Below are 230,686 nucleotides of genomic sequence, written 5' to 3' on the forward strand. Positions count from 1 at the left end.
CACGTGAACGGCACAATTCACCAATTGCAGGAATATCTTGTACAACACCGATTTCATTATTGACATACATCACTGAAGCCAAAATCGTGCCCGGCTTCATTGCGACTTCAAGCTGCGCAAAATCAATCAGGCCATTAGGCAATACATCTAAATAAGTCACTTCAAAACCTTCGCGCTCAAGCTCGCGACAAGTATCTAGAGTTGCCTTGTGCTCGGTCTTAACAGTAATGATGTGATTACCGCGATCTTTGTAAAAATGCGCCGCGCCTTTTAATGCCAAGTTAATACTTTCAGTGGCACCACTAGTAAACACAATCTCTCTTGGATCAGCATGTACCAACTGCGCAACTTCTGAACGCGCCCACTCAACAGCTTCTTCTGCAGCCCAGCCATAAGCATGACTACGGGAAGCGGCATTACCAAACTGCTCGCGCAAATAAGGCAACATTTTGTCGACCACACGCGGATCAATCGGCGTTGTAGCTGAATAGTCCATATACACCGGGAAGTGCTTAGGGCTAAACATAGGAACCGGTTGTTTCGGAAGGTCTTGTGGTGCGTTCATGGTTTATTTATCGGTAGGTAATACATTATTAACTTTGGCGCGCCAAATTGAATACGGAATTCACTAATGGCGCTTTAGGCGCTACTTCTTTTTTAGCTGCAAGTGCTGTAGCAGGCTTATCTGCTTTAGAGCTTTCAACTTTAATTTTCTTTTGACGCATATCTTGAATAACAATGCCGCGCCCTTCTTGCTGATGAACTAAATCTTTTAAGCTCACCGAACTAAGGTACTCAACCATTTTGGAATTGAGATTGCTCCAGAGATCATGCGTCATACAGCGACCATGATTTTCTTCATCGGTATGACAGTTACCTTTGCCACCACATTGGGTTGCATCGAGAGGTTCATCGACAGCAACAATAATGTCAGCCACACTCACCTCAGAGGACGGACGTGCCAAAGTGTAACCACCACCAGGACCACGTGTGCTCTCCACGATATTGAAACGGCGTAATTTGCCGAACAATTGCTCGAGGTAAGAAAGGGAAATCTTTTGTCTTTGGCTAATTCCGGCCAAAGTTACGGGGCCATGCGTTTCACGCAGGGCTAAATCAATCATTGCGGTTACTGCAAAACGACCTTTGGTTGTAAGTCTCATATGTCACCTTGGTAATGGATTGTTATGGACAGCTAACAGTCGGGCGGGTAATACCCGACCATTCCACTCAACTTTACCATATTCCCTATCAAATTGCTCGGGAATTATCCCAAAAAACCTCAATGCAAGCCAGGAATTGGCTGCTCAATCTTTAGACAGAGTCCCTAGATCTAGCCCCAAAGGCCATTTCTTTAACCTTAGTGAGCCTATCCCGGGTGCTGGCAGCCTTTTCAAACTCCAAGTTCTTAGCTTCAGCGTTCATTTGCTTCTCTAAGCGCTTGATTTCAGCCGCCAAGTCCTTCTCACCCATATCTTCATAGTGAGCCCGCTCCTGCTCAACCTGCATCTCCTGACGCTTCCCTTTGACGTCATAGACGCCATCAATAATGTCCTTAATGCGCTTTTTGACGCCCTTAGGCTCAATCCCATGAAGCTTATTGAAGGCAATTTGCTTGGTTCGCCGTCTTTCGGTCTCGCCCATTGCGCGTTTCATGGAGTCGGTAATGCGATCGGCGTACAAAATGGCTTTGCCGCGCACGTTACGAGCAGCACGGCCAATGGTCTGAATCAAGCTGCGTTCTGAACGTAAGAAGCCTTCTTTATCGGCATCCAAAATGGCTACAAGAGATACCTCAGGAATATCCAAGCCCTCGCGTAATAAGTTAATCCCGACCAGCACATCGAAGACACCCAAACGTAAGTCACGCAAAATTTCTACACGCTCAACTGTATCGATATCGGAGTGAACATAACGCACCTTCACGCCGTTATCCGAAAGATAGTCTGTTAATTGCTCTGCCATCCGTTTAGTCAACACAGTCACTAGAACTCGCTCATGCACTTTGACGCGTGCATGAATTTGATCTAACAAATCATCAACCTGTGTACTTGCCGGCAATACTTCAATTTCTGGATCAACTAAACCAGTTGGTCTCGCCACTTGCTCGACAACCTGTCCTTGATGCGCTTTCTCATAATCAGCCGGTGTTGCAGAAACGAAAATAGTTTGACGCATTTTGGTTTCAAACTCAGTAAATTTGAGTGGGCGGTTATCCATCGCCGAAGGCAAACGAAACCCAAATTCCACCAAAGTATGTTTACGAGATTTATCCCCGTTGTACATCGCGTTTAACTGCCCAATGAGGACATGGCTCTCGTCGAGGAACATCAAAGCATCGTTAGGCAAGTAGTCCACCAGCGTCGGCGGGGCTTCGCCGGGAGCGGCTCCGGAGAGGTGGCGAGAATAGTTCTCAATGCCTTTACAGAAACCTAACTCATTGAGCATCTCCAAATCAAAACGAGTACGCTGCTCGAGACGTTGTGCTTCAACCAGTTTACCATCCTTAACAAACTCATCTAAGCGCGTGCGCAATTCTGTTTTGATGGTTTCGATTGCCTTCAAAACAGTATCACGAGGTGTGACGTAATGTGAACTTGGGTACACAGTAAAGCGTGGAATCTTTTGACGAATCTTGCCAGTGAGAGGATCAAAGAATTGCAAGCTCTCAATCACATCATCAAACAGCTCAACACGCACGGCCAACTCATTATGTTCAGCCGGGAAAATATCAATCGTGTCGCCACGCACTCGAAACACACCGCGCTTGAAATCCGTTTCGTTGCGGTCGTATTGCATCGCAATGAGGCGCATTAAAATATCACGCTGACTCATCTTGTCACCAGGACGTAATGTCATCACCATGCTGTGATAGTCACCAGGATTACCAATGCCGTAAATTGCAGACACGGTCGCAACAATAATGACATCTCGACGCTCTAATAAACTCTTGGTTGCAGACAAACGCATCTGTTCGATGTGCTCGTTAATAGAAGAATCTTTTTCGATAAAGAGGTCGCGCTGAGGAACATACGCCTCAGGCTGGTAATAGTCGTAATAGCTGACGAAGTACTCAACGGCGTTTCTCGGGAAAAACTCCCTAAATTCGCTATAAAGCTGGGCAGCTAGGGTCTTATTCGGGGCAAAAATGATGGCAGGACGGCCGGTTCTGGCGATGACATTGGCCATCGTGAAGGTCTTTCCAGACCCCGTAACCCCTAAAAGCGTCTGGAAGGTCAATCCATCCTGAATACCCTCAACCAGGGCGTCAATAGCCTGGGGTTGGTCCCCAGCGGGTGGAAATGGCTGATAGAGCTGATAAGGGGAGTCGGGGAAGCTTACAAACTTGGTCGGATCGAGGTCGTGGCCTGCCTCACCCAAGGGATCTGCCACAGGGGTTTTTTGCACTTCTTTTACTTCAACTTTTAGACCAGTTTTGGGCAACTTAGGGGGCATCTCGGCTATCATTTCACCTGTGAGAGTTATTCACAGCGAATTTTGTACAAACAATGATTTTGCCGTTTTTCTTAGGAAATAGTTGATTCTGGCTTCAAAAACCGACAATTAAACTGAATATAACGTCAACAACAAACAAAACCACCCTTAATTACCCCTTAACTACCACTTTCAACCTCAAATGACCCTGTTTGCCTCAGTCCAGCTAGCCCCTAAAGATCCTATTTTTGGCCTCACAGAAGCCTACGTTGCAGACCAGCGCGCTGATAAAGTGAACTTAGGTGTTGGCGTGTATTACACAGACGAAGGCAAGGTGCCACTTCTTAAGGCTGTGATTAAAGCTGAAGAGGCGATTGTTGCAAAGCACTCACCACGTAGCTACATTCCAATCGAAGGTCCAAACCCATACAACAGTGCAGTGCAAAATTTATTGTTTGGCGCTGACTCCGCACTCATTAAAGACGGTCGCGTTGTAACGGCCGAGTGTCTTGGTGGTACCGGCGCATTGCGCGTTGGCGCGGATTTTATTAAGCGCTTGAACCTCAATGCACCTTGCGCGATTAGCAACCCGACTTGGGAAAACCATCGCGGCATTTTTGAATCTGCTGGTTTTGATGTTGTCGAGTACACCTACTTTGATGGCAAAACACGTGGCGTAGATTTTGATGGCATGGTGAAGTCCTTAGAGTCTTTCCCAAAGAACACGACCGTGTTGTTGCACGCTTGCTGCCACAACCCAACTGGTGCAGATATTACAGAAGCGCAATGGCGCCAAGTGATTGATATCTGCAAGAACAAAGGTCTCATTCCCTTCTTGGATATGGCCTACCAAGGCTTTGCTGAGGGGATTGAGAAAGACGGTATTGCAGTTCGTCTCTTTGCTGATTCCGGGATGTCTTTCTTTGTATCAAGCTCTTTCTCCAAATCATTCTCACTCTATGGTGAGCGTGTTGGTGCCCTGTCTATCGTGACACAAAGCAAAGATGAATCGACTCGTGTACTTTCACAATTGAAGCGTGTCATTCGCACAAACTATTCCAATCCCCCAACTCACGGCGCTGCCATTGCTGCCGCTGTTTTGAATTCACCAGAATTACGCAAGCTCTGGGAAGACGAGTTGGCAGAAATGCGTGATCGCATTAAAGCGATGCGTCATGGCTTGGTTGAAAAACTCGCTGCTGCTGGAGTAAAGCAAGATTTTGCTTTTATCGAGAAGCAACGTGGCATGTTTTCTTACTCAGGCTTAACAGCTGAGCAAGTTGATCGCTTACAGAAAGAGGATGGCATTTATGCCCTCTCGACTGGACGCATATGTGTTGCAGCCCTCAATACCAAAAATATTGATAAAGTGGCTAAAGCAATCGCCCGCGTTTTAGCGTAATAAGCGGATACACAGAATTATTGGAGGCATCATGCTATATCAGCTACACGAGTTCCAAAAAGCCTTACTTCAACCCATGAGCTCATGGGCACGTGCTGCCTCACAGGCATTTATCGATGGTTCTAATCCGGCATCCAAGGTGCCGGGATCAGATCGATTGGCAGCTAGCTATGAACTTCTCTATCGCTTAGGCAAGGATTACAAAAAACCGGAATTTGGTATTCGCTCTGTTACAGCACATGGTCACGAAGTTGCGATTCACGAAAGAACGGTCATCTCAAAACCTTTCTGTAATCTAATTCGTTTTAAGCGCTTTTCTGATGATGTAGAAACCATCAAGAACCTCAAAGAAGATCCGGCTGTACTAGTAGTCGCTCCAATGTCTGGTCATCATGCCACTTTGTTGCGTGACACAGTGCGTACCCTCTTGCAAGACCATAAGGTTTACATCACCGATTGGATCGATGCTCGTTTGGTACCGGTAGAAGATGGTGAGTTTGGTCTTGATGACTATGTTCATTACGTGCAAGAATTCATTCGCACCATCGGTGCTAAAGACTTACATGTGATTTCCGTTTGCCAACCTACCGTTCCAACTTTAGGCGCAATTTCCTTAATGGCCTCTGCTGGTGAAGCTACTCCCGCATCCATGATCATGATGGGTGGTCCAATCGATGCACGTAAGTCACCAACCGCCGTTAATAATCTGGCAGATCAGAAATCATATGAGTGGTTTAAGAGCCACGTAATTTATAACGTGCCGCCTAACTATCCGGGCGCTGGCCGTAAAGTTTACCCAGGCTTCTTGCAACACACTGGCTTTATCGCCATGAATCCACAAAACCACCTGCAATCACATTGGGATTTCTTCCAAAACTTAGTACGCGGCGACGAACAAGATGCGGAATCCCATATTCGCTTTTACGATGAGTACAACGCAGTATTGGATTTGGACTCTAAGTTTTACCTTGACACTATTAAGACCGTTTTCCAAGACTACTCATTGCCAAACGGCACTTGGGAAGTTGCTGGCGAACTTGTTAAGCCACAAGATATTCAAAAGACTGCTCTCCTCACTATTGAAGGTGAGCTTGATGACATCTCTGGAAGTGGTCAAACACGTTCTGCACATGCTTTATGTGCCGGCATCCCAAAAGACAGTAAAGACCACTATGAAGTTGCCGGTGCTGGGCACTACGGTATCTTCGCTGGTCGCCGCTGGCGTGAGAAGGTTTACCCAAAGATTAAGACGTTCATTCGTGAGCATCAGAATACGAAGAAAACTGCCACACGGACTACCAAGTCTGGATAAATTAAGGGCTCTTCGGAGCCTTTAATTTTAAGAAGAATCCAACAAGCCTTTTCCATGAGCCAAGCAAATAACCTCATCGATCAACTTGAGAATATTCTTCCGCAAACTCAATGTACTAAATGCGGCTACCCAGATTGCCGCGGATACGCAGAGGCAATGGCCTGTGGTTATGCGCTCCCAAATCGCTGCCCGCCTGGTGGGGTTGAGGGTATTGAGCGCCTAAGTAAGGTGTTGATACCCATCTACCCACAAGATGCCTTTGAGCTGCACCCCACCATTGATTCAAAGTGTGGAGTTGAGCGCCCTAGGCCCTTAGCATTCATCGATCCACAGAAATGCATTGGCTGCACGCTATGCATTCAGGCTTGTCCAGTTGATGCGATCGTTGGTGCCTCAAAACAAATGCATGTGGTTCTGACTGAGTGGTGCACTGGTTGCGATCTCTGCATTCCGCCATGCCCAGTAGATTGCATCAGCATGAATGATGTCACCGGCAATAAAACTGGTTGGGATGCCTGGTCTCAAGACTTGGCAGACATCTCGCGTCAGCGTTATCACGATCGTGAACAACGGCTGGATAGAGAACAAAAAGATAATGATGAGCGCCTGGCGAAAAAAGCAGCAAACAAATTAGCAGCAGTCAACGCAGAAAGTCCTTCATCTGCTGACGAGTTAAAAGAACAAGAACGTAAACGCGCCATCATTGCAGCTGCTATTGCACGAGCCCAACAAAAGAAATGATGAATCTAGAAAAGCGTCGTGCTTTTTTTGAGCAGCTCAAAGCCAATAATCCCAAACCAGAAACCGAGCTGGAATATAGCTCGCCATTTGAGTTGCTAATTGCGGTACTACTATCGGCACAAGCAACTGATGTCTCAGTTAACAAGGGAACGCGCAAGCTTTATAAGATTGCCAATACCCCGCAAGCCCTTTTAGATCTTGGCGAAGATGGTGTTAGGCCCTATATCCAACATATCGGATTATTCAACTCTAAAGGTAAACATATTCAAGAAACCTGCCGACTGCTCCTAGAGAAACATGGTGGTGAAGTTCCGCAAACTCGCGAAGAATTAGAAGCTCTACCTGGTGTTGGCAGAAAAACAGCCAACGTCATTCTAAATACTGCCTTTGGACAACCTACGATTGCGGTGGATACGCACATCTTTAGAGTATCTAACCGAACAGGGCTGGCGCCCGGCAAAGATGTAATTAAAGTGGAAGAACAATTGCTTAAGCGGGTACCTAAGGAATACTTATTAGATGCCCATCACTGGCTTATTCTGCATGGTCGATATACCTGCAAGGCGCGCAACCCAGATTGTGCACAATGCATAGTAGAACCACTATGCGGCTTTAAACAAAAAACTGGTAAAGGAAAAGTTCGTGGCAATATTTAATCCAACCCGTGAAGAAGTGCGTCGCTTTTTCTGCGATACCTGGAAAAAGAAGATCGAGAATCATATTCTTGATCCGATGGAGACGTTGGCCAGCGATTGGATGGTTGAGCACCCCGAATACCACGACTTACTCAAAGATCCAGAGGGTGCTCTTGCTCAGGACTACACGCCGGAACGTGGCGAAACCAACCCCTTCTTGCATTTGTCGATGCATCTATCGATTAGCGAACAGATCTCAATCAATCAGCCGCCCGGCATTAAAGAGATTGCAGACAAACTATCTCTGAGGTTGGGTTCAATGCATGAAGCGCAACACATCATGATGGAGTGCCTGGGGCAAGTGATGTGGGAAGCCCAGCGTGAAGGACAACCACTTAACCCAGAGAAGTATTTAGAAGCCCTGAAGAAATTGGCTTAATCCTCTTTCATATTGGCACGCTTCACTATTGGCTCTAGTCTTGCTTTCTCATCTGCGAGGAATTTTGTAAAAGCAGCCCTGGTTCCAGGTGATGGCTCAATACCTTGTGGTGTTAGGCGACTTTGAACAGCCGCAGTCTTCAGGCCTGCATTAATCGCTTGATTCATTTTCTCCAAAATAGCATCAGGTGTGCCTTTGGGCGCAAAAACTCCAGCCCAGTGACCAATGAAAACTTCAGGATACCCCTGCTCTTTAGTTGTTGGAACATCAGGCAGGGCCGTAATTCTTTTATTCCAAGTGGAAGCAATTGCTTTTAATTTGCCGCCTTGGATTTGCGGAATTACTACAACGCTTGCCTCTGAGGTTGCGTCAACTTGATTGGAGATAACAGCCACCATTCCTTCGGAACCACTCTTATAAGGAATGATTTCATATTTACCGCCTGCTTTTACTTTCAACATCTCCGCTACGAAGTGTGGAGTACTCCCAGTACCAGCAGTTGAGAAGTTAAGTCCTTTGGGATCTTTGGCTAGAACTAGCAGATCCTTCATATTATTGATTTTGGAGTCTGCTGAAACAACAATAATGGATGGGCTTATAGCGAGCATCCCAACGGGCACTAAATCGCCTTCCTTATATGGCATGGATGACTTAATCATTGGGTTAGTAATAATTCCACCAGCACTAACAAAGAAGGTGTACCCATCTGGCGCACTCTTTGCCACAAAATCCGCACCCAATAGAGAGCCAGCACCTGGTTTGTTTTCCACAATAATAGGTTGACCCAATTGCTTTGAGGCAGCTTCAGCAACCACTCTGGCAACAGTATCGTTAGCGCCGCCAGGACCAAACCCAACAACAAATTTAATGGGGTGATTAGGCCAAGGGTCAGCAGCAAACACCGGTCCAAATGCTAAAGATAAAGATGCAATCAGAGCGGCTTTAGTAAAACACTTCATTTCTATGGTCCTTTTTATCCTACCAAGGTATTGCCGGCAAGGCTGGCTTTAATCCTGCTTTTTGAATGGTATCAACTGCTTTTGTTGATGCTAAAAATACTATGAGATCTTTTGATGCATCTAAATTTTGCGTGTTACTTGTAATACCCGCGGAAAATAGCACTGTCTTTTGAGCTTCTTGCGGTAGCTCACCTATAAAGTCAACACCAGGAATGGGGAGTAGCTCGCTGACTTGCTGAAAGCCCAAATCTGCATCACCCCTAGCTACAACTGAAGCGACCCTTTCGCTATATATCTTTCTTGCAGTTTTATTCATCTGCTCCGAAATCCCCATCTTCGGAAAAAGCTCGGTTGATAAATAAACACCGCTAGCGCTTGCGGAATACGCAACCGACTTTGCATTTAATAAAGCCAATTTCAATCCATTCATTGTGCTGATATCAGGCTTTGGTGCACCCGCCTTTACTACCGCACCCATTACCGAAGCAACCAAATCAACTCGCGTCCCAGATTGAAGATCTCCGCTCTTGATAAACCCCTCCAAAGACGGTGCAGCCAGGATTAATACATCAAACCGCTCACCTTTGGCTAATCTAGAAGGAATAGAGTCGGGTGCAGCGCCCATTGATGAGCCATAAGAAATAATGACTTTATTAGGGGATTGTTTTTCATACTCAGGGACTAACTGCTTTAACGCCTCAGCGAATGCTCCCGAGGTAATTACTTGTATGTCTGCCGCATAAGAATAGTCAACCTGCAATACATTAGTTACAAGTATTAAAAAGGCAAAAAATAATTTACGCATCGAATCCCTAGGATAAATTTGCAATTGCAGTCTTGATTGCGGCTGGCAATTCTTGAGCTTTTTTTCTTCTGGCTTCTAATGCGACTTCTTTTGTTTCTTGAGTTTTTTTGGACCAGACCGATCCGGGGAAGAATGCGTCATCCTTAAATCTAGGGATGACATGCCAATGAATATGCGGAACCATATTGCCTAAGGCGGCAATATTGACTTTATCGGGATGCATGACGTGGCGCATTGCCTGTTCAACAGCGAATACTAGAGTCATTAAATGCTCGCGCTCACCATAGGTAAGGTCCGTCATCTCAGCTACGTGACGATTCCATATCACCCGACAAAATCCAGGCAGATCAGGATCATTCACCAGAATGACTCGACAGTCATCTCCGCGCCAAATAAGCTGCCCCTCTTCGGGCTTGAGTTCGTCTTTACAGAGTACGCAATTAGTCATCTGAAGAATGTAAACGAAAACGGCACCTAAGTCACCCTTGTGGGGTCATTTAGGTGCCGCGGCAGTATGGTGCTACTGCTTACAACGTACTACTTAGGGATTCTTAATGGAACTGCTCTTCTTCAGTAGAACCAGTCAATGCTGTTACAGAAGACTTACCACCTTGAATAACGGTAGTTACGTCGTCGAAGTAACCAGTACCAACTTCTTGCTGATGTGAAACGAATGTGTATCCACGGTCACGAGCAGCAAATTCTGGCTCTTGTACTTTCTCGATGTATGCAGTCATACCGCGCTGCATGTAGTCTTGAGCCAAGTCGAACATGTTGTACCACATAGAGTGGATACCAGCCAATGTGATGAACTGATACTTGTAACCCATTGCACCTAATTCACGTTGGAATTTAGCAATGGTTGCGTCGTCCAAGTTTTTCTTCCAGTTGAAAGATGGTGAGCAGTTGTAAGCCAACATTTTGCCTGGGAACTTTGCACGAATTGCTTCAGCAAACTGACGAGCAAAATCAAGGTCAGGGGTACCAGTCTCACACCAAACCATATCTGCGTAAGCAGCGTAAGCCAAACCACGTGAGATCGCTTGATCCAAGCCTTTACGTGTTTTGTAGAAGCCTTCTGGAGTGCGCTCGCCTGTCAAGAATGGCTTGTCATTTGCATCGTAGTCAGATGTCAACAAGTCAGCAGCTTCAGCATCGGTACGGGCCAAGATAATAGTAGAAACACCCATCACGTCAGCAGCCAAGCGTGCAGAAATCAACTTCTGGACTGACTCGGCAGTAGGCAACAATACTTTACCGCCCAAGTGACCGCACTTCTTAACAGAAGACAATTGATCTTCAAAGTGAACGCCCGCAGCGCCCTGCTTGATCAAGGCTTTACTTAATTCAAATGCATTCAATACACCACCGAAACCAGCTTCAGCATCGGCAACGATTGGAGCGAAATACTCGATGTAACCTGCATCACCTTTGTTGATACCTTTAGCTGTTTGAATTTCATCAGCGCGTTGGAATGAGTTATTGATACGCTCAACCATCTTAGGAACTGAATCTACTGGATATAAAGATTGGTCAGGGTACATTGCTGCATAAGAGTTACCATCAGCAGCAACCTGCCAGCCTGACAAGTAAATAGCTTGTACGCCAGCTTTAACCTGCTGCATTGCTTGACCACCAGTCAAAGCACCCAAACAGTTAACGTAAGCTTCGTTATTTACCAATTCCCAAAGACGCTCAGCACCATGCTTAGCTAAAGTGTGCTCAATCTTCAACGAACCACGAAGACGTACTACGTCCTCAGCTGTATAGCCACGAGTAATACCTTTCCAGCGTGGATTGGTATCCCAGTCTTTTTGTAGTGCTGCGATTTCTGCTTTGCGATCTGCCATGTTTTTCTCCCTAAGTTAAACAAGTACTTCAAAATTTGAAGACCTTTAAGACCTATTCAAGTCTTATGTCTTATATAAGAGTTTAGACAGTTCAAAAAAGCAGGCAAGGGGAATTTGAGATATTTTTGAAAATATTTAGTTATTTAAATTCAATAACTTATATTTACATTTTTACTATGTGGAATAGTTATTCACTGCTTGGAATGAAAAGATCAACTGCTTACTGCACAGAATTTTACGCAGCGTAATGACATTTCATATTATGAAAAATATAGCTTCAGTGGGTTGGCGCAAAGAATTCGGTTGCGCAATCCTTCATCGGGGGCATATAACGCAAGGCTTTCAAGTAGCTGCGCTACGGATGGCATAACACCCCAATTAGCTACATGTGGCCAATCAGAGCCCCATACACATCGCCCAGGTGCGGCATCAATTAACTCTTGCGCATAAGGAATCACATCTTCATAAGGTGGTGCTTGATCAGTTAAACGATAGGCACCAGACACTTTGACCCACGCCCGCTCTCGCACTAAATCAACGAGCGCTTTAAAGCCAGGCGAATCCAAACCAACAGAAGTTTTTAAGTAGCCCATATGATCAACTACGAGAGTAGACTTTAAATTCTGCATGCGCGGCATCAGTGTCGGAAGATCATTTGCATCTAACAAAAATTGAATATGCCAACCCCAATCCCTTGCTAGAGCATCGCACTCTTCAAGCTTTGAAATATCTAAGCCGCCTCCAGAAAACATGAGGTTCATGCGAATGCCAACTACACCAGCATCCTTCATCTTTTGATAATAAGAATCTACTTGACCAAGGAGCGGCACAGCAACCCCACGCAAGCGCTGCGGATGGTTTCTTAACGCCTTTAGCATTGGCTCATTGTCTTGGCCATTCACACTGACCTGAATCAGCACACCGTAGGTCATGCCAACCGCATCAAGCATTCGAATATATTGCTCCTCGGTTGCCTCTGGAGAGGTGTAGGAACGATCAGGTACAAAACTGGCTGCGCTAATGACATGCGCATGCGTATCCACTGCGCCGAAAGGCATCTTAAAAGAAAAGGGACCACCCTGATGATCGGGCGGTCCTGGGCAAAACGGAATTTCCTTTGGTGACACAGAGAAGCTGTTAATTAGCCTGCAATTCGCGTCCTTTGGTTTCGGGAAGAATCACAGCAGCTATAAAGAAAACACCATAAGCAATCACAGCAAAGATTGCAATCGCCATGGCTAATCCATACTGAGCCGAGAAATAACCAACCAAAGCGGGGAATAAAGCACCAATACCGCGGCCAAAGTTATAGCAAAAGCCCTGACCAGATCCACGCAAACGAGTTGGAAAGAGTTCAGTCAAGAATGCGCCCATGCCTGAGAAATAACCACTGGCAAAAAAACCAAGGGGGAAGCCAAGCCACATCATCATCTCGTTCGTAATTTCTAACTGGGTGTATGCCAAGACTAAAACAATTGCACCTAGCGAGAAAGTCATAAAGAGTTTTCGACGGCCAAAGCGGTCAGCCATCCAAGCGCCAACTAGATAACCAACAAAACTTCCAACAATCAGGAATGCTAAGTAACCGGTAGAGCCAACCACTGTTAATTTACGCTCAGCCTTTAGGAAGGTTGGTACCCAAGTAGTAATTGCGTAATACCCACCTTGCGCACCCATGGTCAACAGGGATGCCAAGATAGTGGTTTTCAAGATACCCGGTTTGAAAATTTCAAAGATTGATGGTGAGTCACCAGCTGCTACAACTTTTTCACGAGCAATCTTCGCAATCTCAGGCTCCTCTACATTACGACGGATATAGAGCAAGAGTAGTGCGGGGAAGAAGCCCACAATAAACATTGCACGCCATGCCATATCAGCAGGAAGTAAGCTAAACATAATAGCCTGCAGGAGTACAGCAGCACCCCAACCTACCGCCCACGCGGATTGCACACTTCCTACAGCGCGACCACGATATTCAGCGCGAATCGTCTCGCCCATCAATACCGCACCTGCTGCCCACTCACCACCGAAACCAAAACCCAAGAGTGCGCGAGCAATCATGAGCTGATTAAAGTCTTGTGTGAACGCACAAATTAAACTGAAGCTAGAGAACCAAAGAATCGTGAACTGAAGAGTGCGTACGCGACCGATTCGATCGGCTAAATAACCCGCAAACCATCCACCAAATGCAGAAGCCAATAAAGTACCTGTTACTGCAAGACCAGCCATACCCCGATCGACCTGCCATACTGCAATAATGGTTCCAATCACCAAGGGGTAAATCATGAAGTCCATGCCGTCTAATGCCCAGCCTAAGAAACAACCCCAAAAAGTTTTCTTTTCTTTGGGGTTCATGACCTTATAAAAACCAGTCAGACTGGTATCTGGTTGTTGACTCATTTTGTCTCCTTTATTTTTAGGCTTTAAATTAATGAATGAGTACTATCTTTATAACCCAATTATTCCTGCTTAAGCACATACTAGAGAAAACCCCTAACACTCCATCATGATGCATTGCACACTAATTGGCGACCACAGCATATTGATTGATTTCTCCAAATCATCAGATGCCTTAAAAGATATTCATGAGCTAAGCAAGCTACTGTTGGCTAACAAACCCTTATGGGCCGCTGAAATCGTTCCTGGCCTAGATTCGCTGGTCATCCAATTGCAATATACGCATGAAGGACCAAATCTAACGCGTCAACAAGCATTTGCAGAACTAGAGAAAATTCAGCATCAGCTGGCAAAACAAAAGAAGCGCTCAACTTATCCGGCTAAGATTCACCGGATTCAAGTTTGTTATCACCCTGATGTTGCGTTAGATCTACACGCCATTGCTAAGGCCTGCCAACTGTCTATTGAAGAGACAATTCATCTTCATAAGAAAAATCTTTATACGGCAGATATTCTGGGCTTTATGCCTGGGTTTGCATACTTTAGTGGCCTTGACCCTAAGTTACACCTACCTCGCCTACCCTCTCCTCGATCAGCAGTCCCTAAAGGTAGCGTTGCGATTGCAGAATTACAAACTGCAATTTACCCTCGAACCACGCCAGGCGGATGGAATCTAATTGGTCGCTCACCCAATCAAATGTTTGACATCCAAAATCAACCGCCAGGATTATTTATGGCTGGAGATCAAATGCAGATTGAAGAAATTACATTGGATGAGTTTTACAAACAAGATCAAAAGAACGCTCACCAAGAAATTATTCACGCATTAGATAAGGTTAATAACAAAGCATCGATTGAAGTATTACAGTCTGGAACCTTTAGCACTATTCAGGATGAGCCAAGATCTGGCCTTTCTCATTGGGCGGTTGGTTCTGGTGGAGCCTGCGACTTATCATCTCTTCATCTAGCAAATGCTTTAGTAGGCAACTCAGTAGACATGGCCGCCATAGAGATGAACTCGAGCGGTCCAAGCCTTCTCTTTCATCAAGCAACTTGTGTAGCATGGGTTGGCGCACACTGTGACGGCATTGTTGATGATCAACGCATCCCAGGCAATCGACCCGTATGGCTGGCAAAAGGCAGCGTGCTCAAATTTTCGCCACTTAATCCCGGGTTTCGAGCACTATTAGCCATTGGTGGCGGGCTGCAATTACCTAAAATTTTAGGCCGCTCAGGTTCACATATCAGCGCTGATATTGGACCAAAACGTCTTGAAAAGGGGCAGCTCTTATCGCTCATCAACCCCCAATCGCCTTTGCAATCACCTTTCTTAAAGTCACTCCTTAAAGGAGATGCTCTGCCATCTTTCGCAAAATGGCATATCAAGTCACCTTTCACGCCTTTAGCAACAATCACTCCAATCTATTGCTTGGCAGGGCCTCACCTATCCTTTCTATCCATTAAAGAGCGAGAGCTATTTTGGTCAACTATTTGGACTGTAAGCAACCAAAGCAATCGGATGGGTCTACGTCTACAAGGCGAGTTCAAGGTCAAAAAGGATTTGCCTAATATTCCATCACAAGCGATTACATTTGGAACTGTGCAATTTCCACCCTCACATGAACCTATTGTGATGCTTGCAGAGCACCAAACCACTGGCGGATACCCACGCTTAGCCGAGGTAATTCATTCCAACCTCATTAAATTGGCACAAGTTAAGCCCGGCTCAAAAATACGATTTATTCCAATAGATATTGAAGAGGCAGACCGTTTAAATGCAGAAGCATTAAAGTTAGAAGAATCAACAATTAACTCAATTCAAACAATTATTCAAACCAGTGGAAATTCGTAATGGATATTAATAGCGATATGGGCGAAGGCTTTGGCGCCTGGGATATGGGCAATGACGCGTTATTGCTTGACTACATTACATCGACCAATATTGCCTGCGGTTGGCACGCTGGCGATCCAGCGCGTATGAAAAAGTTAGTTGAAATGGCAAGTAAAAAAAGGGTTCATATTGGCGCACATCCAGGTCTTCCAGATCTAGAGGGCTTTGGGCGACGTGAGATGGCCATATCAGAACAAGATGCCTACAATTATGTTCTTTACCAAGCTGGTGCATTAAAAGCTTTTGTGGATGCAATTGGAAATAAGCTTCATCATGTCAAACCGCATGGAGCTCTATATAACCAGGCAGCTAAAGACATCAAACTCGCACGAGGTATTGCACAGGCTGTAAAAGATTTAGGGTCCGAAGTTATTTTGTACGGCCTTGCAGGAAGTTGCTTGATCGATGCCGCCAAAGAGCTAAATGTTCCGGTCTGGCAAGAGGTATTCGCGGATCGCAGATACACCAAAGAAGGCTTTCTGGTCCCACGTACTCAAGCGGGTGCAGTAATTGAAGATGAGGCAGATGCACTTAATCAAGTGATTAGTATGTCAAAGTATGGCAAGGTCATCGGGATTGATGGCAGTGAAATCAAAATCCAGGCCGACACCTTATGTATTCATGGCGATAATCCGCATGCGGTTGAATTTGCAAAAAGGATTGAGGCAGCTTTAGCTTAAGCTGCTTGCCGACTCTTTGAGGTTACTTTAAAGACGGTTGGAATAATCATGATCTGGAATGCGACGATCCCAAGAAATAGAGCCTTCGGCAATCCAGCATCCATGAAAAAACCGAAAATGAATGGCCCAACTGCGGCGCCCAAATCAATTCCCGAATATACGATTCCATAAACACGTCCAGCCACACCTTGTGGGGTTGCCTTTTTGACCAATAAATCTCGCGAAGGCGCAACTACCCCATAACCAAAACCTAATGCAAAGAAAATAATAGGTATTAAGTCAATTGATATGATTCCGGTAGCCAGTAGTAAGCACATCACTACCGTAATAGACAAACAGGTAGAGACTATTCTTTCTGGTGCTCGTAACTTAGCAGCTAAATAGCCGCCAAATAAAACCCCTCCAGCGCTACCAAGCGCCAAAAGGGTAATGTAATAACTGCCGACATTTAATGGAATCTCATAAATACCAAAGAGTGCACTTGGTGCAAAGGATTGCAAGCTAGAAGTAGATGCCATGCTAAAGAAAAAGAATACCCAACATAACCATACTGCCGGTAACCTTAAGAATGCAAAAGGACTCTCATTAGCACCCCCGGAGTTTGCGGCCTGAGCACTCGCATGCCTCTCCTTGACGTTATCAATCAGTTGATTTTTATTAAGCCAGAGTACCAATAGAATCAATGCCTCAAGGACTCCTGCCAACATAAACGCAACACGCCAATCTGCAAGTTGCGCAACACCCACCATAAAGGCAGGCGCGGCAGCCCATCCCAGATATCCAGTCACGCCATGCATAGAGTAGGCATAAGGTAGATTTGGCGGAGATACTTTGTGATTGATCAATGTGTAATCAACTGGATGAAAAATGCCGTTACCACATCCAGCAACAACCGCCCCCAATAAGAGCATGGCATATCCATTGCTTTGGGAGTCAATCAATGCCGCAAGGACTAATAATCCAACACCACCAAATAAAACCGGCCTCGCCCCAATGCGATCAACCAAAAATCCTGAGCCGGCTTGCGCTACACACGAAACCACAAAAAAGACTGACATGAGTAAACCAAGTTCAGCATAGCTCAATGCAAAAGCATCCCTCAACCATGGGAACATGGGAGGAAGAATTAAATGAAAGAAATGAGAGCTGCCGTGAGCTAGGCTAATGAGACCAATAACCCGGACATCACTGGCACGCCTACTAAGCGCAACAGTCATGTACCGAGTGTACTGGCGCAGGAGCATTCCTGCTGAACTACGTATTTGCTACTTAATGGACCTGACGGCTAAAGCTAAACTCACCTGATTTATCTACATCGACAGGAACCACATCCATGGGTCCGAACTTACCTTCCAAAATCATCTTGGAGACTGGGTTCTCAATATGCTGCTGAATCGCCCGCTTCAGGGGTCTTGCTCCAAAGACTGGATCAAAGCCCACCTCAGCAATCTTATTCAAAGCGGCATCACTCACCTCAAGCTGCATATCCACTTTTGCCAAACGATCTGACAAGTTCTTCAGCACGATCTTCGCAATATTGGCGATATTGCCTTTATCTAGGCCATGGAATACAACGATTTCGTCAATACGGTTTAAGAACTCAGGGCGGAAATGATTCTTCAGCTCTTCAAATACCGCCTCTTTGATCTCTGCTTGCTTCTTATCAACCATTGACTGAATTAAATGAGATCCAATATTGCTGGTCATCACAATAACTGTGTTCTTAAAGTCTACGGTGCGACCTTGACCATCAGTGAGGCGTCCATCATCAAGCACTTGCAAGAGCACGTTGAAGACATCGGGGTGAGCTTTCTCGATTTCATCAAACAAGATTACGCTATATGGATGACGCCGAACTTGCTCGGTTAAATAGCCACCCTCTTCATAGCCTACATAGCCAGGAGGTGCGCCGATTAAACGCGCAACGCTATGCTTCTCCATAAACTCACTCATATCAATACGAATGAGGTGATCTTCGCTATCAAACAAGAAGCCAGCCAGCGCTTTACAGAGCTCGGTTTTACCAACCCCAGTAGGTCCAAGGAACAAGAATGATCCATAAGGACGATTCTCTTCAGCCAAACCAGCGCGGGAACGGCGAATAGCATCCGATACTGCGCGAATAGCCTCCTCTTGACCAACCACGCGCTTATGCAACAACTCTTCCATCTTGAGCAATTTATCGCGCTCACCTTGCATCATCTTCGATACAGGTATACCTGTCGCACGTGAAACTACTTCCGCAATTTCTTCAGCGCCTACTTGAGTACGAAGTAGCTTGTTCTTCAATACACCATCTTTATCGCCCTTTGCTTCGGCAGCTGCGGCAGACTTCAGTTTTGCTTCGAGTTCGGGGAGCTTGCCATATTGCAACTCAGCAACCTTTTCTAACTTGCCATCGCGTTGTAACTTTGCAATATCTACCCTTACTTTTTCAATTTCCTCTTTCAGCTGAGCTGCGCCTAATACAGCGCCCTTCTCTGCCTTCCAAACCTCCTCTAAATCAGCATACTCAGCACCCAGACGTTTAATTTCATCCTCAATGAGACCTAGGCGTTTTTGCGAAGCATCGTCCTTCTCCTTCTTAACCGCTTCGCGCTCAATCTTTAATTGAATCAGACGACGCTCCAGCCTATCCATCACTTCAGGCTTAGAATCAATCTCCATCCGAATACGCGAACCCGCTTCGTCAATTAGGTCGATCGCCTTATCTGGCAAGAAACGATCCGTAATGTAGCGATGCGATAACTCAGCAGCCGCAACAATCGCTGGATCAGTAATTTCGATGCCATGATGTAGTTCATAGCGCTCTTTAAGGCCTCGCAAGATGGCAATAGTTGCCTCGACGGTAGGCTCTTCCACCATCACTTTTTGGAAACGACGTTCCAACGCTGGATCTTTTTCGATGTACTTACGATATTCGTCTAAGGTAGTTGCGCCAATGCAATGTAATTCACCACGCGCTAATGCGGGTTTGAGCATATTGCCGGCATCCATTGCGCCATCACCCTTACCAGCGCCTACCATCGTATGAATTTCATCAATAAAGATAATCGTTTGACCTTCATCTTTAGCAACATCGCTCAGAACTGCCTTCAGGCGCTCTTCAAACTCGCCACGGTACTTGGCGCCGGCCAATAACAAGGCCATATCCAAGACCAAGACGCGCTTATTTTTCAAAGTCTCAGGCACTTCACCGTTAACGATGCGCTGCGCTAAACCTTCAACAATAGCGGTCTTACCAACACCTGGCTCACCAATGAGTACGGGGTTGTTCTTGCCGCGACGTTGCAAAATTTGAATGGTGCGACGAATCTCATCATCACGCCCAATGACTGGATCGAGCTTGCCCATGCGCGCGCGCTCAGTTAAATCCACTGTGTATTTCTTTAAGGCTTCACGTTGGCCTTCAGCATCCGCACTATTCACTGACTCTCCTCCGCGCACTAAATCAATAGCCGCTTCTAATGATTTACGATTTAATCCATTCTCACGAGCCACTTTACCTAGCTCGCCCTTGTCATCAGCCACTACCAGCAAGAACAATTCGCCTGCAATAAATTGATCATTGCGTTTATTGGCTTCTTTTTCACATAGGTTGAGCCAATTACTTAAATCACGACCGACTTGCACTTCGCCGCTGGTACCTTGTACCTCAGGGAGATTGCCAATGATTTTCTCCAGGCCTTTTTCAAGGCCGGGGACATTGACCCCTGCTCGAGTCAATAAACTCTTTGCTCCACCATCGGAATCACGCAACATGGCCAGCAACAAGTGGGCAGGCTCAATATATTGGTTATCTTTAGCTAAAGCGATACTTTGGGCCTCACTTAAGGCCTCTTGAAATTTGGTTGTTAATTTATCTATTCTCATTTTTGTGCTCCGTATATCTATCTATAGAATATAAGGGCAATATTAATAATTTCAAGCATCTACCCCACTTTTAACCCTAATTTTCCCTATTTTGACCTGGCTTGTTTACCTCCTTGAATGCTCAGATGGCACCTACTATGCTGGCATTACTAACCGCTTAGAGCATCGCTTAGAGGCGCATAACTCAGGGCAAGGCGCGCGCTATACAAAATCGCGTGGACCAGTTGTCCTCTTGGCAACACAAAAGCACCCAGACCGCTCTGAAGCCTCTAAAGCAGAGCTCCGCCTAAAGCGTTTACCGAGGTCTGAAAAGCTAGCCTTTTTTGAGACTGAGATCACCACCAAAACTGGGCACAGTTAGTCAGAGCAATCTATGAGCCAGCAATACAATATAGCCATAACAAAACCAATTACTTAACCGGACAACAATCATGCAACCAAAATGGGGAACTAGAGGAATGGCGGTAGCGCCACATTCTCTAGCATCAGAATCTGCTTTAGCTGTTTTACGAGAAGGTGGCAATGCCTTAGAAGCAATGGTTGCCGCGGCTGCAACTATTGCAGTGGTCTACCCTCATATGAACTCCATAGGCGGCGACTCTTTCTGGGTGGTTCATTCTCCCGGAAAGGCCATGGGTGGCATTGATGCTTGTGGAGCGGCTGCTGGTTTGGCGACAAAGCAATGGTATGCAGAACGTGGCATCACTAAGGCCATTCCATTTCGTGGTGCAGTAGCAGCGAATACCGTTGCTGGAACTATCTCTGGCTGGGGCGCAGCGCACCAACTCTCCAAACAAGGGTTAGGCGGCAAATTACCACTTTCACGCCTGTTGGCTGATGCGATTCACTATGCAGAAGCTGGCACACCAGTTACTTTCAGCCAATCAAGCCTCACAGAAAAGAAGCGTCAAGAATTGAGTCCAATACCAGGCTTTGCAGAGACTTTTTTAGTAAATGGCAAAGCGCCCGCTGTTGGCAGCATCTTTAAACAAGAACGTCTTGCTAAAACCTTACGTCAGATTGCCAAAAAAGGTACAGATGATTATTACCGCGGCGAACTAGCTCAATCACTAGCAAAAGAACTCGCTGAGTTAGGAAGTCCGCTGCGATTAGACGATCTACACCGTCATAAGGCAAAACTCATAGACCCTCTTGAGCTTAAACATAGCATGGGTAATGTTTACAATATGACTCCACCTACACAAGGTGTAGTCTCATTGATGATTATTGGCATCTTGGACCAATTGAACTTAAAACGCTTTAAGGTTGATAGCGCTGAGTATGTTCATCATTGTGTTGAGGCTACCAAACAAGCATTTAAAGTACGCGATCAATTTGTAACCGATCCTGCATATATGACAAAGAATGCACAATCTTTCTTATCACCCGCATTCCTGAAAAAGTTAGCCAAGAATATTGATCCAGAAAAAGCGCTCCCTTGGGGTCAGGGTAAAGGTCCTGCAGATACTATTTGGATGGGCGTGATTGATGGCGACGGCAATTGCGTTTCTTTCATTCAAAGCATCTATCATGAGTTTGGCGCAGGCATTGTGCTTCCCACCTCAGGAGTCAACTGGCAAAACCGCGGTTGCAGTTTTTCTCTTGATCCAAATACACTCAATCACCTTGAGCCGTATCGCAAGCCTTTTCATACTCTTAACCCAGCGATGGCTTTATTTAAAGATGGTCGCTCAATGGTCTATGGAACGATGGGTGGAGATGGCCAACCCCAAACCCAGTGCGCAGTATTTACTCGAACAGCAACTTATGGCCTTGATCCACAGGATGCTATCAGTCGTCCACGATGGTTACTTGGTCGAACCTGGGGGCAAACCAGTGACAGTCTTAAATTAGAGTCACGCTTTAGTCCATGGGTAGCTAAAGAGCTTCACGCTTTAGGCCATGAAATTGAAATGCTCGATGCATTTGACGAAACCGTTGGTCATGCGGGTTGCATCATTCGTGATCCATCAGGTACGCTACAAGGCGGATGGGATCCTAGAAGTGATGGGGCTGTGAGCGCTTTCTAATACGTCTCAATGCAGTACAAATTAGACAGCATTAAAAAAGGCTACCAAGTTGGTAGCCTTTTTTCTAACTTCGAATTTCAAATTACCACTGAGTTAGCACTTATGCAGCACGGGTCTTCAAATACTTAGCACGCATTGGGCGTAGTACGAAGAACGCTAGGATAGCTGCAGTCGCATCTAATACGATCATGATACCAAACACTGGTAGCCAGCTTTCTGTAACACCATGAATGTAGGCTGCAACTGGTGCGCCAACAATAGAGCCAACGCCTTGAGCCATGTACAGGAAACCGTAGTTTGTTGTGGCATGCTTTTGACCAAAAGTATCTGTCAAAGTAGATGGGAATAAAGAGAAAATCTCACCCCAACCAAAGAACACAATACCTGAGAGCAATACGAACATGACAGGATCTGAACGTGTCATTACCCAAGCAAACATAGCGACCGCTTCTAAACCAAAAGCAATCGTCATAGTGTATTCACGCCCGATACGATCAGATACCCAACCAAATATTGGTCGAGTTAAACCGTTGGTAACGCGGTCAATTGTTAAGGCCAAAGGTAAGGCCGCCATACCAAAAACCATAGCCGATGTAATACCAAAGTCTTTTGCAAATGCGCCCATTTGGGAGATCACCATCAATCCCGATGTAGACATCATGGACATCATCAAAAACATGAGCCAAAAAACTGGTGTCTTCAACATTACCTTTGGTGCAACACCCGATGCAGCAGCTTCGATTTGATCAGCAGTTTGTGCACGATCAGCGTGAGGAACGCGAATGCCTTGAGCAGCCAATAGTCCAACGGCACCAATGATGTAGCCAAAGAACGTCAACGTGCCCTGAATTCCTGTCTCAGTCAAGCTAGTGGAGATTGGGAAGGTTGTCAGCAATGCGCCGATACCATAACCAGCAGCAACCATACCTACTGCAAATCCACGATTATTTGGGAACCAGCGAACCATCAAGCCAACAACGCCGATGTAAACAATACCGGTACCCAAGCCACCTAACACACCATAGGTGAGGTAGAGATGAGATACGGTAGTCAGGTTAGCTGAAAGAACCCAGCTTGCACCCGTCAGAATAGTACCGATGGATAACAAAAGGCGAGGGCCAAATTTATCAACCAAGTAACCCTGAAACGGTGAGAAGAAAGTCTGCAACACAATCAAGATCGAAAATGTAATTTGCAACTCAGTCAAAGTAACACCGAGCTGACCCATGATTGGCTTAGTAAATAAAGCCCAAACATATTGAGGGCTGGATATGGACATCATACAAATGACGCCTAAAGCCAATTGCACCCATTTCGACTTTAGGGGGTTGCTACTAGTACTTTCCGTACTCAATGCTGCTGTTGTCATGTAAATCTCCTGAGCTTTGTTTAATCAAAATTTCTAAAATGCTTTTGTTAATGCATTTTGATCTAAATTTGCGGGTAATTACTAAGGAATTCCCTGAGATGGTGCAGAAACACTTATTTTGATGCCACTTGGTGCACCAATAAAAACAAAAAACCACCCCTGAGGGTGGCTCATCTTTTAAAACAGGAAGCTGCTTATATAAAACGAATTTGATCTAGCATCCTGAAGCAGTTGCTGTTGGCACGCTCACACTATTAGTGCCAGGCAAACTAGACCAGGCAGAATTAGATGAAGTGATGGGCAACATATATGCCCAATGAGTCAGGCCTCCCAAACCATTACCTGTAGACATCTGCATCAAAAACGCCGGTTGACCGCTAGAGGTAGTTAATTGACCCGAACCAACCGTCAACATTGATCCATAAAAACCTAAAGAAACAGAATTATTAGCTGTAACCGAACCAATAATTGTGGCGGTAGACCAGCTTGCACCATTGTTCGTGCTTGCAAAAGAACATCCTAAAAGATAACCACCATTTGTAGATGTAAAGTGCCAAATAGTTTGATCATTGACGGCGCTAGCCTTAGGACTTCCAGAGGGGCTATATGAATATGCTAGCAAGTAATCTGTTGGTACATACCAATACGTATCCACAAAAGCAGAAAGATCTTTTGTTGCCAAAGTAGATGGAGTTGATTGCGCCTGTACGCTATCACCCGCACCGCAACCAGATAGACCTACTACAGAAAATATCGACATACAAAATAAGAGTTTACTGACTGCGGTATGTTTCATTATTTCTTCCATTTAGATAGAGCTACTTCATCGGTAATACGGGCATCAACCCAGCGAGCCCCTTCAGGCGTATCTTCTTTTTTCCAGAAGGGGGCTGCAGTTTTAAGGTAGTCCATGATGAACTCACAGGCAGCAAATGCTTCACCTCTGTGTGCGCTGGTGACTGCCACTAATACGATTTGATCTTCGGGCAGCATAGGCCCGACACGATGAATCACCAGTGTTTGGAAAATATCCCAGCGCACTTTGGCTTGATCCAGAATTTCTTGGAGTGCTTTTTCAGTCATGCCGGGGTAATGCTCAAGCGTCATGCCCTTTACTTGGCTACCGTCATTCATATCTCGCACAGTGCCCAAGAAAGAAACTACCGCACCTACTCGTGGATCACCTTTACGTAATGCCGATATTTCTGCACTAACATCAAAATCGCTTTCTTGAATTTTGATTGGCATATCAGCCCCCAGTCACCGGAGGAAAGAAAGCTACTTCAGCACCATCTTGTAACGCCGTATTTGCATCAACCATGTGCTGGTTCAAGGCACAACGAAGGACTTTTCCATCTGCTAAAACTTCAGACCATGGATTACCACGCTCAATGAGGTGTGCTCTGAGATCGGCAATGGTTTTTACTGTCGCCGGGATGGCAATACTCTCTTGCGAGATGCCAAGCGCTTCACGTAGTGAGGCAAAGAATCGTAATTCGAGTTTCATGAGCTAATCGTAAACCGATTATTTGAGCAGCGCATCAAATGGGATGTACTTCACCAAATCGCCAGCTTTGATTGGCTGGTTTGGCGGGCAATCAACCAGACCATCACCCCAAGAGGCGCTAGTAAGCACACCAGAGCTTTGGTTAGGAAATAAATCAAGCCCCCCATTGCTATTCAATTTGACGCGCAAGAACTCATTGCGTCGATCAGCTTTCAACCAATCAAAATCTGCTCGAATGAAGTAGAACTGTGGAAGCTTGGCTTCGCGTCCCTGCAATTTGAGAATAAAAGGGCGTACAAATAACAAGAAGGTAACAAAGCTAGATACAGGATTACCTGGTAAGCCAATAAACCAGGCCTCACCATCTTTAGGATCATCTGATTTACGTACCGCACCAAAGGCGAGCGGCTTACCGGGCTTGATAGCGATCTGCCATAGATCCAATCTTCCTTCAGCAGTAACTGCTGGCTTGATGTGATCTTCTTCGCCAACCGATACTCCACCAGAAGTGATGATTAAATCGTGATCTTTGCTAGCTTTACGCAATGCATCACGTGTTGCATCCAGACGATCCGGGACGATACCTAAATCAGTCGCATCGCATCCCAAGGATTTTAGGCAAGCCAACAAGGTATCTCGATTCGAGTTGTAAATGCCACCCGGCTTTAGAGACTCACCCGGAAGAGCTAACTCGTCACCCGTGAAAAAGGCGGCCACCTTAACGCGACGTTTAACGCTTAAGTGAGTCAAACCCGCTGAAGCGGCTACGCCCAACTCTTGTGGGCGCAAGAAAGTACCTGCAGTAAGAGCAGTTTTACCAGCAGTGAGATCTTCGCCTCTGCGACGAATCCACTGACCTGCTATTGGAGCGGTATTGATAGTCACTTGACCGCTTTCACTCTCTAGCGTGCAATCCTCTTGCATCACGACTGCATCTGCACCAGGAGGCACAGGGGCTCCTGTGAAAATTCTAGCGGCAGTGCCGGACTCCAAAGGGGTTCCCATCGATCCAGCCGGAATGCGCTGAGCAATCTTGAGTGATTTTCCTGGAGTAGCAATATCAGCAGAGCGAACCGCATATCCATCCATCGCAGTATTATCGAGTGGAGGTACATCAACAAGGCTGTTGACGTTTTCAGCAAGCACACGGCCTAATGCAGCCTGCATGGCAACCTTCTCAATCTCACCAACAGCTTGAGCATGAGAAAGTAAATGGTCTAAAGCCTGCTGCGCAGTCAACATCGGTGGCTTTGTCATAGAGTGATTATTTATTGCTTAAATTTTCTAAGTTGAGAATTAACTTAGATGTGTAGTAATAAACGATTTAACTTGATTCACGTCAGCATCAATATTTTCTACGCGCTGTGGCTTAGATTTAATGTCTTTAAATGCTGGCGGACATTCTGCTGGACGACCTAGAGCAATTTCAATCGTTTCTTCAAACTTAATGGGGAGAGCTGTCTCGAGCACGATCATCGGGATTCCTGCTTGCAAATGCTCACGAGCCACTTTCACGCCATCAGCGGTATGGGTATCAATCATGACGCCATAGCGTTGATCAACATCACGAATTGTTTCTAAGCGATTCTCATGCGTGCTACGACCAGATTGGAAGCCGTATTTACCCAACTCTTTAAAGACCGTCTCTTTTGAGATGTCGAAACCACCCGCTTCATCAACCTGCTTAAACATAGCTGCGGTAGCCTTACCATCTTGACCCATAAAGTCAAAGACAAAGCGCTCAAAGTTGCTGGCTTTGGAGATATCCATGGATGGACTGGAAGTATGTAATGTCTCAGCGGACTTGCGTGCACGATAGACGCCAGTAGAGAAGAATTCATCCAATACATTGTTTTCGTTGGTAGCAACGATGAGATGCTCGATAGGCAAACCCATCATGCGGGCGATATGGCCAGCGCAGACATTACCGAAGTTACCGGATGGTACGGTGAATGAGACTTTTTCGGAGCTGGACGTAGTGGCCAATAGATAGCCCTGAAAGTAGTACACCACCTGAGCCACTACACGACCCCAATTAATGGAGTTCACGGTACCAATTTGGTTCTTCGCTTTAAAAGCATGGTCATTGCTAACTGCCTTAACAATATCCTGGCAGTCATCAAAGACACCAGCTACTGCTAAGTTAAAAATATTGGGGTCCTGCAAGGAATACATTTGTGCAGACTGAAACGCACTCATCTTGCCGCGGGGAGAAAGCATAAATACCTTCACGCCCTCTTTACCGCGCATCGCATATTCAGCTGCACTACCCGTATCACCAGATGTAGCGCCCAAAATATTGAGCTGCTGACCTTTTTTCTTGAGAGCGTACTCAAAAAGATTGCCAAGCAATTGCATGGCCATATCTTTGAAAGCCAAGGTTGGGCCATTTGAAAGACTCAATAGGCCAATGCGTGTTCCCTGCTCTTCGCCCAACCAATGCAAAGGCGTAATGTCTTTGGCGTTGTCTTGTGCACGGCCATTGCAATACACCTGCTCTGTATACGTCTTACGCAAGATTGCACGCAAATCCACCTCAGGAATATCGTCGCAATACAGACTCAACACTTCATAAGCGAGATCTGCGTATGACAAGCCACGCCAAGAATCTAATTGCGCTGCAGTGACTTGTGGGTACTTAGTAGGCAAATACAAGCCGCCATCAGGCGCCAATCCACCCAACAAAATTTCTAAGAAGGATTGTTGTGGACTATTGCCACGAGTAGATTGGTAACGCATATATTTTGCTGAGTTTTACTTAAGACAGATTTTCTAAACGGATCTTCACCACTTCGCCAGCAACTGTCTTGAGATTCTGAATCTCTTTAATCGCGGCAAGCATGTTTTTTTCTTTAGTCTCGTGAGTTAAAGCCACCAAATCAGTTTGACTTTCACCCTCATCAGCTTCTTTTTGCAAGAGTGCGTCAATGGAAACACCATGCGAAGCCAAAATTTTGGTGATGTCAGCTAATACACCAGCTTGATCAGCTACTCGCAAGCGCAGATAGTAACTAGTAGTGATCTCGCCAATAGGGAGCACTGGTGTGTCATGGACAGCATCTGGCTGGAAGGCCAAGTAAGGTACGCGATGTTCAGCGTCAGCGCTTAGCAAACGAGTGATATCCACTAAGTCAGCAATCACTGCGGAAGCAGTTGGCTCAGAGCCTGCACCTTTGCCGTAATACAAAGTCGTTCCAACGGCATCGCCAAATACTTGCACGGCATTCATGGCGCCCTCAACGTTTGCAATCAAACGCTTGGAAGGAATGAGGGTTGGGTGGACACGCAACTCAACCCCAGTTGACGTTTTCTTGGCAATGCCGAGTAACTTAATGCGATAACCTAATTGCTCTGCATACTTAATATCAATTGCATCTAATTTAGTGATGCCTTCGATGTGTGCTTTTTCAAACTGCATTGGAATACCAAATGCAATCGCACTCATGATGGTCGCTTTATGCGCAGCATCAACACCTTCGATGTCAAAAGTCGGATCTGCTTCTGCATAGCCTAGGCGTTGCGCTTCTTTAAGTACTGTTGCGAAATCTAAACCTTTGTCGCGCATCTCTGACAAGATGAAATTGGTTGTGCCGTTAATGATGCCGGCAATCCATTCGATACGGTTTGCTGTTAAGCCTTCACGCAAGGCTTTAATAATGGGTATGCCACCAGCTACAGCAGCTTCAAAGGCAACCATCACGCCTTTAGCATGCGCCGCCTTAAAGATTTCGTTACCGTGAACAGCAATCAATGCTTTATTAGCTGTAACTACATGCTTACCTGCGGCAATTGCCTCAAGAACCAAGTCTTTAGCGATGCCATAACCACCAATCAGTTCAACAACGATGTCGATCTCTGGGTTATTGATCACGGCACGGGCATCACTTACCACTTGTGCGCGGTCTTTAACCAATTCTTTGGCACGTTCTACATTCAAATCAGCAACTGTATTGATGCGAATGCCGCGCCCAGCACGACGAGTAATTTCATCTTGGTTACGCTCGAGAACAGTGAATACGCCACCACCAACAGTGCCAATACCTAATAGACCTACTTGAATCGGTTTCATGATGCCTTTGCTGCAGTTGAAGAAGCCTTACGGCTGTGCTTATTACGATAACGCTCCAGAAAACGAGCAAGGCGGCTAATAGCCTCCTTTAGCACATCTTCGTGAGGCAAGAACACTACACGGAAGTGATCAGGTTTACCCCAGTTGAAACCAGAACCCTGCACTAACAATACTTTTTCTTCTTTTAAAAGATCGGCGACAAATTGCTGATCATCTTTAATTGGATAAACCTCAGGATCTAGCCTTGGAAATAAATACAAAGCAGATTTTGGTTTCACGCAAGTCACGCCTGGAATATCAGTTATGAGTTTCCATGCAAGATCACGTTGCTTTGCAAGGCGGCCGCCCTCACCCACTAAATCATTAATACTTTGGTAACCACCCAAAGCTGTTTGAATCGCATACTGACCTGGTACGTTCGCACACAAGCGCATTGAGGCCAACATATTGAGACCCTCGATATAGTCACGGACCATTTCCTTATCGCCTGAAACCACCATCCAGCCTGCACGGTAGCCGCAAGAACGGTAATTTTTAGAAAGGCCATTGAAGGTAATAATGACTACATCTGTAGACAAAGAAGCTAATGAGAGATGCTTCTCACCGTCGTACAACATCTTGTCGTAAATCTCATCCGCAAACAAAATCAAACCATGCTCACGAGCAATTTGAGTTAACTCAAGCAATACTTCTTTAGAGTAAATTGCACCAGTAGGATTGTTTGGATTAATCACCACAATCGCTTTGGTACGCGGTGTAATTTTTTTACGGAGATCGTTTAAGTCTGGCGCCCACTCTTTGGATTCATCACAAAGATAGTGCACCGGTGTGCCGCTCGACAAACTGACTGCAGCAGTCCACAGCGGGTAATCTGGTGTTGGTACCAACACCTCATCGCCATCATTTAAGAGTGCGTTCATCGACAGAACGATGAGCTCAGAAACACCATTGCCGGTATAGACATCATCCAAGGTCACGCCTTGAATGCCTTTTTCTTGGCAATACTGCATGATGGCTTTGCGAGCAGCAAAGATTCCCTTGGAATCAGAATAAGCTGATGCATTGCTTAAATTGCGAATCATGTCCAACTGAATCTCTTCAGGCGGATCAAAACCGAAAACCCCTACGTTTCCGATGTTTAATTTGATGATTTTGTGGCCCTCTTCCTCCATGCGCTGAGCAAGCTCAAGCACCGGCCCACGTATGTCATAACAGACGTTATCGAGCTTTTGGGACTTTAGGATCGGTTTCACAATAAATTTAAGGGTAAGTTCTTGAAATATGAGAAAAAACAGCTAGCTATAATCCACATAATTATGACAGAGAGTCCACTTGAAGCTTCAATCTGACCCCCATTCCGGAGCGAATACGATCACTGGCTATGGCGATGGCTACGTAGAGATCAATAAGATCCCTTACGACCATGCGGTCCTACTCAGCTCGGACGGCGCCATTTCTAACTGGTCTGCGCAAACATTTGATAGCTTAGAAGCCAGTCATTTCGCGCAAATGGTTGATTTAAAACCAGAATTAATCCTCATTGGGACCGGTAGCCGCCAGCGCTTTCCCAAGCCAGAACTTCTTAAATCCTTGATTGATGCCAAGATTGGCTTTGAAATCATGGATTCCCAGGCTGCCTGCCGCACCTACAACATCCTAGTCGGCGAGGGTCGTCAGGTCGTGCTTGCCCTGATTGTGGAACCCACTTAATGCAATTTGGCCAAATTCGGCAGTCATCAGCCCTACACCCAGGCAAGATTTTGCTGCTGGTCATTATTTACGGCTTGCTTTGGTTTGGCACCCTCAATTACCGCCACCTCATCCCATCCGACGAAGGCCGCTATGCAGAAATAGCCCGAGAAATGCTAGTTACTGGTGATTGGATTACTCCGCGTTACAACGGTTACAAGTATTTTGAAAAACCCCCTCTTCAAGCTTGGGCAACTGCCGCCGCATTTCAAGCATTTGGTATTGGCGATTGGCAAGCGCGCCTTTGGACAGCACTAACGGGTTTCCTAACTATTCTTTTGGTCGGCTTTACTGGTGCGCTCATCTTCAACGCGAGAGCAGGATGGTTGGCTGCTGTTGTATTGGCATCGAGTCCGATGTGGATTATCAGTGGTCACTTCAATTCGCTCGACATGGGCTTGTCCTCATTTTTGGTGGCGGCTCTATGTAGCCTCTTGCTTGCACAAACTTCACATAACAAAAATAACTGTCGCAACTGGATGTGGGCTTGCTGGATTTTTATGGCGCTAGCAACACTATCCAAAGGAGTTATTGGCGCAGCGATTCCTGCAATGGTTTTTATTGCTTATTCCATTAGTACATGGGACTGGAAAATCTGGACGCGCTTACGTTTATTTAGTGGAACTATTTTGTTCTTAGCTATCACTGCCCCTTGGTTTGTATTGGTGGCGCAACGCAACCCTGAATTCCTAGAGTTCTTCTTTATTCACGAACATCTACAACGCTTCACGCAAGATGATCACAGTAGAACTGGCCCCATTTACTACTTTGTACCGCTCCTCCTCATCGGCCTGCTCCCCTGGATTCTGCAGGTCCCTGGGGCGCTTGCACAAGCATGGAGCGAGCGTCGTCGCGAATTCTCAGCAGGCTGGCTATTAGTCTGCTGGTTTGCTGTGATTTTTGCATTCTTTAGTATTTCTCACTCCAAATTGCCTGGCTACATCATCCCCGTATTCCCAGCGCTCGCTTTAATTATTGGCAATCGTTTAGATCGCTTACTTGGTAACACCAACACCATGGCATTACCATGGAAATTACAGACACTTTGCTTTGCAATTTTGGGGTGTGTTGGATTTTTCTTTTTAGATGCCATTGGTAAACAAGCAAGACCTGATGAGATTGAAGCTTATGCACAATATATCTATTGGGTGATTGCTGCATTAGTAGCACTTGTCAGTTGTAGCGCTTACGCTGCATGGCAAAGCAAGCGCAATGGCATTCAAAGCATCGTCAGCTTTGCTTGTGGGTTCTTTCTCTGCGCCATCATCGCGGGAACAGGTCACGAGACATTGGGCCGCGCAGTTTCTGGTATCGATCTAGTAGATCGAGTCAAAGTCTCTATTCCAGAAAAAGTGAACTTTTATTCAGTGCGTCTTTTAGATCACACCGTGCCTTTCTATTTAGGCAGAACGATGATCATGGTTGAATCACCCGATGAGCTTGAGTTTGGGGTTAATCAAGAGCCAGAACTTTGGATGCCGACCTTAGACACCTTTATTACCCGCTGGCAAGAAGATCAAACGGCCTACGCCATTATGGTTCCAGAGCAATTTGATGCGCTTAAGACTCAGGGCTTCCCAATGCAGGAAGTCGATCGTGATTCACGCAGGGTCATTGTCAAGCATCCAGATATCTCGCAGTAATATAGGACACCATGACAAACTTCATCCCCTTCACGCGCCCTAGCTTCAATCAAGAAACCATTGATGCTGTTTCAGAGGTATTGCGTTCAGGATGGGTGACATCCGGACCCAAGTTGGCCGAGTTTGAAGCTGCTTTAAGTCAATACTTTGGCGGTCGTCCGGTACGCTGTTTTGCCAATGGCACCGCAACTATGAAAATCGCTCTACAAGTTGCCGACATTGGCGATGGCGACGAAGTGATCACCACCCCAATTTCTTGGGTGGCAACTTCTAATGTGATTTTGGGTGTTGGTGCCAAACCAGTATTTGTGGATATTGACCCCATTACACGCAATATTGATTTGAATAAAGTGGCTGCTGCAATCACACCAAAGACACGCGCGATCATGCCGGTCTATTTGGCTGGTCTTCCTGTTGATATGGATCAACTCTATGCGCTAGCCAAACAGCACAAGCTTCGTGTAATTGAAGATGCAGCGCAGGCCTTTGGCTCTCAGTGGCAAGGTAAGAAGATTGGTAGCTTTGGTGACCTGGTGAGCTTTAGCTTCCAGGCCAACAAGAACCTCACCACTGTTGAGGGTGGCTGCCTTGTTCTCAATAATCTCGACGAAGCAAAACTGGCTGAGAAATTTCGCCTGCAAGGATTAACCCGTCAAGGCATTGATGGCATGGACGTGGATGTATTGGGCGGCAAAGATAACTTGACCGATGTGAATGCAGCTATCGGTCTTGAACAACTCAAGCAACTTCCCTCTTATCAAACACGTCGTGCTGAACTCGCGCACCAATACTTTGATGTGCTTCGTGCCAAATTAAAATCGGCTGGATTGGAAGGCTTGAAATTAGAACTTCCAGTAGAAAATTACACTGATAGTAACTGGCACATGTTTCAAGTTGTTTTGCCGCTCGAGCAGCTCAATACGGATCGAGCTCAAGTGATGACGGAGCTAAAAGATTTGGGCATTGGTACTGGCGTTCATTACCCCGCCATTACTGGATTCACTCTCTATAAAAACCAGGGCTACAAAACTTCAGACACTCTGATTGCCGAACGCATTGGTCGATCCATTCTCACCCTCCCCTTATTTCCGGCAATGGTAGATGAAGATATTGACCGTATAGCCAATGGATTGGTCGGAATTTTGCAGAAATACCGCAAAAACTAGCGTTCTTGGGTTAAACCCAAAGAATCAGGCAAAATTGCAGCATGACTGCAAATTTAGTTGCCAACCCAACACTCAGCATTGTTATTCCCGTTTACAACGAGGAGGACGGATTAAAGGCTTTATTTGATCGCCTTTATCCAGCATTGGATGCCCTAGCTGCCAAACGCAAGATCACCTATGAGATCGTATTTGTTAACGACGGTAGTAAAGATCGTTCCGCCGGCATTCTTTCCAAGCAAGTGGAGTTACGCCCTGATGTAACCCGTGCAGTTTTATTTCATAGCAACTTTGGCCAACATATGGCCATCATGGCTGGCTTTGAATACGCCAAAGGCGAACACATCATTACTTTGGATGCTGACCTACAAAATCCCCCGGAAGAAATTGATGCTTTAACTGAGCAGCTATTAAAGGGTCATGATTATGTTGGCACCATTCGTGCAGACCGTCGTGATAGCTTCTTCAGAAAATTTGCTTCACGTGCCATGAATCGTTTGCGTGAAAATATTACCCGCATCACGATGACTGATCAAGGTTGTATGTTGCGTGGATATAGCCGTCGCATTGTTGACTTAGTCCGCCAATGCGATGAGAGCAATACATTTATCCCGGCACTGGCATATACATTCTCTGCTAATCCAGTTGAAATTACCGTCAAACACGAAGAGCGTTTTGCAGGTGAATCCAAATACAGTTTGTACCAATTGATTCGCCTGAACTTTGACTTAGTCACTGGCTTTTCTGTCATGCCGTTGCAGATTTTCTCAATACTCGGCATGCTGCTATCCCTTGCTGCTGGTAGCTTGTTCGCGTACCTACTGGTTCGCCGCTTCCTTCTAGGTGCTGAGGTTGAGGGGGTATTCACTCTTTTCGCCCTGACCTTTTTCCTGATTGGTGTGATGCTCTTTGGACTCGGACTATTAGGTGAATACATTGGTCGTATCTACCAGCAAATCCGTAAACGTCCACGTTATGTGGTGCAAACCGTTTTAGAGAAAAAATAATTGCACGCAGTCGTCTTTGCTTATCACGATGTTGGCGTCAGTTGCCTCAAAGCACTTCTCAACGCAGGCATAAAAGTCGATTTAGTGGTAACCCACCAAGATGACCCCAATGAGAATGTTTGGTTTGGAAGCGTTGAAAAGCTCTGTCAAGAAAAAGCTATTTCTTACGTCACTCCGAATGCTAATGAATTAGTAGATTTAGTTCCCAAGCTCCAAGCTTTAGCTCCTGACTATATTTTTTCTTTCTACTATCGCTTCATGATTCCGGAGCAGATTTTGGCTTGCGCCAAAATTGCCGCACTCAATATGCATGGCTCCTTACTCCCAAAATATCGTGGACGTGCGCCAGTGAATTGGGCTATTCTGCATGGCGAAACAGAGACCGGTGCAACTTTACACGTCATGGAAGCAAAACCGGATGCGGGAGATATTGTTGGGCAAGCAGCCGTCAGCATCGGCCCAGATGAAACCGCTACTGATGTATTTGCTAAGGTCAGTCAGGCTGCCGTGAGCGTGATTGATCAGGTCTTGCCTAGCCTTCTAAAAGGAATTGTTCCCCGCAAGGCGAACGAGCTCCAAAAAGGCAGTTATTTTGGCGGTAGAAAGCCTGCTGATGGTCAAATTCACTGGAATCAGACTGCCAAACAGGTTCACGACCTGGTTAGGGCTGTTGCACCCCCTTATCCAGGCGCCTTTAGCGACCATGATGGCAAAACCATGATTGTGGCCCGCACCAGCCTAAATGGGCCATTTCCAGACAAGCTCAATCTTGGGGTTTGCGGCATCCAAGTGGTTGATAATCGGGTATTCGGTATTTGTGGCGACCATCAAGCAGTAGAAGTTTTGGAATGGTTTCCAGCAAGCAAATAAGCAGAAAATTCAGCAATAGCAAATTAGATTAAAAACGAGGCAGTAGAGATGAAAAAAGTACTCATTCTTGGTGTTAACGGTTTTATTGGTCACCACCTTTCTAAGCGCATTCTCGAGACAACCGATTGGGATGTCTATGGCATGGATATGCAAAACGATCGTCTTGGTGATTTGGTTAACCATCCACGCATGCACTTCTTTGAAGGCGACATCACAATCAATAAAGAGTGGGTTGAATATCACATTCGCAAATGCGATGTCATCTTGCCTTTAGTGGCGATTGCAACGCCAGCTACGTATGTTCAGCAACCACTCAAAGTATTTGAGCTCGACTTCGAAGCCAATCTCCCAATCGTGCGCTCTGCTGTTAAGTACAAAAAGCATTTGGTATTTCCATCAACCTCTGAGGTTTATGGCATGTGCGAAGATGGCGAGTTCGATCCATCTAAATCGAATATGGTTTATGGCCCAATTAACAAGCCACGCTGGATCTATGCCTGCTCCAAACAGTTGATGGATCGTGTGATCTGGGGTTATGGCATGGAAGGCTTACGCTTTACCCTCTTCCGCCCATTTAACTGGATTGGCCCAGGCTTAGACAGTATCTACACACCTAAAGAAGGTTCTTCCCGTGTAGTAACTCAGTTCTTGGGTCACATCGTTCGCGGCGAATCCATCAATGTTGTTGATGGTGGCGCTCAGAAACGTGCCTTTACTTATATTGACGATGGTATCGATGCCTTGATGCGCATTATCGATAACAAAGATGGTGTTGCTAACGGCAAGATCTACAACATCGGCAACCCAAAGAACAATCACTCCATTCGCGAACTTGCCAATCAGATGCTGGAAATTGCTCGCAGTATTCCTGAGTATGCAAAGAATGCGAATGCAGTAAAGATTGTAGAAACTACTTCAGGGGCTTACTACGGTGAAGGCTATCAAGACGTTCAAAATCGTGTTCCAGCAATTGATAACACGATGAGCGAACTAGACTGGAAACCAACGACTACGATGGCAGATGCGCTCAAGAATATCTTTGAAGCCTATCGTGAAGACGTAGAAAAAGCCCGCACTTTAGTAGATAAAGAATAAGCAAAAGTAAATTCAAAGGTACATGACTAAGATTGCTCTCAAGGTTGATGTTGATACCTTACGCGGAACCAAAGAAGGCGTTCCCAATTTAGCTCGCACGCTAGAGCGTTTTGGCCTCAAAGCCACGTTTCTATTTAGTCTTGGGCCTGACCATACCGGCTGGGCTTTGAAGCGCGTCTTCCGTCCAGGCTTTCTGAAAAAAGTTAGCCGCACTTCTGTTGTAGAGCACTACGGGATTAAGACGCTCTTATACGGTGTACTTCTTCCCGGCCCCGATATTGGCAAGAAAGCTGCTGCAGAAATGCGTGCCATTGATAAAGCAGGTCATGAGACAGGTATTCATACTTGGGATCACGTTGCCTGGCAAGATGCAGTTCGTAATCAGGATACACCCTGGACAAAAGCGATGATGCAAAAAAGCTGGGATCGTTTTGTAGAAATCTTCAGTCATGCACCGGTAACCTATGGTGCCGCAGGCTGGCAAATGAACGATGCCGCCTTTGAGCAACTCGATCAATGGGGCATTGCCTATTCTTCGGATGGCAGAGCTGAACCCAATCTCATGCCCTATCGCCTTGCATTACCGTCAGGAAAAGCAAAGCATGTGCAATACCCAACAACGCTCCCTACCTTTGATGAACTTATTGGCATCGATGGCGCTGATGAATTTGGCGCAGTCAAAAAGTTATTAGAAATCACCCAAAGCAATCCAAATGACCAAGTCTTCACACTACACGCTGAACTAGAGGGGCAAAAACTATTGCCTGCGTTCGAGCAGCTGCTAGCTGGATGGCTAAATCAAGGTCATGAGCTCGTCACTATGGGCGAGCTTCATAAATCCTGGGAAGCCACCAAGCAACTCGATAAAATAGCGGTATTACCACTGACCTGGGGTGAAATACCCAATCGCAGTGGCGACTTAATCATTCAAAATAACTAGAACTCAGAGATAACAACCAACGAAGGATCATCATGACAGTAGCTATCGGTCAACCTATGCCACAGTGCACAATTCCAGCAACCTCTGGATTGATGTTTTCACCTGCGTCTGCAAAAGGTAAAAAATTGGTTCTTTATTTTTACCCTAAAGATATGACTCCGGGATGTACTGCCGAATCCGGCGAGTTCAGAGACAACATTGAAGCATTTACCAAAGCTAATACTCTGGTGGTAGGCGTTTCACGAGATAGCCTCAAGTCACATGACAATTTCCGCAGCAAACTAGAGCTCCCGTTTGAGCTAGTTGCTGACACGGAAGAAAAGCTTTGCCAGATCTTTGGCGTCATGAAGATGAAGAATATGTATGGCAAGCAAGTCCGTGGTGTCGAGCGCAGCACCTTTCTATTTGACTCCTCTGGCAAGCTGGCAAAAGAGTGGCGCGGCCTGAAGGTACCCGGTCATGTGACAGAGGTATTACAGGCTGCCCAAGCCACTAAATAATTTTTACAATAATTTGATCTGAGGTGCTTGCAAACCCCAAAATTTGGGGTAAAGTGACTCATATGCACCGTAATCGACGGGAAAGTCTGACAATCCGTTTGAATCAGAAACCTGAATATCTCAGATCAGGTACGGGGAGCAACCCCCTCCGTTTTTCAGACCTTAATACAACCAGTTTCGTAATAAACCGTCAATGCAATCTGCTTGGCGGTTTTTTCTTTTAGGAGAGTCCATGCCACTGCCCCCAATCCCCACTCAAATTGCTGATCAAGTCAAACTCAGTCGCAAAGATACTCCCGACTTAAAGAAACGCCCTGCTCAAGCAAAACCAGTGGTAGTGGAAGCTGTTGACTGGACTAATGACGTAGAGGAAGATTTATCCGCTGCAGAAGTAGCTCTCGAGAAAATCAAAGCGGATCATCGCCCCACTTCTAATGTGCGAAACGAAAGCAAGGCACCTACACCCGCAAAACCTAAACGCGTAATTCGTACTGGACCGCCGAGCTTATTTGTTCTCGATACCAACGTATTGATGCATGACCCAAGTTCCCTATTCCGTTTCTCCGAGCACGATCTCTATTTGCCGATGACGACTCTAGAAGAATTGGATAACCACAAGAAAGGCATGACAGAGGTAGCTCGCAATGCTCGTACTGTCAGCAGATCCTTAGATCAGTTGATCGCAGGTACTAGCGGTACTTTGGATGACGGCATTCCACTCAATAAGCTAGGTAACCAAGATGTGACGGGTCGCTTATTCTTTCAAACAAAACTAACTACCCAGACTTTGCCAGAAGGCTTGCCCGAAGGTAAGGGCGACAACCTCATCCTTGCCGTCGTCAGTGAACTACAAAAAACTCGTAAGGGTCAAGAAGTGGTATTGGTATCCAAAGATATCAATATGCGCATCAAGGCACGCGCACTTGGCTTACCGGCTGAAGATTATTTCAACGACCAAGTTTTAGAAGATCGCGACTTGATGTATGCCGGAGTCATGCAACTGAATGCCGACTTTTGGCCTAAGCATGGCAAGGATATGGAAAGCTGGGCTGACTCCAAATCTGGCACCATGTTCTATAGAGTCACTGGACCATCAGTACAAAGCATGCTGGTCAATCAGTTTGTCTATCAAGAAAATCCAGATGGCTCTACACCTTTCTACGCACAGGTTAGAGAAATTAATGGCAAGACTGCTCTCTTACAAACACTCAGAGACTTCTCTCATCAGAAAAATAATGTTTGGAGTGTGACTGCACGTAACCGTGAGCAGAACTTTGCCATGAATCTGCTCATGAATCCGGATGTGGATTTTGTTACTTTATTGGGCCAGGCAGGAACTGGTAAAACCTTGTTAGCATTGGCCGCCGGTCTTGAGCAGGTGCTTGATAGCAAACGCTATAACGAGATCATTATTACTCGTGCCACAGTGCCAGTTGGCGAAGATATTGGCTTCCTCCCTGGTACCGAAGAAGAAAAGATGCAACCTTGGATGGGTGCATTTGATGACAATCTCGAGGTATTACAGCGCAACGAAGATGGCGGTCCTGGTGAATGGGGTCGCGCTGCAACTCAAGAGCTGATTCGCTCCCGCATTAAAGTAAAGAGCATGAACTTTATGCGTGGCAGAACTTTTGTAAGCAAATTTGTGATCGTCGATGAAGCGCAAAACTTAACCCCTAAACAAATGAAGACTTTGGTAACCCGTGCAGGCCCTGGAACCAAAATTATTTGCTTGGGTAATATTGCTCAGATTGATACGCCTTACTTAACAGAAGGCTCTTCTGGTTTAACTTATGTGGTGGATCGCTTCAAAGGCTGGCGTCACGGTGGACATGTGACATTGGCGCGCGGTGAGCGTTCACGTCTTGCGGATCATGCTGCTGACGCACTCTAAGCAATCCCTCTCATGCCGCACTCTCCTGGGGTGCGGCATTTTTATTTGTAGCTTATTTGCCCTAAGCGGATGTAGTACATTCAGCGGTAAATCAGGATCCTCCTCCAGAGTTTCTCAATTTAAGCAAGACACTAGCGTCGGCACTGAAGATATCTCCATTGCAGCCGTAGGCTTGGTGGACGTGCCCTATCGATATGGTGGTAATACCCCAAAAGGCGGTTTTGATTGCAGTGGGCTGATTGTGTATGTCTATAACAAAGCTGCTGGGGTAAAACTACCGCGCACTATTCAATTGATGAGCACCAAGGGAATAAGCATCGAAGGGCAGCCCCCGGCCCCCGGCGATTTAGTATTCTTCAATACCACTGGTGAGAAATATTCTCATGCTGGAATTTATGTAGGACAAGGTAGATTTGTACATGCCCCCAGTGCTGGTGGCACTGTGCGATTAGACTACATCACATCACCCTATTGGGCAGCTAAATTTACTGAAGCACGTCGTATGGTGCCCTGATATTGAGATTCCTTAGGGTTAATAGCACTTTCCCCATGTTTCCTAATAGCTTAATTTAGATTACAGTATTTTATTAAGCAGTCCACGAAAAGAAGTACTCACAATTGGAGATGTCATGAAAAAAATCATCATCGCTTTAAGTATTGCACTGAGTTTTGCACTTCCTACTTATGCTTTTGCTGATCAAGCAGCCTGTGAAGCCAAAGCAGTGAGCAAAGAAGGTAAACCCCTCTATGGCGCAGCTAAGGATGCTTCCATTAAAAAATGTATGGGCGATGCAAAGCCGAATGATTGCGAAGCTAAGGCAGTCAGCAAAGATGGCAAACCATTATATGGCGCAGCTAAAGCAGCCTCGATCAAGAAATGTGAGGGCGGAAAATAAGATTAGTTATTGAATCTGTTTTGATCTGATTAATTTTTTGCATTAAAAAAGCCTCACAGTATGAGGCTTTTTCTTTATCTGTTTATTTAGTTTTATTTATTTAGAACGGCTCGTATCCACCAGAAGAGTAACCCACAGAGCCTATCGCTAAGTTATCAAACTTAGTATATGGACCTTGCCAACTTACCCGAATAGTTCCAATTGGGCCATTACGCTGCTTGCCGATGATGATCTCAGCTATACCTTTATCAGTAGTGGTATCTGGGTGATAAACCTCATCACGATAGATGAACATAATTAAGTCTGCATCTTGCTCAATAGCACCGGACTCACGCAAATCAGACATGATCGGACGCTTATTAGGCCTCTGCTCAAGGCCGCGATTTAACTGTGAGAGCGCAACGACTGGGCACTGCAATTCTTTTGCGAGTGATTTGAGTGAGCGTGAGATTTCAGAAATCTCGGTTGCGCGGTTTTCAGAACCAGAGCCACTCATCAACTGCAAGTAATCAATCACTACTAAACCAAGAGTTCCACCAAAGTTTCTGGCAATCCGACGTGCACGTGCACGCAACTCTAAGCTGGATAAAGAACCAGTCTCATCAATTAAAATTTGGGTATTACTTAAACGAGCAATAGCATCTGTAACACGAGGCCACTCATCATCTTGTAACTTACCAGTACGCATGCGACTTTGATCAACGCGCCCTACTGAACCTAATAGACGTGCGGCTAATTGCTCACCCGACATCTCCATGGAAAATATAACTACTGGCAAACCTTCGGCTAAAGCTACGTTTTCAGCAATGTTCAGCGCCATCGCCGTTTTTCCCATCGACGGCCTTCCGGCAATAATCACCAAGTCGCCTTTTTGCAAGCCACTAGTTTGCTTATCTAAATCTATGAAGCCAGTTGCAATACCAGTGATGTCGCTACCGCCTTGGCGGTTGTATAGCTCATCAATACGGGCAACAACAGCTTTCAGCAAAGGCTCAATCTCAAGATAGTCAGCTTTGCGACTACCTTCTTCGCCAATCTGAAGAATGCGTGATTCAGCTTCATCCAACAAAGTTCTTACCGTACGTCCCTCAGGAACGAATGCAGAATTAACAATGCTGTCCGAAACTTCGATCAAGCGACGCAAAATACTGCGGTCACGAACAATATCGGCATAGCCTTTAATGTTCGCAGCACTGGGAGTGTTTTGCGCCAATGAATTTAGGTAATCAATACCAACCAAATCACCACCCTGTTCAGATTTAATTGCATCATGAACAGTAATGACGTCAGCGGGATGATTGTCGCCAACCAAACGAGCAATCGCTTTGTAGATCAAAGCATGTTCGGGGCGATAGAAATCTTTATCGTTTAATACTCCACCCAGGTTATCCCAAGAGGAGTTATCGATCAGTAGACCGCCGAGCAAAGATTGCTCGGCTTCTACAGAATGCGGCGGGACTTTTAAAGCCTGCACAACTGCATCCCCAGAACCCATCATGCCAGGATTCAGCGTAACGGAACGTGAACGGGATTCAGCCATGTGGCTAGTTTACAGATCTAAAACTTAAGCTTGCTCGCCAACTACACGAATAGTGATGTCTGCAACTACGTCGGTATGCACAGCAACCGCTACAGGGTGATCACCAACCATTTTCAATGGGCCAGTAGGCATGCGAACTGAAGACTTCTCAATTGTGAAGCCTTTAGCTTTCAAAGCATCAGCGATGTCATGATTGGTTACAGAACCAAACAAACGACCGTCAACACCCGCTTTTTGACCGATTTCGAGAACCAAATCTTTGAGCTTTGCGCCAACTACTTCAGCAGCAGCCAATTTCTCAGCAGCTAATTTTTCCAACTCAGCACGACGAACTGCAAAATCAGCAATTGCTGCTTCAGTTGCACGACGCGCTTTGCGTTGTGGGATTAAAAAGTTACGAGCGAAACCGTCTTTAACGCGAACCACGTCGCCAAGGTTGCCCAGGTTAGTTACTTTTTCTAAAAGAATGATTTGCATTGAGGGCTCCCAATTATTTCTTATGTTGATCGGAGAATGGCAATAAAGCCAAGTAACGAGCACGCTTGATAGCAGTGTCTAACTGACGCTGATACTTTGCTTTTGTGCCTGTCAAACGAGCAGGGGTGATCTTGGCGTTTTCGCCAATGAAGTCCTTCAATGTATCTACATCTTTGTAATCAATCTGTTCTACGCCAGCAACAGTGAAACGGCAATAACGCTTACGCTTGAACAATGGGTTCTGAGCTGGTTTCTTTTTGAAATCGGGTTTCTTTCCAAACGCCATGATGATTTCCTCTTTAATTTTTCAATTGAATATGGGTAATATGGAAAACAAGTCTTTGATTACGTAGAGTCTTGGGTGCTAAGAATCCTTCAAACACTGCCTCAGTTCCCAAATCCATTCGCTCTAAGTCCTTTTGTATCGGACCGATTGTGATGGCTTCAACGTTCATCTGAATTTTCCTTGCCACTCCTACCTCGTTTGCTTGGCCGCTATGTTCTAGCTGGCAATGCATCACCGGTATTCCTGCTGGTGTAAATCGAATCGCGTCTTTAGATACCAAGATTGCAGTGAGGGTGAAATGATTCAACGCCGCTCCGCTTCTCTGATACGTTTTCTAGTCTGTGTATTCCTCTTCAAATTTCTAACTTAGGCTGTCGCTACAGGAGCGTCGGCTTGAGCAGATTTACGCGCTTCTTCACGTTGCACTTCTTTCATCATGATGGAAGGCTCTGTTTCAGCTTTCTTAGTCTTGATGATGAGGTGACGCAAAACAGCATCGTTAAATTTGAACGCATGCTCGAGCTCTTCCAGAGTTTTCTGGTCGCACTCAATGTTCATGCAAACGTAGTGGGCTTTAGCAAGCTTGTCGATCATGTAAGCCATCTGACGACGACCCCAGTCTTCCATACGATGAATTTTGCCGCCCGCAGCTGCTAATGTAGCTTTGTAACGATCGATCATCGCTGGCACTTGCTCGCTTTGGTCCGGATGGACGATAAAGACGATTTCATAATGACGCATCTAACACTCCTTAAGGATAGAGTCACCTGGGCGTCTTGCTAAGTTCTGATGGTTGTGAACTCAGCGCCAGTGTGACAAGGTAGTAACAAATTGTAGGTACTGCTAACAACACTTTTACAACTGCTTTTCAGCACTTACCGTATTACAGGCAAGACCGCTATTCTAGCAAAAAAATCCTGCCAAGTCAGGGATTTACCAGCTACTTGGGCTTGTTTTTCTGCATTCAACGCTAGCTGGAGTGCAATTCTGGCCCTAGGAGCAGTAAGACTGCCTGATGCCAAACACCCGCCAATGTCTTTTTCAGGCAAATCAGATAGGGTTTCACCCGCGCCCGTTCTTGTAGTTCTCACCAAGGCAATTCCATGCTTTACCGCTGCTCCCAAGGGATCTCTCCAAGCATCATGAAAGCCTCCCATGCCAGAACCCGCAAGGACCAAGCCCTTTACTTTGGAGTTCAGCCAATGGGTAATCGTTTCTGAGCGAGCACCTGCATGGCTTGTCAATATCTCTACCCAAGACCATTCGCCCTCTTTAGGAATGGGCAAATCCTCACTCCAAAGCGCCTGAACCGCCTTCACCCCAGACAGCCAGGATGGATTAATCAGCCCAACTGAGCTGCTAGGAGAAGCTTGGATAGGCGCATTGAGGGCGCTACCGTGGCGTTTTGCTAGGTCCATAGCCAAACAACCCCTGCCATCCATTACGGCATATATGCCGCCTGGGCAATCATCTAATGGGCTAGATGCCCAACGAATAGCATCCAGCAAGTTGGATGGACCGTCCGCCTTAGGGGCATTGGACGGCAACATGGAGCCCGTTAAGATCACTCTTTTGCCTAAATTTTGAGCATATTTACCGCAAGTCAGCTGCAAAAAGATACCCGTCTCTTCAATCGTGTCGGTTCCGTGAGTGACCACTATCCCTTTAACCAAGGTATTAGCAAGGGTCTCTCTTACAGCCTCGCCAAGTAAGGTCAATAGGGGCTCTGTCAGGCTGCGGCTATTGATATTGGCAACCTGCCTTGAAACTAAGCTAATGCCTTCTGGGACGGCAGATTGAATATGGGTAAGTAAGGAGGCGACTTCGACCTGGCCAGCTTCATATTGCATAGGTTTATCTGTCGGGCTCGGCGCCAAACCGGCAATCGTGCCGCCCATTCCCAACACCAAGATGTGAGGTGAGGTTTCGGAAGTATTTTGTTGAGAGCTCATACCTCATTATCCCCCTTAAATAGCTTGATCTATCAAATACTGCTGTATACAATCCCAGTATGGACATAAATACAGTTGATTTTCCGGAGGGGCTGACTGCCCTCCCCAAGCTCACTCCACGTCAGAATGAGATTTTGGAGCTGATTACTAAGGCCATCGATGAAAGCGGTCTGCCACCCACTCGTGCAGAAATAGCCACGCAACTTGGATTTGCTTCTGCCAATGCTGCCGAAGAACATTTGCGCGCACTTGCCAAAAAAGGTTACATCGAATTAACTCCCGGCACTTCACGCGGCATTCGAATTCCGCAACGATTTAATCAATCGCACAATAGCAATAAATACCGCCAACTTTCTTTACCGTCAGGCGCATTGCAACAACTCACATTGCCATTAATTGGTCGTGTTGCCGCTGGATCTCCAATCATGGCTGTGGAACATATTGAAAAGCATGTTCCAGTTGACCCCAATTTATTTAGCAAAGGTGCTGATTACTTATTAAAAGTAAAAGGAATGAGCATGCGCGATGCGGGTATTTTGGATGGTGATTATTTAGCAGTCAGAAAAACAACTGAAGTTCGCAACGGTGACATTGTTGTTGCTCGCCTTGATGATGAAGTGACTGTGAAGCGTTGGCAACAAAAGAAAACTGCAAACGGAATGGTCATCGAATTACAAGCAGAGAACCCAGACTTCAAAAACATTTTGGTAGATGATCGTCAGCCCAACTTTGCTATAGAAGGACAAGCGGTTGGCTTAATTAGGGCTGAAGGCCTTTAAGCAAGGTTGCATATAAGAAAAGGCCTCTGAGTAGAGGCCTTTTTATTTGCTGCCGTGAAGAGCGGTATTTTTGATTTACTTCTTACTAGGCGCCACTACGTTAGCATTCTTTGGTGAAGAAGTAATCGTGATCAATGTCTTTGGTCCAGTTAATGACCCTTCATTGAGTTCCACTGTAGCAGTACGATCACCTTTGGTGAATACCAAGATGCTCGTTTTTGTTTTCACTGCGCTCACAGTTGTCCAGCCGGCACGTGGATATTCAGACTGGAAAAATGCATAAATATCAGTGGGCGTTTGCACACCAGATAAAACTACACGACCGACCCAGTTATCACCGCGACCAATAATTAATGAATCCGCACCAATAATTTTTGAAGCTGCCGGCAAAGGCATATCACCCAACAACTGAGCCTGAACTTCTTGAACTTCCTGTGGGGTACCTGTTGGCGAATCGCCAGAGCTAGCGCATGCCCCTAACAATACCGATAGGGACAAAGTAAGAGTGCTGAGTTTAAGGGTGTGAAGTTTGATCATTTTTCGCTTTACAGAATTGATGCGACTTTCTTATACCTGCTGAAAGTATTTTAGGTGCTCTACCTATTTCGTCAAGCGAAATTACTGGAGGCGCGTGAGGGAATCGAACCCCCGTACGAAGCTTTGCAGGCTCCTGCCTAACCACTCGGCCAACGCGCCATACTCTTGAATCAAAAATGGGAAGCTTTTGAGGGCTTCCCATCGAACTTGGAGCGGGAAAGGAGGTTCGAACTCCCGACCTATACCTTGGCAAGGTATCGCTCTACCAGCTGAGCTATTCCCGCATAACAGGGCAGTAGTTTAACAAACAATCTGCAAGAAAGCATTATTCACAGCAAAACCTAAAAGCCAAGGGAATTCAATCTCCCTGAAAAGCTTAACTGGCTGGGCTTTACAACGCTTAGTCTATTTTTCCAGCGAGCTGAGGCAAGGCCTTTTTCATGTAATAGAACATCGACCAAAGCGTTAAAAAGGAGGCAATCCAAATTAACCAAGTGCCTACTTGCGCGCAATTTAACCAACCAAATAAGGTGTCATTGAGCAATAAAAAGGGAATGGCTACGAGTTGAGCAGTTGTTTTGAGCTTACCAACCATATGAACTGCCACACTTTTTCCGGCCCCTAATAAAGCCATCCACTCTCTCAGAGCGGAGATCGTGATTTCACGTCCAATGATGATGAGTGCAACCCAAACTTGCACTCGATCCATATTCAATAAAACCAATAATGCGGCAGCAACAATCAGCTTGTCTGCCACTGGATCTAAAAATTGGCCAAATGCCGATTCTTGTTTTAAACGGCGGGCCAAGAAACCATCTAACCAATCAGTAATGGCGGCAGAGATAAAGATGATTGCGGCAATCAAATTCTTATCAAACGGAGTAAGCCAGGAATTGGGAAGATAAAAAATAGCTACCAATAGCGGAATCGCAGCAACACGCAACCAGGTTAGGGCGATCGGTAGATTGAAAGGCATTGGATAAGCATAAACCAAGAACGGTCAATGCTCCTAGTGAAGCTGACGATATATCTGTTCAGCAAGCGTCAAAGAGACGCCTTCAACACTGGCAATCTCTTCGATACTGGCATTAGAGACACCCTTTAAGCCACCAAAACGAGCCAACAGCTTTTGACGACGCTTGGCACCAATGCCCTCAATCTCCTCTAGACGGGAGATTGTCCTAGCCTTAGCACGTTTAGCGCGCATGCCGGTAATTGCAAAGCGGTGCGCCTCATCCCGTATCTGAGCCACCAATAGCAATGCCGCACTGTCGATACCCAACTCCAACGCCTTACGTCCATCTGCAAAAATGAGTGTTTCCAATCCAACCTTACGACCTTCACCCTTAGCAACACCCACGATCAAACCCACATCTATGCCAAATTCAGAAAGAACTTGTCTTGCCATTTCTACCTGGCCTTTGCCGCCGTCAATCAAAATCACTTGAGGAATCTTTTCAACAGGCAGCTCTTGAAAATTGGCATAGCGTCTCTGCAAGACCTGGCGCATAGCTGCGTAATCATCACCTGGTGTGATGTCATTAATATTGAACCGTCGATACTCACTCGACTGCATCGCGTTTTTGGCATACACCACACAAGATGCTTGGGTTGCTTCACCAGAGGTGTGGCTAATATCAAAACATTCGATGCGCAACTGCTCAAGACTTTCCAATTCGAGGCTCAAGATATCAGCCAATGCACGTGCCCTAGCCAACTGTCCACCCGTCTCAACTAAGCGTTTAGTAAGTGCAATCTTCGCATTTCCCTCTGCCATTCCAAGCCAGTGACGTCTTTGACCTTGAGGTTGGTGCAAGAAAGTAATTTTTCTACCAGCTTGTACATTTAATAGCTCGTGCAAATCTTCAGGCGGAGATTCATTGAGTTTAGTCAAATCATCACTTGCTGATTGCAGGGCATGATTTAGAACGAGTACAGGTGGAATTAAATTGGCAGCAGTTTCATCCGCATGCTCTTCTAAATAATGCTGCGTAATAAAGGCCTCTAGTATTTCCGCAGGGGATGGCAACTCACCGGAAGTGGAGCGCAGACCTTTGGGAAAATACGCCCTATCACCCAAGTGACGGCCGCCACGAATCATTGCTAAGTTCACACAAACCATGCCCTCCATTTGCGCTACAACGATCACATCCACATCACCCTCACCCTCAGCAACGGTATCCATCGACTGTTGCTGCAACACACTGGATAAGTCAGCAATGCGATCTCGCAACACCGCAGCCATCTCAAACTCCATTGATTCGCTATGTTTGTGCATTTCTTTTTCAAGCTCGGATAACACTCGGCTGTGATCGCCCTCTAAAAATCGAGTAGCTTGAGCAACATCCTGCCCATACTGCTCAACACTGAGGCGACCGACGCATGGGGCACTGCAGCGATGAATTTGATGCAAGAGGCAAGGACGGCTGCGATTCTTGAAAACAGAATCCTCACAAGTTCTTAAGCGGAATACTTTTTGAAGAATCTGCACGCTATTGCGTACTGCCCAGCTATTCGGGAATGGTCCAAAGTAATGATTGCGCTTATCCACTTTTCCACGATATGACGCTAACCTGGGAAATTGATGCCCCGTTAACATCACATAGGGATAAGACTTGTCATCACGAAAGAGAATGTTGAATGGGGGAGCCAACTCTTTAATGAGATTGTTCTCTAGAATAAGGGCTTCCGTTTCAGTCCGTGTTACCGTTGTCTCATAGCGGGCAATTTTGCCCACCATCAGCTCGATACGCGGTGATAACTGGGTACGCTGGAAATAACTAGAGACACGCTTTTTGAGGTTGCGCGCTTTGCCTACATACAGAATATGTCCCACTTCATCAAAAAAGCGATATACCCCCGGCAATCCGGGTAGCCGTTTAACATCCTGCTGAAGGGTTTCGAAAAGCGAATTACTCATGCGTTGGGATATTTTCTGCCAAATCGTCGATAACTATGGTGATGCCGGTGTTTGCTGGCGTCTAGCCCGAAGCTTATCAAGCAATCATGGGCAAGAGGTTCGTATTTTTTGCGATGACCTGCCAACCCTTAATTTACTCGCATCTGGAGTAGACCCATCCATTAAGCAAAAAATTGATACGCAGCCATGGGAGGCTAGTCACGCTAATGCTCGTCACCCAGTAAAAATACCCGATGTTGTGATTGAGGCCTTTGGCTGTGAATTACCAGAACGTTACTTGGCAGGCCTATTTATCGCCCCGGTCAAACCCATCATCATTAACTTGGAATACTTGAGCGCAGAGCCCTGGGTGATTGATTTTCATGGCAAGGCCTCACCTCAATCACACGGCATTCCGAAATATTTTTTCTTTCCCGGCTTTCAGGATGAGGCGGGTGGGCTATTGCTGGACCCCATTCCACCAGAAGGTCATCTTGTGGCAAAAAATATTCCTGACGATCTGAAGGCTTCCTGGTCCAAGCTGCGTACTGGGGCAAAAAGAATCAGTGTTTTTTGCTACCCAGGCGCTCCTCTCAAAAAATGGCTAACTGACTTAGGCCGTCTTGGTGAAGATTTTGATGTCTTACTTGCTCATGGTCATGCTGAGCAACTCAGTCTTTATGGAGAGCACCCCATCTCTCTACCCAACAATATCCAGCTGCTCTCAATGCCATTTGTATCTCAGGATGAATATGACTGGGTGCTATCGCAATGCGACTTCAACATTGTGCGAGGAGAGGATTCTTTTGTGCGAGCGCAGCTTGCGGGCAAACCATTTATTTGGCACATCTATCCACAAGAAGATCGCGCCCATGAAGTGAAATTAGCAGCGTTTCTGGATCTATATCTGGAAGAGGCTAGCCAAGAATTAAGGTTGGCTACCATTGCCGCCATGACCTGGGCAATGCCCGGTGAATGGTTTGGCAGCCTGGATGCTTGGAATGCGCATGCCAAGCACTGGCGCACCCATTTACTAGAAAAACAAGCGGATGGCGGCCTGCCAGCACGTTTAATCCGCTTTGTCGCCTAATCCCAAGCAATAAAGGCTTGCGGGCGGTTACAATCTTGTTTTTGATTAAAACCGCAGAAAATTAGCTCTGCTCCCAGGAATAGCAAGATGAAAACAGCACAAGAACTCCGCGTTGGTAACGTAGTGATGATCGGCACCGATGCCCAGGTCGTTTTAAAAGCAGAATACAGCCGCTCTGGCCGCAACTCCTCTGTTGTGAAAATGAAATTTAAGAATTTGTTAACTGGCGCGCCAAACGAAGGCGTTTACAAAGCGGATGACAAGTTTGATGTTGTGATTCTTGATAAGAAAGAATGTACTTATTCTTATTTCGCAGATCCAATGTATGTGTTTATGGATACTGAATACAACCAGTACGAAGTTGAAGCTGAGTTCATGGGTGATGCATTGAACTATCTCGAAGAAAGCATGCCATGTGAAGTGGTGTTCTACGAAGGTAAAGCACTCTCAGTAGCAATGCCAAACTCATTGGTTCGCGAAATCATCTACACAGAGCCAGCGGTTAAAGGTGATACCAGCTCAGGCAAGGTATTAAAGAACGCAAAATTGGCAACTGGCTATGAATTGCAAGTTCCATTGTTCTGCAATACTGGCGACAAGATCGAGATCGATACTCGGACTGGCGAATATCGTAGCCGCGCTAACTAATTTGTAATTAACTAGCTAAAGATGTTAAAAAGCCCGGCATGCCGGGCTTTTTTATTTCTACAGACCAATATTTACTTATTCAGCAATCAGACTTAACTGCGCAAGTAAGCCTTTAGCGTGCTGGTACTGAGCCTCGTTCTGCAACTCACTCCATGTCGGCGCTGGCGCCACCGGCATCAGACGATTTAAACGTACCGCAGATTCAGATTGTTTTGCTTTTGAGACCTTGAGTTTGGAGAGCAATTGATCCGCAAGATCTGGGCGATTGCAGATTAACACTGCATCGCAACCAGCATCTAAGGCCATTTCAGCGCCCTTCACTACTGACCCTGCAACACTTGCACCCTCCATCGACAGATCATCACTAAAGATCACACCCTCAAAGCCTAATTCTTGACGGAGGATGGAATGGAGCCAGATCTTTGAAAATCCTGCTGGGTTCTTATCTACCTTTGGATAGATCACATGTGCCGGCATCACCGATGCCAAGCTCAAATCGAGCCATTCATACGGCTTAGCATCATCACTCAAGATTTCTTTTAACGAGCGCTCGTCTACCGGAATAGCTACGTGCGAATCAGCCTCAGCCCAGCCATGCCCAGGGAAATGCTTGCCGCAGTTGGCCATGCCAGCAAAACGCAAACCTTCATTCAGACTCTTCGACAAAGCAAAGACTATTTGTGGATCACGGCTAAAAGACCGATCGCCAATCACGCCACTGCGACCAAAATCTAAATCCAGCACTGGTGTAAAACTGAAGTCAACTCCACAAGCACGTAGTTCAGTAGCAAGCACATATCCACAGGCTGTAGCAGCAGCCATTGCGATAGCAGCAGATTCTGCAGCATGGGTTGATTTATTTTTAGCGCTCCACAATTCACCCAATTTACGCATAGCTGGTAAATGGGTAAAGCCATCAGTTCTTGCGCGCTGTACTCGACCACCCTCATGATCAATGGATATAAGCACATCAGGACGCAACTTCTTAATGGCAGCAGTTAATTTAGTAAGTTGCTGACGATTGGCAAAGTTCCTACCGAATAAAATAACGCCGCCAGTTAGGGGATGCAAGATGCGCCGACGATCCTCGGCATTTAATTCCAGACCAACTACATCTAGAGTGATTGGGCCGGGGGCCATGGTTGACTTACTCATTTCTTCCTCTATTTCAACTGTATTTTTTATTTACTTTTGAGTAACGATGACATGTGCAATTGCCATATCTTGCTCATCACTCACAGTAACGTGAGCTTCCCAATTTTTTTCTTTCATAAATAGCGCCAAAGCTCCTAAGTAAGAAGTAATTGGCTTGCCACTAGGCTCATTTAGGGTTTGGAGTGAACGCCAAGTCATCGGCATTCTCATTCCCAAACCAATCGCTTTTGAGAAGGCCTCCTTGGCAGCAAAACGGGTGGCTAAGAATGCAATACCACGCTTGTGATTTCTGGCAAGTCGGTGTTTAAAAACTAACATCTCATCTGGCCCCAGAATTTTTTCAGCTAGGCGGCCATTAGTGCGATCGTACGCCGCTTGTAAGCGCTCAATCTGTAGAATATCTGTGCCGATACCGATGATCATATTGACTGTAATGGCTTTTTTGTTATTTGCTGTTATTAATACTTAAGCGCTGGCTCTGCCCTGATCCATCAAGGCTTTCATGTCGATAATTGCTTTTTGCCAACCCTTAAATAAGGCCTCAGCAACAATCGCATGGCCAATATTGAGTTCAGATAATTCAGCAATGGCGGCTACTGGTTTGACATTACCTTCATGCAAACCATGACCGGCATTGACTCTCAGGCCGATACTTTTTCCGAATATTGCAGCCTTACGAATACGCTCTAACTCTTTAGCCTGGTCGACGCCAGATAAATCGGCGTAACGACCGGTATGCAATTCCACTACAGTTGCACCAACTTCTTTAGCTGCTTGAATTTGTTTTTCTTCTGGATCAATAAATAGAGATACCCGAATACCAGCATCAACTAATTTTTTTGTAGCGGCCTTCACCGCCTCAAAATGCCCTAAGACATCCAAACCACCTTCTGTTGTGACTTCTTCACGCTTCTCCGGAACCAGACACACATCGTGTGGCTTAACCTTGCATGCAATATCAATCATTTCGGGCGTCACTGCGCACTCTAGATTCATACGGGTTTTGATGAGCGGGCGAAGTGCCAGCAAGTCTGCATCTTTAATGTGACGACGATCTTCTCGTAAATGCAGAGTAATTAAATCAGCGCCAGCCTCCTCAGCAAGGGCTGCTGCTCTCAGTGGATCAGGATAGATCGTACCCCTTGCATTACGCAAAGTGGCGACGTGATCAATATTGATACCCAGTTCAAGGCTTGGATGGCTGCTCATCTCTGTAGATTACTAGATTTTCTTTAAATCAATCAAAATTTGGCGAGTCGTCAATACCTGATCCTGCAAGTGCAGGCCAAGAAGAAAACGCATCAATTGCTTACTCTCAGAAAGCGTCTCAGGGTCTGAGAAATCCCCCGCCGCAATTGCTAAAAGAGATTTCCCAGTGAGAACGGGCCAATGTCCTGGATCATCCACTTGAACTGGGCGAACACCCCGCTCTGGTTGATAGATGTATTGCTCTTGAGCCAGGGGCGCTTCATTGGTTTCAACGCAGCGATCCAAGGCAGCCGCATAACCCGTCTCTTGCAAGAGTGCCAACTCAAATGGACGCAAAATCTCTTCTAAGCCCTTAGACTCGAACTCCAGATTTGATAAAGCATTAATAGTCTCGGAATAGCGATCGTAAAGCCTTTCGTAATCATCTTCACGCGCTAAAAACTTGACGAGCAATTCATTGAGATAGAAGCCGCAGAGTAAAGCATCGCCAACCAAAGAAGGCATACCTCCCACCCACTCTGACTTCGTTAAAGTGCGGAGCTCTGATTTACCACTCCAAGAAACAAGCAGTGGCTGGAAGCGCTGCAATACCGGCCTTAGTGTGGAGTGCGGACGCTTGGCGCCCTTAGCAATTAAAGCCATACGGCCATATTGCCGAGTAAAGACATCCAGAATTAAGCTGGTCTCTTTATAGGGAATGCTATGCAATACAAAAGCAGGCTCGTCAGCAATGCGAATCGAGGCCATGAAACTTATTCCAGACCTTGAGCCCGCAATTCAGCTCGATCATCTGCCCAGCCACGCTTGACCTTAACCCAAGTCTCTAAAAAGACCTTGCCGTCAAAGAGCTTTTCCATATCGATGCGGGCATCAGTAGAAATCTTCTTGAGACGCTCACCCTTTTGACCAATGATCATTGCCTTGTGGCTATCGCGATCAACCAAAATGGTTGCGGCAATGCGACGCATCTTGCCATCCATCTTGAACTGATCGATCACTACCGTGCTGGTGTAAGGCAGTTCTTCACCAGTAAAGCGGAATACTTTTTCACGCAGAATCTCAGCAGCTAAGAAGCGCTCGCTACGATCGGTAATAGTGTCGCCATCATAGACAGCCTCAGCCTCAGGCAGATAACCCTCGAGAACATCTAACAATCTTTCAATATCACCAGGACTCTTGGCGCTCATCGGCACGATCTCAGCAAACTCACACTTCTGATCTTCATGGCCACCTAGTTCGCACCAAGGGCGAGCCATATCTTTAATGAAGCTAAGGAGTGCTTGGTCACGCTCTGATGGAGTCTGAAAGCGGCTGTTAAACAAGTCCAACTTATTTAAGACCAGAACAACTGGTAAGTCATCCGGCAGGAGCTTTAATACCTTTTTATCATCTTCACCAAAGTACCCAGCCTCAACCACGAAGCAGGCGACATTCACGTCTTGCAAGGCGGTGGTTACAGTGCGATTCAGCGCTTTATTTAAGGTGTTCATTAAACGTGTCTGAAAGCCTGGGGTATCGATAAAGATAAACTGCGCTTCTTCGCGATTCTGAATACCCAAAATACGGTGGCGTGTAGTTTGCGCCTTGCGAGAGGTAATACTGATCTTCTGACCAACCAATGCATTCAGAAGGGTTGATTTACCCATATTAGGACGCCCAACAATGGCGATGGTGCCGCATCTAAACACGATTAGCCCTTCAGCTTAAGGTTGAACTGCTCTTCGGTCACTTCCTTTTTGGCTGCCTTCTTTTTGGCCGACCGAGTCTTCTTAGGTTTACGAGATTCTTGCGGCAAAGCCTTGAGCATAGCAATCAAGGCCAACTTTGCTGCGGCTTGCTCAGCTGCACGGCGCGAGGCACCCTCACCTTTGACTGCCACTTTGTGACTAGGAATCAAGCACTCCACCTCAAACTGCTGATTGTGTGCAGCACCAGTAGTGCCGGTAACGTTATAGGTCGGCAATGGCAATTGATAGCCTTGCAAGCATTCTTGCAATAAAGTTTTGTCGTCCTTACCTAAGGTTTTAGGATCAACGTGCGCCAAGATGATGGAATACAGCTTACCTAAGCTGGCCTTAGCTGCATCAAAACCACCATCCATAAAGATCGCACCAGTCACCGCTTCTAAGGTATCAGCAAGGATAGAGGGGCGACGGAAGCCACCGCTCTTCAACTCACCTTCGCCCAGGCGCAAGTAATCCGACAAGGATAAAGTTTGGGCAATTTCGTATAAAGCTTGTTGCTTTACTAAGTTTGCACGTACGCGAGAGAGGTCGCCCTCATCTAAATCTGAATAACGCTCATAGAGCATTTCAGCAACAACGCAATTCAGAATAGAGTCGCCCAGAAATTCCAAGCGCTCGTTATTTTTCTTGCTATGACTACGATGAGTTAGCGCTTGATTTAGTAGCTCCGGCTTCTTGAAGGTATAGCCAAGGCGCTCTTGCAACGGTCCAGTTTCGATAACGGCGCGCGCATTCATAATATTTACTCGAATCCGCCAATGCGGCCAAGATTACCCAGGTTCAACCAAACAAAGAAGGCCTTACCGACAATGTTTTTATCCGGTACAAAGCCCCAATAACGTGAGTCTGCACTGTTGTCACGGTTATCACCCATCGCGAAGTAATGCCCTGGAGGTACTTTGCAAGTTACGCCAGACTGCTGGTACTGGCAGAACTCAGAACCTGGAAAACGTTCAGTCGGAAATACGGTGGCTGGACGATCTGGGTCATTGAGGATGTCATGACGATTGCCGCTTAAGTCTGCTGGGAAAGTCTCTGTGAAACGTTTGGCATAGCGCATATTCTCGGGATCGAGATACGGCTCGCCACCACTATATTGCAGAGGCTGACCATTAATAGTCAGGCGCTTATTTTCATAAGTGATTTCGTCACCCGGCAAGGCCACTATGCGCTTGATGTAATCCACCGACTCATCACGTGGGTAACGAAACACGACAACATCACCGCGCTTGGGTGATCCCAAGTCAACGACTTTTTGATTGAGCACCGGTAAACGAATTCCATAGGTAAATTTATTGACCAAAATGAAGTCGCCGATTTGTAATGTAGGGATCATTGAGCCAGAAGGGATCTTAAAAGGCTCAGCGATAAAAGAGCGCAATACAAATACCGCACAAATTACTGGGAAGAAACCTGCTGTGTATTCAAGCCACAAAGGCATACGGTCAATACCAGCCAAACGTCTTTGCGGGGCAAAGTGCAATTTGTCAGCAACCCAAGCGATTCCAGAAATAATCACCAAGATAAAAAGGACTAGAGCAAAGTTCATTAATCCTCCACCTGCAGAATAGCCAAGAAGGCTTCTTGTGGAATTTCCACGTTACCGACTTGCTTCATACGTTTCTTACCTTCTTTTTGCTTCTCTAATAACTTACGTTTACGGGAGATGTCACCACCGTAGCACTTAGCCAATACGTTCTTACGCAATGCCTTGACGTTTTCACGCGCAACAATATTGCTGCCAATTGCCGCCTGAATAGCCACATCAAACATTTGACGAGGAATAATGCCGCGCATCTTGGCTACCACTTCGCGCCCGCGATGTTGACTATTGCTGCGGTGAACAATCACAGAGAGGGCATCTACCCGCTCACTATTAATCAGGATATCGACCTTAACAACATCTGCTGGGCGATATTCTTTGAACTCGTAATCCATTGAGGCATATCCGCGTGAGATGGATTTCATTTTGTCAAAGAAGTCCAAAACAATCTCGGCCATCGGCAACTCATAAGTGAGCTTGACCTGACGACCTAAGTAATTCATGTCCATCTGAATACCACGCTTACCGACGCACAAGGTAATCATCGCCCCTACATACTCTTGCGGCATGTATAGATTAACTGTCACGATAGGCTCAAGAATCGTATTGATCTTGCTGGCCTCAGGCATCTTCGACGGGTTATCCACCATCATGAGCGTGCCATCAGACTGCTCCACTTGGTACACCACCGTTGGAGCAGTCGTGATGAGATTCATGCCGTACTGACGCTCTAAACGCTCTTGCACAATCTCCATGTGCAACAAACCTAAGAAGCCGCAGCGGAATCCAAAACCTAAAGCCTGAGATACCTCTGGCTCATACAAGAGTGAGGCGTCGTTTAACTTGAGCTTTTCAAGGGACTCACGCAACTGATCGTATTCACTCGCTTCTACTGGATATAGGCCAGCAAAAACTTGGGGCTTCACTTCTTTAAAACCGGGCAGTGGCTCGGCTGCAGGAACTCGCCCTTGCTGCCCAGGAGTATGTGTCACGGTGTCACCAACCTTGGCGGCCTTTAATTCTTTAATGCCGGCAATCACAAAACCCACTTGACCAGCAGATAACTCTGGACGATCGACTGACTTCGGACTAAACACGCCTACATGCTCGACTAAATGGCTTGAACCATTAGCCATCAAGGTGATTTTTTCTTTTGGTTTTAAGGTGCCATTCACAACGCGCACCAACATGACAACGCCTACGTAATTATCAAACCAGGAGTCAATAATCAAGGCTTGCAATGGATCTTCTGCATTACCCTTTGGCGGCGGCACTCTGGCGATCATTTCCTCGATGACATCCGCAACACCCAAACCTGTTTTGGCTGAGCAGGTGACGGCCTCAGAAGCATCGATACCAATGACGTCTTCAATTTCTTTTTTAGCGCGCTCAGGATCGGCTTGGGGCAAGTCAATCTTATTGAGTACTGGTACAACCTCAACGCCCAACTCAAGCGCCATGTAACAGTTGGCAACCGTTTGCGCCTCAACACCTTGACTCGCATCTACGACTAACAACGCACCTTCACAGGCAGACAAAGAGCGACTGACCTCATAAGAGAAGTCGACGTGTCCCGGGGTGTCAATCAGGTTGATATGGTAAATCTTGCCGTCTTTGGCTTTGTAATTTAAAGCTGCGGTTTGCGCCTTAATAGTGATGCCGCGCTCACGCTCAATATCCATTGAGTCTAGAACTTGGGCCTCCATTTCACGATCGGAGAGACCGCCACAGAGCTGAATAATGCGATCAGCAAGCGTCGATTTGCCGTGATCGATATGGGCGATGATAGAAAAATTGCGGATTAAATCCATAGCGTCTTAATAGGTCATTCAAAAAACGCCTTGTCAGAACGCACCACGATGATGCGCTGCAAAAAGTCGTCTTAAAGTGATTGTAATGGGTGGCGCCTAAAAGGCGCCAAACCGCTTTTTTAGGCCCAAAATGGGGTTATTTAGGCCTTACAGGAACGACTAAAGTACTGTCAGCGCGGCGGATAAAGACCGGTACAGCCTTATTGGCGTCCAAACCCTTAACTAGAGCCTCAAACTGCTTAACGCTTGTAATATCAGCATCTGCCACCCGAATAATGACGTCAGCTGGTCGAATCCCCGCTTTTGCCAAAGGGCCATCCCCTAAACCGGTTACCTCAACCCCGCCCTTGATATTCAAATCCTTCTTTTTGGCATCCGATAGTTCACCAACAACAACTCCCAGGGTATTGGCGCTATTGCCATTTGCCGCAGGGGCATCTGCCTTTTTATTAGCCGCCTGAGTAGATTCGGTATCAGTTACGGTAACTGTTAAATCACGGGTTCCACCTTTACGCCAAACTTGAACTGGCACGGAAGTGCCTGGCTTCGTTTCGCCAACTACTCTGGGTAAGTCGGTTGATTTAGAAATCTCGCGCCCGTTGAAACTCAGAATCACATCACCCGCTTCAATGCCACCAGCTGCTGCTGGTCCACCTGGCTCGACATTGCGAACATATGCACCACGAGGTTTACCTAAACCAAGACTCTCAGCAACTTCTTTTGTCATTTCACCCAAAGCAACACCAATTCGACCACGAGTCATCTTGCCATTAGTGCGCAATTGATCTGCAACACGCATTGCCTCATCAATCGGAATCGCAAAAGAGATACCCATATAGCCACCAGAGCGACTAAATATTTGCGAGTTGATACCAATCACTTGACCAGCAGTATTTAAAAGTGGTCCTCCGGAGTTTCCTGGATTCACAGCAACGTCAGTCTGAATAAAAGGTAAGTAGTCACCTGTATCGCGACTCTTCGCCGACACAATACCTGCAGTCACCGTGTTCTCAAGGCCGAACGGGGAGCCAATTGCTAGCACCCATTCACCTACACGCACCTTGGATGAATCACCTAAAGGTAGCTTTGGTAAATCACGTGCTTCAATTTTCACAACCGCAACATCAGTGCGCTTATCCATACCAAGCAACTTTGCTTTGAACTCGCGCTTATCAGTCAGAGTTACATAAATAGTAGTGGCACCTTCAACAACGTGAGCGTTAGTCAAAATCAAACCATTGGATTCAATAATGAAACCAGAGCCTACGCCACGATCTGCTTCTTGCGGCTTGCCTGGATTAGGTTGCGCCGGTTTAGGTCCGTTAGGAATTCCTGGAATAGGTACGCCAAAGAAACGGCGAAAGAATTCCGCTTGATCTTCTGGCATCCCAGGAATGCCACCTTGCGCTTGCTGCACTACTACTTTTTCAGTGGTACGAATATTGACAACTGCAGGACTTGCGCGTTCAACCAAATCCGCAAAGTCAGGAATAGTGACTCGAGGATTTTGAGCTAATGCAGGCGGAATAAACGCAACTTGCCCCAGACCAAAGATAGCCAAGAGCGCAATTAAATACTTTTTCATAATGCTATAGACCTACTTGGTGAAAACCAACAATGAAGATATTAAGAATATTAGGTCAGCTTGCCAAAAATCAAGGTACCGTTAGTACCCCCAAAGCCAAAATTGTTTTTGACTGCATGGTCAATCTTCACATCCCTAGCGGTATTGGCGCAGTAGTCCAGGTCGCACTCAGGATCTTGATTGAAGATATTGATAGTAGGTGGTGATTTTTGGTTATGAAGAGCCAAAATCGTGAAAACAGACTCCAAGCCACCGGCGCCGCCCAAAAGGTGGCCAGTCATCGACTTGGTAGAGTTAATTAAAGCCTTTTTGGCATGATCGCCCAAAGCAGCTTTAATCGCTTCGGTTTCATTCTTGTCGCCCAAAGGCGTAGAAGTTCCGTGAGCATTTAAATACTGAATTTGATCTGGATTGAGTTTGGCATCGCGCATTGCATTCACCATGCAACGACGGGGGCCATCCATATTTGGTGCAGTCATGTGATAAGCGTCACCGCTCATACCGAAGCCCAGTAATTCGCAATAGATTTTTGCGCCACGGGCTTTAGCGTGCTCATACTCTTCAATCACAACTACACCTGCGCCTTCACCCAGAACAAAACCATCGCGGTCTTTATCCCAAGGGCGTGATGCGGTAGCAGGATCATCATTGCGAGTAGAAAGCGCTCTTGCAGAAGCAAACCCACCAACTCCTAATGCGGAGATAGTAGATTCAGCACCGCCAGCAACCATGACATCAGCATCACCGTACTGAATTAAGCGTGCAGCCAATCCAATGCTGTGTAAACCCGTTGTACAGGCTGTTACCGCAGCCACGTTTGGACCTTTGAGACCAAACAAAATGCTGAGGTGGCCAGAAATCATATTGATGATGGAGCCTGGAACAAAGAAAGGGGAGATACGACGAGGGCCACGAGCCAATAACTCAGCGCCCGTTTCCTCAATCATAGGTAGGCCACCGATACCGGAGCCAACCATGACGCCAATACGCTCAGCGTTTTGTTCGGTGATCTCTAAACCACAGTCGCGAATGGCTTGCGTACCAGCAGCAATGCCGTAATGGATAAAGGTATCCATATGGCGCGCCTCTTTGGCAGAAACATATTCTTCGACATTGAAATCTTTCACCTCTCCAGCGAAATGAACGCTAAGCGGAGTATGGTCAAACTTAGTGATGGTAGCAATGCCTGATTTGCCCGCAAGCAAGTTAGACCAAGCTACATCAACTGAATTACCAACGGGTGAGATAAGGCCAAGGCCGGTAACTACAACCCGGCGTCGGCCATTTGATGCTGACACAGTAATACCTAGGCTAGGGAATTAACCCTGAGCTTTTGATGTAGCGAAGTCGATCGCGAGCTGAACTGTGGTGATCTTTTCAGCTTCCTCATCAGGAATTTCGATGCCGAATTCATCTTCCAAAGCCATAACCAGCTCAACAGTGTCAAGAGAGTCAGCGCCCAAGTCGTTCACGAAAGAAGATTCATTCTTGATGTCTCCTTCTGCGACGCCTAATTGCTCAGCGACGATTTTCTTAACGCGTTGTTCGATGTTGTCCATTAATTTCCCCAGGGGTTGTAAAAAACGATGAAAGGATTTTATCAGTTTGGCGGACCGAATTAGCAAATTCGCCTAAAAATGACCAAATCCTAGCTTTGCCGTTAGGCTAAATAGAGTCCGCCATTGACGTGTAGGGTATTACCCGTAATGTAGCCAGCCGCCGGAGAGGCCAAAAAGGCCACCGCTTGGGCGACATCCTCTGGACTACCCAAACGCGCCAAAGGAATGTTCACTTTTAGGGCATTTTGCTGTTCTTCGCTCAAAGCGCGGGTCATATCAGTATCGATAAATCCAGGAGCTACGCAATTCACAGTGATATTACGGCTACCAATTTCACGGGCTAAGGCACGAGTCATTCCAGAAACGCCCGCTTTTGCAGCTGCGTAATTTGCCTGACCAGGATTACCCATATGGCCAACAATTGAAGTGATATTAATAATGCGGCCACCACGAGCCTTCATCATGGGACGCATCACTGCTTGAGAAAGACGGAAGACTGAACTCAAGTTGGTATCAATCACATCAGTCCACTCTTCAGACTTCATACGCATTGATAAATTGTCGCGAGTGATGCCAGCGTTATTCACCAAGATATTGATGCCGCCATACTCTTTCACGATCAGATCAATAATTTCTTCACAAGCATTTGGGGCAGTCACATTCAATACTTTGCCAGCACCGCCTGAAGCTTTTAAACGCTCATCAATCGCCTTAGCTCCACTTTCGGATGTAGCCGTTCCAATTACCTTGGCACCACACTTCACTAGCTCATCCGCGATTGCCTGACCAATACCGCGTGAGGCGCCAGTTACTAAAGCAATTTGTCCGCTTAAGTCGAGATTCATTTTTATCTTCCACTATTACGTTTGTTTTATTTAAAGCTTGCCAAAACTTCATTCAAGCTAGCTTCGTCAAATACCGGCACACCAGTGACCTGATCATTAATGCGTTTAGTAAGACCTGCTAATACTTTGCCAGGACCGCACTCCACTACCTGAGTAATACCTTGAGAGGCCATAGCCTGAATGGTTTCTTGCCAACGCACAGGCTTAGCAGCTTGACGTACTAAGGCATCTTTAATGGCAATCGGATCATTCAAGATTTCAACATCTACGTTATTGATCACGGAAATAGTTGGTGCTTTAAACTCAATATTAGCTAAATAGACTTTCAATTTTTCAGAGGCTGGTTGCAGCAAAGAAGAATGGAACGGTGCAGATACTGGCAACGGCAAGGCACGCTTAGCACCAGCAGCTTTCAATAATTCACATGCTTTAGTAACGGCATCACTTGCACCAGCAATCACTACTTGGCCAGGGGCATTGAAATTGACGGCTTCAACAACACCGCCAGAAGCAGCACTTGCTTCAGCACAAACCTGAATCACGATTGCATCATCCAAGCCGAGAATCGCAGCCATACCACCTGTACCTACCGGCACAGCAGTTTGCATTGCTTCAGCACGAAAGCGCACCAATGGAACAGCATCTTTAAAAGAAATAACGCCAGATGCAACCAAGGCAGTGTACTCACCAAGACTATGACCAGCCATCACCTTAGGGGCAGGGCCACCAGCAGCTAACCAAGCGCGGTAGAAGGCCACACCAGCAGTCAACATCACAGGCTGCGTATTGGTTGTTAATGACAATGCCCCAGCAGGGCCTTCAGAAATCAGCTTTGCAACGTCCTCACTTAATGCCTCAGAAGCCTCTTGCAATGTTGCGCGTACTTCCGGGCGCTCAGAAATGGAATTGAGCATGCCAACGGATTGAGAGCCTTGACCAGGAAATACAAATGCAAATGTCATGTGATTAATTCGCTAAAAAGAAATTAAAGAGATGAATAAAGATAGTGTGCCGCTCTTAGTATTTAATCGCAACCGCACCCCAAGCGAACCCACCGCCAACACCCTCTAACAAGAGATGCTGCCCACGCTGAATTTGCCCAGAACGCACGCCAACATCCAATGCCAATGGAATGGATGCAGCCGAAGTATTGCCATGCTCATGCACAGTAACAATCACTTTATCCATGGACATACCCATCTTCTTAGCCGTGCCTTCCATGATGCGAATATTAGCTTGATGCGGTACTAGCCAGTCGATTTGCTCAGCCTTTAGGTTTGCTTTTTCGAGTGCCTCGTGAGCTACCTGCTCTAAGACCTTCACAGCAAGCTTAAAGACCGCTTGACCATCCATAGTCATAAATGGGGAACCATGCACTTCGCCATTACCAGCACGCCCAGGAACACACAAAATACCGCGTTGACTACCATCGGCATGTAATGCAGTAGAGAGAATGCCTGCCTCTTTAGAGGCCTCAAGCACAACAGCTCCAGCACCATCGCCAAATAAGACACAAGTGCCACGGTCTTGGAAATTCAGAATACGGGAGAATGTTTCTGCGCCAATGACCAATACTTTTTTGTATGAACCAGAACGAATAAATGCATCTGCAATGGCAAGCGCATAAGTAAAGCCAGCACAGACTGCTTGCACATCAAAAGCAGCACAAGCTGTGTGTGCACCCAATTTGTCCTGTACTACGCAAGCGGTACTTGGAAAACCACCCAAATGATCTGGAGTAGAAGTGGCCAAAATGATGAGGTCCAAATCCTCCGAGGTAATGCCGGTACTAGTTAATGCAGCTTGTGCCGCTTTGACAGCCAGATCACTAGTTAACTCATTTTCAGCAGCAAAGTGACGTGCAGAAATACCGCTTCGTGTCTTAATCCACTCATCACTGGTCTCTAGCCCTGTCTTGGCGAGACGCTCGACCAAATCCTGGTTAGTTAAACGTAATTCCGGAAGATAACTTCCGGTACCTGCTACTCTCGCAAAAATACTCATAGTTTTGTCTCCACCACAAAGGCTGCAGCAATACGCTCCACCATGCGGTTCTTAGCCGCCTCATAGGCGCGATCCAAGGCAAAGCCAAAAGCAAAGCGATCAGCAGAACCATGGCTCTTAATCACGCAACCACGTAAACCCAACAATACTGCGCCGTTATAACGACGATGATCAACACGCTTACGTACTCTTAGCAATGGCACCATTGCACAGATCGCCATCAACTTCGTAAGCAATGAGCGATTAAATTCTTGCCTAATCAAGCCACTCATCATTTTTGCTAAACCTTCACTGGCTTTAAGAACTACGTTACCAACAAAGCCATCGCAGACCACAATATCAGTCGTTCCCTTAAAAATGTCATTGCCTTCAACGTTGCCATAAAAGTTTAAAGAGGTTTGGCGAAGTAACTCGCTGGTTTGCTTAACAACTTCATTGCCCTTAATCACTTCTTCACCAATATTGAGAAGGCCAATTGAAGGGTTTTCTTTACCATCAACCACCTGCACCATCACGTTTGCCATCTGGGCAAACTGCACCAAGTGCATTGGTTCACAGTCGGCATTTGCGCCTAGGTCCAGCATAGTTGTCCCGCGCCCTAATTCATTGGGGATCGCGGTAGCAATCGCAGGACGATCAACACCATCAAGCGTTTTGAGAATGTAGCGAGAGATCGCCATGAGTGCGCCAGTATTACCAGAAGAGATCACTGCATCGGCGGCGCCCTCCTTCACTTGCATGATGGCAACGCGCATAGAGGAATCTTTTTTGCGACGCAGAGCAATCTCAATGGGATCATCCATCAAGACAACTTCACTAGCGGGAATAATTTGAATTCGCTCCATAGGAGCTTTGGGTGATTTACTCAAGGCTTGCTTAATTAAATCAGGATCACCAACGAGGGTAATCTTCACATCAGCGTGTTTTTCTAAAAAATCGCAGGCAGCCGGAACCGTCACGACGACTCCATGATCTCCGCCCATGGCATCAATAGCAAGAGTAACGCTCATAAGCTCATTGATTGCTGCAAGTGATTTATCCAAGAAAAAAGCGGCTTTTACTGGAGCCGCTTCTATCTGTTTAGACTAAAAAATTAGTCGTTTTTAGTTTTAACAACTTTACGACCACGATAGTAGCCATTAGGTGAAATGTGGTGGCGCAAATGAGCCTCACCAGTTGTGGCTTCAACAGCCGTAGCAGGTGCGGTCAAGAAGTCGTGCGCACGGTGCATGCCACGTTTGGAAGGTGATTTTTTGTTTTGTTGAACGGCCATATTGAACTCCTAAGCAAGGCGATATTCTAGCATGGAAATGCGCCTAAATGCTTGATTTATTGACAAAAGATACTTAAAACAACAACTGAAATCAGACCCCTAATTTCAGTTTTTCTTCATATTTTTCAATATGTTAAAGGGGTTTTCCCGCTCATTTGACAGCTCCTCATCAACCTCATCACCAAAGGTAGATGCGTGGGGCTCACAAAACCCATCCGGATGCTTTGGAATCAGAGGCAAAGACAGCAAAACCTCATCCTCTATGGTTTCCAGGAGGTTGAAGTGCTGATTTACGACCAGAGGCTCTTGCTCCTCATCCTCAAGAGGGTATTCATCAGCCTCAGAATCTGTCAAAACCAGAATAAATCGACGGTTTTCATCCAAATCTACTGCGCAATCTTGTAAACAGCGCTGACAGACCAGGTGCAAACGTCCTTTTAGCCCTAATTCGAGGATTTGATGGGGCTCGCTACCCGGGGAATCCTCAAAATAGGTCCTCACAGACCAATTAAAGCCATCGGCTGGGTTAACGGTTGATGCCTCCTCGGCCAGCCTTGGCATATCTGACATGCTTAAAAAACCAGACCCCACATAAGATTGAGGGGCACAAAAATCTACCCTCTTTAAGGCACTAGGCTCAGCAGATAGTTCGACTTGAGGTAAAACTTGATTACGATTCATAGCATCAGTCTAAATGAATGCCAGCCCGAAAGTGCAGAACACCATGAGTATCCCAGCAAACTCGTCCCAAAACCCAAGCCTAATTTTGGCATCCACCTCCCAATATCGCCGTGAACTTTTAGAGCGCTTACGAATTCCGTTTGAAGTTATTTCACCAAAGGTAGATGAAACCCCACATACTGGAGAGAGCACTCTTGATTTGGCACTCCGACTTGCTCAAGCAAAAGCAGCTGCAGTTGCTAAAGAGCATCCTGATGCTTGGGTCATTGGCTCTGATCAAGTTGCCGATCTTTGTGGAGCAGCGATTGGTAAGCCTGGTAATTTTGAAAGAGCCTTAGCCCAACTACAACTCATGCGTGGTCAAGCGGTGACTTTTCAAACGGCGCTATGTTTGATGAAGGGTGATAGCCAAACCACTTTATGTGTTCCTACTGAAGTTACTTTTCGCAAACTTCCAGACAGCACCCTAGAGGCGTACCTACTAGCTGAAGAGCCTTATGATTGCGCTGGCAGCGCCAAGTCAGAAGGCCTAGGCATCAGTCTGCTAGAGTCCATCAAGAGCGATGATCCAACCGCCTTAATTGGTTTGCCGCTGATTGCATTAACCAGCATGCTACGCGATGCTGGCTTTGCAATTCCAACAAAAAAATAAAGCAAAAATTAATAACTAGATTCATTAGAAAAATAATTCATGAGCAAACTTGGCGCCCTGTATTTAGTTCCCAATACCTTGGGCGATGATGGTCGTGTTGAGCAATTGCCCTGGGTACTTCCATCTGAAACGATTACGCAAACAGCCAAGTTAAAGCACTGGATTGTTGAAGATGCCAAGACGGCGCGAGCGTTGTTAAAAGCAATCGATTCTGTCTCTCCGTTGGCATGCACCATCCAAGAAATGCACATGAGTGAATGGCGTGGTGCTGCGCGCAATGCAAAGTATGGTGATGCGGTTAAGCCGGCCGATTTACTCAAACCTTTGCTTGCTGGCAATGATATGGGCTTGATGTCTGAAGCAGGAGTCCCTGGCGTTGCAGACCCTGGTGCAGAGTTAGTGCTAGCGGCACATAAGCTAGGCGCCCAAGTGAAGCCACTCGTTGGACCGAGCTCTATCTTGTTAGGCCTGATGGCAAGCGGACTCAATGGCCAACGCTTTGCATTTCAGGGTTACTTGCCTCATGACACCCATGAGCGCACTGCCAAACTTAAGCAACTCGAAGTTGAGTCTCGTAAATTACAACAAACCCAAATTTGGATTGAGACACCTTATCGAAATACTGCCATGCTCATGGCTTGCATCAATTCTTTAGCGCCGCAAAGCCTGCTATGCCTCGGTGTGGACCTTAGTCTGCCATCAGAAACGATTGCCACCCTTTCAATTGCAGATTGGCGTAAACGCTATCCGAATGAAGCCGCTTGTGCTTCATTGCAAAATAGGCCAACAGTATTTCTACTGCTGGCCTAAACCTTCAATGCTTTAGCAATGCTTTAGTTTTACTTTTTTATTATTTCTATTTAAGGTCAGGTGTCTTTACCAACGCTTTACCAGCAGCAGTTCCAGCTTCAGCACCAAAGCGTTTAGCAACCCGCTCAGCGAAATTCTCTTTCATGGTGTAGTCCAGAATATCGGGCGCCTTAAAGATGTCGCGGGCAACGGTATCTACTGTGCCATACCCATCAGCCAAACCAATCTTGACTGCTTGCTCGCCATTCCAAATACGGCCAGAAAATAAATCTGGCACGTCTTTTAAGCGATCGCCACGGCCCTCTTTCACCACTGCAATAAATTGCTGGTGAATCTCATCAATCATGGTCTTGACCATTTCAACTTGCTTTGGATTCTCTTTGCTAAATGGATCCATCATGCCTTTATTAGAGCCTGAGGTAATCATGCGACGAGTAACACCCAACTTATCCATGAGGCCTGTAAAACCAAAGCCTTCCATGATCACCCCAATGGATCCCACCAAGCTGGCTTTATCAACCAAGATTTGATCCGCAGCGACCGCAACGTAGTAACCACCAGATGCGCAGATGTCTTCGACAACGACATAAAACGGTTTTTTGGGATAGAGCTTGCGCAAGCGGTGAATCTCATCATTGATCATGCCGGCTTGAACTGGCGAACCTCCAGGACTATTAATACGCAACACAACACCAGCGCTGTGCTCATTTTCAAATGCAGACAATAAAGAGGAATTGATATCCATTGCATTAGCCATCGAGCTGGAAGAAATTTCTCCTTCAAGTGTTACCAATGCAGTGTGTTTTTCAACCCCCATGCCCTTGCCTGGAAGGTGAAAATCAAATATCGAAAGCAATGCGCCAACAATAACCAGCAAGGTAAGTACTCGCAGCACTGCTTTCCAACGACGTGCTTTACGAGTTTCTTTTAAATTCTCCAACAAGAGATGTTCGAGAGCTTGACGTTCCCAATTAGGGTTTGGGTTGTTTTCCATCTTTTTGCTTCCTTAGTATTGCAGGTTATTTTTAAGCCATTGTGAGAGTTGTGCGACATCATCTACATGCGTTAATGATGGTGAAGCTTTTAAGGTATCGGGTGGGTGAGCGCCATAAGTCACAGCTACCGCATCAACCCCAGCATTCGCTGCCATATCGAGGTCGTGGGTTGTGTCGCCAATCATCAGCATGCGACGAGTCGGCACTTGAGTCACATCCGATAGCTCAAGCAACATTCCTGGATGAGGCTTAGAAAAAGATTCATCCGCTGTACGGGTCTCATGAAAGAGATGGCCGATCTGATGATGGCCAAGCGAGCGATCCAATCCGACACGCGACTTTCCAGTGGCAACAGCTAGTAAATACTGTTTAGCGTGCAGCTCCTCTAAGAGCTCTCGTATGCCCACAAACAAATCGAGCTCATGATCTTTGGCTAAGTAGTGATAACGAAAACGCTCAGTCAGTTTTGGAAAATGGGCCGGTTCTATCCATGGCACTGCTCTGCGCAACGAATCCTGAATTCCCAAACCAATGACTGAACTCGCCAATGTGTCGTCAGGCGCTTTAAAGCCTAAATCGCGACAGGCTTGCTGAATACAATGCACGATGGTTGGCGTGGAATCCATGATGGTTCCATCCCAATCCCACACAATCAGGTCATAGGGTCGATTCGATTTATTTGCTTGAGACATTCTGATATTTACTGCTCAAAGGTTTTTATCATGGCCGCAAATTCTGCAGGTAATGGCGATTCAATCCGCATCTTTTCGCCAGTACGTGGGTGTGTAAAACCAGCCAAATGAGCGTGTAGATATAAGCGCTTGGATTTAACCACCTTATCCAAATCCTCAAAGCCATATTTATCATCACCCAAAATTGCATGCCCTAGCTTTTGCAAATGCACCCGAATCTGATGAGTACGTCCCGTCTTAAGTTGCGCCTCAGCTAGAGTGATTGATGCGCCCTCGCGCTTGAGCACTTTAGTTACTCTTAAGGAGGTATGACTTGGTAATCCATCTGGATCAACGCGAACGCGGCGCTCGCCATTAGGCAGAAGATATTTATGCAGCGGATATTTGAGCTGCATGGTTTGAGCGCCTTGGATAATTTCACCATGTGCAAGCAAGTAATAGCGCTTATCCGTTTGACCCTCACGAATTTGACGATGCAGTTCCACCAAAGCGCTTCGCTTTTTAGCCAAGAGTAAAACGCCTGATGTGTCACGGTCTAAGCGATGGACCAATTCCAAAAACTTGAGCTCTGGGCGAGTAATGCGCAGGGTCTCAATGACACCAAGTGCGATGCCGGAGCCACCATGCACCGCTAAACCTGTTGGCTTATTGACTATTAAGAGTGCTTCATCCTCAAAAAGAATCGGCATTTTGTCCGAGTAGCCATGCGCCCGAGATTTGATTTGAGCGCTATTAACCGCAGCCATTTGGGCGGGTTCAGCAATTCGAACCGGAGGCAGCCGCACCACATCCCCCTCAATCAGACGGGTTGTTGGCTCAGCCCGCTTTTTATTGACTCGGACCTCGCCAGATCGAATAATTCGGTAAACGTGGCTTTTGGGAACCCCTTTGGCCCAACGCAACAAATAGTTGTCTAGGCGTTGACCGGCCTCTTCGGGACCAATGGTCTGAAGATGCACTGCAGCAGGCGCTGAAGTAGTGGGCGTTTTCGCCTTTAAGGGCTTGGAAATGGGCTCGGATTTCATGATTTATCTCTCTTGCGACCCCACAAGGGGATGACAAGGGACTCAACAATACCCCATTGTCACGCAACTTGTGCCGTATAATCAACGCTCTAGCCAATTTATTGGCCCGAGACCAACCTGAAGTCAGGTTTGAATCGTGGAGCTTGGAGTCGCCCTTTAAAAGACTCCCGGGGTTGCCCCTCCCCCGTTTAATGAGGCGCAGGGTTGGTGTGCCGTATGCCGCGACCCGCGATTAGAAGACAGTTTTCAGGCGCGCGCCTGCATTGATGACCTGAAGGAGGTCTCTGCGGCGATCGTCAGGTGTGGCACCAAATTAACCAACAGTTAAGCTGGTGAACTAGGCAAAAAATGTCTAGATTTGCATGATCCACACTCATAAACCGCCTTGGGCTTAGTCCCAAGTGGTATCAAACTTGTCCCCTAACGCAGCGCGCAACGACGCCCTCCCCCATAGGAGAGTGTTATGAAACGCATGTTGTTTAATGCAACTCAACAAGAAGAGTTGCGAGTTGCCATCGTTGATGGTCAAAAACTCATTGATATCGATATCGAAGCTGCCGGCCGTGAACAACGCAAAGGCAATATCTACAAAGGTGTCATTACCCGTATTGAACCTTCCCTTGAGGCCTGCTTTGTCAATTACGGCGAAGAGCGTCATGGCTTCTTGCCGTTTAAGGAAGTAGCTCGCAGTTACTTTAAAGAAGGTACCGACGTCCGTAATGCTTCTATTAAGGATGCCTTACGCGAAGGTCAAGAAATCATTGTTCAAGTAGAAAAAGAAGAGCGCGGCCAAAAGGGTGCAGCCCTCACATCCTTTATCTCCTTGGCAGGACGTTATTTGGTCTTGATGCCGAATAACCCACGTGGAGGTGGCGTTTCCCGCCGTATTGAAGGTGAAGACCGTCAAGAACTCCGCGAAGCGATGGCTCAATTAGAAGTGGCAGATGGCATGAGCATCATTGCTCGTACCGCTGGTATTGGTCGTGATGCTACTGAATTGCAGTGGGACTTAAGTTACCTCATGCAATTGTGGAAAGCGATTGATGAAGCTGCTAAAGGCAACTCTGCTCCATTACTGATCTACCTCGAATCTAGCTTAGTGATTCGCGCGATTCGCGATTACTTCCAGCCTGATATTGGTGAGATCCTCATCGATACCGATGACATCTACGAACAAGCTGCAGCATTTATGTCTGTAGTGATGCCTGACAATTTGCCACGAGTAAAGCGCTATCAAGACGATGTACCTTTGTTCTCTCGTTTCCAAATTGAGCATCAAATTGAAACTGCTTACTCACGCACTGTGCCACTGCCATCTGGCGGTGCAATCGTGATCGACCATACCGAAGCTTTAGTTTCAGTCGACGTCAACTCAGCACGTGCAACCCGTGGCTCTGATATCGAAGAGACTGCAACTCGCACCAACTTAGAAGCTGCTGATGAAATCGCCCGTCAAGCACGTTTACGTGATTTGGGTGGCTTAATCGTGATCGACTTCATTGATATGGAATCGAGCAAAGCACAAAAAGATGTTGAGAACCGCTTACGCGATGCTCTGCGTCATGATCGTGCTCGCGTTCAGATGGGCAAAATCTCCAAGTTTGGCTTGATGGAAATGTCTCGTCAGCGCTTGCGCCCTGCACTATCTGAAGGTAGCCATGTCACCTGCCCACGTTGTAACGGCACTGGCCACATTCGCGATACTGAATCTTCTGCATTGCAAGTTCTGCGTATCATCCAAGAAGAAGCGATGAAGGAAAACACAGCAGCGATTCATACACAGGTACCAGTCGAAGTGGCTGCCTTCCTCCTGAATGAAAAACGTGCTGAAGTCATCAAGATCGAGACCCGCTTCAAAGTGAATGTCTTGATGGTTCCTAACAAGCATTTAGAAACTCCACATTACAAACTAGAGCGCTTGCGTCATGACGACCCACGTCTTGATGACCAAAAGGCTAGTTATGTGATGGCGGAAGAAGCTGCTCGCGAACTCGAAACAGACACAACAGTTAGCAAAAAAGATGCGGATGTAAAAGTACGTCCAGAAGCAGCAGTTAAAGGCATCACTCCGACACAACCTGCACCAGTCAGTCAGCCACGTCCTGCACGTACTGAAAAAGTGGTGACTGAAAGTTCTGGCGGTCTCTTTGGGTTTATTAAGAAGCTTTTCTCCTCATCCCCAGCAGTTGAAGAGAAGCCTGCACCAAGCAACCCTCGTGGCCGCAATCAAGGCCGCAATGGCAACGATCGCAATCGTGGTCGCAACCGTCGTGGTGAGCGTACTGAGCGCCCAGAAGCGGCTGCAGCTGAAGGTACTCCAACAGAAGGTGCTAACAACAATCGCAACCGCAACAACCGTAACGGCAATCGTAACCAGGGCAATCAAAATGGTCCGAAGCCAGAACGTCAAGATGCGAACCGCAATCAAGCTAATCCAGCAGCAGTAACGCCTGCAACTGAAGCCGCTCCTGGTGGCGAAACTACTCCAGGCGCTGAAGGTGAAGAGCGTCGTGGTCGTGGTCGCAACCGTCGTGGTCGTGGTCGTGGTCAACGTGGCGAGCGTACTGAAGGTGGCAATGATGTTGCTAATACACCAGCAACTGCTATGTCAGCAAGCCCATTTGCAGGCCCTCCAGTAGGTATGGCTGGTGCATCTGCAAGCATGCCTATTCAGAATATTGCGAACAGCTTTGGTAACGCAAAACTTGTAGCAGAGAAACAAGAAAGGCAAGAGCGCGCACCACGTGCTCCACGTCAATCAAATCGTCCTACACAAAACTCTGCTCCCGCATCTAATCCAGCACCAGTTGCTGTTGCGGCTGCTCCGCTAGAGGTCATCGCTAAACCTGCACCAGAACTTCCTAAAGTTGCCTTCCAGGCACTTGAAGAAACTTCGTTGCATAGCGTTGTGCAATCAGCCGGCATGATTTGGGTCGCTACCGACTCTTCAAAGCATGCTGACGCTCAAAGCCAGATTCAGGCAGAGCCTGTTGCTCATAACTTGGGCAGAGCACCTAAACCGGCTGCAAGTCTTCCTGATGGCCCAATGGTTTTAGTTGAAACCGGCGGCCAAGAAAAAACGGTTTAACGCTTATTTAAGCTTTTCTCCAGACCGCCATTTATCCCAAAAGGATATTTGGCGGTTTGGCAGAAACCCCGTTTCACAGCCATAATTGAGAGCATGGTTGAAAAAGTAAACCCTAAAGTAATTCCGATACGCATTGATGAAGGCAAAGGCCTAACGCCATCTATTGGCGCCCAACTCATCACGCCGCATAGTCATACCAAAGATACTCGGGGGCGCACTCTAAGAGATCTGCGTATCTCCGTGACCGATCGCTGCAACTTTCGCTGCACCTATTGCATGCCTAAGGAAGTATTCGATCAAAACTATCCTTACCTAGCTCATAAAGAATTACTGAGTTTTGAAGAAATTACTCGCCTCACCTCTATCTTCGCTACTTTGGGCGTTGAAAAAATTAGACTGACTGGTGGCGAGCCTTTGCTGCGCAAGAACTTAGAGGTACTTATTGAGATGTTGGCCAAAGTGCGCACTCCAGAAGATAAAGCGCTGGACCTCACCCTCACTACTAACGGCAGCATCTTACGTAAGAAAGCTGCTGCACTAAAAACTGCCGGCCTGCAAAGATTGACAGTCAGTCTCGATGGTCTAGATGATGCCATCTTCAAAAAAATGAATGATGTTGACTTCCCAGTTGCCGATGTGCTCGATGGCATTGCCGCAGCGCAAGAAGCAGGCTTCCAAAATATCAAAGTCAATATGGTGGTGAAAAAAGGTACCAACGATCATGAGATTGTTGCGATGGCTAAGCACTTTAAAGGCAGCGGCGTCATTCTGCGTTTTATTGAATTTATGGATGTGGGCAGTTCTAATGGCTGGAATATGGAACAGGTACTTCCGTCTAAAGAAGTGATTGCCAGAATTCATGAAGCTTTTCCTTTAGAGCCAGTAGAGGCTAACTACACCGGTGAAGTCGCACAGCGCTGGCGCTATGTCGATGGCTCAGGGGAGATTGGTGTGATCTCCAGTGTTACTCAAACTTTCTGTCACGAATGCTCTAGAGCACGCATCTCGACTGATGGGCAAATGTATCTTTGCCTTTTTGCCAATGAAGGTTTTGATTTCAAAACCTTACTGCGCTCTGGCAAGAGTGATTTAGAAATTGCTAATGCGGTAATGAACACCTGGTCAACTCGCGACGATCACTATTCAGAAATTCGGGGTTCGAATACTGCGAATCTACCCTCTGGCAACCGCAAGGTTGAAATGTCTTACATTGGTGGTTAATGATTTCTACTAAAGACATTACTGGACTCATACTTGCTGGTGGACGCGCGCAACGCATGGGTGGCATTGATAAAGGTCTTATTCCTTTTCACGGCAAACCACTCATTGAGTCAGCCATTACTAAGCTTAAGCCTCAAGTACAAACTATTGTGATTAATGCCAATCGTAATGTCACAAAGTATGCGAGCTATGGGTATCCAGTGATCATGGATGAAACGCCAGATTTTTCAGGGCCATTAGCGGGCTTCTCTGTAGGTTTGAAGTCCTGCAAGACCTCTTATCTCCTTACCTCACCTTGCGACTCCCCCCTGCTACCCAATAACCTCGCAGAGTTATTAATTGCCGAGATGGAGCGAGGTGATTTTCAATTGGTGTACGCCTCCACCAAAGAAGCGGATGGCAAAGTATGGGCACAGCCTGTTTTTTGTCTTATGCGTAGTAACTTACAAGATTCATTGGATCAATTTCTCCAAAAAGGGGGTCTCAAAATTGATCGCTGGTTTAGAGAGTTGCATAGCAGCACGGTCATTTTTGATGACCCTCAACTATTTGCCAATGTAAATACTCCTGAAGAGCTAAAGTCACTAGAAGAAGCATCGGCATGAGTCACTCTCCAAACCAAGCAATTCTCTTAACCTCATCACTACATGTTGATGATGCACGCAAGGCAATTGCTGCTTTGGTAGAAGATCTCATTGAAGAATCTAAGACGATTAATGATCCTGCAGATATCGAAAATGTTCCATTGGATCAAGCGATTAATCGAATATTGGCAGCCGATTTACTTTCACCTATCAATGTGCCAGCTGCAGACAATTCAGCTATGGATGGTTTTGCATTTGATGGCAAATGTCTCGACACCAACAGTACTACCATCGGCTTGAGGGTGGTTGGCACGGCGCTTGCTGGCAAACCCTTTGAAGGCAGTATTGGTCCTGGGGAATGCCTAAAAATCATGACGGGTGCCGTGATACCTGCTGGCTGCGATACCGTCATTCCACAAGAATTCACAAGCGCAAAAGATGAGAATGCAATTGAATTCAAGCAAGATCAATTAAAGCCTGGCGAGAACAGACGCCTACGTGGTGAGGATCTTCAAAAGGGTAAACCTGCAATTGCTGCGGGTCGCTTACTGCGCCCTTCTGATCTAGGTCTAGCTGCATCACTTGGTATTACCTCCTTACCAGTAAAGCGCAAACTCAAAGTAGCCATTCTGTCTTCCGGTGATGAATTGCGCGCGCTAGGCCAAGCATTAGATGCAGGCAGCATATATGACAGCAACCGCTACAGTCTTACTGGTTTACTCAATCGCCTAAATTTAGAAATCATTGACTGCGGCATTGTGCGCGATGATCCCATCTCTTTGAAGCAAGCCTTTATCGAGGCAGCTAGCAAAGCAGATGTATTGATTTCCTCTGGGGGCGTTTCGGTTGGTGAAGCAGATTTCACAAAACAGATCATGCAAGAGTTGGGTGATGTCGGTTTCTGGAAAATCGCCATGCGCCCAGGACGCCCTATGGCGTTTGGAGTTCTCAAACCAGTCGCCGGAAAATTCCCCGCTCGCAAAACGCTCTTCTTTGGTTTACCCGGAAATCCAGTGGCGGTCATGGTGACCTTCTATCAATTTGTTCGAGCAGCACTTTTACAACTCAACGGAGCCAATCAGACTGAACCACCTCTTACCCAGGCCGTTGCCGAAGCTCCCATTCGAAAAAAACCGGGTCGTACAGAATTTCAGCGCGCCATTCTAGGGCGTGGAGCCGATAACAAGCCTACACTAAGACTAACTGGCAGCCAGGGTGCTGGGATTTTGCGCTCGATGAGTGAAGCTAATTGCTTTGTGATCCTAGCTCACGAGCAGGGAAATGTTGCCGCTGGAGACTGGGTAGATATAGCACTTTTTGATGGACTGCTTTAAGATTGCGTCATTATGAAACTTAGCAAAAAAGAACTCGTCTTTCTAGACCCAATGCATACCGCCAAAACCTTAGTTTTGGTTTACCTCTGCTTCTCTGTACCGATTGTGTTGTTGGCTCTATTTGTAGCCTTCATTCGTGACGGTGCTATCCCAGGATTTACTGTGTTGTCCGCACTCATTCTCAATGCCCTGCTCGGGTTTGGATTGTTATGGATTGCCTGCAAAGTCTATAACTGGGTTGCTGGAAAATTCGGCGGTATTGAGTTAGCTTTGCGCGAACTGCCAGAAGAAATTGACGCTGAATAACTAACTTAATATTCGAAGCGAAGCTTCAAGTAATAAAGCCGAGTATGACTCGGCTTTATTTTTTGCTAAGCTTTGTAGACTTCTGCATTAATAAGACTGGGTGGTTTTTTTCCTGCAAGCGCTGCACGTAAATTATCTACTGCTAAATCCACCATCGCTCTACGTGTTTTTTCTGTAGCACTAGCAATGTGTGGAGCAAGTACTACGTTATTCAATTTTAATAGCTCGGGATGCACTTTGGGCTCGCCTTCGAATACATCTAAGCCGGCTGCAAAGATTCTTTTTTCCTTGAGAGCTTGAGCCAGAGCCGCATCATCCACAATGCCACCACGGGCAATGTTTATCAGGGTTGCCGTTGGTTTCATGAGAGCAATTTCTTTGGCGCCAATCGTATGATGACTCTCGGCGCTATAAGGCAACACCAGAACTACGTGATCAGCGGTGCGAAGCAATTCTTCTTTAGAAACATATGTAGCGCAACAGGCTTTTTCATCAGCCTCTGATAAATGGCTGCGGTTGTGATAAATCACATTCATACCAAAACCCAATGCGCGCTTTGCAATGCCTTGACCAATTCGACCCATACCAATAATGCCTACTGTACTGTGATGCAAATCCATGCCAAGAGGATTATTCACAATCGACCATTTGTCCCACTGTCCTGCCCGCACCCAGTGCTCAGATTCAGTTATACGTCTTGCGGTTGCCATCAATAAAGCAAAGCCAAAGTCAGCTGTTGTGTCAGTTAAAACATCTGGCGTATTGGTTGCCATCACTCCAACAGCAGTCATTACTGGCACATCAAAATTGTTATATCCCACAGAAATATTGGCCACCACCTTCAAATCATTAGCTTGAGCCAGAGCATTAGCATCAATTCTTTCGCTGCCAGTAACCAAAGCCCCTACAACCCCAGAGAGTTCTTTTTGCAACTCTTCAGGGCTAAAAATGCGATCCTCCTGATTGGATCTCACCTCAAAAGATTCCTCTAATTTGGCCAATGCCTCTGGAAAAATGGCTCTTGCCACCAAAATCTTGGGTTTTTGCTGATTAACTGGGCTATTGGGCTGTGTATTCATATTGGGAACTTTACCTCAAGTAAATAGACCCTTTCGCCTGAAAAATAGGCTATTTCAGCTAAAATTGAGCTTTTATAACCTAGCACCCGGCTTTTTGGGGCTCTTGAAACTAAACCGCCATGACTTACGTTGTTACCGAAGCCTGTATCCGTTGCAAATACACCGACTGCGTTGATGTTTGCCCAGTTGACTGCTTTCGCGAAGGTCCTAATTTTTTAGTGATTGATCCAGATGAATGCATCGATTGCGCAGTTTGCGTTCCAGAGTGTCCTGTTAACGCTATTTACGCTGAAGATGATGTCCCTGGTGACCAACAGGCATTCATCAAACTCAATGCTGAACTCTCTCCTTCTTGGACTTCGATTACCAAGTCCAAAGCAGCTCTTCCAGATGCCGAAGAATGGAAAGACGTCAAAAACAAACTTGATCAGCTAGTAAAGTAATTTTCTAGCCAAAGAAATTGGTGTCGAATAAACCTATAGAAACCGATGCCGTCATCATTGGCGCCGGTCCTGTGGGTCTCTTTCAGGTTTTTGAATTAGGCCTCTTAGAAATTAAAGCGCATGTAATTGATTCACTACCAGAGGTTGGTGGTCAATGTATTGAGTTATATCCAGATAAACCCATCTACGATATTCCTGCAATACCTGTCTGTACCGGTCGCGAACTCACTAACAATTTACTAAAGCAAATTGCACCCTTTGGCGCTCAATTTCATTTGGGTCAAGAGGTTGCTAAGCTTGAACCCCAAGCCGATGGCCGCTTTCTCATTAGCACCTCGCAAGACAATCATTTTCTGAGTAGAACTGTATTCATTGCTGGCGGTGTTGGGGCTTTTCAGCCACGTACCATCAACCTTGAGGGGATTGATATCTTTGTAGACAAACAGCTCTTCTATCACGTTAAAAATCCCGAGCAATTTGCGAGGAAAAGAATTGTGATTTGCGGAGGTGGAGATGCAGCTTTAGACTGGGCAATTCATTTTTCTGAAATTGCAGCCAGCGTTACCTTAATTCATCGTCGTGATGACTTCAAGGCTGCGCCAAAATCAATTGCCAGAATGCGCGAACTTTGTAATAGCAACCAGATGCAACTGCTGATCGGACAAGTGACTGCTTATGAATCGAAAGATGACTTACTTTCTGAGATCACCTTCACAAATATTGATGGCGAATCCAAACAAATTCCTTTAGACGATCTTCTAGTGTTCTATGGACTCTCTCCTAAGTTAGGCCCAATCGCCGAATGGGGTCTGAATATCGATCGCAAACAAATCTGCGTCGATACCGAGAAATTTCAAACCAGTATTCCTGGGATTTACGCTGTTGGCGATATCAATGTCTACCCCGGTAAGAAAAAATTGATTCTGTCTGGATTCCATGAGGCAGCTCTTGCCGCCTTTGCTGCCGCAGCATACCTAAACCCCGAAAAACAGATTCAACTCCAGTACACAACCACCTCCCCCAAGCTTCACAAGGCCTTGGGGGTGAAGTCGCCCACATTCGAGTAAGCTATCCTTAATTCGTTAATACATAACCACTTTTAGCCAATCTATATGCATCAATATCACGATCTAATGAAAGAAGTCCTCGCCAAGGGGGTTCAAAAGTCCGACAGGACCGGCACTGGCACAGTCTCCGTATTTGGACACCAGATGCGCTTTAACTTGGCGGATGGCTTTCCTATGGTGACCACCAAGAAGCTTCACTTGAAGTCAATCATCTATGAATTACTCTGGTTCCTCAAAGGTAGCACGAACAATAACTGGCTGAAAGAGCGCGGCGTATCCATCTGGAACGAATGGGCAGCACCCGATGGTGATTTAGGTCCCATCTACGGTTATCAGTGGCGCTCATGGCCAGCGCCGAATGGTCAGCACATCGATCAAATCTCTGAGGTGGTTGAGACGATCAAAAAGAATCCAGACTCACGTCGCATCATTGTTTCTGCGTGGAACGTAGCCGATATTCCTCGCATGGCTTTAGCACCTTGCCACGCTTTCTTTCAGTTTTATGTCGCCGATGGCAAGTTGTCATGCCAACTCTACCAACGTAGTGCGGATATTTTCTTGGGTGTGCCATTTAATATTGCTAGTTATGCATTGCTCACGCACATGATGGCGCAACAATGTAATTTGGAAGTGGGTGACTTTGTTTGGACCGGCGGTGATTGTCATCTATATAGCAACCATCTAGAGCAAGTGGAACTTCAGTTATCTCGTGATTTTTTCCCGCTACCGAAGCTCAGTATTTTGCGCAAACCAGATTCTATTTTTGACTATGAATTTGAAGACTTCGAAATCATCGGCTATGAATCCCATCCTCACATTAAAGCTCCTGTAGCTATTTAAGAATCGTATTCATGACTCAACCTGCTATTTCTATGATTGTTGCGCGCTCACGCAATCACGTCATTGGCCGTGATAATCAAATGCCCTGGAAGATCTCGGCTGATTTGCAGTTTTTCAAGCGCGTCACCATGGGGCACCCCGTGATTATGGGTCGCAAGACTTGGGAATCCATTGGGCGTCCCCTGCCTGGACGTCGCAATATCGTAGTAAGCCGCAATGCAGCTTATGAGGCTACTGGCGGCGAATTAGTCGGATCTCTCGATGAAGCCTTGAAGAGTTTGAGTGAATTCCCACGTGTTTTTGTCATTGGTGGTGAACAACTCTTCACGCAGGCATTTCCTAAAGCAGATCGACTCTATATTACGGAGATTAATATGGATGTTGATGGGGGCGATACTTTCTTTACGGTTCCAAATGAATCTGAATGGAAAGAAGTGGAGCGTACTCCTGGCTCCGAGGGCGATATTACGTTTAGCTTCATTACGCTAGAGCGAAAATAAAAAAGGACTCCGCTGAACTGACCCACAAAAGTTGGACATCAAATCCAACTCAAAAGGGTCAGCCTCATGTCCAAATACAGCAAAGACTTTAAGCTAGAAGTCATTCATCACTATCTGTCAGGTAAAGAAGGATTTACCGCAACGGCAAAACGGTATGGCGTTAAATTTACCTATGTCCGCACATGGGTTCATGCCTTTAAAGCTCATGGTCAAAAAAGTCTAACCAAGACTTACACTCATCACCCCAGTGCCTTTAAGCTTGCCGTACTCAAGGTAATGGCGCAAGATCAGCTCTCCATTAATCAAGCGGCAGCCCACTTTAATATCGCCTCTCCCAGCACTATCTCCGTATGGCAACGCCTCTACAATGAAGGCGGTATTACAGCCCTAGAACCTAAACCCAAGGGACGGCCACCCATGTCAAAACGAAGTGAGATCCAAGCACTCCTAGCTAAACCTTCAGAGCAGCTTACGCATGAAGAACTCTTGCTGAAGTCGCACTATTTAGAGGTGGAGAACGCTTACTTAAAAAAGCTCGAAGCCTTAGCTCAGCAAAAGTACTTGGCAAACAAGAACAGGTCCAAGTCGTCACCGAGTTAAGGCAGCAGTACCCTTTGCAAACTATCCTAGGCATTGCCAATATGGCCAGGAGTGTCTACTACTACCAGCTAAGTGCTAGTGCTAAAGTCGACCCCTATCTGGATGCTAAGACTCAAATTGGCGCAATCTACCATCGCCACAAGGGCTGCTATGGCTATCGGCGAGTCCATTTAGAGCTGAGCAACCAACATCGTTACCTTGATCCCAAGACCGTACAAAAGCTGATGGGGCAACTAGGGCTTAAATCCCTTGTTAGACCTAAACGCTATCAGTCCTATAAAGGCGGTATTGGTAAGGTAGCACCCAACTTATTAGAGCGTAACTTTGCGGCCAGTAAACCCAATCAGAAGTGGGTTACTGATGTGACGGAGTTCAACATCAGGGGTGAGAAGGTATACCTCTCGCCGATCTTAGATCTTTATAACCAAGAGATCGTCTCCTATGAGATTAGCGATCGGCCACAGATTAGCAGCGTCATGCAGATGCTCCAAAGCGCATTTAAACAACTGGGACCAAAAGACAAACCCATGCTGCACTCAGATCAGGGCTGGCAATATCAAATGGGGTTTTATCAACAGGCTATAAAGAAACAAGGCATTACTCAAAGCATGTCTAGAAAAGGTAACTGCTTAGACAACGCAGTGATGGAAAACTGGTTTGGGATTATGAAAACAGAGTTCTTCTATCGGAAGAGGTTTGAAAGTATCGAATCATTTAAAACGGAGCTTAAGGAATACATCCACTACTACAACCATGATCGGATCAAACAAAAACTAAAGGGATTGAGCCCGGTTCATTACCGAACTCAATCCCTTCTGGTAACCTAATTAAACTGTCCAACTTTTGTGGGTCAGTTCACGCGGAGTCCTTTTTCTATAGCGTAGTGCTGAAGCTTTTTTACTGAACAACAATCTTTGCATCTTTTGCAATCTGACCTAAGAATTCATATTGCTTTCTTTGAGTCATACCAGCACGAATAGCTGCCTTAGCTTGCTCGAATGCTGGCGGCTTGCTTGATTTCTTATCTTCTAACTTGATTAAATACCAACCTTGTTGCATCTGAATTGGGGCTGGTGAAACCTGACCTTTAGAAAGAGTCATCAATACAGAAGCTAATTGTGGCGCTACTTGCCCAGGCTGAATCCAACCTACAGCACCGCCTTGCACCTTATTTGGCGCCAAAGAAACACTCTTAGCAACCTTATCAAATGACTCCCCTTTTTTAATGCGCGCCAATGCTGCTTGTGCATCAGCTTCAGTAGCGACAGTGATATCGCTCACCTTGTATTCATTAATCATCCCTTGAGGACCTAAGGATGCAACCTCTTTGTTGTACTCAGCCTGAACATCAGCATCAGTAATTGGGTTTTTAGCCATATATGTAGACAACTCGAGATCCGCCAAATAGTTCTGACGAATCATCATCAGTTGTGTGTTGGCTTTTTCTGAATTTGCTAAACCATCTTTTTCCGCCTGCTGCGAAAGTAAGAGCACTTCAATGTACTTCTCAATCACTACTTTGCGCAATTCTGGAGAATCCTTTTGCCCTTGAGAAAGGGCAACTTTAATTCCCTGCTCCACCATGTCATTGGTAATGATGGTTCCATTAACAGAAGCTGCTGCATTAATGGGCAATCCACTCTGTTGCGCATAAGTGCCGCTAACAAGCGCGCTCGTCAATACACCTGCGGCAATCAAGCGCACTACCATTAGATTGAATACAGAGGAAAAAGGTTTCATAAGGGAGATATCTTTCTAAAATTTAACCTCAATAGTACCAGTAGGTATGGGTCAAACCTGAATAAGCCACAGTAAAATGTACCTATGTGCGTTCAATATCTCACTACCGTAAATGTTGATTGGGTAAAAACCCACTTTGACCTCGATTTACCGACATCAACCGTTCACGATGTATTTCCGACCTACCCAGGCCCCATCATCCTCAAAAGTCACAATACCGACCGTACCGCCATTGGCTTGGCACGCTTTGGCTTATTACCATCATGGGCTAAAGAAGAAACCTTCGGCAGAAAAACCTATAGCGCAAGAGCTGAAACGGTAGCCGAAAAGCCCTCTTACAAGTTCGCCTGGACCAAGCGGCATTACGCATTAGCCTTGGCGGATGCTTTTTATGAGCCTTGTTATGAATCTGGTAAAGCAGTCCGGACTACTATCAAGCAAGCCAATCAAGAACCGATGGCCATTGCTTCTATCTGGGATACTTGGACTGAATCAGAAACTGGTGAGCTCATCGTTTCATTTTCCATGCTCACAATTAATGCCAGCAATCACCCGGTGATGCAGCGCATGCATAAACCCGAAGATGAGAAACGTACCGTAGTGCCGTTGCGACCTGAACTCTTTGATGCGTGGCTCAACGCCACACCAGAGGAAGCGCAAGCGCTATTAACAATAGACTCTATTCCCAAACTAACGCTAGCCTAAAAAGTAATAACGGGCTTTGTAGCTTGATAGGGGTCGGCTGATTGCGCTTCTATTGCCTCTGACTCTTCTTCACCCTGGGGTTGCTTGTAATATTTTGCATCCGATGCGCGCTCTTTAGCTATACGAGCATCTTCTGCTCTTGGATCTACCGGACCAAACGGCCCCTCAACCGGAGACAGGGACTGCCTATTGAATTCCTGCACCTGCCCTGGAGTATATGGGGAATAAGTCGTTGACCCAGGGGGTAAGGAAGGAGTTTGAGAGCAGGCCGAAACACCCATCAATAACAGGAGTGGACTTAGTTTCGAAAAGAATGTATTCATGAGGCCCATTGTATGGCAGCAGTCATTACTTCATCTGGGCAAATTACTTCGACAACTCTGGAGAGCATTTTTGACTACGGGGATACGGCAGATCAGCAATAGCAAAATAACCGCCCCATAAATCGAGACTATTCCCAAATCATTTTTACCTGCCTTATGCCACCAATAATGAACTATTGCAGTACATGCGATTAAATACACCAGTTTATGCAACAAAGTCCAACGTCTACCCAATTGACGCACAGCCCATTGGTTTGACGTCAGCGCTAGGGGTGTTAACAATACTAAAGTTAGAAAGCCCATCGTAATGAAGGGGCGCTTTACAACATCACTCCACATGGACTGAATGTTTAAATTCTGATCCAACCAGAACCAAATCGAAAAGTGGATGCAAGCGTAGAAGAAACAAAAAAGTCCCAACATACGACGTAACTTGATCCAAGCAGTCAAACCCGTCATTAAGCGTAAGGGGGTCATCGCCAGGGTAATACACAGAAAAACCAATGCCCAAGTACCAGTGGATCGGGTGATAAATTCAATTGGGTTAGCACCCAGGCCTTCGTGGTCGCCAAGCCAAACTAAGCGGGCTAGCGGTAACAAAGAAAGCAAGAAGACCGAAATCTTAATCAAATTCATAAACCATATTAAACGACCCCAGAGATTCAAAATCAATGGGGTCGTTTAATCGATTGAGATGCGATCATACTTAAGCTGAACTTCCTCTAAAACTAAGCCAAACTCAACCCCTCCTTGCTCAGCGGGAAGTTTCGAACTGGTCTACCAATCGCAGCAGAAATAGCATTCGCAACGGCTGGACCAACCACGCAAATCGTTGGCTCACCTACTCCACCCCAAAAATCATAAGTTGGAACTAAGACTGTTTCGATCCTTGGTGTAGACGATAACTTCAATATTGGGTAGGTATCCAGATTCTGCTGTTTGATGCGGCCTTTTTCTACAGAGATCTCTGGCAAGAAAATTGCGCCCAATGCCATCGCCACAGAACCTTCAATTTGCTCTCGGGTTAAGTAAGGATTAACGACATGTCCCGAATTTAAGGCAAACACCAAACGCGTAACCTTCACGACATTATTCTGTACAGTCACCTCAGCAACGCAAGCAGAGTAACTGGCATAGCCCATGAACTGAGCAACGCCACGATAGGTTCCTGATGGCAATGGTTTATCCCAATCCGCCTTCTTCGCGGCAGCGTTAAGAACGCCCAAATGCTTTGGATGACTTTGCATGAGCGCCTGCCTAAATTTCACAGGATCCTTACCTGCTGCCTTAGCGCACTCATCCATAAAGCATTCCATGAAGATGCCGTTTTGGTTGGTGTTTACGCCACGCCATGGGCCAACCGGCACATGAGTATTCTTCATCACATATTCTGTTAGGAGTGTCGGGAAGGTGTAGCCCAGCTGAGCATCAGGGCCCTTCTCATAAAAGCCTTGGAGCTGACGTTCATCTTTACCATTTTTGATAGCCTGTGGTGCTAATGTGGCATTAATCGATTGGCCGGCAACCTTAATATGCATACCCGTCAAATTGCCTGACCCATCTACACCAGCAGTCATCTTTGCCATTGCTATCGGATGGTAGTAATCATGAGTCATATCTTCTTCACGACTCCAGATGACTTTGACCGGGACCCCTGGAAACTTTTGCGCTACTTTAGCAGCAAAGGTTGTGAAGTCTTGCGTGGAGCCGCGACGACCCAGGCCACAACCAGAATCTAATTTATACACTTCACAATTTGCGAGTGGTAAGCCAGTAGCTTCAGATAAAGCTGCGTGAGATCCCTCACCATTTTGAGTTGGCACCCAAGCCTCTGCACGATCACCCGTAATTTTGACGGTGGCATTCATAGGCTCCATCGTGACGTGTGCACGATAAGGCGTGTAATAGATGGCCTCTACTTTTTTAGCGGCGCTATTGATGGCGGCAGGTGCATCGCCCTCCTTACGCTGCCAAAAATCACCTTCTTCATCTAAACCATCACGTAACATTTTATTGATGCCATCTTGTGACACAGTGGCAGCTTTACCCTCATCCCAGACAATGGGCAACGCATTAAGCGCTGTGTTTGCATGCCACCAGGTATCAGCTACTACCGCTACAGTACTGTCATCAATCTTGACTACACCCTTCACACCACGCATCTCTTTAATTTTGGCTTCGTCATAACTTACCAATTTGCCACCAAAGACAGGGCAAGCTTTTACAGAAGCGCAGAGCATGCCCGGAAGCTGTAAATCAACGCCATATACTTTTGATCCATTAACCTTATTGGCAGTATCTAAACGTGCATAGGGCTGTCCAGCAACTTTCCAGTCTCGAGGATCCCGTAAGGTAATCGACTTTGGATCAGGTGGAGTCAAGGTAGATGCCAGCTCGGCCACTTTGCCGTAGGTGGTTTTGCGACCTGTTGCTTTATGAGTGATAACACCTTTATCTACGGTCAACTCTGTTACGGGCACATCCCACTGATTGGCTGCCGCCTGCATCAACATCATACGAGCTGCTGCTGCGCCACGACGCACATAATCTTCGGAGATGCGAATGCCGCGGCTACCACCAGTCCCGTGCTCACCCCACACGCGCTTGCGCGCTAAACTTTGTCCTGGCGTGGCTGATTGAGTTTTAACCTTCTTCCAATTGCACTCGAGCTCCTCGGTAACTAATTGAGCAAGGCCTGTGCGTGTTCCTTGACCCATCTCTGATCGAGCAATTCTGATGTAGACAGTATCGTCAGGCTTAATACTGACCCAAGCGTTGACTTCAGCTTCACCTGCTTGCAGCGGTGTATTTGGATCGTATTTAGGGCCTGCTTGAGCAAATGCTAAATCAGGCAAGGCACCTATCCCCAACATAAGCCCACCACCCAACATGGTGCCCTTGACGATGAAATCACGACGAGAAGGATTTTCCAAATTCAGAGTTTGTTTTTGTGTTGTCATGTTCTTCTCCTTAACCACGTGTCGCAGGAGTGGCGTTGTACTGCGCTAAAATATCCGCCAACTTCTTTTGACCGGAGGCAACATGAATTCCATCTCGAATCTTTTGGTACGTTCCACAACGGCATAGATTGCCCATGGCATTGTCGATATCGGCATCAGTTGGCTTTGGATTTCTCTTTAAGAGAGCGGCGGCTGCCATGATTTGACCTGATTGGCAATAACCGCACTGAGGCACATCGAGTGCAACCCAAGCTTGCTGTACTGGATGCGTATTGTTTTTAGAGAGCGCTTCAATGGTGGTAATTTTGGCTTTACCAACAGCAGATACCGGAATTGAACAGGAGCGAACTGGCTCACCATTGAGATAGACAGTACAGGCCCCACATTGCGCAACACCACAACCATATTTCGTGCCAGTGAGCCCCACCACCTCCCGAATAGCCCACAACAAGGGCATATTCGGCTCCACATCAATATTCTGAACCTGACCATTAATGTTTAACTGCATGTTGTCTCCTATGGTTTTCTTTTCAAAAGACTATAAATCATTCTGGACTTTTTGCGCTCGCACATAAATGTCTCGGTCTAGGGCAAAACCCTATCGAACCAGACTGTAATTTGCTATCCTGAAGCCTCAAATTAAGGATAAATATGACCGAAGAAAACCAAACCCAAAACGATGAAGATTTTGACTATGGGTGCGAGTGTGCAATGACCTTGCTCAACGAGCCTACTGAGGATCGCCTAAATGACTTAATTGATGATTTAGATGAAGATGGCATGATCTCCACCGAAGTGGTTTATGGCCTACTAGCTACCATCCTCATGAGCATGAATGAGGAAGAGCACGAAGGTGAAGAGCACTAATTAGCGTTGGTTTACTTGGGAAGCAAAGGTATCCATTGCCTTTGCTAACTGAACATCTAATGCAGTTAGGGCATCCGCTGAATGGGTGGTCAACTCGACCTTCACCTTATTCCAAGAGTTCGACCAGTCGGGATGATGGCCAATGTCTTCGGCACACTGGGCGCAGAGCGTCATAAATTCAAAAGCTTGCTTAAAGTCTAGAAATACAAATTCTCGCGTAATTTTCTTGCCGCTGATATCAAGAAACCATGAAGGAATTTCTTGCTCCAAATCGAAGTGATTAACCATCAAAATAAATTTCCTTTAAGTAGAGATGCTTTGAGAAAGCTGCTTTAAATCTTCTGGATAGAGCCAGCGCCATTCACCTTCCACTAAATCAGCGGGTATTTTGTATGCTCCGATTTCAGTACGGTGCAGTTTGGCAACATGATTTCCCACTGCAGCCATCATGCGTTTTACTTGGTGATAGCGACCTTCAACAATAGTCATTGCCAGCACATGATCAGAAATGAGTTTGCATGCAGAAGCGAAGCAAGGCTTTGGATCATCATCAAGTACAACACCATTCATAAGGTGGTCGATTTGTCTCTGAGTAATAGGCTCTGGTGTAGTGATCTCATAAACCTTGCCAATATTTTTCTTGGGAGTAGTCATCTTATGAATAAATTGACCGTCATCTGAGATCAACAGCAAGCCAGTCGTGTCATAGTCTAAGCGTCCCACACATTGCAAACCTCTTTCCACAAAGGGGCTGGGTAACAAACTGTAGACACTGGGGTGATGTGTTGTCTTGTGCGAACACTCGTAATTGGCTGGCTTGTTAAATGCGAGATAGGCTTTCTCGTGATATTCCCAATCCCTACCCTCAACATTAAGAATCAAATTTTCAGGGGCGATTCTTTGCTCTGGGTCTTCAGCTAAAACGCCATTTACTTTCACCAGTTCGGCATATACCAAATCACTACAATAGCGACGGGTACCAAAGCCTTGGCTAAAAAGAATTTTTTCTAGGGGAATCGGTTTTGCCATATGCTGCAGAGCATACTACAGAGGAGACTTTCATTGGATTGATCATTTGCTCCTTGTAATTCATTATCATTGAGTATTCCCGCTATTTCTAGACGCCATCACAATGCTCTCCAAGCCAAAACCACGCTCTTTATTACATAATCGAGAAATTACCTTTCAAGGTTATGCAAGAGAGGATGGCCTTTGGGATATCGAGGGTCATCTGAAGGATTTCAAAACCAATCCTTTTCAGACCACAGCAAAAACCTGGCAACCAGGCGAAGCTTTTCATGACATGTGGGTGCGCGTCACGCTTAACCAAGATTTTGTTATTCAAGCGATTGAAGCCGTCATGGATGGGCAGCCTCATTCAGAATGCTCGACAGCCATTCCACCGATGGATGGCTTAGTTGGGGAGCGTATTGGTAAAGGCTGGCGCAGAACCATTGATACCCACCTAGGCGGCATTAAAGGGTGCACGCATTTACGTGAGCTTCTCGTCACTCTTGCTACAGCGGCCTACCAATCCATCCCCGGTGCATTCTTTGATCCGGAAGGCAATAAACCGCCTCTTTACTTAGGCACCTGCAAATCATGGGACTTTGATGGCCCTGTTGTGATGCGTGTCTATCCCAAGTTTTATCGCTGGAAGCCTTAAGTCTTATAAAGCACCACGATGCAAAGTAGTACCAGCAAAGGATTGTTGAACCGGCATCACCTCAAGCGCATTGATATTCATATGGGCAGGTAAGTTGGCAGTCCAATAAATTGCTTCCGCAATATCATCTGCACTTAAAGCATGAACGCCTTCATAGACTTTTTCTGCTTTTGCATCATCACCTTTAAATCGAACATTAGAATATTCAGTACCTGAGCTGAGACCCGGCTCCACACAAGTAACGCGCAAAGGTGTTCCGATTAAATCAGCGCGTAAATTTAAGCTAAATTGCTTTACAAATGCCTTAGTCGAACCATAGACATTACTACCGGGGTAGGGATAGAGCCCCGCTACCGATCCTATATTAATCACGTGACCACACTTACGCTCGACCATGCCGGGAAGAAAAGCTCTGGTCATATGAACCAATCCTTTGATATTGGTATCAATCATTTGATCCCAATCGGAAATCTTTGCCTGATAAGCTGGCTCCAAGCCTAAAGCAAGGCCAGCATTATTTACCAGAACAGTCACTTTAGAAAACTCTACCGGTAGAGTACTAGCCAGAACATCCACTTGAGCACTATCGCAAACATCCAGTACCAAGGTAAGGAGTTTTTTCTGTTGCACGGCGGGCAAGGAGTTATTTAAAACCTCCAAGCGATCGAGCCTTCTTCCAACAGCAATCACCTGATGCCCATGAGCTAAAAAACGTCGGGCAGTTGCCTCACCAAATCCTGCAGTAGCGCCAGTAATCAATACAGTATGTTCCATACTTCCTCTTGAAATTGATAATAAATAGTCGGTTTTAATTTAATATTAATGCCTATATGGTAATCCCGCGCGCACTCATCTTTACTTTCTTTTGCATTACAACCGCCTTAGTGAGCGCCGCCGAGGAGCCCTCTTCTGCACCCATTTTAGGGCTCATCAATACTTCCCAAGAACGACTGCAAGATCACGTCCTAGAATTCTGGGGCTATCATGAATACGAGGGGTCACAGAACAATGTCAATACCCTTAAGTTACGTTACTACAACCCCCTCAATATTGGGGATTGGCATGGGACGATGAGACTGGATACTGCCTATACTCAAAACACGGGGCCACAACAAACAGCGCAATCGACTAGTGCCTATTCACCAAACAATGCAATGCTCACCATTTGGGGCGGTAAAGAAGGTTGGCTAGGTAATATTGGAGCACGTATTATTGCCCCACTTAGCAATACAGGGCAATGGCTGGCAGGTCCTCAAGTAAGCACCTCCTTTAAGCCCGCTACTAGCGGACAAAATTTACTTGCAGACATCTCGCCGCTAGCTAGATATATGATTGGCTTTAACTCAAAGGCGCAGTCTGGCACCAGTCCACCCCCACTAGCCAGCCGTCTTGAACTGTACCCAACTATAGGACTGAACTTAGGACCCAGCACTCAGCTTCGCCTCTGGGATGAAAATGGCGCTATCTATAACGCCGCAGGGGGAGGTTGGTTTGTGCCAATTGATGGAATGGTCACTCAGCGCATTAATAAAAATCTATTAATCGCTATTGGTGGAGCCAAACAAATCATCCAAACATACCAACTCTACAGTTGGACTGTCTATGGGAAGATCTCACTCAGCTTCTAGAGTCAGTATTTAGTACTCAGTAGATTTTTTAGTCTTTTAAAACTCGACTTTTAATCAACTGCAAAATATTTTTAAATTGAGCATGCCTAGAGTTTTGCAGCCACTCGAAGACAATCATCTCAGTACTCAGCATTGCAATGCCTTGCTGTTGCATGCGCGCTATACCAAGCATCTTATCGTTTGGCGATCTACTACCACAAGCTTCCGGTATCACGGCCACCTCAAAACTTTTTTCTCTTAAACCTAATGCAGTCTGCATTAGACAGACATGTGTTTCGCAACCAGCTAGCACTACTTGATTATTTAAAGGGTTCACTTTTTGAATCAACTCCAACAAACCATTTTTTGTTGCATCAAATGAAAACTTTAAAAGAGTTTGATCACAACAACCGCGAATTCTCCGGTCATTGGGCCCTAAGCCTTCTGGATTTTGCTCAGTTCCAAAGATAGGAATGTCTAAAATTCTTGTAAGCTTTGCTAAAAATAAAGCCTCATCAACTACAGATTCTCCATTATGAATACTGGGAAGAAGGCGGGTTTGATAATCAACCAGAATCAGTACGCTAGTAGTTGGATTAAACATGGATTTTATAAAATTAATTTTTCTTAGTAGTCTTTGGCAGACGAAGGGCTAAGCCATCTAAATAATGCATGATTAATTCATCGGCACCTTTACCGAACATCCGAATACGACCCGTGTGATTCAAAAGTAGTACACCTACAATATGCGCAAAGATAGCCGTAACCTCTGTATCGACTTCTTTTTTACTACACCCCAACTTACTTAATGCAAGCTCTTGAGGGCGCAAGGCATCCCTTAGTCGGGCGTTAAGCTCGACGTCCCACTCATTTGTCAGTCCACGCGGCTTCAGGCCCTGAAAAAGATAAAATCCCAAATCTAAATCACGCGGGTTATCTCTATAGAATTGGTAGAACGCTAGGGCACTTTTTTGCAAGGCAAAAAAATTATTTTTCGGAGTATCTACCGCTTTTGTAGGCGCCGCTAACTCGGAATCATTAATACAATCATTCAAACGCTCTAAAGACTCGGCGAGTAAAGCGCCATAGATCTCTTCCTTACTTGTGAAGTAGCTGTATATTGCCCCTGGGGTATATCCTGCGCGCCTGGCAATCTCTCGCATACTGACAGCCTCCAGACCAAATTCAATAAAGACCGATCTAGCCGCACTCAAAATCTGGCCACGCTTAATATCAACGAGGGCTTGCCTACGAAGATCTTGAGCTTTAGTGCTGGCGCTATTCATACAATAATTATACATACGTTCATATTATTGAACACTGTTCAATTTATGTGTATGATTCACTTTACATCCTTTTATTCAGCCAATTACACGCTAGGTATCCCCATGAATAGCAGCACCTCCCAATTTATGACTAGCAAAGACTATCAAGAATCTTTGCGCTCATTAAAACCGACTGTTTATGTTGACGGTCGATTAATAGAATCCGTTGCCGACGAGCCTTCATTGCGACCTGGGGTTCAAGCTTTAGGAGTCACTTATGACATGGTCCACGACCCGGCATTAGCACCCTTGATGTTGGCGGAATCGAATGGAGCTACAGTGCCCAGAATGCTTCACATTAATCAGTCTTCAGGAGATCTCTTAAATAAATTAGAGGCAGTACGTGTACTGTGCCAAGAGACAGGCTGTGCGCAACGCTATCTAGCACATGATGCCCTGAATGCAATTGCGCAAGTTTCTGCACGTATTGATGATGCAAAGGGTAGCAATGAACATCGCGCAAAATTTACTGAATATCTCTCTCACGTGCAAAAAAATGACCTTGCATTAGGAATTGCAATGACGGATGCAAAAGGGGATCGATCCCGCAGGCCTCATGAGCAAGAAAATCCAGATACTTATGTGCATATTGTTTCTCAGGATGCTAAGGGGGTAGTCATCTCAGGAACAAAAGCAATTGTGACTGGCGCTCCTTATATGCATGAATTTCTGGTCATGCCAGGACGCAATATGACAAAAGAGGATGCTGATTTTGCGATTTGCTGTGCTGTCCCAGTCGACGCTAAGGGTATTACGATTGTGGCACGCCCAGCAGGAAGGCCCGGCGATAAGGTAGAGCACGGTAAACCGATATTTTCTAGCAAGTATGGTCAATCTACTGGCGTAGTAATTTTTGATAAAGTGTTTGTGCCTTGGGAGCGTGTTTTTTATGCTGGCGAATGGGAGCACTCTAGCGTGCTCACATATAACTATGCCACTCACCATCGCCATAGCTGTATCGCTGCTCGAGCTGGCTTTGGAGATCTTTTAATTGGTGCAGGCGCTTTAATGTGTGAGGCGAATGGATTGGATCCAGCAACAAAATCCAATTTACGCGATCCGATGGTTGAATTAATTAAAATTACTGAAGGCTTTTATGCCTGTGGTGTCGCTGCAAGCGTATATGGCACCCAAGATCCCTACAGCAAATCATTCATGCCTGAACCCGTATTTTCTAATATCGGAAAACTCTTATTAGCAACGCAAATTTATGACATGCACAGGCTTGCTCATGAGGTATCTGGCGGATTAATCGTAGCCCTACCAGGACCAGATGAAGATCATAATCCTGCGACGGCAGCTACCTTAGCTGAAGTACTACGCGCGAATCCAGCTGTTCCTTACGATAAACGTATCGAGGTCGCTCGGTTTATTGAAGATCTCACAGCATCCTATCAAGGTGGATGGTATTCGGTAATCAGCTTACATGGTGGCGGCTCCCCCGCGGCTATGAAGCAAGAAATCTATCGCCAATACCCAATTGGAAACAAAGTGGAGCTAGTAGAGCGTCTGTTAGATCGTGGAGTTCTGACGAGCAACGAAGAACGCGCTATCACAAAAAATAAGCAGCCAGGACGCTGTTGTGACCAAGGCTGTAGCGCGCCAGGTCAAGCAGTCATGGTTCCGCTACCAGAGCCAGGAAGAAGAACTTAGTTGCGCTGAATGCGCTTTGTTGCCTACTAATAGAACTTCTTCAGGTCCATGCCCGTATACATGCTGGCTACTTGTTCGCCATAGCCATTAAACATTTGGGTTTTAATCTTCGGCGCAAACATTCCCTTGGGATCGCCAATACGACGCTCAACTGCCTGACTCCAGCGTGGGTGATCTACCTGAGGATTTACATTGGAGTAAAAACCATATTCACGAGCATCAAATTGATTCCAACTAGTCTTAGGCATTTCTTCTGTAAAACGAATTTTGACAATCGACTTGGCACTTTTAAAGCCATACTTCCAAGGCACCACAATACGGACAGGAGCGCCATTTTGCTTAGGCAAGACCTCGCCATATAAACCAAGGGTCAGGAGTGTGAGCGGATTCATGGCCTCATCCATACGGAGACCTTCGCGATAGGGCCAATCAATGATGTTGCTTTTAATTCCCGGCATTTGCTTACGATCCGCTAAGGAAATAAATTCCACATACTTTGCTGAACTTAATGGCTCCACTTTATTAATCAGCTTAGAAAGAGAGTAGCCATCCCAAGGAATAACCATGGACCAACCTTCAACACATCGCATTCGATAAATGCGCTCTTCAATTGGTGCCAACTTCAGAAGTGCATCAATATCGAGTGTCATTGGCTTTTTGACCAAGCCCTCAATTGAGATGGTCCATGGTCTTGTCTGCAAGGTGTCGGCATACGCTGCTGGATCAGCCTTATCAGTACCAAACTCATAAAAGTTGTTATAGCTGGTGACGTACTTCAGAGCAGTCAAATCATCCTTATTCGCATAGGCGGGATTCAGTGTAGCGGCCAACTTTTCTGGGCTAGCAGCAAGCGCCTCCCTAGAGAACCAAGGCGCCAGCGCCATTCCAAAGCCCCCTGCAGCCGCAGTCTTAATAATATTTCGGCGGTTTTCAAATACGTCTTTTGGGGTGATATCACCTGCAAGAATGGTCTTATCAGTAAAACGCATGTTGCGCTCCCATAAATGTAATAAACCTATTTTGCTACCGATGGGAATTTCTTGCTTAAAACTAACTTGCCCGCATTTGGTTCATCAAAGCGAGGCTATTTCTATCCATACCGCCAACCATTTGAGCCAAGTCGGGGTAGTCTCTAACTAAAGACTCGCCGCCATCAAAGCGAAGTAGCCAATCTGGATAGCTTCTTTCGGAAATTTCTTTAATCTCCAATAATTCAATACGATGATGCCGTTTATCATCCTGGATTCTCTTCCATACCTTCATAATGTTTGTGTGCTCACCTTCAATCACCTGAGCAAACTGCTGGTTATCGTATAAGAGAATTCCGGTAACACCATTTTTTTGATTAAACGCGCGCGCCGACTCGAGCAAGCGCATTAAGCCAAGAAAAGACATATCCGAGATAGCTTCGCTCAGATAACTCAATTCAACCAGGTCTTTTGGTTTAGGCATCACTTAGAAATGGAATTGATAAATAAAAAAGGCAAACCCGAAGGTTTGCCTTTAAATACTAAAGCTATTTTAAAATTTAAATACTTATCGCTTATACCTATTATGCATTTGCTGCCTTTAAAGCTGCATTCAAAGTAGCGCTAGGACGCATTACCGCTTCAAACTTCTCAGAATCAGGCATAAAGTAACCACCAATATCTACTGGTTTACCTTGAACCGTTTTGAGTTCGGCTGCAATCTTTTGCTCATTCTCAATCAAAGATTTTGCCAAGGGAGCAAAGTGCGCTTGCAGTTCCTTATCTTCCGTTTGAGCAGCCAATGCTTCAGCCCAGTACATTGCTAAGTAGAACTGGCTACCGCGGTTATCCAACTCACCAGTACGTGGTGAAGGTGACTTATTGTTATCCAATAACTTACCAGTCGCCTCATCCAAAGTGCGGGCTAAGATCTTTACCTTGTTATTACCTGTCTTATCACCGATATCCTCAAGAGATACAGCCAAAGCCATGAACTCACCAAGTGAATCCCAACGCAAGTGGTTTTCTTCTACCAATTGTTGAACGTGCTTAGGAGCTGATCCACCAGCGCCAGTTTCAAACAAGCCGCCGCCAGCCATTAAAGGCACGATGGACAACATCTTTGCACTAGTACCTAGTTCCATAATTGGGAATAAGTCAGTGAGATAGTCACGCAAAATGTTGCCAGTCACAGAAATCGTGTCCTTGCCACGAATCACGCGCTCTAAGGTGTAACGCATTGCACGAGTCTGAGACATGATTTGAATATCCACACCCTTCAGATCGTAGTCTTTAAGGTAGGTATTGACCTTCTTGATCAATTCAGCTTCGTGTGGGCGGTACTCATCAAGCCAGAATACTGCAGGAGTATTAGAAAGACGCGCGCGATTTACAGCCAACTTGACCCAGTCACGAATTGGCGCATCTTTAACCTGGCACATACGCCAGATATCACCCTCTTCCACATTTTGCTCAAGCAATACGGTGCCATCATCGGCAACGATACGCGCCACACCAGCCTCAGGAATTTCAAAAGTCTTATCGTGCGAGCCGTACTCTTCAGCCTGTTGGGCCATCAATCCGACGTTAGGAACCGTACCCATCGTTGTTGGATCAAAGTTGCCATGTGTCTTACAGAAATTAATCATTTCTTGATAGATGCGGGCAAAGGTACTTTCTGGAATCACTGCCTTCGTATCATGTAAACGACCATCAGCACCCCACATTTTTCCACCAGCGCGAATCATTGCAGGCATAGAAGCATCTACGATCACATCGCTTGGGGAATGAAGGTTGGTAATGCCTTTTGCAGAATCCACCATCGCCAATGCTGGACGATGTTCGTGGCAGGCATGCAAATCTTGAATGATTTCTTCGCGCTTAGATTCTGGCAAAGTTTTAATCTTTTCGTAGAGGCTGCTCATGCCGTTATTAGCATTCACGCCCAACTCTTCAAACAGCTTGGCATGCTTTGCAAAAGCATCTTTGTAGAAAATCTTTACGGCGTGACCAAATACGATTGGGTGAGAAACCTTCATCATGGTTGCCTTGACGTGCAAGGACAGCATCATGCCGGTCTTATAAGCATCTTCGATTTCTTTCTCATAGAAGTCACATAACGCTTTTTTGCTCATGTACATGCTGTCGATGATTTCGCCAGCTAATAAAGAGACTTTTGGTTTAAGGACGATAGTCTTACCGCTCTTTGTGACCAAGTCCATCTTCACATCACAAGCCTTAGTCAAGGTCATGGACTTCTCGCCAGCATAGAAATCGCCGCCATGCATATGAGAAACGTGAGTGCGTGACGCCTGACTCCACTCTCCCATCGAATGTGGATTTTTACGAGCGTAACGTTTGACAGCAGGAGGAGCGCGGCGGTCAGAGTTACCTTCGCGTAATACAGGATTTACTGAGCTTCCCAAGCATTTGGAATAGCGAGTACGAATGGATTTTTCTTCATCCGTTTTTGGATCTTCAGGAAAATCAGGAATCTTGTAGCCTTTGGATTGCAGCTCTTTAATGGCCGCGAGTAACTGAGGAATAGAGGCGCTAATATTTGGCAGCTTAATAATGTTGGTATCAGGCAATAAAGTCATTTTGCCTAGCTCAGCCAAATTGTTAGGAACTTGCTGTTCAGGGGTCAAGCACTCAGGAAACTCAGCCAAGATGCGGGCGGCAACTGAAATATCACTCGTCACGATCTCCACGCCAGCAGGAGCTGCAAAAGTACGAATAATTGGCAGAAATGCGCGAGTAGCCAAAAGTGGCGCCTCATCTGTCAGCGTATAAATAATCTTTGATTTCTCTGAAGCCATGAATGTTTCCTCAATATTGAAAAAATTACAGAGTCAGGTTTTTACCCTGTCGCCCTCAAATCCACATTTTGCAAGTCGCTTTTAGCGCATCTTTTGCCAATGAGGCGAGTTTTCCATTTTAAATCATCGGGCTTGGCAAAAATGCTGGTTTTGCACCTTAAAGCACCTAATTAAGGGAATCCACCGAGACAACTTCGACTTCAAATTCACCGTACACTGCAAGCCATGACCAGCAAACATCCTTTACTCAACAAAAATCTTGTGCTGCTGATCATTTGTCAGGGGCTATTCCTCACCAATAACGTCACTTTTATCGCCATCAATGGGCTTGTGGGGCTCAGCCTTGCGCCAGCCAGCTGGATGGCCACCCTACCCGTCATGGGCTATGTTGTCGGGGGCGCCTTTTCTACCTCCATTGTGGCCAAATCTCAAAACTACTTCGGGCGCAGAGTTTCTTTCCAGCTGGGCTTGCTAGTAGCAATGCTCTCAGCACTTCTATGCGCTTACGCCGCCACTACTAGAAACTTTTGGTTGTTGGTGCTGGGGACCTTTATTGCAGGCTATTACAGCGCCAATGGGCAGCTCTATCGCTTTGCCGCAGCAGAGCTGACAGACCAGAGCCAACGCGATAAAGCGATTTCTTGGGTGTTAGCTGGTGGCATTCTAGGTGCAGTTATTGGACCCAATCTAGCCTCCTGGACTCGAGATCTGTTTGATACTGCCTTTCTAGGGGCCTATCTCACTCTATCCATTGCCGGGTTCATCGGCATCTTCGTGATGCAATTCATTCAGTTTCCGCAAGAGCTAAAGACTCAGCATGCCCTTACTGATGGACGCCCACTGAAAGTCATTCTCCAACAGCCAGTCTTTATGGTTGCCATCATTGGAGCAGCATTGGGATATGGGGTCATGAATCTACTCATGGCCGCCACACCTTTGGCAATGCAAATCTGTGGGCTACCATTTTCGGACACCGCTTTAGTTCTGGAGTGGCATGTGATTGGCATGTTTGCTCCCGGATTTTTTACAGGATCACTCATCCAACGATTTGGGGTATTAAAAGTGATGGGGACTGGGGTGTTTCTGAACTTCATCTGCATTGCAATCGCTCTTACCGGAACTAATCTCCATCAATTCTTTATCGCGTTATTTTTGCTCGGCGTTGGCTGGAACTTTTTATTTACTGGCGCCACCTCTTTAGCGATGACTGCCTATCAACCCAATGAGCGAGACAAGGCACAGGCTGCCATTAATTTCTTTGTCTTCGGAACGATGGCCTTCACTTCCTTTGGATCGGGCGCCCTAGTCACATCGCATGGTTGGAGCATCCTCAATTGGGGATCACTCATCCCTGTTGTAGTAAGCGGTCTTGCGATTTTCTGGCTGGCTCAGCAACGGAGAAAATCGCAAGTGACGGCCTAAGAGGCTTTAGCTAGCGGCAAGTTAAACAAAAGGTTTTGTGGCTTTAACTTCAGCTGCTGCTGGTCGTTCATGGCAATAGCCATATATACCGGCTTGCCAGCCTGCGCTTGAGCTACAGCAGCCTCATCAATAAAGTCTAGGCGGAATAAACAAATTACCTTCTGCAACTCATCTGCCTCAACCAACTCTTTGTTGTAAAGCTTATTGAGTATTTCGGTAGCGGCTGCATCTAGGCCAACATGCCATGACCACTTAGGATCCGTAATTTGCTGCATGGGGGTAATGCGCGCACTAACTCCTAGAAAATGTTTTATCCATTTCTCTAAGACGCGACAAAAATGATTAATAGGCTCATGCCCAAAATTGAGCTGAACTGCTAAATCAAAATCTTCGTTTCGAGTCCAATAGGTATCAGCATTGTCTTCGTGCAGCACATCTAGATCAGCTGAACGCATCGTCATTGACTTGCCTTTAAGCAAATCCATGATGTTGCCCGTATCACTAGCTTGAGCATTGCGCGCAACTACCTCATCGTCCGCACCCATCACGATACCATCCTCGATAACAGTAATCTTCTGAGTTCTAAAAAAGAGCTCGCCTATGCGGGCTTCTAGTGGATGAGCATTGTTACCCAGGATATGTCTAATAAAAATTTGGGCGAGTTGAGCAATAAATAAAGGGGGTACGTCCACTCCCTCACCTTTAAATAAACTCATATAAAAGTTCTCTAGGGAGCTTGCCGCCAATAAACGCTTTCGGTAGCGCAGCCAAACGCGATAGTTCTCCTGAATATCCTCATCAGCCATCGTCGAGATTTCATCATCAACAACATCTGTACGAGGGTTGTCAGTTAAACGTTGATGGAGCGAACGTTCGATAGCGCAGGATTCAGGAACCAGCTTGAGCTCCGGCCTCTGCATATAAGTACGCAAAAAGTCGTCTGTCACCAACAACTGATCATCGGAACCGATTGATAGGGTGCTATATGCAGAATTTGGCCAATAATTAGTCATACGTTTTAGCTAAAGCATCATTACCGAAGAGATTTACAGAGCTCAGAATATACTAGCCATTCAATTTGTGTGAAATAGGAAAACATCATGAGTGAACTCAAAAAAATCGATACTGTTGTGGGCGAAGGCAAAGAAGCTGCCGCAGGCAATCATGTGGATGTGCATTACACCGGCTGGCTTTATGACGAGAAGGCTGCTGACCATAAAGGTCAAAAGTTTGATAGCTCCTTAGATCGAGGTCAACTCTTTAGCTTCCCCTTGGGTGCTGGACATGTCATCAAAGGCTGGGATGAAGGGGTAGCTGGCATGAAAATTGGTGGCAAACGTACCCTTATCATTCCTTCGGAGATGGGCTACGGTCCTCGCGGTGCGGGTGGCGTTATTCCTCCAAATGCCACACTGGTATTTGATGTGGAGCTCCACGGCGTTAACTAAGACTTACGTATTTGACAGCAAAACAAAAGCCACCCTAGGGTGGCTTTTGTGCATACCTTAATCAACTGATGGTCCATGAACTTAGGAGCGCAAATCCTTACCGTTCAGCGTCAAGCGATTAGTCGAACGATTTTGACATAAACCAATCAGACGATTTCTTTCGGCCATCACCTTGTCTGCGTAGCCGCCATCATCCTCGGCATTTGCAGCGCCAACGTAGTATTTCAAACCATTGCGTAATGAACCAGCTGTAGCGATGAGGTATTTCAAAATATAGGCGCCAACACGGATATTCACTTCAGGCTTAGCAGCCTCAGAAGTTCCACCAAAGATTGCATACTTATCTTTATGTACTGAAGTCATCACCTGCATGAGGCCTTCAGCACCAGCATGACTCTTGGTGTTAGGGTTGAAGTTAGATTCCACTGAGATTACTGCCAACAAAAGCACTGGGTCGATGTTGACCTCTTTTGCAATCAAAATCGTGTTTGAAACATACTCTTCAATCTTCGAACGATCAAGGCTGTATTTCTTCTCAAAGAAGTCAGCTACGGCACGTTGATTCTGAATCGAACCCATTAAGTTGCTATCCAAAGCCTGAGGGTCCATCTTTGATGTTGGGATGCGATCAGACAGATGAGAAATTGACTTCACCTGCATTTGCGCCACAGAAGGCATCAACAAAGCCACGGTCTGCTGCTTGGAACTAGTGAAACCAATTGAAGCAGGAGTCTTAGACTTGCCATAGATCACAGTGGCGATCTCAGTATCAGCGGCCTGGACGGCTGATACCTCATTGGACTCTTTATATTGATTGAGCATGCCAAAGCCGTTGCTCCAAACCATGTGACGCGCTTCATCAGGAACAAGGATACGGGCAAAGTCAAAAGCACCGGCATTAGTGCCGTTGCCTGAAAGCCAAAACCCAATCACCATGAACACAGTTAAAACGAGCAGGCCATTAATGACCCGATAGACCGGAGCCATTGCGTACGCTAGCAGCTTTTTAGCAGTCAAAGTGCTTGACTGTGCATTCTGCATATCACTCAAATTGTTAGCTAAACATTTACTCATTCATTGTTTGCAAGACCTCAAAAAACTAGACTAACGTTTTATGCTGCATTGCAATATCTAAAAAACATGGGTCATCCTAAGAAGTTTCTTATATCAAGTCAAGAATAAAGAAGTGGAAATCAATAACTTATTGATCTAGGAATCCGGGAGATCCCGTATACAGATCGCTAGAGACATATATAAGTCAATAAAATCAATAGCTTATATAAGTTAGGGGGCACTAATTTCACTCTATAAAAAATTGGCTTAAATGGGACTTTTTTGTGTTTTTGGCCAAAAATTTAACCCAAAAAATCATACATCTAGTGCTTTCATACCTGTAATTTTCTAGGGGTAGTATCAAGGCAGCGTTATTGCAAAGCAGTATTTACAAGGCCGTCTTCAAGAAAATATGCACTTTGAATATATAAAAAATGATCAAAAGAGTTCTGATTCTTATTGGCTGTGGAGCTAGCCCAAGATAAAAATATAGGTTCATGGGAGGTGGAGGTCATACACTAAGAGCCCATGAAATTCATCCGTAACCTTCTTGCCCTTGTAGCAGTTTCAGCCTCATTAAATGCACTGGCGGCTTTTGAAGACTGCAGGGATCTATTTCCAGCTCAGCAAATACCGACGAGTCCGCAGGTGGGGCGCGACCTTTGCTTTGATAGCTTTGCCATCTACTACTCTCCTCAGGATAAAAAGCCAATCTATACCATTGAGAAGCTTAATCGGGAGCAGCTTTCCGCCCCGCACCCGCGCAGAAGTAACCAGTTTTACGAAGAAGCCAGACTTCCCTTCTCCGAACGGGCACTACTCTCAGATTACCGTGGAAGCGGCTTTGATAGGGGTCATAACGCCCCAGCAGGCGACATGAGTAACGAACGCTCAATGGCTCAATCTTTCTCATTGGCCAATATGATGCCGCAGGCAAGGCAAAACAATCAGGGAATCTGGGCCAAAAATGTAGAGGAGCCAACGAGGGCTTATGTCAAAAGAGCTGCTAGCGACATTTACGTATTCACGGGTTCGATTGGAAACCGCGGCAGTATTGGTAGAAGTCATGTAACGATTCCCAGCCACTTATATAAGTTGGTATACGACTCCAATAAAAATACTGCTTGGGGATATTGGATTGAAAACACCGATGAAGCAACTATGACTCCGCCAATCTCCTATCAAGAGTTGGTACAAAAGACGGGGATTGACTTTCACTTACCCGTAGGTGAAGGCAGCAATACAAACAATACATCGGTGCAGACCCATGACATCAAGGGGCAAAAGACTCTCGTTGGCGGATGGTATCCCATATTTTTTGACGATTACTCCCCAAGCAAGCTCAATGATGTCATTAACAATATCAAGTCGGGCAAGATAGCTAGCATTCAGATTCAATATGACCGCAATGACACTCTTGCAAAACAGATTTCCTTGCAAATTGAATCGCAGGCCAAGTTAAAGGCAAGCCTAATTCAAAGCAGTCCGCCAGAATCAGCAACTGTGACTTACGAGCGTAACCGCGTCACGCTGATTATTCGCTCAAAGTAATTTAGATTTAGCTTGCAGGCCATGCGCCCGTTGGATTGGTGCCAAGAGTCCACGCAAACCATTGTGGTCTAGGGTGTGCATTAATTCCAATAATTCACCAAGCTCGCCTTTGGGAAAACCTTCGCGAGCAAACCAAGCTAAATAGTTTCCTGGCAAATCAGCCAAAGCACGCCCTGCGTGCTTACCAAAAGGCATCTTCATTAAAACCAATTTTTCCAGGGACTCGGCGTTCATTGGGGAAATCTTACAAGCAAAAAAGAATAGGCCTATAGGTTCCGCCATTTCTAAGGCAATGGTTATTTTATTTAGTTGAGAATCATTCTCATCTAATGCTATATTGAGAACCATTCTCATTTAGATTGATAACCACCAACCTCAAGGGACCATGAAATTGACCATTAATAGACTTCTTGCGTTTAGCCTCTTTTTATTAGCAACGCTTCACTTTTCTTTAGCCCATGCAGGTGAAGGGGTGTTCGGCTGGATCTACACCCTAGATTTGCAGCCTAAGGGCAAGTTGGAATTTGAGCAGCGACTACAACTAAATCAACAGCAAGCAGCAGGAACTTATGATGCATGGACTGCAAGAACGGAGTTGGAGTACGGATTAACCAATGACTTGCAAATAGCTGGTTATATCAATTCTTACTACACCAATGCAAATCAAAATTACACCAATCCAGAAGCATGCGGAGATACCCCATCCTGCACCGGCGGTTACGGCGTTCCCTCTTCGCATGACCCATCTACAGCGTATAAGAAAAGTGGAATTGAAGGCGGATCTCTTGAGGCAATCTATCGCATTACCAATCCAGTAACATCGCCCGTGGGTGTTGGTCTTTATCTAGAACCAACATGGGGTAAAAATAAAGATGAGTTAGAGGCAAGGCTATTGCTGCAATCTAACTTTATTGATGATCGCTTAATTTTGGCAGGTAATGTTGTTGCTGCGAATGAACGCTTAAAGTTTATTGAAAACGGCAATGTTCCTGAATCAATGCTCGATTTCCTAGTGGGTGCAAGCTATCGCTTTGCACCCAAATGGTCTGCTGGCGTAGAGGCCCGGTTTCATAACGACTATTCAGAGTTGAATTTACGCAATCAAGTGCAAAGAGCTACTTTTGTAGGCCCCAATATGCACTATGCGGCGAAAGATTGGTGGGTCACGGGCGCATGGCGCTATCAGCTAGCAGGCGGAACCTGTATGAGTGGCGGAGAGGCTGAATGCTCTAACGCACGTGTTTGGGATAGTCATTCAGTGAATGAATTCATTGTCAAAGTTGGCTTCCCTCTTAATTAAAAACTCAATGAAAGAACTTATGGAAACCCAAAATCTATTGGTTGCAGCTCTTACTCACTTGTTGAAGTTTCAAGCTACCCAATGTCAAGCAGCCAAGGAGAGAGCATTGATGATGTTTGAAACACTCTCCAATATCAAGGACATCAACCCCGACATCCAAACGCTTTGTAATGAAGCGAATGAATTACTTACCGCCTAAATTAATTACCCGAATATCCCCCCCATGATCTGGAAACCCAACCCTTTAGCTCTTGTTGGCATAGCAATGGTTAGTGCGCCCATCATTGCTCATGCAAAAATTTATATTACTGCAGAGCAAGCCCAGAAAATTCTTTTCCCCAACAAAATACTGGCGAAGTATCCCATCATCACTACAGATGATCTGCAAGAAAAGATGCGTATCGCATCGAGCATTCGCCATCCCTTTCAGGGTGATCGGATATGGAAGAGTGCCGATGGAAGTTGGCTAGTGATCGATGAAGTGGTGGGCAAACATGAAATGATTACTTATGCCGTTGCCTTCAAACCGAATGGCAGCATCGCAGGGATTGAAGTTCTGGAATACGTTGAGTCTTATGGTTATGAAGTGGCAGAAGCACAGTGGCGGAAACAGTTTGTAGGCAAGACAGCAAATGACCCCATAAAACTTAATCAAGATATTCAGAATATTGGTGGCGCAACACTTTCTTGCAAACACCTCACTGATGGAATAAAGCGGGTCGCAGTTCTGTATGACTTGGCCCTGAAGAATGCCTCTCAAAGAATCACACCAGTTCAAATGCCTAAAGCAAAATGACTCGCTGCAAACCACTTCTTGGCACATTTGTAGAGATCTCCATAAATCAAGATGATGGGCAAGAGGCTATTAATAATGCTTTTGCAGCCATTCAAAATATTCATGACCTCATGGGATTTCATAATCCTGAAAGCGAGCTGAGCCAAATCAATCAGCACGCCCACTTAGAGGCGGTAGAAATTCACCCTTGGACTGCACAAGTCATCCGAATAGCAAAAGAAGTTCATCTTAAATCTGATGGCTTATTTAATTGTGGAATCGGCCATCGTCTAGTTGCTGCAGGATTATTGCCCCGGCATATCACTTTCTCGAATCATGATCTCGGTGGCGTTGAAGATATTCACTTCTTAGCGCCCGACTTACTGGAGTCTTCCCGCCCGGTCTGCCTTGATCTGGGCGGAATCGCAAAAGGGTTTGCAGTAGATATGGCGGTTAGAGTTCTAATATCAGAGGGCATCACATCTGGCTCAGTTAACGCTGGTGGTGACCTACGGGTTTTTGGGAACACCTCCTTCCCAATTCAAGTTCGTCATCCAGAGAGTCCTGAGGAGTTGATTGAAATTGGTTCCTTGAAAGATGGTGCCATTGCTACAAGCAGCCTTTACTTTGCCAAAAGAGATGGCCTGAGGAGTCACATCATGAATCCTCTGGCTCAGAATTTATCTGGGATTCATATGGAGATTGCTGGATCATTCTCCATTCTTGCAAAAGAATGTGTTTATGCAGATGCGCTTACAAAAGTTTTGGCCCTATCTAATAATGAGCATCACCCTTGCTTTAGCCATTTCTCAGCACAAGCACTGAGGATTGCCGCGTGAGCCGCCTTGGGAAGATGCCTCACTGGCAAAGAACGTTTGTCATCTGCGGCATGATGGCCTGTTCAATCACTGGCCTGATGTATCTTCTTGGGCATGAATTTCAGATACAAAGATCTACCCTTGGCACCCATAGCATTCTTGCAGCTCATGGCATAGCTGCAATGCTGGCTACCTTAGCCCTTGGATCAGTAATGCCATTCCATATCAAGGCGGGCTGTAAGTCCAGAAAGCAGTTGTGGAGTGGCTTTGGCCAACTGGGCTTTCTTGCTGCACTACTCATTTCTGGCGCCCTACTCTATTACGGCCCAGAAGAGATAAGAGACATAACCGTTGACACTCATTGGATAACTGGATTACTTTTTTTAGTAGTTTTCATACTGCATGCTTTTAAAAAAATACGTCGGGCTAACCCCCAAGTCGATTGAGCGCATGATTGCCTTTAATCAAATCCACTACTTTTTACAATAGTACTTATAGAGTAAGCCCATTACTGCTACAGCAACCTCGCTAGCCAGGGAATAGTAAATTTGCTTACCTTCTCTACGTGTCTTGACTAGCTTTTCTTTGCGAAGAACCGTTAATTGCTGAGACAGGGTGGGTTGATGCAAGTCTAAAGCAGCCTCTAGCTCACTGACACATTTTTCACCCTGGCCAATTTCACATAACAGCATCATGCGATCACTATTGGATAAGACCTTCATTAATTTACAAGCATCTGCGGCTGACGCTTGCATTTTCTTTAGCTCGGATTTAGTTAGAGCCATATTAAAGAGCGTTCAAAGGGATTTTTAAGTAGGATTTACCATTGGCCTCTGGCTCAGGCAGATGGCCTGCGCGTATGTTCACCTGTATGGATGGCAGTATGAGGTTAGGCATATCTAGAGTTGCGTCACGTTTATTACGCATCTGTACAAACTGTTTCTCACTGATGCCTGTATGCACATGAATATTGGACCTCTTCTCCTCGCCAACGGTTGTGCAATACGCCACAGGACGATCCGTAGGTGGATAGTCATGGCACATATATAACTTAGTCTCATCAGGATAAGACAGCACCTTCTGAATAGAGTCATATAAAGTCTGGGCGCTACCCCCAGGAAAGTCACAACGCGCCGTACCAACATCTGGCATAAATAGAGTATCCCCAACAAATAAAGCATCTCCAACTTCATAAGCCATACAAGCAGGAGTATGGCCAGGCACATAAAGCGCTTTTAGCGAGAGGGCTCCAAATGATAGGGATTCACCATCTTTTAATAGGTGATCAAACTGCGATCCATCAACAGCAAATTGCTTATCCAGATTAAAAACATCCTTAAAAACGTTTTGCACATTAGTAATATGATCTCCAATGACAATTTTCCCGCCCAACTGACTCTGGATATAAGGCGCTGCTGTAAGATGGTCTGCATGCGCATGGGTTTCTAGAATCCAAACCAACTGCAATTGCTCACTTTGAATAAAGCCTATGACTTCATCTGCAGACCGAGTAGAGGTTCTACCGGATTTAGAGTCATAATTTAGGACTGAATCTATTACCACGCAGGAACTTTCCTTTCCCGCATAAACAACATAGGTAAAAGTCCAGGTTTCTGGATCAAAAAACGCTTTAACATCAGCATGAGAGCTTGAATTCACAAAGGCCTTTCTTGGCATTACTACATTTATTCTCGAAAAGAGTAATTGATATATATATTTATATATTATCTTAATATAAAATTAATTTCAATGGACTACTCAATCTTTATCAGCCCCGGCTTAGGTCTTATTGTGGGCTTATTAATGGGCCTTACAGGCGCTGGTGGTGGGATCCTGTCAGTTCCATTGCTGGTATTTATCCTGCATTTACCAGTAGCTGAGGCAGCTCCAATCTCCCTCGCTGCAATTGCACTCTCGGCAGGGGTTGGCGCACTACTGGGATTGAAGAACAAGATTCTTCGATATAAAGCCGCTGGATTCATGGCGATTTTTGGATTGATACTTTCTCCAATTGGATTATGGGCATCGAAGCGCATACCGAATGCTCCGCTATTAATTCTTTTTAGCTGCACACTGTTCTACGTTTCCATTCGACTATATCGGCAAGCGCACAAAGAAATTAAAGGCATACCTGATTTCGCAGGAAAGTCTCCGCCACCATGTTTACTGGATTCCTCCAGAGGCAAGCTCTCTTGGAATGTTCCCTGCGCTAGAGCATTAATGTTTTCAGGTGGATTAGCGGGCCTACTATCGGGGCTCCTTGGTGTCGGCGGAGGTTTTGTGATTGTTCCTGCGCTCAAGCGTTATACCGACTTACCTATCAACTCAATAGTCGCGACATCATTGGGTGTACTTGCCATTATTGCCGGGGGTGGCACCCTTTTCTCCGCCATGTCAGGAAGCCTTGACTTTGCAATTGCAGCACCTTTTGCATTGGGAGCCTTGCTTGGCTTGTTGATTGGCAGGGGCATGGGCAAAAAGCTCAGCGGTCCAAGACTGCAGCAAATTTTTTCTGTTTTGACATTTTTCGTTGCAATCAGCCTGATTCTTAAAGGACTCTCAAGCTGATGAAAAGACCTTTAGCATCCTGTATCTTTATTCTTATATTCAGCCTTTTGGGAGTTCTGCTGATGTCAATTATTAAACCAAGCAATTTTCTATCTAGCTCAATCAGCACCATTTCTGGGGTGGTCAGCAACCTCAATAACGAGTTACTAGAATATGTAAACCCAGAAAAGCCTACTCATGACCATTCTTCGCAGTATTACAAACGCTTTTTTATTTCCAAATTTAATTTGGGTAATGCAGCGGTCGAAGCGAAGTTTTCCGCTCCCATGCGGATTGCCGATGGTGATCAGATGACCGTGTCGGGCTACCTAAAGGGCGATAGCTTTCAAGTACTTGCCTATAACAACCAAACCCAACAAGTAATCAGCAATGAAAATTGGGTTGTATTGAGCTTGGGTGCCGTCTTCTTTCTTGCAGTGGCCATAGGCCTACTGAATAGTGAACTCGTAGCTGAAGGCGCACTCATTCCCAAACTCTTTCTTTTTGGATTTACTTTGGTTGCCCTTTATATGGGATATCGCGCTTTGCTGATTCGAGAGGCTATAAAACTCTTATCCAGCTAAAGAAAAAAGCCCTTATTGCTAAGGGCTTTTTAATTACTTTCGGCTTAGACAATTACTTAGTGGCCACCAGCGCCACCCAAATAAGCAGCCTTCACAGTAGGATCGTCCTTAAGCTTGGCAGCAGGTCCGTGAGTAGCGATCTTGCCGTTCTCCAGAACATAACCGTAATCGGCTACGTTTAAAGCGGCAGCAGCAAACTGCTCAACTAGCAACATCGTTACGCCCTGCGACTTCAAGTTAGAGATGATTCTAAATACTTCCTCAACCAAGATTGGAGCAAGACCCATAGATGGCTCATCCAAAAGAATGATCTCTGGGTTCAGCATCACAGCACGAGCCATTGCCAACATCTGCTGCTCACCGCCAGACAAAGTACCAGCCAATTGATTGCGACGTTCCTTGAGACGTGGGAACATTTCAAGAGACTTTTCTAAGTCATGCTTGATGTCACCTTTTGGGCGGCTACCTGTGAAGCGTGGAAACGCACCAAGCAACAAGTTGTCAGTGACGGACATGGTCGTAAACACGCGGCGGCCTTCAGGGCTGTGAGCTAAACCTAGGCGGGCGATTTTATGAGAGTCGTAACCGTCAATTTTTTCTCCGCCCAATGTCACTTCACCGGCTGTTGGTTTGATCATGCCTGTGATAGCGCGCATGGTAGTGGTTTTGCCGGCACCGTTTGAGCCAATCAAAGTAATTACCTGTCCTTTAGGAACATCAATATTGATGCCATGGAGGACTTTAACTTTGCCGTAGCCTGCTTCAAGATTCTTAATAGATAACATGGTATTTACCGATTCAATATGTTCTAGTGATTAAGTGCCCAAGTAGGCATGAATCACCTTCTCGTCTGCCTGAACTTCAGCTGGTTTACCTTCTGCAATCTTCTGACCGAAGTCCAATACAGAAACGGTATCGCAAACTGACATCACCACATCCATGTGATGCTCAATCAGGATGAAGGTAATACCGCTATCGCGGATCTTACGAATAATGCGCAAGAGCTCTTTGATGTCGGGCGCAGTTAAACCAGCAGCTGGCTCATCCAACAAGAGCAATTCTGGATCCAATGCCAATGCACGAGCAATCTCAAGCAAACGTTGCTTACCATATGGCAAGTTGCGCGCTTCTTCATTCGCCAAATCATCTAGACCAACGAATTTGAGCAATGCCATGGCACGAGCATGCGCTTCAGCTTCTTCTTTCTTATAACGTGGCAGATGTAATGCAATCTCCACCATGTTGGATTTGAAGGTGTGATGTAAGCCAACCAAAATATTTTGGATCGCCGTCACTTCACCGAAGAGCTGAACGTTTTGGAAGGTACGTGCGATACCAGACAAGGCGATATCGGAAGAAGTTTTACCAACAACACTTTCGCCTGCGTACAACACGTTACCGGCTGTGGGCACATAAATACCAGTCAACACGTTCATCATCGTGCTCTTACCTGAGCCGTTAGGACCGATCAGGCCATGAATAGTGCCGCGCTTGATGCTGAGGTCAACATTGTTCAATGCCTTTAAGCCACCGAACTGCATCAATACAGAATCCACCTTCAGAAGCTCGGCACCCGTATTTTGATTGGCAACAGTACTGATGAAGCTAATAGAATCATCCACTTCTTCGTGATCACCGCCGCGAGTAGTTTTCGCCTTGCCAACCATCGCTTGGTAGAAGCTTTTCGCAAAACCAACGATACCGCTTTGCAAGTAATACACCACTAGCAAAATCATGAAGCCGAAAATACTCAAACGCCAGTCAGAAATGCTATTCAACCAGAATGAAAATGCTGCTAAGCCCACTACGCCGATGATAGGAAGAGCTACACGCTTAGGAGTAGTGATCTTCTTAGATAAAGCCATGCCAGCACCCACAACCACCACGATTGCAATAACCGAAGCAACGATGCGGAATAGATTGATGTCGTCCAAGAGTTTTGGCAACAATACAATGATGGCAGCACCAATCAATGCGCCCAAGCGAGACTTACGTCCGCCCATAATGATGCCGAGCAAGAAGAGAACAGCCAACTCATTGTTATAAGTATTTGGTGAAATATATTGCTCTGAATAAGCGTATAAGCAACCAGCCAAACCAGCAAAGCCGGCGCTAATCACAAATGCGATCACCTTAAAGCGATAAACAGATACACCCATACAGTCACAAGCAATTGGGCTGTCACGCAATGCTTCGAATGCGCGGCCAATTTGAGACTTTACAAAACGGTCGACTACGATCAGAGAAATGATCAAAACTGCAGAAACCAACCAGAAGTACTCTGCCTTCGTCATTGGGACACCCATTAACTCTGGCTTTGGAATCTTGATGCCCAAAGGCCCTTCGGTCAACCAAGTCATCTCATTAATCAGAATCTGTGCAATCGTACCGAACGCCAAGGTCACCATCGCCAAATAAGGTCCAATTACTTTCAATGCTGGCAAAGCTAAGATGCCACCAAAGATTGCGGTAACAACAATAGCGGCTGGAATATTGACCCAGATTGGCATACCAAAGTGGAAATACAAAACACCAGCGGTATACGAGCCAATTCCGAATAAGGCTGCATGCCCCAATGAAACCTGACCAACATAACCGACAACAATATCCAAACCATATAACAAAATGGTGTAGATCAGAATCGTTTCAACTAAGTGAATGTAGTAAGGGTTGTGAATAAAGAGGGGCAAACAAATCAGGCCCGCAATCGCAATCAATATAGGTAATAGAGACTTCAATTTCATCATTAAACTTTCTTAATCGCAGATTTGCCAAAGAGACCAGATGGTTTGTACGCCAACACGAGCAATAGCAAGATCAAGCCGGGCACATCTTTGTAACCAGTAGAGATATAAAAACCGGTTGCTGTTTCTACGATACCGAGAATCAAACCACCAACAATAATGCCAAGACCGCTAGATAAGCCGCCAATAATTGCAACTGCGAAAGCCTTCAAGCCTAGTGCGCCACCCATGGTTGCGCCAGTCAGGGTTAACGGTGCAATCAATACGCCCGCGAACGCTGCTGTTAAAGAAGAAAGTGCATAAGAGAAGGTAATGACTACGCTGGTATTAATACCCATCAAGCCAGCTGCATCACGGTCGTTTGCTGTCGCAACAACCGCTTTACCGTAAATAGTTTTGCGGTTAAAGAACTCCACCAACAACATCATCACCAACGCGCCAACGACCACTAAAATTTCCATTGGCAGAATATTTGCACCCAAGAAACTCATTGGCTCCATTGGTAAAGGCGAAGGAAATGGCAATGCATCACGACCCCAAATATTTTCAGCCACGTTCTTAAAAATAATACCGAGTGCGATGGTAGACATAATCCAACCAAACTCCGATTTAATCTTAATTGCAGGACGGACGCCGATGAGCTCAACGAAGCTACCTTGCAACATACCAAACAAGCAAACCACTGGAATCATCACCCAGTAATTCATGCCAAAGGTATCTACGCAAGTTAAACCTACAAGAGCACCTAACATCAGTGCTTCACCCTGACCGAAGTTCAAGGTGCCAGATGTGGCAAATGTGAGCTGAAAGCCGAAAGCGATGACCGCGTAGATCATCCCCACCGCTATGCCGCTCGAGAGGATTTGTGCAAACATGTCCATGTTATTGGCCTAAATATTCTTAAAACTGTTTTATTAACGAATCCGACATTGTAAGCAAAACGCCGCTTTTAGGCGGCGTTTTGCTTTATCTAATGCTGCAGTGCAAAATAAATATTTAAATTGCCTGCCCTAGAGCTTAAATTACTTCTTTTTCGCTGTTGCGTCCTCAGCATTTAAGAACTGAACGCGTCCACTTTCAACTACGCCCATAACTACGTCTTTGGATTTGATAGCTTCATGATCGGTTGCAGTGAATGGCTTGTTGTAAGTAATCACAACGCCTTCAACAGGAGGCTTCAGATCTTGCAATGCTGCCAAGATCTTTGGTCCCTCTGTGCTGTTAGCCTGCTTGATAGCGGCAGCCAACAAATAAACAGAGTCGTATCCTTGAGCAGCAGAAACCGGAGATGCAATGATGCCATTCTTAGGTTTGAAGTCTTTCAAGTAAGCTTCAACGAAAGCTTTGCGCTTTGGAGTTGTTGCAGGACTTTGAATGAAAGTTTCCGGCATATTTGCGCCATCACCATTTTTACCAGCTGTATCAATAAAGCTAGCCATTGACAATGTCCAGCTACCAATCATTGGTTTTTTCCAACCCAACTTTGCCATACCGTTAGCAATTTGCGCTAACTCAGGTCCAATTGCGTAAGTCAAAACTACATCAGCACCAGCATTTTTTGCTTTGAGTAATTGTGAAGTCATATCAACGTCACCAATATTGAACTTTTCAGTTGCAACTGGAGTTACGCCGTAACCTTTCAATGCCTTCTCTAAGTCCTCGCGGCCTAACTGGCCGTAGTTTGTTGAGTCAGCCAAAATTGCCACTTTTTTCAAGCCGCGCTTCTCAACCGCTTCTTTAGCGATCATTGGGGCTTGAATATTGTCAGCTGCAGCATTACGGAAAACATAGTTTTCAGCAGCATTTGGAAACTGATGGGTAATCAATGTACCTGTTGCAACGTTATTGAATACTGGAATCTTTGCTTCTTGATAAAAGCGTTGTGAAGCCAATGCAACACCGGTATTGATGTAACCCAAAGTAGCAACTACTTTTTCGTTGTTAATCAATTCTTGTGCAATTTGTACGCCACGCTCGTTTTTCGCTTCATCATCGCGCTCAACCAAAACGATTTTGTTGCCGTTGATACCACCAGCAGCATTAATTTCTTTTGCAGCAAGGCGAACACCGTCACGCATACTGACACCCATTGAAGATGAACCACCAGTAAATGGACCTGCAACACCAAGTTTGATATCGGCAGCATGAGCGCCGGTTGTAAGCATTGCAGCAGCGGCTACTGCAAAAATGTGATGACGAATGTTCATAAAGTCTCCATGACTAAAAATTGCTAATTAATAAATACTTTTTTATAGGTAAAACCGAAACGAACAGTTATCTTACTGTTAATACAAAGGCAAAAAAAGGGCTTTGTATTAGGGTTTTACATTAGCCCTAGAGACTTATGAAAATCGCTTTTTAAGGCCACGCTCAATGTTTGGCCAAAAAAGGTTGATGATCAGTCCAACTATCACCAAGCCCGCCGCCAAGATCTTCCATAAGGGCAATGACTCCCCCAAAAAATAGGCTGCTGCTCCCATGCCAAAAATAGGTACCAGCAAAGGCGCAGGCGCCACCACTGCCGCTGGATGCTTAGAAAGGAGCCAGGCCCACGCTGAATAACCAAAGATGGTGTTTCCCCAAGACTGCCAAAGAACACCAGCCCATGCCCCTACTGGGGCTGAGGTTAAGGAAATATTCATGTGCTCCCACCCACCCTCAAAAAGGAAAGAAATCGTAAATAGAGGAGGAATCGCAAAAGCACTTGCCCAAACCACATAGGCCAGCATATTAATAGAGCCCGCCCTGCGGCTAACCGTATTGGCAACCCCCCAAGAAAAGCCAGTAAATACCACCAAGGCAAGGCCCAAGAAGGTGGTTGTGGCATCAGTGTGCAACGCAATAATTGCCAAGCCAGCCATAGCAACTAGCACCGCCAGCATTTGATAGGTGCGCAAACGCTCTTTGGCAAAAAACATCGCAAAGCCGATAGTGAAAAATACCTGGGTCTGAATCACCAGAGAAGCGAGGCCCGGGGAGATACGGCCATCGATCGCAAAATAAAGAATCCCGAACTGCCCCACGCCTACAGCCAAACCATAAATGCAAAGATTAATCCAAGATGTTTTAGGTCTTGGCACAAAGAAGACCAGAGGAAAAAATGCAAAGGTATATCTCAGTGCAGCGAATAAAAATGGTGGAAAAGCTGCAAGTGATAACTTAATCACTACAAAGTTTGTACCCCAAACTGCCACGATGGCCAGCGCCAGTAATAAATGACTGGCTGGCAGCGAGTAAGCCTTCTGCGAAGTCTTAGGCACGCGTCAGCAATTCCGCTACGCGCTCAGCGATCATCATTGTGGGAGCGGCAGTATTACCCGAGGTAATCGTAGGCATCGCCGAAGCGTCGACTACACGCAGATGACGAATACTTCTCACGCGTAATTCAGAATCAAGTACTGCCATCGGATCGTTTTCACGCCCCATCTTGCATGTGCCTACCGGATGAAAGATGGTTGTACCAATATCCCCCGCCGCTTTGATTAATTCAGCGTCGGTTTGATATTGCCTCCCAGGCTTATATTCTTCTGGCATGTACGGCCCCAGCGCAGCCTGTTCCACAATCTTGCGCGTGAGACGTAAAGATTCTGCTGCTACCTTGCGATCTTCATCAGTCGACAAATAATTCGGACTAATCACTGGTGGCGCTTCGGGGTCGGTCGAGTTAATGTGAACACTACCCCGCGAGGTAGGGCGTACATTGCAAACGCTTGCCGTAAAGGCATTAAACGAATGCAAGTCTTCACCAAACTTTTCTAATGACAATGGTTGCACGTGATATTCCACATTGGCACGCTTTTGTTCTGGAGAACTATAGGCAAATGCGCCCAACTGAGATGGCGCCATCGACATTGGGCCAGACCGCTTGAAGAGATACTCTAAGCCAATCATCATCTTTCCTAAAAGCGTATTGGCTTTAGTGTTCAAGGTCTTAATGCCATTGACCTTGTAAACCATGCGCAGTTGTAAGTGATCTTGCAAGTTCTCGCCAACACCTGGGAGATCAGCGATAACAGGGATACCTAATTGGCTTAAATGTGCGGCAGCGCCAACACCGGACCGCTCTAGAATTTGTACGCTACCAATTGCGCCTGCACTCAATAGCACCTCTCCACCCTGCTCGATAGAACATAAGGCTTCGCGGGATTGGCCATCCTTAATATACTCAACCCCAAGACAATTTTTAGTAGCAGGATCAATTTTGAGTTTGCTCACAACAGCTTGAGTTAATACCGTGAGATTAGGACGCTTTGCAGCATCCCTTAAAAAAGCTTTCGATGTATTTAAGCGCCAACCAGCGCGTTGACTCACATCGAAGTAACCCACACCAAAGTTATCGCCACAATTGAAGTCCTCTGAAGCCGGAATACCTGCCTCAACTGCCGCCTCTTTAAATCGATCCATGATGGGCCAACGTAAGCGCTGCTTTGAAACAGTCCACTCACCGCCCTTACCATGCCATTCATTTGCAGCGCCGTGATAATCCTCAAATGACTTGTAACGCTTAAGGGCATTTTCCCAAGACCAAGAATCGTCACCAGTTGCCTGAACCCAAGACTCGTAGTCACCCGCTTGACCACGCATATAAATCATGCCGTTGATGGATGAACATCCACCCAAAACACGGCCACGCGGATATAACAAAGATCGTCCGTTTAAGCCTTTTTCAGCAGCCGTTTTAAAACGCCAATCTGCCCTTGGGTTATCAATGCAATATAAGTACCCAACTGGAATATGGATCCAGATGTAGTTGTCATTTTTACCCGCCTCAATCAGCAAGACTTTCTTGTTGGGGTTTTCAGTCAAGCGCTTAGCAAGCATACAGCCAGCACTACCTGCTCCGATGATGATGTAATCGTAAGTATTTGCTTGAGCCATCTTTTTATTTAAATTTATTTGTCACGCTCTCATTATTTACCAATACAAAACTTCAGGTATTTCTTGGCATTTTTGTTGATTTGTTATAAAATCATATTTGATCTAATATTAGATCATGAGAACCACCTTTAAAAAAGCATTTGCCCAATTTGTAAAAAAGGCCTCCAGGCCTCTGCAGTTAGCAATTGAAATGAAAGTCGCTGAAGTTTGCGATAACCCGAGGATAGGTTAACAAAAGCTAGGAGATCTTCAGGGGGTATTTGTTTATAAATTTCGCTTTAATGCACAGGAATATTTGATGGCTTACCAGTTTGATCATTTTGCTGATGAAATAAAAATAACCTGGATTGAGTTTTGCCAAATTGGATCTCATGAAAATTTTTATACCCAGTTAAAAAAATCTATTCGACTCAAATGACGACTTCAATCTACCTCAATAGAGAAAGTGAGTACTACATATGACTCAATCCATGACAGCAGAGGATCTATATGCTCACGTGCAAAAAATGCCCTCAAAAGAACGGATTAAATTTTTCTCATTAATTGCTATCAATGCCTTTCAGGAAAATGACTATACGCATGAGCAAGTATTTGGACACCTCCGAAATGCGACGTTCTCAGCAGAAGAGGCGGCAGAGTTTTTAGAAATCTCACTTCCCACCTTGCGAAGGTACGTTCAGGCTGGCAGATTAAAGCCTACATCACTCATTGGAAGAAGCCAGCTATTTTCTAGTGCCGATCTGAAACTACTAAAGCAGAAAATCAGCAAAGCATAGCTAAAGTCCAATACCCGTCTAAAATAGCGATATGCATATTAATGAGAAGAATCGCACTCCCAAGCTAGCTGACCCTGATGATGGGCCTAGCAAGTCCGAGTTAAAGCGCCAAATGACTGAACGCCAGAAATTGGCAGAAGTGTTGGCCGCCCTCAGTAGTGAAGCCTTGAAGACCATTCCCCTTGATGAAGCAATCAAGGCTGCTGTTGCAGAGACTAACAAGATTAAGAGTTTTGAAGCGATTCGCCGTCATAAGCAATATCTTGGCAAACTCATGCGCTTCTTAGACGACGAAGAATTAGATGCGATCCAGAAGCGCCTGGATGCGATTCAAGGTGTGAGTAAAGCCGAGACTGCAAAACTGCATTTCTTAGAAAGCTATCGCGACAGACTGATTGCGAATGATGAAGCTTTCACTAAGATGATTGAGCAATATCCCGATATGGATATTCAGAATATGCGCACCTTAATTCGGAATGCGCGTCGTGAGAAAGAACAAAACAAGCCGCCTAAGGCCTACCGCGAAATTTTCCGCGTTCTTAAAGACATGGGTCTTTAAAGCTTGATCTTACGCGCCGGCACTTCTACCCAGCGATAGAGATAAGTTGCTGTCACCCAGCTAGCTACTATAGCAACCAACATCAAGGCAAGCGCCATGACACCATCATGGAAGGCGCTCATTCCCCAGGCGATATACACCGTATTTGCTAGCAAGACAAACGAAAAATGAATTAGGAACGCGCAGTATGATCTTCTGCTCCCCCAGAGAATGACATTGACCAACTTATGCTTTCTAGATTGATGTTGAGGACGCCTCTGATCTTGTTTTTGATCTTTGTAAGCCGAGTCTCCCCAAAGGATGAGGGCAATGGCGACTATGTAGGCCAATATATTTCTGAGCCAAATTTGGTGAAAGCTTGAAACCACAATGACTACACCAATCCCTACAAACATGATTTTGGCAAATCGATTTACCCTAGGGTCAGGATAGTTCTTGCAAAGCTGCGCCAGCACCCCAAGCCCATAAGCCCCTATAAAGTAAATGAAGTAGTTTTCATAAGCGCCAGAGCGATTAAAAAATAGTAAGGATGCTACGCAGAGCACTAACAACATCCATATCAAAGAACGAAAACCGGGAAACATTCCCAACATGATTGCCAGAATGGCATAAAGCTGCCAATCAATCGCCACATACCAAACGCCAGCAGAAATCGAATCTAAACCTAAGATCCCTTGTAGAAAAAATAAATGAGCTAAGAATTGCCCTAGGGTTTCTGATTCCCCAACAAACTCATCCCGAACCCAAAAACGCGCTATCCAAGCACAAGCTATCGTGAGAATGAGCGCCACCACATAGGGTGCAAATAATCGTAAGTAACGATTAAAAATTACTTTCAATACATTGCGGGCATTCTTCAGATCAGTAGAACGGGTCAGTGATTGGGCCGCCAAATAGCCGCCCATCACTAAAAAGATTTGTACTGCGTAACGACCATACTCAAACAACCAAGTTATGACCCCGGGGAGTAGCAAACGCGCATCTTCTGCAATTTGCCCATAACTCGAGAAATGATGCAGGATGATGATTAAGGCTGCAAAGGTCTTTAAAAAATCGACGAGAAGAAAATGGTTTTTGGACTGCAATGAGAATATTTAGTAAAGAGTTGATTAGGGACTGCTGGAACTACTTCAAAGAAGCAGCATATGCAGCCAAGGCATCAATATCGTCATCGCTGAGGCCACGTGCCGCACTTCCCATTGTGCCATCCATATCAATTCGCGCACCAGATCGAATATTCTTCAGTTGAGTAACGAGGTATTCCTTGGATTGCCCAGCCAATCGTGCAATGTGTTTCTGACCTTGAAACTGCGGACCATGACAGGAGTTGCAATACTGGGTACTAGAGATTTGTTGCCCTTTGGTAATTTGATCGGCGTTACCTGATTTTGCAGGCGGCGCAGGCAAGCTAGCATAGTAAGCAGCAATATCGCGCATGTCCTGGTCGCTTAAGCCGGCCGCAAGCGCTGCCATTGCCCCACCATTACGCTGTTGCCCCCTAAACTGAATCAGTTGATACGTTATTGAGAGAGGCGGTTGTGCAGCAAGATTCGGAATCTCTGGAGAGATGCCAATGCCATTTTCACCATGACAAGCAAAGCAGCTTTGTGCTTTGACTTTGCCTGCAGCAGCATCAGGTGGCGCAGCAGCTGCATTCAATGACAGAAAAGAGAGATTAAAAAAGGCCACCACGAGGATGGCCTTAGTGCTGATTACCAATTTCATTTACCGTATGACACGCGGAAGATTGCACCAGTCTCATCATCGGATACCAACATCGATCCATCTTTGAGAACTTGCACATCCACTGGGCGACCCCAGAAGTTTTCACCCTCAACCCAGCCAGTAATAAATGGCTCTAGTTTGACTGGTTTGTTCTTACCATCCAACACTACGCGTACCACTTGATAGCCGGATTTCTTCGTTTTATTCCAAGAGCCATGCTCAGCAATAAAGATGTTGCCTTTGTATTCTACTGGGAACATATTGCCGTTATAAAAACGCATACCCAATGCAGCAACGTGAGCACCCAGTTTCATTTCTGGCTTATCAAACTCATCGCATGAACGCCCCTTACCGAACTCAGGATCCAAAAAGTCGCCTTGATGACAGAATGGATAGCCGAAGTTCATACCTTTATGAGCCAAGCGATTTAAGGTGTCGTTTGGCAGGCTCTCATCTACCCAATCACGGCCATTGTTGGTAAACCAAAGTTCTTTAGTACCTTTTTGGAAATCCATGCCAACGCTATTACGAACACCAGTAGCCACGTATTCCAAAATATTCGTTTTCAAGTTCAAGCGCACTATCGCAGCATGAGTAGATGGCGGTACAACAATATTAGCTGGCGTACCGATCTGGAAATACAAATACTGTCCATCAGGGCTTAATGTCATGAACTTCCAACCATGCGGCTCATCTTTAGGGAGCGCATCGAATACCACCACTGGTGCTGGTGGGTTATCTAAGTTCTTTTCAATATTGTCGTAGCGAATAATGCGTGAAAGTTCGGCAACATAAAGTGAACCGTTTGCAAATGCAACGCCATTCGGGCGATGCAAGCCTTTAGCAATTGTCTTTACTTCACGCTTGCCATCTTTCGTTACCACTGCATAAACGTTGCCAGTAAAGCGAGTGCCTACATAAACCGTACCACTTGGAGATTCTGTCATTGAACGGCCATTAGGCATGCCAGAGGCCCACAACTCAACCTTAAAACCAGCCGGTACCTTGAGCTTGCTTACAGGAATTTCATCCGCAGGCATAGCAGAGATACCAGGAGGATTAGGTGCCAATGAAGGGTTCATACCATCAGGCGTTCTACCTTGTGCCCAGGTTGGTGGAATGCCGCTAGCTGGTGCAGCAGCCGGAGCCTGTGCGCCAGCAATACTAACGACTGCCATGCCGGCAGCAAACATTAGCGCGTGAAGAGCGCTGTTCTTCATGTTGTGTTTCATTCTGGATCTCCCGTGATTTTGTTTATTTTATTAATAAAGCAATGCTATAGCATTTTTGTGCATCTAATTTAACCTATTCAATCTATTGCAGCGCAACAAATCAATTACTTAAAACTGAAGGCGCGCACCCACTGTAATTGCTTGCGGCATACCCGCCTGATAGGCGGATGCTTGAGAGGCAATGTTGAAGGTAACGTACTGACGATTGAATAAGTTCACCACCGAAGCAAAGATAGAGGCCTGCGGTGTAAGTTCATAGTTCGCCTTGAGGCCTACAAGTGCATAAGCCGGCACCGGTAAAGATCCAGTAGACATCCACGAGTTGCCAACATACCGAACCGTTGTCGTCAAACTTGCACGAGGTACTGGGTAATAGGTCACCCCAGCATTAGCCATATTTTGCGGCACCCCACCCACTTGAGTATTAATCGGGTCACTAGTAGCGCTCCACGTTAATACCGTTCTCGTATAGGTATAACCGCCATCAATGGCCCATTGAGTATTCACATCATGGTGGTATTGCAATTCAATTCCGCGACTTAATAGATTTTGCTGGTTCGTATAGTAACTAACATTGGTATAGCCGCTACCACCCACATTACCGACACAACCAGAAATGCCTGAAGCGCTACACAAGCCACTGGCAAATGCCGCATTAGCACTGGTTATTTTGTAACTCGTGATTGCATTCGTAATGTAATTGTTAAATGCAGTGAGCTGAGCAAAACCACTCTTCCAGCGATAGTCTGTACCAAGCTCATAGCCAGTCATGGTCTCAGGTGTGAGATTGGGATTGGCCAGAGAATAACCACTGACCGAGTTGCCGTAACTGCGCAAGGTGTTATTCATGCTTGGCGCATGAAACGCCTGGTATGCAGCACCCCTAAAGTCCAATTGCTCTGTAGCCTTATAGAGCAGCCCCAAAGAGGGGCTGAGCTGGGTTTTGCTTTTGTTGGGTACTGACTGATATGTAGCAGATGAGCCAGTATTGGCGTTGTAGTAAGTAGGCGTTTGGCTATTCCATGAATCCACTCGAGCACCCAAAGTAGTCTCTAGTGGAATGGCTGTCGCATTTGACTTTAATTGCCCCAATAAGCCATAAAAATTTTGCTGACCCTGCGCGTAGTTCACAGAAGTTGCTGCACCTGTAGCTGCCAAATTATTAGTTTGATTCGATGCAGAGATATTTCTGGCATCTACACCAAGAATGTATTGATCAATCCCCGCCGCTTTTAGATCGTGTGTGTATTGCGCTGATGCACCTAAAGTTGAATAAGGATCGGTGTAGTTTGCATTGATATAAGGCTTATAAGGCGCCGCACTCAAATTATTTGCAGTTTGCTTGTAGAAGTTGGTAGCCTGGTAGTACACATTAACTTGGGCTTTTTTATCGACATCTAAATTGGTAGTTGATCCAGCAGCGACATCTGCTGTCTGTATTAAATTGGGGGCGATGGCATAGTTATTGCTCAGATCAGCCATCGTTCCATAGCCCAACCTCAAAAATCCATTGGTATCTTGCGTCGGCTTAAAGTAATTTTGGAGACGGACATTAGAATTCTTAACGGCATCAGTACCCATGCCATTTTTAATATTGCTTGGTGAGCCCGGGGATATCGTAGCGTAGTTCTGAAAGCCTTCGCTAGCGAAGTAGTCTGCCGAGAAACGCATCTGCATCGCATCCGAAACAATTAAGTCTTTTGAAGCTGCGACATTGCCTGTAGCAAATGATCCATAACTGGCAGAGACATCTTGACTGCTATTTTTAGGCATCTTGGTGTTGATGTTAATCACGCCGCCCATGCCATAATTTCCCCACAAGCTAGAAACTCCGCCACGCACAAACTCTACTGACTCAATCGATGACATGGGAACCAAATTCCACTGCACCGTTCCATAAAAGGCATCGTTCGCCGGTAATCCATCTACCAAGACAAGAGTGCGGCCGTAACCTAAGCCGCGCACATTGATGCTCTGACCTGTTGGATCCTTTTGATAGTAGGGCACATCATTTAGAAAAACCCCGGGCACATTCTTAAGAACTTGATCAATGGTTTGATCGGGTGAGGACTCTAGAACTTCCTTCGTCAGAATAGTTGTGTTTAAAGACATTTGATCAAGCGGAGTGCCTGAACGCGTAGCATTGACGACAACATCGCTGAGTTTTTGATCGTAATCTGGTGGCGGAGCAACTTGTGCGTTTGCTCCGCCCTGCGGAATGAGCGAAATAAGCGTCAAAATACAAAAACTAGACAGTGCCCCTTGACGCATATCAGATACCCAAGCAAGCGACTACTTAGACTTCGCCTTACCCATCAGAGAAGCTAGTAAGGGATTGGCGCTTGCTAGTTCTTTTTTTGATTTCACCTTCTCATCTGCGCCCAGCTTTGGAGTCTTAGCGGCATTTTTCATTCCCTGCGCAGTTTTCAAAGCTAAATTCTTATATAGATCGGTTTTTTTCATTGTCATGACGAAAACTCTTTTCTCTGCAGTGCTCGATTAAATAATTTACTGAATTATTTAGTAAGTGAGCGTGCTGCTAAACCCATAAACAATAATGACCAGCCCTGCAATAACAACTCAATTGCAATCAACATGCCTGGTAGCCAAAGGCTAGTCGCTGGATAGCCGTTCATAATCAATACACCCATCAGGATGGAGATTGCTGAAGACAAGACCAACCAAAACCATTCACGAAAATGACGATGCTGAAATGCTGAGATCAAGCGCAGCAGACCAGTCACAAAAAAGATTGCCGCTAGCCATAAAGTGATTGCCTCAAGCGCTGGGATTGGAAATGCCCAAGTAAAGATTGCAGCTGCAATGTAAAGAGCGGCTAAAACGAGTTGCACCCCAACACTTTTCCAGCCTTGTGATTTCAAAGCATGAGCGCCTTGCAAGATGCCGCCAGCAAATAAGAAAATTCCCAAGATATTTACTGAGATAAAAGAAAACAAGGTTTGACCTGCGATGCCAATCATGCCCAATACGATAAATAAAATCCCAAGACCAATTAAAGCACCAGGAATTTTGGCGGCTGCGCCCAATACTTTTGTACGGAGCTCTTGAATCTGCGCGTTTGATAGTTCGGCCATAAAGGTACCCTCTTTTCTAAATGAATACTATTAATAAAATCTACTTAATACTAACGAATTACAAAGCGTCCTGAACAGAGTCTATAAATTGACGCACTGTGTTGTTAAAGGCTGCTGGCTGCTCAATATTCGATAAGTGTGCTGCTTCCTCTAATATCACCATTTTGGAGTGATCTATTAAGCGATGCAAAACAATGCCTTGATCAACAGTGCAGGCTGGATCATCTCGCCCTGATAGCACTAGGGTAGGAGCATTAATCTTTAGCAACATTGTACTTTGCGCCATATCACGCACAGCACTACCGCAAGCCACATAGCCATCCACACTGGTGCCCAAAATCATTTGACGCACCTTTTCGATTTCCTGAGGAGCGCGCTCAATAAATGGTGCAGTAAACCAGCGCTTAATCGTGCCATCCACCAATCCAGCGATACCTTGCGAGCGCGCAATTTCAAAACGCTCCTCCCACAAACTACGTGGAGGCATTTCTGAGGCGGTATTACAAAGTGACAACGAGAGGATTCGATCAGGGAAGCGAGCGCCTAGTTGCTGACCAATCATGCCACCAATGGATAAACCCATAAAGTGCGCTTTCTGAATACCAAGAGCATCTAGCAATCCGATAGCATCGTCTGCCAATTGTGCAATGGTGTAAGGGCCAGCACTAAGACCGGAGCCACCATGCCCTCTTTTGTCATAGCGCAATACACGATAGCGATCCGCTAATGCTGGAACATTACCATCCCACATACTGCTATTAGCCATCAAACTATTGGCTACCAATAAAACAGGCCCGTCTTTTGGGCCATCAAAATGATAGGCAATATCAACGCCATTTACCTTAATAATTTTCTGTTCCTGCATTTGAGTCATTTATCTCCACCCTATCTCAAGTTCGGTTTATCTTCTATTTATCTATTTGTCAGAGCATGTTAGATTATCCAACGAAACTATAAAAATACTAAGGAGACAAGATGTTGACAATAATCAAGCGAGGGCAATCTACCCATAAGCTTAATAGCCTTATCCTGGCGTTTTGCCTTACTTTTGGGGTGAGCCTTGCCTACGCACAAAGCTACCCTAATCGTACGGTGAAAATGATTGTTCCCCTAACTACCGGCTCTGGCGCCGATATCGCAGGCCGGGTTGTAGCGAAAAGCCTCACTGAAACTTGGAAACAACCCGTCATTATTGAAAACCGGCCTGGTGCTGGGGGGCTCATTGGCACTGGAGTAGTTGTGAACTCTGATCCTGATGGATATACCTTATTAGTTCAATCAGCCTCCTATGCTGCGAATCCCGCAATCTACAAGAAGCTTCCATATGATCCACTGAAGAGTTTGGTTGATGTCGCCATTTTGGGTCAAACACCCTATGTCATGATTACTGCAGCAGATAGCCCCTATCAAACCATTCGCGACCTTGTCATCGCGGCAAAATCTAAGCCGAATGAAATTACTTTTGCTTCTGCTGGTGTTGGCAGCTCAACTCACCTTGCTGCCGAGTATTTCAATCAAATGATGGGCATCAAACTCATTCACGTTCCATACAAAGGATCACCCGAAGCGATTCAGGACACCATGTCCGGACGCACTGCTTTTTATATGGCTCCTTTAGATACCGCCATTGGTCAACTCAAAGGCGGGAAACTGCGTGCCTTGGGAGTCACCAGCAAGACGCGTAATGCTACGGTTCCTGACATTCCAAGTGTTGCTGAGCAGGGCTATACTAATTTTGAAATTGGTTTGTGGTTTGGGGTATGGGCACCTGCAGCCACTCCGCCAGCCATTGTGAAAAAGATTAATCAAGATATCAATCAAGCAATGCAAGACCCCGATGTCAAAGCCGCTTATGAAAGTAAAGGTATCAAGGCAACCCCAATGAGCCCCGCGGAGTTTACAAAGTTTGTGCGCGAAGAAATGGGCAAATACCAAAAGATCGCTAAAGAAGCAGCAATTGAACCTCAGTAATTCGGCGCCTCTGTGTCAGGCTCCTAGCACTGAAGTACGCTCACCCTTGACCAAATTTCCGTCAGGGGCCGTTGACTGTCATGCTCATATATGTGGGCCTGCCACGCAGTTTCCATATGCACAAGAGCGCATATATACACCGCCTGATGCCACCCTTGAAAGCTATCAAGCACTTTTAAAAATGCTAGGGGTGGATCGAGCTGTTTTAGTGCAACCAAGTGTGTATGGCATAGATAACAGAGCGATGATTGCTGCACTTAAATCCAACCCCCAACAATTTAGAGGTGTTGCGGTTATCTCTAGCGACCCCAATGAAGTAAGTGAGCAAGAACTCGCTGACTTGCATGCAGCCGGGGTAAGAGGACTGCGTTGTAATATTGTCGATATCGCCGATAAATCTGCCGGCCTCCCCATTGAGCAGTTGCGAAGCCTAGCTAAACGTATTCAACCATTTGGTTGGCATCTAGAGCTATTAATGCACGTGAATGAATATCCCGACCTCGCTAAAACCTTTGAGAATTTTCCGGTAGATTTAGTATTTGGCCACTTTGGCTATACCCATGCAAAGCATGGTATTTCTGATAAAGGATTTCAGGGGCTATTAGATTTAATGAAACATCAGCGTGCCTGGGTCAAAATGACAGGTCCTTATCGCATCTCGGATGGAAATATTCCTTATGTGGATATGCGCCCATTTAACGATGCTGTCATTGGGGCTAATCCCAATCGCTTGATCTGGGGAAGCGATTGGCCACATGTCATGGTCAAGAAGCAAATGCCCCACGATGCCGATCTATGTGAACTCCTTGGTTCTTGGGTTCAAGACACTGGCCTCAGAAATTCGATCTTGGTCGATAACCCCTGTATCCTTTATGACTTTCCAGCCCCTAAAAGCTAGAAGACCTAAATCTCATAGAGAGAGGTCCACATTCATGAATTTAGTAAAAGAGATTAGAAATCATTATGAATAACACCCTCACCGTTATCTTAGGCATTGTTGCCATACTTCTACCTTTGGTTGTAGGGCGTCTTTTCTGGAAACGCTTTGATCATTACTTTGGCCGAAATGATGAGGCTTATATGGATACTCTAGAGTACTTCCTCAAGAAAATCGGCTCTACCGTCTTGGTTGCCTTTGTCATCCTCTGGATTGGCATAAGTCTGGTATTTAACGGCAGCGCTTCATAAATAATGAGCGATCAATTTAAGACAATCTTTCTCAAGGCAAAGCTCAACTTTGCGATCTTAGCTTCTATTCTGATCATTGCTATTTTGGGGAAATTTACCAACCCAGAACTCACCAATAGTATTTTTGTAACCGCAGATCAGTTGGTATCCGAGCTTTATCTAGTGTTTGTCGCAATTACCTTGGGGGCTTTTATTCCCAATTTCAGACTGGTGGCTTTTGGATCCATTGCCGCCTTTATAGGTGCAGCTATATTGATTCACTTGGGCATCTTTACCTACCTCACAATTGAGTACTTGTTTGCTGTATTAATTGTGGTTCTTGGATTTGCATCTATCGCCAACCTATACAGACACTATCGGGAATACGGGCTCTAATTCAATAGCGCTTATACCATTTCAATAAAACAAAAAGCCCCAAATATCTGGGGCTTTTTATATTTAAAGAGGAGCCCGAATTACTTCTCTAAAGCTCCATAAATGACTGCGTTGAGTTGCTCGCGATGCACCTTACGAATTTCTCCAGGAGCAACACCCATCATCACGACTACCATCTGCTCTTTTGGGTCTACCCAGAAAATAGTTCCGTAAGCGCCATTCCAGGTGAAGTCGCCAACGTTACCGTTAATGGCTGATAGGCCTCTGTCAGTGCGAACCGCTACACCTAAACCAAATCCATAACCCATGCGACCTGGTTCAGTACCGCTCACATTGTTTTTAATATCTTTATTGAGATGGTTTGAAGTCATGAACGCAACAGTCTGTGGGCCAAGCACGCGCTTGCCTTCTAAGCTGCCACCATTTAGCAACATTTGCCCAAAACGAATGTAATCGCCCGCAGTGGAATAGGCGCATGAGCCACCACAATCAAACTTCACTTTCTGCGTATGAATATCTACCTTCTGTGGCTTCCCGGTTAATGGATCGATTGGTAATGGTTGCGCTAAACGAGGGCGATCTTTCTCAGCAAGATCAAAGGTTGTATTTGGCATTCCTACCTTACTCCAAATGCGCTCTTGCATGATCGTGCCCAATGATTTGCTGGCAATTTTTTCTTCAATAATTCCCAAGACGTCTAAACCAAAGCCATAATCCCAAGCAGTACCTGGCTCATACAACAATGGTGCGCCAGCTAATTTATCAATAAATTCTTGAGCAGTATATTGAGCTGCTGCTGGTGCAGAGCCAGCGGGATACATCTTGTGCACTGGGGTAGCGCCGCGCCCACCATAAGTAAGGCCGTTGGTGTGGCGCATGAGGTCTTGCACAGTGATCGGATTTTTTGCTGGCACGAGATTGAGCTTTCCATCAGCATCGACTTGGCCGACTTTCATATCCTTAAACTGTGGCAACCAATTTGAGATGGGTGCATTCAAAGGAAGTTTGCCTTCCTCATAAAAAGTTAAGGCGCTAACTGAGGACATCACTTTGGTCATCGATGCCAAATTGAAAATGGCGTCTGTAGTCATGGGCTTGTTATTTGCCTTATCTAAATATCCATAAGGCTTAAAAATCGTGAGCTTGCCATTTTTAGAGACCGCCAGAACAGCGCCAGCCATATTATTGGTGGCAATTTGATCGGCAAAAAACGCATCGATTCGCTTAAGACCTTCTTGGCTAAATCCCTGCCCTGGGGTGGCGCTCAAGGGCAATGGCGCTTTTGAGGTATCGATTGCAAATAGGGTTGTGCTGGCTAATAAACCAGCAATCAGGCTAATTGCCCTTAATTTCTTCATTTTGTGTCTCCGAGATTGTTTATTGGAATTAATTCCTGGGGCTTTTTATCCCTCTGAGGCTATTGAAGCAGACTTTTCAGAAAGGGATCAGATTAAGCCTCTTTATATGAATTTAGATATATAGGATCGATTTTTGAGTATTTGAAGGAATATTAAAAATCCATGACAATCCAAGGCTATGTATAAATACGACTCAATTGACCAAACCCTTGTAGATCAACGGGTTGCCCAATTCCGCGACCAAGTTGCTCGACGCTTAGACGGCACTCTTGCAGAAGAAGAATTCCGCCCCCTACGGTTACAAAACGGTCTCTATCACCAACGTCATGCTTACATGTTGCGCGTTGCGATTCCCTACGGTTTATTTAGCGCCAAGCAATTGCGCACGATGGCGCTCATCTCTGAAAAGTATGACCGTGGCTATGGCCACTTCACAACACGTCAGAACATTCAGTACAACTGGGTCACATTAGAAGACACTCCCGATATCTTGGCTGAGCTTGCCAAAGTAGAAATGCATGCGATTCAAACATCAGGGAACTGCATTCGTAATATTACGAGTGACGCTTTTGCTGGTGTGGCTGCTGATGAATACGTAGATACTCGTCCGATTTGTGAACTCTTACGTCAATGGTCAACTCTTCATCCTGAGTTTGCGCACTTACCGCGCAAATTTAAGTTTGCAGTCAATGGTGCCAAAGAAGATCGCACTGTGTTGCTTTGCCATGATGTAGGTATTGAGCTCAAGAAAAATGCAGCTGGTGAATTGACTGCTGACATTTACGCAGGTGGTGGTATGGGTCGCACTCCAATCTTAGGTTCATTGATTAAGCAAGACTTGCCTTGGAATGTACTACCGAGTTATCTGACTGCGCTACTGCGTGTGTACAACCGCTTTGGTCGTAGAGACAATCTCTATAAGGCCCGTATCAAGATTTTGGTAAAGGCTTTAGGCCCAGAAGAGTTTGCCCGTCAAGTTGAAAGTGAATGGGCTCACATCAAAAATGGTGATGACAACTTCACGCAAGCTGAATGGGAGCGCGTTGCTAAGCACTTTACGAAACCAGCATACAAAACCTTATCTGCATTAACCGATGAGCAAATCATCAATATGGCACCCGAAGCTGAGAAAGCAGCATTTACTCGTTGGTTAGAGCGCAATGTCAAACCACATCAAGTTCCGGGATACGCCAGCGTAATTCTGTCATTAAAGCCACATGGCACTGTTGCGCCCGGTGATGCCACTAATGCGCAAATGAATGCCATTGCTGACCTTTCCGATCAATACAGCTTTGGTGAGCTGCGCGCCACTCACGAGCAAAACTTAGTATTGGCTGACGTAGAACAAGCAAAGCTTTATGAGCTCTGGCAAGAAGCGAAAAAACAAAAAGTTGCTTTACCTAACGTTGGCTTACTGACGGACATCATTGCTTGCCCTGGCGGTGATTTCTGCTCATTAGCAAATGCCAAGTCCTTGCCAATTGCTAAAGCTATTCAAGAGCGCTTTGACGACTTAGATTACTTATTTGATTTAGGCGATATCAGCCTCAACATCTCGGGTTGCATCAACTCTTGTGGTCACCATCACGTTGGCAATATCGGCGTACTCGGCGTCGATAAAGATGGTGAAGAGTGGTATCAAATCACTTTGGGTGGCGAACAAGGAAACGATGCCTCAATTGGTAAAGTGATTGGACCTTCTTTCTATGCCGATGAAATTCCCGATGTCATTACCAATGTAATCAATACTTATGTTGCACAGCGCACTGGTGATGAGCCATTCATTGAAACTTATCGTCGTATTGGAGTGACCCCTTTCAAGGAGGCGACCTACAAAAATGCCAAGAAGAAAGAGAAGGAGGCATCATGAGCCAAGTGAATGTCAGCCCAAATACTATTGCTGCTCATGAGAACGTCCTGCACTTTCCTAAGGGACAAAAACCCTGCTTAACCCCCAATGAGTGGCTGATTTGGAGTGGCAGCCAAGATGAAGGTGGTCTGCCTGATTTAGAGCATGGCAAAAAGAATGTACTCGTGCCATTTAGCTGGTGGATCACTCACCATAAAGAAGCGGATGTAGCGAAACTTGCTAGCAATGGTCAAATCGGCGTTTGGTTTGCTGCGGACGAGGACATTTTGAAGCATGCGGAAATCATAGAACAAGGAAAAAAGGTTTGGCCTTTAGTGGCTGCACACTTCCCCATCTTTAGAGATGGTCGAAGCTTTAGTACTGCCGCCCTATTACGTGATCGCTTTCAGTGGACCGGTGAAATCCGTGCCATTGGGGACGTATTGATTGATCAGCTCTTACAAGGTGCGCGCGTTGGCTTTGATAGCTTCGCGCTGCGCCCTGATCAAAATACGGATGTGGCTTTAAAGCAATTTGACCTATTTAGCGTAACCACTCAAAACAGTTGGCGTGATAAACGAGCTTCATTGAGTCTTTAAGTGACCGCCCCCAACCGAGATATCAATACAGATCATGACAGCGCCACTAAATTCCACAAACCCTAAGACGGGGAAGGTGTATTTAGTCGGCGCGGGTCCTGGCGCTGCTGATCTGATTACCGTGCGTGGCGCCAAGCTTCTCGCACGGGCTGATATTGTGTTTCATGATGCTTTGGTTGAGCAAGAGATGCTTGCTCTTTGTCCAGATGCTGTTTTGGTTCCAGTGGGCAAACGTTGTGGCAAGCTTTCTTCAGCTCAAGAGTTCATTAATAAGCGTTTAATCGATGCCGCTCAGAAATACCAAACTGTTGTGCGCCTTAAGGGCGGTGATCCCATGCTGTTCGGGCGTGCTGATGAAGAATTGCAAGCGCTGAAGTTAGCAGACATCTCAGTTGAAGTTGTTCCGGGAATTACCGCTGCTCTAGCAGGTGCAGCGAGCATCCAGCAATCCTTGACTCTGCGAGGCGTCTCGCGGAGTGTGGCATTTATTACCCTTGCACAGGGCTCTGAGAATCTGGTTGCCGGTCAGCCAATGTCAAATCCTAACGCCGACACCTTGGTTTATTACATGGGCCGCAAAGATGCTGCAAAAATTGCTTTGCAATTGATTGAGCACAACGCTCATCATGGCGCCAATACTCCAGTACAAATTTTGGAAGCAGTTAGTACCTCACGTGAGCGTCAGTGGATTGGTACGCTAGCTGAATTGGCAGCAGGCAAAGCCAATACTTGGTTTGATAGCGGCTCACCTGCGCTACTTGTGATTGGCCAAGCGCTCGAACCAAAAATACTGCATTCGACACTACATGCAACCCTTCCAGAACTACAGAGCAGCAGCCCCGAAGTCAATGATGGCTTGCAAGATAGCGGGACTCTCTCCCACAGCAGACGTCGCGCTTAATTTCAGCGCTGGATAGCGCTTCTGACAGTCCTGCAATAACACTGGGAAATCATTTCTGAGGTGACCGCCTTGACCAAAGAAAACTGGAACAATCACAATTTCTTGGGCACCCTTTTGAGCCAATGGCCCAACAGCCTCCTCCAAAGAAGGCTGCATCATTTCTAAAAAGGCTAATTCCACAGCTGTGTTTGGGTGCTGAGCGCGCCATAAAGTAGCTAGACGATCAAAGGGCTCACGCCAGCGGACATCGCGGGCACCGTGCCCAAACAAGATAATGGCTTTCATAGACTTTGTCTTTGCTTTTGTAATTTTCCTAAACTGCTATAAGCTTACTCTTATTAGTCCATTATTGAGCGACACATAATTCCGCTATGACAAATTTACTGAGTCAAACCTGGTTCATCATTTTAATGAGTGTCACCTTAATCGGTGCAGTCCTTTCTGCCGTCCATCATGCGGAGGTGGTGGCCCATAAGACTGGGGAGCCCTTTGGCACTTTAGTACTCTCGATTAGCGTCACCATTATTGAGGTCTCACTCATCATCTCCATGATGCTCACAGGCCATGAGGGTTCTGAGTTCATTGCTAGAGATGCCGTTTTCGCAACGGTCATGATTGTGATTAATGGGGTCATTGGTATGTGCATCTTTATTGGCGGCCTAAAACATCATGAGATGACTTTCCGCAACGAAGGTACCAACTCTGCGCTAGGTGTACTTGCAGCCTTGGCTACTTTTATTCTGGTCATGCCGATCGTTACTGTCAGCACCCCAGGGCCAGACTTCACTAAAAGCCAGCTCGCCTTTGCAGGCATCGCTTCTTTCGCACTTTATATTGCCTTCCTATTCTTTCAAACGGTTACTCATCGCGATTACTACCTACCTCAATCCGAAGCCGACAAAACGAATAGTGATGCCCATGCTGATAAACCAAGCAACCTTAAAACCCTTATTAGCTGTGCACTTTTATTAGTCTCACTGGTTGCTGTAGTTGGACTTGCTGAAGCCTTGAGTCCCGCTATTGAATCTGGCGTTAAAGCCATGGGCGCTCCTAAAACGATTGTGGGTATTGCAATTGCTCTTTTGGTTCTTTTGCCAGAAGGCTATGCAGCCGTACGCGCAGCCCGTGCCAATCGCTTACAAAGCAGTTTAAATTTAGCGCTTGGCTCAGCGCTTGCCAGTATTGGTTTAACTATCCCCACGGTAGCTGCTATTGCGATCTTCTTTCATCTGGACTTGAGTCTTGGGATTAGCTCCCTCAATATCGTACTTCTGTACCTCTCACTGTTCATTGGAGGACTCACACTTGCCATTGGAAGAACCACTCTGCTGCAGGGCGTTCTTCACCTCTTTATCTTCTTTGAGTACCTCTTTTTGAGCTTGGTCCCCTAAGCCATGGGGCACAGGTAGATAAAAGGTCAGTAAGCAGCTATTTTTGCGTATCCCCCAAGCTTTCGGGGTGGCGGTCACCCCCATTTTTGGGTCTGGCTTTTATGTCAATTGACCCCATAAACCCCATATAATTAGGTCCTTACTGACCAATTGCTATCAGATCTATTACAAAAAGAATTTCTAGCAAATCCTGAAGCTAGAATTTGCCCTACCCCATGAAAAAAGCCCTAAAACGCCATATCCTCAGCTCTCTAAAACATGGTTTGGCTTTTTTAGACAAAAATCCCGCTTTGCGACGTCAGGTGTATTTCTTCATCTGCAAATATGGCATGTATAACTTTTTGAAAAAGTTTTATGCCAGTCGTTTACAACAGGTATCTTCCAATCAGTTTTCACCACTCATGGTCGGACCGGTAGTTGTTTTGGATATTTCTGAAGAACAACTTTCAAAACGTGCGCAATTGATTTATGGTCAACTTAAATCATCTCCTGCATCCCCATCTGAATCGAAGGCTGCTTGATGCGGATTGTTATCGACTTACAGGGTGCGCAAAGTAATAGTCGCTTTAGAGGGATTGGTCGCTACTCCACCTCTTTGGCACAAGCCATCATTCGTAATCGCGGCGAACATGAAGTCATCCTAGTTTTAAATGGCTTATTCCCCGATGCAACACAATTTATCAAAAGTCAGTTTGCCGACTTATTGCCTCCAGAAAATATTCGCATTTGGTATGCGCCGGGTCCAGTCATGGAGTGCCAAGCAGGAACTGACTTACGTCGAGAAGGCGCTGAGCTAGTTCGAGAAGCCTTTATTGCTAGCCTACAGCCTGATATTGTGCATATCAGCAGCCTATTTGAAGGCTTTGGCGACAATACCGTTACGAGCGTTAGCAGATTTGATCATGACACTCCGGTTAGCATTTCTTTTTATGATCTGATCCCTTTTTTAAATCCCAAAGAATACTTAGAGGTAGATCGCTTTTACGCCACTTACTACATGCGTAAGTTGGAGTACCTCAAACGGGCGGCACTACTACTCAGCATTTCTGAGTTCTCCAGATCAGAAGGATTGGAACACTTAGATTTTTCTCCTGAGCAAATTCTTAATATCTCTTCTGCTGCTGAGCCATTCTTTAGTGATGCCGCACCTGCTACTGATCCTGTAGTACTCAATGAAAAATTTGGTATTACCCGTCCCTTTGTTCTCTATACTGGCGGCGCCGATCCTCGTAAGAATCTCACGCGATTGCTTGAGGCTTATGCCCAAATCCCAGTAGCACTTCGTCAGCAACACCAATTAGTTTTAGCTGGTCGCATTGATCGTGCAGAGCATCTGAGTCTTCTCAAGGGGATTAAGGTCTCAGGGATGGCTTCAGATGAGGTGATTTTTACTGAGTACATCAGCGATGATGAACTTCAAACTCTGTATTACAGCTGTAAATTGTTTGTATTCCCATCTTGGCACGAAGGATTTGGCTTGCCTGCCCTTGAGGCCATGAAATGTGGTGCAGCCGTGATTTCTTCAAACACCTCCAGCTTGCCTGAAGTGGTTAACCTGGAAGAGGCTTTATTTGATCCACTTTCAACCCAATCTATTAGCGCTAAGTTGGTTGAGTTTTTATCCAAGCCTGAATTAATTGAGCGCATGAAGGCGCATGCCAAAATTCAGGCGCCATTGTTTTCTTGGGATGTTAGCGCGCAAAAAGCCATTGCTGGATTTGAGGCCTTATTGGCCAAACATGAAGCAGATGGCATTCGCTCCACGAAACAAGAGCCTGATGCCATTCTTCAGCGCTTAATTACCGACCTGAGCCAACTTACATTTGACGGTAAACGCTACAAGGACGCAGATTTACTCCAATTCTCAGCCTGTCTTGCGCAGAACTTTCCAGTAAAGCCACGCAAGAAGCAAATTTTTATTGATATTTCTGAGTTGGTGAAGCGTGATGCTAAAACGGGTATCCAACGAGTCGTGCGCTCACTTTTAACAGAGATGCTTCTCAACCCCCCTGCCAGTTACGATGTTCATCCCATCTACGCTAATCAGCTAAGCTTAGGCTATCGCTATGCCAATCGCTTTAAGAAGAAATTCTTTGCAAGCGATGAAGATAAGCGCAGCATGGGTGAGGGCAATACTAGTAATCAAGAAGATCCCGTGATTGAAACTCAGCCGGGAGATATTTTCTTGGGCATCGACTTGCAGGCTGATATCGTTCAAGCTCAGAAGCAGTACCTCTCTGCCATTAAATTAAGCGGCACTAAGGTGTACTTCGTGGTGTATGACCTTTTGCCAATTCGCTTTCCAAATGCATTCCCGAGCGCAGCAGAATTTAATCACCGTCAATGGTTACTAGAGATCAGCAAATTTGATGGAATTATTTGTATCTCAAAAGCAGTAGCCGATGATTATCGCGATTGGGCTAAGACTAATATTCCCGATTTACCAAAGCAGTTTGATGTTGCCTGGTTCCATCTAGGTGCGGATATTGAAAACTCTGTTCCCACCACTGGCTTGCCTAACAACTCTAAAGATGTCATTGCAAAAATCAGTGCTCAACCCAGCTTTGTCATGATTGGCACCTTGGAACCGCGAAAAGGTTATGGCCAAACATTGCCCGCCTTTGAAAATTTATGGGCTAAAGACGCTCAAGTCAATTTGGTCATCATCGGCAAAAAAGGCTGGATGGTTGATGACTTAGTAAGTCACATCGAAAATCATCCTGAGCTTAATAAACGACTTTTCTGGCTAGATAGCATTAGTGATGAGTACCTGGATCAAATCTATTCAGCAAGTACTTGCTTGATTGCTGCTTCCGATGGCGAAGGCTTTGGACTGCCTTTAATCGAAGCCGCCAGAAGACATGTGCCCATTATTGCTAGGGATATTCCAGTCTTTAGGGAAGTGGCTAGAGAGCATGCCTTTTATTACACAGCGGCAAAGCCAGAGGAAATGACCCAGGCTATTGAAGCTTGGCTTGATTTGTACGCCAAGGGTCAGCACCCACAATCCAAAGCAATGCCTTGGCTGACCTGGAAAGAAAGTGCCCAGTCTGTCCTGAAAACCTTATTAAACTAGGGCTAATGTTAAACAACAAATCCTTCTCTAACGGTCGATCACCTGGCTTGCTAGCTTCCATTGCCTCTCTTTGGCAATATCGCGCATTCATCTTAGGCAGCACCAAGCGTGAATTTCAGACAAAGTATAAAAACTCTTTATTAGGCTTTGCTTGGCCCATCATTAACCCTCTTGCATTGATTTTGGTTTACACACTGGTGTTCTCCAAAGTGATGGGCGCTCGCTTGCCAAGTGCTGCTGGAGAAGGTGGTTCTGGAATTTACTCTTACAGCATCTATTTATGTATTGGGGTGATTGTTTGGACGCTGTTTGCCGAGCTCACCTCACGCGCCCAAGTTGTGTTTTTGGAGAATGCCAATCTTCTGAAAAAACTCAACTTTCCGCGCCTATGTTTGCCGGTCATTGTGATTTTTAATGCAGGCCTGAACTTCCTGATTATTTTTTCATTGTTTACTATTTTTCTGGTGGTGACTAATAACTTTCCTGGCTATTGTTTCTTTGCGGTGATCCCGCTTCTGGCGATTCTGATCGCATTTGCTATTGGCCTAGGCATGACACTAGGTGTGCTCAATGTCTTCTTCAGGGATATTGGCTATTTTTATAGCGTTGCCTTGCAGTTTTGGTTTTGGCTCACACCGATTGTGTATTCAGTTAATGTACTACCGGAAAAAATTCGCTTTTTGGTAGCCTTTAACCCACTGACTAATTTATTAGTAGCCTTTCAAGGTATTTTCATTAACCATCAGATGCCCGATTGGTCTAGCCTCTGGTTGATTTGTGTCTTAGCGATATTGCTAAACATCAATGGTTTTCGCTTATTCAGAAAGCGTTCCGGGGAAATGGTGGATCTTCTCTAATGTCGCAGATCATCGTTCAAAACCTTGGTAAGGCCTATAAGCGCTACCCTTCTAAGTGGTCACGCCTAGCAGAATGGATTATTCCGTTTAGTAAAGACCGTCATAGCCTCAATTGGGTTTTGCAAGATTTGAATTTCATCGTCAATCCCGGTGAAGCCGTTGGCATTATTGGTGTTAATGGTGCTGGCAAAAGCACCTTACTCAAAATGATCTCTGGGACATCTCAACCTACTACTGGCTCAGTAGAGATGAGCGGCAAAGTGGCTGCCCTCCTGGAACTTGGTATCGGCTTTCATCCAGACTTCACTGGTAGGCAGAACGCCTACATGGCTGGACAGTTGCTCGGTTACAGCGTTGATCAAATTACCGCCTTGATGCCGGCCATCGAAGAGTTTGCCGAGATTGATGAATACATCGATCAACCAGTACGCTTTTATTCCAGCGGCATGCAAATGCGTTTGGCCTTTAGCGTAGCGACCGCTGAACGCGCTGATGTATTGATCGTTGATGAGGCTTTATCGGTGGGTGACACCTACTTTACCCACAAGTGCTTTGACCGTATTCGAGAATTCCGCAAGCTAGGAACCACATTGTTAATCGTGTCTCATGACAAGATGGCAATCCAATCAATTTGCGATCGCGCCATCTTGCTCAATCAAGGTAAGGTAGCTATCGAAGGCCAACCAGAAATGGTGATGGACTATTACAATGCCTTACTTGCTGATCGTGAAAACCAAAACGTTCGCCAAGAAGTGACCCAATCCGGAAAAGTGAAAACAACTTCCGGAAGTGGCGAAGCAACTATCTTGGACGTAGCGCTGCTGAATTCAGAAGGTAAACGTATTGAAGTAGTCCAAGTTGCTCAAGACATTACCTTATCAACTAAGGTGCGCTGCAATCAAGATATTGATGAGCTTGTTCTGGGCTATATGTTTAAGGATCGTTTGGGATTACCGGTATACGGCACCAATACCTTCCATTTGAATAAAACCCTTAAAGACCTTAAAGCTGGCGCTGAAATTGAATTTAATTTTCAATTTACCGCTAACTTTGGTCCAGGAACCTATTCGCTTGCATTATCTTTGCATGCATCTGACAATCACATTGCAAGTAACTACGAGTGGCGTGACCATGCACTGGTATTTACAGTCATTAATAGCAAAGAACATTTTGAAGGGGTGGCGTGGTTACCACCTACAGTGAATATTAAATAGCAAGAACACATGAGCCCAGATCAAAACAGTTTTTATAAAGCATTTGAAGATCAGCATCGCGGCTCACGTGAGCTCATCAAGTCTCGTTTAGCAGTCTACCTACCATTTATCAAAAAGGTTCAAGAAGTCCACCCCAATGCAACCGCTCTCGACTTAGGATGCGGTCGCGGCGAATGGCTTGAGCTTCTGCAAGACAATCAATTAAGCGCTTCTGGTATTGATCAAGATGATGGCATGCTTTCTGCGTGCAGAAGTCGCGGCCTGAATGTGCAGACGAGTGATGCAATCGCCCACCTTAAATCCCTCCCCAATGACAGCCTAAGTATTGTTTCAGGCTTTCATATTGCAGAACATTTATCTTTGGAAGATTTACAGACTCTGATCAAAGAGGCATTACGTATACTCAAGCCTGCAGGACTCTTAATTTTGGAGGCACCAAATACCGAGAATTTGGTGGTTGGCACCTCCAGTTTTTATTTAGATCCGACCCATCAGCGCCCACTACCCTCTGCCTTGCTAAGCTTTTTAGCTAGTCACCTTGGTTTTGCAAGGGTAAAAACACTGGGCGTCCAGGAATCGATTCCCTTGAGGGAAGAGCATGGGCCTGTCAGCCTGTTTGCCGTTCTCTCTGGCGTAAGTCCTGACTATGCTGTGATTGCGCAGAAAGCGGCAGAACCAAAACTGATGCAAGCTTTTGAAATCGTATTCAGCCAAGAATATGGCCTCACTTTAGAAATGCTAGCAAATCGCTACCAAGAGCGTTTCGATGCGATGGAGCGTAAGACACAATTGTTGGAGGCGCGCCTAAGCCGTATCTGGAAATTACTAGAGCCCTTTAAGTGGGCCAAATCCCTTTTCAAAAAATAATCAGCAATACTTTAGTAATCCATTCATAAAGCTTAATCAACTATGAGTACAAATCTGTCGCGTGGTCTAGTCACCAGCATCCCAGAGCGCTATGTCCAGTTTGCTCTTTTTAATCTCAAGAAGATTTATGGTGAATTAGGCTGTCAGCTTCCCATTGAAATCTGGGAAGTGGGCAATGAACTCAGTCTAGAATCAAAAGAAAAGATTAGCGCCATTACAGACAAGATTATTTGGCGCAATGTTTCTGAATTCACTAATAACCTTGCCCACTGGAAAGGTTTTCAGGTAAAGGCTTTTATTGTTGCCATCAGCTCATTTAATGAGGTGATGTTATTTGATGCCGACGGCATTTTCCATCAAAATCCAGAAGATTTATTTGGCGATACTGGCTACCAAGATACTGGCTTTTATATGTTTAGAGACCTCAAGCGCTGGGTTTTTGAATTTAATTGGTACGACAAGTTAATGTATCAACTAGGCTTACGTAAGCCCTTCAAGGGCAATAAGTTTCGTAACTATGCTTTTTATAAAGAGCGTCAGGCTTGGTTGCGTCGCTGCTTAAATCATCAGAAACCAGCAAACTTTCCGATTGAGTGGAACTATATTTGGATTGATGGTATTCCATCAGAACCCGTGATTGAAACTTATGTCGATAGCGGCGTTGTAGCCATCAATCGCAGCAAGCATCCAGAGGCAATTAAATGCCTGATGGAGCTCAATGATAATCATCCCGATACCTATAAATATGTGTGGGGAGACAAAGAGACGTTTTGGATCTCGGCCTTAATGGCCAATGAGCCATTCACGGTAAATCCGAAGTGGGCCTACGAAGAGGCTTCAGATAATAGCGAGGGCTGGAAGACCAAGAAGAGCCTGATTTGCCAAGAGTGGAACGGCAAGCTTTTCTTTACTCAAAAGGGTGTGGTGTAACCAGCACCGCAGTACTGGCGCCAATAACTTACTTATCGAGCTTTTGCACTAGTAGCTTTGATCTCTCAAGATTACCAAGACTGGATGGGTGCTTATCCAATTCATGAACATAGAACTTTGGTTTGAGATTTTCATTCTTATCAGCCAAAGTCATATCAATCATCTGAATTCCCGACTTCTTGAGTTCAGCCAAAATCTTGTCATTGTTGTAGCTGCCTACAAACCAAGCATCATCGGCCTTAATAAAGCCTACAACTAATTGCTCACCGCGTTGTTTTGCTTCTTGCTGAATGGTTCGTAGAGCACCTAGATAAAGCTGAATTTGTTTATCTTGATCATTAATTACCAGCAAACTATCCTGAATCAAATTAAACACTTTTGATGAGGTAATTAATCCCCGCAACGCTTTTGGAGAATGCTCTACCCATCCAAATGATCTGCAATAGCCATCCCGTTTGACCAGGCCCGATTCTTCCAGTCTGTACTTAGGCGAACCCAGAGTAAAGAAATCAGCGCAGGCAACCCTACTAGCGTGCCAAGGCGCAGTGAGGACAAAATTTAGATTGGCCTTGGTGTCCAGGTCGCTTTGCAATACAGCAAGACTTTGATGAATACCCCAACCATGGATACCGTAGTTCTTAACCTGTAGCGGGGCCCACTTTGAGGCTCCTAGATGTTGGCTATTCATTAAATCACCAACGTAATACGCCATTGTTTGATTATCAGCCACACCTTCACCAAACGTAAAAGAGTCGCCCAAAAAATTAATTCTATGACTCTGTTTATCTCCATACCTTGGCGTCACCCTAAAGCCATCTGGGCCGATGGTAAAAAAAGTGTCATAGAGAACATCGCCGTTAGATGCTACCTTTTTGGCTGTAAAGATGCCTGGTTTAGGCTGACTGCCAAACTCACCCAAATGCCAATATGCAGGAGTGTTATAGGTCTGAGCACTATCAAAGTAGGCAAAAACGGTTTTATCTTTAGCCGTATTAATTCCTGAATCAGGCTTTTTAGCCATTATGGCTGGCAAGTATCCCAATGCACTTTCAGCAATCGCAAGGGTAATGACCAATGAAATAAGCACGACAACTGTATTACGAAGAAACGAAAAAAGGATGGCAATCACAACCAAGCCAAAACTTGCACCCCATAAAAAGCTCGCCACACTACGTTGCGTATAAGAATTAAAAAATAAATAAGCGGCCAAGGCCGCCAAGATTACAGTAGGAATAAGTTTTTTGATCATATCTCTGACGCGAAGCAATTAATCCAGTTCATACGCATTCTTGTAATCCAACTTGAGTGCAGGATCTTGCTCTTCTTTGCTCATAATGGAATTACCAACCACCAAGAATTCAATCTCCGTTCCCATTAAGCATCGGAACGCATCTTCTGGTGTGCATACAATTGGCTCACCACGAACATTGAAGGAGGTATTAACCACTACTGGGCAACCCGTTAACTCTTTAAAGCGACTTACTAGCGCGTGGTATTTAGGATTAGTTTCTTTATGAATTGTCTGCACACGTGCTGAATAATCCACATGCGTTACTGCAGGGATTTGCGAGCGAGGAATATTGAGCTTTTCAATACCGAAGAGTTTGTTCTGCTCCTCAGTCATTGCTAGACGCTTTGACTCATTAACATCTGCAACCAACAGCATATAAGGACTGTCAGTATTGATATCAAACCACTCAGATACGTCTTCACGCAATACGCTTGGTGCAAAAGGACGGAATGATTCGCGGTACTTCACCTTAAGATTCAGCAACTTCTGAGCAGAGGGTGAGCGAGCGTTAGCCAGGATGGATCGCCCGCCCAATGAACGCGGACCAAACTCCATACGACCCTGATGCCAGCCTACCGCCTTATCAGCAGCAAGGGCTTGAGCGGTCAACTCAATAATTTCTTGATCAGAATGAATGGTAAATTTAGCGCCTACTGATGCAAGGCGTTTTTCGATATCTGATTGTTCATATTGCGGGCCCAAGTAAGAACCCTTCATGCCGTCTTGCAATTTGGGATCAACATGACGCGGTTGCTTAAGCATCAAATAATATGCACCCAAAGCAGCGCCAACAGCTCCACCGGCATCGCCTGCAGCAGGCTGAATCCAAATATTGTCAAAAATGTTTTCTCGTAACAGTTTGCCGTTAGCAACGCAATTGAGCGCTACGCCACCTGCAAGGCACAAGTTTTTCATGCCAGTAGATTTACGAATGCTGCGAGCAAGCTTAATAACCACTTCCTCAGTAACGGCCTGAATTGAAGCGGCCAAATCCATCTCTCGCTGAGTTAATTCGGACTCTTCAGAGCGACGCGGCCCACCAAATAATTTATCGAACTTCGCATTGGTCATTGTCAAACCAGTGCAATAGTTGAAGTAGCTCATGTCTAATGCAAATGAACCATCCTCCTTAATATCAATGAGGTTATCTTTAATTAATTGCGCATACTTTGGCTCGCCGTAAGGAGCTAAGCCCATGACCTTGTACTCACCCGAGTTCACCTTAAAGCCAGTGTAGTAAGTTATCGCTGAGTAGAGTAAACCTAAAGAATGTGGGAAATGAATTTCTTTGTGTACCTGCAGGTCAGCACCTCTGCCAATCGCAAGAGATGTTGTAGTCCATTCACCCACTCCATCCATTGTCAGAATTGCTGCCTCTTCAAATGGCGACGGGAAGAAAGCGCTAGCCGCATGACTTAAGTGATGCTCTGAAAACAATAAGCGCTCGGTCCAATCAATATTTTTTCCCCAGATTGCTTTGAGGGCATCAGCAATCATGGTTTTTTGAAATAACTTATCTTTTAGCCAAACTGGCAGTGACGTTGCAAAGGACTGGAACCCCACTGGGGCATAAGCCAAATAGGTTTCTAGCAAACGCTCAAACTTCAGAAATGGTTTGTCATAGAAGACTACATAATCAATATCTTCAGGCTTGCAGCCCACCTCACTCAAACAATATTCAATCGCATGATTCGGAAAATCTTGATCGTGCTTTTTGCGCGTAAATCGCTCTTCCTGGGCCGCAGCAACGACCTCACCATCCACAACTAAGCAGGCAGCTGAGTCATGATAGTAAGCAGAAATTCCTAAAATTTTCATTGGAGAAATATCTTAGAACAAGGTGTAAATGAATGGAGCAACCACAGAGCTCTTCGCAGCCAAAATCAACAAACCACCTAAAACCACCATCACAATAATGATCGGCAATAGCCAAAGTTTTTTTCGGGCCTTCAAAAATTTTAATAGCTCTTTAATAAACGACATTTACAAATTCCTTAAAACTGTTCTTTAAATGATTCGGGCTCAGGGCCTGGAGGTTTGCGATCAATCCAATGTGAATTCACATTCTGTTTGCGTAATTTCAGAGCATCGCGACCAGCCAACCGCATCGCTAGAGCCACTGGAGTAATAACGATAAAAAATAGGATACCCAGAACGATGGGGCTAACAACCTTGCCAAGAAGTAAGCCCAGTTGATACCAAGCTTTATTGAATGGGGCAAGCAGTTTTGGCGCCAAAAGGGTTACAGCAACCAATACACCTGAAATAATAAAAAAAGCTTCAACTGCTACCGCAGACCAATCCTTCCAGAGTCCATAAACTGCTAAAACAGCAAAAACACCTATAAAAAGGAGCCCGAACGTACGATTGGCAGGAAGGTTGGCAGGCTTAATTGACATAATTTTTAAATTTCTATGATTTTATTATGAAATCAAAGCCCTAGCGAACTTTATCTGAGTAATTTACCGTCTTGAACAAGGAAAAACGAGGTATACCTTTGAGCGCATGCCCCAGCAATCGACAGCCTAAGCCTGACTCTGTCCGTGAGACTTACGGACTATATATAAAGGTCTTTGCTTAGATTCAAAGTAAATACGGCCAATATATTCGCCCAAAATACCAAGGCTAATCAGCTGCAAACTACCAAAGAAGAGGCTAACCACTAAGAGAGAAGCATATCCCGGTAAATCCACCCCAAATATAAGCGTACGAATAATGATGTAAAGGGCGTAAAAGAAGGCAAAAAAGGCTCCTATAAGCCCAAAATAAGTCCAAACCTTGAGGGGGAGCAAGCTGAAGCTTGTTATGCCTTCAAGCGCAAAATTCCATAATCTCCAGCCTGAAAACTTGGTTTCACCTGCAATACGCGCGCTTCGAACATACTCTAAAGTTTTGGTCTTAAAGCCAACCCAGGCAAAAAGACCTTTCATGAACCGCTGTCGCTCAGGCAGACGCTTTAAAGCATCTACAACAACCCTATCCATTAAGCGGAAATCTCCAACATTCTCAGGAATCAGGGTCTCAGATGAGAGAAGATTGTGAATGCGATAAAAGGCAGAAGCGGTCATGCGCTTTAGAGCCGTATCAGATGAACGATCCACCCTTTTTGCTAAAACTACTTCTGCGCCACTGCGCCACAACTCAATCATTTCACCAATTAACTCAGGGGGGTCCTGTAAATCCGAATCAATCGGAATTACGGCACCGCCGGTCGCATAATCAATGCCAGCAGTGAGTGCCGCCTCTTTCCCAAAATTTCGGGAAAACTCTATTACCTTAACTCGATTGTCTGTATTAGCGAGCTCAATTAAATACGACAGAGTATCATCTGAACTCCCATCATCAACACAAACCAGCTCAAAATCATATTGAGAGAGCGAAGCAAAGATGGAGCACATCTCTCTATAAAAATGTGTAACTCCATCCCCCTCGTTGAAAAAAGGGGCAACAACGGAAATTTTAATTATTTGACTCATTATGGGTGCTGTATAACTCATTTGCCTACATTATTAATGCTAATCGATAATATTGCTATATATACTAACGATCATATTTTCAATAAAAATGATAAAAAGCACTCAAACAAATCTTGGCCGCACAGCTGTGGCGCTCTTTTTTCTGGGCCTACTGACGATTGGGATCTTAATTTATCAAGATTATGGCGTCTCTTTTGACGAGCCCGCACAAAGATTAATTGGAGTTACCAACCTCAACCACATTGCACAATTATTTAACATCTCTTCAATCCTCAACAATGAATTTCTTGCGCAATTTCCAAAAAACCTGAGTCAAATTACAGATCGTGATTATGGGGTGATATTTGAGGTGCCTGCGGCATTAATGGAGCATGTCTTCAACCTAAAACAAGAGCGAGAAATTTATCTCGCCAGACATTTCCTCACTTTCCTCTTTTTTATTGGCGGAGTCTATGCTGTGTATCGCATGGCTGAGCGAAGATTCAATGACTGGCGTATTGGTCTGCTCGCAGCTACATTTTTAATTCTTAGTCCAAGAATTTTTGCAGACGCTTTTTACAACAGTAAGGATCTAGTTTTTTTATCAGTTTTCGCAATTGCAATGAATACGACTGTTGCGTTCGTAATTCGACCAAGCTGGAAAACCGCCATCTTTCATGCATTAGCATGCGCCATTGCAATCGACGTCAGGATTATGGCAATCATCATCCCATTGATAACTATAGCCATACTATTCATCAAATCATTAAAAGACGAATTAAGCACAAAACAAATCCTAACTTATGGGATTTGTTTCTCCGTAGCTTGTTTCATTTTTACAACTATATGTTGGCCATATTTATGGGAGGCGCCACTACAAAATATTAGACAAGCATTTGTTAGTATGGCCAGGTTTAGGCACAACCCATATTTGATTTTTATGGGCGAGCCAGTCAGAGCCTCCTCGCTTCCATGGTTTTACCTGCCGGTATGGATAGGAATCACTACGCCACTGGTCTATTTGGGACTTTTTTTTATTGGCGCACTTTCGACACTTAAAATTTTAATAAAAAATGGCTATAAATTATGGTCTAACAATGATGCACTTCAAGATCTCATTTTTTTAGCCTTCATTTCCGGGCCTGTAATAGCAGTAATTACGTTGCACTCAATACTGTATAACGGCTGGAGACATGTGTTTTTTATTTACCCAGCATTGATACTCATTGCTACAGGTGGAGTGGTGCGGTTATGGGGGATGGCAAGCAAAAAATTATTGCGGTTTATTTTAATCGTCACAATTGCCATGAGCTTGACTCACACCGCCATTTGGATGATCGCAAATCACCCGCTTCAAAATCTATACTTCAATAAATTTTCAGGAGAATGGAATAATAAATTTGAAGTGGATTATTGGGGTGTTGCAAATAAGCAAGCCCTGGAAAAAATTCTTAAAGATGATCCAACTAATACTGTTCTTGCCTGGCCTGGATTGGGTTATCAATGGCCGGGAGGATGGCAGCTACCCTTCGTTCACAACTTAAAAATTCTTCCTGAGGGTGAAGCTAAAAGAATTAGCATCCCGGAAACAAAAAATGAAAGTCAGTACATCATCACAAGTATGCGCGGGAATGAGGGGTTTAATACAAGCCACTATAAATCCAACTTTAGATACAAGTTAATTGATGAAGTACTGGTGGATGGTGAGCCTGTTCTATCAATATTTAAAAAAATAGATAATCCTGAGCTGCCAAAATTAAGCTCAGGTGAAAGTATTCGTTTCTCAAAAAATCAAATGGGCGCTAATTACCTTTTATCTGGATGGCAGGATTCTGAAGACTGGGGATCCTGGTCTGCCGGCAATGAATCAAAAATAGTTCTCCCATTCTCAAATGAGAGGCCTAGATTTATGCAGCTCTCGATTAGGGCATTAGTGAATTCAAGCCATCCTAGTCAGCGTATAGAGGTATGGGGCAATGGAAAATTTTTAAAGCAGGTGGAAATAACCCATGCTTTTAACAATAAATTGAACATTGAGATACCCAGTGACTCCTCGGAATTAAAGCTAACCCTTAAGCTGCCGGGAGCCGCAAGACCAATTGATCTTGGTATCAATCAAGATGTGCGAAAAATTGCCATCGGAGTTGAGGCGGCAGAATTTAAGTAGTCAGGACTACGTAGGCTGATAGCCGTGCACCAGCCTCTTTAATTGGGCAATCAATGTCTCAATTTTTGATTGTGTGATTGAGGTTTTCAATATCTCAATTTCTTGCATTAGATCACTGAAGCTTAAGTATTCCTCTCTAGCCATCATGATTCGAGGATGGGTCGTTGAGGCAGGATTCTCACCAATCAGAAGCTCTTCGTACAACTTCTCTCCTGGACGCAATCCAGTCACCACAATCTCAATGTCGCCATGAGGATTTTGATCATCCTGCACAGACAATCCCGAGAGTTCAACCATACGACGTGCCAGATCGTATATTTTTACAGGATCGCCCATATCTAGAACAAATACCTCGCCCCCCTTTGCCATGGCACCCGCTTGGATAACCAATTGAGCTGCCTCTGGAATCGTCATGAAATACCGCGTGACCTCTGCATGCGTCAAAGTTATTGGACCGCCCACCCGAATCTGCTCTCTAAACAAAGGCACCACTGAGCCACTAGATCCCAATACATTCCCGAAGCGAACCATTGAAAAACAAGTGCCTTTTTCTTTATTGGCGTCAGCTAAAGCTTGCAGAATCAACTCAGCAAAACGCTTAGTAGCACCCATCACATTGGTTGGGCGTACCGCCTTATCGGTGCTGATCAGAACAAAGTTATCAACCCCATGCTTTTGCGCGACAATAGCTAAGTTAAGGGTACCAATGACATTATTTTCGAGACCCTCAATTGGATTGCATTCCACCAATGGTACGTGCTTATAAGCAGCTGCATGGTAAACGGTATCAACTTTCCACCGAGCGAATATCTCGTCGAGTCTACGCTCGTCTTTTACGCTTCCAAGAATCGGGATAATTCTTTCCGCAGCATAACCACCAAATATTTGCAGGCTATTGACTATTTCAGCCTCGATGACATACAAATTAAATTCGCTATGGTCGAGTAAAAGTAGCTTCTCGGGATTTGCCCTCAAAATCTGTCGACATAACTCCGAGCCAATACTGCCACCAGCTCCGCTGACAAGAACAACTTTGTTTTGAATATTTTTCGAAATGAGTTGTGCGTCAGGTTCAACAGACTCACGACCCAAGAGATCATCAGGCTCAAGCTCTTTAATATCTAAAACCGTCACTCGACCTTGCGCTAAGTCAATCAAATCTGGCAATGATCGAACATGAATCTGGTGTTCACGTAAGCCCTGCAATATTTGGTTACGTCTTGCGCGACCAATTGAAGGCATCGCCAGAAGAATATCGCTCACCCCATGAGTCTTAATTAGTCGAGCAATTTCATCGGGGGAGTAAACCATCAAGCCATTAATCATGCTGCCTTGATATTGAGGGCTATCATCAATATAACCCGCAAGGAAATATTGGCCAGACTGACGAAGCGCTGTTGCAATTTGCATGCCCGAGTGACCAGCACCATAAATTAAGAGAGTACCCAGTACAGGTCGCCCATTCTTGCCGTAGGAGCTAAATCCAAATCCCACGCTTGCGAGCACCCTACATAGCGCCATCAAAATAAATAAAATGATTGGTTGGACAAAACCAATACTTCTATATATGTATGGCGATGCAAGCATAAATATGGCGGTGAAATACAACACACCATAAATAGCGATTGCTTTTCCCATCAGCGCAATACTGTGAGCACCAGCGAATCGTAAGACTGTCTTGTAAACACCAAACTGAATGAATACCGGTATGGCCAAGAGGACCGCGGCAATATAGGCAAATTTTTGCTGAGGGATAAATCCATGCCACTCCTCAAGGCGCAACGAATAAGCAAGCCAAGTTGCCAAAATAACGCAAATAACATCAACTAGCATCGCTACAAGCTGCTTTAGCCAACGAGGAAGGTTAAGAATGTTATTTTTCATATTTGCTACCCACATTCTAGTGAGAAACGCCCTCGCGCCGAAAAACTTTGAGTCCCGTTAGCCAAAGTATCCGAATATCAAAAGCCAAAGCACGTTTCTGAAGATATTCCCGATCAAAATCCACCTTTTCAGATAAAGCCAATTCATCGCGCCCATTGATCTGAGCCCAACCAGTAATTCCAGGGGTTAGGGAATGCACACCAACAGCAGTTCGCATATTAATAAGGTCAGTCTGATTAAATAACGCCGGCCTTGGACCTACAAAACTCATATCACCTCTGATAACAGACCAAAGTTGAGGCAACTCATCTAAACTGGATTTGCGTAGAAAACTTCCGACAGGTGTCAAATATTGATTGGCGCCTACTAAAAGATGCGTTGCCACATTAGGTGTTTCTATCAACATGGTACGAAACTTAGGCATCCAAAAAAGTTGGTTATTTTTTCCCACCCTTTGTGACCAAAAAATAATAGGGCCTTTGGAGGTAATCTTTATCAGCATTGCAACTAATAGCATTAGAGGCAAAAAAATAACTGATAGCAATACAGCCAAAAAGAAGTCGAATGTTCGTTTAATCAATTAAGCTGCCTCTTGACTTGAAAGAAAGTCATTAACCGTTATCTGTATTGCCTGCTCTACATTTAAAGGAGGATTCCAATTTAATAATTGATGAGCCTTGCGAGTACTAACCTCCAAGGACTCCGTAAGGCGATCGACAGCAGCTTTTTGACCAAGGCATAACCCAGCTATGCGCAATATTTGGGCAGGAATGGAAATTAATCTTGATGAGGTATATCCCATACACTTAGACATGCGCTCAATTAAATGAGGGGTTGAATAAGCTTGGCTATCTGAAAGTAAAAAAAGTTGGTTTGCTGCTTTGGGGTGTCTTGCAACCAATAAAATAAAGTCGATCAAATTATCCAATGCCAACATGCTTCGTTGATTAACTATGCCCCCCAAAGGTAAAGGTAAACGCTTTTGAACCAAGCGCATGAGTTTTTGGTAATTGGCCTTTACACCCGGTCCATAAATCAATGGCGGTCGAATAAGCACATACTCCATGCCTGTGGCATTGCAAATCTCACGAACACCCTCCTCGGCTTCTAGCTTACTAACGCCATATGGGTCTTCGGGCTTGGGGATTGAATGCTCAGTAAAAGGTTCACCCAAATTTGTTTTCTCTCCATTCACCTTGATAGAGCTTAAAAAAATAAAGCGCTTGACTCCTGCATTTGCGGCTTGCCTTGCTAAATTTAGCGTAGAAATGACATTGGCCTTTCGATACTTCTCCAGCGGATTGCTTGCCCTGTCTTCCATAACATGAACTCTTGCCGCTAAATGCACAATAGTATCCACACCCAAAAGCGCCTTAGTCCAATCCGATTTTTCTGAAATATCAGAGACTAGGAATTGCTCCACGTTTGATAGCGGATTCTCAAGCGGGCCTCTGGTTATTGCACGAAATTGAATATTTTGAGCTAGTGCATCTTGCGAAGCCAGCAATCTAGAGCCAACGAAACCGGAGGCACCCGTCACCAAAATGCGCTGGCCATGCAACTGATTAAATTCGTCCAAAAAACTCACAGAACCTCTACCCCCCTTAAATACCAGCAAATCAATTAAAATCAAAGACATAAACGGACCTTAACGGCCAGATTAGAGCTATTTTATGTTGCCCCACTCAATTAACCAAATATCTTCAAACCCTCTGATTATTCAAGGTGGTGGTGGCAATATCTCTTTTAAGAACCCTAAATCCAACTCTATATGGATTAAGACCTCTGGAAAATGGCTAGAACACGCTATTACTGAAAATGTCTACTTTGAGCTAGACCTTCAGAAAGGGAAAGAATGGTTAAGCGACTCAGAAACACATCATTGGTCTGAGTAGCCATAAATCAAGAGAGGTAGTGCGAATGCGGCAAAAAGAAAGAGGTGAGTGGCTATCGCAAAGAGCACCATTGCCAACACCAAGAACCATCTTGATTTGCTTGGTCCTGAGCTGCGCATACATAAGAGTGCTAAGGCAAGAACCAAACACAGAAGACCATAATCCATTCCCAACAAATAGACTGAATGGCTCAGAACAAAAGCTTGAGAGAAGTAAAGCCCAATACAGAAGCTGCGTGCGGCTGTTGCATGAGTAAGCGGTTGTCATTACAAAACAATGGGTTGATGCTTGCTTTCCCCATAAAAGGGAACGCTGGAGTACCTTGCCCAAGAGCCCTCAAGAGCAAAAATACCCGCGCCGTTAAAGTCGATACCCGCTTGAATGACTGAGTCATCTGCTTGCGCTTCAAAATATTCGCGCACTGATTTAGTAAACATGCCTGGCCCAGTAAATCTCACAATGGCATTTTTGGGATTGGTAAAAATAATATTTTTAAACAACGTGTAATGCAGGCAAATATTCTCAATCATGCGCAGCAGAATGGGGTGGCCTTTAGCAAAGCCCATACCCCATTGCAGCACTTGCTTATCGGCATGCTGCATTCGATCTGCCAAAATGGGATTAGGTGGAATAAAACAATCGTGAGACTCAAAAGAAATTAATGCGGTGGAATCGCTGTTCAGAAATGTGCTCAAGGCAGCACTGCAACCCTTACTGATATCAAAATAGAAGCCTCCACGCTCAAACAACAGGCAATAACGAAAAATATCGGCCTTCATTGGCCCAAACTGAGAATGCATATAAATGGAGAAAATGGGATGCTCACTCCAATATTCACGCATATATGCCTCTCTTTGCACCTTATCAAAGAGCTTAAAATCCAGATTAGGGTTGAGCGCTCTAAAACCTTCAATCTCTTTAAGATGAGTTTTACCAAAATAACGGTCTTCCCAAGTTTGGTAGACCACCGGTGCAATCAGTTGATTTTCGAATTTCTGAGTAGCGGCGCTGTCTAACAGCTGCTGCATCGGTAATTCTTTATAAATGCGCAATTTGTTGAAAGTAGCGCGAATCATCAATAATGTCTCATTATCTAAATCAATTAAAGAAGTATTAGAGTGCCATTAAAACACCCGCAAGCCCAAACTATGAAATTTTCCCTCATTATCCCCTGCTATAACGAATCTAAGAGCCTTCCGCAACTCCTAGAGCACTGTACCCCACTCATTCGAAAGGGCAATATTGAAGTCATTTTGGTCGATAACGGCTCTAACGATGACACTGGAACCGTTCTCAACACATTACCCCCCAGTACCCCGGTTGCAGATTTATTCGGGCAGAACAGAACCAAGGCTATGGTTTTAGAATCACTAGCGGACTGTCTGTGGCTACTGGCGATATTTTGGGCTGGGCATTGGCATGTTGCTTGGCAGTCAAACCTTGAACATAAAAATATTCTGCGGCACCTTAGATCACTCTCAATTACTGACTCTTGTTTTAAGCATCATAGGAGCAGCCCTTCTATTCTCACCCATGATTAGCGTAGAAAAAAATAGACTGTTGGAAATGTATTTATTTCCGGGCCTCATTTTTGTGAGCCTAGCCTTCTTTACTTTTGTAGATTCGATGGGAGTCAAAAATACATTGACCCCAGGCATACAAGTCAATCGTATTGCTTCTAATTGCCTCTTGGCTATGACTATTGCCTTGGCATCTCTTAGTTGGGCCCCGAGATGGATTAATGACTTTATTCATCACTGACTACGCAATACCCATGGATCAAAATACACATTGCCCAGTCATTTAACAGGCGTGTAACAAATGAGAGAAATTTCACAAGTAATTAAAAAATTTCCTAGCGATGATATCCACGCTCTAAAAACTATTGAGGTTTGTGTTTTGACTTTATTACTTTTGAGTAGATGTCTTGATATTGCTGAGCGACTACTGGGTAGCTAAATTTTTCCACTGCGCGCTTCCGAGCCGCTACATTTAACGCATTTGATTGCGAGATAGATTCGAGAACCCAAGTGATGCCATTCGCTAAATCTTGCACATTCCCGGCTTTAGCCAAATACCCTGTTTTTTGATGCTCAATAACATCAGCTAACCCGGTTCCCTCAAAGGCCACCACAGGGCGGCCGCAGGCATGGGCTTCGCTGGCTGTCTGACCAAACACCTCTTGCCTGGAAGGAGCAATAAGAGCATCTGCTGCGCTATAGGCCATTTGCATATCCACTTCACTCGCTAAGTGACCTAAATAGTGTACTGGAAAGCCAAGATCAACCGGCTGTGTTGGTGCTGCTTGACCAAAAACCACCAACTCCAAACTGTCGATCTTTCCAGATAGCTTTTGAAGAGCCTCTTGGAGCAAATCAAACCCTTTTCTGGGATCGGCAGCGCCACCTATTGCGCCAAATAAAATCAGGGGCACGTCTTGAGGAAGATCTAATTTCTCGCGCGCGATTTTTTTATCAATTGGAGCCCATTGATTGACATCGATAGGATTGGGAATAACTTCCACCGGCCAATTACGCATCAGAGCGCTATTCTTAACGCAAGATGCCAACCATTGACTAGGCGTCACAATTTGTATTGGATTTTTCCAAGCCTTTTGCTTGCGCAACCAAGTCCAGCGATTGAGATCAAAACCAGCCTCATCCCTGGGGCGATTACCTTGGGTATAGCCCTCTTTCCAACGCAGATCTTCAGAGTAGTGCTCGGCTCCAGAAAACGCCCACATATCATGCAGCGTCCAGACCAAAGGTTTATCTATCGAGCCCAAATCTTCTACCGACATCATTTCCCCATGAATCCAATGCAAATGAACAACATCCGCACTCGATTGGTTTAATCGTTTAGACCAGGAAGTGGGGAACATTGCTGGTGAATGGTAATCACCGTTCCGAGCACGAATCAAGCGTGCAACTAAAACACCAACGCCCGATCGAAAGCGATCAAAGAATATCTCAAGGTTAGTTTTTGGGCCAATGATATGCGGATCATTCGAGATTTTGCGATGAACGATAAGACTAGAATTGACCCCAACCCCCCGAACTGCTTGGTGGATGCGATAAGCAGCTTTTGCAGCGCCGCCAACAGAATCCGAAAGGTTCAGTGCAAAGACGCGCATATGCCTTATTTCTGAGAACTGGCAGACATCATCAGCTTTTTTAAGGGCCTGAGTTGGCGTCTTATAAAGCCCATGAGATTGACTTCATGCACGTGCTTAAAAATCAGAAAATCTCTTGCATCATTTGCTTGTATTTGCTCGGGATGAGTAAAGGGAGGTTTTAATTCCAATACAGGTGAATCGATCAAACATGCTGGCTTATGCTGAGAAGTATGGGTAGCATTAGCCCCATACCCCAGGTTATCCGTTAAGTTATTTTTTGGGATGATGGTCAACCCACCATTGCTCCAACGCGTGAACATAAGCTGATAGTCCCAAGTGTTGAGCTTGCCATCAAACACCCGATTAAATGCATCACGCCAATAAGAGATGACTAAAGGCTTGTTAGGAAATAGTTTTTGTAATCCCCCGCTCCGATCCCATGCAGGCCAGTTTTTTAGGGTTACATCATATGGCTGCCAAGATCTTCTCCATGCAGCCCAACCCCAAATCAGTGGAATTTTTGAGAAGAAATAGCTTTCCCCGCAATCAATCTGTGATGAAATCAAATTAGAGCCGCTAATCATTCCCACTCTTTCATCAAAGCGGTATTTTTCAAGCAACTCGTCGCAATAGTCAAAAAAGCTGGGATCTGGCAACACATCATCTTCCAAGATAATGCCCTCGGGCTCCTGCTCAAAAAACCATGAAATCCCAGTTGAAACGCCGATCTTGCAGCCTAAATTACGCTTCTGAAACAGCATTTTGAGCTCACAAGGCCAGTCAACTTGAGTGGCAATGTCTCGAACCTGCTGGCAAGCCTCTAGCTCACCTGTACGTCCTTTGCGTGGACCATCCGCTGCCACATAGAGCCTAGGTGGTTTGGCTGCCCGTATGCGCTCAAATACCTTAGCAGTGGTATCAGGGCGATTGAATACGAGAAATAGAATGGGGCTACGCATGCGCCTAATGGCCTTAAACTCTTGTTTTGATTATGGAAAGTATACAAGTCATCGTATTCTTCTTAAAATCATGTCACTTCAATCGAATTTGGATCATTAATGGGTCAAGCCCCCGAAAAACTAACAGAGCTACTCAAAAGACTCTGGGACCACTTTAGTCAACGCAGAAAGAAGCAGTTCGGACTCTTGCTAGGCTTAATGATTCTCGCCTCTCTTGCAGAGATTTTAAGTATTGGATCGGTATTGCCCTTCTTGGCTGTATTAACCGAGCCCCAAAGAGTCTTTGACTTGCCACTACTCCAGCCCCTAATTAAGGCCCTTGGCATCAATACAGTTTCAGAATTACTACTCCCAATTACAGCCACCTTTTGCCTGGCAGCAGTCCTAGCCGCCTCAATCAGACTTATCTTGCTTCGATCCAGTCTGTTTCTTTCGGCTGCAGTGGGATCTGATATTGGCTACGACATGTATCAACGCACACTCTATCAACCTTATTCAGTTCAAATGTCCCGCAATACCAGCGAAATTATTGATGGCATCTCCATTAAATCAACAGCCATTGCCAATGGTATTGTGATGCCACTTTTATATATCGCCAGCTCTGCAATCATTACAAGTTTAATTTTTGGAGCACTGATATTTTTTGCTCCGGAGACTACCTTAATAGCCTTTGGTATCTTTGGTTCAATTTATGTAGTAGTTATCAAAATGACTCGCAAACAACAGTTAATTGATAGTAAAAATATTGCGCACGAATCAACTCAAGTCATCAAATCATTGCAAGAAGGTCTTGGCGGTATTCGTGATGTATTGATTGACGGCACCCAAAATACCTTCTGCAGCATTTATAGAAAATCCGACTTTCTTCTTAGAAGATCTTATGCCAGCAGCTCCTTTATTAGCGTAGCTCCCCGCTTTGCCGTTGAAGGGCTGGGCATTCTATTAATAGCGTTACTAGCTTATTTCTTAGCCAGCAAACCGGATGGGGTTTCTAAAGCGGTGCCAATTTTAGGAGCGCTAGCTCTAGCCGCCCAAAGACTACTACCCTTAATGCAACAGGCCTATTCTTCCTGGGCAAACTTAAGACAAAATCAACACTCCTTAAAAGATACCTTAGAGTTTTTAGATCAGCCACTTCCCGAGAATCTCGAGGAAGAAGCAATTGAAGCAATTCCTTTTTCAAAATCGATTGAACTTAATAACATCTCTTTTGTATATTCACCAGAACAAAAAGCGATCTTCAATAATTTATCCCTTAACATTCCTAAAGGTAGTCGCATAGGATTTATTGGTGAAACCGGGAGCGGTAAGAGTACTTTGCTTGATATCTTGATGGGGCTTCTCCCACCATCCAAAGGCGCCTTAGAAATTGATGGCATTCCTATTGCCTCAGACAACATTAGATCGTGGCAGAAACATGTTGCACACGTTCCACAAAGCATATTTTTAGCCGACGGCACTATCGCGGAAAATATTGCCTTTGGAATACCAAAAGATCAAATCGACTTTGCACAGGTAGAAAATGCAGCAAAACAAGCCCAGATCCATGAGATGATCCTCTCTTTGCCGGATAGATACAGCACTCTAGTTGGGGAAAGAGGTGTTCGCCTTTCTGGCGGTCAAAGACAGCGCATAGGTATTGCTAGAGCAATCTACAAAAGAGCAAACGTCATCATCTTTGATGAAGCTACCAGCGCGCTCGATAGTGATACTGAAAAAGCAGTCATGGAAGCCATCGACAGCTTAAGTAATGAGCTAACCATTTTGATAATTGCTCACCGTATTAGCACTCTCAAGAATTGCTCTGCAATTGTTAGATTAGAGGGTGGGACAATTCATTCAATTGGAAATTTTGACACTATTACGACGCAGTAAATTAGCGCCCTCATAAAATACGCTCAATGCGCTCAAAATTTGATTAAGTACAGACCAGATATCGATGGACTAAGAGCCCTTGCAGTCCTGCCCGTGATCCTTTTTCATGCCGGCGTCCCTGGATGGAGTGGCGGCTTTTTGGGTGTGGATGTATTTTTTGTGATTAGCGGCTATCTCATCACAAAAAACCTAGCCTCAAAAGAATTCCTTGATAAAGCGGCTCTGCTTGATTTTTATAATCGCAGAGCAAGGCGAATTCTTCCAGCTTTATCTCTCATGCTTTGCATGGCCTCGGTCTTAGCTTTTATATTGATGACCCCTTCCCAGCTAGGGGACTTCGGCCAAAGCTTGATTGCCTCGGTTACCTTTTCCGCTAACATCTATTTTTGGCTAAAGACAAATTATTGGGCACCATCTGCTGAGTTAACTCCACTTCTTCACATCTGGAGCCTCGGAATAGAAGAGCAATTTTATCTCCTATTTCCATGGGTTTTTATTCTTGTCAAAAGTAAAAAATATAAAGTATGGATATTGATGTGTGCGGGATTCCTCAGTCTAGTGGCGATGCTGTATGTCGATCGACTCGGCTTTAAATCTGAATCCTTCTATTTGCTTCCATTTAGGGCATGGGAACTAATCGCAGGTTCACTGACTGCAATGCTTGCGATATCCAAAAGTGAAATTTTCACTCCGAAAATCAACAATGCTATAAAAATAATCTCCCTCCTCAGCCTCATAGGGTCGCTAAGCTTTTTTAATAATCAAAGTGATGTGCTGTTTTTGTACTCAATACCAATACTAGCCAGCTGTATTCTGATGTTCAATTCACATGGAATGGTGTCAAGCCTGCTTTCCAAAAATGCATTCGTTTACATAGGGTCAATTAGCTATGGCTTATACCTATTTCACCAACCAGCCCTTGCATTTATAAGAATCTATTCTTACGATAATCCGACTCAGATTCAAATCTTAGCCGCATTAATAAGCACTCTTTTTCTAGCTGCAATATCAAATGTCTTTATCGAGCAACCAATACGACAAGGGAAAGGTTCGCCAAAAGCATTTTATGCGTGGCTCTTTGTGATCACGGCAATTCTCATGGCTTTTGGCGTATACCTAACCGGGACCAATGGCCTTAAAGCATACAAATTGTCCAAGATGAATTTGGAGACTAGCGCCCTATTTAAAGCTTTAGAGTCCGAACAGAAGAGCCGCCACCAGCTATGGGCTGAGAAACTGGAAGATTCATCAAGCCCGTTCAAAGAGACATCTGGACGCAAAATTCTCTTCTTGGGCGATTCTATTTCAGAAGATTTGTATATCAGTGCAGAGGCCTCCCTAAAACAGACTGATATTGTGCAATATCGGCGCTTAAAATTAGATGACACCTGCTTTAAATTCTTGGATTCATATTCAAACAACAATATGCCGGATGGCTCTTGCAGAGAGCAAATTTCAACTGTAATGGGGTCTGATCTTTTAAAAAACAGTACTGATGTTGTAATTGCAAATCTTTGGGAGGGCAGTAATGTGGGCACAATATCCGCAATCTTCGGGATCCCACAATTTACTCAAAAAAATATTATTCTTTATGGTGCCCCTACATTCACCGATATAAGCTCCATCTTGTACTATCTTGCAGTTTCAGGATTAGAAAACCAAGACTTACAGTTCAAAAACTTTATCTATAAAAATAGAAACGAGAGAAGGCTTTCCATTAATCAAACTATTGAAAAAATTTCAAGAACCCATAATGCTGCCTACATTAACGCATTTGATTTTTATTGCTCAGATACAAAAAATACATGTGAACTCTTTGATGGCAATACCGCCCGAATAATTGATGGACTTCATCTATCAATCAGTGGATTGTCTCATTTTTCACCGTGGTTAAAAATTACCTTAGATGAGGCAATCAACAATAGCGCTCAACTTAATTAGCTTCGGATTTTTTAAAAATTAATCCCAACAACTTGGTTGGAATCTTTAGCATCAGTAATAGCAAATTAGTATTAATATGATGCTTCCTGCATGCCAATACAATTTCTTTGTTCAGCAAAATCACCCTAGACAGACCGGCAGTACTTGCACCACCATGACGCATTCTAACCATGGGCTCCTTAAGATAGGAATAGCTGGCCTTCTCTACCCATAATAGCCTTATCAGCATTTCATAGTCTGCGGAAATCTTATAATCCAGTGAATAAGGTCCCACTTTGTCATACAGGGCTTTTTTTACAAAAAACGTCGGGTGGGCAGGCATCCATCCAAACCGGAATTTATTCGGAGTGAAATAGCTAGAGTCGTAATATCGCATTACTTTATTGAGATCTAGTGGGTCAACGATGACTAAATCCGCATAAACGCTATCTGTATTTTTTTTCTGCATTTCTCTGATCAAATCTGAGACAGCATGTTTATTGATATAAACATCATCTGAGTTCAGCATTCCTACTATATCGCCAGTTGCATGGGCTATGCCCTTATTCATTGCATCGTAAATACCGCGATCCCGCTCGGAAACAATTGTTGATATGCGATCCGAATACTCGTTAACAATGGATACAGTTTCATCACTCGATCCACCATCAATCACAATGTATTCAATATCGGGGTAGTCTTGGGATAAAACAGACTCAATCGTATCTCCGATAGTCTTGGCGCTATTAAAGCAAACCGTGATGATGGATACCTTTGGGCTCATTGGCTCAACTTAATACCCAAGACACGATCAATAGCGGCCTGAGGTGTAACACCATGCACTTTTATATAACGCTCTACTTCAGCAAATTTGATATCCACTAGATAGCGGTACCAAAAAGCCTGCAGGAAATGGAATTGAGTGCCAACCGCGCCATCCAAGAATCCCGCTAGTAAGAAATAGCGATAAAAAAAATAGCTGAAAGATCGCATACCTAGCGGCATTTTTGAATATAGATTTTCTTTAATCCAGCGCTTCTTACTGATAGATGATGTTGTACCGGAATCCGATACAGAGTCTAGGGCGGTAAAACGATATTTCAAATTCAATAAATCTATGGCCTCGCGGCTAGCATAGTTATTGTGCTTTGTGATCCACCAAGATACGGAGTTTAAATTGTCATCAATCATGTGCCCTGGAAGGTCCAGGCATTTGCCATCAATCTTAATATGCTCATCCATCCACCGAGCTTCTGATTTACCATGTCCATAACGAAATAATCTAGACACTTTATTGCGCCCAACACCACCATGCTCAATCAACTTACCCTGAAAGCACATCTTCCTAAAAAAATGAACGCCCACTGTTTGATTGTCTAACTGTGGTAATTCTTGCTGTAGCTGCACAACTAACCCTGGCGTCAATACTTCGTCGGCGTCAATACGCAGAACCCATTCTGTTTGACTAGGATTAAGCTGAGTCAGCGCCCAGTTAAACTGGATGGAATGATTATTCTGCCAAGCACGCTCTAGCACCCGAGCGCCATATTGTCGTGCAATCTCAATGGTGCGATCGGTTGAAAGCGAATCTACAACCACAATATCGCCCGTTAAAGGCAGTAGAGACTCAATGCACCGTGCTAGATGAATCTCTTCGTTAAAGGTGAGAATAATTGCAGTAATTTTCATAAGCCAAGGGCAATTCTTAAGTATCGAGACTTTAGCCAAAATACAAACTGGGCCCACAGTCGCGGATAGCCATTTTCGATTAGAGCACGACGGTATTCGTCCAGGACCACGGATAAATTTTGGTCGCTACCATAGGGCTCATTCACAATCAAAGGCTTCATACTCTTTGCAATGCGTAATTGGGATTTATTTATGCGTAAATAGTGCTCAAAATCTGCCGCATAGCGATAAGACTCATCATATGGATTTTTTTGAAGGAGCTTAGCAGAGTAGATGATTGCCTGATGAGATGTTGGCATTGACCAAATTCGCCAAGCATTACTGCGTGGAAGTCGTGTTCTACCCCTAATCTGAAATCCGAAGAGATGCAGGTCGCTGCCATCCTTCAAGCCCATTTCTTGACATGATCCAATAGCAGCATGAAGCTCATCACCGCTATTGAGAAACAGAATCTGGTCGCCATTTGCATGGCTAATACCCTTATTCATGGCGTTGTAAATCCCAGAATCGGCTTCCGAAACGACCCTATCCCCCTTGCTGGCAAAACTGTTTGCCAGCTCTAGTGAGCTATCTGTAGATCCGCCATCAATAAAAACCCACTGGAACCCTGAGTTGCGCAGTGATTGCAAGGAATCAATTGTCTTCTTTAAGCCAACCGCATTATTGAAGTTAATCGTAACAATACTTAACATGGCTAGCGATGAAGAGGCTGATGGTTTGGATGATGAACTTGCACATAAGCGTAAACACACATCAGAACACCTAAGAATGCCAGGCCATTTGAAAAGCCGCCAACCGATGTAGCAACGCAAGCCATGGGTGCAACTATAAGCATAGCTAGCTTAGTGCCAGTTTCACGCCTCACAAGCAAGAAGAACATGATCGGAATGAGTAGCGTTACATAAAAACCAAATTGAAATAATCCCCTAGTGTAAAAGGCCTGAAGCATGATGGGGTCACAGTTGTTACTGTTACCAACAAACCATTCTGCAAAATCAGGTAACTTGATACAGAGATAGGTCGGGAGTTTGGCATAGATACCATGCCCAAATGGATAAGAGAGTAGCTCTAAGAAACTCCCATCGTAAGTACTCCACATTAAATTCAAGGTCTGCAGGCGATCAACATTACCGGAGATTTGCGTAATATTGCGGCCAACCACTACAAAACCTGCGGCAATAACGGCAGCACTGAAAGCTATAAGACGTTTCTTAATGTCCAATGTCCAAAAATAAAATGGACTAATAAGAATGAAGGAGAGAAGACCCGAGCGACTATTGGCAAGTAATATCACCATAGCAAGGAGAAAGTAATTCTTTAAACTGCGATCTTTATAAATAAATACCAATGCAATGAAGCAGGAGATGTAGAAGGTAATTTCGAAATTATTCTCAAAAATAAAAAATGGCCTAGCCTCGGGTATTAGCCTAGAAAGAGGCGGATGATTTTTAATAAAAAAGAGAGCAATATTCCAGATTAGTAAAAATGGATAGAAAACAACCACCCCTTTTATAAATGGGTATAAAGATTTTTTGGGGGCGTTGCTGGAATATAAAGCGAGAATGCAGATATAAATAAATGGCTTTAAGGTAACTAGGAATTTATTTTGATATTCAAGATCTGATGGCTCTGGAGAGAATAAATAAAAACCAAAAAATAACACTCCACCCACGAAAAATAAAGGGGAAATCTTCTGATCTAAATCTTTAAGCTTATAAGTTAAATAGGCCAGCAATATTGCATCGGGAATAAAAAAAACTGGTATCGATTTAAAAAATACCAATGCATTAATCAGCATGCAAATTATAAAAAAACCTGCGAGTGATTTAATGTCAGCCAGCTTATGCTGCACGATAGCGCCTTCTCAAAATAACGTAGGCAACTGCACCCACAAACCCTAACAATGAAGCAAGAAGTATGGTATTCGTAATACGAGGTTTAATATAGGAATCGCTCATTTGAATTTGCGAAATCAGCCCTGGACCTTCATATGCCTGGATTTTCCCTTTCTGAATGGTGCTTGATTTTGAGAACCCATCCTCACCTAGCCTTCTACTTAAGGAGGCATCTGAATTCTCAACAATAAACTGGGCAAGGGAACTCGCGCATTTTTTAGATTGCTCAACTCCTACTAAGCGTACAGATATGCCCATTACACCACCAAAATCATCAATCACATCTACCTGAATAGAATTAACCAATGAGCGGCGCAGCGCATGGCTATCCTCCCCCATGCAAACTTTCACCAATTCACCTGGAAACCCTTGTGGCGACATCAGATCGCGACGAGTATTGCGACCAAGTTTCAAGACGGTCCAATTGCCATCGATAGATATTTTGGCTGTTTTAACCTGAAAGTAAGCCTCATAGGTTTTTGGCGTTACCGCCAAATACACAGCGGCTGCAAGTAAGAAAACCAGCTGCCAAATAATGAGCAATTTTTTATTTTGCGACCAAAAGTCACAAATGATTTGATAGCTAATTCTCATAAGATTCCACAATAATCTAAAACGGTTTTACCACTTAGGTCGGCGTGCTTTACTAAATCAATAAACTGGCGATGTTTCACCAAAAAAATGAGTAGGTCGGCTGAATCGTAGGCCTTGGCAGGATTGCAAAGAGTAAATGAAGCATGCCCCTCAATATTGGGCTCAACCACTAATAATTCGCAATCCATTGCGGAAATTTTTTCAGCAACCAATAGCGCTGGTGACTCGCGCAAATCATCTATATCGGGCTTAAATGCCAATCCAAAACATGCCACAGTAGGCTTTCTCTGCAAGGAAGATTTCAGCGTATTAATTTGATCTGCTATTTGAGCAATCACCCATTCTGTTTTGCCATCGTTCACAGTCCGTGCCGTATGAATTAAACGCGCATTATGAGGATCTTTCGCCACAACAAACCATGGGTCGACAGCAATGCAATGTCCGCCAACACCAACACCCGGAGTCAAAATATTCACTCGTGGATGACGATTGGCGAGCTCGATTAGCTTGGTGACATTAATATTAGCATTAGCACATATAAGAGATAACTCATTGGCATAGGCAATGTTGACATCTCGATAGCTATTTTCGGCAAGCTTGCACATTTCAGCAGTAGGCGCATTCGTTTGAATAACCTCGCCACGTACGAAGCTCTTATAAAACTCTGAAATGGCCTCTGATGCACCGGTTGTCATTCCACCCACCACCCGATCATTCTCTACCAATTCAGTCATGATTTTGCCTGGCAGCACTCTCTCCGGACAGTAGGCAATATGAATTTTTGATACATCCACCCCTAACCCACTTAACACCTGCGTCATCGCTGCCGTTGTGCCCACAGGTGAAGTCGATTCCAAAATAATTAAATTACCAGACTTCAAATAAGGAGCTATGCTTTTAACAGCAGACTCCACATAGCTAATATCAGGCTGCGGTATTCCATCCTGCTTCTCTAAAAGCGGAGTTGGGACGCACACCATAAAAATATCGGCATGTGCTGGCTCTGTTTGGGCCTTTAATTTTCCAGAACTGACTGCAGATCTAACAAATGCATCTAAATCAGGCTCAACAATGTGTATTTGCCCCTTGTTAATGATCTCAACTGTTTTTGGGTTAACGTCCACACCAATCACTTGGTAGCCCTTGCCAGCCAAGAGCGCTGCTGTTGGCAACCCGATATAGCCCAGGCCAATCACGCACACTGTTTTATTTTGCATGAACACCTCTTAGCACCTCAATAATTCGTTTACATGCCTGACCATCGCCATAAGGATTGGTTTGCTGAGCCATTTTTTGGTATGCTGATTCACTATCTAACAACTCTTTGACTCCATGAATAATTGCTTCGCTCTTTGTGCCGACTAGCTTTACCGTTCCAAAGCTAATAGCTTCCGGACGCTCGCTAACATCACGCATCACCAATACGGGCTTACCAAGGCTTGGCGCCTCTTCCTGTATACCGCCGCTGTCAGTCAACACGACAAAGCAATGTTTCATTAAATAAACAAATTCGGGGTACCCCAAAGGATCAATTAAATGGATGTTGGCATACCCCTTTAATAAATCTTGAACCGGCCAGAGAATTTGGGGATTAAGATGGACTGGATAGACAAAATGTACGGAGGGGTAGTCTTTTGCAAGCGCTGAAATCGCCTTACAAATCTGCTTAATACCATCACCAAAGTTTTCACGGCGATGCCCTGTAATCAAAGCAAAGCGTTCGCTCCTCCAATCAAATGGCAATTGACGTGATAAAGACTCGGTGATTGAATTGACTTGAGCGGGATCACGATCGATTTGGTCTAAGGCCAAAAATAAGGCATCGATGACAGTATTGCCAGTAACGGTAATTGAAGCATCCTCAAAAGATTCACTCAAAAGATTACTTCGATTTCCTTCGGTGGGGGCAAAATTCCAGCGAGCTATCTTACTGACTACTTGACGATTAAATTCCTCAGGGAAAGGCTCCATCATTCGATGGGTGCGCAACCCTGCTTCAACATGGCCAATGGGAATACCCGCAAAGAACCCAGCCATTGCAGTTGCCAAGGTAGTGCTGGTATCGCCATGAACGAGCAGCATATCGGGCTGCTTGCCTTCAATCACCTGAGCTACGGAAGCAAGAACTGAAGCAACCAAACCGCTAATGGTCTGACCTGATTTCATTAAATTAAGATCGATATCAGGCGTGATCCCAAAAAAAGAAAGTGCCTGATCAAGCATTTCGCGATGTTGCGCAGTCACACACACAATCACCTCAAACTCATTTGGAAGCTTTTTTAAGTCATGGATTAGGGGTGCCATTTTGATGGCTTCAGGCCTAGTTCCAAAGACGATGAGGATTTTTTGACGTTTATTTGACAATTTTGGACGGCGTAAGCACTTAAATATGTAATTTAGTAGATTTTAATCTTTAATTTCAAAGACCTATAAATTTTCATACTAAAAAAGGGAATGAAAATATCAACGAAAAATCAAGGATATTTGCTGGATTGAGCGCTTTTTATGCTTTTCCGCGTCCTGAGTGGCCAGCAAGATGATGTTGCAAAATTTGGAGCATATTGAGCGCCAACTGCCTCCGCTCAAATGCGCCAGCAGAATTCAAGGCTGCCCGCCGCATTTGACCTAAGGATGCAGAATTGACTGGTAACGTCATTAGCTCAAGAGCAAGCTCTTTCGGGTTTTCGGGGGGAACAGTTTTTCCAACCCCCAAACGATTAACAATTTCCGCCGACTCACCCAAAACCCCATGTAAAACTGGAATCCCCATCCCCATACATTCAAACAATTTAGAGGGGATAACTTTTTCAAATAATGGATCTTTTTTAAGATGAATGATTGACACATCCAACAGCGACCAATAATCACCAACCTCTGATTTCGGGACCGTATCAATAAAAGCAATATTCTTGAGCTTTTTTTGGGAAGCGAGCTCCTTAATCACGCCCTTTCTTGCGCCATCCCCCAGAACAAGAAAATGAATATTTATAGCAGCGGGTATACCTTGAAGAATCTCGGCTGCCTCGACCAATGTTTCGAGCCCGTGTGCCATGCCAATGGTGCCAATGTAGCCGGCAACAAATTTATTCTCGAGCCCTAGTTGTTTTAAGAGGGCTTGGTTTTTACTGCGAGGTTTAAATAAACTTAAATCCACTCCATTGGTTATTACATCAATCTTCTCCGCCGAAATACCTCGTGAGACGAGCTCTACTTTAAAAGACTGTGTCAGACTAATAACGCGGTTGGCTTTTCTATATAAAAACAGCTCCAGCTTTTCTAGCGAGCGATACAGAACTCCATCCTTCATTGAACCAACAGCTTTAATCGATTCAGGCCAAATATCTCTCAATTCAAAAATCCAAGGGACGCGCTTCAGAAGTCCGACAACGTAGGCAGCGCAAACTGTGAAGAACTGAGGTGATGTACCAATCACAACATCCACCTTCTTTGTAAATAAAGAGGCAATTGTGGCCGCTACCATAAAGCTTATGTAATCCAAACTGCGCCTCACAAAGCCTTCGTTGGCGGTAATGTAAGACCAAACCCGAATTACTCGAATACCTTCAATGGTTTCGGTCTGACACAAGCGATTTTTATATCCCGGGAAAACTTTTCCTTTTGGGAAGTTAGGGGCACAAGTAATCACGGTTACCTGCTCACCCAACTTAACCCACTCACGACAATGTTCAAAGGTGCGACTAGCAGGCGCGTTGACCTCAGGGGGAAAGTTATCTGTTAGAAAAAGGATGTGCACATCAACCCCACTGAATCTGCACTTGCGAACTCAAGGTGCCATTACCAACCAACTCAACAACCATACATTGCGTTTCTTGCGATATCCCAAACTCTGGAGCATAGGTACTTTTCTCAAGATAAGCGTTACCAGAATGAACTCTAAGCTGCACAAGACTCTGATTAGGCAGCTGCAGCTCCCAGTGATTTATATTTACTAATGAAACTCTGACCGAAGGATGCAAGACATATCTTGCGACTGATCTTGGGAGAGCTTTAGCGTTTTTTTCATCCCCTCTGTAAACTCTGTCGCCAACCACCAGATCTTTCGTGGACATATTCCAGGTTCTGGCATGCATCAACCCAGAAATTAGTCTTTGATAGCCGTTGTGTGCACAGGAAACCTCAAATCCTTGATTGGCATTGGTAATGGTTAAGTCCACTGGTTTAGCTCTATTGGCCACCCTAAAATGCCCCCAAACTTCAGAAGAGTCTTCTCCATCAACCTCAACTGTGCTATGGGTTTTTGTAGAACGCTCGTAAGACCGCGAAGCCCCTGCATAGGTAGAGGTTCCGCCATTCACGATTAATCTCTCACCAAATACAGAAAGCTCAAATGAAAGGGTGTCTGCATGAGCGTGTCCAGGCAGATAATCGGGGCCAATTTCAGCCACGTCCAGAATTGCACATGCATCGCTATTCTCTATGTGGATATATCCAGCTTCACGTAAATGAACTAAAGAGAGCCCATTTGATTGTTGGCACTCGACGCCTGACACTCTTAATACGGCATCAATACCTAGAGATTGAGCATAATTGCTTAATTGAGAGAGAGACGCAGCAATCTCCAATGCAGCATCATTAAAAAAGCCAATTTTTCCATCCGGATGATTTAACTGTTCATATGCAGACAGCATGTTTTTACCAACGGTCTTCATTGATGCCAAATAGTCGGCATCTAACTTTTCTGGGAAAGTCTGGGCTAAATTGACTAAATCCAATACATCCTCAAGAATGATGGCGTGATACATCGGACTGCGCTCAAAGTGCACCCCATCAGCCAAAATTTGTTCGGGGAGTTGCTCCGCCAAAATGCTCCTTCCAAGTCTTAGCCAACTCTGGGGCTCATCGCCATCAAAAAATATTCCTGCAAATACCAGTGCTTTCGCATTGGCCAACAAATGATTGCCAAGTAAATGCCACTCAACTCTCTTGGCTAACCATCTAGCCTGCAAATAGAGACTTTCAAGCTCCGCCGCTCCAAGCCTATTGCCAGCCAATGACCACTTGACCCAATTGACTATTCTTAATGAACTTGGATATGGCTCCCAGCCATTGCCACGAGTGGATGGATTCTCTGCAACCCAGCGAGAAATTAGCTGGTGATGCCACTCAAGCCTATCAGATGCATTTTGCGCATTAAGGTCATCAAAATAATGTAAGTTATAAAGCCATAACTTGGGCAACTTAGGATCATTCCACCCATCGCCCCCAATAATTTCTTGCGTCTGATTTAAAAAACAAAATGTATTTTTTTCTATTAGAGACTGATTATGGGCTACTGGTCTTTGCCAAATACCCTTTGGTTTAGCAAGATGAATCCGAGACAAATCACAATTGAGTGATGGCTGATAGTAACGAAACCAAAAGCGTCGATAGATTTGAATCGGCTTAAGGTAACGAAGGGTATTCCAATACAGCAAGGCTTTTTTAGCCGAACTCAATGCGCCTCCTGGGCGATCTCAATGGTTACTCTAGATACTTCTTCAATCTCTTCAAACGGGATAGGCGTTGGCCCACCCTGTTCGATCGCATCTATAAACGCTTGAACGCAAGCTTGTTGGCCCTTGTCTTGCCTAAAGAGATTCATGCTTTTAAATCCAGGCCAACCGTAAGCTCGTAATTTTCTAAAGTTATCAAGGGCGAGAATTTTCCCGCCACAGAAAACATCTAAACGCTCTTTGGGAAAAGCTTTGCTGCCGTTAGCCAAGTATTGAATCGAAGCGATTGATCCATCGGCAAACTTGAGTCCAATCATGACGGAATCTGCAGGCGCCGAAACTCCAGCAGCACTCATAGACTGAACCGAATGCTCGGTAATTTGAGAGCCTGCCAAATAGCGCATTAAATCAATAAAGTGGCACGCTTCTCCAATGATGCGGCCACCACCCACTTGACCATCCTGGGTCCAATGAGAGCCATCAATTCGACCAGCATTGACTGTCATCACAAATGACTTGGGTACGCCAGCATCTTTAATGAGGGATTTAATTTTCTGAATCTGTGGTGCAAACCGTCTGTTAAATCCGACCATGAGGTGCGGTCGCTTATCAGCATCTAAACCACGATACAGATCACTAATTTGCCCTAACTGCTCAAGATTCAGACACAAAGGCTTTTCTACAAAAACATTTTTTTGAGAGTGCAAGGCGCCCATTACATACTGTGCATGACTATCATGCTGCGTTGCTACCGCGATGGTATTTACTTGTGGATCTTGGATAACCATCTCAGCACTGGTTACTGCAGATGTAAATCCAAACTTTTTACCCGCGTAGACACTGGACACCCCAGCGCGCGAGGCTATTGATAGCAAATGCGCACCCGCTTTTTGAAAAGCGGGGATCAATACTGAAATTGCATAATTACCTGATCCAATAAATCCTACAGATGCTTTTTGAGGTGATCTTGATGCCGATGAATGCAAACCCAAACCAGCATTAGTTAAATCAACTTGATTGCTTCGTAAAACCACATCAGCAATCAATGAAGCATTGGGATACTCAAATAAGATTCCTAATGAGGATTCGTTAGAGGTAATGAGATCGTAGGCTTGATTAGCATTTTCTAGTGCGTAACGATGCGAGATGAGCGGCTTCACATCCAATCTTCCTGAAGCCATCATGTCGAGAACCGCTTCAAAATTACGCTGCTCAGTCCACCTTACGAAACCAACTGGGTAGTCATTGCCACGCTCTTCATAGCTGGCATCGTAACGACCTGGTCCATAAGAGCAGCTCACCTGAAAGCTCAGCTCTTTTTCGTAGAAGTCGGCGCGAGATAACTCCAACCCAACCACTCCAACTAAGATGATTCTTCCGCGCTTGCGAGACATCAGGGCAGCTTGATGCACCAAATCATTGCTTTGTGAGGATGCGGTGATGATTACAGCATCTACCCCCCTACCCCTCGAATGGGTTATAGCGGCATCAACTGGACTTTGCCCATTAGATACATCTATTATTTCAGCACCAAATTGTTCTGCTAACTTTAGCTTAATCGGATCAACATCAATCCCAATAACGCGACAGCCATTTGCTTTAAGAAGTTGTACTGCAATCAAACCAATCAAACCTAAGCCTGTAACAGCAACTGTTTCACCCAAAGTAGGATTAGCAAGGCGAATACCCTGCAAAGCAATTGATCCGATGACAGTAAAAGCTGCCTCATCATCACTCACTGAATCCGGAATCTTTGCACATAGATTGCCAGGCACGCAAACGGCTTGAGCATGCTTACCATTTGAGGCAACACGATCGCCCAAGACAAAGCCTCCAATTTGAGAGCCTACCTCAAGGACGGTCCCAACGTTGCAGTACCCCAATGCCAGCGGTTGATCTAATTTGTTTTGAACTGCCTCAATAGTGGGCAATAATCCATCGGTCTTGATTTTATCAATAACCATTTTGACTTTATCTGGCTGAGAGCGCGCTTTTTCAAGCCAACCAGCCTGACCAAATTCGACCAACATACGTTCCGTGCCCGCAGATACCAGCGACTTACTCGTGCGAATTAAGAGCTGTTTTGGGCCGGGTGTTGGGCAGGGGATATCCGCCAATTCAGTGGCTCCCGTTTTTAAGCTTTGCAGGACCTGCTTCATGAACGACCCATTCCCACCCTCACAAGGGCATCTTTATCACCTCTAGAAGGGTAATTTATTAATACTGCCCGATATTTACCCTTAAACACAAAAAGACTACCGGCTGCTGCCCCAATAATGCCAAATTTCTCAATCAAACCCTGAATATCTGCCAGTGAACCAGCACCACCTAAAGCAGTGATGGGAAGACTCGTTTGCTTGCGAATAGCCTCTATTAAGCCCAAATCATACCCTTGCATTAAGCCATCTTGATCAATCGAGTTAATCACAATCTCACCAGCGCCCAAACTCTCCATTTTTTCAACAAAATCGATGGGCGACAACCCAGATGAGGCACCCCCATTTTGGGTAAAAACCTCATAACGACGCAATAAACCTGTTTTCTTAATGTCCAGGACTACCACCACACTCTGACTACCGACACGTTTTGCGGCCTGGGCAATGAAATCCGGATCTGCAATTGCTGCGGAGCTAATAGCCACTTTTTCAACGCCCAGCTGAATAATTCGCTCTAGCTGTTCAATATTCTTAACTCCACCTCCATAGCAAAGTGGCATTCGACACTCATTGGCCAAGCTACGAATTAATGCATAGTTTGGCTCTTGCCCCAAAGTACTGGCATCAATATCCAAAACAATGAGCTCATCAACTTCTTTTTCATTAAAAATTTTGACGGCATTAATGGGGTCGCCTACATACTTAGGATCTGCAAACTTTTGCGTCTTAACGAGACCCCCATTTTGAATGAGCAAACAAGGAGTAATACGCGGCCTAAGCATAACTTATAGCTCCGCAAAGTTTTTCAAAAGATTCACACCCCAGTGGTGACTCTTTTCAGGATGAAACTGTGTGCCATAAATATTGTCTTTAGCAACAACAGATGTAAATGCACCCCCATACTCCGTCACGCCAATAGCACAAGTCGTTTCTCTAGGTTCAAAGTAATATGAGTGCAAAAAATAAAATTGCGGCTCAGTAATATTTTCTAAAAGAGGATTGTTCTGCGCCACAGCAACATCATTCCAACCCATGTGAGGAAGATGGGGTAATTGCTCAAAATTTGCCTCATCAAAACGCTTGATTTCACCAGGAATCCATCCTAGGCCGCCAAGATTGCCTTCATCGCTTCGGTTCGCCAACATCTGCATCCCGACGCAGACACCTAGAACAGGCATTCCCTCTTTAATAACTAGATGTTCAAGTGTGCGCCGCATACCCGAGTTATCCAAGGACTGCATTGCCCAGTCAAATGCGCCCACTCCAGGCAAAATAAATCGAGATGCGCCATTTAAGTCTTCGGCGCTTTTGGCTGCATATGCAGGAAGATTTAAGCGTTTATAAATATCTAAGAAGGCTTGAACATTACCCAGGCCATAGTCAATCACTGCGATCATCAGCGCTTACCGCCTACTTCCATGCGTAGCAACTTCATTGCCTTGGCGCCTAGGTCATAAACCCACTTCTGAGACTTGTAGTCTTGGTAACTTCGCCTTGGAGCCTCAAGATACGACTCTAGCTCTGGCACACTGATAGCCAGCTTATTGGCCACAAATTCGATATCTTGTGCAATCGTTTGCTCATCATAGGGTGATTTCTTGAGCTCTTCGAGCGCTTCTTCACGACTCATTTGTCCAGTCAAAATCAAACTGGAGAATTGCACGCGGCGCACATCATAACCAAAACGTTTAAACAGCCAGTAGCTCTCATAAAAGCGAGTAAAGCGTGATTCAAAATGTTTGCGAGGATAAGGCTGCCAACCAAAACGCTCAACCAAAAGCTTGATCGCATCTTGCTTGACATAGGGAATGTAATTGAGCGGACGAATAACTTTAATGCCTTGGATATACGGCAGGTAAACCTTATGCCAAAGAATCGATGTCCGTGGATAGTTTTTTAAGGGCCTAGAACCAAACTGCTGATGAATGTCTCGCAACTGCACTGAATCAGACTGGTAGTACATCCACTCCACCGGATTGCGAACACATTCGGTAGATAAATTAGCGCCAGTCAAAATATTTTTTACCTGGTACTTTTGCGCAAATTGATACATGGTGGCAAAAAAGGCATGATCCTGAGGAGTATCGATATTAGGAACTCCTGCCTTGAAATATGCCAACTGCAAATCGCGCATTTCATTCCAGTCAATAACCTCGGTATATAAATCCAACCCCAAGCCATCAACGAGCTTTTCAATGTTATTCACTGCCTCTTGAGAATTCCACCCCGCATCTACGTGAAAGACCAATGGCCGCAATCCCAGATTCTCTTTAGCAATATAGGTAAGGTATGAACTATCAATGCCACCGCTCATTCCAATGATGCAGTCAAAGTCTTTACCCTTACCCTCATTCCGAATGCGTTCGGCAATTTTTTCTAGCTGAGCTTCACCACCATGATTAACAGGCCAGTTCGGAAGGGTATGCTCAAAATAGGCATTACAGTGATCACAGACGCCCTTTTCATCAAAAACAATCATGGCATCGCTCGTGTCCATGACACAGCAAGTGCAGATTTGATAAGGGCGGGGATTCAATAAATTCACAATAAGTTCAGACGGAAACGCTAGGGTCGAGTTAGCTAAAAACCCTAGTTTTCTAGGGTTTGGCTATTTTCCTATAAGTATCCACGATATACCCCCAGGTTTCATTGGAACAGCGCCCCCAGGAGTACTCCTTAGCCAATTGACGGGCTCGCACACTCAGTTGATTACCTAAGCCTGGGTTTTGAATGATTTTTTCTACGGCAGCAGCTATTTCTAGGGGATTTTCAGGGTCAAAATACAGGCCACCATCACGCAGGGTTTCTGGGATGCTACTGCGATTGGAGGCTGCAATTGGCAGGCCCATTGCCATGGCCTCTAGCAAGGTAATACCAAAGGCCTCGCACCCAGATGCAAAGATGAAGATATCTGCAGCTGTCAAGTAAGACAGCAGCTCTTCATGCGGAACGAAGGGGTGTTGCCTAATAAATTGCCCCTGAGGGTCAGTTAAGGCGATCTGGGCATCAATTTTTTCCTGAGCCGGCCCATGCCCGCCCCCAACCAAATCGAGCTCAATTGGGATCCCTTTTTTCCGCAGGCGACCAATTGCCTCTACTACGACCCATTGATATTTGTATAAAGCAGCATTGGAGATATAGAGACATCGAATTCGCCCAGCCTGAAGATCAACATCAGAAGTATTTTTTGCGAGGATCGCGCGCTCACCACCTCCAAAGAATTGGGAATTCACACCATGGGGGATGATGCGAATGTTATTCAATAAACCGCAACTAGATTGGATGAGTTTTGCAGCATACTGCGTTAAAAAAATTACACCGGATGCCCTGCGAAATGCCACATTTTGTAGATACCTAATAGCAATCAAGCGTAAACGCGCACGACCCCAAGCAAAAGTAGAGATCACACCAGGTTCGTATGACAACAGATCCTGACTTAGGACTACAGATGGAGCAAAGCGACACAAAGAACTCGCATCACTGGTAAACAAAATATCGCATCTATTTTTCCTTAGCTCAACACTTAAATCATTTGCCTGCCACCAGAGTTGAGAAAGCAATCCACCTTCCAATGCGGGAACGCTATGTTTAATTAGCCAAGGGTGCGCTGGCAATACATCAAGTAAAACTTTATATGACCATATATGTATCTGCGCAATACCCTCTGAAATTGGATCTAGATTTTCTAAAATCCCAATCAAGTGCTCGCGGGCACCACCGGAGCGATTGCGAGATGCATCGAGAGCAACAATTAATCCAGGCATGAGTCACCCTCATATTCATAAGAATGCGATAGTGGATTGCTTGATAACTGGTCCTTCCCACCCAGACTGCTCTTCACTGCTCGCAATGCGCTAGTGAGGTCTAATTTCTCTTTTTCATAAACTTTAATCAAGCTGGCCATTACTTTTTATAATTCACTTAAGAAAGTTTTAATTCTGTCTACTTGCCGAAAGAATTGACAATAAGCTAGCAGCGCTCATTTCGGGATTAATTACTAAACCCATTTTACGACTGCGATTAGCATATTTCTGACGCTCATTTAGAGACATAGTAGAAATCGCCAGCATCTTTTTAGCTAAATCTACCGCACTATCGTGTCCAAATAAATACCCGTTATAGCCATTAATCATGAATAAAGGATGCGATCCCACTTGGTCGGACAAAATTAAAGGCAAACCCAGGAGTGCAAACTCTTGCACAACGACACCCCATGGCTCACGACGGCTCGGCAAAATAAATGCCCCCGACCTTTCCGCCAAAAGTCGTAACCCTGCAATATCCTGAAACTCCTCGACCTGAACTCCACTCGCACGATCCAGTGAGTCGCGAAGTGGTCCGTTCCCAGCGCAAATCAACCCCCAGGTACCATTGAGCTGGCTCTTGTATATCCTAAATGCCTCCAATAAAGTATTTATCCCTTTATTGGCATGAAATCGCCCAACAAATAGAAAATTTAGTGCATCGTTTTTGCCCTCTTGCATACCAAGTGATTGGCTAAAGGCATCTACATCACAACTGAGCAAATTAAAGATTATTTCATTATCGGAAAAACCCATCCTTTTTGCGTATTCATATTGCATGGGGCCAGCCACCCAAGCATGAGAGAAATATCTCTTTTTCCAAATGAACTTCATGAGATACGAGCCCATCAATTGGCGAAGTCTTCCATGCCACTGATCATCAAAACCAACTACCACTGGATATCCCATCAATCTCAACGAACGGGCTACCTGCAAATAGGACTTATCCTGCCATCCGGAAATGTAGATCAAATCCGGCCTTAAATCTAATGAGAATTGTTTTAATTGCTCAGAGGAAAAACTGGAGCGAGGATGAAACTTCACCCCCTCCATGTTCAGATGCTTAAAAGGCGTAAGTTTATTGTGGTCCCAATGAACAACATCAATGCTAGCGCCATAGGTACTCACCAACCGTTTAAAAACTGAAGTCTGGTAACCCATAACTTCGGTATAAAGATAAAGTATTTTTAATGCCATAAATATCTTCTCAATTTAGAGATCGCAAAATATTCATACCCATGAAAAATGTTATAGATTTAATGCTCTTGCAATAATGCATTTAACTCAGACCCAATAGCTTCTAGAGAATATTTTCCGAGCGCCCACTTCCTTCTTGACTCAATAGCTGTCGATAATTTTGGCCATTGATTGAAAAATACATGGAGAGCATCTCTAATTTGACTCTCCGAATTACCCTCATAAAGAAAAAGTTGAGCCGCAAGGTCGTCGCCTATGTAATTTGTATTACTACAAAATACAGTCCCACAGGTTGCTAGATACTCAACCACTTTAAAGGGCCAAGTCCCCCCATTATGCAAATCAGATCTATGTGGGTTTATACCTACATCCGCCCACATCAATTGGTTTAATAACTCTTCTCTGGAAACTAATCCTAAAAACTGTACTTGACCACCACTACGCTCGCACATCTCCTTAATCAGGGATTCCTGAGGCCCGGTACCACAAATTCTCATCTCAATCGGGTAGGAAGAGTTCATGCTAAGTAAAGCCCCCAAAAAACGATCCAGACCTTTTGAATGATCTAGACCGCCAGCATAAATCAGCCGTATTGGCCTGGATGAATCCCAAACCCCTGCCCGCGGATAAGCTGATAAATCATTGATATCCCGCCCCAGAATACCTGGAATAATTAACTGACGATCAGATTTAAATGCTTGAGATAATTCAATGCTTGCGCTAATTGAACCACGAGCAAGCTGTCTGGCAAGAGCCTCATATCCACCCGTAAACCATTTGAGCAATATAAATTTGGGACCATTTCTACTAATGCGGATCGAATCCTCATATTCAAAAAAAACATTACACCCCAGTATTTTCGAAACAGTAGCCAGGAGCAAATTAGCAATACTTAAGTTATAAACAATAACGGTATCAATAGAATTTTGCCTAATTAAACTAGGCAATTTAAACAAAGTATAAAGGCCGGAATAAAAATCTCTCAGTATTTTGATATCGATAGCACGAACATAAATTACCTTCAATCCATCACCATGGGACTGTTGAATCAGCTCTTGCATCGCTGGAAAATTTTTTCCCGAATCTTCGGCTGGCGAACCAAAACTGAGAATGGTAACCCGATGCCCAAATAATCGCAGACTCTCCGCAATAGCACATACTTTTGTATAGCCAGCTAGCGAAAGATTACGCTTAATTCCACGCGCTTGAATAAGTTTTGGCCCATGAATATCGGCAATATACAAAATGGAATAGCTAATTTTTGACATAACTTAAATCGCTTTACCAAAACCAAATCAACAATAAAATAAAGATGGGAATAATCCAAATTATCACCTGATTACCCCTGATTGCACTGCTAATTCAGACATATTGCAGTTAAAATAGCTCAAACTCATTTAAAGCTTCTAATGTCAGCCCTTCTTTCTGCGCTATTGACCTCATTTCTAGTTTGTTTGGTGCTGGTACGCTACCAGCACATGCACGCACATATAAGCGGAGATCACGAGAACGCAGGAATTCAAAAATTTCATCAAGGAATAGTCCCCCGAATTGGTGGTGTTGCTATCTTTGCCGGTCTTTTAGTTGCTCTTTTATCTCGCTGGACGACTAATGCTGACATAGCAAGATTTGGCGCCATATTGCTACTATCATCCCTGCCCTGTTTTATTGCTGGCCTCATAGAGGATCTTACCAAGCGAGTTGGAATTAAAGAGCGTTTAGCGGCCTGCTTTATCTCTGCTGGAATCTGTGGGTATAGCTTAAATACCTGGTTAGGGGAGCTGCAGTTTTTTGGCCTTGATACTTTCTTAGCCATTCCCGCAATCTCTATTGCTTTTACTTGTTTTAGCGTAGCAGGCGTTGCGAATGCCTTCAATATCATCGATGGTTATCACGGACTTTCCAGTGCTGTTGCCGCAATTATTTTGCTTGCTATTGCTTATGTTGCCTTTCAAGTTAACGATACATCTATTATGGTGTGCGCATTTGCTGGGGTAGGTGCACTACTCGGATTTCTCATATGGAACTACCCAAAAGGATTGATCTTCCTGGGTGATAGCGGCGCGTATTTAGTTGGCTTCTGGGTGGCAGAGCTCTCCATCCTTCTTGTTGCAAGAAATCCCGATGTATCAAAGTGGTTTCCACTGTTGCTCTGCTTTTACCCAATCTTTGAAACCCTATTTACCATTTATCGACGCCTCCTTCTAAAACGAAGTAGCCCTGGACTACCTGATGCAGCACACTTACATCAAGTCATCTATAAGCGGGTTGTCCGCTGGGCAATCGGCAGTACAGATCCAGAATTATTAACCCAAAGAAATGCAATTACTGCGCCTTACCTGTGGATCCTTTCCAGCATGGCAGCAATTCCAGCACTATTATTTTGGCGAAATCACATTGCGCTTAAGATCTGCACCATTCTTTTTGCACTCACTTACATATGGCTCTACTGGGCCATTGTGCGATTTAAGACTCCTAGATGGCTGTTGATTAAAAAATAAGTCAAGATAAAAGTCATCCAGCAAATTTCCATCATTATTGAGAGATATAGCACCCTTCCAGGGACAAAAAGAAGTTAGCGCTCCTTTTTTTCGCTTTCTACCAAATTCAGAAAGGATTAAGGGCAATTGATTTAAAACACTCCAAATTTAGAATATAACCAAATGCTCGAAAATATTAGTTGCTTAAGTTAGTTAAAAAATTAACTTAGATAATCAGATAATTATGCAGGGGTAGAATCTAACTCCATCTCAGGAAATGAAGGTAAAAAGTAAGCAAATGGAAAACTTAAAATTACTACTCCATGCCAAGAGAAGAATTTTCCCCGGATAAAATCTACTCATGAGTAATTAGCTACTAGCATCAAGGGAATATTCGACATTGCATTTAGCAACTGGGAATGTACTACAGTACAAGAAATTGGAGTAGCTACACCTAATATTGGGTTATTTAACTACTCTCAAGAACTAAAAAATTTTTTTACAAAAATAAAAAGCGTTAAATTCACTAGAATTAGATAGATGAAGAACGATTCATAAAAAATTAGACAATATTAATCAAAATTAACCGTCAACCATAAGAACTGCTTTGAATCGTTAGCAACAAAAACTAAAGCCTTGTTGCATAATTTAGAGTGCCGGACTGGGCTCTTAGATATCTCTAGTGAAATGTCTAAAACATTTTTTTAAGGGTTCGGAATAAGTTTGACCGCTATCAAGTCAACTAATTCACCCACATTCTCCAATGAAGAGGCATCAATACCACTGAAGCGAATTTTAAACTTCTTCTCTAATTGCAATAACATCTTAACATTATTTAAAGAGTCCCAAAGTTCAATATCAGCAGCACAGGTATCTCGCGTAAATTCAAGTGCATTACATTTAAATATTTCAGATAACTCAGTTTTAACCACTTCGAAAAGGTAATTTTTGTCCATATACACCGCTAAAATTGAAAGTAAATAAATTCACTGCTCTGAGCATTCAAAAGAGCGCAGATCGAAATAAAAAAAATAATTGCTGTGAAGATGGCTGTTTTTAGATCAAATTTAATGCTAAAGCTTTTTGGATTTATTAGTGGCACCCTGAAACCTGCTGGCTGGAAGATATTCTGAATATTTTTATATACGTTATTAGTAAATAGACAAAGATATAAGACAAAGAAAAATAGCAAAATTCTAGAATAGCCGAATTGACTATATATTTGAGAAATACTTTCATGCGCAGATTTCAAGCCCATTAAATCAAATAGAGAATATGATATCTCTAACGCAACTGAAAGCGTTGGAGCTCTAAAAAAAAGAAAGACGAAAGAAACCAATAATAAATTCAGCATTTTTAATACTGGAGCAGGAAGAATTGAATACGGCACATATCTCATATAAATAATGCAGACCGCCATAATTATACCGTTTAGGGCGCCAAAAATAATAAACTGATTGCCTGCGCCATGCCAAATTCCAGTTATAAAAAATGTAAAAATAATTGGGATGCTTGCAGTAATATTTTCCGATGCATTTGGAAATTTTCTTAACAATGATATTGTTAAAGGAGCATGCAAGGTATCCGTAAAAAACCTTGTCAAGGTTATGTGCCATCTCCTCCAAAAATCTACAAAGTTGGTAGCCCGCAAAGGGGAATTAAAGTTAATTGGGAAAGTAAACCCAAACATTTTTGCAAGGCCCATGCCCATATCACAGTATCCTGAAAAATCACAATAAAGTTGCAACATATAGCTCACTATTGCAAACCATCCAAATAAAACATCACTTTGATTTGGATTTGAAAATAAAGCATTTGGGATTGGGCTTAAATTATCAGCAAGTATCACCTTTTTGAAAAGACCTATTGCGAATAGGAATATCCCAATAGTTAAGTCTGAACTAAGGTCGCGCGCCCTGCTTCCAATTTTATGAATTTGGGGGGCCAACTCAGATGTTCTTACAATTGGACCCGCAATTAAGTGCGGGAAAAAAAGAACTACAGAAGTGTAACTAAGAAAATCTAAATTATGCTTTCTATTGTTGAATCTTTCCAAAAGGAAGTTAATTTGCTGAAATGTCCAAAATGAAATACCCAGCGGTAAAGCTAAGCTTTCAAATGTCCACCCCCCTAGATTAACTGGAGGTAATCCTAAAATCATCAGTAAATAGGCAAGATATTTAAAGTAAATCAATAAACATAAGTTAATAAAAATAACTGCAACCATTATTAATTTTCGAATATTTACTGGCAAATTTTTACCCACTAGAATGCCAGCACTGTAATTTATTGCTATGGACGCAATTAAAAGCACAAGGTATGCAGGGTTCCATGAAGCATAGAACCATGCCGAAAACAATACAATAGTAATCAATGCAGTTTTTTTGGAGAAATATTTTTCTGTATAAATAAAACAAAAGACTGCCAAGGGCAGGAAAATAAATATGAATTCAAATGAATTAAATAGCACGTTTATTTTTCAGCAACCCAAGCATCCAAAAGGGAATCCATTAAATTTGTCATTTCGTAGCCTGATATTGCCCTGTGATCATAGGCAGCCACTAATGTAATCTTTTTTGATGCATTAATAACGTTACGAGCAGTTATGCCAATAATTACTGCCGTTTTTGGATACACAATTGGAATTTGATGCGAGATCCATTTTCCCTCGAGACTTGATACGCAGATTGTCGGGGTGACCTCTGAACCTTTTACCCCCTCACCACGATAGAGGGAAAGAATGATTTCCATTCGTTCATTGGCTATCTCTTTGATGCTTTTTTGGTTGGCTTTTGCAATAACTGGCATATAAAGATCCCCTTCTACATCAACTGTAAATCCAACATGGATCTCGCTATTATGGTATTGATGTTCGTCATAATATCCATTTGCATTTGGGAATCGACTTAATGTCTGAGACAGATAAAATATCAAGCAATCAAGTTGATCCTGATTTCCTCTGTCACGTAGATCGCATTCGGCCACGAGATGTGCAGCTGGAATTTTTTGATGACTTAACTCAACCATCCTAATCATTTCTTTTCGGACCCGGGATGCATTGATTGCAGTCACCATCATCGATTCTTCTTTCGAAGCACCGAAAATCTCATTATGAAACTTTGGAAATTTCTGGTCTTTAAGAATTTTTTCCGCCAGCTCAATATCCACTGCTTTTTCAAACAGGAGTGAAATAGTTTGACCATTTTTAACTATGCTTCCGATATCTGCTAAATGCCAGACATAACCATCAGCCGGCGAACATATATCTTCGATTGTTTTTGAAGTTTCAACAGACACAATCACTTGATTATTTTTAACCAAGGACCCGCTGGCAACGGAAAAGCTAACCACCTTAAGCTCATCATCATTGGCGTTTAAATGCGGGGCTACTATATTAGCAATAGCTCCGACCCCCATCGTATCTATGGATGGGTTTTGAAGTGGCACTTCATTAAGGGATTGCAGATTTGAATTATTACGACTCTTTAAAGAGGAAGTTATAAGCGACGCTATTCCATCAATCGATGGGAGAACCTCATCTTCCAGAAGTCTGCTGGCAGGGATTATAGTGTCTAGGGCACCCATTCTAATTAGAGGCGGCGGTCTGGAAATTTTTGACATAAGCTGAGATGCAATCTCACTCCCAAAACCCCATCCAACTGAAGCCTCTTCGAGAGTAAATATAGCTTGAGTATGCTCAGAAATTGAAACAGAATTAAATAAATCACTGGGTATTGGGCTCAATAGAGTGAGAATGACGACATCTATTTGTAGTCCTTGTTTTGCACAATATTTGACTGCCTCGAGTGCATTATAGGCTTGCCCTCCATATGTAAACAAAAGAGCGTCCGATAGATTTTTGTTTACTGCTCTAGGGGTGTAGACTACAAATGAATTATAGATGTTGATGTGGAAACTATCTAATAGATCCCTTCGAAAATCGACCTTCCTAACATAGTCCATTTTATGTTCAATCAACACTACAGGTGCCGAGGTTCTCTTGAGCATTTTAAATATGGGCTTGATTGGCGCAAATGGCGACAATGCAATAACTTGTATATTTGGTGCTCCGCAAAGATGTTTTTCCAAGGACTGTGAGTGCGTTGGCCCATAGCCACGGCCACCGCCCATGGGCAACCGCATTATTAAAGGACATTTAACTTGCCCTTGATACATTAGCGTATATTTAGCAGCATGATTTATTATTTGATCAATTGCCAATAGGGCAAAATCGCCAAACATAATTTCAACTACCGGCCGCAATCCCAATAAAGCAGAGCCTGCTGCAAGACCCGTAAAACCAAGCTCGCTGATTGGCATTTGATAAACATTACCTGGAAAAAGTTCCTGCAAGCCTTTAGTAATTTTAAAAGCCCCACCATAAGGATCCCCTATATCTTCACCTAGCAATATAGTTGATGGATCATCAAGAATAAGCTCCTTAAGCGATGAATTTATTCTTGCGGCAAAGGAGGTTCCATCCAACTCAATTAAGTCGTCTGTATTTTGCGAAATTGACGAATATGAGGAAAGGATATTTTTAGCAGGAGTGGCATTTTGATTGCATAAAACATCTAACTGGGCGAGGGAAAGTTTAATTTTTGCATCCGCATCCTCGAGAAGGCCCAAATCGCTTAGTTCACTTTCCATTCTTCTCAGGGGATCTAAGTTTTTAATTTTTTGAATGAGATCTTCAGCCCTGGTATCATCGCCCTTGCTGTGCGGCCCCAATCGTGAAGATTTAATAATAATGGCATGTGGAATGCATTGGCGAACAAGAGGAGAGATTTTCTTTGTAACTGCATAAACCTCATCGGCTGTTGGATACTCTAGCTCAGTTGTTTCGATACCGAACGCCTCAAATCGATGAGAGATAGCACCCATTATTGTGCAAGACGTATCTGTAGTTTGAGCGATCCCATTATCCTCCACCACGAACAAAACTGGCAATTTAAGGTACTGAACCAAGTTAATCGTCTCATAAAGGGCGCCTTGCCCAGTCGTGCCATCACCAATAAAGACAATTACGACTTTGTTTTCAACCTTCTTATGCTTGATTGAAAAAGCAAGTCCAGCCGCAAGCGGTAGAATTCCACCTTGAATACCATTTGAATAGAATTTTCCCGGTACGCAGATATGCTGGCTACCACCAAGCCCACCACAAAACCCCCCCTGATCACCCATCACCTCCTTTAGGAGCAAATCTGGCCTACCTATGTGCGCCAATAAATGCCCGTGGCATCTATGGTTGCTGACAAAAATATCGTCATCTAAAAAGGCCATGGCAATTCCAACGGCATTAGCCTCTTGACCCAACGAAGTATGCGTTGTACCGGAAATTTTTCCCTTAGAGAATAAATCCAACAACCTCTCTTCGAATCCGCGAATAAATTTGCATTTGATATAAAAATCATCGAGGCCTAGACGTTTCCTATTGGAAAGGAAACCAAATGGAGCAATTTCAGGCAATTCATTCATCATAGGTTTTTATGGGAAAATTATATTAATTTGAAAATTGGTAGGCTCTAATTATTTGAGAAACCAGAGTCTTCAAGTAAATTGATTTATAAATTACCGCTAACCACAATCTCTCCAACAACATTTAACTCTTTTACAATTTTTTGCATACAACTATCTTTAGGATGAGCTCCATCAAAAAATTCATATGGAGTGCAGCTTGTTTTTTTAGGATTGTATGACCCCACCAATGTAACTCCTTTTTCCTTTGCAATAGATATAAATTGCTTTTCTATAGATACAATATCAACATTACCTTTAAGTAATCTTTGGTAGGTGGATTCGTGATAAGGCGTCAATAATAAAATTATCTCTCTATCCTTTCTGTAATAATCAATTAGGCGCGAAAAGACATCCATTAATACAGGGGAATAACTATAAGGATTCAGGGAATATTTCGACCAATTTTTGGCACTTTCAATAATTTCAAATTGAGATTGATTGGCATATACATTGTTATAAATCATGCTGCCATCTCTCTTGATTAGATTAACATCGTCAAGAGGAGTTCCATCATTTAAACCCAAATCTTTATTCAAGCTGGCGAGGTAGCGCATTGATTCAACTGCATAGTCGATACTCATTAACATTTTATAGTTATTGGATGCCTTAGGGTTAGCAATTGGAGGCATGACGCCTAATTTTTTTACCGCCTTGACATAGTGGGCCTCTAGACTAGTCCATCTTTTTTGCCCGGATAGCTCATTAAATAACCAAGGATCGCAACCGATAATTATCTGCTTAGGATTAAACTGGGCAAGCCCAAGATCCAATATGGTCACTATATCCTCCAACGATGCTCCGCTAACGCTAAGGTTCAGCACATCTTTATGAAGATTTTGGCTGCCTACTTGCATTATTCGGGAAGAGCCCGTTATTAAAACATTTGCTTTTGATTTTTCAATGCCAATTCTGTTGAATATAAACATTCTCTCATCAATATTCCTAGTTTTTACATATTGGTAGCGCGTTAACTCCTTTGCAATTTTTTTTTCCATTCTAGAATTACAGAAATTTGAATACATACATAATGGATCAACATAGTAATTAAATGAAATAATGGCAATTGCCATCAAGATAAATACCAAAAAAAATATTTTTATAAAAAAAAAGTTTTTCATTATTTTTCTGTTTTTATATCTAAGATGTTTTAAGAGTTATCAAATATATGATATCAATAGCCCTTATCTAGCTATCTTATCGTCTAATTTTATAATATGCTCTTACCTTTATCAACCCCATGTACACTTAAAATAATCTCAATAAATAAATTTATGAATATTTTTATATGGGCCATAATATCTTAGCAATTATGTATCATATGGCTTTATTTTAATGACTTAACATTTATCTTTTTTAAACATCAAAATTTAAAGCTCCAATAATTGCACATACAGATGTGAATCAATCTTTATGCTCCTAATAATTCCGATTCCCCAATCAATTGAGCTTTGCAATGCTCACCACTAGTAATCCCCGTTTATAATGTTAATAAATTGGCTGAATTATTTAGACACACGGATATTCATACTATCGATCTACGGAGGCAGACTTCAGCAGCAGGCATTGATAAAGAAGTAAACCTTGAAATATTCTTTACCAACCCCTAGGAGATTGCTAAAAAAAATCTCTGCGAAGTGTTTGCGAATTTCAGTAGCACTGCCAACCAGAATGCTCAACTAAATTTTTAGCTATCCTCAAAGGGAAAATACCTTAACTCCACGTCACTAGACGGCATCTAAACAACTCTAGCATTTTCTTAAGGCTTTCAAGCCTATCAAAATCTTTGATCCGTTTTAACAAAGCATTGCCACTTAGAAAAAGATTGTAAGAAATTTTCTCATTTTCAATCAAACTTACTAAATGCTTGGCCATTGAGGTAGGATCAGCCAAGTCCATCAACAAGGCTGCATCCTCAACCTGATCACGAAGACCGGATTTATTTGAATACAAAACAGGTACCCCCAAAACGAATGCCTCGTACGGAGGTAAATTTGTCGGCCCAAAATATGTAGGCATCACAAGTGCTAGAGCTTGTTTATACAAATAAGGAACGATGTTATTTTCCACAAAACCCACGAAACGGATACGATCTATCAAACCTAATTCTTGTGCTAATTTTTTTATTCGACCTAGATTGCCCTTGTCTCCACCAGAAAAGATGGCGCCAACTGTATGCCCATAGCTAGATTCTAATATTTTTAGACCATGTAGAATATAAACATGATTTTTGTGTGCCCAAAACTGTGCAGGGTAAAAGATATATGGAACGTCTAAGTCATATATGGTAGCCACATCGAAATATTTTTTTTCATGCAAACTTGGATCAACCATTACCCCTTGGGCCGGCATATAAGGCAATACAATTATTCTTTCAGAATCAAGACCGTAGTATTTTGATAGATTCCTCTTCCCCATTTCTGAATCAGCAATAATTGCCATTGCTTTAGGCAGGATATCCCTAAATAAACACTCACGATTTTCGAATGCCCTATACGAACGAATCTCGGGAAATTCAACATCCTCCCTAAAACTCAAATCCCATATGGTTATTAAATAGTTCAGCTCGTCAAGATCAGCAGCCTCTGGGCTGGGAGATACAAAGTAAACTAAATCAATACCATTTCTAATAAAGCCCTTCTCAAATCCATTGGGACCAAATATTTTTTTTATTAACCTTAAAAACAGTTCACTCCTAATTCCTCTTCTAATCTTTGTGAAAATCCTGGAAAGATAAGACTGCTCAAGAAAAATTGATTGAATTCCATGAGCCCCTAAAGTCTCCAAACTTTCCTTGTGCTTGACATAAAAAACTGGACAAACAAGAGTATTGGGGAGCTCCTTTATCAGGAGCGCAGCGTTTAATGCCTGCTGAAAACCGCCGCCATTAAGTATTTTTTGATCAAAATAAACAGCAAGCCTAATGGGGCGAAGAAGGCTCATGTTCCGAGGACCTCGCGCACCTTCTTGGACACTTGCTGAATTTGATCTTCTGTAAGCGCGATACCGCTTGGGATATAAAAACCATTTTTGTACATATGTTCGGCTACCGGGAAGCTCTCCCCTTTAAAAAAACCCTTATTTTTCATCACTGGCTGTTGATGCATGGGGTAAAAGAACGGGCGACATCCTACGCCTTTATCAAGCAACTTTTGCATTGCTGTCTCTGCATTTATTCCCAAATCTTCATTAAGAACCAGGCCATACACCCAATATATATTGTCCGCATAATCTGTTCTTGCAAGCGGCAATTGCACACCCGAAATCCCACCTAATAACTCCGTGTACTGCCGCCCCATTAATTGCTTACGTTTTGTAAATTCATCTAGTCTCTCTAGCTGGGCAACTCCAATTGCAGCCTGCAAATTTGTTAAACGCAAGTTCCAACCCAGTCGCTCATGAATAAATCGCTTACCAGGCTGGAAACAAAGATTTCTAAGATCACGCACTTTTTGAGCCAAACCTTCATCATTGGTACATACCATTCCACCCTCACCGGTAGTGATGTGTTTATTTGGATAAAAACTAAATGTACTGATATCGCCAAAACTTCCGCACGGCCTCCCCCTATAGAGCTGGCCATGAACCTCGGCAGCATCTTCAATCACTTTTAATCCATACTCCTTTGCAACCGCAAGTACAGGATCCACATCAACTGGAAGGCCATAAATATGGACAATCATGATTGCTTTAGTCTTAGGGGTTATTTTTGATCTAATTTGAGAAACGTCCATATTCCATGTGATTGGATCGGAATCAACTAAAACTGGAATCGCTCCAGATCTCACAATTTGACTTACACAAGAAATAATAGTGAAAGTGGGTAATATTACTTCGTCGCCAGGGCCAATTCCCAAAGCTTCAATTGCAACATCAATCGCTGCAGTGCCGTTTGAAACTGCAATCCCAAAACGCCTGTTAACCTTCTGTGAAAATTTTTCCTCAAACAGAGCGACAAATGGCCCCTCAGAAGAAATCCATCCAGAATCAATACACTCGATTAGATATTTCTTTTCATTGCCATCTAATAACGGCTCATTAACAGGTATAAATTTATTCATTACCCCGTATTTTTACATATTTATTGCCACTAAAATAGTGAGGAAGTAACAAATAAACCCAATAAACTTCCGCTTATATTGCTCCAAATTGAGGCAATATAAGCATTCAAAGCCATCCAATCCCAATCAGTCAGACACATAAAAATATAAATGACAGCAATTTTATTATTTGCCACCTATTTTCTCCTTGCCATATGGATTTATAGGCCCAAGAATGCAGTGGGAATTCGTGAGAGCTTTGTTTTGGCATGGCTCGTTTTTACAGCCTTCACAGCCCTAGCTACTGAATTTATCAGCCTCTTTGATGGCATATACTTCTTGCCAATCACCATATGCTGGACAAGCTCAATTGCTTGGTTAGCATATAAATGCCGTGGTTATAAGATTAAAAAATTCCTACCATTAACTCGTATCAAAGACTTAGATTTAAAAGAAAAATTTGCGATCACCAGTACTATAGCTATTTGGGGATTATTGCTATTTCTAGCAATCGTGTGTCCACCGAATACCTGGGATTCCATGACCTACCATATGGCAAGGGTTGCCCACTGGAAACAAAATCACAATATTGGATTTTACCCAACACACATTTTGCGCCAGTTACATCAGCCACCTTTATCAGAATATTTAATATTGCACCTTCAAATTCTTAGCGATTCTGACCGATTAGCAAACATTCCACAATTTTTTGGGATGTCCATATCCATCTTAGGAGCCTCCTTAATTGCCAAAGACTTCGGCTGCAGAAGAAGCTACCAATTATTAACTGCTCTCTTGGCAATAACAATTCCAATGGGAATTATGCAGAGTACCAGCACTCAAAATGACTATGTTTTAACTTCAATGCTCGTATCTGGAGCTTATTTAGCTATAAAAATAAGTCGTGAAAAAACTCCTATCCATATACTTTTCTTTCCTATTGCAATAGGCTTGAGCTTTGCCACTAAAGGAACGGGATACCTATTCGCGCTTCCTCTATTTATTTTTACTTTATTCCAGATAAAAGATAATTGGCAGGCAATATTTAAAATCTGTATTACGACTACGATATGCTGCGCCATATTAAATACCGGGCAATATTTTCGAAATTTTCACTTATATGGAAATATATTAGGTCCAGGTCGAGAGGGAGAGCTTTCTTATTCTAATGACCTTATTAATGCCCCCATCATTATCTCTAATGTAATTAGAAACCTGGCAATCCACCTAAACTCGCCTGTACCTCAAGTCAACAATCTTATTACCAAGGGAGTAGAAAGCGTTCATTATTTTATCGGGATAACTACTTCCGATCTACGAAGCACTTGGGGCGAAATACCGTTTTCCCTTGATCCACTGAATCCTCATGAAGATGGCACCGGCAACCTATTACACCTGCTCCTTATTGGAATGAGCCTGCTTATATATTTATGCAATAAAAAAATAGAAAAAAAATTGATAACTAACTATATTTATTTTTTGGTAAGCTGCTTTCTGATATTTTCAATCTATCTAAAGTGGCAACCATGGCATAGCAGGTTACAGTTACCAATCTTTATCCTTTGGACACCTTTCCTGGCTTATATAATTTCAAGTGTTAAATTTTTAAGATCACAGCTATACCCTATCCAACTAATTTTGGTGATCTCGTGCTTACCGTGGATTCTATTTAGTTCTACAAAGCCTCTATTAGCTAAACTCCAGTCAAAACCCCCTTTTTATAGAACAACGGAAAATATATTAACCACATCCAGAGATTTCCAATATTTTATAAATCGGCCGAGGTTATTTGAAAGCTTCACAAAAGCTGTAGAGATAATTAAAAGTTCAGGAGCAAAAAATGTTGGGTTAATTATTCAAGGAGACGAATGGGAGTATCCAATATTCGCTCTACTACAAGGAACTTCCATTCACTTGCACAATGTCAAAGTAGAAAATATCTCGAAAACACTTAACAATGAAACAATACAACAAGATCTAATTTTGGATATTAATTCAAAAAGAAAGGTCGAGGCACTCGATGGGCAAATGTACAGAAAGATTTGGGGGGATGAAAACCTAAGCATCCATGCACCTTTCTTGCCTCCAACCACACATTAGACCTAACTTATATCCGGCATAGTATTTATACGAATATATTCTTCATCAACCCCATCAAAACGTATCTTATCCTCATCAGAAGAATAAGGCCCCTGCTTAACCTCTACAATTTCAGCATCCTCAAGAATTTCAAAACCATGCCCTCCGGAGGCAAGAAGAATAATATCCCCGGAAGATAAAATCGCACTTTCTAAGTAGATCCTATTTACCGAATAAAAGTCAACCCTAACTACACCGCTCTTAACAATTAGAACTTCCTGGGTAAGACTAACCTGTCTTGCGATAACATTATGCAAATGAGGTTGTATCTTATAACCAGCTGGCCTATTCATATAGCCAAGCTGTTGGGAGTAAGCGGAGGGAGTTAAAAACTGTATACCCTCGGCCTTATACTGAGAGCTAAGAATAATTGCCAATTCTGTATTGCTATGAACTATCCTTCTAATCACGTTAAGCCTCTAAGTTAAAAGTACAATTAATCTTCCCAATCCACGGGGATAGACTTTTATCAAAATAAAAAAATTCGTTAAGGAAACGGTCAGGCCTATTCCCTGATTGCGTATCAATGCTTTTGCCTGCTCATAGCATCCATTTTTAAGTGCATTTAGCGTATTTAATAGCTTTAGCTGCCTCCACTTTCTATACCCATGAGTCATGGTAATTTCTTTTTTATATTTCTCAATCACGTAATCATAACCAGCAACTCCCTTTTCAGGATCGGCGCTTATGGTCTCAAATTCATGTCTTTGCCAAATAAATAGGGGCTCTCTTATGTGAATAAACCTTGAATTTTTTGCCAAACGGATGCTCAAATCCCACTCCTGATGAGAGGGGCATAGTGGATCAAGACCGCCTAGTTTCATTAATAATCTCCTAGGAGCAAGCATAGCCTGCAAAAAGGGGGCAGGTTTAATCAAAAGATCGTTGTAACAATTACCATTTGTAAATGGTAATGTGATTCTCTCCTCCACCCCTGTTGTGATATTTTTTTTTATTGCGTCACCATGGATTACAAGACATTGATCACGCCCTTCACTTTCTATAACTGCAACCTGTCTCTCTAGTTTATCTGGCAGCCATAGATCATCTGAATCCTGAAATGCTATCCAGTCAGAATGCGCCATCTTTAACCCCATATTTCTGGCGGCCTGCGCTCCCGACTCTTCAATTAATGCAACATACTTTAGGCGGACATCGGAATGAGAAGAAATTAAATTTTTTGTATCATCGTCAGAATGGTCATCTACAACTATTACCTCATCAGGTCCATACGTCTGCTCTAGAACAGAATTTACACACTCAATTAGAGTGCTAGCCCGATTTTTCGTAGGAATAATAACGCTAATTCCAATGTGCATATCAAAAAATTTCTTGTAAATTAGTCAAAGTTGGCACTCTTTCAAAAAGACTTTTGTTTTTTTTAATTTTTTCAAAATCCCATTTCCACCATGAAATTTCAACTAACCTATCAATTACCTCAGAAGTGAATCGGTATCGCAAGACCCTAGCAGGCGCTCCCGCAACAATTGCAAATGGGGGGACATCATTAAGAACTACGCTTCCAGCTGCAATTACAGACCCATCCCCCACTCTTACCCCCGAGCCTATTACAACGTTTGAAGCAATCCACACATCACTTCCAATGATTATGGGGCCCTTAGAAGTTACGCAGCCAGACAAATCCTCGCCAAATAAATTGGTAGCTATAAAGTATGAGGATAATTTTGAATAATCATGGCTATATTCTTGGATAGTTACATTTTTTCCAATCGAGCAGAAGTTGCCAATAATTACCTCATTAATATTAGCGTTAATCATGATACTGGGCCCCCATAAAGAAGAATAGGTTCCTATTGCTAAATTTTTTACAATAATTGTGGAGTCGCGAATAATTGATCCCGGGCCAACCTTAACATTCCCACTTATTTCTGAACGAAATACCGATGCTTTTGCATCTATTAACTCAGGGTTTGTGATGCTGGACTTGTTAAGCAGCTTAAATTTTAATCTCTTAAAGAGAGAAACTATTTTTATCAAAAATTTTCCCCTTTAAGTTATGAGCCATTTCAAAAATACGATTAAGTGCAATATGAGAGGATGCCTCATCAGCAAACTCTCGCGACATATTAATGGAGCTTACACTTTTTACAGATCTTATAATAGATTTTATTATATTGTTATCGCTGGAAACTATCATATCACCGCTAGCTATATAGTATTCGTAAGCTTGCTGAGCAAGCTTACCCAAGAAAGTGTCACCTAATATCACCACGTTTGACCCAACCCCAAGCGCTTCAAGCGCAACCGCAGAGCCCTCTGTGACAATGCAGTCAGAGTTAATAATAGACTCATATGCACTTACTTCCTCTGGGTACTCAAAGAAGATATTCTTTCCGATAAATTTTTTAGCGTCTAGGGCTCTCAGCTTTTTACTTCTTGTGGGATGAAATCGCACTATCCACCTCCAGCGCATTTCGCACTCATTAATTGCCTTAATTAAAGCCGTCGGAGGATCAAGCTGCAGGACCACTAAAATTGTGAGGCAATCCTCGTCAACTTTGTTACGAACACTACTTATCTTTTTTTCTTTCCAAGAATTTAGCCAAAGATTTCCTCCTTCAATAGCTAGACTTTTGCTACTTAATATGGGGTTGTATTTCCGGATCTCTTCAACCGACCTAACACCCCATTCCCAGAAGATATCCGGATAAACCTCATATCCACCCGCTGGAAATTTTAGCCAGAGGGAATAGCCAGGATGATTGATACCTTGAATACCGTGCTGAATTTCAACACTCACTATGCTTAACTTCTTGGCTGCCATAATTGCAGCCATATTGATAGCATCAAACCAGCATACTGAAAAGATTATTTTAGGTTTTGATAATTGAAACCAATCTTGAAAAATTTTTGCACGGGTAGTTGTTATGTTAATTAATTGACAAACCTCCTGCCAGTGAATTTTTCGCCCGATTATTTCTGAGGCCAGGATCTGATAATCGTCAAACCATTCGGGAACCTCTGATTCTAATTTTTCTGATTTTCTTATTCTAGTTTCATTTTTCATTCTGCCGCCGAACTTGAAACTCTTATTTCTTTGGTTTTTTGAACCCGCAGAGATTTCCCATGCGCGGCAATTTATGCCATGCTTTAGACATAATTCAACCATTGGATCACTATATATTTCATGAGAAACCCCATCAATATTTACCCTTCTTGATGAGCTAACAATAAAAATAGAGTCCAAATGTTCAAAATATTGAAATCTATATAAAGAAAAATATATTATTTTTGAATACAACCTTTTTAGTACATTGATAAATTTTCTTGCCACATTGTCTAGCACTATAAGCTGATCTGTTTCAGGAAAAAAGTTCCATGCTAGCGCATTTCTCAGAAGAGGCCATACATGCCAACCTTCAGATAAATATGATTCAACTGCATGACTTTCTTCATACTTAGCGATTAAATCTAAATTTTTATTTTGAGAATTCATAGAATTGATCCAGGGCGCCCGCATTCAAACTCCATGCTCGTAAATAAGCAAAAATGCAATTTACACTGACAATTCATTCAATTACTAGATGAGAATAAAAATCTTGCATAAAGGAAATCCTCTTCAGTATCTATATCAACTGAATGAATCGGATTTTCCATAATCAATGGAATTGTTTCTTCGCTTACAAACCCCCTTGATTTGCGTATCAACTCCGGTGAAGAAATGTAAACATTCCCATTAATGACATATGCCGGCTCCAAATCTTGACTTCGCGCGTTCAAATACTTTCCTCCATCAAAAGGAGTTAAAGCTCCACCATTCCATCTAAAACACCAGGCAGGATGATTCCTAGCCATACCAAAGGAGACAACCGAAGATCGTTTTTCACCATGAAAAAATAAATGCGCAGCCTCCTTCATTAATTCTGTAGTTCTAAATGGTGATGTGGGTTGCAGGAGCATTACACCATCAATAGGACCATGTTGAGACTCATATTCATCTAGCGTATAAATTACAGTATCGATAGTGCTAGCATGATCTCCTGAAAGCTCTTTGGGGCGCATGCTTATTTTGGTTGCCCCATTTGACCTAGAAATATTAGCAATTTCAGCAGAGTCTGTTGTTACAACAATATCCTGAAAAATACCTGATTCTTTTGCCGCTTTTAGAGTCCAACATATCAAAGGTCGCCCGTTAATTAGTTTTATATTTTTACCGGGTAATCTTTTAGATCCAGATCTTGCGGGAACGATTGCTATCAGCTTCATATCATGCTGATAAATTTATTCATCATCTCAAGACCAGCCCTACCACTTTTTTCTGGATGGAACTGCATTCCCCATACCTTATTATGGTTTATCACCGCACTTATTTGCAGGCCACCATAATTACAGGATGCAATAATTTCGGTTTCACTTGTTGGGCAAGCCATAAAAGAGTGCACAAAATAAACAGGCGATCCGAGCGCAATTGCCTCCAAGGGAGAGCCGGTCCAACTACTTGTATTTGGTCCATATTGAAGTGGACTCCAACCTATATGCGGAACTTTTCTATGAAATTCTCCAGAATCGCCAATAGCATTTATTTTTCTGACGGGGCCCTTAATAAGACCGAGCCCGAACTCATCACCAAACTCCTCACTAGTATCCATGAGCATTTGCATCCCAAGACAAATCCCTAATAAATTAGCGCCATCTTTAACCCCGCTTTTGATTGCTTCATCCAATCCCGCTTCTGAAAGACGCTTCATTCCCTCGCCAAAAGCCCCAACACCTGGAAGAATAATTTTTTGAGCACTGCGAATTTCATTTGGGTCGGAAGAGATCTTTGGGATTCCTCCACAATACTGAATTGCTCTGCTTACGCTCTTTAGATTTCCAAGACCGTAATCGACTATGATGACTTCAGTTTGCATAATGACGGACAGGTAAATTATTATTCAATGCAAAATTTCTAATTTCAGGCAAATTCAGCCTTTTATAATGGAGAATATCGGCCATAGCAATAGCACCTACTCCACCAATATTAACGGCATCCATTAAGTCTTCGACCTTACCCATTCCGCCGCTAGCAATCAATGGAACAGAACAAATCGCTGAAACCTCTTTCAATAAAGCGAGATCGAAACCATTCCTTGTTCCCTCCCTATCTACGGATGTTAAAAGAACTTCACCGGCACCTTTTAATAGAGCAACTGAAATCCATTCAAGAACATCTAGCCCAGTTCTCTCCCTTCCTCCGTGGGTATAGACCTCCCATTGATTTGATTGATTTTTCTTTGCCTCAACCGATAAGACAACAGCCTGACTCCCAAACCTATAAGCCAATTCACTGATTAAATTGGGGTTTTCTACTGCGGCGGTGTTAATTGCAATCTTATCTGCGCCAAGTCGCAATATATTTCGAGCATCATCAACAGAACGAATGCCACCACCAACAGTCATAGGAACAAAAATATTTTCTGCCGCTCTCTCAATTATCTCTGCTAAATGATTTCTTCCATATAAGCTTGCAACACAATCCATATAGATTAATTCGTCAACACCATCTTCATAATATTTTTTTGCAAATGCGTTGGGCTCCCCCATCACCCTGAGACCCTCCATCCGAATACCCTTTATAAGGTTTTCACCTTTAATATCGAGCCTTGCGATTAATCTGACATTATTCATGCCGCTTTAATCTTTAATAGGATGACGCAATCTCCAGTTACCGCTTTCATAAATCCACAAATGAGGCGATCTAAACTGATTAGTGAGGAGTCTAAAATATTCTTTGTCCATTCTTGGCACTTCAAACATTTGACTAGCTTGAGGAAATTGATTTTGGTCGATAGTAAGGTAAGAAAACATTTCATTGATAAAACGTTCTGGATATTCATGATCATACTTGCGTACTAATGCTACGCCTTCGGCCCTATCTATATCGCCTGACCTAATCTCTTGAGCTGCATCATAACTTGCCCTACCAATTCCAAATTTTGTACCAGTAGTGTAGTAATGCAAATCATCAATTCTGTCATCAATACTATTGTATTTGGAATAAGTTCCAGGCGTTCTTTCGGGAGAGGCTTCAAACCCTCCATTTTCTACTGCATAGTAATAGCAATTTTGAGGATGCCATTTAAGGTAGTACCCAAGGTAGTGGACTTCCACCTTTTTTTCCTCAATTAGGTTGGGGTCAGCAGGCAAGTATGGCTGCAAATCGTTTTGATCCAGCCCAAATTTCTCCTTGAGGTCTGCTACAGAGACCCCGCCTAGATAAATATTTGATTGATTCCCCGATGTAAAGTAAGCCCAATCTCTCTTGGGAGTTTCGGTATCGCTTATAGGGTTGCCGTATTCGGCTTCATTTTCACCATAAAAAACAAGAGGGATATTAAATAACAAGGCCATTTTAGGAGCTAGCGCCTTTTGCCCGAACATAAATGCCTGAAATGGATGAAATAGTAACTCTGTTGAGAGTCTCGTCAGTAATCTATGAACTTTTCCATTCGGTGTCATTAAAAAGTTATCATGCCCAGCGTGTATCCAAGACTGAAAATTGCGCCAGCCCCATTCTGTGTATACATGGGGTGCCCAGGTAACTGTTAATGGGTGCATTCCATATTTATTTTTCAATATGTGAGATGCATAAAAACTATCCTTGCCCCCAGATCCGGGAACAATGCAGTCGTAGGACCCATCATCTTTGCGATGTTGGTTGCAAAGGTCCATTAACTGCTTTTCTCTTAAGGCCCAGTCGATTGATGTTTTTTTATACTCGGCAAACTTGCAAGCATCACATACTCCATCCCCATCAAAGAAAATGGTTTCCTTTTTGGTTTCCTTTGTATGTTGGTACTCAACGGCTGAATTAGGCCTTTGATTTGAAATCACACATTTCTTGCAATAGCAGACCGTCCGAGGGAGTCCGTAAAAAGCATCTGGATCATCAACTTCTGCGCTATATTTTGAAAAATTTATCTCGTTTGGGTATACGATTTTATTCACTATGGATACTCTTTTTATTTAAACCTGCATTTGCTAAATCCAAATCATTTGGTCGACCAACATCTAGCCATGGCTCAAACATTGGATATGCAACAACTTTTTTTTGTCTCTCCCTAATAGTTTCAAATAAGGCGGGCATATCACAATACTGATTAGGAGTTAAAAATCGAAGGCACCTAGGTGTTAGGACATAAACGCCGGCATTTATATGGCTTCTGTAAACCGGTTTTTCCTCGAACCCCACAATCTGAGTACCCTCCATGCGCACAACCCCATAGGGATTCTGTAACTCATAGAGTCTAACCGCCATAGTCGCATCGGCCTGGTGTCGTTCATGGAAATTAAGAACATCTCCATAGCCAATATCGGTAATCACATCTCCATTAGTAACTAGAAATGGCTCATCAATTTCTTCACCTAACAAACTTAATGCTCCTGCAGTACCTAGAGGATTTTCCTCTTCCAAGTACCCTATTTGAACGCCAAAACGACTACCATCTCCAAAATAATCCTTAATTATATGACCCAAATAATTAATTGATATTATAAAATTTACAAACCCATCTGCCTTGGCTCTTTCAATAATATGCTCAAGCATGGGCTTTCCAGCAATGGGGAGCATTGGCTTTGGGCAAGACTCGGTTAAAGGCATCAACCTTTTACCAAACCCCCCGGCCATGACAATCATGAGATTTTTCCTCTCCTCAATCACAGTTACTTCATCCCATAAATGTAGACCAACCAAATTTCCATCCCCATCCACAACTGGGATTTGCTGGATCTTGTTCACAACCATTAATTGCAAGACGCTCTCTCTAGAAAGTTCAGGGTGAACTACCAGCGCATTCTTGTGAATGATAGAATGAACCCCACTATCTAGTTGAAGACCACTTAGTAAGCCCCTGCGAATATCACCGTCTGAAATTGTTCCAATAAGTTTATTACTACCATCAATAACCAGAACTATTTTAAGACCGGTTTCATCAAGACACTTAATAGCATCTTGGATTTTTGATTCTCTAGAAAGAGCTGTATCAGACCATTTTGGATTATTGTTCACCGCCAAAAACCTATCAATTAATATTTAAATCATGAAATATCTTATTTAAAGGGGTCTTTAAATCAAACCTCTCTAGCGCTTGGATAATTTTGTTGCTTGCGCCACCGTCCCCATAGGGATTTTTAGTATTTCGCGCTTGAGCTTTGAAGTTTTTAGACAGGGCCAAATCTATCGCAGCAGAAATATCACATGCAAGTGGATCACAGTCGATTATCGAGGATGCTTTTACCCTTCCATCCTGTCGGGAGCCTATATTTATTGTGGGTACGCCAAAGGATGGAGCCTCCATAATACCGCTTGAAGAATTTCCAATGACCACATCGACAAACTGTAGACAAGAGAGATATCTCAACTGGCCCATCGAGTGAAATGCTTGTGCGTTTAAATTATGACTACAAAATTCTTTAATTAAGGCCATAATGCCTCGACTGCCATTATCCGCATTAGGCATAGTAAACAATAGATTTGCATCCGAATAGCCTGCCAGCGCTTCTAGCAACGCATTCATTTGCATTTCTGCACTAGCAATATCAAGAGTTGCAGGATGAAAAGTGATTAAAAAATTTCTATGCGAAAAGCTTACTCCAAGGGCATTTTCAATCTCACCTTTTGACAGGAGACTTGCCTGCAAAATTGCGTCAACACCCAAACCGCCAACACAATAAATGCTATCTGGAGTTTCTCCGAGCTGTCTTACGCGTTTAGCATACTCATCCATCGCAACAAAATGTAATTGCGATAACTTTGTAATTGAGTGCCGGAAACCCTCATCAAGGGCGCCTTGCGTGCTCTCGCCTCCATGTAAATGTGCTATTGGAATTTTTGCAATTGATGCAGCAATTGCGGCGGCTAATATTTCATACCTATCGCCTAACAACAACACAATATCTGGCTTTAAATCATGAAGCGCATCAGCTAACCCTATCAAAGCAAGTCCCATAGATTTAGTTAGCCCTATCGCGGTATCGGAACTTAAAAGCATCTCTACTTTTTTGCTAATATCAAAAGCATCCCGCTCAATTTCCACGGCCGTTAAACCAAATTCAGGCGAAAGGTGTGATCCAGTAACCAGTATCTGTAATTCCAATTCTTTGGAGTGTTTGATTGCAAGCATTAGCTGACGCAATAGCCCATACTCCGCCCTAGTGCCAGTAACTACGCATATTTTTTTCATTTGAGAGAAATCATCTCATCTATATCAAAATTTTTAGTAGCAACCCTACCGATTACACTGTGCCATTCCATTGGGGATATTCCAATACCGGGCCTTTTAGTTGTTACATTTTCTATTGTAAAAATCTCACCAGCCATTATTTTTTTGGAAGCAACAATTGATTTTCTCACTACATTAATATTCCGAAGTTCAGACTTGGTTGCCTTTTTTTCACCATCACCCAAAGCAAGCTCAACATTTCTAATAGATTGAATCATCGCCTTTAATTCATCAGGAATTAAAGAGCACGCATGATCTGGTCCAGACATTCCCCTATCAAGGGTAAAGTGCTTTTCAATGATTTTAGCGCCTAAAGATACCGCAGCTATTGGAATCTCTATTCCGGCGGTATGATCTGAATATCCAACCTCCACTCCAAACTTAGAGTGAATCGAGAGCATGGCCCTTAGGTTAACCTCCCTCATTGGGGCTGGATATTCTGTGGTGCAATGCAGCAAAGAAATCTTTGATTTATTAATTCCATTCGATGTAAAGACAGTCACAGCGTCCCCAATCTCATTCATACTAGCCATCCCAGTTGAAATAATTACTTTCTCAGCAACTTGAGAAATTTTTTCTAGGTAAGGAAGGTTTGTTATTTCGCCAGAAGGAATCTTAAATAAACGCTGTCCGAGGCCAACTAATAAATCGATACTATCCAAATCAAAAGCAGTTGAAAGGAATCCAATATTTCTGGAAATGCAATGCTTGATTAGCATCTGATGATCTACTAAGCTTAACTCAAGACGTCTTAGCATTTCAAATTGAGACTCTGAATTCTTTGTATTAATTTTTTGATAGTCCGCTTTTTCTGCAAGCCTTATAACTTGATTGCTGGCTATAAATGTTTGAAACTTTACATAATCAGCACCTGCTTGTGCAGCTACATCAACTAAACTTTTTGCCAATTCAATTGAGCCATTATGATTTACGCCAGCCTCGGCAATGATTAGCACAGGAGATGCATTCCGAATAGTCATTTAATGGCCCGCTAAAAACTTGGTATCATCAGCTAGATCTTGGGTCACCAAAGATCCCATACCAATGAAACAATTTGAACCAATTCTTACTCCATGCTTAACAACTGCTCCACTAGCAATAAATGTATCAGATCCAATATTTATCCCACCATTTAGCCTGACCCCAGTTGAAATATGGCAGTGATCACCAATAGTGGTGTCATGCTCAATTAATGCCATAGAATTAATAATACAGTTTCGACCAATCTCAACCCCAGAATTGATAACAGCTCCATGCATCACGATAGTACCCTCCCCTACTTTCGCACGCTTAGATACGTACGCTCGCGAGGAGATTATTACTGGTGCTTTAAATCCAATGCTTAATATTTTTGAAAATAATAATTTGCGCGGATTTGGAGAATGAATTTGTCCAACGACAATAAATGCAAAATCATATCTCCCCTTCAAATCTAGCAAGTCGGAGTCTTGCCCAATTTTAGAATACCCAAATATCTTATCTACCGAATCATCTTGCTCATCTGTAACTACCCCTGCAATTTGAAATCGATCCTCATCCTCTATAACATCAACACATGATCTTGCGTGGCCACCTGCTCCAACTAGGATTAAATTTGATTTATCGACCATAAATCAGGAGCCCATTAAAAGAGTCGGGCTACTTGGAATATTAATTACCCGCTTAACCATAGACTCAGCATTTGTAAGATCCATTCTTGGGCAATTTGCATAAATTTCCAGCTGATGCATTAATGTCCAGAGAGGCCTTACACCTATACCGGCTTCATTAGAGGACTTCAGGAGGGTGTCACGTAAATGTTCAAACCTTTCGTCAATTACTACGCCCTGTAGCCAATAATTACTTTTACATTCTCGCGGCTCTGAAATTAAGCTAATACCATCAATGCCCTCAAATGTTTTTTTGTAAACACTGTAGAGCTCGCGCTTTTTGTTGACTAAGCGATTAACACCCTCAAGCTGAGCACATCCAAGTGCAGCATTTAGATTGGGCAATCTATAGTTATATCCAATCTCATCATGATAATAATTCCAAGGATGCGATATTTTAGCCGTAGTTGTAATGTGCTTTAAACGCTTAGCCAACGAAGAGTCATTAGTTAATAATGCACCGCCGCCGCCAGTTGTAATTATTTTATTTCCATTGAAGCTTAATACTCCAATTTTTCCAAAAGTTCCAGTATGCCTACCTCGATAAAAACTACCCAAAGACTCAGCCGCATCCTCAACTAGATCTATATTAAACTCTTTGCATAAATTCAAAAGCTCATCCATTTCAACTGGGTGGCCAAAGACATGCATTGGAATAATAGCTTTAATTTTTTTATTGGTATTTATATTTATGCATTGCCCCAATGACTGTCGTGTATTTCTAAGAAGATAATCGCGAAGCTTACTGAAGTCCGCGCCCAAATTATTAGGTAGGCAATCATAAAAATGAGGTGTAGCGCCACAGTAACTGACTGCATTGGCTGTAGCTATAAATGTGGCAGCAGGAACCAGAACCTCATCCCCCTTACCTACATCGATAACTGTTAACGCAACGTGCAGTGCGGCAGTACCATTTACAACTGCAACTGCATGTGCTGCTCCAGTATATTTAGCAAGATCCGACTCAAAGCGATCTACAAATTTACCAACAGATGATACAAAAGTGGAATCGAGACACTCTTTTAGGTACAGCCATTCATTTCCCTGAAAGCATGGCTCATGAAGTACTGATGGCTTTGCGCCAATAGCTCTAGTGATTGCATCAATTACGCTATGAACAAGTTGAGTGTCTTGGCTTACATTCATTACAGGTTATAAATGTCCACTTTATATTTAGAAAGATTTTTTTTATCCCTAAACCATTCAATCGTCTGAATCAAACCCTCTCTAAAACCTTCGATACCAGCATATTTTGGCTCCCACCCAAACATCATTTTAGCCTTAGAGTTGTCAGCCCATAGTCTTTCAACCTCTGAATTCTTTGGGCGCTGACGAATATCCTCAGAGATAAAATTAATAGGGACTCCCATAATAGAGGCCATCAACTCTGCAGTTTCTTTTATGGAAATTTCAAATCCACTGCCCAGATTTACTACTTCGCCAATTCCTGCATCAGAATTTAAAATTTTTACGAATCCAGATACGGTATCAAGAACAAAACTAAAGTCACGCGTTGGATGTGTTGCTCCAAGACGAAGGTCGTAGTTATTACTTGCTAACTGTGTAATGATGGTAGGTATAACTGCTCTGGCTGACTGTCGAGGCCCATATGTATTAAATGGTCGAACAGTAACAACTGGTAAGTTAAATGATGAATAGAATGAATATGCGAGTTGATCGGCTCCAATTTTCGAGGCAGAGTAAGGGGATTGACCCACTATAGGGTGAATCTCATTGATGGGTACGTACTGAGCTGTTCCATATACTTCGCTGGTAGAGGTATGAATGACTCTTTTAATGTCGCACTCCTTTGCAGCCTGTAAGATATTTAAAGTTCCCTTTATATTGGTATCAATATAGGTATCAGGCGAATGATAAGAGAATGGAATCGCAATTAATGCTGCTAAATGCATTATGGCATCGCAACCCCTTGCCGCCTCTTTAACCCCATGCGGATCTCTAATATCACCTGAAAAAATTTCAAACTTTCCTCGGACATCAGCAGCACATTCATCAAGCCAACCCCAAGAATTAAAAGAATTGTATTGAACAAAAGCTTTAACCTCAAACCCATCACGAACCAAGGCTTCCGTTAAATGGGATCCTATAAAACCATCAGCCCCAGTTATGAGTACTTTTGATTTAGTCATCTTCACCTACTTTGTATATTTTAGAAATTAATTCCATTAGATGCATCGATTCATCCAAAGTACAAAGTGTATTGGCTTTACCCAAGGCTGCACGTATAGCCTGCTCTGCCTGGAATTTCAGTCCAGGCTTAAAAATTGTATCCATCTCAAACTCTGACAATTTCACAGATGTTCGAGAACCATAGTCTTGGGAGTGCGCTACTTCAAGCGGTCTCATCTCCCACCGCTTACTTTTAGTTGTAACACTAACTGACCAGGGGCCTGGCGCGTTCCATACACAGCGATAAATACCAATATCACCAGAATCATAATTTGCTTTGGCACAGACTAAAAATGGGTTCATTGGATCCCAACTAATGATATTTTCCACTCCAAGCAAATTTCCTCTGCAGAAAATATTAAGATAATCAATTATATGAATTGAATTAGCAAACATCCAATTCTTGACCACCATCTCCGGTTGACCCGCACGCAGGGCAGATATCTGATCTTCTTGATCAAATAATTCGACTATTCTAGGTGACCCCTCAACTGATTTCAACTCATCCACAACAGATCTAGTGCTGCCGTAATGACGACGATTTAAAGCTACAAATACTTTAGATCCTGAACTTTTAGCTAACTCGTAGATTCGCTCGGCATCTTCAAGATTAAAGCCTACCGGCTTCTCAATTAAGATGGTCCACGGATGCTGAAAAACCTCTTTACAAACTTCAAAAGTGACCAATTCTGGGACTGATACCACTACCAAATCCGCATTAGTGGAGTCATGCAATGATGATATTGAGTCAACAATATTTTTAACTCTATACTCTTCAGCTAACTTTTCAGCTCGCACCCTTGTCTTTGAATAGATTCCGGCCAAATCAACGTTTGGAATAGAGCCAAAGGCCTTAAGGTGCTCAGAGGTCATATACCCAGCCCCAACAAAGGCAATCTTTACAAACCCCTCTTTATTCATAAATTTTTAAGCCCAAGGAAATTTTGTTTCTTGATTTGAATCGTCATTTAGTTCAATCTGCTTTCCAAAACTTTCCGATGATCGATAACCAGCCTCTAGCACTTTTATCGCATTCATTCCATAGTCAGCATGTACATAATTAATCCCAGAGATCAATGATCTCAGAACATTTGCGGTAGAGTCAATTAACTCAACAGGTGGAATCATTAACTTTTCATGTGCCGAAGGAAGCCCGTATCTTGTTGTTGACTCCCCAATGTACTCAGAGGTTCTAGCAAAGGCAGTTAACTCACCACTCAATTCATTTACTTGAATTATTCCATTTCTTCCCGCATAAGTAACCACTACTCCATTGCCCTGATCTTCACTGGCATCTATGTAAAGCCTAACCCCTTTGGGGGTTACAACTCTAATACAACCCGCCTTGTCCTCAAACTGAACACCCCTTGGATTGGCAACCTTTCCCGCCGAAAACCATGCTGAAACATATTTTGGATCCTCCCCAGACATAAATCTAAAGGCTTCAATATAGTGAAGACCATTCATGGCCATGCCAAAGTTTCCAGCCGTCACTGTCATGCTTGACAGTCCACCATATTCTTTAGAATTGAGCATCATTTTTGGTGTGATGTACTGATCCAAAAACTGCATTTGATGATTCACTGAGAGTCTTGAGCCAGTCTTCTTGCAAACATTAATCATTTTCTGACAATCACTAAGCGAAGTTGCCATAGGTTTTTCAACTAAGATAAATTTTGCACCTGCTTGTGCCGCAGCACAAACCAACTCACAGTGTGAATCAGCCGTTGTTGCAATAATCACGCAATCTGGATTCTCAGAGGATATGAATGCATGCGGATCAAGATGGAGCTGACTAGCGTCTAAGGAGAATTTTTCGGCTGTGTCGGTTAAATTTTTAGCAGAAATATCAGATACTCCAATAGTTTCATAGCCAAGCAATCTTACGGCCTCCAGATGCCTTTGCCCCATTCTTCCAGCACCAATAATAGCTACCTTCAATTTTTGATTACCCCTAAATTAATTTGCGCTATTGCCTTCACTGTCCTTTTAATTGCACTTAAGGCCTTGGCAAGAAAGCGCTCTCTTTTTTTCGCGGAAATTCCCCTTTTGAGAAAAGGAACCCACTGTGGGTTTATTGAGTTAGCCCAATCGTAAAAAGTAGATGAGGAGCAATGCCCCAACTCCTCTAGGCGAAAAACTCCATAAATCGCATTTTCTATAGTCCACCCACAGTTTGGCTGCAAATATTTAATGATGCCTTTAACTTGAGAATCCCACATGCGCACCTCCTCCTCGATCGGCAAGGTTTGAGAAATGTTTACCTTAATTCCTCGGGGATTCCATACAGATGAAGACTTTGAAATAGTCTGGTGATAATGAAAAACCAAATCAATTTTTCCCTCTTTGAAGCCAGCCTTCTCCACCACATCAGAAAAAACAAAGTCCTCTTGGCGATAGATAAAATCATCATCCAAATTTCGCAAGCCATCAATGAAAGCCGCTTTTCTGCCTACCTGGCTACCAGCGTAGGGGCGCTCCCCATAATCATTGTCATACTCAATCATGACAGTTTGCTGCATCCTACATCCAAACCAATCATACTCCTTGGAGAAGGGCTTCATTTTATCAAACCAACCCACTGGCAAGTAAACATCTGAGTGCAGATAGATAAACCACTCTGTATTAACCGCTTGAATTAAATTTTTAATTGAATAGCCAAGCGTCTTATAGGATCTTTGATCCAAAATTTGTACGCGGGGAAACTCTTGCGCTATCAGAATAGAATCATCAATACAGCCCCCATCACCAATTAACAACTCTTTAACCGGAATTTCACGGTAAATTGATAAAAGATTTGCCCTCCACAATTCATTCGTGTGGATCACTGGAATGATTACTGTGACTGAGAAATTATCATCGATAAGGTATCTATCCACGAACTCATGGTGCCTATAATATTCTTTAAATATTGAATTTTCAGCTTTCAAAAAATCTCCAAACGTCTATTTACTTTTAATTGCAATAAACTTCATGGTACTTCCGTATCCAAACAAGTTTGCCACTTTTGGAGTAATCAGTGAATCCAAAAACTTGATGATGGGAATTCTCAGAAAACGTAGAATGACCCACAAAAACTTATCAAGAATCTTATTGTTGGAACTCTTAAATATTGTGGTAAATGTAGACTCCCTGTAATAGTGAGCCATTTCATATAACGTACAATCCTGAGATTCAAATTTAATGTCAGCAAAATCTAAGCCGCATTTATCTAATGCCAAGCCTAATGTTTTAGAACTCCAATGCACGGGATGTTCAAACCCAAAAAAACATGTGTGTCGTATACCAACAGCCTTGAAAATAAAGCCATCAACATTATGAGTTTCTATAAATAAAATCCCGCCAACCTTTAATAGGGCGGAAAGCTTATGCAAAAAAGACATCGGGGAATGAATATGCTCTATCACATCCCTGAGATAAATTACATCAAACTGTTCATTTGGAAAGTCGCACTCCTGTACATCTATTCCGTATATCGATTCAACACCCAGTAGTTTTTTTGCATTGTCTAATAGCCTAGCATTCAGCTCCAATCCATACACATCAAATCCAGCATTTTGAGCAGATTTCAGAAAAAAACCAGAGCCACAACCTACTTCAAGCAACTTAAGTGATTCACTCTTTTCAGAGGGCGAACCCACTCGTTTAAGAATGATTTCCAAATTGTGATAGTTGACTAAGTTGTCCTGATCAATATTTGAGCCAGTACCATGAAACTTTATTTCGTTATAGATCTCATTTGCCTTGCTATTATAAAAGGCCAAGGTAGCGACATCACTCAGTCGAGGACTCATGTAAATCATAGTGCACACGTTGCATCTGCGATATGAGAATGCATCCTTTACTCCATACAAAGTAGAGTCAGCACTCCCGCAGACAGGACAATCAACTTCAACAAAGTTTTGAGAATGAAAGATTTGATGGTGGAGTGCCTTCAATTCATTATTGAGTCTTAAAGAAAAATCTTCGAGCATATTAACGAACGCCATTTCGATATATATTTTTTAATGCATCATGAATACGTGAATGAGCCAAGCCATCTAAATGACCCCAATCTGAAGCCCCATCTTTTTGCCTCTCCCTAAGATTCTTATAGCAACTATCATTCAAAGAAATCTCACATAGGGCATTCCCAAAATCTTCCTTCGAAACGACCGTCCAGACCCCGTCCAGACCTTCGTAATCAGGGTAATTGTAACCATAAACGTCATAATTTATGACTGGAATCCCGCATACCAAAGCCCATTGAATTGTTGCAGAAATGCTCGCAATATAGACATCAAAATGAGGGATTAAATTGATAGCCTTCTCCATGGTGTAAGGAGCATTAAACTTTTTCAATAATTCACCCACTTCCTCTCCAGAGGATGGGTGGATGCATACTAAAAAGTTACTCCCAAAAGCAATTCTTATTCGCTCAATCCAAAACTTAACAAGCTCCTCATAGGAAGTAAATTGCCCCCTTCTTGCAGGGTTTAAATCGTAAAACATATTTGGCGGTAGGGCACAAAGTGCAGAGCGCCCCAAAGGAGCATCTAATTTGTTTAAATTTTGAAGGCCTTTATACAAAATATCATGACTCATAGAGCCGACAACAATCAGTTTGGATCTTGGAATTCCAAGGTTAAGAGCATACGATTTTGCAGCCTCACTCTCTACGAGAATAGCGTCTGAATAACCGCTATGAAGCACCCAAGGATTTGGTGAATTCACTCCAAAAAAAGAAAGGATTAACATTCTCCAAGCGGGCAGCCTAATTAAAGTGACATTTCCATACTTAAACTTCCACCGGGGCTTTATAAGTACTAGTGCTCCATTTATATTTACTCCAGCCCTATATTCGCTAAGATGTGAAATAGTTTCGGCAGGTTCCTTTGATCCAGCAAACCATTGGGGAGCAAGTACCGACCTAATAGCTAAAGCATGCCCTACATTAATGTAATGAGCCATGTCGTGGCCAACAATGTCACCCCCCATAACCATTAAATTAATCTTGTTTAAAGTTAATAGTTCTTTCAATTTTTTTCGAATAGCCATTATTCGAAAAATTTCATTCCAAATTTTCAGAACGCCCAAACGGTCAAATAAATTCTTAAGTGATTTAATAACTTCATTTCCAGTAGGCAACTGAACGGGGGCGTCAGATACCCAAGAAATGTAGTCAATGTTACTTATCTGACACTCTTCAATATCAGAAAATACATTGGGATATTCTCTTGGAAAAAAAATTACCGCCTGATTGCCTGCAGATTTTACAGATTCTGACATCAGCTTCATATTTTGAAAATATGAATCAAAGCTTGAAATAAATAATATTCTCAAGAAATTTCTTCTCAATACTATCTTTTGATAACTTCTAATTTAGGTAACGGGAATACCAAAGTACTCCCTTTAAAAATTGGATTGTCTAAAAAAAAGTTTTTGAAATGCCACGGTAAAACCAATAAATAATCAGGTTGAAGCTTCAGTACACTCTCTTCACTCTCGATTGGTATCCTGGTTCCAGGAGTAAAGGCGCCAAATTTATCCGGATTCACATCGCCAATTTTGGATATATCTTGCGACGTAAAGTTGCAATACTGAAGCAAAACATTACCTTTAGTAGATGCGCCAATTCCAAAAATAGTTTTACCTTGAATATTTACATTTTTTACAAAGTCTTTTAACTCCGATCTACTAATTTGTATTTTTTTCTCAAACTCTAAATATGGATCTAACTGATCCAGCCTTTTAAGATCTTCTTGATGCAATAAGTCTAGGACCCTAGGCGATGGATTTGCGAGAGCTGAATGCTTGTGCATGGCAGTTACAGAAAAACTTCCGCCATTCACCTCGTTTAGCTCGACATCCACAGCAATTAATCCAGCCTTATCCAGCAACCATTGAACCTGCTTAAGTCCATAGAACTCAAGATGCTCGTGACAAATCGTATCGTAAGCCAATTGCTCCAGCATTGCAGGCATGTAACTTTGCTCAAATACCCAAATTCCATTTGCATCGAGAACTTCGGATATTTGCTTAGCAAAATCGACTGGGTCTTCAAGATCATAAAACATTGAAAAGGATGTAATTACCTTAGCCCTCTCCTTGTATTTAGCCTGAAATAAATCTTTCGAGAAAAAATCTGTAATTATTTCTATATCCCGAGGAATATAGTCTGTAAATTTTTGTGAGGTAGGATCAATTCCAATTCGTTTTAAATTTTTTGGAAAAAAACCAAGCGTTGTTCCATCATTGCAGCCAATGTCAATTACTATATCGCCATCAGATAATGAAACCTGCCGAAGAATTGTGTTTACTTTTTCCCTAAGATGCTGAACCATACTTGGATTTAAGCCCGACCGATAGCCATAATTGTCGCCATACATTTCATCCAAGTCATAACTATGCTCAAGCTGCAGGAGTCCGCAGACCACTTGGTCATCCCCATGGCATTTAACAAGTCGCAATGGACCAGCGGTCAAATTTTCTTTGCTAGATTTAGGGAAAATTCCCGTTAAAAATTGTTCTCCCAGGTCTACAACGCAGACTAAATTTGAGTTGCCACAAATGCGGCAGTTCGTAATTTTTTTATATCTCAAAACTTTGTTTGTTTCTGACATTTTTTCATCTCATCCAAGAACGACTAATTTTAAGGGTCTATTAAGCTAACCCATGAGGCAGCTATTAAAAACTAAGACAAACATATTTCACTGTAGCTACCTGAGCGCAAAATTCCACCACCCCCTAATTCAACGATAGTGGAGCAATTTTTAAGTGTAGATAAGCGATGAGCGATGATGATTATAGTTAAAGCACCGTCTAATTTATCAATTGCTTCCATTACGGCCGATTCAGTTTCACCATCTAGCGCGCTAGTCGCTTCATCAAAAATAATAACATCAGCTTTTTTATAAAGGGCTCGAGCGATGCCTATCCGCTGTCTTTGCCCACCTGATAGCCTTACGCCGCGCTCTCCAATTCTAGTGTCATATTTACTAGGCCAAGAATTTACAATATCGGACAATTGAGCCATCTGAATAGCCTGCGAAACTCTCGCATAATCTATCTCGGATAGAGGTACACCAAATGCAACATTTTCGGCAATAGTTGCATCCGCCAAAAAGATAGATTGTGGAACATGTGCAATATGTTTTTGCCAAAGATGCTGATTATTTAAGCCTAGTACCTGGTCATCAATCTTTATTAAACCACCATCAGGATTAATTAAGCCCATTAACATATCAAGTAGCGTACTCTTTCCACATCCAGTTTTACCAATCAAACCAAGCCTAGATCCTTTAGGAATCGATAAGTTTAAATCGCTAAAAACTTTTGCTTCTCTTTCTCCATATTGAAAAGATACTGCATCAAAGCGAATAAGACGACTGAAAATTAAAGAACCTTTCATTTTAGTGCCTAGGGCATGATCAGGCAAATCCTGATCGAGAAGATCAAGGGCATCTTGCAATGAAGGTCGAGCCCCCTGAATTCCGGTCCAAGCGCTATAAATATTTTGAATAATCGGCAATAAACGCTGAGCAGCAAACCCCAATGTTGCTAGTACCGGTATAACCGTGTCTGCCCCATTACCATAGAGCATCATATAAACAGCTAATGCTAGAATCAAAATTAATCCAAATGCTTCCATGAAAAATCTAGGGGAGGCGCTAATTATTTGAATAACCCCCTGCGCCAACCTTGACTCACGGTCTGCCACCCCAAAGGCTTTGCAATAAACCTCTTGGGTTCCATCAATTAAGATATCTCTGATTCCACCAAGACTTTCTTGTACCAATTTTGTAGTTTTTGAAGCGGACTCGGAAATGAGTGAGCCACTTGATAATAATTTTTTCTTTGTTAGGAAAATTATACAAAGATAAATTAATCCAAACCCTCCAAAGAAAATAAAGGCGATCAAAGGATCTAAATAAATGATGGTAGCTAAAATTGGAATTAATATAATCACCGAACCAATTAGGGTGAAAATTGTATTGATAATAACTACAATGATGGATACCTTACCAAGGCCGGAGGATACCTCGCTACTATTCCTACTTACGTGGCTAATGTAAGGCTGGTATAGAGTTGTTCGAAATGCATGCAAGCTCAAATCTGAGCCTATAACGGACGATAGTCTTGTACTGGCCCATAAGACTATAAGACGCAAGCCATTCGTAATTAAAACGATTGCGGCAAACAAAAGTGCTGCTGGTAATAAAAGTTGATTGGGATCGATAATGCCCAAAGTACCAGCAATTGGATGGATGATTGGGTTATTAAAAATCTTTTCAGGAGCAACGATCACTCCTACAAAAGGCATCACTGATGCAATGTTAAATATCTCAGTGATTGAATTCAATACCATCAAGCAAAGTAAAAAGAATAATTGAGTTTTCCTCCTCACACCAAAGTGAAGCCAAAGTCGTTGCAACAATTTCACTAGTTTTTGCGGCTTATTGTTCATAATTAATTTTGGATGGAATTCGTGAGGTACAAACCTAGACGCCTAGAATCAAGACTTAAGCCAATATTTCGAGGCGTACTACAGTTAGTCAGCTCTAAAAGGACTCTGGTTTCTAAGGGAGAAATATTTAGCTTTTCTCCAGTCAAATAGATAGTTTTTTCAATAACGCCTTCTCGACGAAGTTCAATTGAGTCAGCTGAAAGACTTAGCCCATCCCCATTTATTAAGCTTACTTTCAAGGGTCGAGTAGAGCCCCTTTGCCCGGGAAGATAATTGCTAATGGTTAGCTTGAAATCCATGACTCCATTAGGCAGGACAAAAGAATATTGGCCATTCGTCCAGCCATCTGAGTCCTGTGGTGCATCGACAAAACATGATGCACCATATTCAAATGGAGGCTTGCCAAAGGATCTTATAGTTTCTACACTGCCAAAAAAAATGCCTATGAACATTAGCAGTTCAAAAACCAAAACTCGGACTCTATACTTATTTTTTTTAATGCCACTGAAATGATTTGATTCAGTTGCACTTGATTCCACTAAAGAACTAGCATACGTTAGTCCAATGATGGAGCAGGCCAATAATAAATTCTCTCTAACCAAAAATGAGTGAGAAAAAATATTTCCTAAAAATAATCCAGTTAATGCAATAAATGCTGGAATCAATAATTTTTTATTTTTTCCCTTCAATAAAGGAGATATGGTCGCTATAAAAAAGATAATAGCGCCGATAATTCCAGTTTCAGTAAAGGTCTGCAAAAAGTAGTTATGCGCATTTTCACCATGATTGAGAATCAAAAAGTTAGACCTACTGAAAGAGGCTATATCAGATAGGCGATAAAAATTACCCTGTCCAACACCCATCAATGGGAACTGAGACCACATACGCAAGGCGCCCTCCCAAATCTCAAAGCGTGCGCCAAAAATTCCGCTAAATAAACTCCAACTTGAGAGATCACGACTTTTGAGTTGATTTGCTATATCTGCGAGCCACGAAAGAATTGGAACGCCATTGAGGCTATTAGAAAAACTAAAGATCAATACTAAAAAAACTCCAATTACAACCGTAGTTAAGCTTGTTAAAGGAACAAATAAACTACGTTTTTCTCTCCATATGCACCATAAAAGCCAAATAAACATTTCGATCAAAGCAAATAAAAGTAAAGCTCTAGATTTGCTGAGAATTAGCCCAGTCCAGCTAAACGCAATTACAAATACAACAATTTTCTTCTCGCTCCCGGATATCCCTGAATAAAAATACCCCCAAAGTCCAACAGCACCTAAAAGCATATGGCCGGCAAATGCATGCAAGTCTGGCTGAAAACCAATAACCGCATAACCCAATTGATCTTTGCGAAAACTCAGCAAGTTTTCAGGCAAACCAATTCCCGTTAGGGCTTGAATAATTCCCATGAGAGCGGCTACGATTAAGCCCGCCATAATAGCTCGGAATATAACTTTATTCTTGCGATCTTGACCCTTCAAGAAGCCAATTACAGTAATAATGACTGCCACTGCTAAGGCATATGCGATCCAATCGGAAATCGGCATGTAATCATCATGCCAACCTATGGGACGAAAATGCACTAGATTAAATAACAGCCCCTTAAAAGATGTGGCGGCTGCCGACTGATAGGTATTTCTAGAAATTGCAATTGCAGTTGATATCGTAATCATTAAAATCACAAGTGCTATTGGCCAAGGCACTAGCTGATTAAACTCGGTTATTAATAGACCGATTTTTGAAAAACGATCCCGACCACTATATAAATTTTTTACATAACCAATCGAACCAGTCAATGCACCCAAAAAAAATCCAGCAGCTAGATCTAAGCCAGCATTCGGCAAGACTAAAAAGGAGGTTCCTATATAGGCGTTTAACTGATTGCCTAGGCCAGCAGATAGCGGCAAAAGAAATACAAAACCAATCAACCCCCAATCCTTTCGGGGTAAACCCAGAATAAAGGCAATCCCAAACAAATACGGATTAATGTAATGGCGGGACTGCCCCCAAAAGTAGGCATCATTGAATAATACAGATCCAGAAGCTATTACCCCCGCCAATAAGGCAAAAATTGCGAGCGACAGCCTAGCAAAATTTGCCCTTGAAGTGCAATCTATCGGTGTTTTAGCCCCTAAAACCATACTGTCGCAATCGGCCCAGCGCTCATTCAAATGAGAACCAAAAGCCAAAGCAAATCCTATTTAAGTAAATTAACCATATTTTATGGGCTTAGGGGTAAATAATGGGAAAATAGCCAATAATTTCATGACTTTATTTGGATTTAAAAATTAGTAAACCCAAAAAAATACTTCTGACTGGCTCTCGAGGCTTTACCGGCAAACATCTTCTTAATGAGGCTGTAAGCCAGGGATTAGAGATTATTGGACTTCAATCCGATATTACGGATGTCATTACGCTTGAAAAAGAAGTTTATGAATTAGCCCCTGACGCCGTTATTCATTGCGCGGGCATCAGTTTTGTAGCCTCCAAGGATCAAGAGGCTTTTTATAGGGTCCACGCCCTGGGTACAAGCAACTTACTTAATGCACTTACAAAGCTGCCAATAAAACCCAAAAAAGTACTGCTTGCCAGTAGCGCCACCGTCTATGGGAATGCTGCACTTACCCCAACACCCGAAGATTATCCGCTCAAGCCAATTGACCACTATGCAATGAGTAAAGTTGCCATGGAGGAAATGGCTAAGACCTTCTATGACCGGCTGCCCATCGTTATTGCTCGACCCTTTAACTATACTGGACCTGGTCAGCACGATAATTTCCTCATTCCTAAGCTCATTCGACACTTTGCCCAAAAATCACCTTCAATTGAATTGGGCAACCTAAATGTAGAAAGAGAGTTCAATGACGTTTCCACGATATGCCAGGCCTATTTTGCACTTTTGAAGCACGGAAAATCAGGTGAGGTTTATAACGTGGGAACCGGGAAGGTTCGCTCACTGGGTTTTGCTGTTGAAACCCTGATCAGACTTACTAATCATCCGATTCAAATTACAGTTAATCCCGATTTTGTTCGATCCAATGAAGTGCATCGTATGTGTGGAGACCCAAGCAAGCTAAATGAGTTATTGACTGCAAATCAATGCAATATTCACATTCCCGAGCTGGAAATGACCCTCAAAAGCATGCTTGATGCCGCCCATGAGAGTTAAGCCATCCAATTACCGATGAAGATTGCGTTTGGCACTACCCTTCTGGATAAGGGCTTATTAGGGGATGGAATAGATGGGATTGGCCAATATTGCCAAGAATTACTACGTCATTTTGCCAGCGAAACTAATGATCTAGAAATTGCGCCGTACTCTTTTGGCTTAAATCAAAGCACTTGCGATGCCTATTCACTTCCAGCTTATCCAAGCTATTTAGCAAAATCACTTCTTCGAGTTGATGTCAAACCCAAGGAAGATCAGTTTTTTAATGGCTTCGATCTCATTCACTCGACAGACCAACTAATCCCTATTATTCGGAATAAGCCACTACTGGCAACAGTCATGGATACCATTCCGTTAAGTCACCCTCAATTTCTTCGAGCTCAATCCCGATTCTTTAAGCCCTACCTGTGGAAAAAGCTCACCCAACGCGCAAACCACATCATCACTATTTCAGAATTTTCAAGGGGGGAGATTATTAATTTAATGGGATTCCCTGAGGAAAAAGTAACTGCCATTCCACTTGGGGTTAATAAGACATTTTTTGAGAGAGTTGCCCAAGGAGAGATTCAATCCACCCTTTCAAAATTCAAAATAGATAAACCCTTCTTTTTATTCATAGGCTCCATACAACCTAGAAAGAATTTAAAAAGAATTATCGCCGCACATGCTGCCTTGCCAGGGGATATGGCCACCGAATTTCCGCTAGTCATTGCAGGAAAGCTGGCATGGAATGATGAATCAACAAATACAGCGATTCGAAATGGTGTTTTTGAGGGGCGATGCATCCAGTTAAGCTATGTCACTGAGTTAGAAAAACATCACCTATTGCAGTCCGCCTTAGGCCTAGTTTTTGCTAGCTTGTATGAAGGATTTGGCCTACCAATTCTGGAGGCATATGCTTCAAAATGCCCTGTCGTTACATCGAACTGCACTTCCATGCCCGAGGTTTCAAACAGTGCCGCAATATTAGTTGAACCCGAAAACATAGACTCGATCGCCGATGCAATGCATTTGCTCATCAATAGATCGGCAACCGTAACCGAAAATATAATCAAAGGTTATGCAATGGCGCAGCAGTTCACTTGGTCAAAAACAACAGCAGAAACACAAAAAATCTACAGCCTCTTCCAAACTCATAAGTAAATTAAATCAATCTGCCATAGGCAGTATGTACCACCCTACTAGGTGCCTCTTTACACAAAATGCCGGCGCTTTCTACATCACGAACATAAATAGTATTTTCGTTATTAGGATTAAAGCTGGAGAGCGTCTGAATTACCCTTCGAAGTGGATCATATGAAATTGGAATGAAATGGTGTGAGGTAATGTAGTCGTGTATTTCCTCATTACTACGCCCATAATCCCCTCCCCCTCCATTCAACTCCACCAATATAGCAATCACCCGACCCGACGACAATAATTTAGCAGCACCTTTCAATACCTCATACTCGTAACCCTCAACATCAATCTTAAGAAAGAGTGATTGAGTTGGATATTCTTGTGAATCAAGAGAAATAACAGGTACTTCGGTAACGAATACGTCCTTGCTTAGGCTAACTTTATTGCGAGTATCGTGATTATTCGTAAAACACAATTTCTCATTCTTAGATCCAACCCCACAATTTATTACACGCACTAGATTTTCAATTGAATTTACGGCAACCTGCTTGCGCAATTTCTCTACCGTACTGAAAATAGGCTCAAATGCCAAAGAATTACAGCCCACTACTTTGGAGGCTAAGATGGTGTAAGCGCCAATATTTGCCCCAACATCAACAAAGGTCACTTGAGGGCGCAGATAGTGAAGCAAAAAAAGCATATCTTTCCACTCCATAAACCCTGCATAGAGATTGCCAGTTAAGCCCGTTTCACCCCGTCTAACAATAAACCTAGCATCATCCACCCATCCAATGATGGCAGGCTGACGGCTCAGCCGGCTGCGAATTTGCCACCAGATAAATTTTCTCAATGCTGCCGATCTTTGACCTTGGTTTAAAGGATGACTCCAAATAAATTGTGCAGTTTGAGACAGCTTAGTTAATCGATTCATAAATTTCCTTGGCACATACAGACCCAAATTTATTACGTAATAAATTCATGCTGATATTGATCTTAAAACAATAGTTAGTCCGCACTTTTCGCCTTGAATGCATCAATTAAATCCTTATTTTTTAGCCTAATCCCAAAATATTTGGCACCGGCTTTTGTTAGATGCCAGCCATCAAAAGATAACAACTGGCCATCAGCATTAAAAAGATGACATACTGATTCTTGAGTTGAGCAAATCAGATTCTGGCTATCAACAAACTCATCTGAGCTTAAATTTTTTCTAATTTCAGCATTGATATTAATCACGTCCGGATCAATTTTTTGAACCAAATTGATCCTCTCGGGACCCGATAGTACAAGCAATTCTTTCAAATTAATACTGCCAAAATCTTTAGTTCCAAAAACTTTAACTGGTTTATTCGAGATTTTCTTTACATTTGAAATACTTTGTCGAATGAATGCTGTCTGCCAAGCTTGCCACTTAGAAGCAAACCAAATTTCATCTGCATCGAGCATTATTTTTTTCAGAGCCTCGTCTTCATAAATTCCAGCGCCCTTGCATTTTTGATCAATTCTCTCAACGGCTTGCTTAGGTAGACCTCCCTCAGCAATAAAAAGGTTCCCACAAAGATGACTAATATGCCTTGTTGAGACCTGCATATTTTCTCCCATACTGCTCTCATATAAGGCATTTACAAGATCTTGTGCATAGGAATCGCCAATAATCAAAATCTTTCGACGATCATCCAAAGAGTTAAACGGAGCAAGTAATTTTTCATCAAATCTTTTCGAAACATAAAGCCCTTCTTTATAACTATCTATAGATGCAAGCGCACGATCTTCCGGTGCGTATCGATAAAGAAAACCATTAGAAAGATGTCCTATTACGCCGAATAGGATGAGGGCAAGGCTAACAACTACGGATAACTTAATAATAGTTTTTCTGCCAACCCTTTGACTATCTCTGAAGGGCAATTCTACATATCTCCAACTCAGATATGCCATCAAAAACACGATGCCCATCAACAGCAACAGGCGCTCTGGCTGTGTATCAAGGAAGCTACTAAGACGCGCAAATGCAAAAATAGGTTGATGCCATAAATAAAGGCTGTAACTTAATAATCCAATGCCAACTAAAAAACGATGTCCTAAAATTTTTCCAAAAAGTGAATCAGTGCTGACAAATAAAATTATGCAAACAGCGCCCAAGGTAGGAATCAGCGTGAAATAACTGGGGGTACGTGTTTGTCCATCAAATAGAAAGATGGCATAAAGCAACAAAATAACTCCAAAAAATCCGCCAAAATCACGAATCAGGCGATTTAATTTAGAAGCTGGTGATTGCATCAAATAGATGGCCGATAAAGCACCCAAAAGGAGTTCCCACATGCGTGTAGGCAGGAGATAAAATGCCGCAGCAGTTTTATGAATAGATAACCAATCGGCCAGAACTATGCTTACAACTGCAATGGCAGATAGCGCAAAAATCAGAGCTCTTTTATTAAATTTGCACAGTAACAACAATAAGAATGGAAAGAAAATATAAAATTGCTCTTCAACCGAGAGGCTCCATGTGTGGAGCAATGGCTTTAGATGGGCTGTAGTGTCAAAATAATTTGTAGTTCTCCAGAACCAGAAATTTGATACATAGGCACAAACTGCAATTAGGCTGTCTGAAAATGCCTTCATTTCTATAGGAACCATCAAAAACCATGCAAATGGCAAACAAATAATTAAAACTAAAAATAGTGCTGGCAAAATTCTCCGCGCTCGGCGCTCATAAAAGCCAGCCGTCGAAAAGATGCCGCTATTAATCTCGCCCAAGATAATGGTGGTAATGAGATATCCGCTGATGACGAAAAAAACATCAACGCCTACATATCCGCCACTAAAAATAGAGAAGCCGGCATGAAAAAAGATAACGGGTAAAACAGCCAATGCTCTGAGCCCATCAATCTCTGGCCTGTACGATAGCGCTTTAAGTGCTTTCACTATTGATAAATCTCTTCTGAGCCCTATTTAAGCCAACTAAACCTTGATCCAGGCAGTCCAATTCATCGGAACTGGTTATCATTGTATTTACACAACAAGAATGTCCAATGAGAACATTCTTCTGATAGGATTTTAGCCTTGAATACTATCTCCAATGGAAAAGCTATGACTATGCAAAAGAAAATCGATCTGCGTAACTCATTAACCGAATGCGCTCAATCCGTTAAAAAAGAAAATGCTGGTAAGTTTTACAACTATGGCATTAAAGACTGCATTAAATCTATTACTGCACAAAAAGGTTAGATCCCAGGCTTCGTCCTAGAGTTAGGGGTGGGGTTGAGCACTCTCTAATTCGCCCCTCTCTAGTTGCTCCCCTGCATTATCCGAGCTCTGCACCGACTGAATAATCTTAATCAGCTCAGCACGATCTACATCCATTACCTCTTGATATTCAGTTAACAATGCATCTAAAGTTGCTTCAGCCTGCTCTCTACTTTTCTTTTCTTTAGGCAATTCAACTGCTGGCTTAGGAGGTCTTGTTGGATATTGCTTACCGGTTAGGGAATTGTAGAAAACTGCAACTAAACACAAAACCACAGAATCCACCATTACCGGGAAAAAGGCGTATCGATAACTCTCTATCTGACCCAATACTGCAATTAAAGCGACTGCTGCTGCAGGGGGATGCAAGCAACGCAAAACAAACATTCCCAATATGGCACTTGCCGCAGCTATAGGTAATGCAAACAGAGGATTGGGGATAAAGTGGTAAGCAGTAATGCCGACTAATGCAGACAACACATTGCCACCAATTACTGCCCAGGGTTGAGCCATAGGGCTAGATGGCAATACAAATATCAGTAAGGCGCTAGCACCAAGAGATGCCATCACCCACTCATTAACGCCCACCAGCTCACCAAGCATGCGGCCTAATGCAACAGTGCAAAATAACCCAATCAGAGCACCCATCACCGCTCTAATACGTTCAGACCATGCCACTTGCGCCTGATCTTGCCCAAAGTAATGAAACCATCGCCTAGCATTACTGGAGGAGGTTTCGTTTTTACATTTTGGATTTCCTGAATTTTTCATAAATACTATTTTCTCATTCAGCCGAATGGATGATTCAAAATCTCAGCCTTATCTGCGTAGGTCAATTACCCGCCCCAATAAAAATAGCGCCCGAAGACGCTATCGTTATTTTTTGGCCAGTCTTCCAGTACTGGAAGACTGAACCTCATTCAGAATTTAAGCCTTCTTTGCGTATGCAGAGCACCAGCCTTTAGCAGACACTTGCTTGCCAGCAAACAGTGCGCAGCCACCAGCTGCAGAACCTGCAGCACCTTGATAGAGAGAGCAGTTGCCACAAGCTTGTGGAGCAGCGTATTTAGCGTATTTAGCTTTATCAACCTTAGAAGCATCAGCCTTGTAGCCTAAAGCAGCAGCTTGTGGATCAGTTTCTGCAACCATTGCTTGCGCTTGAACTTTACCGTTCAAGGCTAATGTACAGGCACCAGCAGCAGACAAAATCATAAATTGGCGACGACTATTTTTCATGTGAACTCCAAAGAATAAAGGTTATGAGAAGACCTCAAATTAACGCTAGGTGCAATCATAGTAGATGAAATCCCGATCCACTAGAGCCTTCTTAATGCGTTGATTCTTATGGATTTTTTGTTGAGAATTGTTCTCAAACAGTTTGATGTTAAATGGCCTACTTCCAGCCTTTGAGATTCATGCATCCAGCCCACAGTTTGTAATGTACGCCAGTGGTAGATTCTGGGTAATCTTCTTTGCATTCAGCGAAATCCTTCTGAAACGTTGCTTTATTGTTTTTTGTTGGATCAATGTTTTGCGAGGGAAAGTTTGAGCAAGCAATCAAAAGGGATAGTAAACCAAAGATACAAGCTGATCTTTGATAGATCCTTGGCTTTTTTAACTCCATCATTTACTTCTTTTGCCAAGCTGCATATAAGCACCATGCTCACCGCATGCTCGATTAAATGCCACATTAGGCATATCTTCTTTTGAGTCACTCAAACTCTCAACCTTGCTCGCCTGACTATTTCCAGAGAGGCTATAGGTTTTAGTCTGGCAATTAGCCTGAAAAATGTAATCGCCCCGCTTAGAAAAATCTTTGTCCATATTGTAAGCAGCCAACTTGAGTTGACGAACATCTTTTTTTGCATCGATCACCATGACTTCGTTATTCACTACATCATAGAAAATCGGCGTATTGGGTCCGGGCCTTTCTGGAACCTCAGCCGCACTAGGCTCATCTGTTGTGACCTGAACTCGAAATTGTGCAACCCATGCTTCTGCTGAATCTTGTGTCACTGAGGTTTTTGAGGCCCCAACGCGCTCCTTAACGTAAGGCATTCCACCTTGTTGAAACAGGAAGTAATTCACATTTTGATCATCAATAAATTTACGGCCGCAAACCCTCGCTCGTATATAGGCCATAGAGGTTTTGGGCTTAATCTTGATCCAGCCCCACTCTTGCTTAGGGTTAGCTGAATTCACATAAGTTTCCTGCTTAGGCATATGTTCTGCATAAAAAATCTCAGACCATTGGTAATTGCTAAAGCAATCAATTTTTTGCAGATAAGGGCCAATACTGGACGTATTAAAAGGCTGCAATTGGTCTTGATAGGCTCTTTCAGCTAAAAAAGTATTAAAACTTACAACCCCATCTTCATCCTCGACAATTGAATAAGGATCATAAAACCAATTTTTAGTTTTAGATTCAGCTAATAGAATCCATGCGCCCTTTTGGTAATCTTTCAGATTTTCAGGGGGCACACTAAAGAATGGGTTTTCTACTTTGGCACTTGCACGCTTATTAAAATCCGGTTGCTGAGGCCCAAATAGGGAACAACCCGCAAGCAATGCTGACAGAAATAAAAGTGGCCCTAAAAAACTTCTCATGCGCTTATTTTCGCTCAATGAGAGCTAAAAACTCTCTGCGCAAATTGAAATCTCGCAAGAAAGACCCGCGCATCACACTATTAATCATTTTAGAGTCGCGATCTTTTACGCCGCGCCATTGCATACAAAAGTGATCAGCCTCCATCACTACAGCAACACCAACTGGCTTAATCTTTTTCTCCAGCATATCAGCCAGCTCTACTACTGCCTCCTCCTGAATCTGCGGACGGCACATGACCCATTCTGTTAAGCGCGAATACTTAGATAAACCTATGAGTGCTGAATTTTTACTTGGCAAAACGCCAATCCAAATTCGTCCCATAATTGGACAAAGGTGGTGGGAACAGGCGCTACGAACCGTAATCGGACCAATAATCATTAGCTCATTTAAGCGACTGACATTTGGGAATTTAGTCAATACAGGCTGCTCGGTGTAGCGGCCATTAAATACTTCTTGCACATACATCTTAGCAACACGGCGGCTAGTATTTTTGGTGTTGTGATCACTCTCTGTATCAATCACCAAGCTCTCGAGCACTGCCTCCATTTTCTGGGCTACTTCATCCACTAGACCCTCAAGCTCACCTGGCCTAATAAATGCTGAAATATTGTCATTGGCATGAAAACGTGCGTTTTGCGCCTCAATACGGCGACGTATAACAACAGAAAGGGGCAATCCATCTCCTTCTGCTTTATTACCGGCCTTATTAACCTCTGTATTACCTACTTTATTACCTACTTTATTACTTACCTTAGGCGCCATTTTTTGAGGAGTTACTTTTTTAACCACTGTTTTTTTGATTGCATTCTTTTTAGCAGGCGCTTTAGCTGGCGATGTTCTAGCAGTTTGTTTTTTAATGGGCATGAGATTTGTCTCGTCGAATTTTTATATGGGAGTTAGATTTGAAAAAAGAGTGTTACGACACAAACAATACCGATGAGCCACACGATGGATCTAGTGGTTGGCCAATTAGCGATATAGCAAACCAAATAAGCAATACGGGCTAGCACAAAACCCATCGCCAAAGTATCAATACGATCTTGCGGAGCATGGGCAACTGACGCAATGATCACTGCAGCGAAAAAGAAAGGTAAAGACTCGAATAAATTCGCTTGCGCTGCATTGGCGCGCGCTCTAAAGCCAGTTTGTTTGGCTAACCACTCACGGGGCTGACTATTATCGTAGCCCTGAAATCCTCTCTTAGCAATACCGGCAGCAACATATGGCAATAAGCCCATAATAAGTACACAGAAGTAAGCAATCGTCATTGTGTGAAATCCTCTTTAGTGGAAGTAGTTTTGTTTTTAGCCCCTTGAGAGCCTTTGGAGCCTAAGCGTGACTCAGTGCCATTCAATAAGTTTTGAATATTGCTACGATGTCGCCAGATCAACAAGAGACTGACTACAAGTAGCGCAAAGCCCATCGGCTGAAAGCCAAATAGAAAAACAAAATAGATTGGACCAAATATCGCAGCAGACAAAGCGGCCAGAGATGAATAGCGCAAGAAGAATGCAACGATCAACCAAGTACTCAAAGTAGCCAGCCCTAATACCCAATTAATCCCGAACAAAATACCGCAGGCAGTAGCAACACCTTTACCACCTTTAAATCCATGGAATACCGGAAATAAATGTCCTAAAAAGACCGCAATCACTACACCACATAAAACCCAAGAGCCCAACGTAGAAGATAGGGACTCATCGCCTAAGAGCACACGAGCCAACATTACAGCAAAATAACCTTTTAAAGCATCGCCGAGTAATGTGAGGACTGCGGCTAATTTATTACCAGTACGCAATACATTGGTAGCGCCAGGATTTCCAGAGCCATAAGAATGTGGATCTGGCAAACGCATAAATTTACTTACCACCACAGCAAAAGACACTGAGCCGATCAAATAAGCCATTGGAATCAATAAGAGAGTTAAATTTTGGTCCATATCGCTATCTTAAACACTAATCTAGGCATCCGAGAGATGCAGGGTGTAATTATCGAAATAACTCAAGCACCACGAGGATGATGCTGCTGATGGATGGATTTGAGACGCTCTCTAGCAATATGCGTATAAATCTGCGTAGTTGAGATATCTGCGTGCCCCAAAAGCAACTGGACCACCCTCAAATCTGCCCCATGATTTAACAGATGTGTTGCAAAAGCATGTCGCAAAGTATGGGGGGAGAGTGCAACAGGAATATTCGCCACGGTTGCATAGCGCTTAATTAGCACCCAAAATGCTTGGCGCGTCATTCCGGTGCCCGTATGGCGCCCCACAAAAACTGCATCCGTTGTCTTACCTTCTAGCAAAATTGACCTTGCATCAGATAGATAACGTCGCAACCATTGGCCCGCTTCACCGCCAAATGGAACTAAGCGCTCCTTGCCGCCCTTGCCATTGACTACGCGAACCACTCCCTCATTCAATCCTAATGCAACCGTCTTTAGCGAAACAATTTCTGAAACTCGTAAACCACTGGCATACATCAATTCAAGCATTGTGCGATCACGCAAACCCAAAGGTGTCTCCACATCTGGCGCGTTGAGCAAAGCTGCCACTTGATCTTCGCTCAAGGTTTTTGGAAAGCGCATTGCTTGCTTGGCCGCACGTAAGCCAATGCAGGGATCTGACTTCACGAGGTTCATGCGCAAGGCATGACGATAAAAACGCTTAAATACAGTAAGCCTGCGATTGGCAGTAGTTGCCTTATCAGCACGGCGATGGGCGATATAGGCAGTGAGATCTTTATCAGTAACACCGTATAAATCAGCACCTGAATTCTGATGGAGCCACTGCGCCAGCAATAAAAGATCTCGTCTGTATGCAGACAAACTATTTTGCGCTAAGCCATCTTCCAGCCAGCAAGTATCACAAAAGCGCTCAATTGCCTCTTGGCTTGCCGGCGCTATCGGAGCTGGGACACTAGTCACGGAAATTATTAAAGCCCAATGGCGCTTCTGTAACTTCCTTTTTTAACAAAGCCATCGTTTCTTGTAAGTCATCGCGCTTTGTGCCGGTAACACGTACCGCATCACCCTGAATACTCGCCTGAACTTTAATTTTGCTGTCTTTGATGATGCGCACCACTTTTTTAGAAAGCTCAGAAGTGATTCCTTTTTGGATCTTCATCGTTTGTTTGCGCTTATCGCCGCCAATCGTTTCTGTTTTGTCATCTTTGAGATAACGTACATCCACGTTTCTTTTGGCCATTTTGTTAATCAGTACATCACGTACCTGGCCTAATTTGAAGTCATCATCGCCGAACAAAATTAAGGCTTCGTCTTTTTGCTCTACACGACTGTCAGAACCCTTAAAGTCAAAACGGTTAGTAATTTCTTTATTCGATTGCTCAATCGCATTTTTGAGCTCAACCATATCCGGTTCGCAAACTACGTCAAATGAGGGCATCTCAATTCCTTTTTATGGGTTATTAACTAGTACCAAGCTGGTGCAATAGTAAGATTTTCCAGAAATTCTTCCCAGAAAACCGAAGACGAATAAGATTGTGGCATGAACTGTGCAAAAAATGCGCCTCCGCCAGCAAAATTGACCCTCAATCTTGAGCTGCAATCACGCAATACTTTTGGCTTAGAAGTGGTTGCTGAGCGCGCATACGAAATCACCGATTCCGACCAGGTTCCCGCGCTGATGCATGAGATCACTCAAAACCAATGGAAGTGGCACGTATTAGGTAGTGGTAGCAACGTCATCCTTCCCCCTGTTTTATCCGGCGCCACACTGCTGATGAATATTGCCGGTCAAAAACTAACTCAGACCGAGCCCGATAACGCTTATCTTGAGGTGGGAGCAGGTGTGAACTGGCATGAGCTAGTCAAATGGACGCTGGATAATGATTTGCCTGGCTTAGAAAACTTAGCCCTCATTCCGGGAACGGTTGGCGCAGCGCCCATTCAAAATATTGGGGCTTATGGGGTTGAGATTGGCCAATACATAGATCACGTCAGAGCCTATGACACTAATACCAATCAATTTGTATCGATCACTAATGCAGAGTGCGAGTTTGCTTATCGAGATAGCATCTTCAAGAAAAACCCCAATCGCTTTGTAGTCACTCAAGTGATATTCAAGTTACCTAAGGTATGGCAGGCAAGAGTGCATTACGCTGACTTAGCAGCGATTGCATCATCTAACTCAACTGCCAACCCAACTCCACAAGTCATTTTTGAAACCGTTTGCACCGTTCGTTCAAAAAAATTACCGGACCCCAAAGTGATTGGCAATGCAGGTAGCTTCTTCCAGAATCCACTGGTTAGCGCTAATCAATATGAAGCTCTGTTGGCTAAATTTCCCAAACTCGTTTCTTACCCGGATGTAGGCAATCAGCGCAAATTAGCTGCAGGCTGGCTGATTGATCAATGTGGCCTCAAAGGACAGCGTTTGGGTGAAGTAGGCGTCTACGAACAACAAGCGCTGGTAATTGTCAATCACGGCAAAGGAACTGCTGCTGATATTTTGGATCTAGCAAAAATAATTCAAGATAAGGTACAGCAACAGTTTGGCGTCACACTAGAAATCGAACCAAACATTCTGTAATTCTTTTCTTATTTAGTTTTTCTCGCGCCCACGCACCCGTAATTGCACTTGCACTTACTTTAGCTAGTTGACTTTAATCTCACCCAACTTCACGACTGCCGCACCCTTCGCAAGACGAATTTCATACTTAGGTCCAACCTGCAACTCACCTGGTTCACGCACGGCGTGCACGCCATCAGCAATGTTGAGGACTACCGCATAACCACGCTCTAAAGTACGTTGTGGATTGAGCATTTCCAACTGTGATTGAAAATGCTCTTGATTGCGCTTCCACGAATTCATTCGCACAGACCAAGCTTGATTCAGGCGCTGCTGCCAGCTCATAATTTGCTCGCGCATACGATCGGGGTTCGGTAAGGCATGAGCAAGGCGTAAAGCCAATTGATCCAAGGTTTGCGCTTCTCGCTCCACACGTTGACGCACGCGTTGCAGCATGGCCTGTTTAATAGCTTCCAGCTCTTGCAGCATTTGATCCTTGCGCGGAGCAGCCAGCTCTGCTGCACCCGTTGGAGTTGGAGCACGCAAGTCAGCAACAAAATCAGCAATCGTCACATCAGTTTCATGTCCTACGCCACTAACAATAGGAATGCTAGATTGCGCAATGGCATACGCTAACTGCTCATCATTAAATGCCCACAAGTCCTCAATGCTTCCACCGCCCCGCACCAGCAAAATGACGTCTACTGCATTTTCTTTTTCCGCCGATTTCAGTGCGGCAATAATTCCTGCGGGTGCATCAGGCCCTTGCACCAGTGTTGGATAAATCACAATCGGAATATGGGGCGCTCTGCGAGCGAGTGTACTGAGCACATCTTTTAATGCAGCAGCTTGTGGTGATGTGATGATGCCAATCGATCTGGGATGGCTTGGAATCTCGCGTTTGCGATCGGCATCAAATAAACCCTCTTTGGCAAGCTTGGCTTTGAGCTTTAAAAAAGCTTCGTACAAACCACCCATGCCTGCGCGACGCAAAGACTGGATGGTTAACTGAATATCGCCACGCGGAACATACATTCCTAAGTTAGCGCTTACCTCCACTAAATCACCAGACTGAGGCATAAAACCTACTTGTCCGTTTCTTCCGCGGAACATAACGCAGCGGATCTGCCCTTCTTCATCTTTCAATGAGAAGTACCAGTGCCCGCTGTCATAAGCCTTAAAGTTCGAAATCTCACCGCTGACCAAGACAGTATCGAAACGCTCCTCTAATGAGGCAGCAATGGCGCGGTTTAGATCGCCAACAGTAAGGATTTGCCTTGATATTTCCGACATTTTTTCTCTTTATCTACAAAACCATAAGGCTTAGCGCCCCATAAATATCCACAGCAGGTCAATTAGGCTTGGCTACAACAATGTAAGTAAGTAACTACTGACCCAAAACGTCTCATAAAACCAACATATAAAATATAAGTTATTGATTTATATCAATAAATATTAGACTTTATTTCAAAGAATTTAAGCCAGAATACCCGAGTTCTACGGTCAATCAATGACTTACAGCCACCTTAAGGAAAAGTTACGCACAGAGTTATCCACAGGCTAGCTTTCAGAATACGATTTTTAATTCAGCTAAAGTACTGAGCTTATGTACTCCATCTTACTGTCTGCCGGTTGGCCCATCTGGCCTCTTTTGATCATCTCCATTCTGGGATTAGCCATTGTCATTGAGCGGGCCTGGTATTTGCGTCAAATCCAAGTATTTCCGAAGAACAGCCTAGAATCCGCTTTTAGCTTGGCCAACAGCCTTTCTAATGGCAAATCTGTAACCGACTCTGAGATCAGCTCCTTACAGCAATCCTCCCCGGCTGGGAGCCTCTTTGCCTGCCTTTTAAAAGAAAAATCGCAAGGCGCCAGCGCCAATAACGCCATAGAAGAACTGCAAGCCACAGCTCAGTCCGTTTGGCTAAAGCTCGACCGTTATCTTGGTGTCTTGGCAACCATTGCCACTGTCGCGCCATTGCTGGGATTATTCGGCACAGTAGTTGGCATGATTGAGATCTTTGGTAGTCAAGGCAGCATTAGCAACATTGGGGGCGCTGCAGGCAGCCCACAACAACTTGCTCATGGAATTTCAGTAGCGCTGTACAACACCGCATTTGGCTTGCTAATTGCTATTCCTGCTTTGGCCGCATGGAGAGGACTAAGGGCGATGGCAAACCAGCGTCAACGAGAGTGTGAAGAATTTACGAGACAGCTATTTAAAAAACTGTATCCAACAGATTCTTCAAAATCTTAAGTTGCCTATGAACTGGTTAAACACAAGTTCTCGTAAACGATTTTCGTTAGGATCGGTGGCAGCACCTGCTGATCCTGAAATTAATCTCATTCCATTTATTGATGTGCTCTTAGTGGTATTGATCTTTTTAATGATCTCCACCACCTTTACCCGATTTCAAGAACTGGCAATCACACTACCAACTGCAAATGGAAATGAAGCGCAGACCGAAGTAAAACAAATTCACATCGCCGTTAGTCGTGATGGTCGCTTTGCTGTCAATGGAAAATTAGTGGATCGCTCTCAATTAACCACCGCACTTGGGCAATTAACCGGCTCTGGCAGTGCCGCGAATAACAACCTACAAGTCAATATCGATGCAGATGCTAAAGCACCGCACCAATCGGTGATGAGCGCCCTAGAGGCAGCACGCGATGCTAATCTGACCAATATTGTCTTTAGCAGTCAAACCAAGAAATAACTCTTAAAAAATAATGGCTAAGTCTTTCTTTCGCAAAGCTCCCAAGTTCTGGGAAAGACGCGGGCCCACGAGCCTGCTCTTATGGCCACTGTCATGGATTTATGGATGTGTATTGCGAATTCGCAAACTCATCGCAGATCTAGATTTAGTTACACCAAAATTCTCACCCGTGCCCATCATCATTGTGGGCAATATTCGTGTTGGCGGCACAGGTAAGACTCCGATTGTGATTGCTTTAGCTGAACGCTTAAGTCAGCTAGGTTGGAAACCTGGAATTATTAGTCACGGCTTTGGATCGCAAACCCTCTCAACACCTCAGCAAGTTCGCAGCGACTCAGACCCCAGCTCAGTAGGTGATGAGCCAGTGCTGATAGCAAAGCGTACCCACAATCAATTTCCACTTTGGGTATTCCCAAAACGCAAGTTGAGCATTCGCGCATTACTGAAACACTCGCCCGAGGTGAACGTCATTATTAGCGACGACGGTTTACAGCATCAGGGGTTAACACGCTGGCCCGCACGAGAAGGTGGTCGCGATATTGAGT

At 44.0% G+C, this 230,686-nt stretch carries 229 protein-coding genes, 2 tRNA genes and 1 pseudogene (2 of these 232 cut by a window edge); 81 read left to right on the forward strand and 151 right to left on the reverse strand.

The features are described from left to right. The 3 genes from ICE89_RS05540 to uvrB form a co-directional block, all read right to left on the reverse strand. On the reverse strand, positions 1-565 hold the 5' end (the start) of the coding sequence (locus ICE89_RS05540) for an IscS subfamily cysteine desulfurase (RefSeq protein WP_370625338.1). Its footprint begins 695 nt before the window's first position; 565 of the gene's 1,260 nt are visible here — the first part of the coding sequence; its start codon is at positions 563-565; its stop codon lies beyond the left edge, outside the window. Positions 566-593: 28 nt separating this feature from the next. Then, positions 594-1,163: a Fe-S cluster assembly transcription factor gene (locus ICE89_RS05545; RefSeq protein WP_215321639.1), complete on the reverse strand. Its 570-nt coding sequence runs from the start codon at positions 1,161-1,163 to the stop codon at positions 594-596. A 151-nt stretch (positions 1,164-1,314) separates the two neighbouring features. Beyond that, on the reverse strand, positions 1,315-3,468 hold the full coding sequence (gene uvrB / locus ICE89_RS05550; protein WP_370625339.1) for an excinuclease ABC subunit UvrB: 2,154 nt from the start codon (positions 3,466-3,468) through the stop codon (positions 1,315-1,317). A 169-nt stretch (positions 3,469-3,637) separates the two neighbouring features. On the opposite strand from uvrB, the gene ICE89_RS05555 reads away from it, so the two are divergent. The 5 genes from ICE89_RS05555 to ICE89_RS05575 are packed head-to-tail and all read left to right on the forward strand — an operon-like array spanning position 3,638 to position 7,964. Then, a complete protein-coding gene (locus tag ICE89_RS05555) occupies positions 3,638-4,837 on the forward strand; it encodes an amino acid aminotransferase (RefSeq protein WP_216265164.1) in 1,200 nt (399 codons plus the stop codon). Between the two features lie 31 nt (positions 4,838-4,868). Next, on the forward strand, positions 4,869-6,149 hold the full coding sequence (locus ICE89_RS05560) for a polyhydroxyalkanoate depolymerase (RefSeq protein ID WP_216265165.1): 1,281 nt from the start codon (positions 4,869-4,871) through the stop codon (positions 6,147-6,149). Between the two features lie 54 nt (positions 6,150-6,203). After that, positions 6,204-6,890, forward strand: a complete 687-nt coding sequence (gene rsxB / locus ICE89_RS05565; protein WP_216265166.1) for an electron transport complex subunit RsxB — start codon at positions 6,204-6,206, stop codon at positions 6,888-6,890. After that, positions 6,890-7,546, forward strand: coding sequence for an endonuclease III (gene nth, locus ICE89_RS05570; protein WP_216265542.1), 657 nt, complete (start codon positions 6,890-6,892; stop codon positions 7,544-7,546). The genes rsxB and nth overlap by 1 nt, the downstream gene beginning before the upstream one ends. Further along, positions 7,539-7,964 (forward strand): DUF1841 family protein, encoded by a 426-nt coding sequence (locus ICE89_RS05575; RefSeq protein WP_216265543.1) that lies wholly within the window; start codon positions 7,539-7,541, stop codon positions 7,962-7,964. The genes nth and ICE89_RS05575 overlap by 8 nt, the downstream gene beginning before the upstream one ends. Here the strand turns inward: ICE89_RS05575 and ICE89_RS05580 are convergent. The 6 genes from ICE89_RS05580 to ICE89_RS05605 all read right to left on the reverse strand — a co-directional run bounded on the left by ICE89_RS05580 (position 7,961) and on the right by ICE89_RS05605 (position 13,978). Next, a complete protein-coding gene (locus ICE89_RS05580) occupies positions 7,961-8,923 on the reverse strand; it encodes a tripartite tricarboxylate transporter substrate binding protein (RefSeq protein WP_216265167.1) in 963 nt (320 codons plus the stop codon). The genes ICE89_RS05575 and ICE89_RS05580 overlap by 4 nt on opposite strands. A 19-nt stretch (positions 8,924-8,942) precedes the next feature. Next, on the reverse strand, positions 8,943-9,728 hold the full coding sequence (locus ICE89_RS05585; RefSeq protein ID WP_216265168.1) for a substrate-binding domain-containing protein: 786 nt from the start codon (positions 9,726-9,728) through the stop codon (positions 8,943-8,945). A 7-nt stretch (positions 9,729-9,735) separates the two neighbouring features. Then, positions 9,736-10,176: an HIT family protein gene (locus tag ICE89_RS05590; protein WP_216265169.1), complete on the reverse strand. Its 441-nt coding sequence runs from the start codon at positions 10,174-10,176 to the stop codon at positions 9,736-9,738. A 103-nt stretch (positions 10,177-10,279) separates the two neighbouring features. Beyond that, positions 10,280-11,578 carry an isocitrate lyase gene (aceA, locus tag ICE89_RS05595; RefSeq protein ID WP_215359457.1) on the reverse strand — a complete coding sequence of 433 codons (1,299 nt, stop codon included), beginning with the start codon at positions 11,576-11,578 and terminating at the stop codon, positions 10,280-10,282. A 260-nt stretch (positions 11,579-11,838) separates the two neighbouring features. Further along, entirely contained in the window at positions 11,839-12,636 is a 798-nt protein-coding gene (locus tag ICE89_RS05600) for an amidohydrolase (RefSeq protein WP_216265170.1), read from the reverse strand. Between the two features lie 79 nt (positions 12,637-12,715). Further along, positions 12,716-13,978, reverse strand: coding sequence for an MFS transporter (locus ICE89_RS05605; RefSeq protein WP_216265171.1), 1,263 nt, complete (start codon positions 13,976-13,978; stop codon positions 12,716-12,718). 106 nt (positions 13,979-14,084) lie between these two features. Here ICE89_RS05605 and ICE89_RS05610 point away from each other — a divergent pair, with 106 nt between their 5' ends. Together ICE89_RS05610 and ICE89_RS05615 are read left to right on the forward strand one after the other, a co-directional pair. Next, on the forward strand, positions 14,085-15,827 hold the full coding sequence (locus ICE89_RS05610) for an urea amidolyase family protein (RefSeq protein WP_216265172.1): 1,743 nt from the start codon (positions 14,085-14,087) through the stop codon (positions 15,825-15,827). Then, entirely contained in the window at positions 15,827-16,546 is a 720-nt protein-coding gene (locus tag ICE89_RS05615; RefSeq protein ID WP_216265173.1) for a 5-oxoprolinase subunit PxpA, read from the forward strand. The genes ICE89_RS05610 and ICE89_RS05615 overlap by 1 nt, the downstream gene beginning before the upstream one ends. Here the strand turns inward: ICE89_RS05615 and ICE89_RS05620 are convergent. Together ICE89_RS05620 and clpB are read right to left on the reverse strand one after the other, a co-directional pair. Continuing rightward, complete coding sequence (locus ICE89_RS05620) at positions 16,543-17,763, reverse strand: MFS transporter (protein WP_216265174.1); 1,221 nt, start codon at positions 17,761-17,763, stop codon at positions 16,543-16,545. The two genes, ICE89_RS05615 and ICE89_RS05620, sit on opposite strands and share 4 nt — an antisense overlap. A gap of 52 nt (positions 17,764-17,815) precedes the next feature. Next, positions 17,816-20,419: an ATP-dependent chaperone ClpB gene (clpB, locus tag ICE89_RS05625; protein WP_216265175.1), complete on the reverse strand. Its 2,604-nt coding sequence runs from the start codon at positions 20,417-20,419 to the stop codon at positions 17,816-17,818. Between the two features lie 91 nt (positions 20,420-20,510). Between clpB and ICE89_RS05630 the strand changes: the two genes are divergently transcribed. Together ICE89_RS05630 and ggt are read left to right on the forward strand one after the other, a co-directional pair. Further along, the gene (locus ICE89_RS05630; RefSeq protein WP_216265176.1) at positions 20,511-20,780 is read left to right on the forward strand and encodes a GIY-YIG nuclease family protein; all 270 of its coding nucleotides are present in this window, start codon (positions 20,511-20,513) and stop codon (positions 20,778-20,780) included. A 70-nt stretch (positions 20,781-20,850) separates the two neighbouring features. Next, a complete protein-coding gene (ggt, locus tag ICE89_RS05635) occupies positions 20,851-22,449 on the forward strand; it encodes a gamma-glutamyltransferase (protein ID WP_216263487.1) in 1,599 nt (532 codons plus the stop codon). 100 nt (positions 22,450-22,549) lie between these two features. On the opposite strand, the gene oxlT is transcribed toward ggt, so the two are convergent. The 8 genes from oxlT to ICE89_RS05675 all read right to left on the reverse strand — a co-directional run bounded on the left by oxlT (position 22,550) and on the right by ICE89_RS05675 (position 30,647). Further along, positions 22,550-23,818: an oxalate/formate MFS antiporter gene (gene oxlT, locus ICE89_RS05640; RefSeq protein WP_216265177.1), complete on the reverse strand. Its 1,269-nt coding sequence runs from the start codon at positions 23,816-23,818 to the stop codon at positions 22,550-22,552. Positions 23,819-24,032: 214 nt separating this feature from the next. Continuing rightward, a complete protein-coding gene (locus tag ICE89_RS05645) occupies positions 24,033-24,614 on the reverse strand; it encodes a hypothetical protein (RefSeq protein WP_216264003.1) in 582 nt (193 codons plus the stop codon). Next, the gene (moaE, locus tag ICE89_RS05650) at positions 24,614-25,066 is read right to left on the reverse strand and encodes a molybdopterin synthase catalytic subunit MoaE (protein ID WP_216265178.1); all 453 of its coding nucleotides are present in this window, start codon (positions 25,064-25,066) and stop codon (positions 24,614-24,616) included. Before moaE ends, ICE89_RS05645 begins: the two co-directional genes overlap by 1 nt. Before the next feature lies 1 nt (position 25,067). After that, on the reverse strand, positions 25,068-25,325 hold the full coding sequence (moaD, locus tag ICE89_RS05655; RefSeq protein WP_216265179.1) for a molybdopterin converting factor subunit 1: 258 nt from the start codon (positions 25,323-25,325) through the stop codon (positions 25,068-25,070). An 18-nt stretch (positions 25,326-25,343) separates the two neighbouring features. Beyond that, a complete protein-coding gene (glp, locus tag ICE89_RS05660; RefSeq protein ID WP_216265544.1) occupies positions 25,344-26,567 on the reverse strand; it encodes a gephyrin-like molybdotransferase Glp in 1,224 nt (407 codons plus the stop codon). 54 nt (positions 26,568-26,621) lie between these two features. Continuing rightward, positions 26,622-28,064, reverse strand: coding sequence for a threonine synthase (gene thrC, locus ICE89_RS05665; RefSeq protein ID WP_216265180.1), 1,443 nt, complete (start codon positions 28,062-28,064; stop codon positions 26,622-26,624). 19 nt (positions 28,065-28,083) lie between these two features. Continuing rightward, complete coding sequence (locus ICE89_RS05670; RefSeq protein WP_215359431.1) at positions 28,084-29,394, reverse strand: homoserine dehydrogenase; 1,311 nt, start codon at positions 29,392-29,394, stop codon at positions 28,084-28,086. After that, positions 29,391-30,647, reverse strand: coding sequence for an aminotransferase class I/II-fold pyridoxal phosphate-dependent enzyme (locus ICE89_RS05675; RefSeq protein ID WP_216265181.1), 1,257 nt, complete (start codon positions 30,645-30,647; stop codon positions 29,391-29,393). The genes ICE89_RS05670 and ICE89_RS05675 overlap by 4 nt, the downstream gene beginning before the upstream one ends. 79 nt (positions 30,648-30,726) lie before the next feature. On the opposite strand from ICE89_RS05675, the gene ICE89_RS05680 reads away from it, so the two are divergent. The 11 genes from ICE89_RS05680 (at position 30,727) to ICE89_RS05730 (ending at position 41,151) form a co-directional block, all read left to right on the forward strand. Then, positions 30,727-31,104, forward strand: coding sequence for an Mth938-like domain-containing protein (locus ICE89_RS05680; RefSeq protein ID WP_216265182.1), 378 nt, complete (start codon positions 30,727-30,729; stop codon positions 31,102-31,104). Next, positions 31,104-32,786 (forward strand): glycosyltransferase family 39 protein, encoded by a 1,683-nt coding sequence (locus ICE89_RS05685; RefSeq protein WP_216265183.1) that lies wholly within the window; start codon positions 31,104-31,106, stop codon positions 32,784-32,786. Before ICE89_RS05680 ends, ICE89_RS05685 begins: the two co-directional genes overlap by 1 nt. Before the next feature lie 11 nt (positions 32,787-32,797). Further along, on the forward strand, positions 32,798-33,952 hold the full coding sequence (locus ICE89_RS05690; protein WP_216263996.1) for a DegT/DnrJ/EryC1/StrS aminotransferase family protein: 1,155 nt from the start codon (positions 32,798-32,800) through the stop codon (positions 33,950-33,952). Between the two features lie 41 nt (positions 33,953-33,993). Beyond that, complete coding sequence (locus ICE89_RS05695; protein WP_216263995.1) at positions 33,994-34,956, forward strand: glycosyltransferase; 963 nt, start codon at positions 33,994-33,996, stop codon at positions 34,954-34,956. Then, positions 34,957-35,826, forward strand: coding sequence for a formyltransferase (locus ICE89_RS05700; RefSeq protein ID WP_216265184.1), 870 nt, complete (start codon positions 34,957-34,959; stop codon positions 35,824-35,826). A 48-nt stretch (positions 35,827-35,874) separates the two neighbouring features. Further along, entirely contained in the window at positions 35,875-36,921 is a 1,047-nt protein-coding gene (locus ICE89_RS05705; RefSeq protein WP_216263993.1) for a bifunctional UDP-4-keto-pentose/UDP-xylose synthase, read from the forward strand. A gap of 22 nt (positions 36,922-36,943) precedes the next feature. Then, a complete protein-coding gene (locus tag ICE89_RS05710) occupies positions 36,944-37,861 on the forward strand; it encodes a polysaccharide deacetylase family protein (protein ID WP_216263992.1) in 918 nt (305 codons plus the stop codon). Positions 37,862-37,893: 32 nt separating this feature from the next. Further along, the gene (locus tag ICE89_RS05715; protein ID WP_216263991.1) at positions 37,894-38,361 is read left to right on the forward strand and encodes a peroxiredoxin; all 468 of its coding nucleotides are present in this window, start codon (positions 37,894-37,896) and stop codon (positions 38,359-38,361) included. Positions 38,362-38,593: 232 nt separating this feature from the next. After that, entirely contained in the window at positions 38,594-40,255 is a 1,662-nt protein-coding gene (locus tag ICE89_RS05720) for a PhoH family protein (RefSeq protein WP_216265185.1), read from the forward strand. Beyond that, positions 40,212-40,769, forward strand: coding sequence for a C40 family peptidase (locus tag ICE89_RS05725; protein ID WP_370624900.1), 558 nt, complete (start codon positions 40,212-40,214; stop codon positions 40,767-40,769). The genes ICE89_RS05720 and ICE89_RS05725 overlap by 44 nt, the downstream gene beginning before the upstream one ends. Positions 40,770-40,884: 115 nt before the next feature. Continuing rightward, the gene (locus ICE89_RS05730; RefSeq protein ID WP_216189341.1) at positions 40,885-41,151 is read left to right on the forward strand and encodes a hypothetical protein; all 267 of its coding nucleotides are present in this window, start codon (positions 40,885-40,887) and stop codon (positions 41,149-41,151) included. A 100-nt stretch (positions 41,152-41,251) separates the two neighbouring features. Here ICE89_RS05730 and dnaB read toward each other — a convergent pair whose 3' ends face one another. The 6 genes from dnaB to ICE89_RS05760 all read right to left on the reverse strand — a co-directional run bounded on the left by dnaB (position 41,252) and on the right by ICE89_RS05760 (position 45,406). Next, the gene (gene dnaB / locus ICE89_RS05735) at positions 41,252-42,691 is read right to left on the reverse strand and encodes a replicative DNA helicase (RefSeq protein ID WP_370624899.1); all 1,440 of its coding nucleotides are present in this window, start codon (positions 42,689-42,691) and stop codon (positions 41,252-41,254) included. Between the two features lie 24 nt (positions 42,692-42,715). Further along, positions 42,716-43,168 (reverse strand): 50S ribosomal protein L9, encoded by a 453-nt coding sequence (rplI, locus tag ICE89_RS05740; RefSeq protein ID WP_072583119.1) that lies wholly within the window; start codon positions 43,166-43,168, stop codon positions 42,716-42,718. Between the two features lie 13 nt (positions 43,169-43,181). Further along, positions 43,182-43,454, reverse strand: coding sequence for a 30S ribosomal protein S18 (gene rpsR / locus ICE89_RS05745; protein WP_011902267.1), 273 nt, complete (start codon positions 43,452-43,454; stop codon positions 43,182-43,184). Positions 43,455-43,467: 13 nt separating this feature from the next. After that, complete coding sequence (gene priB / locus ICE89_RS05750) at positions 43,468-43,761, reverse strand: primosomal replication protein N (RefSeq protein WP_072583120.1); 294 nt, start codon at positions 43,759-43,761, stop codon at positions 43,468-43,470. A gap of 59 nt (positions 43,762-43,820) precedes the next feature. After that, on the reverse strand, positions 43,821-44,195 hold the full coding sequence (gene rpsF, locus ICE89_RS05755) for a 30S ribosomal protein S6 (protein WP_072583121.1): 375 nt from the start codon (positions 44,193-44,195) through the stop codon (positions 43,821-43,823). Between the two features lie 134 nt (positions 44,196-44,329). Beyond that, the gene (locus ICE89_RS05760; RefSeq protein WP_216265186.1) at positions 44,330-45,406 is read right to left on the reverse strand and encodes an asparaginase; all 1,077 of its coding nucleotides are present in this window, start codon (positions 45,404-45,406) and stop codon (positions 44,330-44,332) included. Between the two features lie 59 nt (positions 45,407-45,465). On the opposite strand from ICE89_RS05760, the gene lexA reads away from it, so the two are divergent. Beyond that, positions 45,466-46,185 carry a transcriptional repressor LexA gene (lexA, locus tag ICE89_RS05765; protein ID WP_216122116.1) on the forward strand — a complete coding sequence of 240 codons (720 nt, stop codon included), beginning with the start codon at positions 45,466-45,468 and terminating at the stop codon, positions 46,183-46,185. A 75-nt stretch (positions 46,186-46,260) separates the two neighbouring features. Here lexA and ICE89_RS05770 read toward each other — a convergent pair whose 3' ends face one another. The 5 genes from ICE89_RS05770 to uvrC form a co-directional block, all read right to left on the reverse strand. Then, positions 46,261-46,722 carry a hypothetical protein gene (locus tag ICE89_RS05770; protein WP_216265187.1) on the reverse strand — a complete coding sequence of 154 codons (462 nt, stop codon included), beginning with the start codon at positions 46,720-46,722 and terminating at the stop codon, positions 46,261-46,263. 85 nt (positions 46,723-46,807) lie between these two features. Further along, positions 46,808-46,881, reverse strand: a tRNA-Cys gene (locus ICE89_RS05775). Positions 46,882-46,930: 49 nt separating this feature from the next. Next, a tRNA-Gly gene (locus tag ICE89_RS05780) sits at positions 46,931-47,006 on the reverse strand. Between the two features lie 116 nt (positions 47,007-47,122). Beyond that, positions 47,123-47,698 carry a CDP-diacylglycerol--glycerol-3-phosphate 3-phosphatidyltransferase gene (gene pgsA, locus ICE89_RS05785; RefSeq protein ID WP_215359402.1) on the reverse strand — a complete coding sequence of 192 codons (576 nt, stop codon included), beginning with the start codon at positions 47,696-47,698 and terminating at the stop codon, positions 47,123-47,125. A gap of 33 nt (positions 47,699-47,731) precedes the next feature. Further along, positions 47,732-49,642: an excinuclease ABC subunit UvrC gene (gene uvrC, locus ICE89_RS05790; protein ID WP_216265188.1), complete on the reverse strand. Its 1,911-nt coding sequence runs from the start codon at positions 49,640-49,642 to the stop codon at positions 47,732-47,734. Between uvrC and earP the strand changes: the two genes are divergently transcribed. Continuing rightward, on the forward strand, positions 49,641-50,711 hold the full coding sequence (gene earP, locus ICE89_RS05795; RefSeq protein ID WP_216263986.1) for an elongation factor P maturation arginine rhamnosyltransferase EarP: 1,071 nt from the start codon (positions 49,641-49,643) through the stop codon (positions 50,709-50,711). The two genes, uvrC and earP, sit on opposite strands and share 2 nt — an antisense overlap. A gap of 87 nt (positions 50,712-50,798) precedes the next feature. Beyond that, complete coding sequence (efp, locus tag ICE89_RS05800; RefSeq protein ID WP_072583128.1) at positions 50,799-51,359, forward strand: elongation factor P; 561 nt, start codon at positions 50,799-50,801, stop codon at positions 51,357-51,359. A 75-nt stretch (positions 51,360-51,434) separates the two neighbouring features. On the opposite strand, the gene nagZ is transcribed toward efp, so the two are convergent. The 17 genes from nagZ to ICE89_RS05885 all read right to left on the reverse strand — a co-directional run bounded on the left by nagZ (position 51,435) and on the right by ICE89_RS05885 (position 66,769). Further along, the gene (nagZ, locus tag ICE89_RS05805) at positions 51,435-52,514 is read right to left on the reverse strand and encodes a beta-N-acetylhexosaminidase (protein WP_216265189.1); all 1,080 of its coding nucleotides are present in this window, start codon (positions 52,512-52,514) and stop codon (positions 51,435-51,437) included. A gap of 30 nt (positions 52,515-52,544) precedes the next feature. Then, on the reverse strand, positions 52,545-52,937 hold the full coding sequence (acpS, locus tag ICE89_RS05810; RefSeq protein WP_215359394.1) for a holo-ACP synthase: 393 nt from the start codon (positions 52,935-52,937) through the stop codon (positions 52,545-52,547). Between the two features lie 42 nt (positions 52,938-52,979). Continuing rightward, entirely contained in the window at positions 52,980-53,723 is a 744-nt protein-coding gene (pdxJ, locus tag ICE89_RS05815) for a pyridoxine 5'-phosphate synthase (protein ID WP_216265190.1), read from the reverse strand. A gap of 12 nt (positions 53,724-53,735) precedes the next feature. After that, a complete protein-coding gene (gene recO / locus ICE89_RS05820) occupies positions 53,736-54,470 on the reverse strand; it encodes a DNA repair protein RecO (RefSeq protein ID WP_215359390.1) in 735 nt (244 codons plus the stop codon). 5 nt (positions 54,471-54,475) lie between these two features. Continuing rightward, positions 54,476-55,369, reverse strand: a complete 894-nt coding sequence (era, locus tag ICE89_RS05825) for a GTPase Era (protein ID WP_216860192.1) — start codon at positions 55,367-55,369, stop codon at positions 54,476-54,478. A 44-nt stretch (positions 55,370-55,413) separates the two neighbouring features. Next, the gene (gene rnc, locus ICE89_RS05830; protein WP_216263983.1) at positions 55,414-56,205 is read right to left on the reverse strand and encodes a ribonuclease III; all 792 of its coding nucleotides are present in this window, start codon (positions 56,203-56,205) and stop codon (positions 55,414-55,416) included. Between the two features lie 5 nt (positions 56,206-56,210). Next, complete coding sequence (gene lepB / locus ICE89_RS05835; protein WP_216265191.1) at positions 56,211-57,017, reverse strand: signal peptidase I; 807 nt, start codon at positions 57,015-57,017, stop codon at positions 56,211-56,213. Further along, the gene (gene lepA / locus ICE89_RS05840) at positions 57,017-58,822 is read right to left on the reverse strand and encodes a translation elongation factor 4 (RefSeq protein ID WP_215359382.1); all 1,806 of its coding nucleotides are present in this window, start codon (positions 58,820-58,822) and stop codon (positions 57,017-57,019) included. The genes lepB and lepA overlap by 1 nt, the downstream gene beginning before the upstream one ends. 136 nt (positions 58,823-58,958) lie before the next feature. After that, complete coding sequence (locus ICE89_RS05845; RefSeq protein WP_216263981.1) at positions 58,959-60,407, reverse strand: DegQ family serine endoprotease; 1,449 nt, start codon at positions 60,405-60,407, stop codon at positions 58,959-58,961. Between the two features lie 50 nt (positions 60,408-60,457). Next, complete coding sequence (fabF, locus tag ICE89_RS05850) at positions 60,458-61,705, reverse strand: beta-ketoacyl-ACP synthase II (RefSeq protein ID WP_216263980.1); 1,248 nt, start codon at positions 61,703-61,705, stop codon at positions 60,458-60,460. A 21-nt stretch (positions 61,706-61,726) separates the two neighbouring features. Beyond that, positions 61,727-61,966, reverse strand: a complete 240-nt coding sequence (gene acpP / locus ICE89_RS05855; RefSeq protein ID WP_011902246.1) for an acyl carrier protein — start codon at positions 61,964-61,966, stop codon at positions 61,727-61,729. A gap of 101 nt (positions 61,967-62,067) precedes the next feature. After that, a complete protein-coding gene (fabG, locus tag ICE89_RS05860; protein ID WP_216263979.1) occupies positions 62,068-62,811 on the reverse strand; it encodes a 3-oxoacyl-ACP reductase FabG in 744 nt (247 codons plus the stop codon). A gap of 26 nt (positions 62,812-62,837) precedes the next feature. Then, a complete protein-coding gene (fabD, locus tag ICE89_RS05865) occupies positions 62,838-63,773 on the reverse strand; it encodes an ACP S-malonyltransferase (RefSeq protein WP_216265192.1) in 936 nt (311 codons plus the stop codon). A 55-nt stretch (positions 63,774-63,828) separates the two neighbouring features. Then, a complete protein-coding gene (locus ICE89_RS05870; RefSeq protein WP_216263977.1) occupies positions 63,829-64,815 on the reverse strand; it encodes a beta-ketoacyl-ACP synthase III in 987 nt (328 codons plus the stop codon). Next, entirely contained in the window at positions 64,812-65,825 is a 1,014-nt protein-coding gene (gene plsX, locus ICE89_RS05875) for a phosphate acyltransferase PlsX (protein WP_216263976.1), read from the reverse strand. Before plsX ends, ICE89_RS05870 begins: the two co-directional genes overlap by 4 nt. Before the next feature lie 83 nt (positions 65,826-65,908). Further along, positions 65,909-66,088 (reverse strand): 50S ribosomal protein L32, encoded by a 180-nt coding sequence (gene rpmF / locus ICE89_RS05880; protein WP_011902241.1) that lies wholly within the window; start codon positions 66,086-66,088, stop codon positions 65,909-65,911. Positions 66,089-66,193: 105 nt separating this feature from the next. Continuing rightward, complete coding sequence (locus tag ICE89_RS05885) at positions 66,194-66,769, reverse strand: YceD family protein (protein ID WP_216265193.1); 576 nt, start codon at positions 66,767-66,769, stop codon at positions 66,194-66,196. Positions 66,770-66,812: 43 nt separating this feature from the next. On the opposite strand from ICE89_RS05885, the gene ICE89_RS05890 reads away from it, so the two are divergent. Together ICE89_RS05890 and ICE89_RS05895 are read left to right on the forward strand one after the other, a co-directional pair. Further along, complete coding sequence (locus ICE89_RS05890) at positions 66,813-67,421, forward strand: Maf family nucleotide pyrophosphatase (protein WP_216264011.1); 609 nt, start codon at positions 66,813-66,815, stop codon at positions 67,419-67,421. A gap of 39 nt (positions 67,422-67,460) precedes the next feature. Continuing rightward, positions 67,461-68,231 carry an SAM-dependent methyltransferase gene (locus ICE89_RS05895; protein ID WP_216265194.1) on the forward strand — a complete coding sequence of 257 codons (771 nt, stop codon included), beginning with the start codon at positions 67,461-67,463 and terminating at the stop codon, positions 68,229-68,231. A 46-nt stretch (positions 68,232-68,277) separates the two neighbouring features. Here the strand turns inward: ICE89_RS05895 and sppA are convergent, their stop codons facing one another. The 3 genes from sppA to ICE89_RS05910 are packed head-to-tail and all read right to left on the reverse strand — an operon-like array spanning position 68,278 to position 70,943. Further along, positions 68,278-69,225, reverse strand: a complete 948-nt coding sequence (gene sppA / locus ICE89_RS05900) for a signal peptide peptidase SppA (RefSeq protein WP_216242420.1) — start codon at positions 69,223-69,225, stop codon at positions 68,278-68,280. Positions 69,226-69,237: 12 nt separating this feature from the next. Further along, positions 69,238-69,918, reverse strand: a complete 681-nt coding sequence (locus ICE89_RS05905; RefSeq protein WP_216265195.1) for an HAD-IA family hydrolase — start codon at positions 69,916-69,918, stop codon at positions 69,238-69,240. 8 nt (positions 69,919-69,926) lie between these two features. Beyond that, a complete protein-coding gene (locus ICE89_RS05910) occupies positions 69,927-70,943 on the reverse strand; it encodes an RluA family pseudouridine synthase (protein ID WP_216265196.1) in 1,017 nt (338 codons plus the stop codon). 463 nt (positions 70,944-71,406) lie between these two features. Between ICE89_RS05910 and ICE89_RS05915 the strand changes: the two genes are divergently transcribed. The 5 genes from ICE89_RS05915 (at position 71,407) to ICE89_RS05935 (ending at position 77,476) form a co-directional block, all read left to right on the forward strand. Then, positions 71,407-74,031: an Rne/Rng family ribonuclease gene (locus ICE89_RS05915; protein ID WP_216265197.1), complete on the forward strand. Its 2,625-nt coding sequence runs from the start codon at positions 71,407-71,409 to the stop codon at positions 74,029-74,031. A 93-nt stretch (positions 74,032-74,124) separates the two neighbouring features. Continuing rightward, the gene (moaA, locus tag ICE89_RS05920; RefSeq protein ID WP_216265198.1) at positions 74,125-75,252 is read left to right on the forward strand and encodes a GTP 3',8-cyclase MoaA; all 1,128 of its coding nucleotides are present in this window, start codon (positions 74,125-74,127) and stop codon (positions 75,250-75,252) included. Beyond that, positions 75,252-75,857 carry a molybdenum cofactor guanylyltransferase MobA gene (gene mobA / locus ICE89_RS05925; RefSeq protein WP_216265199.1) on the forward strand — a complete coding sequence of 202 codons (606 nt, stop codon included), beginning with the start codon at positions 75,252-75,254 and terminating at the stop codon, positions 75,855-75,857. The genes moaA and mobA overlap by 1 nt, the downstream gene beginning before the upstream one ends. Further along, a complete protein-coding gene (glp, locus tag ICE89_RS05930; RefSeq protein ID WP_216265200.1) occupies positions 75,854-77,170 on the forward strand; it encodes a gephyrin-like molybdotransferase Glp in 1,317 nt (438 codons plus the stop codon). The genes mobA and glp (ICE89_RS05930) overlap by 4 nt, the downstream gene beginning before the upstream one ends. A gap of 12 nt (positions 77,171-77,182) precedes the next feature. Continuing rightward, complete coding sequence (locus ICE89_RS05935) at positions 77,183-77,476, forward strand: hypothetical protein (protein WP_072583151.1); 294 nt, start codon at positions 77,183-77,185, stop codon at positions 77,474-77,476. A 65-nt stretch (positions 77,477-77,541) separates the two neighbouring features. On the opposite strand, the gene ICE89_RS05940 is transcribed toward ICE89_RS05935, so the two are convergent. Next, positions 77,542-78,555: a D-glycerate dehydrogenase gene (locus ICE89_RS05940; RefSeq protein ID WP_216265201.1), complete on the reverse strand. Its 1,014-nt coding sequence runs from the start codon at positions 78,553-78,555 to the stop codon at positions 77,542-77,544. A gap of 119 nt (positions 78,556-78,674) precedes the next feature. Here ICE89_RS05940 and fdxA point away from each other — a divergent pair, with 119 nt between their 5' ends. From fdxA to ICE89_RS05965, 5 genes are all read left to right on the forward strand, one after another. Next, entirely contained in the window at positions 78,675-78,998 is a 324-nt protein-coding gene (fdxA, locus tag ICE89_RS05945) for a ferredoxin FdxA (RefSeq protein WP_216122099.1), read from the forward strand. 20 nt (positions 78,999-79,018) lie between these two features. Further along, complete coding sequence (locus tag ICE89_RS05950) at positions 79,019-80,065, forward strand: FAD-dependent oxidoreductase (RefSeq protein WP_216263966.1); 1,047 nt, start codon at positions 79,019-79,021, stop codon at positions 80,063-80,065. A 45-nt stretch (positions 80,066-80,110) separates the two neighbouring features. Continuing rightward, positions 80,111-80,905: a thymidylate synthase gene (locus ICE89_RS05955; RefSeq protein WP_216265202.1), complete on the forward strand. Its 795-nt coding sequence runs from the start codon at positions 80,111-80,113 to the stop codon at positions 80,903-80,905. 11 nt (positions 80,906-80,916) lie between these two features. Continuing rightward, on the forward strand, positions 80,917-81,405 hold the full coding sequence (locus tag ICE89_RS05960; RefSeq protein WP_216265203.1) for a dihydrofolate reductase: 489 nt from the start codon (positions 80,917-80,919) through the stop codon (positions 81,403-81,405). 66 nt (positions 81,406-81,471) lie between these two features. Next, positions 81,472-82,832, forward strand: a protein-coding gene (locus ICE89_RS05965) for an IS3 family transposase (RefSeq protein WP_216265204.1) whose coding sequence is annotated in 2 segments (ribosomal slippage) — positions 81,472-81,931 and positions 81,931-82,832 — 1,362 coding nt in all. Because the reading frame shifts where the segments join, the coding sequence is not laid out codon by codon here. Positions 82,833-82,902: 70 nt separating this feature from the next. Here ICE89_RS05965 and ICE89_RS05970 read toward each other — a convergent pair. Further along, positions 82,903-83,745 (reverse strand): peptidyl-prolyl cis-trans isomerase, encoded by an 843-nt coding sequence (locus ICE89_RS05970; RefSeq protein WP_255558726.1) that lies wholly within the window; start codon positions 83,743-83,745, stop codon positions 82,903-82,905. 84 nt (positions 83,746-83,829) lie between these two features. Here ICE89_RS05970 and ICE89_RS05975 point away from each other — a divergent pair, with 84 nt between their 5' ends. After that, a complete protein-coding gene (locus ICE89_RS05975) occupies positions 83,830-84,450 on the forward strand; it encodes an SOS response-associated peptidase (protein WP_216265205.1) in 621 nt (206 codons plus the stop codon). Here the strand turns inward: ICE89_RS05975 and ICE89_RS05980 are convergent. From ICE89_RS05980 to ICE89_RS05995, 4 genes are all read right to left on the reverse strand, one after another. Further along, positions 84,447-84,773 (reverse strand): hypothetical protein, encoded by a 327-nt coding sequence (locus ICE89_RS05980; RefSeq protein ID WP_255558728.1) that lies wholly within the window; start codon positions 84,771-84,773, stop codon positions 84,447-84,449. The genes ICE89_RS05975 and ICE89_RS05980 overlap by 4 nt on opposite strands. Before the next feature lie 30 nt (positions 84,774-84,803). Continuing rightward, complete coding sequence (gene msrQ / locus ICE89_RS05985; protein ID WP_216265206.1) at positions 84,804-85,409, reverse strand: protein-methionine-sulfoxide reductase heme-binding subunit MsrQ; 606 nt, start codon at positions 85,407-85,409, stop codon at positions 84,804-84,806. A 92-nt stretch (positions 85,410-85,501) separates the two neighbouring features. Next, positions 85,502-87,733 (reverse strand): molybdopterin cofactor-binding domain-containing protein, encoded by a 2,232-nt coding sequence (locus tag ICE89_RS05990; protein ID WP_216265207.1) that lies wholly within the window; start codon positions 87,731-87,733, stop codon positions 85,502-85,504. A gap of 10 nt (positions 87,734-87,743) precedes the next feature. Next, the gene (locus ICE89_RS05995) at positions 87,744-88,241 is read right to left on the reverse strand and encodes a (2Fe-2S)-binding protein (protein WP_216265208.1); all 498 of its coding nucleotides are present in this window, start codon (positions 88,239-88,241) and stop codon (positions 87,744-87,746) included. A 143-nt stretch (positions 88,242-88,384) separates the two neighbouring features. Here ICE89_RS05995 and ICE89_RS06000 point away from each other — a divergent pair, with 143 nt between their 5' ends. Further along, complete coding sequence (locus ICE89_RS06000; protein ID WP_072583161.1) at positions 88,385-88,600, forward strand: hypothetical protein; 216 nt, start codon at positions 88,385-88,387, stop codon at positions 88,598-88,600. Here ICE89_RS06000 and ICE89_RS06005 read toward each other — a convergent pair whose 3' ends face one another. Then, a complete protein-coding gene (locus tag ICE89_RS06005; protein WP_216265209.1) occupies positions 88,601-88,888 on the reverse strand; it encodes a 4a-hydroxytetrahydrobiopterin dehydratase in 288 nt (95 codons plus the stop codon). A 15-nt stretch (positions 88,889-88,903) separates the two neighbouring features. Further along, positions 88,904-89,629 carry a pseudouridine synthase gene (locus ICE89_RS06010; RefSeq protein WP_216265210.1) on the reverse strand — a complete coding sequence of 242 codons (726 nt, stop codon included), beginning with the start codon at positions 89,627-89,629 and terminating at the stop codon, positions 88,904-88,906. A gap of 103 nt (positions 89,630-89,732) precedes the next feature. Here ICE89_RS06010 and ICE89_RS06015 point away from each other — a divergent pair, with 103 nt between their 5' ends. Continuing rightward, the gene (locus tag ICE89_RS06015; protein WP_216265211.1) at positions 89,733-90,266 is read left to right on the forward strand and encodes a DUF2889 domain-containing protein; all 534 of its coding nucleotides are present in this window, start codon (positions 89,733-89,735) and stop codon (positions 90,264-90,266) included. A 3-nt stretch (positions 90,267-90,269) separates the two neighbouring features. On the opposite strand, the gene ICE89_RS06020 is transcribed toward ICE89_RS06015, so the two are convergent. Then, the gene (locus tag ICE89_RS06020; protein WP_216265212.1) at positions 90,270-91,040 is read right to left on the reverse strand and encodes an SDR family oxidoreductase; all 771 of its coding nucleotides are present in this window, start codon (positions 91,038-91,040) and stop codon (positions 90,270-90,272) included. 56 nt (positions 91,041-91,096) lie between these two features. On the opposite strand from ICE89_RS06020, the gene ICE89_RS06025 reads away from it, so the two are divergent. Continuing rightward, positions 91,097-91,894 (forward strand): hypothetical protein, encoded by a 798-nt coding sequence (locus ICE89_RS06025; protein ID WP_255558730.1) that lies wholly within the window; start codon positions 91,097-91,099, stop codon positions 91,892-91,894. A 28-nt stretch (positions 91,895-91,922) separates the two neighbouring features. On the opposite strand, the gene ICE89_RS06030 is transcribed toward ICE89_RS06025, so the two are convergent. Further along, positions 91,923-92,477 (reverse strand): isochorismatase family protein, encoded by a 555-nt coding sequence (locus ICE89_RS06030; RefSeq protein WP_216265213.1) that lies wholly within the window; start codon positions 92,475-92,477, stop codon positions 91,923-91,925. 13 nt (positions 92,478-92,490) lie between these two features. Next, positions 92,491-93,159, reverse strand: coding sequence for a TetR/AcrR family transcriptional regulator (locus ICE89_RS06035; RefSeq protein ID WP_255558732.1), 669 nt, complete (start codon positions 93,157-93,159; stop codon positions 92,491-92,493). 102 nt (positions 93,160-93,261) lie between these two features. Here ICE89_RS06035 and ICE89_RS06040 point away from each other — a divergent pair, with 102 nt between their 5' ends. Continuing rightward, positions 93,262-94,851, forward strand: a complete 1,590-nt coding sequence (locus ICE89_RS06040; RefSeq protein ID WP_216265215.1) for a 4-hydroxyphenylacetate 3-hydroxylase family protein — start codon at positions 93,262-93,264, stop codon at positions 94,849-94,851. 26 nt (positions 94,852-94,877) lie between these two features. Here ICE89_RS06040 and msrP read toward each other — a convergent pair whose 3' ends face one another. The 3 genes from msrP to ICE89_RS06055 form a co-directional block, all read right to left on the reverse strand. Next, positions 94,878-95,840: a protein-methionine-sulfoxide reductase catalytic subunit MsrP gene (gene msrP / locus ICE89_RS06045; RefSeq protein ID WP_216265216.1), complete on the reverse strand. Its 963-nt coding sequence runs from the start codon at positions 95,838-95,840 to the stop codon at positions 94,878-94,880. Between the two features lie 61 nt (positions 95,841-95,901). Beyond that, the gene (locus tag ICE89_RS06050) at positions 95,902-96,303 is read right to left on the reverse strand and encodes a BLUF domain-containing protein (protein ID WP_216265217.1); all 402 of its coding nucleotides are present in this window, start codon (positions 96,301-96,303) and stop codon (positions 95,902-95,904) included. 100 nt (positions 96,304-96,403) lie between these two features. Then, positions 96,404-98,638, reverse strand: coding sequence for an NADP-dependent isocitrate dehydrogenase (locus ICE89_RS06055; RefSeq protein ID WP_216265218.1), 2,235 nt, complete (start codon positions 98,636-98,638; stop codon positions 96,404-96,406). 225 nt (positions 98,639-98,863) lie between these two features. Between ICE89_RS06055 and ICE89_RS06060 the strand changes: the two genes are divergently transcribed. Continuing rightward, entirely contained in the window at positions 98,864-100,060 is a 1,197-nt protein-coding gene (locus ICE89_RS06060; RefSeq protein ID WP_216263951.1) for an MFS transporter, read from the forward strand. Here ICE89_RS06060 and ICE89_RS06065 read toward each other — a convergent pair. Next, positions 100,057-101,073 (reverse strand): DUF6352 family protein, encoded by a 1,017-nt coding sequence (locus ICE89_RS06065; RefSeq protein WP_216263950.1) that lies wholly within the window; start codon positions 101,071-101,073, stop codon positions 100,057-100,059. The genes ICE89_RS06060 and ICE89_RS06065 overlap by 4 nt on opposite strands. An 87-nt stretch (positions 101,074-101,160) precedes the next feature. Here ICE89_RS06065 and ICE89_RS06070 point away from each other — a divergent pair, with 87 nt between their 5' ends. Next, on the forward strand, positions 101,161-101,508 hold the full coding sequence (locus ICE89_RS06070) for an FKBP-type peptidyl-prolyl cis-trans isomerase (protein ID WP_072583173.1): 348 nt from the start codon (positions 101,161-101,163) through the stop codon (positions 101,506-101,508). A gap of 81 nt (positions 101,509-101,589) precedes the next feature. Here ICE89_RS06070 and ICE89_RS06075 read toward each other — a convergent pair whose 3' ends face one another. Next, entirely contained in the window at positions 101,590-102,582 is a 993-nt protein-coding gene (locus ICE89_RS06075) for a transglycosylase SLT domain-containing protein (protein WP_216265219.1), read from the reverse strand. A 507-nt stretch (positions 102,583-103,089) separates the two neighbouring features. On the opposite strand from ICE89_RS06075, the gene ICE89_RS06080 reads away from it, so the two are divergent. Beyond that, a complete protein-coding gene (locus tag ICE89_RS06080; RefSeq protein WP_216265220.1) occupies positions 103,090-104,112 on the forward strand; it encodes a DNA/RNA non-specific endonuclease in 1,023 nt (340 codons plus the stop codon). Here the strand turns inward: ICE89_RS06080 and ICE89_RS06085 are convergent. Then, positions 104,104-104,346, reverse strand: coding sequence for a DUF3820 family protein (locus ICE89_RS06085; protein ID WP_215359302.1), 243 nt, complete (start codon positions 104,344-104,346; stop codon positions 104,104-104,106). The two genes, ICE89_RS06080 and ICE89_RS06085, sit on opposite strands and share 9 nt — an antisense overlap. 151 nt (positions 104,347-104,497) lie before the next feature. Between ICE89_RS06085 and ICE89_RS06090 the strand changes: the two genes are divergently transcribed. From ICE89_RS06090 to ICE89_RS06110, 5 genes are read left to right on the forward strand one after another with little or no spacing between them, the layout of a single operon-like run. Beyond that, positions 104,498-105,412, forward strand: a complete 915-nt coding sequence (locus ICE89_RS06090) for a DUF6662 family protein (RefSeq protein ID WP_216265221.1) — start codon at positions 104,498-104,500, stop codon at positions 105,410-105,412. A gap of 7 nt (positions 105,413-105,419) precedes the next feature. Beyond that, positions 105,420-105,611 (forward strand): hypothetical protein, encoded by a 192-nt coding sequence (locus ICE89_RS06095; RefSeq protein WP_216265222.1) that lies wholly within the window; start codon positions 105,420-105,422, stop codon positions 105,609-105,611. A gap of 24 nt (positions 105,612-105,635) precedes the next feature. Continuing rightward, positions 105,636-106,208, forward strand: coding sequence for an FMN-binding protein (locus tag ICE89_RS06100; RefSeq protein WP_216265223.1), 573 nt, complete (start codon positions 105,636-105,638; stop codon positions 106,206-106,208). After that, positions 106,205-107,026, forward strand: a complete 822-nt coding sequence (locus ICE89_RS06105) for an FAD:protein FMN transferase (RefSeq protein WP_216265224.1) — start codon at positions 106,205-106,207, stop codon at positions 107,024-107,026. The genes ICE89_RS06100 and ICE89_RS06105 overlap by 4 nt, the downstream gene beginning before the upstream one ends. Continuing rightward, positions 107,023-107,451: a hypothetical protein gene (locus ICE89_RS06110; RefSeq protein WP_370625340.1), complete on the forward strand. Its 429-nt coding sequence runs from the start codon at positions 107,023-107,025 to the stop codon at positions 107,449-107,451. Before ICE89_RS06105 ends, ICE89_RS06110 begins: the two co-directional genes overlap by 4 nt. 27 nt (positions 107,452-107,478) lie before the next feature. Here ICE89_RS06110 and ICE89_RS06115 read toward each other — a convergent pair whose 3' ends face one another. Both ICE89_RS06115 and ICE89_RS06120 read right to left on the reverse strand, forming a co-directional pair. Then, positions 107,479-107,790 (reverse strand): metalloregulator ArsR/SmtB family transcription factor, encoded by a 312-nt coding sequence (locus ICE89_RS06115; protein WP_216265225.1) that lies wholly within the window; start codon positions 107,788-107,790, stop codon positions 107,479-107,481. 1 nt (position 107,791) lies between these two features. Next, on the reverse strand, positions 107,792-108,682 hold the full coding sequence (locus tag ICE89_RS06120) for an MBL fold metallo-hydrolase (protein ID WP_216265226.1): 891 nt from the start codon (positions 108,680-108,682) through the stop codon (positions 107,792-107,794). Between the two features lie 72 nt (positions 108,683-108,754). Here ICE89_RS06120 and ICE89_RS06125 point away from each other — a divergent pair, with 72 nt between their 5' ends. Both ICE89_RS06125 and ICE89_RS06130 read left to right on the forward strand, forming a co-directional pair. Further along, a complete protein-coding gene (locus ICE89_RS06125) occupies positions 108,755-109,573 on the forward strand; it encodes a sulfite exporter TauE/SafE family protein (RefSeq protein ID WP_216265227.1) in 819 nt (272 codons plus the stop codon). 62 nt (positions 109,574-109,635) lie between these two features. Then, the gene (locus tag ICE89_RS06130; protein WP_216265228.1) at positions 109,636-110,136 is read left to right on the forward strand and encodes a hypothetical protein; all 501 of its coding nucleotides are present in this window, start codon (positions 109,636-109,638) and stop codon (positions 110,134-110,136) included. A 56-nt stretch (positions 110,137-110,192) separates the two neighbouring features. Here the strand turns inward: ICE89_RS06130 and ICE89_RS06135 are convergent, their stop codons facing one another. From ICE89_RS06135 to ICE89_RS06160, 6 genes are all read right to left on the reverse strand, one after another. Beyond that, positions 110,193-110,921 (reverse strand): ABC transporter ATP-binding protein, encoded by a 729-nt coding sequence (locus tag ICE89_RS06135; protein ID WP_216265229.1) that lies wholly within the window; start codon positions 110,919-110,921, stop codon positions 110,193-110,195. Positions 110,922-110,951: 30 nt separating this feature from the next. Beyond that, complete coding sequence (locus ICE89_RS06140) at positions 110,952-112,880, reverse strand: ATP-binding cassette domain-containing protein (protein WP_216265549.1); 1,929 nt, start codon at positions 112,878-112,880, stop codon at positions 110,952-110,954. Between the two features lie 2 nt (positions 112,881-112,882). Beyond that, complete coding sequence (locus tag ICE89_RS06145) at positions 112,883-113,761, reverse strand: branched-chain amino acid ABC transporter permease (RefSeq protein ID WP_072583996.1); 879 nt, start codon at positions 113,759-113,761, stop codon at positions 112,883-112,885. 141 nt (positions 113,762-113,902) lie between these two features. Further along, positions 113,903-115,087: an ABC transporter substrate-binding protein gene (locus ICE89_RS06150; RefSeq protein WP_216265230.1), complete on the reverse strand. Its 1,185-nt coding sequence runs from the start codon at positions 115,085-115,087 to the stop codon at positions 113,903-113,905. Between the two features lie 135 nt (positions 115,088-115,222). Beyond that, positions 115,223-116,110: an EamA family transporter gene (locus ICE89_RS06155; protein WP_216265550.1), complete on the reverse strand. Its 888-nt coding sequence runs from the start codon at positions 116,108-116,110 to the stop codon at positions 115,223-115,225. Positions 116,111-116,132: 22 nt separating this feature from the next. Continuing rightward, entirely contained in the window at positions 116,133-117,758 is a 1,626-nt protein-coding gene (locus ICE89_RS06160) for a GMC family oxidoreductase (protein WP_216265231.1), read from the reverse strand. A gap of 244 nt (positions 117,759-118,002) precedes the next feature. Between ICE89_RS06160 and ICE89_RS11780 the strand changes: the two are divergent. The 3 genes and pseudogenes from ICE89_RS11780 to yjgA all read left to right on the forward strand — a co-directional run. After that, positions 118,003-118,176: pseudogene (locus ICE89_RS11780) on the forward strand (type II toxin-antitoxin system RelE/ParE family toxin); the annotation flags it as partial. Between the two features lie 40 nt (positions 118,177-118,216). Beyond that, complete coding sequence (locus ICE89_RS06170; RefSeq protein WP_216152090.1) at positions 118,217-118,534, forward strand: helix-turn-helix domain-containing protein; 318 nt, start codon at positions 118,217-118,219, stop codon at positions 118,532-118,534. A 31-nt stretch (positions 118,535-118,565) separates the two neighbouring features. Beyond that, positions 118,566-119,093 carry a ribosome biogenesis factor YjgA gene (gene yjgA, locus ICE89_RS06175; protein WP_216265232.1) on the forward strand — a complete coding sequence of 176 codons (528 nt, stop codon included), beginning with the start codon at positions 118,566-118,568 and terminating at the stop codon, positions 119,091-119,093. Here the strand turns inward: yjgA and ICE89_RS06180 are convergent. From ICE89_RS06180 to pcaD, 7 genes are all read right to left on the reverse strand, one after another. Then, positions 119,090-120,178, reverse strand: a complete 1,089-nt coding sequence (locus ICE89_RS06180; RefSeq protein ID WP_216265233.1) for an acyltransferase — start codon at positions 120,176-120,178, stop codon at positions 119,090-119,092. The two genes, yjgA and ICE89_RS06180, sit on opposite strands and share 4 nt — an antisense overlap. A 40-nt stretch (positions 120,179-120,218) precedes the next feature. Beyond that, positions 120,219-120,818, reverse strand: a complete 600-nt coding sequence (locus tag ICE89_RS06185) for a c-type cytochrome (RefSeq protein ID WP_216265234.1) — start codon at positions 120,816-120,818, stop codon at positions 120,219-120,221. Then, positions 120,815-122,050, reverse strand: coding sequence for a sorbosone dehydrogenase family protein (locus ICE89_RS06190; protein ID WP_255558733.1), 1,236 nt, complete (start codon positions 122,048-122,050; stop codon positions 120,815-120,817). Before ICE89_RS06190 ends, ICE89_RS06185 begins: the two co-directional genes overlap by 4 nt. A gap of 108 nt (positions 122,051-122,158) precedes the next feature. Continuing rightward, on the reverse strand, positions 122,159-124,321 hold the full coding sequence (locus ICE89_RS06195) for a TonB-dependent receptor (protein WP_216265235.1): 2,163 nt from the start codon (positions 124,319-124,321) through the stop codon (positions 122,159-122,161). A 21-nt stretch (positions 124,322-124,342) separates the two neighbouring features. Then, on the reverse strand, positions 124,343-124,519 hold the full coding sequence (locus tag ICE89_RS06200; RefSeq protein ID WP_216265236.1) for a hypothetical protein: 177 nt from the start codon (positions 124,517-124,519) through the stop codon (positions 124,343-124,345). Positions 124,520-124,566: 47 nt separating this feature from the next. Continuing rightward, positions 124,567-125,145: an HdeD family acid-resistance protein gene (locus tag ICE89_RS06205; RefSeq protein WP_216265237.1), complete on the reverse strand. Its 579-nt coding sequence runs from the start codon at positions 125,143-125,145 to the stop codon at positions 124,567-124,569. 58 nt (positions 125,146-125,203) lie between these two features. Next, the gene (gene pcaD, locus ICE89_RS06210) at positions 125,204-126,019 is read right to left on the reverse strand and encodes a 3-oxoadipate enol-lactonase (protein ID WP_216265238.1); all 816 of its coding nucleotides are present in this window, start codon (positions 126,017-126,019) and stop codon (positions 125,204-125,206) included. A 101-nt stretch (positions 126,020-126,120) separates the two neighbouring features. Between pcaD and ICE89_RS06215 the strand changes: the two genes are divergently transcribed. The 4 genes from ICE89_RS06215 to ICE89_RS06230 all read left to right on the forward strand — a co-directional run bounded on the left by ICE89_RS06215 (position 126,121) and on the right by ICE89_RS06230 (position 128,679). Further along, a complete protein-coding gene (locus ICE89_RS06215) occupies positions 126,121-127,116 on the forward strand; it encodes a tripartite tricarboxylate transporter substrate binding protein (protein WP_216265239.1) in 996 nt (331 codons plus the stop codon). A 46-nt stretch (positions 127,117-127,162) separates the two neighbouring features. Continuing rightward, positions 127,163-128,014 carry an amidohydrolase gene (locus ICE89_RS06220; RefSeq protein WP_216265240.1) on the forward strand — a complete coding sequence of 284 codons (852 nt, stop codon included), beginning with the start codon at positions 127,163-127,165 and terminating at the stop codon, positions 128,012-128,014. Positions 128,015-128,079: 65 nt separating this feature from the next. Further along, complete coding sequence (locus ICE89_RS06225) at positions 128,080-128,304, forward strand: hypothetical protein (protein ID WP_215321535.1); 225 nt, start codon at positions 128,080-128,082, stop codon at positions 128,302-128,304. 3 nt (positions 128,305-128,307) lie between these two features. Continuing rightward, a complete protein-coding gene (locus tag ICE89_RS06230) occupies positions 128,308-128,679 on the forward strand; it encodes a hypothetical protein (protein ID WP_216265241.1) in 372 nt (123 codons plus the stop codon). A gap of 80 nt (positions 128,680-128,759) precedes the next feature. Here the strand turns inward: ICE89_RS06230 and ICE89_RS06235 are convergent, their stop codons facing one another. Next, complete coding sequence (locus tag ICE89_RS06235; RefSeq protein ID WP_216265242.1) at positions 128,760-130,037, reverse strand: serine hydrolase; 1,278 nt, start codon at positions 130,035-130,037, stop codon at positions 128,760-128,762. Between the two features lie 178 nt (positions 130,038-130,215). Between ICE89_RS06235 and ICE89_RS06240 the strand changes: the two genes are divergently transcribed. The 3 genes from ICE89_RS06240 to cobA are packed head-to-tail and all read left to right on the forward strand — an operon-like array spanning position 130,216 to position 133,386. Beyond that, positions 130,216-131,907, forward strand: coding sequence for a nitrite/sulfite reductase (locus ICE89_RS06240; RefSeq protein WP_216265243.1), 1,692 nt, complete (start codon positions 130,216-130,218; stop codon positions 131,905-131,907). Further along, complete coding sequence (locus ICE89_RS06245) at positions 131,904-132,485, forward strand: DUF934 domain-containing protein (protein WP_216265244.1); 582 nt, start codon at positions 131,904-131,906, stop codon at positions 132,483-132,485. Before ICE89_RS06240 ends, ICE89_RS06245 begins: the two co-directional genes overlap by 4 nt. Positions 132,486-132,519: 34 nt before the next feature. Further along, positions 132,520-133,386 (forward strand): uroporphyrinogen-III C-methyltransferase, encoded by an 867-nt coding sequence (cobA, locus tag ICE89_RS06250; RefSeq protein WP_216265245.1) that lies wholly within the window; start codon positions 132,520-132,522, stop codon positions 133,384-133,386. Here cobA and ICE89_RS06255 read toward each other — a convergent pair. Next, positions 133,309-133,671 (reverse strand): sirohydrochlorin chelatase, encoded by a 363-nt coding sequence (locus ICE89_RS06255; protein ID WP_216265246.1) that lies wholly within the window; start codon positions 133,669-133,671, stop codon positions 133,309-133,311. The two genes, cobA and ICE89_RS06255, sit on opposite strands and share 78 nt — an antisense overlap. A gap of 86 nt (positions 133,672-133,757) precedes the next feature. Here ICE89_RS06255 and ICE89_RS06260 point away from each other — a divergent pair, with 86 nt between their 5' ends. From ICE89_RS06260 to ICE89_RS06290, 7 genes are all read left to right on the forward strand, one after another. After that, entirely contained in the window at positions 133,758-134,777 is a 1,020-nt protein-coding gene (locus tag ICE89_RS06260; protein ID WP_216265247.1) for a calcium:proton antiporter, read from the forward strand. A 215-nt stretch (positions 134,778-134,992) separates the two neighbouring features. Beyond that, the gene (locus ICE89_RS06265) at positions 134,993-135,298 is read left to right on the forward strand and encodes a hypothetical protein (RefSeq protein ID WP_216265248.1); all 306 of its coding nucleotides are present in this window, start codon (positions 134,993-134,995) and stop codon (positions 135,296-135,298) included. Then, complete coding sequence (locus ICE89_RS06270) at positions 135,298-137,853, forward strand: glycosyltransferase family 1 protein (protein ID WP_216265249.1); 2,556 nt, start codon at positions 135,298-135,300, stop codon at positions 137,851-137,853. The genes ICE89_RS06265 and ICE89_RS06270 overlap by 1 nt, the downstream gene beginning before the upstream one ends. Before the next feature lie 5 nt (positions 137,854-137,858). After that, a complete protein-coding gene (locus tag ICE89_RS06275) occupies positions 137,859-138,710 on the forward strand; it encodes an ABC transporter permease (RefSeq protein ID WP_304608638.1) in 852 nt (283 codons plus the stop codon). Further along, positions 138,710-139,924 carry an ABC transporter ATP-binding protein gene (locus tag ICE89_RS06280; protein ID WP_216265250.1) on the forward strand — a complete coding sequence of 405 codons (1,215 nt, stop codon included), beginning with the start codon at positions 138,710-138,712 and terminating at the stop codon, positions 139,922-139,924. Before ICE89_RS06275 ends, ICE89_RS06280 begins: the two co-directional genes overlap by 1 nt. Positions 139,925-139,933: 9 nt before the next feature. Continuing rightward, positions 139,934-140,791, forward strand: a complete 858-nt coding sequence (locus ICE89_RS06285; protein ID WP_216265251.1) for a class I SAM-dependent methyltransferase — start codon at positions 139,934-139,936, stop codon at positions 140,789-140,791. Between the two features lie 42 nt (positions 140,792-140,833). After that, a complete protein-coding gene (locus ICE89_RS06290; RefSeq protein WP_216265252.1) occupies positions 140,834-141,721 on the forward strand; it encodes an alpha-1,3-mannosyltransferase family protein in 888 nt (295 codons plus the stop codon). 28 nt (positions 141,722-141,749) lie between these two features. Here the strand turns inward: ICE89_RS06290 and ICE89_RS06295 are convergent, their stop codons facing one another. From ICE89_RS06295 to ICE89_RS06315, 5 genes are all read right to left on the reverse strand, one after another. Next, complete coding sequence (locus tag ICE89_RS06295) at positions 141,750-142,970, reverse strand: hypothetical protein (protein WP_216265253.1); 1,221 nt, start codon at positions 142,968-142,970, stop codon at positions 141,750-141,752. An 18-nt stretch (positions 142,971-142,988) separates the two neighbouring features. Then, positions 142,989-144,830 (reverse strand): carbamoyltransferase, encoded by a 1,842-nt coding sequence (locus tag ICE89_RS06300; protein ID WP_216265254.1) that lies wholly within the window; start codon positions 144,828-144,830, stop codon positions 142,989-142,991. Between the two features lie 12 nt (positions 144,831-144,842). After that, positions 144,843-144,995, reverse strand: a complete 153-nt coding sequence (locus ICE89_RS06305; RefSeq protein ID WP_216265255.1) for a DUF5989 family protein — start codon at positions 144,993-144,995, stop codon at positions 144,843-144,845. Between the two features lie 11 nt (positions 144,996-145,006). Next, positions 145,007-145,411, reverse strand: a complete 405-nt coding sequence (locus ICE89_RS06310) for an SxtJ family membrane protein (RefSeq protein ID WP_216265256.1) — start codon at positions 145,409-145,411, stop codon at positions 145,007-145,009. A 126-nt stretch (positions 145,412-145,537) separates the two neighbouring features. Next, a complete protein-coding gene (locus ICE89_RS06315; RefSeq protein ID WP_216265257.1) occupies positions 145,538-146,488 on the reverse strand; it encodes a glycosyltransferase family 2 protein in 951 nt (316 codons plus the stop codon). A gap of 88 nt (positions 146,489-146,576) precedes the next feature. On the opposite strand from ICE89_RS06315, the gene ICE89_RS06320 reads away from it, so the two are divergent. Beyond that, complete coding sequence (locus ICE89_RS06320; protein WP_216265258.1) at positions 146,577-148,634, forward strand: glycosyltransferase family 39 protein; 2,058 nt, start codon at positions 146,577-146,579, stop codon at positions 148,632-148,634. A 6-nt stretch (positions 148,635-148,640) separates the two neighbouring features. Here the strand turns inward: ICE89_RS06320 and ICE89_RS06325 are convergent, their stop codons facing one another. The 4 genes from ICE89_RS06325 to ICE89_RS06340 all read right to left on the reverse strand — a co-directional run bounded on the left by ICE89_RS06325 (position 148,641) and on the right by ICE89_RS06340 (position 153,489). Then, complete coding sequence (locus ICE89_RS06325; protein ID WP_255558735.1) at positions 148,641-150,518, reverse strand: nucleoside-diphosphate sugar epimerase/dehydratase; 1,878 nt, start codon at positions 150,516-150,518, stop codon at positions 148,641-148,643. Between the two features lie 16 nt (positions 150,519-150,534). Beyond that, positions 150,535-151,098 (reverse strand): sugar transferase, encoded by a 564-nt coding sequence (locus tag ICE89_RS06330; RefSeq protein WP_216861961.1) that lies wholly within the window; start codon positions 151,096-151,098, stop codon positions 150,535-150,537. Next, positions 151,099-152,157: an SDR family oxidoreductase gene (locus tag ICE89_RS06335; protein ID WP_216265259.1), complete on the reverse strand. Its 1,059-nt coding sequence runs from the start codon at positions 152,155-152,157 to the stop codon at positions 151,099-151,101. 522 nt (positions 152,158-152,679) lie between these two features. Further along, complete coding sequence (locus tag ICE89_RS06340; protein ID WP_216265260.1) at positions 152,680-153,489, reverse strand: glycosyltransferase; 810 nt, start codon at positions 153,487-153,489, stop codon at positions 152,680-152,682. A 72-nt stretch (positions 153,490-153,561) separates the two neighbouring features. On the opposite strand from ICE89_RS06340, the gene ICE89_RS11785 reads away from it, so the two are divergent. Both ICE89_RS11785 and ICE89_RS06350 read left to right on the forward strand, forming a co-directional pair. Beyond that, positions 153,562-153,954 carry a glycosyltransferase gene (locus ICE89_RS11785; protein ID WP_216265261.1) on the forward strand — a complete coding sequence of 131 codons (393 nt, stop codon included), beginning with the start codon at positions 153,562-153,564 and terminating at the stop codon, positions 153,952-153,954. Next, positions 153,947-154,174, forward strand: coding sequence for a hypothetical protein (locus tag ICE89_RS06350; protein WP_216265262.1), 228 nt, complete (start codon positions 153,947-153,949; stop codon positions 154,172-154,174). Before ICE89_RS11785 ends, ICE89_RS06350 begins: the two co-directional genes overlap by 8 nt. A gap of 121 nt (positions 154,175-154,295) precedes the next feature. On the opposite strand, the gene ICE89_RS06355 is transcribed toward ICE89_RS06350, so the two are convergent. Then, a complete protein-coding gene (locus ICE89_RS06355; RefSeq protein ID WP_216265263.1) occupies positions 154,296-155,546 on the reverse strand; it encodes a glycosyltransferase family 4 protein in 1,251 nt (416 codons plus the stop codon). A 5-nt stretch (positions 155,547-155,551) separates the two neighbouring features. After that, entirely contained in the window at positions 155,552-156,487 is a 936-nt protein-coding gene (locus ICE89_RS06360) for a glycosyltransferase family 2 protein (protein WP_216265264.1), read from the reverse strand. Between the two features lie 99 nt (positions 156,488-156,586). Between ICE89_RS06360 and ICE89_RS06365 the strand changes: the two genes are divergently transcribed. Further along, positions 156,587-158,362, forward strand: a complete 1,776-nt coding sequence (locus ICE89_RS06365; protein ID WP_216265265.1) for an ABC transporter ATP-binding protein — start codon at positions 156,587-156,589, stop codon at positions 158,360-158,362. Positions 158,363-158,401: 39 nt separating this feature from the next. Next, positions 158,402-160,303: an acyltransferase gene (locus ICE89_RS06370; protein ID WP_255558736.1), complete on the forward strand. Its 1,902-nt coding sequence runs from the start codon at positions 158,402-158,404 to the stop codon at positions 160,301-160,303. On the opposite strand, the gene ICE89_RS06375 is transcribed toward ICE89_RS06370, so the two are convergent. The 17 genes from ICE89_RS06375 to ICE89_RS06455 all read right to left on the reverse strand — a co-directional run bounded on the left by ICE89_RS06375 (position 160,296) and on the right by ICE89_RS06455 (position 178,337). Then, a complete protein-coding gene (locus tag ICE89_RS06375; protein ID WP_216265267.1) occupies positions 160,296-161,066 on the reverse strand; it encodes a glycosyltransferase family 2 protein in 771 nt (256 codons plus the stop codon). The two genes, ICE89_RS06370 and ICE89_RS06375, sit on opposite strands and share 8 nt — an antisense overlap. After that, the gene (locus ICE89_RS06380; protein WP_216265268.1) at positions 161,063-161,971 is read right to left on the reverse strand and encodes a glycosyltransferase family 2 protein; all 909 of its coding nucleotides are present in this window, start codon (positions 161,969-161,971) and stop codon (positions 161,063-161,065) included. The genes ICE89_RS06375 and ICE89_RS06380 overlap by 4 nt, the downstream gene beginning before the upstream one ends. Then, on the reverse strand, positions 161,968-162,663 hold the full coding sequence (locus tag ICE89_RS06385; protein ID WP_216265269.1) for a glycosyltransferase: 696 nt from the start codon (positions 162,661-162,663) through the stop codon (positions 161,968-161,970). The genes ICE89_RS06380 and ICE89_RS06385 overlap by 4 nt, the downstream gene beginning before the upstream one ends. Positions 162,664-162,665: 2 nt before the next feature. Next, positions 162,666-163,823, reverse strand: a complete 1,158-nt coding sequence (locus ICE89_RS06390; protein ID WP_216265270.1) for a hypothetical protein — start codon at positions 163,821-163,823, stop codon at positions 162,666-162,668. Further along, positions 163,813-164,460, reverse strand: a complete 648-nt coding sequence (locus ICE89_RS06395; RefSeq protein ID WP_216265271.1) for a hypothetical protein — start codon at positions 164,458-164,460, stop codon at positions 163,813-163,815. The genes ICE89_RS06390 and ICE89_RS06395 overlap by 11 nt, the downstream gene beginning before the upstream one ends. Then, the gene (gene wecC / locus ICE89_RS06400; protein ID WP_216265272.1) at positions 164,457-165,677 is read right to left on the reverse strand and encodes a UDP-N-acetyl-D-mannosamine dehydrogenase; all 1,221 of its coding nucleotides are present in this window, start codon (positions 165,675-165,677) and stop codon (positions 164,457-164,459) included. The genes ICE89_RS06395 and wecC overlap by 4 nt, the downstream gene beginning before the upstream one ends. After that, positions 165,667-166,824: a non-hydrolyzing UDP-N-acetylglucosamine 2-epimerase gene (wecB, locus tag ICE89_RS06405; protein WP_216265273.1), complete on the reverse strand. Its 1,158-nt coding sequence runs from the start codon at positions 166,822-166,824 to the stop codon at positions 165,667-165,669. The genes wecC and wecB overlap by 11 nt, the downstream gene beginning before the upstream one ends. Positions 166,825-166,963: 139 nt before the next feature. Next, positions 166,964-168,214: a glycosyltransferase family 4 protein gene (locus tag ICE89_RS06410; protein ID WP_216265274.1), complete on the reverse strand. Its 1,251-nt coding sequence runs from the start codon at positions 168,212-168,214 to the stop codon at positions 166,964-166,966. Position 168,215: 1 nt separating this feature from the next. Beyond that, a complete protein-coding gene (locus ICE89_RS06415; protein WP_216265275.1) occupies positions 168,216-169,916 on the reverse strand; it encodes a heparinase II/III family protein in 1,701 nt (566 codons plus the stop codon). Then, entirely contained in the window at positions 169,913-172,072 is a 2,160-nt protein-coding gene (locus ICE89_RS06420; RefSeq protein ID WP_216265276.1) for a bi-domain-containing oxidoreductase, read from the reverse strand. The genes ICE89_RS06415 and ICE89_RS06420 overlap by 4 nt, the downstream gene beginning before the upstream one ends. After that, positions 172,069-172,851, reverse strand: a complete 783-nt coding sequence (locus ICE89_RS06425) for an AglZ/HisF2 family acetamidino modification protein (protein WP_216265277.1) — start codon at positions 172,849-172,851, stop codon at positions 172,069-172,071. Before ICE89_RS06425 ends, ICE89_RS06420 begins: the two co-directional genes overlap by 4 nt. A gap of 3 nt (positions 172,852-172,854) precedes the next feature. Beyond that, entirely contained in the window at positions 172,855-173,466 is a 612-nt protein-coding gene (gene hisH, locus ICE89_RS06430) for an imidazole glycerol phosphate synthase subunit HisH (RefSeq protein ID WP_216265278.1), read from the reverse strand. Then, positions 173,466-174,614, reverse strand: a complete 1,149-nt coding sequence (locus tag ICE89_RS06435) for an N-acetyl sugar amidotransferase (protein WP_370625342.1) — start codon at positions 174,612-174,614, stop codon at positions 173,466-173,468. Before ICE89_RS06435 ends, hisH (ICE89_RS06430) begins: the two co-directional genes overlap by 1 nt. 52 nt (positions 174,615-174,666) lie before the next feature. Next, positions 174,667-175,833 carry a glycosyltransferase family 1 protein gene (locus tag ICE89_RS06440; protein WP_216265280.1) on the reverse strand — a complete coding sequence of 389 codons (1,167 nt, stop codon included), beginning with the start codon at positions 175,831-175,833 and terminating at the stop codon, positions 174,667-174,669. Continuing rightward, entirely contained in the window at positions 175,821-175,973 is a 153-nt protein-coding gene (locus ICE89_RS06445) for a hypothetical protein (protein ID WP_216265281.1), read from the reverse strand. Before ICE89_RS06445 ends, ICE89_RS06440 begins: the two co-directional genes overlap by 13 nt. A gap of 28 nt (positions 175,974-176,001) precedes the next feature. After that, the gene (locus tag ICE89_RS06450) at positions 176,002-177,069 is read right to left on the reverse strand and encodes a glycosyltransferase family 4 protein (RefSeq protein WP_216265282.1); all 1,068 of its coding nucleotides are present in this window, start codon (positions 177,067-177,069) and stop codon (positions 176,002-176,004) included. Positions 177,070-177,128: 59 nt separating this feature from the next. Then, on the reverse strand, positions 177,129-178,337 hold the full coding sequence (locus ICE89_RS06455; protein WP_216265283.1) for a glycosyltransferase: 1,209 nt from the start codon (positions 178,335-178,337) through the stop codon (positions 177,129-177,131). 141 nt (positions 178,338-178,478) lie between these two features. On the opposite strand from ICE89_RS06455, the gene ICE89_RS06460 reads away from it, so the two are divergent. Continuing rightward, positions 178,479-179,570 carry a glycosyltransferase gene (locus ICE89_RS06460; RefSeq protein WP_216265284.1) on the forward strand — a complete coding sequence of 364 codons (1,092 nt, stop codon included), beginning with the start codon at positions 178,479-178,481 and terminating at the stop codon, positions 179,568-179,570. Positions 179,571-180,253: 683 nt separating this feature from the next. Here ICE89_RS06460 and ICE89_RS06465 read toward each other — a convergent pair. The 6 genes from ICE89_RS06465 to ICE89_RS06490 all read right to left on the reverse strand — a co-directional run bounded on the left by ICE89_RS06465 (position 180,254) and on the right by ICE89_RS06490 (position 189,127). Continuing rightward, complete coding sequence (locus tag ICE89_RS06465) at positions 180,254-180,505, reverse strand: acyl carrier protein (RefSeq protein WP_216265285.1); 252 nt, start codon at positions 180,503-180,505, stop codon at positions 180,254-180,256. 8 nt (positions 180,506-180,513) lie between these two features. Then, positions 180,514-182,019, reverse strand: coding sequence for an MBOAT family O-acyltransferase (locus ICE89_RS06470; RefSeq protein WP_216265286.1), 1,506 nt, complete (start codon positions 182,017-182,019; stop codon positions 180,514-180,516). Positions 182,020-182,021: 2 nt separating this feature from the next. Continuing rightward, positions 182,022-185,030 (reverse strand): thiamine pyrophosphate-dependent enzyme, encoded by a 3,009-nt coding sequence (locus ICE89_RS06475; RefSeq protein WP_216265287.1) that lies wholly within the window; start codon positions 185,028-185,030, stop codon positions 182,022-182,024. Positions 185,031-185,113: 83 nt separating this feature from the next. After that, a complete protein-coding gene (locus ICE89_RS06480; RefSeq protein ID WP_370625343.1) occupies positions 185,114-186,064 on the reverse strand; it encodes a hypothetical protein in 951 nt (316 codons plus the stop codon). A 715-nt stretch (positions 186,065-186,779) separates the two neighbouring features. Beyond that, positions 186,780-188,009: a glycosyltransferase gene (locus ICE89_RS06485; RefSeq protein WP_216265289.1), complete on the reverse strand. Its 1,230-nt coding sequence runs from the start codon at positions 188,007-188,009 to the stop codon at positions 186,780-186,782. After that, the gene (locus ICE89_RS06490) at positions 188,006-189,127 is read right to left on the reverse strand and encodes a DegT/DnrJ/EryC1/StrS aminotransferase family protein (protein ID WP_216265290.1); all 1,122 of its coding nucleotides are present in this window, start codon (positions 189,125-189,127) and stop codon (positions 188,006-188,008) included. The genes ICE89_RS06485 and ICE89_RS06490 overlap by 4 nt, the downstream gene beginning before the upstream one ends. Before the next feature lie 150 nt (positions 189,128-189,277). Here ICE89_RS06490 and ICE89_RS06495 point away from each other — a divergent pair, with 150 nt between their 5' ends. Then, complete coding sequence (locus ICE89_RS06495; RefSeq protein ID WP_216265291.1) at positions 189,278-191,206, forward strand: glycosyltransferase family 39 protein; 1,929 nt, start codon at positions 189,278-189,280, stop codon at positions 191,204-191,206. Positions 191,207-191,208: 2 nt separating this feature from the next. Here ICE89_RS06495 and ICE89_RS11670 read toward each other — a convergent pair whose 3' ends face one another. From ICE89_RS11670 to ICE89_RS06605, 22 genes are all read right to left on the reverse strand, one after another. Beyond that, on the reverse strand, positions 191,209-191,622 hold the full coding sequence (locus ICE89_RS11670; RefSeq protein ID WP_216861962.1) for a hypothetical protein: 414 nt from the start codon (positions 191,620-191,622) through the stop codon (positions 191,209-191,211). Positions 191,623-191,664: 42 nt separating this feature from the next. Continuing rightward, positions 191,665-192,564 (reverse strand): glycosyltransferase family 2 protein, encoded by a 900-nt coding sequence (locus ICE89_RS06505; protein WP_216265292.1) that lies wholly within the window; start codon positions 192,562-192,564, stop codon positions 191,665-191,667. Between the two features lies 1 nt (position 192,565). Next, positions 192,566-193,243, reverse strand: a complete 678-nt coding sequence (locus tag ICE89_RS06510) for a CatB-related O-acetyltransferase (RefSeq protein ID WP_216265293.1) — start codon at positions 193,241-193,243, stop codon at positions 192,566-192,568. Then, positions 193,218-194,702, reverse strand: a complete 1,485-nt coding sequence (locus ICE89_RS06515; RefSeq protein WP_216265294.1) for a hypothetical protein — start codon at positions 194,700-194,702, stop codon at positions 193,218-193,220. Before ICE89_RS06515 ends, ICE89_RS06510 begins: the two co-directional genes overlap by 26 nt. Positions 194,703-194,779: 77 nt before the next feature. Continuing rightward, entirely contained in the window at positions 194,780-195,472 is a 693-nt protein-coding gene (locus ICE89_RS06520) for a cytidylyltransferase domain-containing protein (RefSeq protein WP_216265295.1), read from the reverse strand. Then, positions 195,469-196,119, reverse strand: coding sequence for an imidazole glycerol phosphate synthase subunit HisH (hisH, locus tag ICE89_RS06525; protein ID WP_216265296.1), 651 nt, complete (start codon positions 196,117-196,119; stop codon positions 195,469-195,471). Before hisH (ICE89_RS06525) ends, ICE89_RS06520 begins: the two co-directional genes overlap by 4 nt. After that, a complete protein-coding gene (hisF, locus tag ICE89_RS06530) occupies positions 196,109-196,876 on the reverse strand; it encodes an imidazole glycerol phosphate synthase subunit HisF (RefSeq protein ID WP_216265297.1) in 768 nt (255 codons plus the stop codon). The genes hisH (ICE89_RS06525) and hisF overlap by 11 nt, the downstream gene beginning before the upstream one ends. A gap of 6 nt (positions 196,877-196,882) precedes the next feature. After that, the gene (locus ICE89_RS06535; RefSeq protein WP_216265298.1) at positions 196,883-198,196 is read right to left on the reverse strand and encodes an N-acetyl sugar amidotransferase; all 1,314 of its coding nucleotides are present in this window, start codon (positions 198,194-198,196) and stop codon (positions 196,883-196,885) included. Then, positions 198,189-199,256, reverse strand: coding sequence for a nucleotidyltransferase family protein (locus ICE89_RS06540; RefSeq protein ID WP_216265299.1), 1,068 nt, complete (start codon positions 199,254-199,256; stop codon positions 198,189-198,191). Before ICE89_RS06540 ends, ICE89_RS06535 begins: the two co-directional genes overlap by 8 nt. A 13-nt stretch (positions 199,257-199,269) precedes the next feature. Continuing rightward, entirely contained in the window at positions 199,270-200,430 is a 1,161-nt protein-coding gene (neuC, locus tag ICE89_RS06545) for a UDP-N-acetylglucosamine 2-epimerase (protein ID WP_216265300.1), read from the reverse strand. Further along, entirely contained in the window at positions 200,427-201,449 is a 1,023-nt protein-coding gene (gene neuB / locus ICE89_RS06550) for an N-acetylneuraminate synthase (RefSeq protein ID WP_216265301.1), read from the reverse strand. Before neuB ends, neuC begins: the two co-directional genes overlap by 4 nt. Next, positions 201,450-202,079, reverse strand: coding sequence for an acetyltransferase (locus ICE89_RS06555; protein WP_216265302.1), 630 nt, complete (start codon positions 202,077-202,079; stop codon positions 201,450-201,452). 3 nt (positions 202,080-202,082) lie between these two features. Next, entirely contained in the window at positions 202,083-203,264 is a 1,182-nt protein-coding gene (locus ICE89_RS06560; RefSeq protein WP_216265303.1) for a LegC family aminotransferase, read from the reverse strand. After that, complete coding sequence (locus ICE89_RS06565; RefSeq protein WP_216265304.1) at positions 203,264-204,268, reverse strand: NAD-dependent 4,6-dehydratase LegB; 1,005 nt, start codon at positions 204,266-204,268, stop codon at positions 203,264-203,266. The genes ICE89_RS06560 and ICE89_RS06565 overlap by 1 nt, the downstream gene beginning before the upstream one ends. Next, the gene (locus tag ICE89_RS06570; protein ID WP_216265305.1) at positions 204,261-205,229 is read right to left on the reverse strand and encodes a Gfo/Idh/MocA family protein; all 969 of its coding nucleotides are present in this window, start codon (positions 205,227-205,229) and stop codon (positions 204,261-204,263) included. Before ICE89_RS06570 ends, ICE89_RS06565 begins: the two co-directional genes overlap by 8 nt. Positions 205,230-205,235: 6 nt before the next feature. After that, entirely contained in the window at positions 205,236-206,249 is a 1,014-nt protein-coding gene (locus ICE89_RS06575; protein ID WP_216265306.1) for a Gfo/Idh/MocA family protein, read from the reverse strand. Beyond that, positions 206,246-207,238: a glycosyltransferase family 2 protein gene (locus ICE89_RS06580; protein WP_216265307.1), complete on the reverse strand. Its 993-nt coding sequence runs from the start codon at positions 207,236-207,238 to the stop codon at positions 206,246-206,248. The genes ICE89_RS06575 and ICE89_RS06580 overlap by 4 nt, the downstream gene beginning before the upstream one ends. A 15-nt stretch (positions 207,239-207,253) precedes the next feature. Beyond that, on the reverse strand, positions 207,254-208,282 hold the full coding sequence (locus ICE89_RS06585; RefSeq protein WP_216265308.1) for a bifunctional 2-polyprenyl-6-hydroxyphenol methylase/3-demethylubiquinol 3-O-methyltransferase UbiG: 1,029 nt from the start codon (positions 208,280-208,282) through the stop codon (positions 207,254-207,256). 1 nt (position 208,283) lies between these two features. Continuing rightward, positions 208,284-209,630: a hypothetical protein gene (locus tag ICE89_RS06590; RefSeq protein WP_216265309.1), complete on the reverse strand. Its 1,347-nt coding sequence runs from the start codon at positions 209,628-209,630 to the stop codon at positions 208,284-208,286. Positions 209,631-209,647: 17 nt separating this feature from the next. After that, positions 209,648-210,910 (reverse strand): class I SAM-dependent methyltransferase, encoded by a 1,263-nt coding sequence (locus ICE89_RS06595; protein WP_216265310.1) that lies wholly within the window; start codon positions 210,908-210,910, stop codon positions 209,648-209,650. A 71-nt stretch (positions 210,911-210,981) separates the two neighbouring features. Further along, complete coding sequence (locus ICE89_RS06600) at positions 210,982-212,754, reverse strand: ABC transporter ATP-binding protein (protein WP_216265311.1); 1,773 nt, start codon at positions 212,752-212,754, stop codon at positions 210,982-210,984. Between the two features lie 2 nt (positions 212,755-212,756). Next, positions 212,757-214,946 (reverse strand): O-antigen ligase, encoded by a 2,190-nt coding sequence (locus tag ICE89_RS06605; RefSeq protein WP_216265312.1) that lies wholly within the window; start codon positions 214,944-214,946, stop codon positions 212,757-212,759. Between the two features lie 86 nt (positions 214,947-215,032). Here ICE89_RS06605 and ICE89_RS06610 point away from each other — a divergent pair, with 86 nt between their 5' ends. Further along, the gene (locus tag ICE89_RS06610; RefSeq protein WP_216861963.1) at positions 215,033-215,926 is read left to right on the forward strand and encodes an NAD(P)-dependent oxidoreductase; all 894 of its coding nucleotides are present in this window, start codon (positions 215,033-215,035) and stop codon (positions 215,924-215,926) included. Positions 215,927-215,941: 15 nt separating this feature from the next. Beyond that, the gene (locus ICE89_RS06615) at positions 215,942-217,069 is read left to right on the forward strand and encodes a glycosyltransferase family 1 protein (protein WP_216265313.1); all 1,128 of its coding nucleotides are present in this window, start codon (positions 215,942-215,944) and stop codon (positions 217,067-217,069) included. A gap of 1 nt (position 217,070) precedes the next feature. Here the strand turns inward: ICE89_RS06615 and ICE89_RS06620 are convergent, their stop codons facing one another. After that, positions 217,071-217,976, reverse strand: coding sequence for an FkbM family methyltransferase (locus ICE89_RS06620; RefSeq protein WP_216265314.1), 906 nt, complete (start codon positions 217,974-217,976; stop codon positions 217,071-217,073). 74 nt (positions 217,977-218,050) lie between these two features. Next, the gene (locus ICE89_RS11790) at positions 218,051-219,967 is read right to left on the reverse strand and encodes an acyltransferase (RefSeq protein ID WP_216265315.1); all 1,917 of its coding nucleotides are present in this window, start codon (positions 219,965-219,967) and stop codon (positions 218,051-218,053) included. A gap of 171 nt (positions 219,968-220,138) precedes the next feature. On the opposite strand from ICE89_RS11790, the gene ICE89_RS11725 reads away from it, so the two are divergent. After that, the gene (locus ICE89_RS11725) at positions 220,139-220,270 is read left to right on the forward strand and encodes a hypothetical protein (RefSeq protein WP_255558738.1); all 132 of its coding nucleotides are present in this window, start codon (positions 220,139-220,141) and stop codon (positions 220,268-220,270) included. Between the two features lie 21 nt (positions 220,271-220,291). Here ICE89_RS11725 and ICE89_RS06630 read toward each other — a convergent pair whose 3' ends face one another. From ICE89_RS06630 to ICE89_RS06665, 8 genes are all read right to left on the reverse strand, one after another. After that, complete coding sequence (locus tag ICE89_RS06630; RefSeq protein WP_216265316.1) at positions 220,292-221,059, reverse strand: HPP family protein; 768 nt, start codon at positions 221,057-221,059, stop codon at positions 220,292-220,294. Positions 221,060-221,215: 156 nt separating this feature from the next. Continuing rightward, positions 221,216-221,524 carry a high-potential iron-sulfur protein gene (locus ICE89_RS06635; protein WP_216265317.1) on the reverse strand — a complete coding sequence of 103 codons (309 nt, stop codon included), beginning with the start codon at positions 221,522-221,524 and terminating at the stop codon, positions 221,216-221,218. A gap of 387 nt (positions 221,525-221,911) precedes the next feature. Beyond that, positions 221,912-222,895, reverse strand: a complete 984-nt coding sequence (locus ICE89_RS06640; RefSeq protein WP_216265318.1) for a hypothetical protein — start codon at positions 222,893-222,895, stop codon at positions 221,912-221,914. A 4-nt stretch (positions 222,896-222,899) separates the two neighbouring features. After that, the gene (locus ICE89_RS06645; protein ID WP_255558739.1) at positions 222,900-223,760 is read right to left on the reverse strand and encodes a GTP cyclohydrolase I; all 861 of its coding nucleotides are present in this window, start codon (positions 223,758-223,760) and stop codon (positions 222,900-222,902) included. A gap of 32 nt (positions 223,761-223,792) precedes the next feature. Further along, on the reverse strand, positions 223,793-224,164 hold the full coding sequence (locus ICE89_RS06650) for an MAPEG family protein (protein WP_216265319.1): 372 nt from the start codon (positions 224,162-224,164) through the stop codon (positions 223,793-223,795). After that, complete coding sequence (gene plsY, locus ICE89_RS06655) at positions 224,161-224,835, reverse strand: glycerol-3-phosphate 1-O-acyltransferase PlsY (RefSeq protein ID WP_216265320.1); 675 nt, start codon at positions 224,833-224,835, stop codon at positions 224,161-224,163. The genes ICE89_RS06650 and plsY overlap by 4 nt, the downstream gene beginning before the upstream one ends. 62 nt (positions 224,836-224,897) lie before the next feature. Beyond that, positions 224,898-225,827 carry a site-specific tyrosine recombinase XerD gene (gene xerD, locus ICE89_RS06660; RefSeq protein ID WP_370625349.1) on the reverse strand — a complete coding sequence of 310 codons (930 nt, stop codon included), beginning with the start codon at positions 225,825-225,827 and terminating at the stop codon, positions 224,898-224,900. After that, the gene (locus ICE89_RS06665; protein ID WP_216265322.1) at positions 225,814-226,299 is read right to left on the reverse strand and encodes a YajQ family cyclic di-GMP-binding protein; all 486 of its coding nucleotides are present in this window, start codon (positions 226,297-226,299) and stop codon (positions 225,814-225,816) included. Before ICE89_RS06665 ends, xerD begins: the two co-directional genes overlap by 14 nt. Positions 226,300-226,401: 102 nt before the next feature. On the opposite strand from ICE89_RS06665, the gene murB reads away from it, so the two are divergent. After that, the gene (gene murB, locus ICE89_RS06670) at positions 226,402-227,445 is read left to right on the forward strand and encodes a UDP-N-acetylmuramate dehydrogenase (RefSeq protein ID WP_216265323.1); all 1,044 of its coding nucleotides are present in this window, start codon (positions 226,402-226,404) and stop codon (positions 227,443-227,445) included. 63 nt (positions 227,446-227,508) lie between these two features. Here murB and xseA read toward each other — a convergent pair whose 3' ends face one another. After that, positions 227,509-228,717, reverse strand: a complete 1,209-nt coding sequence (gene xseA / locus ICE89_RS06675) for an exodeoxyribonuclease VII large subunit (protein ID WP_216265324.1) — start codon at positions 228,715-228,717, stop codon at positions 227,509-227,511. 313 nt (positions 228,718-229,030) lie between these two features. On the opposite strand from xseA, the gene ICE89_RS06680 reads away from it, so the two are divergent. The 3 genes in view from ICE89_RS06680 to lpxK are tightly spaced (at most 13 nt apart) and all read left to right on the forward strand, a layout consistent with a single transcriptional unit that may run on beyond the window. Beyond that, positions 229,031-229,681 (forward strand): MotA/TolQ/ExbB proton channel family protein, encoded by a 651-nt coding sequence (locus ICE89_RS06680; protein WP_216265325.1) that lies wholly within the window; start codon positions 229,031-229,033, stop codon positions 229,679-229,681. 7 nt (positions 229,682-229,688) lie between these two features. Then, on the forward strand, positions 229,689-230,141 hold the full coding sequence (locus tag ICE89_RS06685; protein WP_216265326.1) for a biopolymer transporter ExbD: 453 nt from the start codon (positions 229,689-229,691) through the stop codon (positions 230,139-230,141). Positions 230,142-230,154: 13 nt separating this feature from the next. Continuing rightward, on the forward strand, positions 230,155-230,686 hold the 5' end (the start) of the coding sequence (gene lpxK / locus ICE89_RS06690; protein WP_216265327.1) for a tetraacyldisaccharide 4'-kinase. 557 nt of this gene lie beyond the right edge of the window; only the first 532 of its 1,089 coding nucleotides appear in the window; its start codon is at positions 230,155-230,157; the stop codon falls past the right edge of the window.

It is taken from the genome of Polynucleobacter sp. AP-Kaivos-20-H2, assembly GCF_018882215.1.
Classification (GTDB): Bacteria; Pseudomonadota; Gammaproteobacteria; order Burkholderiales; family Burkholderiaceae; genus Polynucleobacter.

Excerpts from the sequence above, each read along its gene's own strand:
- ICE89_RS06010 (WP_216265210.1), bottom strand. The coding sequence starts at position 89,629 with ATGGCAAAACCGATTCCCCTAGAAAAAATTCTTTTTAGCCAAGGCTTT.
- moaD (WP_216265179.1), bottom strand. The coding sequence starts at position 25,325 with ATGAAACTCGAATTACGATTCTTTGCCTCACTACGTGAAGCGCTTGGC.
- clpB (WP_216265175.1), bottom strand. The coding sequence starts at position 20,419 with ATGAGAATAGATAAATTAACAACCAAATTTCAAGAGGCCTTAAGTGAG.
- ICE89_RS06080 (WP_216265220.1), top strand. The coding sequence starts at position 103,090 with ATGAAATTCATCCGTAACCTTCTTGCCCTTGTAGCAGTTTCAGCCTCA.
- ICE89_RS06140 (WP_216265549.1), bottom strand. The coding sequence starts at position 112,880 with ATGAAATTGAAGTCTCTATTACCTATATTGATTGCGATTGCGGGCCTG.
- lexA (WP_216122116.1), top strand. The coding sequence starts at position 45,466 with ATGGACATAAATACAGTTGATTTTCCGGAGGGGCTGACTGCCCTCCCC.
- ICE89_RS06065 (WP_216263950.1), bottom strand. The coding sequence starts at position 101,073 with ATGACTAATTATTGGCCAAATTCTGCATATAGCACCCTATCAATCGGT.
- ICE89_RS06115 (WP_216265225.1), bottom strand. The coding sequence starts at position 107,790 with ATGGCTCTAACTAAATCCGAGCTAAAGAAAATGCAAGCGTCAGCCGCA.
- rpsR (WP_011902267.1), bottom strand. The coding sequence starts at position 43,454 with ATGGCGTTTGGAAAGAAACCCGATTTCAAAAAGAAACCAGCTCAGAAC.
- ICE89_RS05645 (WP_216264003.1), bottom strand. The coding sequence starts at position 24,614 with ATGAAACATACCGCAGTCAGTAAACTCTTATTTTGTATGTCGATATTT.
- ICE89_RS06585 (WP_216265308.1), bottom strand. The coding sequence starts at position 208,282 with ATGCTCGAAGATTTTTCTTTAAGACTCAATAATGAATTGAAGGCACTC.
- ICE89_RS06420 (WP_216265276.1), bottom strand. The coding sequence starts at position 172,072 with ATGAAGCAGGTCCTGCAAAGCTTAAAAACGGGAGCCACTGAATTGGCG.
- ICE89_RS05910 (WP_216265196.1), bottom strand. The coding sequence starts at position 70,943 with ATGAAATCCGAGCCCATTTCCAAGCCCTTAAAGGCGAAAACGCCCACT.
- dnaB (WP_370624899.1), bottom strand. The coding sequence starts at position 42,691 with ATGGCTGAATCCCGTTCACGTTCCGTTACGCTGAATCCTGGCATGATG.
- fabG (WP_216263979.1), bottom strand. The coding sequence starts at position 62,811 with ATGAATCTCGACTTAAGCGGACAAATTGCTTTAGTAACTGGCGCCTCA.
- plsX (WP_216263976.1), bottom strand. The coding sequence starts at position 65,825 with ATGAGCGTTACTCTTGCTATTGATGCCATGGGCGGAGATCATGGAGTC.
- ICE89_RS06515 (WP_216265294.1), bottom strand. The coding sequence starts at position 194,702 with ATGAATTCTCAAAATAAAAATTTAGATTTAATCGCTAAGTATGAAGAA.
- ICE89_RS06480 (WP_370625343.1), bottom strand. The coding sequence starts at position 186,064 with ATGGAAAAAAAAATTGCAAAGGAGTTAACGCGCTACCAATATGTAAAA.
- ICE89_RS05770 (WP_216265187.1), bottom strand. The coding sequence starts at position 46,722 with ATGATCAAACTTCACACCCTTAAACTCAGCACTCTTACTTTGTCCCTA.
- ICE89_RS06380 (WP_216265268.1), bottom strand. The coding sequence starts at position 161,971 with ATGAAAATTACTGCAATTATTCTCACCTTTAACGAAGAGATTCATCTA.
- recO (WP_215359390.1), bottom strand. The coding sequence starts at position 54,470 with ATGGCCTCGATTCGCATTGCTGACGAGCCTGCTTTTGTATTGCATAGC.
- ICE89_RS06050 (WP_216265217.1), bottom strand. The coding sequence starts at position 96,303 with ATGCCTAAACCAAAAGACCTGGTTGAATTGAGTTATCTGAGCGAAGCT.
- pcaD (WP_216265238.1), bottom strand. The coding sequence starts at position 126,019 with ATGACTCAAATGCAGGAACAGAAAATTATTAAGGTAAATGGCGTTGAT.
- hisF (WP_216265297.1), bottom strand. The coding sequence starts at position 196,876 with ATGAATAATGTCAGATTAATCGCAAGGCTCGATATTAAAGGTGAAAAC.
- ICE89_RS06040 (WP_216265215.1), top strand. The coding sequence starts at position 93,262 with ATGAATAGCAGCACCTCCCAATTTATGACTAGCAAAGACTATCAAGAA.
- ICE89_RS06320 (WP_216265258.1), top strand. The coding sequence starts at position 146,577 with ATGATAAAAAGCACTCAAACAAATCTTGGCCGCACAGCTGTGGCGCTC.
- ICE89_RS06490 (WP_216265290.1), bottom strand. The coding sequence starts at position 189,127 with ATGAATAAATTTATACCTGTTAATGAGCCGTTATTAGATGGCAATGAA.
- ICE89_RS06255 (WP_216265246.1), bottom strand. The coding sequence starts at position 133,671 with ATGAAAGCCATTATCTTGTTTGGGCACGGTGCCCGCGATGTCCGCTGG.
- ICE89_RS05615 (WP_216265173.1), top strand. The coding sequence starts at position 15,827 with ATGGATATTAATAGCGATATGGGCGAAGGCTTTGGCGCCTGGGATATG.
- ICE89_RS06340 (WP_216265260.1), bottom strand. The coding sequence starts at position 153,489 with ATGATTCGCGCTACTTTCAACAAATTGCGCATTTATAAAGAATTACCG.
- glp (WP_216265200.1), top strand. The coding sequence starts at position 75,854 with ATGAGTCACTCTCCAAACCAAGCAATTCTCTTAACCTCATCACTACAT.
- ICE89_RS06170 (WP_216152090.1), top strand. The coding sequence starts at position 118,217 with ATGACTCAATCCATGACAGCAGAGGATCTATATGCTCACGTGCAAAAA.
- ICE89_RS06385 (WP_216265269.1), bottom strand. The coding sequence starts at position 162,663 with ATGTTAAGTATTGTTACGATTAACTTCAATAATGCGGTTGGCTTAAAG.
- pdxJ (WP_216265190.1), bottom strand. The coding sequence starts at position 53,723 with ATGAGCAGCCATCCAAGCCTTGAACTGGGTATCAATATTGATCACGTC.
- rnc (WP_216263983.1), bottom strand. The coding sequence starts at position 56,205 with ATGAATGCGCGCGCCGTTATCGAAACTGGACCGTTGCAAGAGCGCCTT.
- ICE89_RS06130 (WP_216265228.1), top strand. The coding sequence starts at position 109,636 with ATGTCAATTATTAAACCAAGCAATTTTCTATCTAGCTCAATCAGCACC.
- ICE89_RS06230 (WP_216265241.1), top strand. The coding sequence starts at position 128,308 with ATGAGCGATCAATTTAAGACAATCTTTCTCAAGGCAAAGCTCAACTTT.
- ICE89_RS06630 (WP_216265316.1), bottom strand. The coding sequence starts at position 221,059 with ATGAAAAATTCAGGAAATCCAAAATGTAAAAACGAAACCTCCTCCAGT.
- ICE89_RS06225 (WP_215321535.1), top strand. The coding sequence starts at position 128,080 with ATGAATAACACCCTCACCGTTATCTTAGGCATTGTTGCCATACTTCTA.
- ICE89_RS06245 (WP_216265244.1), top strand. The coding sequence starts at position 131,904 with ATGAGCCAAGTGAATGTCAGCCCAAATACTATTGCTGCTCATGAGAAC.
- ICE89_RS06035 (WP_255558732.1), bottom strand. The coding sequence starts at position 93,159 with ATGAATAGCGCCAGCACTAAAGCTCAAGATCTTCGTAGGCAAGCCCTC.
- ICE89_RS06465 (WP_216265285.1), bottom strand. The coding sequence starts at position 180,505 with ATGGACAAAAATTACCTTTTCGAAGTGGTTAAAACTGAGTTATCTGAA.
- ICE89_RS06075 (WP_216265219.1), bottom strand. The coding sequence starts at position 102,582 with ATGAGTAAATGTTTAGCTAACAATTTGAGTGATATGCAGAATGCACAG.
- ICE89_RS06260 (WP_216265247.1), top strand. The coding sequence starts at position 133,758 with ATGACAAATTTACTGAGTCAAACCTGGTTCATCATTTTAATGAGTGTC.
- ICE89_RS06240 (WP_216265243.1), top strand. The coding sequence starts at position 130,216 with ATGTATAAATACGACTCAATTGACCAAACCCTTGTAGATCAACGGGTT.
- pgsA (WP_215359402.1), bottom strand. The coding sequence starts at position 47,698 with ATGCCTTTCAATCTACCGATCGCCCTAACCTGGTTGCGTGTTGCTGCG.
- ICE89_RS06560 (WP_216265303.1), bottom strand. The coding sequence starts at position 203,264 with ATGAATGTAAGCCAAGACACTCAACTTGTTCATAGCGTAATTGATGCA.
- moaE (WP_216265178.1), bottom strand. The coding sequence starts at position 25,066 with ATGCCAATCAAAATTCAAGAAAGCGATTTTGATGTTAGTGCAGAAATA.
- ICE89_RS06135 (WP_216265229.1), bottom strand. The coding sequence starts at position 110,921 with ATGTTATCTATTAAGAATCTTGAAGCAGGCTACGGCAAAGTTAAAGTC.
- ICE89_RS06290 (WP_216265252.1), top strand. The coding sequence starts at position 140,834 with ATGAGTACAAATCTGTCGCGTGGTCTAGTCACCAGCATCCCAGAGCGC.
- thrC (WP_216265180.1), bottom strand. The coding sequence starts at position 28,064 with ATGCGTTACCAATCTACTCGTGGCAATAGTCCACAACAATCCTTCTTA.
- ICE89_RS05695 (WP_216263995.1), top strand. The coding sequence starts at position 33,994 with ATGACTGCAAATTTAGTTGCCAACCCAACACTCAGCATTGTTATTCCC.
- ICE89_RS06460 (WP_216265284.1), top strand. The coding sequence starts at position 178,479 with ATGTCAGCCCTTCTTTCTGCGCTATTGACCTCATTTCTAGTTTGTTTG.
- ICE89_RS06645 (WP_255558739.1), bottom strand. The coding sequence starts at position 223,760 with ATGCCCATTAAAAAACAAACTGCTAGAACATCGCCAGCTAAAGCGCCT.
- ICE89_RS05560 (WP_216265165.1), top strand. The coding sequence starts at position 4,869 with ATGCTATATCAGCTACACGAGTTCCAAAAAGCCTTACTTCAACCCATG.
- ICE89_RS06685 (WP_216265326.1), top strand. The coding sequence starts at position 229,689 with ATGAACTGGTTAAACACAAGTTCTCGTAAACGATTTTCGTTAGGATCG.
- ICE89_RS06355 (WP_216265263.1), bottom strand. The coding sequence starts at position 155,546 with ATGCGCGTCTTTGCACTGAACCTTTCGGATTCTGTTGGCGGCGCTGCA.
- murB (WP_216265323.1), top strand. The coding sequence starts at position 226,402 with ATGAACTGTGCAAAAAATGCGCCTCCGCCAGCAAAATTGACCCTCAAT.
- oxlT (WP_216265177.1), bottom strand. The coding sequence starts at position 23,818 with ATGACAACAGCAGCATTGAGTACGGAAAGTACTAGTAGCAACCCCCTA.
- sppA (WP_216242420.1), bottom strand. The coding sequence starts at position 69,225 with ATGGAAAACAACCCAAACCCTAATTGGGAACGTCAAGCTCTCGAACAT.
- ICE89_RS06455 (WP_216265283.1), bottom strand. The coding sequence starts at position 178,337 with ATGTCAAAAATTAGCTATTCCATTTTGTATATTGCCGATATTCATGGG.
- ICE89_RS06295 (WP_216265253.1), bottom strand. The coding sequence starts at position 142,970 with ATGATCAAAAAACTTATTCCTACTGTAATCTTGGCGGCCTTGGCCGCT.
- ICE89_RS05955 (WP_216265202.1), top strand. The coding sequence starts at position 80,111 with ATGCATCAATATCACGATCTAATGAAAGAAGTCCTCGCCAAGGGGGTT.
- ICE89_RS06100 (WP_216265223.1), top strand. The coding sequence starts at position 105,636 with ATGATCTGGAAACCCAACCCTTTAGCTCTTGTTGGCATAGCAATGGTT.
- ICE89_RS06680 (WP_216265325.1), top strand. The coding sequence starts at position 229,031 with ATGTACTCCATCTTACTGTCTGCCGGTTGGCCCATCTGGCCTCTTTTG.
- fdxA (WP_216122099.1), top strand. The coding sequence starts at position 78,675 with ATGACTTACGTTGTTACCGAAGCCTGTATCCGTTGCAAATACACCGAC.
- ICE89_RS05990 (WP_216265207.1), bottom strand. The coding sequence starts at position 87,733 with ATGACAACACAAAAACAAACTCTGAATTTGGAAAATCCTTCTCGTCGT.
- ICE89_RS05590 (WP_216265169.1), bottom strand. The coding sequence starts at position 10,176 with ATGACTAATTGCGTACTCTGTAAAGACGAACTCAAGCCCGAAGAGGGG.
- ICE89_RS05870 (WP_216263977.1), bottom strand. The coding sequence starts at position 64,815 with ATGAGTATTTTTGCGAGAGTAGCAGGTACCGGAAGTTATCTTCCGGAA.
- earP (WP_216263986.1), top strand. The coding sequence starts at position 49,641 with ATGCGTTGGGATATTTTCTGCCAAATCGTCGATAACTATGGTGATGCC.
- ICE89_RS06640 (WP_216265318.1), bottom strand. The coding sequence starts at position 222,895 with ATGAGAAGTTTTTTAGGGCCACTTTTATTTCTGTCAGCATTGCTTGCG.
- ICE89_RS06025 (WP_255558730.1), top strand. The coding sequence starts at position 91,097 with ATGGTAATCCCGCGCGCACTCATCTTTACTTTCTTTTGCATTACAACC.
- aceA (WP_215359457.1), bottom strand. The coding sequence starts at position 11,578 with ATGGCAGATCGCAAAGCAGAAATCGCAGCACTACAAAAAGACTGGGAT.
- ICE89_RS06005 (WP_216265209.1), bottom strand. The coding sequence starts at position 88,888 with ATGGTTAATCACTTCGATTTGGAGCAAGAAATTCCTTCATGGTTTCTT.
- wecC (WP_216265272.1), bottom strand. The coding sequence starts at position 165,677 with ATGCAAAATAAAACAGTGTGCGTGATTGGCCTGGGCTATATCGGGTTG.
- ICE89_RS06440 (WP_216265280.1), bottom strand. The coding sequence starts at position 175,833 with ATGCCTGGATTAATTGTTGCTCTCGATGCATCTCGCAATCGCTCCGGT.
- ICE89_RS05935 (WP_072583151.1), top strand. The coding sequence starts at position 77,183 with ATGAAACTTAGCAAAAAAGAACTCGTCTTTCTAGACCCAATGCATACC.
- ICE89_RS06365 (WP_216265265.1), top strand. The coding sequence starts at position 156,587 with ATGGGTCAAGCCCCCGAAAAACTAACAGAGCTACTCAAAAGACTCTGG.
- ICE89_RS06325 (WP_255558735.1), bottom strand. The coding sequence starts at position 150,518 with ATGAAAAATAACATTCTTAACCTTCCTCGTTGGCTAAAGCAGCTTGTA.
- ggt (WP_216263487.1), top strand. The coding sequence starts at position 20,851 with ATGCAACCAAAATGGGGAACTAGAGGAATGGCGGTAGCGCCACATTCT.
- ICE89_RS06055 (WP_216265218.1), bottom strand. The coding sequence starts at position 98,638 with ATGGCTTCAGAGAAATCAAAGATTATTTATACGCTGACAGATGAGGCG.
- ICE89_RS06305 (WP_216265255.1), bottom strand. The coding sequence starts at position 144,995 with ATGTCGTTTATTAAAGAGCTATTAAAATTTTTGAAGGCCCGAAAAAAA.
- ICE89_RS06015 (WP_216265211.1), top strand. The coding sequence starts at position 89,733 with ATGCTCTCCAAGCCAAAACCACGCTCTTTATTACATAATCGAGAAATT.
- ICE89_RS06205 (WP_216265237.1), bottom strand. The coding sequence starts at position 125,145 with ATGGCCGAACTATCAAACGCGCAGATTCAAGAGCTCCGTACAAAAGTA.
- uvrC (WP_216265188.1), bottom strand. The coding sequence starts at position 49,642 with ATGAGTAATTCGCTTTTCGAAACCCTTCAGCAGGATGTTAAACGGCTA.
- ICE89_RS06450 (WP_216265282.1), bottom strand. The coding sequence starts at position 177,069 with ATGGCATTAAAAATACTTTATCTTTATACCGAAGTTATGGGTTACCAG.
- ICE89_RS05720 (WP_216265185.1), top strand. The coding sequence starts at position 38,594 with ATGCCACTGCCCCCAATCCCCACTCAAATTGCTGATCAAGTCAAACTC.
- ICE89_RS06200 (WP_216265236.1), bottom strand. The coding sequence starts at position 124,519 with ATGACAATGAAAAAAACCGATCTATATAAGAATTTAGCTTTGAAAACT.
- ICE89_RS06095 (WP_216265222.1), top strand. The coding sequence starts at position 105,420 with ATGAAAGAACTTATGGAAACCCAAAATCTATTGGTTGCAGCTCTTACT.
- ICE89_RS05960 (WP_216265203.1), top strand. The coding sequence starts at position 80,917 with ATGACTCAACCTGCTATTTCTATGATTGTTGCGCGCTCACGCAATCAC.
- rpsF (WP_072583121.1), bottom strand. The coding sequence starts at position 44,195 with ATGCGTCATTATGAAATCGTCTTTATCGTCCATCCGGACCAAAGCGAG.
- msrP (WP_216265216.1), bottom strand. The coding sequence starts at position 95,840 with ATGCGTTTTACTGATAAGACCATTCTTGCAGGTGATATCACCCCAAAA.
- ICE89_RS05905 (WP_216265195.1), bottom strand. The coding sequence starts at position 69,918 with ATGTCTCAAGCAAATAAATCGAATCGACCCTATGACCTGATTGTGTGG.
- ICE89_RS05545 (WP_215321639.1), bottom strand. The coding sequence starts at position 1,163 with ATGAGACTTACAACCAAAGGTCGTTTTGCAGTAACCGCAATGATTGAT.
- ICE89_RS06495 (WP_216265291.1), top strand. The coding sequence starts at position 189,278 with ATGACAGCAATTTTATTATTTGCCACCTATTTTCTCCTTGCCATATGG.
- ICE89_RS06300 (WP_216265254.1), bottom strand. The coding sequence starts at position 144,830 with ATGAAAATTTTAGGAATTTCTGCTTACTATCATGACTCAGCTGCCTGC.
- ICE89_RS05610 (WP_216265172.1), top strand. The coding sequence starts at position 14,085 with ATGATGCATTGCACACTAATTGGCGACCACAGCATATTGATTGATTTC.
- moaA (WP_216265198.1), top strand. The coding sequence starts at position 74,125 with ATGGTTGAAAAAGTAAACCCTAAAGTAATTCCGATACGCATTGATGAA.
- ICE89_RS06570 (WP_216265305.1), bottom strand. The coding sequence starts at position 205,229 with ATGAATAAAGAGGGGTTTGTAAAGATTGCCTTTGTTGGGGCTGGGTAT.
- ICE89_RS06000 (WP_072583161.1), top strand. The coding sequence starts at position 88,385 with ATGACCGAAGAAAACCAAACCCAAAACGATGAAGATTTTGACTATGGG.
- ICE89_RS05975 (WP_216265205.1), top strand. The coding sequence starts at position 83,830 with ATGTGCGTTCAATATCTCACTACCGTAAATGTTGATTGGGTAAAAACC.
- era (WP_216860192.1), bottom strand. The coding sequence starts at position 55,369 with ATGGGTAAATCAACCCTTCTGAATGCATTGGTTGGTCAGAAGATCAGT.
- ICE89_RS05710 (WP_216263992.1), top strand. The coding sequence starts at position 36,944 with ATGACTAAGATTGCTCTCAAGGTTGATGTTGATACCTTACGCGGAACC.
- ICE89_RS06195 (WP_216265235.1), bottom strand. The coding sequence starts at position 124,321 with ATGCGTCAAGGGGCACTGTCTAGTTTTTGTATTTTGACGCTTATTTCG.
- ICE89_RS05690 (WP_216263996.1), top strand. The coding sequence starts at position 32,798 with ATGACAAACTTCATCCCCTTCACGCGCCCTAGCTTCAATCAAGAAACC.
- ICE89_RS05970 (WP_255558726.1), bottom strand. The coding sequence starts at position 83,745 with ATGAAACCTTTTTCCTCTGTATTCAATCTAATGGTAGTGCGCTTGATT.
- neuB (WP_216265301.1), bottom strand. The coding sequence starts at position 201,449 with ATGACTATTCGGAATGCATCTCCTGTGCTAATCATTGCCGAGGCTGGC.
- rpmF (WP_011902241.1), bottom strand. The coding sequence starts at position 66,088 with ATGGCCGTTCAACAAAACAAAAAATCACCTTCCAAACGTGGCATGCAC.
- glp (WP_216265544.1), bottom strand. The coding sequence starts at position 26,567 with ATGTTGACTGCGCAGCAGGCTTTAGACCATTTACTTTCTCATGCTCAA.
- ICE89_RS06485 (WP_216265289.1), bottom strand. The coding sequence starts at position 188,009 with ATGAGCCTTCTTCGCCCCATTAGGCTTGCTGTTTATTTTGATCAAAAA.
- ICE89_RS06120 (WP_216265226.1), bottom strand. The coding sequence starts at position 108,682 with ATGCCAAGAAAGGCCTTTGTGAATTCAAGCTCTCATGCTGATGTTAAA.
- ICE89_RS06270 (WP_216265249.1), top strand. The coding sequence starts at position 135,298 with ATGCGGATTGTTATCGACTTACAGGGTGCGCAAAGTAATAGTCGCTTT.
- ICE89_RS06650 (WP_216265319.1), bottom strand. The coding sequence starts at position 224,164 with ATGACGATTGCTTACTTCTGTGTACTTATTATGGGCTTATTGCCATAT.
- ICE89_RS05600 (WP_216265170.1), bottom strand. The coding sequence starts at position 12,636 with ATGCCTTTCGGCGCAGTGGATACGCATGCGCATGTCATTAGCGCAGCC.
- ICE89_RS06105 (WP_216265224.1), top strand. The coding sequence starts at position 106,205 with ATGACTCGCTGCAAACCACTTCTTGGCACATTTGTAGAGATCTCCATA.
- ICE89_RS06615 (WP_216265313.1), top strand. The coding sequence starts at position 215,942 with ATGAAGATTGCGTTTGGCACTACCCTTCTGGATAAGGGCTTATTAGGG.
- ICE89_RS06335 (WP_216265259.1), bottom strand. The coding sequence starts at position 152,157 with ATGTCTTTGATTTTAATTGATTTGCTGGTATTTAAGGGGGGTAGAGGT.
- ICE89_RS06030 (WP_216265213.1), bottom strand. The coding sequence starts at position 92,477 with ATGTTTAATCCAACTACTAGCGTACTGATTCTGGTTGATTATCAAACC.
- ICE89_RS05620 (WP_216265174.1), bottom strand. The coding sequence starts at position 17,763 with ATGACTGTTGCGCTTAGTAGGCGTGCCAGTGATGTCCGGGTTATTGGT.
- ICE89_RS11725 (WP_255558738.1), top strand. The coding sequence starts at position 220,139 with ATGCAAAAGAAAATCGATCTGCGTAACTCATTAACCGAATGCGCTCAA.
- ICE89_RS05895 (WP_216265194.1), top strand. The coding sequence starts at position 67,461 with ATGAGCAAACTTGGCGCCCTGTATTTAGTTCCCAATACCTTGGGCGAT.
- ICE89_RS06235 (WP_216265242.1), bottom strand. The coding sequence starts at position 130,037 with ATGAAGAAATTAAGGGCAATTAGCCTGATTGCTGGTTTATTAGCCAGC.
- hisH (WP_216265296.1), bottom strand. The coding sequence starts at position 196,119 with ATGCAAACTGAAGTCATCATAGTCGATTACGGTCTTGGAAATCTAAAG.
- ICE89_RS06600 (WP_216265311.1), bottom strand. The coding sequence starts at position 212,754 with ATGAACAATAAGCCGCAAAAACTAGTGAAATTGTTGCAACGACTTTGG.
- ICE89_RS05555 (WP_216265164.1), top strand. The coding sequence starts at position 3,638 with ATGACCCTGTTTGCCTCAGTCCAGCTAGCCCCTAAAGATCCTATTTTT.
- ICE89_RS06190 (WP_255558733.1), bottom strand. The coding sequence starts at position 122,050 with ATGAAACACAACATGAAGAACAGCGCTCTTCACGCGCTAATGTTTGCT.
- ICE89_RS05885 (WP_216265193.1), bottom strand. The coding sequence starts at position 66,769 with ATGAATCGTAATCAAGTTTTACCTCAAGTCGAACTATCTGCTGAGCCT.
- ICE89_RS05705 (WP_216263993.1), top strand. The coding sequence starts at position 35,875 with ATGAAAAAAGTACTCATTCTTGGTGTTAACGGTTTTATTGGTCACCAC.
- ICE89_RS06555 (WP_216265302.1), bottom strand. The coding sequence starts at position 202,079 with ATGGTCGATAAATCAAATTTAATCCTAGTTGGAGCAGGTGGCCACGCA.
- nth (WP_216265542.1), top strand. The coding sequence starts at position 6,890 with ATGAATCTAGAAAAGCGTCGTGCTTTTTTTGAGCAGCTCAAAGCCAAT.
- ICE89_RS06285 (WP_216265251.1), top strand. The coding sequence starts at position 139,934 with ATGAGCCCAGATCAAAACAGTTTTTATAAAGCATTTGAAGATCAGCAT.
- ICE89_RS06185 (WP_216265234.1), bottom strand. The coding sequence starts at position 120,818 with ATGAAATTGGTAATCAGCACTAAGGCCATCCTCGTGGTGGCCTTTTTT.
- ICE89_RS06020 (WP_216265212.1), bottom strand. The coding sequence starts at position 91,040 with ATGGAACATACTGTATTGATTACTGGCGCTACTGCAGGATTTGGTGAG.
- ICE89_RS06125 (WP_216265227.1), top strand. The coding sequence starts at position 108,755 with ATGGACTACTCAATCTTTATCAGCCCCGGCTTAGGTCTTATTGTGGGC.
- ICE89_RS06265 (WP_216265248.1), top strand. The coding sequence starts at position 134,993 with ATGAAAAAAGCCCTAAAACGCCATATCCTCAGCTCTCTAAAACATGGT.
- ICE89_RS06275 (WP_304608638.1), top strand. The coding sequence starts at position 137,859 with ATGTTAAACAACAAATCCTTCTCTAACGGTCGATCACCTGGCTTGCTA.
- ICE89_RS05995 (WP_216265208.1), bottom strand. The coding sequence starts at position 88,241 with ATGCAGTTAAACATTAATGGTCAGGTTCAGAATATTGATGTGGAGCCG.
- lepB (WP_216265191.1), bottom strand. The coding sequence starts at position 57,017 with ATGAACTTTGCTCTAGTCCTTTTTATCTTGGTGATTATTTCTGGAATC.
- ICE89_RS06160 (WP_216265231.1), bottom strand. The coding sequence starts at position 117,758 with ATGGCTCAAGCAAATACTTACGATTACATCATCATCGGAGCAGGTAGT.
- ICE89_RS11785 (WP_216265261.1), top strand. The coding sequence starts at position 153,562 with ATGAAATTTTCCCTCATTATCCCCTGCTATAACGAATCTAAGAGCCTT.
- ICE89_RS06310 (WP_216265256.1), bottom strand. The coding sequence starts at position 145,411 with ATGTCAATTAAGCCTGCCAACCTTCCTGCCAATCGTACGTTCGGGCTC.
- acpP (WP_011902246.1), bottom strand. The coding sequence starts at position 61,966 with ATGGACAACATCGAACAACGCGTTAAGAAAATCGTCGCTGAGCAATTA.
- ICE89_RS06665 (WP_216265322.1), bottom strand. The coding sequence starts at position 226,299 with ATGCCCTCATTTGACGTAGTTTGCGAACCGGATATGGTTGAGCTCAAA.
- ICE89_RS06395 (WP_216265271.1), bottom strand. The coding sequence starts at position 164,460 with ATGAGAATTAGCTATCAAATCATTTGTGACTTTTGGTCGCAAAATAAA.
- yjgA (WP_216265232.1), top strand. The coding sequence starts at position 118,566 with ATGCATATTAATGAGAAGAATCGCACTCCCAAGCTAGCTGACCCTGAT.
- ICE89_RS06060 (WP_216263951.1), top strand. The coding sequence starts at position 98,864 with ATGACCAGCAAACATCCTTTACTCAACAAAAATCTTGTGCTGCTGATC.
- ICE89_RS05605 (WP_216265171.1), bottom strand. The coding sequence starts at position 13,978 with ATGAGTCAACAACCAGATACCAGTCTGACTGGTTTTTATAAGGTCATG.
- ICE89_RS06150 (WP_216265230.1), bottom strand. The coding sequence starts at position 115,087 with ATGAACATTCGTCATCACATTTTTGCAGTAGCCGCTGCTGCAATGCTT.
- acpS (WP_215359394.1), bottom strand. The coding sequence starts at position 52,937 with ATGATCATCGGTATCGGCACAGATATTCTACAGATTGAGCGCTTACAA.
- efp (WP_072583128.1), top strand. The coding sequence starts at position 50,799 with ATGAAAACAGCACAAGAACTCCGCGTTGGTAACGTAGTGATGATCGGC.
- hisH (WP_216265278.1), bottom strand. The coding sequence starts at position 173,466 with ATGATCGCAGTGATTGACTATGGCCTGGGTAATGTTCAAGCCTTCTTA.
- ICE89_RS06620 (WP_216265314.1), bottom strand. The coding sequence starts at position 217,976 with ATGAATCGATTAACTAAGCTGTCTCAAACTGCACAATTTATTTGGAGT.
- ICE89_RS06215 (WP_216265239.1), top strand. The coding sequence starts at position 126,121 with ATGTTGACAATAATCAAGCGAGGGCAATCTACCCATAAGCTTAATAGC.
- ICE89_RS06595 (WP_216265310.1), bottom strand. The coding sequence starts at position 210,910 with ATGTCAGAAACAAACAAAGTTTTGAGATATAAAAAAATTACGAACTGC.
- cobA (WP_216265245.1), top strand. The coding sequence starts at position 132,520 with ATGACAGCGCCACTAAATTCCACAAACCCTAAGACGGGGAAGGTGTAT.
- rsxB (WP_216265166.1), top strand. The coding sequence starts at position 6,204 with ATGAGCCAAGCAAATAACCTCATCGATCAACTTGAGAATATTCTTCCG.
- ICE89_RS05715 (WP_216263991.1), top strand. The coding sequence starts at position 37,894 with ATGACAGTAGCTATCGGTCAACCTATGCCACAGTGCACAATTCCAGCA.
- fabD (WP_216265192.1), bottom strand. The coding sequence starts at position 63,773 with ATGACATTTGCATTTGTATTTCCTGGTCAAGGCTCTCAATCCGTTGGC.
- ICE89_RS06520 (WP_216265295.1), bottom strand. The coding sequence starts at position 195,472 with ATGAAGCTGATAGCAATCGTTCCCGCAAGATCTGGATCTAAAAGATTA.
- ICE89_RS05980 (WP_255558728.1), bottom strand. The coding sequence starts at position 84,773 with ATGAATACATTCTTTTCGAAACTAAGTCCACTCCTGTTATTGATGGGT.
- ICE89_RS06565 (WP_216265304.1), bottom strand. The coding sequence starts at position 204,268 with ATGACTAAATCAAAAGTACTCATAACTGGGGCTGATGGTTTTATAGGA.
- ICE89_RS05730 (WP_216189341.1), top strand. The coding sequence starts at position 40,885 with ATGAAAAAAATCATCATCGCTTTAAGTATTGCACTGAGTTTTGCACTT.
- msrQ (WP_216265206.1), bottom strand. The coding sequence starts at position 85,409 with ATGAATTTGATTAAGATTTCGGTCTTCTTGCTTTCTTTGTTACCGCTA.
- ICE89_RS05940 (WP_216265201.1), bottom strand. The coding sequence starts at position 78,555 with ATGAATACACAGCCCAATAGCCCAGTTAATCAGCAAAAACCCAAGATT.
- ICE89_RS06280 (WP_216265250.1), top strand. The coding sequence starts at position 138,710 with ATGTCGCAGATCATCGTTCAAAACCTTGGTAAGGCCTATAAGCGCTAC.
- rplI (WP_072583119.1), bottom strand. The coding sequence starts at position 43,168 with ATGCAAATCATTCTTTTAGAAAAAGTAACTAACCTGGGCAACCTTGGC.
- ICE89_RS05685 (WP_216265183.1), top strand. The coding sequence starts at position 31,104 with ATGCAATTTGGCCAAATTCGGCAGTCATCAGCCCTACACCCAGGCAAG.
- ICE89_RS06085 (WP_215359302.1), bottom strand. The coding sequence starts at position 104,346 with ATGAACGCCGAGTCCCTGGAAAAATTGGTTTTAATGAAGATGCCTTTT.
- ICE89_RS06360 (WP_216265264.1), bottom strand. The coding sequence starts at position 156,487 with ATGCGTAGCCCCATTCTATTTCTCGTATTCAATCGCCCTGATACCACT.
- ICE89_RS06475 (WP_216265287.1), bottom strand. The coding sequence starts at position 185,030 with ATGATGAATGAATTGCCTGAAATTGCTCCATTTGGTTTCCTTTCCAAT.
- ICE89_RS06070 (WP_072583173.1), top strand. The coding sequence starts at position 101,161 with ATGAGTGAACTCAAAAAAATCGATACTGTTGTGGGCGAAGGCAAAGAA.
- ICE89_RS06090 (WP_216265221.1), top strand. The coding sequence starts at position 104,498 with ATGAAATTGACCATTAATAGACTTCTTGCGTTTAGCCTCTTTTTATTA.
- ICE89_RS05915 (WP_216265197.1), top strand. The coding sequence starts at position 71,407 with ATGAAACGCATGTTGTTTAATGCAACTCAACAAGAAGAGTTGCGAGTT.
- ICE89_RS05890 (WP_216264011.1), top strand. The coding sequence starts at position 66,813 with ATGAGTATCCCAGCAAACTCGTCCCAAAACCCAAGCCTAATTTTGGCA.
- uvrB (WP_370625339.1), bottom strand. The coding sequence starts at position 3,468 with ATGATAGCCGAGATGCCCCCTAAGTTGCCCAAAACTGGTCTAAAAGTT.
- xseA (WP_216265324.1), bottom strand. The coding sequence starts at position 228,717 with ATGTCGGAAATATCAAGGCAAATCCTTACTGTTGGCGATCTAAACCGC.
- ICE89_RS05585 (WP_216265168.1), bottom strand. The coding sequence starts at position 9,728 with ATGCGTAAATTATTTTTTGCCTTTTTAATACTTGTAACTAATGTATTG.
- ICE89_RS06145 (WP_072583996.1), bottom strand. The coding sequence starts at position 113,761 with ATGGACATGTTTGCACAAATCCTCTCGAGCGGCATAGCGGTGGGGATG.
- mobA (WP_216265199.1), top strand. The coding sequence starts at position 75,252 with ATGATTTCTACTAAAGACATTACTGGACTCATACTTGCTGGTGGACGC.
- ICE89_RS06635 (WP_216265317.1), bottom strand. The coding sequence starts at position 221,524 with ATGAAAAATAGTCGTCGCCAATTTATGATTTTGTCTGCTGCTGGTGCC.
- ICE89_RS05845 (WP_216263981.1), bottom strand. The coding sequence starts at position 60,407 with ATGAAAAAGTATTTAATTGCGCTCTTGGCTATCTTTGGTCTGGGGCAA.
- nagZ (WP_216265189.1), bottom strand. The coding sequence starts at position 52,514 with ATGAGTAAGTCAACCATGGCCCCCGGCCCAATCACTCTAGATGTAGTT.
- ICE89_RS05670 (WP_215359431.1), bottom strand. The coding sequence starts at position 29,394 with ATGAAACCGATTCAAGTAGGTCTATTAGGTATTGGCACTGTTGGTGGT.
- ICE89_RS06375 (WP_216265267.1), bottom strand. The coding sequence starts at position 161,066 with ATGAGCCCAAAGGTATCCATCATCACGGTTTGCTTTAATAGCGCCAAG.
- neuC (WP_216265300.1), bottom strand. The coding sequence starts at position 200,430 with ATGAAAAAAATATGCGTAGTTACTGGCACTAGGGCGGAGTATGGGCTA.
- ICE89_RS05760 (WP_216265186.1), bottom strand. The coding sequence starts at position 45,406 with ATGAGCTCTCAACAAAATACTTCCGAAACCTCACCTCACATCTTGGTG.
- plsY (WP_216265320.1), bottom strand. The coding sequence starts at position 224,835 with ATGGACCAAAATTTAACTCTCTTATTGATTCCAATGGCTTATTTGATC.
- ICE89_RS05580 (WP_216265167.1), bottom strand. The coding sequence starts at position 8,923 with ATGAAGTGTTTTACTAAAGCCGCTCTGATTGCATCTTTATCTTTAGCA.
- ICE89_RS06505 (WP_216265292.1), bottom strand. The coding sequence starts at position 192,564 with ATGCACATTGGAATTAGCGTTATTATTCCTACGAAAAATCGGGCTAGC.
- lepA (WP_215359382.1), bottom strand. The coding sequence starts at position 58,822 with ATGGATTTAATCCGCAATTTTTCTATCATCGCCCATATCGATCACGGC.
- ICE89_RS06445 (WP_216265281.1), bottom strand. The coding sequence starts at position 175,973 with ATGGCCAGCTTGATTAAAGTTTATGAAAAAGAGAAATTAGACCTCACT.
- ICE89_RS06315 (WP_216265257.1), bottom strand. The coding sequence starts at position 146,488 with ATGAGTCAAATAATTAAAATTTCCGTTGTTGCCCCTTTTTTCAACGAG.
- ICE89_RS06425 (WP_216265277.1), bottom strand. The coding sequence starts at position 172,851 with ATGCTTAGGCCGCGTATTACTCCTTGTTTGCTCATTCAAAATGGGGGT.
- ICE89_RS06350 (WP_216265262.1), top strand. The coding sequence starts at position 153,947 with ATGATTAGCGTAGAAAAAAATAGACTGTTGGAAATGTATTTATTTCCG.